The organism is Myxococcus sp. CA040A, assembly GCF_013336725.1.
Classification (GTDB): domain Bacteria; phylum Myxococcota; class Myxococcia; order Myxococcales; family Myxococcaceae; genus Myxococcus; species Myxococcus llanfairpwllgwyngyllgogerychwyrndrobwllllantysiliogogogochensis.
On record NZ_JABUMR010000010.1, the window covers coordinates 115,104 to 345,789 of the forward strand.

The 230,686-nt window shown below is 68.7% G+C and carries 186 protein-coding genes and 1 pseudogene (2 of these 187 only partly in view); 90 read left to right on the forward strand and 97 right to left on the reverse strand.

Translation table 11 applies throughout. The features are described from left to right. From HUA75_RS47250 to HUA75_RS37565, 3 genes are all read left to right on the forward strand, one after another. Positions 1-1,103, forward strand: partial view of a DUF4150 domain-containing protein gene (locus HUA75_RS47250; RefSeq protein ID WP_254627983.1) — the 3' portion only. Its footprint begins 235 nt before the window's first position; only the last 1,103 of its 1,338 coding nucleotides appear in the window; its start codon lies off the left edge, out of view; its stop codon occupies positions 1,101-1,103. Positions 1,104-1,106: 3 nt separating this feature from the next. After that, positions 1,107-1,835 carry an SMI1/KNR4 family protein gene (locus HUA75_RS37560; protein WP_174489167.1) on the forward strand — a complete coding sequence of 243 codons (729 nt, stop codon included), beginning with the start codon at positions 1,107-1,109 and terminating at the stop codon, positions 1,833-1,835. Positions 1,836-2,254: 419 nt separating this feature from the next. Further along, a complete protein-coding gene (locus HUA75_RS37565; protein ID WP_141646395.1) occupies positions 2,255-2,449 on the forward strand; it encodes a hypothetical protein in 195 nt (64 codons plus the stop codon). An 18-nt stretch (positions 2,450-2,467) separates the two neighbouring features. Here HUA75_RS37565 and HUA75_RS37570 read toward each other — a convergent pair whose 3' ends face one another. Further along, complete coding sequence (locus HUA75_RS37570; RefSeq protein WP_174453726.1) at positions 2,468-3,187, reverse strand: trimeric intracellular cation channel family protein; 720 nt, start codon at positions 3,185-3,187, stop codon at positions 2,468-2,470. 218 nt (positions 3,188-3,405) lie between these two features. Between HUA75_RS37570 and HUA75_RS37575 the strand changes: the two genes are divergently transcribed. The 3 genes from HUA75_RS37575 to HUA75_RS37585 all read left to right on the forward strand — a co-directional run bounded on the left by HUA75_RS37575 (position 3,406) and on the right by HUA75_RS37585 (position 5,715). Further along, positions 3,406-3,870, forward strand: coding sequence for a hypothetical protein (locus HUA75_RS37575; protein ID WP_174453725.1), 465 nt, complete (start codon positions 3,406-3,408; stop codon positions 3,868-3,870). A gap of 223 nt (positions 3,871-4,093) precedes the next feature. Continuing rightward, positions 4,094-5,185: a hypothetical protein gene (locus tag HUA75_RS37580; protein ID WP_174489168.1), complete on the forward strand. Its 1,092-nt coding sequence runs from the start codon at positions 4,094-4,096 to the stop codon at positions 5,183-5,185. 104 nt (positions 5,186-5,289) lie between these two features. Next, complete coding sequence (locus HUA75_RS37585) at positions 5,290-5,715, forward strand: low affinity iron permease family protein (RefSeq protein ID WP_141646391.1); 426 nt, start codon at positions 5,290-5,292, stop codon at positions 5,713-5,715. A 10-nt stretch (positions 5,716-5,725) separates the two neighbouring features. On the opposite strand, the gene HUA75_RS37590 is transcribed toward HUA75_RS37585, so the two are convergent. From HUA75_RS37590 to HUA75_RS37600, 3 genes are all read right to left on the reverse strand, one after another. Further along, complete coding sequence (locus tag HUA75_RS37590; RefSeq protein ID WP_174489169.1) at positions 5,726-6,619, reverse strand: YIP1 family protein; 894 nt, start codon at positions 6,617-6,619, stop codon at positions 5,726-5,728. A 219-nt stretch (positions 6,620-6,838) separates the two neighbouring features. Further along, positions 6,839-9,064, reverse strand: coding sequence for a serine hydrolase (locus HUA75_RS37595; RefSeq protein ID WP_174489170.1), 2,226 nt, complete (start codon positions 9,062-9,064; stop codon positions 6,839-6,841). Then, complete coding sequence (locus HUA75_RS37600; protein ID WP_371746279.1) at positions 9,061-10,356, reverse strand: GDSL-type esterase/lipase family protein; 1,296 nt, start codon at positions 10,354-10,356, stop codon at positions 9,061-9,063. The genes HUA75_RS37595 and HUA75_RS37600 overlap by 4 nt, the downstream gene beginning before the upstream one ends. Positions 10,357-10,784: 428 nt before the next feature. Between HUA75_RS37600 and HUA75_RS37605 the strand changes: the two genes are divergently transcribed. The 3 genes from HUA75_RS37605 to HUA75_RS37615 all read left to right on the forward strand — a co-directional run bounded on the left by HUA75_RS37605 (position 10,785) and on the right by HUA75_RS37615 (position 12,157). Further along, on the forward strand, positions 10,785-11,138 hold the full coding sequence (locus tag HUA75_RS37605; RefSeq protein ID WP_141646387.1) for a helix-turn-helix domain-containing protein: 354 nt from the start codon (positions 10,785-10,787) through the stop codon (positions 11,136-11,138). Positions 11,139-11,215: 77 nt separating this feature from the next. Further along, a complete protein-coding gene (locus tag HUA75_RS37610; protein WP_217446468.1) occupies positions 11,216-11,599 on the forward strand; it encodes a response regulator in 384 nt (127 codons plus the stop codon). Positions 11,600-11,656: 57 nt separating this feature from the next. Next, on the forward strand, positions 11,657-12,157 hold the full coding sequence (locus HUA75_RS37615; protein WP_217439503.1) for a MarR family winged helix-turn-helix transcriptional regulator: 501 nt from the start codon (positions 11,657-11,659) through the stop codon (positions 12,155-12,157). On the opposite strand, the gene HUA75_RS37620 is transcribed toward HUA75_RS37615, so the two are convergent. From HUA75_RS37620 to HUA75_RS37630, 3 genes are all read right to left on the reverse strand, one after another. Beyond that, the gene (locus tag HUA75_RS37620; RefSeq protein ID WP_174489173.1) at positions 12,158-12,583 is read right to left on the reverse strand and encodes an ATP-dependent helicase HrpB; all 426 of its coding nucleotides are present in this window, start codon (positions 12,581-12,583) and stop codon (positions 12,158-12,160) included. Positions 12,584-12,719: 136 nt separating this feature from the next. After that, on the reverse strand, positions 12,720-13,733 hold the full coding sequence (locus tag HUA75_RS37625; RefSeq protein ID WP_174489174.1) for an NAD(P)-dependent oxidoreductase: 1,014 nt from the start codon (positions 13,731-13,733) through the stop codon (positions 12,720-12,722). A gap of 34 nt (positions 13,734-13,767) precedes the next feature. Then, complete coding sequence (locus tag HUA75_RS37630) at positions 13,768-14,778, reverse strand: NAD(P)-dependent oxidoreductase (RefSeq protein WP_174489175.1); 1,011 nt, start codon at positions 14,776-14,778, stop codon at positions 13,768-13,770. A 188-nt stretch (positions 14,779-14,966) separates the two neighbouring features. On the opposite strand from HUA75_RS37630, the gene HUA75_RS37635 reads away from it, so the two are divergent. From HUA75_RS37635 to HUA75_RS37645, 3 genes are read left to right on the forward strand one after another with little or no spacing between them, the layout of a single operon-like run. Further along, positions 14,967-15,557, forward strand: coding sequence for a TetR/AcrR family transcriptional regulator (locus tag HUA75_RS37635; protein WP_174489176.1), 591 nt, complete (start codon positions 14,967-14,969; stop codon positions 15,555-15,557). Between the two features lie 52 nt (positions 15,558-15,609). Beyond that, entirely contained in the window at positions 15,610-16,539 is a 930-nt protein-coding gene (locus HUA75_RS37640; RefSeq protein WP_174489177.1) for a LysR family transcriptional regulator, read from the forward strand. Positions 16,540-16,599: 60 nt separating this feature from the next. Beyond that, entirely contained in the window at positions 16,600-17,538 is a 939-nt protein-coding gene (locus HUA75_RS37645) for a pirin family protein (RefSeq protein WP_141646380.1), read from the forward strand. Between the two features lie 53 nt (positions 17,539-17,591). Here the strand turns inward: HUA75_RS37645 and HUA75_RS37650 are convergent, their stop codons facing one another. The 3 genes from HUA75_RS37650 to HUA75_RS37660 form a co-directional block, all read right to left on the reverse strand. Next, positions 17,592-18,578 carry a LysR family transcriptional regulator gene (locus tag HUA75_RS37650; protein ID WP_141646379.1) on the reverse strand — a complete coding sequence of 329 codons (987 nt, stop codon included), beginning with the start codon at positions 18,576-18,578 and terminating at the stop codon, positions 17,592-17,594. A 56-nt stretch (positions 18,579-18,634) separates the two neighbouring features. Further along, positions 18,635-19,240 (reverse strand): hypothetical protein, encoded by a 606-nt coding sequence (locus tag HUA75_RS37655; protein WP_141646378.1) that lies wholly within the window; start codon positions 19,238-19,240, stop codon positions 18,635-18,637. Positions 19,241-19,340: 100 nt separating this feature from the next. Next, entirely contained in the window at positions 19,341-20,831 is a 1,491-nt protein-coding gene (locus HUA75_RS37660; RefSeq protein ID WP_174489178.1) for a HAMP domain-containing sensor histidine kinase, read from the reverse strand. 284 nt (positions 20,832-21,115) lie between these two features. Here HUA75_RS37660 and HUA75_RS37665 point away from each other — a divergent pair, with 284 nt between their 5' ends. Then, a complete protein-coding gene (locus tag HUA75_RS37665) occupies positions 21,116-21,499 on the forward strand; it encodes a serine/threonine protein kinase (RefSeq protein ID WP_141646376.1) in 384 nt (127 codons plus the stop codon). Here HUA75_RS37665 and HUA75_RS37670 read toward each other — a convergent pair. Genes HUA75_RS37670 through HUA75_RS37685 form a run of 4 tightly spaced genes read right to left on the reverse strand, consistent with a single transcriptional unit; the run spans position 21,489 to position 24,482 of the window. Beyond that, positions 21,489-22,529, reverse strand: coding sequence for a hypothetical protein (locus HUA75_RS37670; protein WP_174489179.1), 1,041 nt, complete (start codon positions 22,527-22,529; stop codon positions 21,489-21,491). The two genes, HUA75_RS37665 and HUA75_RS37670, sit on opposite strands and share 11 nt — an antisense overlap. Continuing rightward, positions 22,529-22,903, reverse strand: a complete 375-nt coding sequence (locus HUA75_RS37675) for a hypothetical protein (protein ID WP_141646374.1) — start codon at positions 22,901-22,903, stop codon at positions 22,529-22,531. Before HUA75_RS37675 ends, HUA75_RS37670 begins: the two co-directional genes overlap by 1 nt. Beyond that, on the reverse strand, positions 22,900-23,553 hold the full coding sequence (locus HUA75_RS37680) for a hypothetical protein (protein WP_141646373.1): 654 nt from the start codon (positions 23,551-23,553) through the stop codon (positions 22,900-22,902). The genes HUA75_RS37675 and HUA75_RS37680 overlap by 4 nt, the downstream gene beginning before the upstream one ends. Beyond that, positions 23,550-24,482, reverse strand: coding sequence for a hypothetical protein (locus tag HUA75_RS37685; RefSeq protein WP_174489180.1), 933 nt, complete (start codon positions 24,480-24,482; stop codon positions 23,550-23,552). The genes HUA75_RS37680 and HUA75_RS37685 overlap by 4 nt, the downstream gene beginning before the upstream one ends. Before the next feature lie 89 nt (positions 24,483-24,571). Here HUA75_RS37685 and HUA75_RS37690 point away from each other — a divergent pair, with 89 nt between their 5' ends. Further along, positions 24,572-25,825: a glycosyltransferase family 4 protein gene (locus tag HUA75_RS37690; protein ID WP_371746280.1), complete on the forward strand. Its 1,254-nt coding sequence runs from the start codon at positions 24,572-24,574 to the stop codon at positions 25,823-25,825. A gap of 278 nt (positions 25,826-26,103) precedes the next feature. On the opposite strand, the gene HUA75_RS37695 is transcribed toward HUA75_RS37690, so the two are convergent. After that, a complete protein-coding gene (locus HUA75_RS37695; protein WP_174489182.1) occupies positions 26,104-27,294 on the reverse strand; it encodes a glycosyltransferase in 1,191 nt (396 codons plus the stop codon). A gap of 524 nt (positions 27,295-27,818) precedes the next feature. Between HUA75_RS37695 and HUA75_RS37700 the strand changes: the two genes are divergently transcribed. Next, positions 27,819-30,563, forward strand: coding sequence for a CARDB domain-containing protein (locus HUA75_RS37700; RefSeq protein ID WP_174489183.1), 2,745 nt, complete (start codon positions 27,819-27,821; stop codon positions 30,561-30,563). A 68-nt stretch (positions 30,564-30,631) separates the two neighbouring features. After that, entirely contained in the window at positions 30,632-31,033 is a 402-nt protein-coding gene (locus HUA75_RS37705) for a hypothetical protein (protein ID WP_141648619.1), read from the forward strand. Positions 31,034-31,037: 4 nt separating this feature from the next. On the opposite strand, the gene HUA75_RS37710 is transcribed toward HUA75_RS37705, so the two are convergent. The 7 genes from HUA75_RS37710 to HUA75_RS37740 all read right to left on the reverse strand — a co-directional run bounded on the left by HUA75_RS37710 (position 31,038) and on the right by HUA75_RS37740 (position 38,841). Then, on the reverse strand, positions 31,038-31,850 hold the full coding sequence (locus HUA75_RS37710; protein ID WP_141648620.1) for a hypothetical protein: 813 nt from the start codon (positions 31,848-31,850) through the stop codon (positions 31,038-31,040). A gap of 98 nt (positions 31,851-31,948) precedes the next feature. Further along, the gene (locus tag HUA75_RS37715) at positions 31,949-33,013 is read right to left on the reverse strand and encodes a nicotinamidase (RefSeq protein WP_174489184.1); all 1,065 of its coding nucleotides are present in this window, start codon (positions 33,011-33,013) and stop codon (positions 31,949-31,951) included. A 36-nt stretch (positions 33,014-33,049) separates the two neighbouring features. Next, entirely contained in the window at positions 33,050-34,924 is a 1,875-nt protein-coding gene (locus tag HUA75_RS37720) for a hypothetical protein (protein ID WP_174489185.1), read from the reverse strand. 4 nt (positions 34,925-34,928) lie between these two features. Beyond that, entirely contained in the window at positions 34,929-35,732 is an 804-nt protein-coding gene (locus HUA75_RS37725; RefSeq protein WP_141648623.1) for a protein phosphatase 2C domain-containing protein, read from the reverse strand. A gap of 275 nt (positions 35,733-36,007) precedes the next feature. After that, a complete protein-coding gene (locus HUA75_RS37730; RefSeq protein ID WP_141648624.1) occupies positions 36,008-36,697 on the reverse strand; it encodes an NUDIX domain-containing protein in 690 nt (229 codons plus the stop codon). A 53-nt stretch (positions 36,698-36,750) separates the two neighbouring features. After that, positions 36,751-37,755, reverse strand: coding sequence for a diacylglycerol kinase family protein (locus tag HUA75_RS37735; protein ID WP_174489186.1), 1,005 nt, complete (start codon positions 37,753-37,755; stop codon positions 36,751-36,753). A gap of 81 nt (positions 37,756-37,836) precedes the next feature. Then, positions 37,837-38,841, reverse strand: coding sequence for an SDR family oxidoreductase (locus HUA75_RS37740; RefSeq protein ID WP_174460556.1), 1,005 nt, complete (start codon positions 38,839-38,841; stop codon positions 37,837-37,839). Positions 38,842-39,307: 466 nt separating this feature from the next. On the opposite strand from HUA75_RS37740, the gene HUA75_RS37745 reads away from it, so the two are divergent. The 5 genes from HUA75_RS37745 to HUA75_RS37765 all read left to right on the forward strand — a co-directional run bounded on the left by HUA75_RS37745 (position 39,308) and on the right by HUA75_RS37765 (position 50,393). Further along, on the forward strand, positions 39,308-40,942 hold the full coding sequence (locus HUA75_RS37745; protein ID WP_174489187.1) for an Ig-like domain-containing protein: 1,635 nt from the start codon (positions 39,308-39,310) through the stop codon (positions 40,940-40,942). Positions 40,943-41,160: 218 nt separating this feature from the next. Beyond that, a complete protein-coding gene (locus HUA75_RS37750; protein ID WP_371746281.1) occupies positions 41,161-42,519 on the forward strand; it encodes a PEGA domain-containing protein in 1,359 nt (452 codons plus the stop codon). A 115-nt stretch (positions 42,520-42,634) separates the two neighbouring features. Next, the gene (locus HUA75_RS37755; RefSeq protein WP_174489189.1) at positions 42,635-44,053 is read left to right on the forward strand and encodes an IgA Peptidase M64; all 1,419 of its coding nucleotides are present in this window, start codon (positions 42,635-42,637) and stop codon (positions 44,051-44,053) included. Positions 44,054-44,176: 123 nt separating this feature from the next. Continuing rightward, positions 44,177-46,906: a lamin tail domain-containing protein gene (locus HUA75_RS37760; RefSeq protein ID WP_174489190.1), complete on the forward strand. Its 2,730-nt coding sequence runs from the start codon at positions 44,177-44,179 to the stop codon at positions 46,904-46,906. A gap of 175 nt (positions 46,907-47,081) precedes the next feature. Next, positions 47,082-50,393 carry a putative Ig domain-containing protein gene (locus HUA75_RS37765; protein WP_174489191.1) on the forward strand — a complete coding sequence of 1,104 codons (3,312 nt, stop codon included), beginning with the start codon at positions 47,082-47,084 and terminating at the stop codon, positions 50,391-50,393. Between the two features lie 100 nt (positions 50,394-50,493). On the opposite strand, the gene HUA75_RS37770 is transcribed toward HUA75_RS37765, so the two are convergent. Then, the gene (locus tag HUA75_RS37770; protein WP_174489192.1) at positions 50,494-51,006 is read right to left on the reverse strand and encodes a hypothetical protein; all 513 of its coding nucleotides are present in this window, start codon (positions 51,004-51,006) and stop codon (positions 50,494-50,496) included. A 449-nt stretch (positions 51,007-51,455) separates the two neighbouring features. On the opposite strand from HUA75_RS37770, the gene HUA75_RS37775 reads away from it, so the two are divergent. Then, positions 51,456-52,262, forward strand: a complete 807-nt coding sequence (locus HUA75_RS37775) for a hypothetical protein (RefSeq protein ID WP_174489193.1) — start codon at positions 51,456-51,458, stop codon at positions 52,260-52,262. A 34-nt stretch (positions 52,263-52,296) separates the two neighbouring features. Here the strand turns inward: HUA75_RS37775 and HUA75_RS37780 are convergent, their stop codons facing one another. From HUA75_RS37780 to HUA75_RS37795, 4 genes are all read right to left on the reverse strand, one after another. Beyond that, positions 52,297-53,076, reverse strand: coding sequence for an SDR family NAD(P)-dependent oxidoreductase (locus HUA75_RS37780; protein ID WP_174458254.1), 780 nt, complete (start codon positions 53,074-53,076; stop codon positions 52,297-52,299). Then, positions 53,076-53,747 (reverse strand): SDR family oxidoreductase, encoded by a 672-nt coding sequence (locus HUA75_RS37785; RefSeq protein ID WP_174489194.1) that lies wholly within the window; start codon positions 53,745-53,747, stop codon positions 53,076-53,078. Before HUA75_RS37785 ends, HUA75_RS37780 begins: the two co-directional genes overlap by 1 nt. Before the next feature lie 197 nt (positions 53,748-53,944). Then, the gene (locus tag HUA75_RS37790; protein WP_174460542.1) at positions 53,945-55,735 is read right to left on the reverse strand and encodes a hypothetical protein; all 1,791 of its coding nucleotides are present in this window, start codon (positions 55,733-55,735) and stop codon (positions 53,945-53,947) included. A gap of 1,255 nt (positions 55,736-56,990) precedes the next feature. Further along, positions 56,991-57,593, reverse strand: a complete 603-nt coding sequence (locus HUA75_RS37795; RefSeq protein ID WP_174489195.1) for a TetR/AcrR family transcriptional regulator — start codon at positions 57,591-57,593, stop codon at positions 56,991-56,993. An 85-nt stretch (positions 57,594-57,678) separates the two neighbouring features. Between HUA75_RS37795 and HUA75_RS37800 the strand changes: the two genes are divergently transcribed. Next, a complete protein-coding gene (locus tag HUA75_RS37800) occupies positions 57,679-58,143 on the forward strand; it encodes a nuclear transport factor 2 family protein (protein ID WP_174458250.1) in 465 nt (154 codons plus the stop codon). Positions 58,144-58,349: 206 nt separating this feature from the next. Here HUA75_RS37800 and HUA75_RS37805 read toward each other — a convergent pair whose 3' ends face one another. The 3 genes from HUA75_RS37805 to HUA75_RS37815 all read right to left on the reverse strand — a co-directional run bounded on the left by HUA75_RS37805 (position 58,350) and on the right by HUA75_RS37815 (position 62,945). Continuing rightward, the gene (locus HUA75_RS37805; RefSeq protein ID WP_174489196.1) at positions 58,350-60,827 is read right to left on the reverse strand and encodes a hypothetical protein; all 2,478 of its coding nucleotides are present in this window, start codon (positions 60,825-60,827) and stop codon (positions 58,350-58,352) included. A gap of 561 nt (positions 60,828-61,388) precedes the next feature. Continuing rightward, positions 61,389-62,144: an SIMPL domain-containing protein gene (locus tag HUA75_RS37810; RefSeq protein ID WP_174460540.1), complete on the reverse strand. Its 756-nt coding sequence runs from the start codon at positions 62,142-62,144 to the stop codon at positions 61,389-61,391. A 156-nt stretch (positions 62,145-62,300) separates the two neighbouring features. Next, positions 62,301-62,945, reverse strand: a complete 645-nt coding sequence (locus tag HUA75_RS37815) for a hemerythrin domain-containing protein (RefSeq protein WP_141645650.1) — start codon at positions 62,943-62,945, stop codon at positions 62,301-62,303. Positions 62,946-63,395: 450 nt separating this feature from the next. Between HUA75_RS37815 and HUA75_RS37820 the strand changes: the two genes are divergently transcribed. Beyond that, positions 63,396-64,367 (forward strand): PDR/VanB family oxidoreductase, encoded by a 972-nt coding sequence (locus HUA75_RS37820; RefSeq protein ID WP_141645653.1) that lies wholly within the window; start codon positions 63,396-63,398, stop codon positions 64,365-64,367. Here the strand turns inward: HUA75_RS37820 and HUA75_RS37825 are convergent. After that, the gene (locus HUA75_RS37825; protein WP_254627984.1) at positions 64,318-69,168 is read right to left on the reverse strand and encodes a two-component regulator propeller domain-containing protein; all 4,851 of its coding nucleotides are present in this window, start codon (positions 69,166-69,168) and stop codon (positions 64,318-64,320) included. The genes HUA75_RS37820 and HUA75_RS37825 overlap by 50 nt on opposite strands. Positions 69,169-69,679: 511 nt before the next feature. Between HUA75_RS37825 and HUA75_RS37830 the strand changes: the two genes are divergently transcribed. Further along, positions 69,680-70,354 carry a hypothetical protein gene (locus HUA75_RS37830; RefSeq protein ID WP_174489197.1) on the forward strand — a complete coding sequence of 225 codons (675 nt, stop codon included), beginning with the start codon at positions 69,680-69,682 and terminating at the stop codon, positions 70,352-70,354. Between the two features lie 16 nt (positions 70,355-70,370). Here the strand turns inward: HUA75_RS37830 and HUA75_RS37835 are convergent, their stop codons facing one another. After that, positions 70,371-72,755, reverse strand: a complete 2,385-nt coding sequence (locus HUA75_RS37835; protein ID WP_174489198.1) for a serine/threonine-protein kinase — start codon at positions 72,753-72,755, stop codon at positions 70,371-70,373. Between the two features lie 472 nt (positions 72,756-73,227). On the opposite strand from HUA75_RS37835, the gene HUA75_RS37840 reads away from it, so the two are divergent. Then, positions 73,228-74,958, forward strand: coding sequence for a S8 family serine peptidase (locus HUA75_RS37840; protein WP_174489199.1), 1,731 nt, complete (start codon positions 73,228-73,230; stop codon positions 74,956-74,958). A 165-nt stretch (positions 74,959-75,123) separates the two neighbouring features. Next, positions 75,124-75,810, forward strand: coding sequence for a hypothetical protein (locus HUA75_RS37845; RefSeq protein WP_254614104.1), 687 nt, complete (start codon positions 75,124-75,126; stop codon positions 75,808-75,810). An 81-nt stretch (positions 75,811-75,891) separates the two neighbouring features. Here the strand turns inward: HUA75_RS37845 and HUA75_RS37850 are convergent, their stop codons facing one another. Next, positions 75,892-76,350, reverse strand: coding sequence for a DUF2267 domain-containing protein (locus HUA75_RS37850; protein WP_141648923.1), 459 nt, complete (start codon positions 76,348-76,350; stop codon positions 75,892-75,894). A gap of 410 nt (positions 76,351-76,760) precedes the next feature. On the opposite strand from HUA75_RS37850, the gene HUA75_RS37855 reads away from it, so the two are divergent. Continuing rightward, positions 76,761-77,174, forward strand: coding sequence for a hypothetical protein (locus tag HUA75_RS37855; protein ID WP_141648924.1), 414 nt, complete (start codon positions 76,761-76,763; stop codon positions 77,172-77,174). A 164-nt stretch (positions 77,175-77,338) separates the two neighbouring features. Continuing rightward, on the forward strand, positions 77,339-78,526 hold the full coding sequence (locus HUA75_RS37860) for a cytochrome-c peroxidase (protein ID WP_174489284.1): 1,188 nt from the start codon (positions 77,339-77,341) through the stop codon (positions 78,524-78,526). 60 nt (positions 78,527-78,586) lie between these two features. On the opposite strand, the gene HUA75_RS37865 is transcribed toward HUA75_RS37860, so the two are convergent. The 4 genes from HUA75_RS37865 to HUA75_RS37880 all read right to left on the reverse strand — a co-directional run bounded on the left by HUA75_RS37865 (position 78,587) and on the right by HUA75_RS37880 (position 82,331). Beyond that, positions 78,587-79,993 (reverse strand): M24 family metallopeptidase, encoded by a 1,407-nt coding sequence (locus HUA75_RS37865; RefSeq protein ID WP_174460535.1) that lies wholly within the window; start codon positions 79,991-79,993, stop codon positions 78,587-78,589. Positions 79,994-80,163: 170 nt separating this feature from the next. Next, positions 80,164-80,529: a hypothetical protein gene (locus tag HUA75_RS37870; RefSeq protein WP_174489200.1), complete on the reverse strand. Its 366-nt coding sequence runs from the start codon at positions 80,527-80,529 to the stop codon at positions 80,164-80,166. A 53-nt stretch (positions 80,530-80,582) separates the two neighbouring features. Next, the gene (locus tag HUA75_RS37875; protein WP_174489201.1) at positions 80,583-81,833 is read right to left on the reverse strand and encodes a kelch repeat-containing protein; all 1,251 of its coding nucleotides are present in this window, start codon (positions 81,831-81,833) and stop codon (positions 80,583-80,585) included. 171 nt (positions 81,834-82,004) lie between these two features. After that, positions 82,005-82,331, reverse strand: coding sequence for a DUF2171 domain-containing protein (locus tag HUA75_RS37880; RefSeq protein ID WP_141649317.1), 327 nt, complete (start codon positions 82,329-82,331; stop codon positions 82,005-82,007). A 183-nt stretch (positions 82,332-82,514) separates the two neighbouring features. On the opposite strand from HUA75_RS37880, the gene HUA75_RS37885 reads away from it, so the two are divergent. Both HUA75_RS37885 and HUA75_RS37890 read left to right on the forward strand, forming a co-directional pair. After that, on the forward strand, positions 82,515-82,712 hold the full coding sequence (locus HUA75_RS37885) for a hypothetical protein (RefSeq protein WP_141646753.1): 198 nt from the start codon (positions 82,515-82,517) through the stop codon (positions 82,710-82,712). Positions 82,713-82,861: 149 nt separating this feature from the next. Further along, positions 82,862-83,377 carry an aminoacyl-tRNA deacylase gene (locus HUA75_RS37890; RefSeq protein WP_141646754.1) on the forward strand — a complete coding sequence of 172 codons (516 nt, stop codon included), beginning with the start codon at positions 82,862-82,864 and terminating at the stop codon, positions 83,375-83,377. Here HUA75_RS37890 and HUA75_RS37895 read toward each other — a convergent pair. Then, on the reverse strand, positions 83,374-84,393 hold the full coding sequence (locus HUA75_RS37895; RefSeq protein ID WP_174489202.1) for an ABC transporter ATP-binding protein: 1,020 nt from the start codon (positions 84,391-84,393) through the stop codon (positions 83,374-83,376). The two genes, HUA75_RS37890 and HUA75_RS37895, sit on opposite strands and share 4 nt — an antisense overlap. A 159-nt stretch (positions 84,394-84,552) precedes the next feature. After that, the gene (locus HUA75_RS37900) at positions 84,553-85,473 is read right to left on the reverse strand and encodes an SDR family NAD(P)-dependent oxidoreductase (protein WP_174489203.1); all 921 of its coding nucleotides are present in this window, start codon (positions 85,471-85,473) and stop codon (positions 84,553-84,555) included. 105 nt (positions 85,474-85,578) lie between these two features. Between HUA75_RS37900 and HUA75_RS37905 the strand changes: the two genes are divergently transcribed. From HUA75_RS37905 to HUA75_RS37920, 4 genes are all read left to right on the forward strand, one after another. After that, positions 85,579-86,484 carry a LysR family transcriptional regulator gene (locus HUA75_RS37905; protein ID WP_217439574.1) on the forward strand — a complete coding sequence of 302 codons (906 nt, stop codon included), beginning with the start codon at positions 85,579-85,581 and terminating at the stop codon, positions 86,482-86,484. Between the two features lie 175 nt (positions 86,485-86,659). Beyond that, complete coding sequence (locus tag HUA75_RS37910; protein WP_141646760.1) at positions 86,660-86,959, forward strand: hypothetical protein; 300 nt, start codon at positions 86,660-86,662, stop codon at positions 86,957-86,959. A 127-nt stretch (positions 86,960-87,086) separates the two neighbouring features. Next, positions 87,087-88,073: a C2 family cysteine protease gene (locus tag HUA75_RS37915; protein ID WP_174460528.1), complete on the forward strand. Its 987-nt coding sequence runs from the start codon at positions 87,087-87,089 to the stop codon at positions 88,071-88,073. Next, on the forward strand, positions 88,070-88,474 hold the full coding sequence (locus HUA75_RS37920; protein WP_174489204.1) for a hypothetical protein: 405 nt from the start codon (positions 88,070-88,072) through the stop codon (positions 88,472-88,474). The genes HUA75_RS37915 and HUA75_RS37920 overlap by 4 nt, the downstream gene beginning before the upstream one ends. On the opposite strand, the gene HUA75_RS37925 is transcribed toward HUA75_RS37920, so the two are convergent. Next, positions 88,471-89,334 (reverse strand): SDR family oxidoreductase, encoded by an 864-nt coding sequence (locus tag HUA75_RS37925; RefSeq protein WP_174489205.1) that lies wholly within the window; start codon positions 89,332-89,334, stop codon positions 88,471-88,473. The two genes, HUA75_RS37920 and HUA75_RS37925, sit on opposite strands and share 4 nt — an antisense overlap. Positions 89,335-89,404: 70 nt before the next feature. Between HUA75_RS37925 and HUA75_RS37930 the strand changes: the two genes are divergently transcribed. The 3 genes from HUA75_RS37930 to HUA75_RS37940 all read left to right on the forward strand — a co-directional run bounded on the left by HUA75_RS37930 (position 89,405) and on the right by HUA75_RS37940 (position 91,307). After that, positions 89,405-90,112 (forward strand): TetR/AcrR family transcriptional regulator, encoded by a 708-nt coding sequence (locus tag HUA75_RS37930; RefSeq protein ID WP_174489206.1) that lies wholly within the window; start codon positions 89,405-89,407, stop codon positions 90,110-90,112. 56 nt (positions 90,113-90,168) lie between these two features. After that, a complete protein-coding gene (locus HUA75_RS37935; protein ID WP_174489207.1) occupies positions 90,169-90,510 on the forward strand; it encodes a DUF2845 domain-containing protein in 342 nt (113 codons plus the stop codon). 170 nt (positions 90,511-90,680) lie between these two features. Beyond that, a complete protein-coding gene (locus HUA75_RS37940; RefSeq protein ID WP_174489208.1) occupies positions 90,681-91,307 on the forward strand; it encodes a biotin transporter BioY in 627 nt (208 codons plus the stop codon). A 260-nt stretch (positions 91,308-91,567) separates the two neighbouring features. On the opposite strand, the gene HUA75_RS48105 is transcribed toward HUA75_RS37940, so the two are convergent. Continuing rightward, positions 91,568-91,714: a hypothetical protein gene (locus HUA75_RS48105; RefSeq protein WP_371746283.1), complete on the reverse strand. Its 147-nt coding sequence runs from the start codon at positions 91,712-91,714 to the stop codon at positions 91,568-91,570. 117 nt (positions 91,715-91,831) lie between these two features. Between HUA75_RS48105 and HUA75_RS37945 the strand changes: the two genes are divergently transcribed. Further along, on the forward strand, positions 91,832-92,836 hold the full coding sequence (locus tag HUA75_RS37945; RefSeq protein WP_371746284.1) for a DUF2380 domain-containing protein: 1,005 nt from the start codon (positions 91,832-91,834) through the stop codon (positions 92,834-92,836). Then, on the forward strand, positions 92,833-93,303 hold the full coding sequence (locus HUA75_RS37950; RefSeq protein ID WP_174489210.1) for an NUDIX hydrolase: 471 nt from the start codon (positions 92,833-92,835) through the stop codon (positions 93,301-93,303). Before HUA75_RS37945 ends, HUA75_RS37950 begins: the two co-directional genes overlap by 4 nt. Positions 93,304-93,343: 40 nt before the next feature. On the opposite strand, the gene HUA75_RS37955 is transcribed toward HUA75_RS37950, so the two are convergent. After that, positions 93,344-94,999 (reverse strand): FAD-binding dehydrogenase, encoded by a 1,656-nt coding sequence (locus HUA75_RS37955; protein ID WP_174460520.1) that lies wholly within the window; start codon positions 94,997-94,999, stop codon positions 93,344-93,346. Positions 95,000-95,044: 45 nt separating this feature from the next. Beyond that, on the reverse strand, positions 95,045-95,572 hold the full coding sequence (locus HUA75_RS37960; RefSeq protein ID WP_174489211.1) for an ureidoglycolate lyase: 528 nt from the start codon (positions 95,570-95,572) through the stop codon (positions 95,045-95,047). A 199-nt stretch (positions 95,573-95,771) separates the two neighbouring features. On the opposite strand from HUA75_RS37960, the gene HUA75_RS37965 reads away from it, so the two are divergent. Beyond that, positions 95,772-97,976: a DPP IV N-terminal domain-containing protein gene (locus HUA75_RS37965; protein WP_174489212.1), complete on the forward strand. Its 2,205-nt coding sequence runs from the start codon at positions 95,772-95,774 to the stop codon at positions 97,974-97,976. A 45-nt stretch (positions 97,977-98,021) separates the two neighbouring features. On the opposite strand, the gene HUA75_RS37970 is transcribed toward HUA75_RS37965, so the two are convergent. The 4 genes from HUA75_RS37970 to HUA75_RS37985 all read right to left on the reverse strand — a co-directional run bounded on the left by HUA75_RS37970 (position 98,022) and on the right by HUA75_RS37985 (position 102,284). Next, positions 98,022-99,431, reverse strand: coding sequence for a pitrilysin family protein (locus tag HUA75_RS37970; protein ID WP_174489213.1), 1,410 nt, complete (start codon positions 99,429-99,431; stop codon positions 98,022-98,024). A 13-nt stretch (positions 99,432-99,444) separates the two neighbouring features. Beyond that, entirely contained in the window at positions 99,445-100,887 is a 1,443-nt protein-coding gene (locus HUA75_RS37975) for a pitrilysin family protein (RefSeq protein WP_174458219.1), read from the reverse strand. Positions 100,888-100,978: 91 nt separating this feature from the next. Continuing rightward, on the reverse strand, positions 100,979-101,593 hold the full coding sequence (locus HUA75_RS37980) for a hypothetical protein (protein WP_254623847.1): 615 nt from the start codon (positions 101,591-101,593) through the stop codon (positions 100,979-100,981). A gap of 136 nt (positions 101,594-101,729) precedes the next feature. Further along, positions 101,730-102,284: a tenascin-X gene (locus HUA75_RS37985; protein WP_141643066.1), complete on the reverse strand. Its 555-nt coding sequence runs from the start codon at positions 102,282-102,284 to the stop codon at positions 101,730-101,732. A gap of 343 nt (positions 102,285-102,627) precedes the next feature. Between HUA75_RS37985 and HUA75_RS37990 the strand changes: the two genes are divergently transcribed. After that, the gene (locus HUA75_RS37990; RefSeq protein WP_174458217.1) at positions 102,628-103,965 is read left to right on the forward strand and encodes a KamA family radical SAM protein; all 1,338 of its coding nucleotides are present in this window, start codon (positions 102,628-102,630) and stop codon (positions 103,963-103,965) included. On the opposite strand, the gene HUA75_RS37995 is transcribed toward HUA75_RS37990, so the two are convergent. From HUA75_RS37995 to HUA75_RS38010, 4 genes are all read right to left on the reverse strand, one after another. Continuing rightward, on the reverse strand, positions 103,949-104,833 hold the full coding sequence (locus tag HUA75_RS37995) for a DMT family transporter (RefSeq protein ID WP_174489214.1): 885 nt from the start codon (positions 104,831-104,833) through the stop codon (positions 103,949-103,951). The genes HUA75_RS37990 and HUA75_RS37995 overlap by 17 nt on opposite strands. A 114-nt stretch (positions 104,834-104,947) precedes the next feature. Beyond that, entirely contained in the window at positions 104,948-105,718 is a 771-nt protein-coding gene (locus HUA75_RS38000) for an aldo/keto reductase (RefSeq protein ID WP_174489215.1), read from the reverse strand. Beyond that, on the reverse strand, positions 105,715-106,341 hold the full coding sequence (locus HUA75_RS38005; RefSeq protein WP_141643063.1) for an AraC family transcriptional regulator: 627 nt from the start codon (positions 106,339-106,341) through the stop codon (positions 105,715-105,717). The genes HUA75_RS38000 and HUA75_RS38005 overlap by 4 nt, the downstream gene beginning before the upstream one ends. Continuing rightward, positions 106,331-107,500: an FAD-binding oxidoreductase gene (locus tag HUA75_RS38010; protein WP_217439487.1), complete on the reverse strand. Its 1,170-nt coding sequence runs from the start codon at positions 107,498-107,500 to the stop codon at positions 106,331-106,333. Before HUA75_RS38010 ends, HUA75_RS38005 begins: the two co-directional genes overlap by 11 nt. A gap of 259 nt (positions 107,501-107,759) precedes the next feature. On the opposite strand from HUA75_RS38010, the gene HUA75_RS38015 reads away from it, so the two are divergent. Continuing rightward, a complete protein-coding gene (locus HUA75_RS38015) occupies positions 107,760-109,346 on the forward strand; it encodes a hypothetical protein (RefSeq protein WP_174489216.1) in 1,587 nt (528 codons plus the stop codon). Between the two features lie 233 nt (positions 109,347-109,579). Further along, positions 109,580-110,953, forward strand: coding sequence for a hypothetical protein (locus HUA75_RS38020; protein ID WP_174489217.1), 1,374 nt, complete (start codon positions 109,580-109,582; stop codon positions 110,951-110,953). 120 nt (positions 110,954-111,073) lie between these two features. Here HUA75_RS38020 and HUA75_RS38025 read toward each other — a convergent pair whose 3' ends face one another. Beyond that, positions 111,074-113,251 (reverse strand): M4 family metallopeptidase, encoded by a 2,178-nt coding sequence (locus tag HUA75_RS38025; protein WP_174489218.1) that lies wholly within the window; start codon positions 113,249-113,251, stop codon positions 111,074-111,076. A 107-nt stretch (positions 113,252-113,358) separates the two neighbouring features. After that, the gene (locus HUA75_RS38030) at positions 113,359-114,870 is read right to left on the reverse strand and encodes a hypothetical protein (protein WP_174489219.1); all 1,512 of its coding nucleotides are present in this window, start codon (positions 114,868-114,870) and stop codon (positions 113,359-113,361) included. A 97-nt stretch (positions 114,871-114,967) separates the two neighbouring features. Between HUA75_RS38030 and HUA75_RS38035 the strand changes: the two genes are divergently transcribed. Continuing rightward, on the forward strand, positions 114,968-115,621 hold the full coding sequence (locus HUA75_RS38035; protein WP_254627985.1) for a GAF domain-containing protein: 654 nt from the start codon (positions 114,968-114,970) through the stop codon (positions 115,619-115,621). 129 nt (positions 115,622-115,750) lie between these two features. Here the strand turns inward: HUA75_RS38035 and HUA75_RS38040 are convergent, their stop codons facing one another. Beyond that, positions 115,751-116,518, reverse strand: coding sequence for a polysaccharide lyase (locus HUA75_RS38040; protein ID WP_174489220.1), 768 nt, complete (start codon positions 116,516-116,518; stop codon positions 115,751-115,753). A gap of 310 nt (positions 116,519-116,828) precedes the next feature. Between HUA75_RS38040 and HUA75_RS38045 the strand changes: the two genes are divergently transcribed. Next, complete coding sequence (locus HUA75_RS38045) at positions 116,829-117,626, forward strand: ABC transporter ATP-binding protein (RefSeq protein ID WP_141643052.1); 798 nt, start codon at positions 116,829-116,831, stop codon at positions 117,624-117,626. 28 nt (positions 117,627-117,654) lie between these two features. Here the strand turns inward: HUA75_RS38045 and HUA75_RS38050 are convergent, their stop codons facing one another. From HUA75_RS38050 to HUA75_RS38060, 3 genes are all read right to left on the reverse strand, one after another. Continuing rightward, positions 117,655-119,178 carry a putative metal-binding motif-containing protein gene (locus HUA75_RS38050; protein WP_174489221.1) on the reverse strand — a complete coding sequence of 508 codons (1,524 nt, stop codon included), beginning with the start codon at positions 119,176-119,178 and terminating at the stop codon, positions 117,655-117,657. 142 nt (positions 119,179-119,320) lie between these two features. Further along, positions 119,321-120,922, reverse strand: coding sequence for a putative metal-binding motif-containing protein (locus HUA75_RS38055; RefSeq protein ID WP_174489222.1), 1,602 nt, complete (start codon positions 120,920-120,922; stop codon positions 119,321-119,323). A gap of 209 nt (positions 120,923-121,131) precedes the next feature. Next, the gene (locus HUA75_RS38060; protein WP_174489223.1) at positions 121,132-123,933 is read right to left on the reverse strand and encodes a hypothetical protein; all 2,802 of its coding nucleotides are present in this window, start codon (positions 123,931-123,933) and stop codon (positions 121,132-121,134) included. 308 nt (positions 123,934-124,241) lie between these two features. Here HUA75_RS38060 and HUA75_RS38065 point away from each other — a divergent pair, with 308 nt between their 5' ends. Next, positions 124,242-125,264 (forward strand): AraC family transcriptional regulator, encoded by a 1,023-nt coding sequence (locus tag HUA75_RS38065; protein WP_174458202.1) that lies wholly within the window; start codon positions 124,242-124,244, stop codon positions 125,262-125,264. A 7-nt stretch (positions 125,265-125,271) separates the two neighbouring features. Here HUA75_RS38065 and HUA75_RS38070 read toward each other — a convergent pair whose 3' ends face one another. Further along, positions 125,272-126,102: a LysR family transcriptional regulator gene (locus HUA75_RS38070; RefSeq protein ID WP_174489224.1), complete on the reverse strand. Its 831-nt coding sequence runs from the start codon at positions 126,100-126,102 to the stop codon at positions 125,272-125,274. A 95-nt stretch (positions 126,103-126,197) separates the two neighbouring features. On the opposite strand from HUA75_RS38070, the gene HUA75_RS38075 reads away from it, so the two are divergent. After that, positions 126,198-127,076: a pirin family protein gene (locus HUA75_RS38075; protein ID WP_254627986.1), complete on the forward strand. Its 879-nt coding sequence runs from the start codon at positions 126,198-126,200 to the stop codon at positions 127,074-127,076. Positions 127,077-127,166: 90 nt separating this feature from the next. On the opposite strand, the gene HUA75_RS38080 is transcribed toward HUA75_RS38075, so the two are convergent. From HUA75_RS38080 to HUA75_RS38095, 4 genes and pseudogenes are all read right to left on the reverse strand, one after another. Then, positions 127,167-127,889, reverse strand: a complete 723-nt coding sequence (locus HUA75_RS38080) for a double-CXXCG motif protein (RefSeq protein ID WP_174489225.1) — start codon at positions 127,887-127,889, stop codon at positions 127,167-127,169. 6 nt (positions 127,890-127,895) lie between these two features. Next, positions 127,896-128,567, reverse strand: coding sequence for a TIGR02269 family lipoprotein (locus HUA75_RS38085; RefSeq protein ID WP_174489226.1), 672 nt, complete (start codon positions 128,565-128,567; stop codon positions 127,896-127,898). Positions 128,568-128,604: 37 nt separating this feature from the next. Then, positions 128,605-129,061 (reverse strand): annotated as a pseudogene (locus tag HUA75_RS38090) (ISKra4 family transposase); the annotation flags it as partial. Between the two features lie 299 nt (positions 129,062-129,360). Continuing rightward, the gene (locus HUA75_RS38095; protein ID WP_174489227.1) at positions 129,361-129,531 is read right to left on the reverse strand and encodes a hypothetical protein; all 171 of its coding nucleotides are present in this window, start codon (positions 129,529-129,531) and stop codon (positions 129,361-129,363) included. 649 nt (positions 129,532-130,180) lie between these two features. On the opposite strand from HUA75_RS38095, the gene HUA75_RS38100 reads away from it, so the two are divergent. The 8 genes from HUA75_RS38100 (at position 130,181) to HUA75_RS38135 (ending at position 141,497) form a co-directional block, all read left to right on the forward strand. Then, the gene (locus HUA75_RS38100; RefSeq protein ID WP_174489228.1) at positions 130,181-130,867 is read left to right on the forward strand and encodes an RNA polymerase sigma factor; all 687 of its coding nucleotides are present in this window, start codon (positions 130,181-130,183) and stop codon (positions 130,865-130,867) included. Then, positions 130,867-133,845 carry a CHAT domain-containing protein gene (locus HUA75_RS38105; protein ID WP_174489229.1) on the forward strand — a complete coding sequence of 993 codons (2,979 nt, stop codon included), beginning with the start codon at positions 130,867-130,869 and terminating at the stop codon, positions 133,843-133,845. Before HUA75_RS38100 ends, HUA75_RS38105 begins: the two co-directional genes overlap by 1 nt. Before the next feature lie 96 nt (positions 133,846-133,941). Beyond that, positions 133,942-134,616: a hypothetical protein gene (locus HUA75_RS38110; protein ID WP_174489230.1), complete on the forward strand. Its 675-nt coding sequence runs from the start codon at positions 133,942-133,944 to the stop codon at positions 134,614-134,616. 37 nt (positions 134,617-134,653) lie between these two features. After that, the gene (locus tag HUA75_RS38115) at positions 134,654-136,114 is read left to right on the forward strand and encodes a hypothetical protein (protein WP_174489231.1); all 1,461 of its coding nucleotides are present in this window, start codon (positions 134,654-134,656) and stop codon (positions 136,112-136,114) included. 59 nt (positions 136,115-136,173) lie between these two features. Further along, positions 136,174-138,123, forward strand: a complete 1,950-nt coding sequence (locus HUA75_RS38120) for an SAVED domain-containing protein (RefSeq protein ID WP_174489232.1) — start codon at positions 136,174-136,176, stop codon at positions 138,121-138,123. Positions 138,124-138,161: 38 nt separating this feature from the next. Further along, positions 138,162-139,235 (forward strand): nucleotidyltransferase, encoded by a 1,074-nt coding sequence (locus HUA75_RS38125; protein ID WP_174489233.1) that lies wholly within the window; start codon positions 138,162-138,164, stop codon positions 139,233-139,235. 235 nt (positions 139,236-139,470) lie between these two features. Then, on the forward strand, positions 139,471-140,991 hold the full coding sequence (locus HUA75_RS38130) for a ThiF family adenylyltransferase (RefSeq protein WP_174489234.1): 1,521 nt from the start codon (positions 139,471-139,473) through the stop codon (positions 140,989-140,991). A gap of 41 nt (positions 140,992-141,032) precedes the next feature. Further along, on the forward strand, positions 141,033-141,497 hold the full coding sequence (locus tag HUA75_RS38135) for a Mov34/MPN/PAD-1 family protein (RefSeq protein WP_174489235.1): 465 nt from the start codon (positions 141,033-141,035) through the stop codon (positions 141,495-141,497). A 34-nt stretch (positions 141,498-141,531) separates the two neighbouring features. On the opposite strand, the gene HUA75_RS47615 is transcribed toward HUA75_RS38135, so the two are convergent. Further along, positions 141,532-141,660, reverse strand: a complete 129-nt coding sequence (locus HUA75_RS47615) for a hypothetical protein (protein WP_256433568.1) — start codon at positions 141,658-141,660, stop codon at positions 141,532-141,534. A 220-nt stretch (positions 141,661-141,880) separates the two neighbouring features. Next, positions 141,881-142,750, reverse strand: a complete 870-nt coding sequence (locus HUA75_RS38145; RefSeq protein WP_174489236.1) for a GNAT family N-acetyltransferase — start codon at positions 142,748-142,750, stop codon at positions 141,881-141,883. Positions 142,751-142,992: 242 nt separating this feature from the next. Here HUA75_RS38145 and HUA75_RS38150 point away from each other — a divergent pair, with 242 nt between their 5' ends. The 3 genes from HUA75_RS38150 (at position 142,993) to HUA75_RS38160 (ending at position 145,988) form a co-directional block, all read left to right on the forward strand. Then, positions 142,993-144,015 carry a linear amide C-N hydrolase gene (locus HUA75_RS38150; RefSeq protein ID WP_174489237.1) on the forward strand — a complete coding sequence of 341 codons (1,023 nt, stop codon included), beginning with the start codon at positions 142,993-142,995 and terminating at the stop codon, positions 144,013-144,015. A 180-nt stretch (positions 144,016-144,195) separates the two neighbouring features. Then, entirely contained in the window at positions 144,196-144,939 is a 744-nt protein-coding gene (locus tag HUA75_RS38155) for a hypothetical protein (RefSeq protein ID WP_254627987.1), read from the forward strand. A 137-nt stretch (positions 144,940-145,076) separates the two neighbouring features. After that, a complete protein-coding gene (locus HUA75_RS38160; protein ID WP_174489238.1) occupies positions 145,077-145,988 on the forward strand; it encodes a hypothetical protein in 912 nt (303 codons plus the stop codon). A 10-nt stretch (positions 145,989-145,998) separates the two neighbouring features. Here HUA75_RS38160 and HUA75_RS38165 read toward each other — a convergent pair whose 3' ends face one another. Further along, the gene (locus HUA75_RS38165) at positions 145,999-146,979 is read right to left on the reverse strand and encodes an NADP-dependent oxidoreductase (RefSeq protein ID WP_174489239.1); all 981 of its coding nucleotides are present in this window, start codon (positions 146,977-146,979) and stop codon (positions 145,999-146,001) included. Positions 146,980-147,178: 199 nt separating this feature from the next. Between HUA75_RS38165 and HUA75_RS38170 the strand changes: the two genes are divergently transcribed. The 5 genes from HUA75_RS38170 to HUA75_RS38190 all read left to right on the forward strand — a co-directional run bounded on the left by HUA75_RS38170 (position 147,179) and on the right by HUA75_RS38190 (position 155,257). Next, positions 147,179-147,649, forward strand: coding sequence for a hypothetical protein (locus HUA75_RS38170; RefSeq protein ID WP_141643041.1), 471 nt, complete (start codon positions 147,179-147,181; stop codon positions 147,647-147,649). 118 nt (positions 147,650-147,767) lie between these two features. Further along, positions 147,768-148,853, forward strand: coding sequence for an AAA family ATPase (locus HUA75_RS38175; RefSeq protein WP_141643040.1), 1,086 nt, complete (start codon positions 147,768-147,770; stop codon positions 148,851-148,853). Beyond that, positions 148,853-151,165 carry a DUF5682 family protein gene (locus HUA75_RS38180; protein WP_174489240.1) on the forward strand — a complete coding sequence of 771 codons (2,313 nt, stop codon included), beginning with the start codon at positions 148,853-148,855 and terminating at the stop codon, positions 151,163-151,165. Before HUA75_RS38175 ends, HUA75_RS38180 begins: the two co-directional genes overlap by 1 nt. Continuing rightward, positions 151,162-152,373 (forward strand): VWA domain-containing protein, encoded by a 1,212-nt coding sequence (locus HUA75_RS38185; RefSeq protein WP_174489241.1) that lies wholly within the window; start codon positions 151,162-151,164, stop codon positions 152,371-152,373. Before HUA75_RS38180 ends, HUA75_RS38185 begins: the two co-directional genes overlap by 4 nt. After that, entirely contained in the window at positions 152,366-155,257 is a 2,892-nt protein-coding gene (locus HUA75_RS38190) for a HEAT repeat domain-containing protein (RefSeq protein WP_174489242.1), read from the forward strand. The genes HUA75_RS38185 and HUA75_RS38190 overlap by 8 nt, the downstream gene beginning before the upstream one ends. 75 nt (positions 155,258-155,332) lie before the next feature. Here the strand turns inward: HUA75_RS38190 and HUA75_RS38195 are convergent, their stop codons facing one another. Together HUA75_RS38195 and HUA75_RS38200 are read right to left on the reverse strand one after the other, a co-directional pair. After that, entirely contained in the window at positions 155,333-156,163 is an 831-nt protein-coding gene (locus HUA75_RS38195) for an alpha/beta fold hydrolase (protein WP_174489243.1), read from the reverse strand. Between the two features lie 121 nt (positions 156,164-156,284). Beyond that, positions 156,285-157,535 (reverse strand): AAA family ATPase, encoded by a 1,251-nt coding sequence (locus HUA75_RS38200; protein WP_174460505.1) that lies wholly within the window; start codon positions 157,533-157,535, stop codon positions 156,285-156,287. 146 nt (positions 157,536-157,681) lie between these two features. Here HUA75_RS38200 and HUA75_RS38205 point away from each other — a divergent pair, with 146 nt between their 5' ends. The 9 genes from HUA75_RS38205 to HUA75_RS38245 all read left to right on the forward strand — a co-directional run bounded on the left by HUA75_RS38205 (position 157,682) and on the right by HUA75_RS38245 (position 171,608). Then, entirely contained in the window at positions 157,682-158,722 is a 1,041-nt protein-coding gene (locus tag HUA75_RS38205; protein ID WP_174489244.1) for a hypothetical protein, read from the forward strand. Between the two features lie 147 nt (positions 158,723-158,869). Then, complete coding sequence (locus HUA75_RS38210) at positions 158,870-160,921, forward strand: HEAT repeat domain-containing protein (RefSeq protein ID WP_174489245.1); 2,052 nt, start codon at positions 158,870-158,872, stop codon at positions 160,919-160,921. Positions 160,922-161,053: 132 nt separating this feature from the next. Then, positions 161,054-162,712 (forward strand): TolC family protein, encoded by a 1,659-nt coding sequence (locus HUA75_RS38215; RefSeq protein WP_174489246.1) that lies wholly within the window; start codon positions 161,054-161,056, stop codon positions 162,710-162,712. Beyond that, positions 162,700-163,845, forward strand: coding sequence for an efflux RND transporter periplasmic adaptor subunit (locus HUA75_RS38220; RefSeq protein WP_174489247.1), 1,146 nt, complete (start codon positions 162,700-162,702; stop codon positions 163,843-163,845). Before HUA75_RS38215 ends, HUA75_RS38220 begins: the two co-directional genes overlap by 13 nt. Positions 163,846-163,854: 9 nt before the next feature. Beyond that, a complete protein-coding gene (locus tag HUA75_RS38225; protein WP_174489248.1) occupies positions 163,855-167,028 on the forward strand; it encodes an efflux RND transporter permease subunit in 3,174 nt (1,057 codons plus the stop codon). 78 nt (positions 167,029-167,106) lie between these two features. Beyond that, positions 167,107-169,026 (forward strand): patatin-like phospholipase family protein, encoded by a 1,920-nt coding sequence (locus HUA75_RS38230; RefSeq protein ID WP_174489286.1) that lies wholly within the window; start codon positions 167,107-167,109, stop codon positions 169,024-169,026. Continuing rightward, positions 169,023-169,991 carry a 3-oxoacyl-ACP synthase III family protein gene (locus tag HUA75_RS38235; protein WP_141645846.1) on the forward strand — a complete coding sequence of 323 codons (969 nt, stop codon included), beginning with the start codon at positions 169,023-169,025 and terminating at the stop codon, positions 169,989-169,991. Before HUA75_RS38230 ends, HUA75_RS38235 begins: the two co-directional genes overlap by 4 nt. Beyond that, a complete protein-coding gene (locus tag HUA75_RS38240; protein ID WP_174489249.1) occupies positions 169,988-170,746 on the forward strand; it encodes a lysophospholipid acyltransferase family protein in 759 nt (252 codons plus the stop codon). The genes HUA75_RS38235 and HUA75_RS38240 overlap by 4 nt, the downstream gene beginning before the upstream one ends. A 25-nt stretch (positions 170,747-170,771) precedes the next feature. Then, complete coding sequence (locus HUA75_RS38245; protein ID WP_174489250.1) at positions 170,772-171,608, forward strand: SDR family oxidoreductase; 837 nt, start codon at positions 170,772-170,774, stop codon at positions 171,606-171,608. On the opposite strand, the gene HUA75_RS38250 is transcribed toward HUA75_RS38245, so the two are convergent. The 4 genes from HUA75_RS38250 to HUA75_RS38265 form a co-directional block, all read right to left on the reverse strand. Next, complete coding sequence (locus HUA75_RS38250; RefSeq protein ID WP_371746285.1) at positions 171,598-172,482, reverse strand: methyltransferase domain-containing protein; 885 nt, start codon at positions 172,480-172,482, stop codon at positions 171,598-171,600. The two genes, HUA75_RS38245 and HUA75_RS38250, sit on opposite strands and share 11 nt — an antisense overlap. After that, positions 172,475-176,017, reverse strand: a complete 3,543-nt coding sequence (locus tag HUA75_RS38255) for a serine/threonine-protein kinase (protein ID WP_174489251.1) — start codon at positions 176,015-176,017, stop codon at positions 172,475-172,477. Before HUA75_RS38255 ends, HUA75_RS38250 begins: the two co-directional genes overlap by 8 nt. 150 nt (positions 176,018-176,167) lie before the next feature. Beyond that, positions 176,168-176,827 carry an exopolysaccharide biosynthesis protein gene (locus HUA75_RS38260; protein ID WP_141645850.1) on the reverse strand — a complete coding sequence of 220 codons (660 nt, stop codon included), beginning with the start codon at positions 176,825-176,827 and terminating at the stop codon, positions 176,168-176,170. Positions 176,828-176,864: 37 nt separating this feature from the next. Continuing rightward, entirely contained in the window at positions 176,865-177,407 is a 543-nt protein-coding gene (locus HUA75_RS38265; RefSeq protein WP_141645851.1) for a DUF2378 family protein, read from the reverse strand. A gap of 142 nt (positions 177,408-177,549) precedes the next feature. On the opposite strand from HUA75_RS38265, the gene HUA75_RS38270 reads away from it, so the two are divergent. After that, complete coding sequence (locus HUA75_RS38270) at positions 177,550-178,761, forward strand: phosphatidylserine/phosphatidylglycerophosphate/cardiolipin synthase family protein (RefSeq protein WP_217446471.1); 1,212 nt, start codon at positions 177,550-177,552, stop codon at positions 178,759-178,761. 108 nt (positions 178,762-178,869) lie between these two features. After that, complete coding sequence (locus HUA75_RS38275; protein WP_174458184.1) at positions 178,870-179,523, forward strand: SDR family oxidoreductase; 654 nt, start codon at positions 178,870-178,872, stop codon at positions 179,521-179,523. A 37-nt stretch (positions 179,524-179,560) separates the two neighbouring features. Here the strand turns inward: HUA75_RS38275 and HUA75_RS38280 are convergent, their stop codons facing one another. Together HUA75_RS38280 and HUA75_RS38285 are read right to left on the reverse strand one after the other, a co-directional pair. Next, the gene (locus tag HUA75_RS38280) at positions 179,561-184,336 is read right to left on the reverse strand and encodes a hypothetical protein (protein ID WP_174489252.1); all 4,776 of its coding nucleotides are present in this window, start codon (positions 184,334-184,336) and stop codon (positions 179,561-179,563) included. Positions 184,337-184,756: 420 nt separating this feature from the next. Further along, positions 184,757-185,530 carry an N-acetylmuramoyl-L-alanine amidase gene (locus HUA75_RS38285; protein WP_174489253.1) on the reverse strand — a complete coding sequence of 258 codons (774 nt, stop codon included), beginning with the start codon at positions 185,528-185,530 and terminating at the stop codon, positions 184,757-184,759. A 468-nt stretch (positions 185,531-185,998) separates the two neighbouring features. Between HUA75_RS38285 and HUA75_RS38290 the strand changes: the two genes are divergently transcribed. Beyond that, entirely contained in the window at positions 185,999-186,955 is a 957-nt protein-coding gene (locus tag HUA75_RS38290) for a hypothetical protein (RefSeq protein ID WP_141645855.1), read from the forward strand. Between the two features lie 76 nt (positions 186,956-187,031). On the opposite strand, the gene HUA75_RS38295 is transcribed toward HUA75_RS38290, so the two are convergent. Continuing rightward, a complete protein-coding gene (locus HUA75_RS38295) occupies positions 187,032-187,874 on the reverse strand; it encodes a hypothetical protein (protein ID WP_246137490.1) in 843 nt (280 codons plus the stop codon). Between the two features lie 471 nt (positions 187,875-188,345). Here HUA75_RS38295 and HUA75_RS38300 point away from each other — a divergent pair, with 471 nt between their 5' ends. Continuing rightward, positions 188,346-188,564 carry a DHCW motif cupin fold protein gene (locus tag HUA75_RS38300; RefSeq protein ID WP_371746292.1) on the forward strand — a complete coding sequence of 73 codons (219 nt, stop codon included), beginning with the start codon at positions 188,346-188,348 and terminating at the stop codon, positions 188,562-188,564. Between the two features lie 25 nt (positions 188,565-188,589). Here the strand turns inward: HUA75_RS38300 and HUA75_RS38305 are convergent, their stop codons facing one another. The 4 genes from HUA75_RS38305 to HUA75_RS38320 all read right to left on the reverse strand — a co-directional run bounded on the left by HUA75_RS38305 (position 188,590) and on the right by HUA75_RS38320 (position 192,119). Next, positions 188,590-189,003: a hypothetical protein gene (locus HUA75_RS38305; protein WP_141645857.1), complete on the reverse strand. Its 414-nt coding sequence runs from the start codon at positions 189,001-189,003 to the stop codon at positions 188,590-188,592. A 71-nt stretch (positions 189,004-189,074) separates the two neighbouring features. Next, positions 189,075-189,887 (reverse strand): carbohydrate ABC transporter permease, encoded by an 813-nt coding sequence (locus tag HUA75_RS38310; RefSeq protein WP_174478891.1) that lies wholly within the window; start codon positions 189,885-189,887, stop codon positions 189,075-189,077. Next, positions 189,884-190,783, reverse strand: a complete 900-nt coding sequence (locus HUA75_RS38315; RefSeq protein ID WP_174489254.1) for a carbohydrate ABC transporter permease — start codon at positions 190,781-190,783, stop codon at positions 189,884-189,886. Before HUA75_RS38315 ends, HUA75_RS38310 begins: the two co-directional genes overlap by 4 nt. Positions 190,784-190,832: 49 nt before the next feature. Further along, a complete protein-coding gene (locus tag HUA75_RS38320; RefSeq protein WP_174489255.1) occupies positions 190,833-192,119 on the reverse strand; it encodes an ABC transporter substrate-binding protein in 1,287 nt (428 codons plus the stop codon). A gap of 237 nt (positions 192,120-192,356) precedes the next feature. On the opposite strand from HUA75_RS38320, the gene HUA75_RS38325 reads away from it, so the two are divergent. The 4 genes from HUA75_RS38325 (at position 192,357) to HUA75_RS38340 (ending at position 196,493) form a co-directional block, all read left to right on the forward strand. Beyond that, positions 192,357-192,776: an STAS/SEC14 domain-containing protein gene (locus HUA75_RS38325; RefSeq protein WP_141642807.1), complete on the forward strand. Its 420-nt coding sequence runs from the start codon at positions 192,357-192,359 to the stop codon at positions 192,774-192,776. A gap of 155 nt (positions 192,777-192,931) precedes the next feature. Then, positions 192,932-193,342 carry an STAS/SEC14 domain-containing protein gene (locus HUA75_RS38330; RefSeq protein WP_141642806.1) on the forward strand — a complete coding sequence of 137 codons (411 nt, stop codon included), beginning with the start codon at positions 192,932-192,934 and terminating at the stop codon, positions 193,340-193,342. Between the two features lie 452 nt (positions 193,343-193,794). Beyond that, positions 193,795-195,096 (forward strand): cytochrome P450, encoded by a 1,302-nt coding sequence (locus HUA75_RS38335; protein WP_141642805.1) that lies wholly within the window; start codon positions 193,795-193,797, stop codon positions 195,094-195,096. Between the two features lie 329 nt (positions 195,097-195,425). Beyond that, positions 195,426-196,493 carry a fatty acid desaturase family protein gene (locus HUA75_RS38340; RefSeq protein ID WP_174489256.1) on the forward strand — a complete coding sequence of 356 codons (1,068 nt, stop codon included), beginning with the start codon at positions 195,426-195,428 and terminating at the stop codon, positions 196,491-196,493. A 103-nt stretch (positions 196,494-196,596) separates the two neighbouring features. On the opposite strand, the gene HUA75_RS38345 is transcribed toward HUA75_RS38340, so the two are convergent. Further along, positions 196,597-197,592, reverse strand: coding sequence for a DUF4846 domain-containing protein (locus HUA75_RS38345; protein WP_174489257.1), 996 nt, complete (start codon positions 197,590-197,592; stop codon positions 196,597-196,599). A 206-nt stretch (positions 197,593-197,798) separates the two neighbouring features. Here HUA75_RS38345 and HUA75_RS38350 point away from each other — a divergent pair, with 206 nt between their 5' ends. Beyond that, on the forward strand, positions 197,799-198,398 hold the full coding sequence (locus tag HUA75_RS38350) for a CDP-alcohol phosphatidyltransferase family protein (protein WP_174489258.1): 600 nt from the start codon (positions 197,799-197,801) through the stop codon (positions 198,396-198,398). 7 nt (positions 198,399-198,405) lie between these two features. Here HUA75_RS38350 and HUA75_RS38355 read toward each other — a convergent pair whose 3' ends face one another. Beyond that, the gene (locus HUA75_RS38355) at positions 198,406-198,627 is read right to left on the reverse strand and encodes a hypothetical protein (RefSeq protein WP_141642801.1); all 222 of its coding nucleotides are present in this window, start codon (positions 198,625-198,627) and stop codon (positions 198,406-198,408) included. Positions 198,628-198,693: 66 nt separating this feature from the next. After that, positions 198,694-199,344 (reverse strand): hypothetical protein, encoded by a 651-nt coding sequence (locus tag HUA75_RS38360; RefSeq protein ID WP_254627988.1) that lies wholly within the window; start codon positions 199,342-199,344, stop codon positions 198,694-198,696. 262 nt (positions 199,345-199,606) lie between these two features. Between HUA75_RS38360 and HUA75_RS38365 the strand changes: the two genes are divergently transcribed. Then, on the forward strand, positions 199,607-200,923 hold the full coding sequence (locus HUA75_RS38365) for a thioredoxin domain-containing protein (RefSeq protein WP_141642799.1): 1,317 nt from the start codon (positions 199,607-199,609) through the stop codon (positions 200,921-200,923). 19 nt (positions 200,924-200,942) lie between these two features. Here HUA75_RS38365 and HUA75_RS38370 read toward each other — a convergent pair whose 3' ends face one another. Together HUA75_RS38370 and HUA75_RS38375 are read right to left on the reverse strand one after the other, a co-directional pair. Continuing rightward, on the reverse strand, positions 200,943-202,154 hold the full coding sequence (locus tag HUA75_RS38370; RefSeq protein ID WP_174489260.1) for a murein transglycosylase A: 1,212 nt from the start codon (positions 202,152-202,154) through the stop codon (positions 200,943-200,945). A gap of 140 nt (positions 202,155-202,294) precedes the next feature. Next, positions 202,295-202,684 carry an amidohydrolase family protein gene (locus HUA75_RS38375; protein ID WP_174489261.1) on the reverse strand — a complete coding sequence of 130 codons (390 nt, stop codon included), beginning with the start codon at positions 202,682-202,684 and terminating at the stop codon, positions 202,295-202,297. Positions 202,685-202,906: 222 nt separating this feature from the next. Here HUA75_RS38375 and HUA75_RS38380 point away from each other — a divergent pair, with 222 nt between their 5' ends. Beyond that, complete coding sequence (locus HUA75_RS38380) at positions 202,907-205,537, forward strand: TonB-dependent receptor domain-containing protein (RefSeq protein ID WP_174489262.1); 2,631 nt, start codon at positions 202,907-202,909, stop codon at positions 205,535-205,537. 1 nt (position 205,538) lies between these two features. Continuing rightward, complete coding sequence (locus tag HUA75_RS38385) at positions 205,539-206,726, forward strand: hypothetical protein (protein ID WP_174489263.1); 1,188 nt, start codon at positions 205,539-205,541, stop codon at positions 206,724-206,726. Between the two features lie 25 nt (positions 206,727-206,751). Here HUA75_RS38385 and HUA75_RS38390 read toward each other — a convergent pair whose 3' ends face one another. After that, positions 206,752-207,843, reverse strand: a complete 1,092-nt coding sequence (locus HUA75_RS38390) for a 2-oxoglutarate and iron-dependent oxygenase domain-containing protein (RefSeq protein ID WP_141642794.1) — start codon at positions 207,841-207,843, stop codon at positions 206,752-206,754. A 183-nt stretch (positions 207,844-208,026) separates the two neighbouring features. Between HUA75_RS38390 and HUA75_RS38395 the strand changes: the two genes are divergently transcribed. Next, a complete protein-coding gene (locus HUA75_RS38395) occupies positions 208,027-208,989 on the forward strand; it encodes a hypothetical protein (RefSeq protein ID WP_174489264.1) in 963 nt (320 codons plus the stop codon). A 1-nt stretch (position 208,990) separates the two neighbouring features. On the opposite strand, the gene HUA75_RS38400 is transcribed toward HUA75_RS38395, so the two are convergent. The 3 genes from HUA75_RS38400 to HUA75_RS38410 all read right to left on the reverse strand — a co-directional run bounded on the left by HUA75_RS38400 (position 208,991) and on the right by HUA75_RS38410 (position 214,990). Further along, complete coding sequence (locus tag HUA75_RS38400) at positions 208,991-212,722, reverse strand: ATP-binding protein (RefSeq protein ID WP_254627990.1); 3,732 nt, start codon at positions 212,720-212,722, stop codon at positions 208,991-208,993. Positions 212,723-212,949: 227 nt separating this feature from the next. Further along, positions 212,950-214,020 (reverse strand): virulence RhuM family protein, encoded by a 1,071-nt coding sequence (locus tag HUA75_RS38405; RefSeq protein WP_141642791.1) that lies wholly within the window; start codon positions 214,018-214,020, stop codon positions 212,950-212,952. A gap of 148 nt (positions 214,021-214,168) precedes the next feature. After that, positions 214,169-214,990 carry an NAD(P)-dependent oxidoreductase gene (locus tag HUA75_RS38410; RefSeq protein WP_141642790.1) on the reverse strand — a complete coding sequence of 274 codons (822 nt, stop codon included), beginning with the start codon at positions 214,988-214,990 and terminating at the stop codon, positions 214,169-214,171. Positions 214,991-215,121: 131 nt separating this feature from the next. Between HUA75_RS38410 and HUA75_RS38415 the strand changes: the two genes are divergently transcribed. After that, a complete protein-coding gene (locus tag HUA75_RS38415) occupies positions 215,122-216,102 on the forward strand; it encodes a protocatechuate 3,4-dioxygenase (RefSeq protein ID WP_254627991.1) in 981 nt (326 codons plus the stop codon). A gap of 24 nt (positions 216,103-216,126) precedes the next feature. On the opposite strand, the gene HUA75_RS38420 is transcribed toward HUA75_RS38415, so the two are convergent. Next, positions 216,127-217,017 (reverse strand): LysR family transcriptional regulator, encoded by an 891-nt coding sequence (locus HUA75_RS38420; protein ID WP_174458163.1) that lies wholly within the window; start codon positions 217,015-217,017, stop codon positions 216,127-216,129. A 65-nt stretch (positions 217,018-217,082) separates the two neighbouring features. Between HUA75_RS38420 and HUA75_RS38425 the strand changes: the two genes are divergently transcribed. Continuing rightward, complete coding sequence (locus HUA75_RS38425) at positions 217,083-218,039, forward strand: MBL fold metallo-hydrolase (RefSeq protein ID WP_174489266.1); 957 nt, start codon at positions 217,083-217,085, stop codon at positions 218,037-218,039. Positions 218,040-218,099: 60 nt separating this feature from the next. Here the strand turns inward: HUA75_RS38425 and HUA75_RS38430 are convergent, their stop codons facing one another. Then, positions 218,100-219,110, reverse strand: a complete 1,011-nt coding sequence (locus tag HUA75_RS38430) for a PHB depolymerase family esterase (protein WP_254627992.1) — start codon at positions 219,108-219,110, stop codon at positions 218,100-218,102. 43 nt (positions 219,111-219,153) lie between these two features. Next, complete coding sequence (locus HUA75_RS38435; RefSeq protein WP_141642787.1) at positions 219,154-219,969, reverse strand: alpha/beta fold hydrolase; 816 nt, start codon at positions 219,967-219,969, stop codon at positions 219,154-219,156. Positions 219,970-220,041: 72 nt separating this feature from the next. Here HUA75_RS38435 and HUA75_RS38440 point away from each other — a divergent pair, with 72 nt between their 5' ends. After that, positions 220,042-220,686 (forward strand): TetR/AcrR family transcriptional regulator, encoded by a 645-nt coding sequence (locus tag HUA75_RS38440; RefSeq protein WP_141642786.1) that lies wholly within the window; start codon positions 220,042-220,044, stop codon positions 220,684-220,686. A gap of 6 nt (positions 220,687-220,692) precedes the next feature. Here the strand turns inward: HUA75_RS38440 and HUA75_RS38445 are convergent, their stop codons facing one another. From HUA75_RS38445 to HUA75_RS38470, 6 genes are all read right to left on the reverse strand, one after another. After that, entirely contained in the window at positions 220,693-222,267 is a 1,575-nt protein-coding gene (locus tag HUA75_RS38445) for a hypothetical protein (protein WP_174489267.1), read from the reverse strand. A 188-nt stretch (positions 222,268-222,455) separates the two neighbouring features. Continuing rightward, the gene (locus HUA75_RS38450) at positions 222,456-224,060 is read right to left on the reverse strand and encodes a M56 and MltD domain-containing protein (RefSeq protein WP_174489268.1); all 1,605 of its coding nucleotides are present in this window, start codon (positions 224,058-224,060) and stop codon (positions 222,456-222,458) included. Then, on the reverse strand, positions 224,057-224,455 hold the full coding sequence (locus HUA75_RS38455) for a BlaI/MecI/CopY family transcriptional regulator (RefSeq protein WP_141642783.1): 399 nt from the start codon (positions 224,453-224,455) through the stop codon (positions 224,057-224,059). Before HUA75_RS38455 ends, HUA75_RS38450 begins: the two co-directional genes overlap by 4 nt. Before the next feature lie 64 nt (positions 224,456-224,519). Beyond that, positions 224,520-224,855: a protealysin inhibitor emfourin gene (locus HUA75_RS38460; protein WP_174489269.1), complete on the reverse strand. Its 336-nt coding sequence runs from the start codon at positions 224,853-224,855 to the stop codon at positions 224,520-224,522. A gap of 3 nt (positions 224,856-224,858) precedes the next feature. Further along, positions 224,859-226,001 carry a M4 family metallopeptidase gene (locus tag HUA75_RS38465; protein WP_174489270.1) on the reverse strand — a complete coding sequence of 381 codons (1,143 nt, stop codon included), beginning with the start codon at positions 225,999-226,001 and terminating at the stop codon, positions 224,859-224,861. A 192-nt stretch (positions 226,002-226,193) separates the two neighbouring features. Then, positions 226,194-227,780, reverse strand: coding sequence for a bifunctional 3-(3-hydroxy-phenyl)propionate/3-hydroxycinnamic acid hydroxylase (locus HUA75_RS38470; RefSeq protein WP_174458154.1), 1,587 nt, complete (start codon positions 227,778-227,780; stop codon positions 226,194-226,196). A gap of 249 nt (positions 227,781-228,029) precedes the next feature. Between HUA75_RS38470 and HUA75_RS38475 the strand changes: the two genes are divergently transcribed. Further along, the gene (locus HUA75_RS38475) at positions 228,030-230,102 is read left to right on the forward strand and encodes a BTAD domain-containing putative transcriptional regulator (RefSeq protein ID WP_141642779.1); all 2,073 of its coding nucleotides are present in this window, start codon (positions 228,030-228,032) and stop codon (positions 230,100-230,102) included. 14 nt (positions 230,103-230,116) lie between these two features. Here the strand turns inward: HUA75_RS38475 and HUA75_RS38480 are convergent, their stop codons facing one another. Next, positions 230,117-230,686, reverse strand: the 3' portion of a protein-coding gene (locus HUA75_RS38480) for a LysR substrate-binding domain-containing protein (RefSeq protein WP_141642778.1). 366 nt of this gene lie beyond the right edge of the window; only the last 570 of its 936 coding nucleotides appear in the window; its start codon lies beyond the right edge, outside the window; the stop codon is at positions 230,117-230,119.

The following is a 230,686-nucleotide window of genomic DNA, read 5'->3' on the forward strand; positions in this document are numbered from 1 at the left end:
CGGGGACAGCGGGAGGCCTCATCTCCTCCAAGTTCAAGGGGAAGATGGCCTGGGGCAGCGGCAGCGTGGACGTGAAGGTGGAGGGAAAGGGCGTGGTCCGCTACCTCGACGTCACCCTGCACAACGGGAACACGTACAACACCACCTTCATCTCCGCTGGAGGTACTGGGCTTGCGTATGGGAATGACAAGAAGTGCCCTGAATGCGGACAGTCTGGAAAAAAGCATCTTGTTCTAGAGACACCCCAAATCAGCAGCAGTGCTGAGAACATCATCCTTGAACTCAACAAGCGCTACCAACCTCAAAGAGACCTGATCAACGAGCACCGCAGGCTCAAGAAAGAGCGAAACAACTTAAGAAGCCGCGCGGACCAGGAAGCCCGGCAGGCGTCCTTGCCCCTGAAGCACCAGGAGAACTCCAGAAAAGAACTACTCCTTCGTCAGGGCGCAGCCCGACAAAGAAAATCCCTGGAGGAACTCAAAACCATTGGCGCAGCGCTCAAAGAACTCGAAGCCGACCTCAAGGTCGAATACAAGAAGATAAGCACAATAAGACATCAAAGTGATGCGACAATTGAAGCCATCAGCAAAGAGATGGACCGCATCAACACAGAGATCGGCGCCATGAACCCAGTGCTGGATCTCGACCACAAGGAGAACACGTTCACCAAGGGCTACATGGTAGGAGCGTGCACCTGCAAGTGCGTCAAGGCACCGAAGCTGCTTGCAGCTCGCTCCGGCACCCTCTCCAAGGGATTTCAGGCGGCGGTCATCTCCGCCGGATTCACTCCAGTGACCGGGTTCCAACCGAGTCCCCGTCAACAAGCCCATCTCCAGAGGGAAGGGAGAAGGGCATGGGAGTGCGCGGCCCCTCAGTTGCTAAAAAATGGAAGAGCTCAAGGTCACAGCATCAAGACCCTGTCCGAGCGACTCTATGCTCCGGAAGCCAATCCGCAGGTAACAGTGACCTACGAACATGTGGACACCCAGGGGAAACGAAAGGTGACGGAGACTTTCAGTCATGGTGACTCCGTGCCCTCGTGCAAGGATTGCCAGAAGCTCCTGCCCGAGATGCTCTGCTACAACCATCTGAAGTGCCCTTGACCCATGGACGAACTACTGACACTTCTCGAGCGTTACTCCCCCGACTTCCGCAATGACATCTCGGGAGTTGATGGCTGGGCCCTTGAAGAACTGGAAGCAGCCTTTGGCCACCCCCTTCCGGATTTCTATCGAGAGTTCTGCCTCTTCATGGGCGAACGAGGGGGGCCCCTTCTCGCACGGGTGGACGGATACAACCCTCTCGACATCATCGATTTCTATCGACTGACTCCGCCAACCTATCTGCCGCCCCGCCGGTTTCTCTATGTTCTGGGAGACCCATCCGTGGATGCGCAGCACTACTGGCTGGATCTCGAAACGCTTTCTCCGGACGGAGATTGCCAGGTTGTCCGCATTCCGTTGAGTGAGCATGCGTGGGAAACGCGTGCGAGCCGCGTCTACGTGGGCCTCCGTGAGTTGCTGTTCAGCTGGGCCATGAGCCAGGTAGCACTCCCGACCTTTGCGCACACAACGGAGTATGTAACGCCGTATTCAACTCAAGGGCAGCGACCACCAGACGCCGAAAACTTCGCATTGACCCTGGAAAAGCTTGGCTTCGTCCGGCGTCCCTTTCCCAATCGCTGCCTGGTTTTTGAACGACACGATGCCGCGATTGACCTCTACCGCCCCCCGGATGCTCCCGGATTTTCGCTCAAGATGGGTGTGAGCGACCTCACCGAGCATCGGAGACTCCAATCCATCCTGGAGGATGTTGACGGCATTGAAGAAGCGTAGAGTCGCCCGCCCCCGCCAACTTGACTCTCCCCACCCCATGGCGATGTTGAGCCGGAATGCACGGGCACCCCTCCCACCTCCTGCGCTGGCTCAGGCTCTTCCTCGCCTGCCTGACGCTCGTTGGTAGCGGTGCCTCGGCGCAGGCCCTGCCCCGTCCGGCCCCTGTCTCCGCCTCCCAGTCCGGCGGCTCCGCCTCCACCCCGCGCGCCCCCGAGCTGGTCCGCTACGCCTGGCGCACCACCCCCGGCCCAGCCCGGCCCACCGCCTCCGCCTCCTCGACCTCCCCGGTCCACGGTCGCGTCCAGAGGCATCCCCCAGGCCCCACCCGGCGCCTCTTCCTGCTCCACAGGTCGCTCCTCCACTGAGCCCTCCCGGAACGCCTCCGCCTTCCGGCAGTCCCCTCAGTCCCAGGAGCACCCATGTCCCGGTTCCTCTCCCGGGCGCTCGCCTTCCTGCGCGCGCTCGCGCGACACATCCGTCGCGCCTTCCGTCTCCTCTTCATCCTCATCCTCGTCGCCCTGCCCATCCCCGTCGCGCCCGTCGTCGCGGCCCTCCTGCGCCCCTTCCGGCGCAACCTCCCCGCCGAGGTCCTCCGCAAGAAGAAACAGCCCTGAGACACAGGGCCCCGAGCCTCACGGCTTCGTCCAGCCCTCGTCCTCGCCAGGCCCGCCGAAGTCGTCCCCCTTCCGGGGCGCGTCGCGCGTGCGCTTGACGGGCAGCCTCCATCCCCGCCGCACGGAGATGAGCCGCACCGCCGCGCCCACCGCCATTCCCGCCACCAGGGCCAACCGTCGGTGCCCCGTCAGCGAGAATGCCAGACACACCAGGCTCGCCGCGAAGGCGGCGAGCGCGTAATACCCAGGCTCCGGCCTCATCACCGTGGGCGTGCGCCGGATGAGCACGTCGCGGATGATGCCGCCCCCCGCCGCGGTGATGATGCCAATGAGCACCGCCGTCCCAGGGCTCAGCCCCACCTCCAGCGTCCGCTGCGTCCCCGCCACCGCGAAGGAGCCGAGCGTCAGCGCATCCAGCGCGGACAACAGCTTCACCGTCGGCCCGTGCCGCAGCTCGAAGATGAACGCGGCGAACGCCCCCGTGAAGGCCGCGACCAGATAGGCGGGCTTCACCAGCACCAGCGGCGGCCCCACCTGGAGCAGCGTGTCGCGCAGGATTCCGCCCCCCACGCCGGACACGAGCCCCAGCACCAGGAAGCCCATCAGGTCCATCTTCCGCCGCTCGGCCAGCAGCGCCCCCAACACCGAGCCAGAGAACACCCCCAACAGGTCCGCGACGAGCGTCCCCAAGGAGATGACCTGCTCCTGCACATTCGGTTCAGTCAGGTCGAGTGACATGGCGCGCGGCGGCCCGTCAGCACACCGCCATCCACCAGCGTGGGGACGCCGCTGGCCACCAGCAACCCGCGCCGGGAGGGTCAGGGGCCGCATGCCTGGCATTCCCTCCCCAGCGGGCTGGCACTCGGGCGACAGGACAACATCTCCCTGCCCCCATGGCCGCGTCCTCCGCGCGAACGCAACTTACCTGTCTACCCGCGTCTCCCGGAGCGAAGGCCATGAATCCCTCCCGACCCGCTGACCGCATCTTCGAGGGTGGAACCCTGCTCACCATGAACGAGCATCAGCCCACCGCCGAGGCCCTGGCCCTCCAGGACGGCCACATCCTCGCCGTGGGCACGCGCGCCGAGGTCCTCGCGCTGCGCGGCCCCGACACCGAGGTCATCCCGCTCCAGGGTGGGACGGTGATTCCCGCCGTCGTCGACAAGCTGTCGAGCGGCAACTCGGACGAGGAACCCGAACCCCAGGGCACCCTCGCGCCAGGCCAGCGCGCCAACTTCGTCGTGCTCTCCGGCAACCCGCTCATCGTCACGCCCCGCGCCCGCGAGGACCTGCGCGTCCTGCACGTCGTCAAGGACGGCCGCAGCCTCTACTTCGCGGACACCCCACCCGCGCGCGAGAAGAAGGACGAAGACCCCTTCAGCGAAGCCCTCTTCCTCGACGAGAGCGGCTGGCTCGTCTGAGTCCCGCGGTCAGCGGCGCGGACAAGGCCCGGCGCGTCGAGTAGCTCGGCGCGCACCCTCCGAGAAATTGTCCTGCAACGAGCACCTCGACACGGCAGGCGGGGTGAATGACACCCATCCACGCGTGGGCTATTGAAAGTTCTGCGCTGTGTACTCCAGGGGTGACTTCCTCCCACTCCCGGCGTTCTGCGATGGTGAGAGGGAACCCGCACCGGAGAGCCTCATGCTCCGCCGCCTTGGCCCCGCGTTCTTCCTCGGAACCCTGCTGCTCGGGGGTGCCTGCAAGAAGTCACAGGACCCCGCGCCCGCGACTCCGGCGCCCCCTCCGTCCGCGGAGCCCGCCCCCACCTTCGCGCTCTCGCTCCTCCAGGACGCGTCGCCTTCGGGCTGTACCTGGATGCGCCAGGACGCCACGGGCCTACGCAAGGCCCTGGCCACCGTGGAGGCCCCCTGCGAGCGCCTGGGCCTGGCCTGGAGCCCGGACGGCAAGCAGGGCGCGCTGGTGGACCGGGGCGGAGGCACGGTGCCGCCGCGCGCCTGGAAGGTGGACTTCGACTCACCCCAGGGCCTTGTGTCACTCGCACTCCCAGACGAGGGCCACACGGACTCGCTCGGCTTTGACGCACAGGGCCGTGTCGTCGCCCTGGTGTCGCAGTTGGAGGGTCTGACGCGGAAGGAAGAGCGAGGCGAGGAGGTCTTCGTCGTGGATGGCCGGCGGCTGCCCGTGCCGGAAACGGAGGGCAGCCCGGGCCTCGCGCATGCGTACCGCCGCGAGGGTGAGGCGTGGAAGCGCATCGAGTCCGTCGCGACGGTGTACGAGCGAGAGGACGCGGCGGGCACGACGGCGCTGGCCACCGCCAGCCAGTTGGTGTCCTCGACGTTCGGCACGGACCCGGATGCGCCCACGGCGACGGAGCTCTCCGAGGGCAGCGAGGACGCGGTGCGTCTGGACGCGGTGGTGAAGGACAAGGGCCACACGGAGTACGGCGCCTGGGTCTCGCTGGAGACGCATGGAGGACCGCTGTACGCGTGGCGCGCGGCGCGCGAGTTGCCGGTGCTGATGCCGCCGCTGCGCTGGGAGGCGAATGATCGCCTGTCCGAGCCGGAGGCCCTGTCGCTGGAGCCCACGTCGGTGGTGGAGCTGCGCGTGCGAGGCGCGCTGTTGCTCGTGGCCTCCGACCACAGCGCGCGCATCTACGACGCGCGAAGCAAGAAGCGCATCGCCCAGCTGGACGGCGTGCATGGCGCGCGCTTCTGGCCCAAGCAGCGCACCGTCACCGCGGCCCTCCCCTCGGGAACCTCCGCCGGGCAGTAGCGACCGCCTGGAGGGTGAGCAGGCTTTCGGGCCCCTCGCCAGCCCGGCGTGCGAGCGTCCGCACAAGCAAGCCAACCCTCCCGCTCATGCCCATCCCTTGAGGGATGCACGAGCGTTTCCACAAGTTCGCCCAGGGCGTGTCCGAGCGCGTGGGCTCCGTCCAGGCCCTGCTGCTCGCGGTGTCCGTGGTGGTCATCTGGGCGGTGACGGGGCCGCTGTTCCACTTCAGCGACACGTGGCAGCTCGTCATCAACACGTCGACGACCATCATCACCTTCCTGATGGTGTTCGTCATCCAGGCCACGCAGAACCGCGACGCGAAGGCCATCCACCTCAAGCTCGACGAACTCATCCGCGCGCAGAAGCACGCGCGCAACGAGTTCACGGACCTGGAGGACGCCACCGAGGAGGAGCTCGCGGAGCTCTCCCTCCAGTTCAAGCGCGTGCATGAGCGCGCCCGGGGACGCCACGTCGCCCAGGGGCACGATGACCGGCACGAGCCCGCATCGGATTCGGGCTCGAAGCACTGAGCCTGTGCGACTAGGGCGACTTCACCAGCGACATCATCATCGCGGCATAGCCGCCCACGCCCAGGCAGCAGGAGAGGACGGGCACCAGCAGCGCGCCGAAGGCGGCCTGTCCCCAGCCCACGCGGTACAGCTTCTGGTACGCGGCCACTCGCACGCCAGCGCTCCAGAAGGGCATCACATACATGCCGCAGAAGGGCACCAGGCCCAGCAGGTAGACGCCCTGGGACAGGGCATGTCCGCGCAGCGTCGCGGCGAACGTGCTCGGCGCTCCCGCCAGCCGCAGCACCACGTGGTCCAACGCGGAGGCCACCACCGTGATGACCATGCTCAGCACGGGCATCACCACCACCCAGCCGAAGAAGAAGAAGACGACGAGGCCCCGGAAGAAGGAAGGGCCCGGCTCGCCCATCCCTCGGGACGCGAGGTTCTCGTAGGGGACCACCAGCAGGACGGCGAAGTAGAACAGGCTGGTGACGAAGTAGCCGACGAACGCCGTGAGCAGGGCGAAGAGGAGCGAGCTGCCCACGCTCCCCTCCGGTGACATCCGTCCGAAGGTGACGCCCGGACGAAGCATCACCTCCACGCACGTCTTCCAGAACGCCTTCACCCAGCCCAGCTCCTCGCGCTGGTCCCACGGGAGTGGCGCGTACGGCGAGCGCTCATGACACCGCGCGCAGACCAGCTCGCCGCGAGGACCCTCGCGCAGACACTGTGAGCAAGCAAAGGCGCCGCAGCGCGTGCACGCATGAAAGCTCATCCACTCCGGATGGATGGCGCAGACGGCCACGTCCGAGTCGGCGGGAGGAGCAACCAGCAGGGAGGCGCCACACGCCGGACAGCGCTGAGCGCCGGGGGCGAAGGAGGCCTGACAGAAGGGACACGGGATGCCGGACACGAGAGGCATCCTCGCACAGTCCTCCCGGACGACCTCGCCCAAGCGAGACTCGTGCGAGCGCATGAGGCCGTGGTCATCCAGCACGAGGCTCGCGCCACACCCATCCCAGCTGGCAGGCGAAGTCCTCGCCTCAAAGCGACTGGCACGGGCGCACGGCACGAATCCATGGGACACCCGGCACGCGGCTCGCGCAACACGCCAGCTCGATAGGCCGGCGCCATCCTCGACTCAAAGAGACTGACGAGGGCGCACGAGGCCGTGGTCATCCGGCACGGGGCCCGTTCCACGGTCCACGCCTGCCCGGTTGGCCGGCTCGGCGGTCGACTCCGGAGGACGGGCCTCGCGCGCGCGACGGGCCTGACGCAAGGCCGCCTTCGCTTCGGCCGGGTGGCCCTGGGCCTTCTCCCGCTTCGCCAGGGCCTCCCACAGCTCGGGTGACTCCGGGTGCAGCGCCACAGCCGCGCGCACCAGGCCCAGCCCCACGCGCGGCGTCTCCGAGTCCATCACCACGCGCTTGAGGAACGACATCGGCGCCAGCGCCAGCGCGCCCTGCGGCGTCGCCAGGGCCTCTTGTAGATGCGCCAGCACCTCCCCGTCCCGCTTCACCGTGAGCAGCGCCTGCGACAGGGCCCACCGGGCATCCACGCTCCTCGGCTGCAACTCCACCGCCCGCTCCAGCCAACGCACGCGGTTCGCGGACTGCTTGCGCCACGCGAACCCCTCGGCGACGCGCAGCAGCTCGTCCGAATAGTCCGGCCGCACATCCGGCGACAAGACCGCCGTCTTCTTCAGCGCGGGCCAGTGCGCCTCCGGGTTCTTCGTCTCATCCAGCCGCAGACGAAGCAACTCCGGCACCTCCGCCCGCTTCCACCCGGCGACGAAGCGCAGCAGGTCCCCGCGCAGCGGCTCGCCGAAGCGCTCCGTGTCCGGCACACCCTGAGCTTCACACGCGGCCAGATAGTCCGCGAAGAACGACAGCGGACCTTCCGCCGGGTACGCCAGCAGTCGCTCGGGGCCATGCGCCTTCTCCAACGTGCGCGCCATCTGCGCGCCCACGCGGATGAAGACGGAGCCCAGCTTCGGGTCATGCCCGCTGCGGATGCGCTCCAGCGCCGCCTTCGCGTCCTTGCCGATGAGCTTGCGGTCCAGCAGCTCCGACACACGAGCGAAGGCACCCGGCAGGTCCTCGTCCGGCGGCAGCGTGCCCGGCCCTCGCGTGGCCCACAGGTGATACGCCAGACCATAGCTGGCGATGCGCCCCAGTCCCTCGTACACCACCGAGTCCACCGGGTCCGTGAAGTGCGCGTCCCTGCGCGTGACACCACTCTCCAGCACGCCCTCCATCAACCGGATGGACAGGCGCCTCAGCCGCTTCGCCTCGCCCTCGATGTTGGTGGCCAGCGCAATCACCGTGTCCTCGGCGGGGAACATCACCAGCAGCGTCGTCGTCTCCGGCTGCCCGCCCGCGTGCGCCACCAGGTAGTGGCCGCGCAGGGGATAGGTCGCGAAGCCCATGCCGTAGTCCGTGAGGCGCCCGTCGCGCGTGGCCATGGACGCCTGCATCTTCCCCATGGTGTCCCGCTTCACCAACCGGTGGGCCAGCACCGCGCGACCAAAGCCGAGCATGTCCCCCACCGTGGCCCGCGTCCCACCTCCACCGAAACGACTGGACACATCCAGGAAGCGCGAGGGCTTCAGCACGCCGTCCTTCACGCGGTAGCCCACCGCCTGGTGCTCGTCGCGCGTCGCGGTGACGTCCAGGTCCGCGTGCTCCATGCCCGCGGGCTGGAAGACGTTCTCACGCAGGTAGTCGCGATAGGACTTCCCCGACGCCGCCTCCACCGCCGCGCCCAGCAGGTTGTAGCCCCAGGTGCTGTACAGGTAGCGGGTGCGCGGCTCGAAGGCGAGCGGCTTCTCGGAGAAGGCGGAGATGGCCTCGCCCGTGCTCACCGGCTTCACGTTGTTGCTGGAGGCCAGCCCGTCATACGTGGGCACCCCGCTCAGGTGTCCCAGCAAATCCTTCACCGTGACGGTCCACTGCTTCGCCGGGTAGCCCGGCACCAGCGTGTGGATGTCCGCGTCCAAATCCAGCTTCCCCTGCTCCACCAACTGCAAGACGGCGACGGCGGTGAAGGACTTGGTGACGGACGCCATGCGGAACGTGGTGCGCGGCGTCGCGGGCAGACGTTTGGCCACGTCCCGCAGGCCATAGCCACACACCCAACGCTGCGCCCCGCGCGTGACACCCACCGTCAGCCCCGCGACGGGCCCCTGGGACAGCTCCGAGCGGACGATGGCATCCAGCGCCTGCGTCACCTCGGGAGAAAACCCGCGCGGGCCCTCGGCGGCCTCCGCCGCGCTCACGGGCTCGCACACCGGCGTGAGGCGCGGCGCCGACAGCGCCGGAGTCGCGAACAACCACAGCGCGGCGAAGAGCCCCCTCGGCGTCATCATGGCGCGGCCTCCACGGTCGAACCAGGCGGGCTTCCGGCCGCGGGCGACAGCGCGGCCACGCGACGGGAGGCCGGCGGCGTCTCCACCCAGGCGCGCAGCAGCGCGTCCGTCACCAGGTGGCCCAGCACATCCAGCCCCCGTCCGCGCGGATGCACCAGGTCCTCGTGCATGAACCCGGACTGGTGGAAGCGCGAGAGCGCGCCCTTGCCCCCCATGGCCGCGTAGAGGTTGAAGAAGGCGCACCCTTCCGCCTGCGTCACCTCCCGCTCCGCGTCGACGACAGCCTCCAGGAAGGGGCGCTGCGTGAAGGCCTTGCCCCGGTCCTTCGTGTCCCGCACCGCGTCCATGGGCCCCACCACCAGACAGGCACTGCCCGGCGCGGCGGCTCGAGCCCTACGCAGCAGCGCTCCCAAGTCCTTGCGCAGCGTCTCCAAATCCGTGCGCTTCCACTCCAGGCGCTTGGACTCGTTGCCCCCCAGGAAGAAGACGAGCAGCCGAGGGTCGCGCTCCGCCAGCTGCGAGCGCAGCGCCGCGTCATCCAGCCGCGCATAGAGGCTCGCATCCGCGGACGGCACCCCGAGCATGTCCAGGACGATGCCAGGACGCGCGTGCTGCAACACCACGCCCTGCACCACCGCGCCCTTCGCCTCCGCCACCACGTCCACCGACGTCGTGCCCGCGGGCAGCTCGAAGCGCGTGGCCTTCGATTCACCACTTCCCGTGGGCTCCGTCCGGGCCAGCACCGTGTCTCCACTCAGGACGGTGAGCGCGCCGCCGTGCGGGACATCCAGCCACCACAGGGTGCCTCGCGGCTCGCCCTCCAGCTTGAAGCGGCTGCGCGCCTTCGCGACGGTGGCCACGTGGTACACGCCCGTGACTCCAAACGGGTGCGGGGGCTTGCGCAGCTCGCCCAGCGTGCGGGGCTCCCACCCGCCCTTGCTGTAGCCGGTGCGTCCACGCCCACCATAGGGCGCCATCCGGTCCACCAGCAGCACGCCCCGGCCCGCGGCGCCGAAGCCCGCGCCCAGGTCGTCCCGGAGGATGTCCACGATGCGGTCCCCCGCGATGAGCGAGTTGCCGAAGGCCTCGATGACCGTGGGCCCGGATGCCGTGCCGGCGGACAGGGAATCCAGCGATTCGAAGAAGGACGCCAGCGCGGTGCGAGCGCAGCCCGTACCCGCGGGCGCCACGCACGGGTCATCCACCTTCGCCCCGAGCGCCCCGAGCTTCACCGCCAGCGCCTGCGTCGACCGCGTCCGCTCCGTGGGCTCCGGCGCCACGCGCCGTGGCACGGGGTCGGGCTCGGGTGGCCTCGGAGCTTCAGACGGAGGGCGCGCCACCGCCGCCGCCGGAGGGGCCGTGACAGGCTCCGGGGCGGTGAGGGGGCGAACCTCGGAACCGATTTCACAGGCGGCCAAGAGGCCACAGCAGGCCAGGACGTGGAACACGGCCCGCCGTCCACCCCACCCGACTTCCGAATGCGTCATGCGGCGTGCAGCGTAGACGAACTCTTCCGCTCGCGCATTTTCCCGGCCCGCCAGCCTCCCTGCTCCTCAGGGAAGCATGGGCAAGGGATGCGCTCGCACCTTGCCTCCTGGTTTCCCGCAACCCTGCGACACACAGGGCCTCCGAGTTGGCGGACGGGCGACATCCGAGGTCCAACCGACAACACCTTCACTTCACTTGGGACGCGGAGTCCCCAGATTACCCGTCACCCACTATGGAGAAAGCGAAGAACAAGGTAGCGAACTGGACGAGGTTCCATCGCAAGTTCGGTGGCCATGTGCGCCAGCTGCGCAACAACCGGGAGCTCACCCAGGAGGCCCTCGCGGAGCGGTGCGAGCTCTCGGTGGATGCCATCCGTCGCATCGAGCGCGGAGCGTTCTCTCCGTCGCTGGATACGCTCGGCAAGCTGACGACAGGCCTGGACGTGTCGCTCAAGACGCTCTTCAACGGCTTCGAGCAGGAGCGCACCGAAGAGGTGGCGGAAATCTGCGACTTCCTGTCCAGCCTCTCCGGCCCGGAGGTGAAGCTCGCCTGGAGGGTGCTCCAGGCCATGTTCGAGGAAACCTGAGGACCTCTTCTGCCGGTGCGAACCGGCAGATGTTCCCTGTACCCCGCGCCCACCATGACCTAGGGAGACGACCTCTCATGCCAGGAGCCTCCGAAGGAACGCTGCTCGTCGTGGAGGATGACGCGGACCTCCGCGCCTCCGTGGTCGACGTCCTCACGAGCGCGGGCTATCGCAGCGCCGTGGCGAAGGACGGCCTGGAGGCCCTCACCTGGCTGGAGGTGCATGGGCGCCCCTCCCTGGTGCTGCTGGACATGGAGATGCCGCGCATGGACGGGTACGCCTTCCTGGAGCGCATCGCCCGACACCCCGCCTGGACCGGGCTGACCGTGGTGGCCCTGACGCCCCGGCGGGTGCTCCACCCGGCCGTGCTCGACACCCTCCTCAAGCCCTTCGACGGGCACGACCTCCTGGAGCGCGTGCCCCACTGGCTGCGCGGCTCGCGCCTTCCCGGAACGTCCTGAAGCGCGATTCCATTGCGCGCAATGGACCTGGGCCGCATGTTGCGGGGAGGAACCGCCATGCCCCTGCCCAAGAAGCGCGTCGACGCGCTCCACCTGAACGAGCAGCTCTGCTTCACCCTGTACTCGACGGTGCACCTGCTCAACCGCACGTACCGGCCGCTGCTGGAGAAGCTGGGCCTCACCTATCCCCAGTACCTGGCGATGCTGGTGCTGTGGGAAGAGGACGACGTCACGGTGAAGGCGCTGGGGGAGCGGCTGCTCTTGGACTCGGGGACGCTCACGCCGCTGCTCAAGCGGCTGGAGTCCGCGGGGCTCGTCAAGCGCGAGCGGGACGTGCTGGATGAGCGGCAGGTGCGCATCCGGCTGACGACCTCGGGGCGCGGCTTGCGCGCGAAGGCGGAGTGCGTGCCTCCGTCCATCCTGGAGGCGTCGGGCTCATCGCTGGAGGAGTTGCAGGACCTCAAGGCCCGCGTGCTCGCCATCCGCGAGGCCCTCAGCTCTCGACTGGAGCAGGAGCCTCCGCCCGCGCCCGCGAGCAAGCGCCGCAAGACGGGGTAGCTACACCTGCGTCTTGAGGACGTCCTTCAGCCCGCTGGTGCCCTTCTCGACGACGCGACTCACCAGGTCCAGGGACTGCGTGTAGCGGTACATGGATGCCTGGAGCGCCAGCAGCTCCGCGTTGGAGTAGTGCGCGCCGGAGGACGCGGACTGGATGATGTCGTCCAGCACGCGCTGGCCCTGCTCCAGCTCCTGGACGAAGCGGGAGATGCCGTGGAGCACCGTCCGTTCGGTGCTGGCGACCGGGGGCACCGCGCTCGAGGGAGCGACCTCACGTGGAGCGCTCGGGCTCGAAGGGGCGTTCGCCTTGTCCGCGAGGACGCCATCGAACCGGGACGCTTCGTGCTTCTCGGCCGCGACACTCACCGGTGGCGGCGTCACCTGCGGCGGAAGTGGAAGTGGTGCCGCGGTCAGCGGGCTCGTCATGGGGACCGTCTCCTTCGGGCGTGGAGCAAGGCGTCACCCGCGAGTATCTCCGCCAGGGCTGACAGCCTCCGGGCGCGACGCGAGGGCCCTTCCCGAAAGGTCGGGCCCTCGTCCACGCGGGAGACACTTCACCGAGTCACGCGCGCTGAATCCGCGTGCCCCACGCCTTCAGGCGCTCGACGACGTGGGCCGGGTCCAACACCCCCTCGGGCGAGTACAGCCCCGGGGCCACGGGAGCCCCTCCCACGAGCCCCAGCAATCGCTCCACCGCGAGCGCCACGCCCCGCCCGCTCAGCCCCGAATGCACATCCCCATCCACCAGCGTGTGGCGCACGCGCGTCGTCGTCCCGTCCGGCAACTCTCCGATGAGTTCGATGATGACCTCATGGCCGGGACCCTGACCGGCCGGGCGGCTCGACGCGGCCCGCACCGCGAAGTCGAGTCGCACCGTGCTCGCGTCCGTCACCGCCGCGAGGGTGGCCACGTCCAGCAACGGATACGCCCGGCCCTTCCACTGCGTGCCGTCCGCGCCCTGGAAGGTCCGCGTCGTGTCCTCCTCCGTGGTGGCCCAGAGGAACTTCCCGTCCTTGCGAATCAGCGGGCTGGGCACGCCCTTCGTCAGCCGCTCCATGTCTCCGCTGGCGGCGGGCCCGCCCACGTCCTCCTCGTCGAAGACGGCGCCAATCAGGATGGAGTGGACCTTCTTCAGCCCGCGAGCGAACTGGAGGGTGGACATGGCCACGGTGCCGCCCAGGAAGTGCCCCAGGAAGAGCACGGGAGCGGCCGTGGGTTTCTGGATGTGGAGCGCGACCTCCGGGCCGATGTCGAAGACGAAGTCGGAGAAGGAGACGTACGGCAGCCCGTGCGCCTGCGCGTACTTCATCGAGCGCAGGGTGTCGTCCTTGAGCAGCACCACCACGGCGCTGAAGGCGGCGTCTGGAGCCAGGCCCAAATCATCGCGCTCCAGGTCGATGCGCACGGCCTCCGCCCGGCCGAGCTCCCTGGCGAGCACGGCGGCCTTGCTCACATCACGTCCTCCAATCCGGAGGGCCAGCTCCGGGTGCAGCTCGCGCAGTGCTTTCACGGCCCGGCGTCCAACAATGCCGGAGCCTCCGATGACGAGGACGGGCTTCAGGTTCGATGCGTTCATGATGGGATTCCTGTGCGTGGAAGAGAGGGGAAGGTCATGCGCGACGAAGCCGGGCGCCGAACTCCTGGAGTCGGCGCAGCAGGTACTCCGGCTCGATGAGGACATGGGGGAGGTAGAGCCCCGGCGCGACGGGTGCGCCTCCCGCGAGGCCGAGCAACCGCTCGACGCCCACGGCCACGCCCACCGCCGTCATCGGAGCCTGTCCCTCCGGGTGCATCAACTCGTGACGCACGCGCGTCCGGGTGCCGTCGTGCAGCGTGCCTTCGAGTTCGAAGATGATTTCGGTGGAGAAGGGCTCGCCACGGCGGCGCGGCGCGGAGGTGCCGATGGCGACATCGAAGCGGATGGACTTCGCCTGCGTCGCGGCGGCGAGGCTCGCGGGGTCCAGCATCGTGTACGCCTGCCCCTGGACGTCCTGCCCTTCTCCGTCGCGGAAGGTGCGCAGCGCCGCGTCGCCTCCCACCCAGCGCCACTGTCCGTTCTCCAGGATGAGGGTGTTGGGCGTGGCCTTCGACTGCCGGTCCAGGTCCGCGTACGCGGCGGCCCCGCCCACGTCCTGCTCGTCGAGCACGGCGCCGATGGCGATGGACTCCAGCGCGCGGAACTCCCGGGCGAACTGGAGCGCGGGCAGCGTGGCGGCGCCCACCAGCCAGGCGCTGCCCAGGAGGATGGGCGAGCGCGTGGGCTGGTGCATGTGGAGGGCGACCTCGGGAGCGACCTCGAACAGGCTCGTGGAGATGCCCAGGTACGGCAGCCCGTGCGCCTGCGCGTACCGCAGCGAGTTGAGCGTGTCGTCCTTCACGAACAGGACGACGGCGCTGTAGGCGCGGCTCGAGGGCTGGCCCAAATCGGGCCGCGACAGGTCTACCGTCGCAGCGTCGGCGAGGCCGACCTCGCGGGCCACTGCCTGGGCGCGGGACACATCCCGGCCGCCAATCGTGAGCGGCAGGTCCGGTTGCAGCCGACGCAGGGCCTTGGCGGCCAGGGAGCCGACAACGCCCGAGCCACCAATGATGAGGACGGGTTTCCGAGGGTTCGAAGACATGACGGGTGCGCTCCCCTGCCCGAGAGGCAGTGGTTGAGGGGGCCGGAGGGCCGGCGGGAAATGGTGCCGCGCTGACCCTACTTAAAGTAAGTTACTAAAAGTAGGTTCGCCACGATTTCGACGACGAGGGTCCGGTTGCGCGTCCGCGTCGAGGCAGCTAAGCCCCAAGGGTGCCGCCGCGACGTCCCATGAGTGAACCCGCCCCCAAGAAGCTCCCCAAGGCCCAGCGACGCGAGCAGTTGCTCGACGTGGCGATGGCGGTGGTGAGGAAGGAAGGCACGGACGCGCTGACGCTCGCCCACCTGGCCGAGCGCGCGGGCGTCAGCAAGCCCATCCCCTACGAGCACTTCCAGTCACGCGCCGGGCTGCTGATGGCGCTGTATGAGCGCATCGACGCCGCGCAGCTCGCTGAGTTCGAGGAGGCGCTCCAGCGCACGCGACGCAAGCTGGAGGACGTCGCCAAGGTGATGAGCGGCTCGTACATGCACTGCTACCTGACCATCGGTCCCGAGCAGCACGCCATCTCCGCCGCGCTCAAGGGCGACGGGCAGATGGAGACCTTCTATCAAACGATTCTGGACCGCTATGTGGACCTCTACCGGGACGCGCTCGCGCCCTACTGCGAGCTGCCGAAGGAGACCCTGCGCCTGCGCTGCGTGGGCATCATCGGCGCGGCGGAGGCGATTTCACGCGACATGCTCCGGGGCGCCATCTCGGAGAGCACCGCCGCGACGACACTGGGCTCGCTCATCGTCTCCTGGCTGTCGGCGCGCAAGTAGGGCAAGGCCCGCCACGCGTGCAACGCCCGCGTCGATGTGATGCAGTCACGCGGTGCTCGACAGCGTCACCATCGACCAGCTCCGGACGCTCCGCGCGGTGGCCGAAGAGGGCAGCTTCTCCGCGGCGGCCCGGCGCCTGGGCCAGGGACAACCCGCCGTCAGTCAGGCCATGCAGCGGCTGGAGAAGCAGCTCGGCATGCGCCTCTTCGACCGCAGCAGCCGCGTCCCCCGCCTGACGATGAAGGGCGAGGCCGTGGTCGCCGCCGCCCAGCGACTGCATGACGACCTCGCGACGTTCCAGACAGTCGTCGGCCGCCTCAAGAACGGCGAGGAGACGAAGCTCGCGCTCGTCGTCGACGCCATGTTCCCGACCTCCGCGCTGCTGTCCTTCGTCAAGGAGCTGGCGCAGACGCACCCCGGCGTGGAGCTGACGCTGGAGGTGGAGCTGCTCGCCGCCGTGACGGAGCGCCTGCGCGAGCGCAAGGCCACGCTCGCCATCGCCGGCGCGGACCTGGACCTCTCCGGCCTGGAGCAGCGCCCCATCGCGCTCTTGCGCATGCTCCCCGTCGCCGCGCCAACACATCCCCTCGCGGCGGTGAAGGGCGTCATCACCGACGAGCACCTCGCCACCACCACCCAGCTCGTCCTCAGTGAGCGCCTGCCCTCCGGGAAGACAGGCACGGCGGACCGGGGCGTCTTCTCCGCGAAAAGTTGGCGCGTCGCGGATTTGATGACGAAGCATGCCCTCATCCTCGGCGGGCTCGGCTGGGGCCACGAGCCCGAGCACCTGGTGAGCGAGGACCTGGCGGCGGGGAGACTGGTGCGTCTGCGGCTCGCCGCCTATGAGGGCGGGCCTCCGCCACAGCGGCCCCTCGCCCTGGTGCGCCGCAAGGGCACGCCGCTGGGGCCCGTGGCGACGTGGGCCTCCAACCGGCTCACCTCCCTCTGCCAGCTCGCGCTCGGGGACCATCACACGACGTGATGATAAGCATCATGCGCGGGAGCGATTTACACCTCCGCTTCCACCCTTACGTTCTGTGTCATGAGCACCACGACACAGACACTGACTCCCCCTACCGTTCCCCACGCGCTTCCCCGTGCGCGGACGCTCGAGAGCGTCCACGGCGGCGGGCCCTTCCACTGGGTCGGTGACGGCTTCCGCGTGAAGACGCTCGTCCCCAGCGGGGGCGTGTCCCAGGAACGTGTCAGCCCCTTCCTGCTGCTGGACCACCATCCGCCGCATCACTACCCGCCCCTCGCGAAGGGTCAGCGGGGCGTCGGCTGGCATCCGCATCGCGGCTTCGAAACCGTCACGCTCGCGTTCGAAGGAAACGTCGCGCATCGAGACAACGCGGGCCACTCGGGCGTTATCGGCCCGGGCGACGTGCAATGGATGACGGCCGCGTCCGGCATCCTCCACGAGGAGTACCATGAGCATGCCTTCTCCCGACGCGGTGGCGTCTTCGAGATGCTTCAAGTCTGGGTGAACCTTCCCCGCGCTCACAAGCGGGCCGCGCCGGGCTACCAGCCCATCACCGCGGCGCAGATTCCCACCGTCCCCGTCGAGGGCGGAACGGTGCGAGTCATCGCGGGCAACTTCAACGACACCCAGGGCCCCGCGCGGACCTTCACGCCCATCTCCATGCTCGACGTGCGGCTGCGCGCGGGGACGGACCTCCAGGTCCCCCTGCCGAAGCACCACAACGCCATCGTGCTCGTCGCCTCCGGTCGCGTGACTTCCGGCGGTGAGACGGCCACCGAGGGCGAGCTCGCCCTCTTCGCCAACGACGGCGAGTTCCTGTCCCTGCGTGCCGAGACTGACACGCACCTCATCGTCCTCGCGGGTGAGCCCCTGCGCGAGCCCATCGTCCATCTGGGCCCGTTCGTCATGAACAGCCAGCGCGAAGTGCTCCAGGCCATTCACGACTTCGAGTCCGGCAAGTTCGGCGAGCTCCCCGAGGACACGGCGGGCGCTTCATGACAGCGCGGGACTGAAGCATGCGGGCGCCCCCGGACCACCGAGTCCGGCGGGCGTCAGCGGCTCCGGGCGCGGCGCGCGGGGCTCGTGGGCGGCTTCGCTCGCGGCTCCGCGCGAGTCACCGGCCTGTCCTTCAACACATCGGCGACCAACTGCCGGAAGCAGCGCGAGCCGGGGTCCGCGTCCGTGCGGGTGTGCCACATGAGTGACATCGCCATGGGCGGGGGCGCGGGCATGAACCGCAGGCGCTTCAGCGGAAGCATGGCGCACAAGACCTCCGCCGTGCGTCCCGGCATTCCCGCGATGTAGTCCGTGCGCGTCGCGGCCATGCCCGCGGCGATGAAGTGGGAGACGGCGAGCGCCGAGCTGTACTCCAGGCCGTTCTCCTTGCGGAACCGCTCGAACATCGAGCGCCCCACGCCCGGACGACCCTGGCTGATGACGATGTCGATGTGCTTCGAGGCGTTGAACGCCTCCCGCGTCAGCACCGTCCCCTGGATGAGCGGGTGGTCCTTGCGGACGACGAAGGCCACCTCTTCCAGGTAGAGGTCCTCCACGCAGAAGCCTTCCCGCGTGGCCACCGCCCAGGGCCCCAGCGCGGCGTCCACCTCCCCCGTCGCCATTCCATCCGACGCGACGAGGAAGTCGATGCTCACCACGCGCAGCTGCGCCTGCGGCATGCGGTGCGCGAAGGCCTCGACGATGCGGGGCACGTCGCAGATATCCTGATTGTCACCGCAGGCCAGCGTGAAGCGGCGCGTGCTCTCCTCTGGCAGAAAGCGCTTGCCATCCACGGCCACCTGGAGCTGCGCCACCGCGTTGTTGAGCAGCGGCCGCAGCTCTTCACAGCGAGGCGTGGGCACCAGCCCCTTTCCCTGACGCACCAGCAGCGGGTCCCCCAAGAGTTCCCGCAGCCGGGCCAGCGCGTTGCTCACCGCCGACTGCGTGACGTGGAGCTGCCGCGCCGCGCCCGTGGCGCTCCCCGTCTCCAGCACCGCGTGCAGCACGAGGAACAGGTTCAGGTCGATGGCCGAGAGATTCATCGCGGGGCTGGCATACCGCACCCGCCCGCATCACCGGAACACCCGGTTCCGCGTGCTCAGGAGCGCTGCGCGCCCGACAGCATGGCCGCCACCTGGGGGTCCAGGCGGAAGGACTCGAAGAAGCCCTCCGCGTCCTGGGGCGGCTTGCCCTCGGGATGCAGCAGCAGTTGCTGATAGAGCCGGGGGCCCACCAGGTAGAAGCGGCCTCGCAGCCGACGCGGCCCGGAGACCCCTTCCACCTCCCAGCCCGGGAAGCCCTCCAGCGTCAGGGGCTTCGAGGAGACGCCCGTGGCGCCCAGGGCCTCCAGCGCACCCAGGCTGGCGCGGGACACCACGTCGCTCGGCTTCGCCTGCGACACCGCCGCCGCGGGGAAGTCCGTGTACGAGACGTAGTACGCCGTGTCCGACTCCGGACGGACGGCGATGAACGTGTGGAGTGTCACCTCGCCCACATCGGTGACTTGAGAGCGGCGCTCCTCGCTCACCGGCCCCGGCAGGGCGACGGAGAAGCCCCCTTCCGTGGACTGGATGACAGAGGCGGGCGTGGCGGAGGCAGGCCGCGCGGCCTGGGCCTCGGGCGCCGGCTGGCGGGAGGCACACGCCCCCAGTCCTCCCACGGAGAGCAGGATGGCGAGCGGCGCGACTCGGCGCGAAATCTTCATGTTCCAGGCGACTCCTGTCATGGAGCCCGGAAGGTACGTCCGACGCCTCCCTGGCGCACCCAGCCTCTCCGACGGAAGCGCGGCACGCAACGCTTTGCGTCTAGTGCAGGGCGTCCGGAGGCACCGGAGCCGTGGCCGCCGGGAGCTCCACGGCGCCCCCCGCCTCCTGGGTGGCGAGGGCCAGCCGGACACAGAACGTCGAACCCACTCCGGGCGTGCTCTCCACCTCGATGCGCCCGCCATGGGCCTCGACGATGCGCCGCGCGACGGACAGCCCCAGCCCCACCCCCGGCGCGCGCTTGCTCCGGGCATCACCCAGCCGCTGGAAGGGGGCGAACAGCATGCCCTTCTCCTCCTCGGTGACGCCGATGCCCTGGTCCTTCACGAGCAGGAGCACGTCCTCCTGCTCGCGGCGCACCGCCACATCCACGCGACTGCCGGACGGCGAGTACTTCAGCGCGTTGCTGACCAGGTTGGCCATGACCTGCTCCAGCCGGTCCGGGTCCACGCGCACCAGCAGGGGCGTCTCCGGCACGTCGAGCTGGAGCACGTGCCCGCCGTCACTGGAGCGGTACAGCTCCACCACGCCCCGCGCCAGCTCGCGCGCGTCGCGCACCTCGGGCCGCAGCTCCAGCTTGCCCGCCTCGATGCGGGTGGAGTCGAGCAGGTCCCCCACCATCCGGTCCAGGCGCTCCACCTGCCGTCCCACCAGCGCGAGCGTGCGCTGCATGCGCTCCGGCGTGAGCTGCGCGCGACTGCGCTCGGTGAGGGCGGTGGACAGCTTCAGCGCGGACAGCGGATTGCGCAGCTCATGCGCCACGCCCGCGAGGAAGGCGAGCTGCTGCTCCTGCTGGTGCGTGAGGCTGTTGGCCATCTCGTTGAAGGTGCGCGCCATGTCGCGCAGCTCGGTGGGGCCCGCCACCGGCGCGCGGGTGCGCTTGCGTCCCGCGCCGAAGCGGCGCATGGACTGGCTGATGTCCCGCAGGGGCTGCCAGGCGATGCGTCGCAGCAGGTAGGTGCCGGTCACCAGGCCCACCAGCAGGAGACCACACAGCACCAGGCCCACGGTGTTGCCCATCCGGTTGAGGTCCGCCGAGGACTCGCGCGCCGTCCGGGCCTCCTCCACGTTGAGCTGGACCAGCCGCTCCAGCGAATCCAGCGAGGCATCCAGCGCGGGAATCACCCGCTGGGCGCGCTGTCGCAGGGGCAGCCGGGCGGCCTCTCGCTGGGTGGCGAGGTACTGCCTGAAGTGCTCATCCACCTCCCGGATGAGCGCCTGCTCCGGGGCGCCGAAGGCGCTGCGATTGAGGCCGTCCAGCAAGCGGGGGAACGAGGACTCGATGCTCTGGAGCGTCCTGCCCCGGATGCGCTCGGACGTCACCTCCACCGGGCCCGTCACGCCGCTGAGCCGGAAGTGGATGAGCAGGTCGATTTCCAGCTCCTCCGCCAGGTGGAGTCCCTCCACGGAGTTGCCGAGCGTGTTCGCCGAGTGGTTCTGCGCGTTCGTCAGGACGATGAGCGCGGTGGCGGCCACGAGCGTCAGCAGGGCGAGGCCACCCATGATGGCGGCGAGCCAGGCGCGCAGACTCATGTCGCCTCCTGGCACGGCGGACGGACTCCACGAACGACCTGGCTCTGGGCGGGGAAGCTCACGATTGGGACCTCGCTGAAGCCGGGGACGGATGTGGATGGGACGCCCCCTTCATGACTGGAGGAACAAGCCCAGGACGTGGGGGATTCACGGAGTGGACAGCAGCCGGGCATGGTGGGGGGTTCCCCGCACGGCGTCAGCACCGGGCGAGGGCAATCGTGCTAGGGAAGGCCGGACGTGGCGGGCGAGCGTGAGCCCCCCTGCCCCCCGCGCGCGAGGTCACCATGGACATGCTCCCCCAACCGGTACGTACCCTGAAATTCGATGGTTTCTGGCGCTGGCTCCAGGAACACACCCAATGCATCCTCCGGTGCGGCTCCGTCGACGCGATGCTGTATGACCACGACGACTTCCACTGGCTGCTGCTGGAGGAGGAGCGTCAGCACATCATCCAGGTGCTCAAGGGGAAGGTGCTCGTGGGGGAGCTGGTGCTCGCGGGCCGCGAGGTCACCGAGGTGAACGTGGCCCCGGACCCGGACTCAGGCACGCAGGGCCACTTCCTGGTGGAGCTGATGAGCGGGCCGAAGGAAGACCCGCAGGTCGTCTACCACTTCATCATGGCGCACGGCATCGACCCGGCGCCGGGCCACAAGGACCTCAAGCATTGAGCACGGTGCGCTCGATGAGCGCCACCGCGTCCCTGGCGCCCCCGGAGTAGGTCTCCGGCGCGCGCGCGGAGCGGGGCCCCACCAGCGCGGCGACTCGCTCCATCAACTCCGCTTCGGTGCGGGCCAGCTCCTCCGGACGCAGCCGCACCGCCTGCCTGTCGTAGCGGCGAGCGCGAGCCAGGGCCACCAGCGGCGTGCCCGTCACGCGCGCCTCCTGCACGGTGTTGTACCCGCCCGCGCCCACCAGGATGTCCACCCCGGGCATCACCGCCAGCGCGGGCCACACGCGCACGGGCTGGAGCACGTTGCGCTCGGGCGCGCCGCTGCTCGGAGCGCGGACGGGGAACCAGGGCCCCGGAGGCGCCAGCCACCGCACCGGCGCCGAAGCCCCGAGTCGCTCCTGGAGCCGCGTGGCGATGGCGCCCGCCTCCGCCACCTCCTCCGCGTTGCCACTGCCCATCACCGCGACCAGCGGTCGGAGGTCATCCGCGGCCACGCCCAGCCGCTCACGGGCCTGCGCGCGGCTCAGCCATTCATCGCGCTCCAGCAGGAGCCAGGGCGCGGTGCGCACGGCGCGAGGGTGCTGGGAGAAGGGCGCGTCCTCACCGGGGACGAGCAGCAGGTCGAAGTCCTCCACCGCCGCCGCGACGTTGAAGCGCGCCACATACGTGGGATTCAAGTCTCGGTGCACCAGCACCTTGCCCATGCGCAGTCCGGGCAGCATGGGCGCCAGCTCCCCCGCGAGGCCGCGCGGGAAGGTGTCCACCACGAGGACCTCCGGGCGCACGCCGTCGAGCAGACACTCCACCGCCTCGCGCACGGCGGATTTGGCCAGGTCCGGGTTCAGCCGGTGCACATGGGCTCCGGCGCCCAGCACGTCCTCCAGCGGCACGTCCGGAGCGAAGACGCTGTTGGTCACCACGGTGACGCGGTGTCCCCGTCGGGCCGCCACGCGCGCGAGTCCACAGGCCCGGGTGAAGTGACCCATGCCTCCGCCCAACGCGTAGATGAGCCAGCGCGCGCCCGCCATCAGCTTCCGCCCAGGTCCTCCTCGAAGGAGGAGTCGTCCTCGTGCCGCAGGCTCTCGCCGTCGGCCTCGGTGAAGTCGTGCGGGTCCTTCGAGGAGCCCCGCGCCCACGAGGAGCCCGACCCGTAGTAGCCGTAGTCGTCGTAGTAGGCGCTCGCGTCGTCCGAGTCGGTGGTCGTCGAGCCGTCGTCCTCCGGGTCCTCGTCGCCCAACATCGCGCAGCCCGTGCAGACGAGCGCCTCTTGCTGGGTCGTCAGGTGCGCGTCACAGACGCTCTTGCCGCAGCGTGGGCACAGGGCGCCCGCGGGCAGTCCACACGGATGGGAGAACAGGAAGCCCGTGCTCACCTCACAGCCCTCGTTGGAGAAGGGGCTCATGGCGCGGACTCGGACGGCGGCGTCTGGAGTTGGTGGAGCAGCGCCACGCGGAAGGGCAGGTCCAGCTTCTCGAAGGCGAGACAAGCCGCCGCGTCCGCGCGCACCAGCGACTTGGTGGCCAGCAGCGTCTTGCCACCGGGCTCCCGGAGCGACACCTTGCCCTCGCGCACCTTCACGCGGGCGACCTCGGTGCCGGAGGCATCCTGGATGCGCGCGCCCTCGTCGTCCGAGGACACGGTGTAGAGCAGCGCGCCCTTCGCGTCGGTGAGCCGCCAGCCGGAGCCCTGTCGCGCGAGGGTGTAGAGCACCTGCCGCTGCGCTCCGTCGCGCACGGTGAGCGCGCCACCCGCCGAGCCGAGGACGTAGCCCAGCGCCGTGTCATCCGGGCCGGACACCTTGAGGGCGGTGCCCTTCCACTTGAAGCGGGCCAGCTCGCGGTCGTCGCCGTCCACCAGCTTGGCGCCGTCGTCCTTGGGCTTGAGCGAGAAGCGCTCGCGGTCGTCCGCGTCCTTGAACTTGAGCTTGCCCGGGAGGGGCACCTCGTCGCCCGCGGAGGCGGCCTGCGTCTGGGTCGACGGGGCCTCGGAGTTCGAGGGACGCGAGCAGGCGGCGGTGAGGAGGAGGCTCAGCAGGAGCGCGCGGAACGTCATCGGGAAGCCCTCGCGGGGTGGTGCTTGCGCTGGGAGGTGGAGAAGTTGAGCACCTGGTAGAGGCTCAACAACATCATGAGGCACGCGCGCGTCGCGTCCCGCGACTGCGTGGACACGGTCTCCGTCGCTTCCCAATCGGAGTCCATCCGGGCGCGGAGGCTGAGCCGGTCCTCGGACACCTGCAACTTCGTGAGCGCCACCGTCGGCGGGAGCTTCACCGCCTCGCGGGCCGCGCCTTGCAACCGGGTGAGCTCGGGGTGGCGCTCCGGCTTCACGCGAAGCTGGACCTGGAGGTACGTGCCGCTCTTCTGCTTGCTCTTCATCTTGTACTTGCCCCGCGCATTGCGCCTGGTGCGGGAGCGCTTCTGGAGCCACTCGGTCATGCCGAGGCGCAGGTGTGTGCCATCGCGCAGGCGGGCCTGGAGCGACAGCCACGGGTCCTCGAACTCATTCGTCTTCCACGTGCCCGCCATGCCCTTGCGCTTCCACTTGGCCTTGTGGTCGATGGGATGGAAGTCCAGCTCCAGCGACACGGGCTCCTCGGGAGCGATGTCGCGGCCCAGCCGTCGCAGCAACAGCGTGGGCAGCCCGTAGCGACGGTCCTCCAGGTCGTTCCGGCCGAACCGGGAGGCCTTGACCAGGAGGGCGACCGCGACGACCAGCAGGCCGATGCCTCCTGGCAGCAAGCCGTTCATCCACGAGGGGGCGGGCTGCTCGGAGTCGAGGAGGTTGTTGGCGAGGGACGAAAGGAAGAACAGGCCCACGCCCACGCCGCCCACGATGAAGGCCCGTCGCTGCCACTGGCGCTTGAGGACAGCCATCTCCCCGTCGAAGCGCGCGAGGAAGCCCAGGTCTTCCATCAGCTCGGAGACGGGCGCGGTGTTGCGGTAGCGCTTCTCCACACGGAAGCGGTCGATGTCGAAGGCCAAGGCGGAAAGCTCCCCTTCGGAGCCAGGAACGAGCGCGGAGTGTATGGGTCGGCGGGGAGAGGGGCAAACCTCCCGGTTTGCCGAGCCGGGTGAGCCGCGATACCACGCGGGCCGTGGCTTCCGCGTCCGGCATCGTCTACGCCTCCTTCGACCGATTCCCCGCGCCCAAGGGAGCGGCCGTGCACATCCGGGCCTTCGTGGAGGCCCTGGGCGCGGCCTTCGGGGGCGTGGACCTGCTGGCGCTCCGAGACGGACCCACCGCGAGCGCGACCCCGCATCCACTCGTGGAGGGAGTGACGTATCACCCGATGGACGCGCGGGGGCGAGACCTGGTGGCGCAGGCGCTGTCGTTCCGCACGCACCTGGCGGCGTGGTGGAGGGACAGGCCCCGGGCCTCGGTGGTCCACGTGCGCTCCATCTTCGAGGGCTACCCGGTAGCGCGCAGGAAGGAAGCGCTGACGGACGCGCTGGTGTTCGAGGTGAACGGGCTGCCGTCCATCGAGCTGAAATATCACCACCCGGACGTAGCGGAAGACGCGGAGCTGATGCTCAAGCTGGTGGCGCAGGAGGACGTGTGCATCGCGCGCGCGGACCTGCTGGTGACTCCCAGCGAGGTGACGGCGGAGTACCTGGTGAAGCGGGGCGCGGAGGCTTCGCGCGTGCGGGTGATTCCGAACGGCGTGGAGCTGGAGGTGTTTCGTCATGCGACACCGCGCGGGCTGGAGCCGGGGCGGCCGGTGCGACTGCTCTACAGCGGGACGATGACGTCGTGGCAGGGAGTGCACCACGTCATCGAGGCGTTGAGGCTGCTGCGCGCGGAGGTGCCCGCGGTGCTGACGCTGGTGGGGCCGCTGCGCAAGCACCAGCGACGGGTGCTGATGGAGCGGTGTGGAGATCTGCTACTGGAGGGCGCGGTGGAGCTGCGCGAGCCGATGCCGCAGGACGCGCTGGCGGCGTTGCATCATGAATGCGACGCGGTGCTGGTGCCGTTGCCGGTGAATGACCGCAACTGCGTGCAGGGGTGCTGTCCGTTGAAGTTGCTGGAAGCGATGGCCTCGGGCACGCCGGTCATCGCGTCGAACCTGCCGGTGGTGCGGACGCTCGCGGAGCCTGATGAGGTGTTGTTGGTGAGGCCGGGCTCACCGAAGGCCATCGCGGAGGCAGTGAAGGACCTGCGAGCGAATCCAGCGCTGGGGCCCGCGCTCAGCGCGAGAGCCCGGGCCCGCGTGGAGCGCGACTTCACCTGGGCGCGCGCGCGGGAGGCGCTGGTGGTGGCGTATGAAGAGCAGCTCGGGATGAAGAGGAGGCACGAGGGCCTGAGTCCCGAAGCAGAGCAAGGGTGAACCGTTGCTCGGCGCGTCCGAGCACACGGCTCAGCAGCCGCACGGCCTCGCAAGGCAGCGGCAAGACGCGGAAACACTCGGTCCGCGTCTTCACGTGACAGCCGAGCATCGCAAGGCGGCGGCAAGACGCGGAAACACGCGGTCCGCGTCTTCACGTGACAGCCGCACATCGCAAGGCAGCGGCAAGGCGCGGGCACGCACCGCCTGAGCCTCCAAGTAACACCGGCGCATCGCGCGCCTCACGCGTCGGGAACCTACGGCGAGCGTCGCGCGAGCCTTCAGCCCACCCTGGGCACCGCGCGAGCCAGCACGCGGCGCAGCACCTCCGCCTCGGCGTCGGATTGAAACCGCTCCAGGATGCGCCTGCGCGCGGCGGCGCCCATCGTGGCGCGGTGCTCCGGGGACAGCGACAGCACGTCGAGACAGGCCTGCCCCAGGTGATTCAACAGGGCCTTGGACACGATGAAACCGTTGCGCTGGTGGTCGACGGCCTCGGGGATGCCACCGGCGTCACTGGCGATGACGGGGCAGCCGCACGCCATCGCCTCCAGCAGCGCGTTCGGCATCCCCTCCCAGAGTGACGGCTGGAGATACACATCACAAAGGCGCAGGTGCGCGGCGATGGCCTCCGGTGTCTCGAGCGCACCGGAGACGAGGATGCGAGCACCGTCCTCGGGATGCTCGGCACGGTAGGCAACGAGGTGCTCCGCGTCGCGAGGACGCACCTCCCCGATGACGAGCAGACACGCGGGCCGGGCACGCCTCACCTCCGTGAGCGCGGAGAGCAGGAACGGCAGTCCCTTCTTGTGACGCAGCTCCCCCGAGAACCCGAGCACCACCTCACCCGGGGCGATACCGAGCCGCTCGCGCAGCACCGGGTCCGCCGGGCCCGGTGAGAACACCTCGGTATCGACGGCGTTGGGGATGACCTCCACCTGCGCGTCCTTCCCGAGCAACAACCCCATCTTCCTTCCCAGGTCGGCGGAAGCGGCGGTGAGCACATCCGCGCGTTGGAGCGTCCATAGGAGCCGGGCGAAATCCCCGGGAGGAAACATGTGTTGGTCCACGTCATTGCCCCGAGCACTCACCGTGGACGCAATCCCCACCGAGGCGGCGAAGACGACGGCGAGAAAGCCCGGCGGCGACAGGTAGTGACCCCACACCAGGTCATAGCGCCGCTTCGTGTGTAGGAAGTCGAGCACGTCGAGCGTGTGTTGCATCGACAAGTCACTGCTCCCGAACAGGCCCAGCCGATGCAACGTGACTCCGCGAGCAAACGGCGTCACCTCGCCCGCGTCCTCCAGCGTGCTCAGCGCCCCGGGAGCCGCCGTGCGCGTCCACGCGAGCACGTCCACCCGAGCGCCCAGTCGCGCCAGCGCGCCAGCGGTGCGAGCGCCACTGCGAGCAAGCCCCCCGATATCGGGAGGGAAGCGTTCAGCGAGGAGGAGGACGCGGGGAGAGCCAGCCATGGGCCCGAATCTACCCGGCCAGGGGCGGTCCACCCGACGGGAATCTCACCGCACCCTCCGTCCCCATTGGACAAACAAAACATGACAGTACTCAAAGCCAGACGACCTCATTGAACATCCACAAAACACACCATTCAACGACCCTCCCCCATTGGGTGTCGACCCAACCCCACGCCCCCGCGGGAGGTCCGTCCCCCGTGCTCGGCGTCCAAGAGGCCGGGCCCTGGAGCACGGCAGGAGCACCCCTTGAGAAGACAACGGACCGGCGCCCAACGCGGGGGACTGCGACGACGCGTGGGCCACGTTCAATCCGAGGGCTCCAGAGATGTGCGACAGCTGCGGCACGGCGAGCCAGTCCCCCAGAAGAGACGTTCGTTCTGGGATGGGCCCGTCCGCCGCCACCCCCTCGTGAGGGTTCCTGGCGCTGTCCGTGAATAAACCCCGCCGCCCCCCGTCCAGGGGCACGGTGGAGCCATCCCCGCAGCAAGGCCGGACCCCTAGGCTCCCCCGGAGGCACGTCACACATGCACGCGCGTCGTTGGTGGGCAATCGCGCTCGCGGGAACACTCGCGGGCTGCATCGTGGAGCCCGAGGCGCCCGACTGGGACTGGGACGAGGACCCCACCCAACCCTGGCCCGACCCCACCCAGCCCGACCCCACCGAGTCCGGCGGTCCCGACTTCCAGGTGGAGTCCGTCTCCGGCCCTTCGGCCCTCGGCGCGGGCGAGCTGCGAGCCCGGGCGCGCCTCTGCAACGAGGGCGGCGGCGCCGGCTCGACGGAGGCCTCCTTCTTCCTCACCGCCACCGCCGCTCCCGGCACGAGCGAAATCCTCCTGGCCACCAGCACCCGCCTCTCCCTCCGCTCCGGCGAATGTCGGGAAGTCTCCGTCTCGGTGAGCGCGCGGGCCGCGCCCGAGGGCAGCTACTTCCTGAGCGCGAGGGTGGATCCAGACGGCGCCGCCACGGAGACTCGCGAGGACAACAACGTCCGCCTCGGCAACACCGTCCGCGTGGACCGCACGCCTCCGGAGACGCCCGCGCCCGCCTGGACGCAGGCCGGAATCGGGAGGCCACGAAACCTCAGCCTCCACACCGAGGCAGGCGCCACGGTGCGCGTGTACGAGGGCCCGGGCTGCTACGGCCAGGAAGTCGCGAGCACTGTCACGGGCAGCAACGCCTACTGCGAGGTCCCCATCGACGTCCCGACGACGCCCGGAGCCACCTGGTCCGCGCGCGCCTATGACGATGTCGGCAATGGCTCGCCCTGCAGCCCCACCGTGGACTACCCCTACGGCGACGGCACGCCACGGATTGCCCCGGTGTTGATCAGCACCAGCCCGGGGTCACCCGGCGGCAGCCTCCAGCCCGTCTTCAACGGCCGCGCGGAGCCGCGCGTCACCGTCGAGATTTTCAGGAACGCCACCTGCCAGGGCACCGCGGAGCAGACGCTGACCGCGGATGGCGCCGGCTTCTTCTTCGCCCAGATGAACGTGGCCAGGGACGAGAAGGTGACGGTGTCCGCGCGAGCCAAGGACTCGGGCGGCTACTCCACGCCGTCTCCCTGCTCCAATCCCCTGGAGTACCAGAACGACGGCACGCCGCCGGCCCCGCCCCGCGTCACGGACGTGAAGTGGCAATACCTGAACGACGGCCGCCAGCTCGTCGTCACGGGCACCGCCGAGCCCCACTCCACCGTGGGCATCTTCATCGACGTCGCGTGCACGGGAACGCCCGCGCGCACGGTGCAGGCGGACGCGGAGGGACGCTTCACCGCGACCGCGCCCTTCGGAGCCGGAGGCAGCCACCGCGTGTTCCTCGCGGCGAAGGACGCCTCGGGCAACGTGTCCACATGCGCGGAAGGGCCCGCGTACGAGCTCCGCTGCCCGCCGGGCACCGCGGACTGTGACGGCCGCTCCTCCAACGGGTGCGAGGTGGACCTGACGGCGAACCCGAACCACTGCGGCACCTGTGGCAACACCTGCCAGGACGGCCCCTATGCGGACGGCGTCTGCGTGGCGGCGACGTGTGGCCACACCTGCGCGCCGGGCTACTACGACTGCGACGGCAAGCCGTCCAACGGCTGCGAGTCGCGCACGGTGTGCCAGCCCACCAGCCAGTGCACCATCGACAAGCCGAGCGAGCTGATGATTACGGCGCTGTCCGTCGTCGAAGACCCGGTGCGCACGGCGCCCGGTGGGCCGTGGCACTTCGGCACGGTGATGCGCGAGCTGGCCGGTGGGCAGGACCCGTCGCCAATGGTGCGCGCGTGGCTGAAGACGTGGCTTGCGAAGCAGAACGTGAACGGGCTGGAGATTCCGCCGCGTCCGGAGATGCAGACGCGCGTGCTGGGGCCGTGGGAGGCGCGCAGTGGTGGGCCGTCGGCGCCGCTGGACTTCAACTCGGCGCCGTTCCGGCTGCTGGCCATCGTCAACCGCATCGACCTGCGCGAGCAGGGTCTCCAGGCGGGAGAGGGGCGCTTCATCTTCGGCGTGGTGGACCCGAGCGGTGTGCCGCTCGAGTTCACCATCATCCTCGAGTACGCCCTGCCCGGAACCACGCCGGAGTCCATCCAGCGCTGGGCCACGGACTGGCATGAGCTGGGAACGCTGAAGGTTGGAAACGCGGGCTACAACGCGAAGCTCCAGGCGCTCACGGACCGCTTCTCGAAGCGAGGGGTGATGACGGGTCGGCACGAGGGCAGCGCGCTGAACCAGATTCGCACCAATGAAATCGAGCTCGCGGAGCCGTGGGAGATGCGCGAGTTCATCCTCTCGCCGCTGGGCCTGATGCCGACGACGATGAAGCTGACGCCGGCGCTGCACTTCGAGAACACGCAACTGCTGGCCACCTTCCTGACGGAGAACAGCGCGGACGTGCTCGCGGAGCGGCATGTGGTGCCCGACAGCATGGGAGGCTTCCCGTTCCTGGCGGCCCACTCGCTGGTGCCGCTGGACTTCTTCTGGCGCGCGCCGAACGTGGCGAACGAGGTGCGCCACAAGTTCTCCCTCAACACGTGCAGCGGCTGCCACGCGGGCGAGACGCAGACGGAGTTCGTCCATGTGGCCCCTCGAACGCGAGGGACGACGGCGGCGCTGTCACCCTACCTGCGAGGCACCACGGTGACGGACCCGGTGACGAAGTCGGTGCGCACGTTCGATGACCTGACACGGCGCGCCGATGACCTGAAGGCGCTGGTATGCGCGCCGACGGCGGGCCTCAAGTCCGTGGGCCTGGTGCCGTCCAACCTGCCGCCCGCCCGCGTTCACTGAGTCACGCAAGGAGTCAGCAGGCCCGGGGAGCAAACCCTCTCCGGGCCTTGTCAGGGTAGGCTTTGGGCATGGCCCTCTCTCCTGACGACTATGCCCGTCGCGATGTCAGCAGCGCCCTGCATGCGAAGCTGCACGTCCAGCTCGAGGTAGACCGCGTCAAGCTCCCGCCCGTCACCCCGGGCGAGGCCGTGGTGGAAGGACGCATCGCCCGGATATTCCGAGGCGACCCGGCACGGCTCTCCACCCCCGTCTCCTTCGAGGTCGCCTGCTACCGCAAGGGCGACATGCTTCCCCCAAGCGGCATCCGCTGGAGGCTCGTCAAGGACCTGGAGCACGCCCGGTACATTGAAATCTACCTCGACACGAACGCCGTAGGAGTCATGGATGCTGGGCCGGGCATCGCCGTGCTCGAAGCCCTGTCCGACACTCCCCAGTTCGTCTTCAGCGACATCGAAGAAGAGGACGAATAGCGCCTCACCGGCCGAAGCCACCCAGGGCCGTGCGGCTGAAGCTCGCGGCCCCCTGGCTCACGCGCACCGCGGACTGGCTGAACACCTGGAAGGCCGCGCGAATCTCCTGCGCCGTCTCGCCCGGGGTCAGAATCCATTGGTCCTCGATGCCCATCTCCTGGAACACGCGCCGGAAGTCCGTGCTCCCGTCATCGATGCCCATCGCCGCGACGATGTGGTTCTCCGCGCGACGCAGGTCGTTCACCACCGCCGCCACGTCCCTCGCCGTGGCGCGGCTCGAGTGCATGTCCGCGCCGTCGGTAATCAGCAACGTCACCGTGCGCACTGGCACGCCGTTGCCGCTGAACTCCTGGGACTTCGCCAGCACCGTGCCCAGCAGCACCACCGCCTGGTCGTACAGCGGCGTGCCCTGGTCCGCGCTGTAGTTCTTCGAGTGCATCCGCACCACGTCCTCCAGCGGCCGGTACGGATTGAGCACGTGGCCATTCAGGTACCGCGTGTGGAAGAGGACGCCGTCCTTCTGCTTGCTCGCCAGCAGTGAGTCGAGCACCAGGTTGTGCCCATCGCACACCGTCTTCGTGTGTCCGCTCGTGGAGATGCTCCCCGAGTCGTCTGGCATCACCGTCACCAGCACCACCTCGCTGGCCTGCACGTCTTCCACCCGCACGCCGAGCCCCGCCTGGATTTGCGCGCCCAGGTCCACCACCGACAGCGCCTGCAATCCCGCGGGGCTCAACACCCCTTCCGCGTGCGCATCCTCGAAGAGCTTCGTCACCGCCGTCTGGCCACCCCACGTCGATTTGCTCGTGCTGCTCATGTCCAGCTCACTTTCTCCCCCGGTCCGAGGGCAGGGCTCCGCCCGCCCGCTCTCTTCGGAGCAAGGTCGGGTCTTGATATGCGTGATGAAAAGACAGCTCAGCTGATGCGCAGGTCCGGCCAGCTCGCCAGCGGGTCCGTGGACTTCACCAGGTGCATGCCCGCGTCCGCGAAGCGCTTCAGGGCCGCGTCCGCCTGCGGGGTGAAGTCCGCCGCGAAGCCACCCTTGCCGTCGGGCACCGTCACCGCGGACATGCAGTCAGTCAACAGATACACCTTGCGAGCCAGCGCCGCGTCCTGCGCGACGATTTCTCCGAGCAGGTCGTCGATGGAGCTCTTCACGCAGTGGCTCGCGGCCTGGCCGCCAATCACCACCGCGTCCGCCGTCAGCAGCGTCTTGAGGAACTGGGTGTTGCGCTGTGCCAGCGGCTGGCCGTCATGTCGGCCCATCACCTCCGGCCGCAGCACGGAGTAGTTCTCCGTCAACGGGTTGCCGCCCTTCACCTCCGCCCAGGACTGCATGCCGCGCGCGTACGAGTGGAACAGCCGCGCCTCCTGCACCACGCCCGCCAGCGCGTGTCCGTCGCCGCCCAGGAGGCAGTGCGGCGGCCACAGGTACAGGGTGTATTTCCCCGCGCGCTCCAACTCCTCGCAGTAGTACTTCACCTGCTTGAGCAGCCAGGGGTAGTTGCCGCCGCACAGCCACTTCGCCATCGCGGGGTTGGGCCGAGCCTGCCCGCGCTCGATGTGCTCGCGCGTCACCTCGCGGTACGGCGTGAGTGGCTTGTCATCCTGGTCCACCCAGAAGGACGGGAAGAAAATCTGGTACGCGAAGTGGGTGTCCAGCGTCGCCGTGACGTTCGTCAGCGTGCCCAGGTTCTTGTAGATGAACTCCGCGATTCGGCGGCTGTCGTCCACCGCGCCGCGTCCGCTGCGCCCCGCGACGTAGAGCGAGCCCTCCGGGAAGCAGAAGTCCTTCTGCACGTCGATGAGCAACAGGTGCAGGTTGAACCCATCCGCCGCCGCCGAAGTGACTCCATGCGCGCCCCGCCACGCGCCCGCCTCCAGTTGAAGCCTTCCCGCGTCCGGGCCGTAGCTGTACTGGCCCGCGTGGTCCGCCCGGTAGAAGCCAGGCATCGGAAGTTCCTTCAGGTGCTTCTTCATCGCGCTACCCCCATGTGAAGAACTCAATGTGTCCGCTCACGCCATCCGCAGCGTGGTGAGGTCCTGCCTGCCCACCACCAACAACCCCTGCCGAGTCAGCAGGAGCTGACAACCCGAGTCCACGAAGGGCTCGGCATCCGGAAACTCGCGCACGGCCTCCAGCCGGCCTTCCCGTGGCTCCACGCGGGTGAGGCCCGCGTCCGTCGCGCAGAACAGCGCCTCCCCCACCGCGCACCGTCCGCTCCGGAACGCGCCGCCCAGCCACGAGCCATCCCCCGCCTCCGCCACGCCGCTCGCGCGCACCACGCCGTCCGAGCCCACCGCCACGCAATGGTGCCGTGTGCGCCCCGCCGCCTCCTCCGCGAGGAACAGCCACGCGAGCGCCCCGTCGAAGACACAGTCCGCGTCCACGAGCTGTCCCGAGGGCCACGGCAACACGAGTCCGTCTCGCAATCCCAGACGCTCCGCATCGAAGACGAACGCGCCCCTCAGTCCCCCCGCGCGGTGGAACCCCAGACCGAAGCGGGTCCCCACGAACAAACGCGTCTGTCCCTCCAGCACGTCGCCGATGCGCTCCTGACCATGCGCGCCGTCTCGCCACAGTCCGCCGCCCACCGCCCAGTAACGATGTCTCGCATTGGCGGCGAAGGCCGGGCGCCCCTCGGGGGCGTCCACGCTCAGTCGCTCGGGCGCGCGCTCCGGGACGAGCACCGCCACCACGCCGTCACGCCCCACCAGCGTCGCGTCCCCTTGCAGCGACCAGCGCAGGGAGGGGTCCAGCGGTCCGCGCAACGCCACACGTCCGTCCTCGCGCCGATAGGCTCCGTCCGCGTGGTACAGCCAGCGTGGGACTCCCTCCTCCACGCTCGCGTGCACCAGGACGCCGCGCGTGGAGAACAGGTGCGTCGCCGTCACTTGACCGCGCGTCGAGGTGACGGGTGTGCTCGCGGCCACCGCGTGGGGCTGACACGTGGGGCAGGCGCTCCGCGCATGTTCGACGCCGCACGACGCGCACGCGGTGAAACGCAGGCCCTCCAGCAACGGCAGCGGGAAGACGCAGCGCAGGTCCTCCACGAAGACGCGGTGCAGGTGGTGGAGCACGTCATCCGGCAGCGTGCGCAGCGGGAGCGCGGGCTTCGGGTACTGCACTTCCGGATGGAAGACGGTGATGCGCTGGAGCAGCCGCCCCGCCGCAGTCGCCCGCGCCGCCGGGGACTTCGCCCGGTACACGCCGCCGTGAGGCCCCACGCACAGGAGCGACTGCATCGCGGCCACGGTGAAGCCATACCAATCACTCGCCTCCGACGCGGGCCTCGTGGGGATGAGGCTCGTCGCGCCGCCCAGGCGCACCGGGTCGAGGAAGCGCTCGGTGAACACCGAGCACAGGAAGCCTCCGAACTGGAAGCTGTCCGCGTCGATGAGGTGCGCGTCCGCGTGCCCCGTCACCAGCACGTTCAAATCGTTGAAGTCGCCCACCACCACGCCCGAGGCATGCACCCCGGCGAGCGTCCGATGCAGCCCACACAGCACTTCGACCGCGCGAGCGGACGTGGCGCCGACGCGGCGGAACGAGGGTTCGCCGAAGCGACGCAGGGACTCCACGCCGTCCAGCTTGCGCATGGCGTAGCCCAGCACCCTCTGTCCCGTGGAATCCGTGGCGAGCGCCTGCGGCGTCACCACCCTCCCCGGCAGGCCCGTGGGAAAGGCGCGCAGCTTGCGTTGATGCTCGTCCAGGCGAGCGCGAGCGGCGGCCTGTTCGACGGCGAGCCCCGTGTAGTCTGGATGCTCGGGCTGCTTGAACACCTTGAGCGCACGCCCCTTGCCCAGGTCGAACACATCCGCCTCGCCGCCCTTGCCCAGCGCCTTCGCGGGATTGAGCCGCACCTTCTTGCCTTCGAGCCAGAGGTCCATGGCTTCACGCCCTCCCCATGCGGCGACGGAGCACCACCATCGTCGTGTCGTCCGCGAGCAGGCCTGGTGCACGCTCCAGGCGCCGTGCCTCGAAGTCGGCGCGCACGTGCTCGCGGTTGAGCATCGCCAGCCGGCGCCGCAGTGCATCCGGGTTCGTGAAATAGCGGTCCTCCGTCCAGAACCGCGACAGCTCCCCCACCTGCTCGTCGCTCGCGGGAAGGCGCGTCTGCGCCAGCTTCGCCAGGTCCGAGACTCCATCCGTCCCGAGCATCAACACCCGCACATCTTGCGTCGGCACCAGGGCCTGCGCGACGAGCGGCGTCTGCGCTCCACTCGACAAGGCATAGGCGAGATAGGGCGGTGCATTGTTCGCGAAGGGCCCCAGCACCCGCACCTCGCCGTTGAGGCACCACACCCCATCTCCCGCGGAGAAGACGAGCGTGTGAGAGGGCGTCAGCACCGCGCCCACCACCGTGAAGAGGAAGTCCCCCAGGGTGTCGCGACCGAGCTCCCGCCGGAGCTCACTCAACAGACACAGCACGTCCTCTCGCAGCCCGGGAAGGAACCCGGCTTCATCCACACGCCCGTCTTCCGCCAGTCGCACCAGCGCCGCCTGCGCCACCCGCCGCACGCCGAGCTGCGCGCCCAGCTCACTGCACGGCTGGCTGCCACAACCGTCCGCCACCACCGCCACCAGCCCGTGCTCACTCGCGCGCACGCACCAGGCATCCTGGTTGTTGCGCCCCGCCCTCGCGTGCTCCCGGCCCTGCACGGAGGCGGCGGCGACATCGAAGGGAAGCGAGGACATGGCTCTCCCGTGGCCCGCGAACGGGCTCGGCACGGCGAAGGTGCGACAAGGTGACGCGCCCTGTCCCCCGGGCTCCCCGGGAGCGGCGGCCTCCCACGCTCCCCGAAGAGGGACTCCACGGGCCGCGCCTCTCCTCTGGTGGCGCTGTCCCGCGGAGCCTCGCTCCGGGTTCGTGTATCTACGACACCAACATAGTTTCCGAACGACACTGTGTCAATGCAATGGGAGGCCGGACGGGAGGACAGGGCCTCCGTGCGCGGGTGGACAGCGGGGCGTCAGAGTTCGAAGTTGAAGCCGGCCTTTTCGAGCTGGCGGTACTTCTTGTGGTCGAATCGGTAGAGGCGCGCGGCGCGGTGGGAGACGTCCTGCTCCACCTCGTCCAGTTCCTCCAGCAGGTCCATGGCCAGGATTTTCTTGCGGAAGTTGCGCTTGTCGAGCTCGCGCTCCAGCACGACCTCGTACAGGCGCTGGAGCTGGGTGAGGGTGAACTTGGGCGGCAGCAGCTCGAAGCCGATGGGCTGGTAGCGCACCTTGCCCTTGAGGCGCTGCAGCGCGGTGTTGAGGATGTCCGCGTGGTCGAACGCCAGCTTGGGCGTATCCCAGACGGAGAACCACGCGGCCTCGCGGGCGTCGGTGGCGGCGCGCAGCGCGTGGGCGCTGAGCTTCACCAGCGCGAAGTACGCCACGGTGATGACCCGGCCCCGAGGGTCCCTGTCCGGCTCTCCAAAGGTGAAGAGCTGCTCCAGGTGCCCGGGGCGCAGGCCGGACTCCTCCTCCAGCTCGCGCCGCGCGGCGGCCTCGAGCGACTCGTCCAGCTTCACGAAGCCGCCCGGCAGCGCCCAGCGGCCCTCGAAGGGCTCCACCCCGCGCTGGATGAGCAGCACCTTCAGGTCATCGTCGTCCAGGCCGAAGACGACGCAGTCCACCGTCAACGAAGGTCTCGGGTACTCGTAGGTGTAGCTCACGGCGCACCGGCATAGTGTCCGGAGCACACCCGAGTCAACGAGAGCGCGCTGGGCTACACCTGGACCATGCGGGACAGCTTGCGCCAGTCGACGAGCTGGACGCTCTCCTCGGCCAGGTCGAACTCCACCGAGCGCCGCATGCCGATGACGTCGCCGCCCATCTGGAAGGGCACGTCGCGGTCGAAGTCCATGCGCAGGCGCTGGACGAACCAGTCATGCATGTGCGGCAGCGGGTGCTCGCCGCGCCACAGCTTGAACATGTTGCGCGTCGCCTCCAGCACGCCGGCACTGTAGACGCGCACGGAGAGCCGGTGCGGCACCGTCTGGGCGAAGGGGAAGGCCTTGAAGCCGAAGCCCCACTCGGGCGTCGTGGCGGCGCCGGCCACGCCCGCGGGCCCTTCGTACAGGAGCGCGCCCTTCTCACTGTTGGGCACCGGAATCACGTTGCCGCGAGCGTCCACGGTGAGGGCGGGCTCGCCCACGTTGTAGACGGACACCCGAGGGGTGCCGGAGCCGAACATGTGCCGAGGCACCGTCCGGGTGAACATCGCGGTGAGGTAGCCGCGCAGGCCGGCCTGCTGGCTGCGCAGCGGACCCGCGGCGGAGAGCTGATCCTTGAAGTCCTGAATCATCTCCGCGTCCCAGCCCGTGCCGGCGAAGGGCGCCACCTTGCCCTCCACGCGCACCAGGGAGAAGGGACGCAGGGGCGGCAGGACTTCGTGCATGGCGGCGATCTGCTTGAGCGCCACGGCGGGACGGGGGGCGCCCGTCACGCGCGCCCAGGCGTTGCCAGTGCCCATGGGGAGCACGCCGATGGCCGGCAGGGCCACACCCGCCGCGCGCAGCTCGTTGAGCAGACCGGTGATGGTGCCGTCACCGCCTCCGGCCAGCAGGAGCGAGGGCGGGTTGGGACGCAGCTCGGAAATCCAGTGCCGGGCCTCTTCGAGCGAGCGGGTGAGCGCCAGTCGGGCCTTGGGGAGGAAACGCTGCACCAGGCCGCCGACTCCCTCGGAGCCCCGGCGTGCACGCAGATTGACGAGGACAGCGATGTCGGTCATGGCGGCGGGACTTTCCCCGGGCCGTGTCATGGCCCGGTCACGGGCCCGCGATGGACCAGGCCCGTGACGACAATGTGAGTCTCACACCCCTAGTGCGTGGGCGACGCGCGCGCCAAGCCGCCCCCGAGCCTCCCTCCTCCCCAAGAGAGCGGCCGTGGCGACCAGTCCCCCAGCGAAGAGCAGGCGGCGCAGGGCTTGCTTGCTCCGGGAGTGATAGCCGCCGGACGTGGCGGTGCCCTCGGACATGGGGTGGAACAGGCTGCCGGGGGTGGCGCCCTGACGTTCGTCCTCGAAGTGTAGGGCCTCGGTGGCGCCGTGCATGGTGCGCTCGAAGGTCCGCGGCATCAGGCCGTGCATGGCGGCGAAGGCGCGGGCGGCGGGGCCGACGAGGACTTCGGCGCGGGGTTGGCGCAGGACGCGGAGGATGGCTCGGGCGACGCGTTCGGGGGTGTAGACGGGCTCCACGGGGCGCACGCGCCAGCCGGTGTAGTTGGCCGTGTGGTGCCACAGGGGCGTGTCGATGGCGGCGGGCATCACGGTGCAGACGTGGATGCCGGTATCGAGGAGTTCCTGGCGGACGGAGGCGGTGAAGCCTCGCACGGCGTGTTTGGAGGCGACGTAGGCGCTGACATAGGGGGCGGTGACGGAGCCGAAGGATGAGGAGACATTGACGAGGGTGCCGTGGCCCTGGCGGCGGAACTGCGTCACGGCGGCGCGGGTGCCGCTGACGGTGCCGAAGAAGTTGGTCTCCATGAGCTGGCGGAAGGCGTCGTCGGGGGTCTCCTCCAGGCTGCCCATGAGGTAGACGCCGGCGTTGTTGATCCACGCGTCGAAGCGGCCGAAGGCTCGCACGGCTTCCTGGGCGAGCGCCTGCACGGAGGCGGAATCCGAGACATCGGTAGGGACGGCGACGGCGCGGACGCCGAGGGAGACGCACTCACGGGAGAGGTCCTCGAGCGGCTCCTCGCGGCGGGCGGCGAGCACGAGGTGGGCGCCCTTCTTCGCGAGGGCGAGCGCGGTGGCGCGGCCGATGCCGCTGGACGCTCCGGTGATGACGACGACGCGGTTCTTCCATGCCCGTTTCATGTTCCCTGGCCTCCGTTGGGCGAGCCGGCGCGCTGGCGGCTCCTGGCCCTGAGCGAAGATGGGGATGAAGGTGGCGAGTGCCTCGTGCCCCAGGGGGCTCCCCCGGAGAGCGGGCGGCAGAGCGGTTCCGGAGCACGGACGGGAGTCCAGCGCCGGGACGGCGCCATGGGGATTGCACCCGAAGTGGAACGACTCCGCGCCGGTGGGTCCGGGCCTGAAAGCAAGGGGTTGGGGTGGTTTGGAGGAAGAGGGAGAGGGCTGTTATGGGCATGCGACTGTCTGGTGGGCAACGGAACGCGGCCTGCACTGACACCACACGATGAGCACTCCAAGACCTGTCCTGCCGCCCTGGGTGGTTGCCGTTCTCCTGTCCGCGCCGGCCTGTATCGACGTGCCGGGCATCACTTCCGTCCAGGGCGAGGTGAGCATCCGCACGCCTGAGGCGACGGCCTATACGAGGGGGGTCTTGGACATTGGCCTGGAGGTGACGGGGCACCGTCCGGACCGTGTGGAGTTGCTTCGGGACGGAGAGGTGCTCGCGGTGCTGGAGGCTCCGTACGCGTATGCGTGGGACACGGCGGGGGAGACGGAGGGTGAGCACCGGTTGGGGGGGCGGGTGGTGTTCGGGGAGACGGTGTTCACGGGAGAGGAGCGCGTGGTGGTGGTGGACCGCACGGCGCCGCGGGTGGTGTCGCGGGCCCCGGAGCCGGGGGCGCAGGATGTGTGGGTGAAGAGCCCCATCCAGGCCGTGTTCTCCGAGCCGATGAAGCCGAGCACCGTGACGAGCGCCTCCGTGCGACTCACCGTGGGCGGGGTGGAAGTGGCCCGGACGGTGTCACTGTCGGGGGATGGGAAGACGATGACGGTGGTGCCGGGAGCGCCCATCTTGGCCCCCAGTGCGGTGGCGATTGCGCTCACTTCGGCCGTAACGGATCTGGCGGGGAATGCCTTGGATGTTCCCGCAGGCCCGTGGGACTGGGAGCACCCCGCGGTGCTGTTCGAGCCTGCTGGACCCGTCTTCGCCAAGAATTCGGGGAGCATTGCTTCCTCTCGTTCTGGGTTCGGCTCGGACAAGCAAGGGAACTCCATCATCGTCCAAACAGAGAATTTCCTGACACACACTCAGCTACGAGTCTACGGCAACACTGGCAGCAAATGGACGGAATTGGGGAGGGGTCTGGAAGCCAGAGCAGGTGGCTTCGAGCCATACAAACCAATCCTCAGGTTCGACCCTCTTGATGATTCACCAATCATCGCCTGGCATGAAGGACAAGGCAGCAACGAGTCCGAGCGCATCTACGTCGCGCGTTGGATGGGAAACCAATGGAACTACCTGGGGGGTTCGACAGGCATCCTCCCATCCCACCCCGACAGCACTTACCCGGTCATGAATTTGGATGCGACAGGAAAACCGTTCGTTGCATTCTTCTCCGACGCTGAACAGACCACCTACGTCTACCGCTGGACGGGCACAACGTGGGAAGGAGTTGGAGGAAGCATCAACTTGGAGCTCGGCATGCTTTCGAGCTACCCGCTCGATATCAGGCCCGGCCCCTCTCAATCTCTGTTCTTGTGGGTGACGGGAGCGACAGACGGAACACCCGCACCATCTGTCGTTCAATGGGACGGCTCCACGTGGAAGCCTCTTCGTGGAACTCAACCTTCCGTCAACCCCTCTTTCGGTTGGAGCCAACGCCTCTTCATTTCCCCAAAAGGCAACCTGATTCTGACCGGGCTCGCTCAAGCGACTAGCGGCTCCACGCAGGCGCGTTCATACATCTGGGAGAGCAATGAGTGGAAGGTCTATTGCCCGCCGCTCGAGCCAACCATAGCTCGTCATTCCGATTTGACGCGCCTCGAAGTCGACGACAATGGGACGTTGTGGATGGTCTGGGCGAAGCAGCCAGAAACAGTCTTCCACATCGAGCAATGCATATCTGGGTCGTGGTCTCACTTCGCCAGCAGCTCGACCGCACCCCACCCCATCCCGACCGCGACATTCTCGACCTTTACCCCTACGCAACACTCCAACGGCATCCAAGTAGTGACCACTCTCCCCGACGGTGGAACGCTGGTCGTTCACTCACACCCCAATCGCTAGAATCGGCCATGCCCTCACCTTGTCGCCCTGCCCCCAGCTCCTCCAGGAGGAATGCCATGCGGTCCGCATTGTTCATCCTGAGTTGTATTCTTCCCTTCACCTCATTCTCAGCCCCGCGGCGACTGGTCGTTGCGAGTGGCGACTGCAAAGACGCGGAGCTGGGCAGCCAGGCCAATGCGTTCCTCAGCGCTCTCGTGTCACGTCCGGAGCAGGACGTTTTGAGCGCGGCCGGTTTCAGTGAGCGGCTGTTCCCTCAGCCCACCAAAAGCTACGAGGACATCCAGCGGCAGCTCGACTCCGCTCAGGACCACTTCTACGAGAGTCGCAACGGCAAGGCCGCGATAGCTATCGACGAAGCCCTCCAGCAAATCAACCGCCTGCCCGTGGGCGATGCGCGCTGGAAGCTCTACGTGAACGCCCAGCTCCTGCACGGCCTGAACTATCGGACCATGGGCAAACAAAAGGAAAGCGACACTGCGTTCCGAAGCGTGTTGCGACTCCAGCCCACCTACGCGCTCGACCCGGACTATTTCGCGCCCTCGGTGCGCCAGGGATTCGACAAGCTGCGCAGGGAACTGAACCTCACCCGCAAGGTGAAGCTCTCGGTGAAGTCCACATTGCCGACCTCGGACGTGTACCTCGACGGCATCAAGATGGGGCAGACGCCGCTGACTCTCGACGTGCTGGCTGGCGCCTATGACCTCACCCTTGTGAAGGGTGAGGCCATCAGCTTCCCTCGACAGATTCAGGCGCAAGGCGCTGACACACCACTGCTCGTGGACCTCGCCTATGAGGGCTCCGTCTCCGCCACGCCGTTCCCCTGTCTCTCCATCCCCGAAGCCAGCGCGGAGCGGACCCTCAGTCACGCCGTCCGTCTGGGCGGAACACTCGGTGTCGAAGAGGTCATCGTTGTGCGCCTGGAGCGCCCCAGCAGTGGCCCCAAGTGGTTCGCCGCCACGGTGCTCAATGTCGAGGGCGGTCAGAAGCTTCGCGAAGGCGGCTTCAAGACGCAGGGCCTGGATGCCCCGGCGGAAGCACTCTCCGCCCTGGTGGACTTCGTGACCACGGGTCGGTCTCCTTCCAACCTCGTGGTGATGAACGCCAATGGGCGAGCTCCCTGGGAGCAGGCTGTGACCGCGGACAAGTCTGGCGCCCAGCACGGAGGCGGCATGGACATCAGCGCTCCGAACCCTCTCTCGGACGGCATCGCGGACTCGGCGGACCGACCCACACCGGCACTGCGCGTGGCCTCCTATGTCCTGATTGGCACCGGCGTGGCCGCGCTAGGCGGGGCGGGCGTAGTGCGGTTCCTGGCGCAGAAGAACGTGGACGACCTGGAGAAGCGGCTCGAGAACGGTCGAATCCTCTCCTCGGACCAGGAGGCGCTGCGGCTTCGGAGCTCCTTGGTCCAGAAGAGCAATCTCCTCACGGGACTACTCGTCGGAGGAGGCGCGGCGGTCGCCACGGGGGCCGTGCTCTTCCTTCTGTCGCCCTCGCCCCAAGCGCCGCCGCCTGTCTCGGTGGGCGTCGCCACGAATGGTGAGGACTTCTCAGCCAGCTTCTCCGGCACCTTCTGAATCCACGTCTCGCGGACTACGAGGGAGGAAGCCTGACACACCGCGTTCGTCACGAAGCCAGCGAGCGAGTTCGCCAGCCGCGCCGATAACGTCGCCGCCGCATAGAGTGCCGCGCATGACGCGTGCCCTTCTTGCCCTGCTCCTGGCCACGAGCGCTTCCGCCGCGGCCCCTCGCACCCTCCGGGTGGATTACTTCCACACCGGCAACGCCACCGAGGAACGCTTCAGCCTCGACCGGGTGGTCACCGAACCGCTCCCCTGGCCGGGACACACCGCACGCGCGGTCGACGACACCAACCTCGGCAAGTATCTCTTCGAGGTAAGGGACCGGGACACGAACCAGGTCCTCTTCTCCCGGGGTTTCGCTTCCATCTACGGAGAGTGGGAGCTCACCACCGAGGCGAAGAGCCAGCACCGCACCTTCCACGAGTCGCTTCGCTTTCCCACGCCGGAGCGCCCCGTCCAGGTGCTCCTCAAGAAGCGGGACGCACAGAACGCCTTCCGCGAGGTGTGGTCACTCATCGTGGACCCGAAGGACATGTTCGTGGACCCGTCCTCACCGCCCGCGCCAGGCCCGCTGCTGAAGCTGCTGGAGAACGGGCCGCCGGAGCAGAAGGTGGACCTGCTCATCCTGGGCGACGGTTACACCGAAGCGGAGCGCGCCAGGTTCGAGAAGGACGCCCGGCGCATGGTGGACATCCTCTTCACCTTCTCGCCCTTCAAGGAGCGCAAGGCAGACTTCAACGTCTGGGGCCTGATGCCGCCCGCCGTGCAGTCCGGAATCTCCCGGCCGTCCACCGGCGTCCACCGGCGCTCACCCGTGGGCACCACCTATGATGCCTTCGGCAGCGAGCGCTACATCCTGACCTTCGACAACAAGGCCTTCCGCGAACTGTCTGCCTTCGCGCCCTACGAGTTCGTCGAAATCCTGTCCAACGGCAACACCTATGGAGGCGGAGGCATCCTCGGCCTCTACGGCACCGTGGCGGCTGACAGCCTGTGGGCGCCCTACGTCTTCGTCCATGAGTTCGGCCATCACTTCGCGGGCCTCGCCGACGAGTACTACACCTCCGAGTCCGTCTACGTGCCCAGCGCCGACCGGCTGGAGCCCTGGGAGAAGAACGTCACCGCGCTCAAGGACCCGGAGCAGCTCAAGTGGAAGCACCTGGTGACGCCCGGCACGCCCCTGCCCACACCCTGGAGCAAGGAGGCCTACGAGACGCACTCCAATGACGTGCAGAAGCGCCGCCGCCAGGTCCGGGCCCAGCGCAAGCCGGAGTCGGAGATGGACTCACTGTTCGTGGCGCAGCGTGACTGGGAGGAGAAGTTCCTTTCCTCACAGAAGTACTCGAACAAGGTGGGCGCCTTCGAAGGGGCCAACTACGAGGCCCGGGGGTATTACAGACCCCAGCTCGACTGTGTGATGTTCACCCGGGACCGGGTGCCCTTCTGCGCGGTGTGTCAGAGCGCGATTTCACAGGTCATCGACTTGTACGCGGGTCCCCGACCTCCAGCCTCCCGCAAGACACCCTGATAACCAGTCATTTCGAGGGATTCCTGCGTGACATGGCGGTGTCACGGGGGCCCCGCAATGGACCCTCTCCAGGTTCAGGTGTAAGGGGGGCGAGTTACTACCTGCATCCCTGGAGGGGACCGCATGCAGAAGCGAAATTGGCTTGCAGCGCTCATGACCGCCGTGCTCGTCACGATGGGCACGGGCTGTGGAGATGAGTGCGTCGACCAGTTCGACTGTCGCGCCGATAATGGCCAGCCAGATCCGGGCAAGGAGTGGACCTGTAACGATGGGACCTGTGATCAGGTCGCCATCAACGTACCGACCCCGGACTCGGGGACGCCGGATTCGGGGACGCCGGACTCGGGCACTCCCGACTCGGGGACTCCGGACGCGGGCGTGACCTGCAACCCGGGCTGCGGCACGGGCGAGCTGTGTGACATCAGCTCCGGCACGGGCGTGTGCAAGATTTGCCGCGACTCCGCCACGGGCACGGGCACGGATGAAGGCTGCTCCGCCGCTGCTCCTGTCTGCGACATCACTGGCACAGGCGGCAAGGGCGTATGCACCGCGTGCCGCGACACGGCCACGGGCAACGGCCAGGACCTGGGCTGTGCCGCTGAAGTGCCGGTCTGCGACACCACCGCCAACAACGGCGTGGGCGTCTGCAAGGCGTGCACGGACTCCGCCACGGGCAATAGCCAGGACCTGGGCTGCTCGGCCACGGCCCCCATCTGCGACACGGCCGCCAACAGCGGCGCGGGCGCGTGCAAGGTCTGCTTCGACTCGCAGACGAGCCCCGACCAGGGCTGCTCTTCGCCCACCAACATCTGCGACACGGCGGCCAACAACGGCGCTGGCGAGTGCAAGGTCTGCAACGCCACCGAGGGTTGCCTGGGTGAGCAGACGTGCAACGCCGCGGGCACCGCCTGCGAGGGCTGCGCGGACAACGCGTCGTGCGCTCCGGAGACCCCGGTCTGCCGCACGGACACCACGCCGACGGTGTGCGTCGAGTGCTCCCCGGGCAACACCGCCCACTGCGATGCGACCAAGCCGGCCTGCAATGCCAACTTCCTGTGCGGCTGCACGGAAAATACCGACTGCGCCGCGGTGCCGGACAGCGCGCGTGACTTCTGCGACCCCACGGGCAACAACAACCGTGGTCAGTGCGAGGTCTGCGTCACCGACACCCAGTGCGCGGGTCTGGATCCGCTGAAGCCGGTCTGCAACAACCGCACGGAGTGCGTGCAGTGCCTGACGAACGCGAGCTGCACGGCGGGCCAAGTCTGCAACACGACCACCCACGCTTGCGAGACGGCCCCTGGCCCCACCGCGGCTGAGACCAGCGCGCAGATTGCCGCCTTCCTCGCCGCCGAGGCGGGCTCCCCCAACCTGCCCGTCAATGGAGCCTACGTCACGTTCCTCAAGCCCGCCGTGCCGGGCCAGGACAACGAGACCGAGCCTGTCGGCTTCTTCCTCCAGGCGGAGGCCAACGGCCCCGCGATGTTCGTCTCCGACCCCGCCGTCGTGAACCAGGTGTCCGTGGGAGACCGGATCAGCCTGACGGTCGCCACGAAGCAGCTCGCGAACCAGCAGGACCTGGCCAGCACCGTCGCGGATTTCACGCGGCTCAGCCAGGGTCACTCGGTGCGCTCGCTGGCCGTGGACCGCTCCGGCGCGAACGACCTCGTTACCGCACTGGCCGGCTACGAGTATCAGCTCATCACGCTCTCCGGTACCCTGGGCGCTGTGGGCGGCGCGGGGGCGGGCTTCACGGGCTTCCCCATCACGACGACCGGGATGTCCACCACCAACACGATTCGCCTGCGCATGCCCACGGCCCTGCCCCAGGCGCTCGAAGCCGCCCCGGGCTGCCAGTTCACCCTCGTGGGTCCCATGTGGCGGTTCGGCACCACCCCGCAGCCGTCGGCCTTCTCGGCTTCGGACATCACGCTCGACTGCCCCGCGCCCAAGCTGGTCACGGCGACCAGCCTGTCCGCCACGCAGGTCCGGCTCACGTTCGACCGTAAGATTGCTGAGGCTTCGGTGCAGGCCTCGGACTTCACCATCGAAAACCTGACCGTCTCGGGCGTCGCGGTCGACGGAACGCTGGTGACCCTCACCACGAGCGAGCAGACCGCGGGCACGGCCTATACGGCCACCGTCTCCGGCGAGGTCACCGACCTGAGCGGCAAGCCGGTCGCCAGCGCGAACAACAGCGCGAACTTCACCGGCTTCACGCCTCCGCCCCAGGGCGCTTCGCTCGTCATCAACGAGGTGGACTACGACAACCCCAGCAATGACACTGCGGAGTTCATCGAGATCTACAACCGAGGCAACGCGGCCGCCGACCTGAGCGACCTCGAACTCGTCCTCGTCAACGGTGGCTCGCCTGCGGCCACGCCGCGTCGCCAGTACCTCCGCTTCCCGCTGAGCGCCGTGACCGATGCTGGTGGTACCGCGGTGACGTCACTGCCGGCTGGTGGCTATTTGGTCGCTGCCTCGACGACCTACTTCGCCAGCAATCCGCTGCCCGGCGTTCTGCGTCTGATCATCGCCGTGCCGCCGCCGAACGCTACTCCGAACGAGAACATCGTCCAGAACGGCCCTGACGGCATCGGCCTCCTCCAGAACACCACGGGAACGATGATCGACACCGTCTTCTACGAGACCGGCCCCGAGAACACCCAGTTCAACATCGTGACCGGCGCGGGTGACTTGCTCCTCGATTTCCTCGAGGGGACCAAGACCTCCGCTGCGGACTCGGGCTCGGCGGCGGGCTCTATCCAGCGCGTTCCCAACGGCGGCGACACCAACAACAACAACGCCGACTTCGTGTTCTTGCCCCTCACTCCCGGCGCGCCGACGCCGTAATCGGCTGACACGGGGCTGAGCCCCCAAGCTCATCCTTCCTGGCCGCGGTCCCTTCGGGGGCCGCGGCCTTTTTCTTGGCCGAATCACTCGACGCGCGATTGAGCTGCTGTCACCGCCACGGACTACAGTGCCCGCTCTCACCTGCGGCCACGGCCCCTGCCGGTTCGGAGTCTCCATGCGGTTCCAACGTGCACTGACGTTGCTGCTCGCCCTCAGCCTGTCCGCATGCCCCGGCTCCAAGCCCACCACACCCCTGCTCCCTGAACGGGACGCCGGTCCGAATCCCACCGACGGCGGCCACACCTCGCTCACCGTCGAGACCACTTCCCTCTCCGACGCCTACCTCGGTGACGCGTACTCCGCGCCCCTCGCGGTCTCCGGTGGCTCGCCCCCCTACGCCTGGAGCCTCTCCAGTGGAGACCTGCCCTCCGGCCTGCGGCTCGGCGCTCAGGGACTCCTCTCCGGCAGCCCCGTCGCCTCCGGCTCCTTCACCTTCACCGTTCACGTCCAGGACGCTTCCGGCGCCGCGTCCTCCCAGCAACTCACCCTCTCCGTTCTCGCGCCGCCCACCTTCTCCACCGCGTCCCTCTCGCTCGGTGTCGTTGGCCTCCCCTACTCCGCCGCCCTCTCGGCCTCCGGTGGACTCGCCCCGCTGAGCCTCCACGTCACCTCCGGTGCCCTGCCCCCCGGCCTCCAACTGGAAGCCTTCTCCCTCGCCGGCACCCCCACCACCTCGGGCTCCTTCTCCTTCACCCTCGAGGCCCGCGACGCCAATGGCCACACCGCGTCCGCGGACTTCCAGCTCACCATCCGCGACGGACTCACCATCACCTCCACCACCCTCCCGGATGCCTATACGGACAGCGCCTATGGCCAGGCCCCCTCCGTCCTCGGCGGGAAGGCGCCCTACGCGTGGACCCTCGTCAGCGGCGCCCTGCCTCCCGGACTCGCGCTGCTCGGCTCCGGCGTCCTCGATGGCACCCCCTCCGCCGCCGGCACCTCCACGTTCAGCCTCCGCGTCACCGACGCCAACGGCGCCACCGATATGCGGGAGCTCTCCCTCGCGACCTACCTGCCCCCTTTGCTCGCCGCCGTGGCCCCGCAGAGCGTCTACGTCCAGGACAACGTCGCTCGCGCCCTCCAGGCCTCGCAGGGCAAGGCCCCCTTCGTCTTCTCCACTCCGGGCCCCCTTCCCACCGGACTCTCACTCGCTCCCGAGGGACTCCTCCACGGACAGCCCACCCAGGGCGGCGCCTTCACCTTCGACGTCATCGCTCGTGACGCCAATGGCCGCACCGCCACTCGCTCCGTCGCCTTCACCGTCCTCGCCCTTCCCACCATCACCACCCAGGCCCTCCCCGATGCGACGCTGAGCACCGCCTACCAGCACGCGCTCACCGCCACCGGTGGCCGAGGCACCCTTACCTGGACGCTCGTCTCCGGCACGCTGCCTCCCGGCCTCTCGCTCTCGCCCCAGGGCACGCTCAGCGGCACGCCCTCCTCCGCCGGCACCTCGTCCTTCACCGTCCGCGTCTCCGACGAGAACGGTCGCACGGCCCCTCGGACCCTGGCGCTCGTCGTCTACGCCCCCCCCACCATCACCACGAGCGCGCTCCCCGAGGCCGACACTGGCGCGCCCTACTCCGCCACCCTGGCCGTCTCCGGTGGCAAGGCCCCCTTCTCCTGGAGCGTCGTCTCAGGCTCACTCCCCACCGGCCTGTCCCTCTCCAGCTCCGGCACGATCAGCGGCACCACCACCTCCAGCACCCGCACCTTCACCATCCGCGTCTCCGATGCCCAAGGCCGCTTCGCCGAGCGCAGCGTGTCTCTCTCCGTCTACGTGCCCCCCACCGTGACGACGGACACCCTGCCCCAGGCCATCTCGGGCCAGCCCTACTCCACCACCCTTACGGCGAGCGAGGGGCGCGCGCCCCTGACCTGGAGCCACGTGGGCGCGCTGCCCACCGGCCTGACCCTCTCCGCGAGCGGCCTCATCTCCGGCACTCCCACCGTCCAGGGCATCACGTCTTTCAGCGCCTCCGTGCAGGACGCCAAGGGCTCCTCCGCCTCGCGCGCGCTGTCACTCACCGTCAGCGGCTCGGGACAGCCTTTCATTGTGGGCCACTGGAACATCGAGTGGTTCGGCGCGGAGACCCAGGGCCCGCCCAACTCCACGTCACCCGGGGGGAATCTCGATGACCTGCAGCTCGCTCACGCGCGAGACATCCTCGCGGACACGGGCGCCAACGTATGGGGCCTGGTCGAGATCGTGGACAACGCGGACTTCGACGTCCTCAAGGCGCAGCTCCCCCAATACGACGGCTTCCTCGCCAACGACTCGACCTACGTCCCCAACACCAGCTTCTGGTACTCGGCCGGAGAGCAGAAGCCCGGCATCCTCTACGACAGCAGCCTCGTCTTCCAGAGCGCGGAGCTCATCCTCACCGAGAACTCCAATGTCTTCGGAGGTCGCCCTCCCCTGCGCGTCAACTTCACCACCTTCATCAACGGCGCTTCGGCCCCCCTCATCGTCATCGTCATGCACATGAAGGCCTTCGCCGACGTGGAGTCCCATGGGCGAAGACAGGAGGCCAGCATCGCGCTGAAGGCTTATCTCGACGGGATGCCTACCGCGCGCGTGATTGTCATTGGCGACTGGAATGACGATGTCGACCGCTCCATCACGTACAGCGGAGGCGTGTATCTGAACACGCCCTTCGAGAACTTCATCTCCAACCCCACCCACTACACCTTCATCACCCGGGCCCTGTCGGAGCGCGCCGAGCGCACCACCACCGAATACCCCGACACCATCGACCACACGCTCGTCAGCGACGAAGTCGCCGCCGTCTACGTCCCCGACTCCGTCCGCGTCGTTCGCCCCGACTCGTGGATTCCCAACTACAACAACATCGTCAGCGACCATTACCCCGTCGTCAGCCACTATGCCTTCGGCGGAGGAGGCGGCGTCCCCGACGGTGGGACGAGCACACCTCCCGCGATGCTCATCAACGAGGTGCTCGCCAACGAACCCTCGGTCCCGAGTGGCGACGGCGGCACCGTGCCCGACAGTCAGTACGAGTTCGTCGAGGTCATCAACACCGGCGGCTCCACCGCGGACCTGTCTGGCTGGTCTCTGTCGGATGCCAACGTGGTCCGGCACACCTTCGCCACGGGGACACTCGTCCCGCCGGGAAAGGCGTATGCCGTCTTCGGCGGCCCCAACGGCTTCCCACCTGGCACGCCTGACACCGTGCACGCCTCCACCGGGCAGCTGGGCCTCAACAACGGCGGCGACACCGTGACCCTGCGAAACCTCCAGAACACCGCGGTGGATGTGATGACCTATACGAGCACCGTGGACAACGTGTCGCTCAATCGCTCACCCGACGCGTTCCCTGGCGGCACCGACTTCGTCCTCCACACCACGCTCAATCCCAGCCTTGGCTCGTCACCGGGCCGTCGCGCGAACGGCAACGCGTTCTGACGCAAGGCCCCGTTGTCAGCGGACGGCACGTTCGACCTACCGACGACTCGGCGTGAGCACCCGCGCCGCTTCGTCGCGGGATGAACCGGGCGATGTCCGCTCACGGACGCGACGAGGCCTTGTCGCGCTCGCGGAGCTCACGCTCCGTCGGGATGAGCGGCTCCTGGGCAATCACCACCTCGACATCTCGCGCCACCCAGCCGCCGGGGCCGTCGTCGTATGTCACCTCGACGGAGTCCCCCTCGCGCATCGAGGCCAGACCCACCGGCTTCCCGTTCAACCGCAGCAGCGTGTCCGACGTCACCTCGACATCCCGCTCCTGTCCGCCCGAATCGCGGATGAGCAACTCGTTGTCCCCCACCCACTCCACGCGCCCCGACACACTCCCCGTGGGCGCGGGTCGCCCCGAGCCACCCTGTCCCGTGCGGCCCTGCGCATCCAGACCTTTCAAGGCCTCGGGGTCTGGCGCGCGCTCACGCGAGGCGACCAGGTCTCGAAACAGGGCCGAGCGCACCTCCCGGTCGTCCGCCGAGGGAGTGCGCGTCGACACCTTGTCCTCTTGCCGCTCGCAGCCACCGCCCCCCAGCACGCCCCCCACGAGCGCCAGCGCCAACCACCCTCCTTGGCGTGTGCGGTCCATCGTCCCCCCGTGCTCCGCATGCGCGTCAACGCTCGTGGGCCTGGGGCACGCCCCGCCCCACCCACTCACCTCCTCGTCAACATGCGAACGCTCCAGGCGGCCGAGAACCCGGGGAACCCAAGCCCCAGCCCCGAAGCACGAGGGACAGGCAGCCTGGCGCCTCGACGCTCGGGTGTCAGCGCGAGGCTTCTCCGTGGATTCGTCAGGTCCGGTTCTTGGCGAATGAGCGACTCAAGCCCCCAGACAGTCACCAGGGGACTCGGTTGCGAGCCGCTGACACCAAGAGCGGATGGAATTCCAGCGCGCTGTCAGGCTACGAGGCGGCTTCGACCTTCGCCTTGTGAGCCCACGTGACTCCGCTTCCCCTTCCCAAAGAGCGCCATCTGCGGCCCTTCTCCTTCTTCTCGGCGCAACGGGGCGGAATGTGGCTGTTTCTCGTCGTCGCCTTCGTCATCTCCTACAACGCCACCTCCCGCACCAGTTCGCTGCGCGAGTACCTGACGCCTCCGGTGCTCGCCGGCGGCTGTGGCGCGCTGTTCCTCGCGCTGTTCGCCTTCTTCTTCTGGCGCATCCGCAGGTGGGGCACGACCTATCACCAGGGAGTCTCGTTCTCGAGCGCGGGTGACGAACGAGAAGCAGCCCGCTGCTACGAGGAGGCCGCACGCCAAAGCACCCAGGGCACCCAGCGGGCCGTCTCCGTCACCATGGCCGGACAGTCTCTGTTGACTCTGGGGGAGGCAGCACGCGCACTCGAACTCTTCGGCTCCGCGGAGCACTCCGGTGCGTTGCGAAGGTTCGTTCCAGCCGCGCACCAATGGCTGCCCAATCTGATTGCCCACGCCTACTTCCTCCAGGGCGAGCTGTCCCCGGCACGTGAATGGCTGGAGGAAGGGCGCAAGCGGGCTGGGAAGCTGCCCCCCTCCTACGCGTTGCTGCCCGAGGTCTCCCTGCTCTGCCGCGACGGACAGCACAACGCCGCGTTGGCGCTCCTCGCGGCCCGAGCGAACGAGGCGGACGCCCTGGCGGGACGTGATACCCGCCGACTCAAGCTCCTCAAGGCCTTCGCCCTGGACGCCGTGGACCCGATAACTCATGCGATGGATATCGACGCCACACTGGCCGCTGCACGGCTCGGGCGCCCCGATGACTTCGAATCCCTGTCCTCGCGGTGGCCGGAGCTGCGCGCCTTCATGGAGCGCAGGGGCCTGACGACTCCCGTCGCCGCGTAGACGGCGAACCGAAGTCCCCGGGGACATCCACCCGTCAGAACGCGGGCAGGTCCGACGCCAGGTGCGCCGACAGGCCGCCGTCCATCACCACGGCACTGCCATTCACGTAGCCACTGAAGGGCCCGACGAGGAAGGACACCATCCCCGCCACCTCCTCCGGCGTCCCGAACCGCTTCACGGGGATTCGCTCCAGCAGTCGCGCGCGCACGGCCGGGTCCGCCTTCGCCAGCATCTCCGTGTCGATGTAGCCCGGGCAGAGCGCGTTGCAGGTGATGCCATACGCCCCCCACTCGGCGGCGATGGCCTTCGAGTAGCCCACCACCGCGTGCTTGGTCGCCGCATAGGTGGACGACTGCGCCCCACCAAAGAGCCCCATGATGGACGCGATGTTCACGATGCGCCCGTACCCCTGGGCCTTCATGCGCGGCAGGGCCCACTGACACAGGTTGCGCACGCCCTTCACATTCACGTCGAACAACTGCTCCCACTCGGCGGTGCTCACCTCGTCCACGCGGTGGAACGGCCCACCCACCCCCGCGTTGTTCACGAGCACTCGCGGCACCCCCAGCTTCGCCTCGAGCCGTGAGAGCGCCACACCCACCGCGCCCTCGTCCGCCAAATCACAGGCCAACGGCCACACACGCCCCCCAGCCGCGGTCAGCCGCTCCTGGAGTCGCGTCAGCGCCGCCTCGTCCCGCGCCAGCAGGACCACCTCGAACCCCTGCCGCGCCAGCTCGGTGGCGATGGCCGCGCCAATCCCGCGACTGGCTCCAGTGACGACCGCGACAGGGGCCTGCTTCGACTGCGTCTCCATCAGAGGACACCTCGGGGAGGGACGAGGCGAACCTCGTCGACCCGTACGTTCAACGGCTTGGTGGAAATCTCCCAGACACACTGCGCCACGTCGTCCACCGAGAGCATGTCCGAGGGACTGAACTCCGGCCGGGACTTCCAGAAGGACGTGTAGACCGCCCCCAGGGACAGGAGCGTCGCCCGGATGCCGAGCGCCTTGCCCTCCTCGTTCAAGACCCCGGTCAGCCCTCGCACCCCGTGCTTGGACGCCGCATAGGCCCCATTCATCGGCAAGGTGAGGTGGTCGCTCACGGACCCGAGGTGGATGAGCCGCCCCCCACCTCGGGGCTTCATCCTCCGGAACGCCTCCCGCGCACACAGGAACGTCCCCGTCAGGTTCACCTCCAGACTCTTGCGCCAGTCCTCGAGCGTCAGCTCGTGGAGCGGAGCGAAGACGCCAAACCCCGAGCAGTTGACCAGCACCGAGATGGGACCGAGCCCCGCCTCCGCCTTGTCGAACATCGACACCACGGAGTCCTCACGCGTGACGTCCACGTGCACCGCGTCCTCGGTCTCCGTCGCCACGTCGTTCGCGGCGCAGAGGACCTTCAGGCCCTCCGCACGCAGCTTGTGCGTGACGGCCCGGCCGATGTCGCCCGTGCCTCCGACGACGATGACATTCCGACCACTCACGTGCCGTGCCCTCCCCTGGGCTCACCCTCGCGGGGCTCGCGAGGCGGGGAGTATGTCGGACCGGCACAAGAAAGGGGCCCCGTGTCACTGCCCCCACGCGTGTTCACCCGCGGCGGGGAGTCAGGCCACGAGGGCCCGGACCCGGGAGCCGCCCCTGAAGCGGGCCACTCCCGGGGACAGCCATCCCTCCAGCCCACTCAAGCCGCGTTGCCGCGCTGGCTCAGCCGGGTGCCTTCCGGCGAGTTGTCGATGTCGACCCCCAGCTCGTCCCGGAACACGTCCAGCAAGTAGGGCAGCACGCCGATGGTGCCCGCTCGCATCCGATGGTGCAGCGCGAGGTCCTTGTTGGTGAGCCGCCGCTCCGGATGAGGACGCTTCAGCAGCGCGTTGGTCTCACGCTGGACATTCTCCAGCGCGAGGAGCGCCGAGCGCTCCAGCGTCAGATACTCCGCGGTGGCATCCGCGATGGCATCCGCGAGCTCCATGCGCGGCCCCGAGGTGGCTCCCGAGCGCTCACGGACCAGGCCCCTGAGGTGCTCGCGGGTGGTCTCGTACACCGCGTCATGCACGGGCGTGAAGACATCCTGCAAGCGAACCAACGACTCTTCCCGGAAGGTGCTCACACCGCGCTGGGCACGGTCGAACATCTCGATGTAGCGAGCCTCCGCCCAGTTGCGCTGCGTCGCCGTGTGCAGGCGCGTGGGCCTCATCATCTCCCAGTCATGCGCCATCCGCTCGCGCATCCGGCCCCAGAACCCGTCGGACTCCCCTTCCACCTTGAACACCGCCGCGCGGATGTGCTCATAGGCGCGACACATGTAGCTCCACAGGTTGAACTGGAGCGAGTAGAGCTGGAGCCCCAACTGCCCGTAGTCCACTCCCGGGACGATGTCGTTCGCCCACTCGAAGGGAGTCGGAGGCTCACCGGCCACGGGCCTGCCATCCATCAGCGTCTGGAAGTACTCCTCCATCAGGTTCGGAGGCCCGGCGCACACCCCTCGGGTCGACAGGTAGTGGTTGTCGCGGTCCGACACGTAGAGCAGCTCGGCCGAGGAGATGGGCGTGTCGTACGTCATCGGCTCCTCCGGGAGGAAGAGCATGAAGGCCGCCACCATCCGCACGCCGTCCGTCACCCGGTAGATGTTCGACAGGACCGGGTCCAGCGTGCCGTTGGGCACCGGGTCGTTCGCGCGCATCAACATGAAGGAGGGCACCGCGAGCACGGCACACGCCACCGCGTGCAGGTCGCCCATCCGCCAGCGTCCGTCCGGAAGCACGGTGTCATCGCGCAGGAACGCCCGACGCACCGCGAGCACCGCGTGCATCATCGGCTTCCAGTGCTTCATCATCGACTTGAGCGCCGTCACGTTCATCGGCGCGCTGTTCCGGTAGCGACTGCCCGCGAAGTGACAGGCCTTGAACTCCGTCTCCACCTTCATGCGCATGGCTTCGGGGAAGACGTTGCTCTCCCCGATGTGCCGCCCCTCCGCGTCGATGGCGGGGTGCGCGATGCGATACACCGGGAGCATCGCCTCCAGGAAGCCCAGCTCCAGGGGGATTCCCGTGAGCTTCCGCATGACGTCGGACGCATCCGGGTTCCACCACATCGGCTCCGTGGGAGCCTCCCGCCGCGCCTCGAACGCCAGGTACTTCCGATGCGTCTCGCTGTCGAAGGCGAGCGTCGGGGGCTCGCGCGACACGATGCCCTCGGCCAGCAGCGCCTCGAGCAGCTCCTTCACGCGCTCCCAGGGGTACGGCTCTCCCGGCGTCCACCGCGTGGCGGCCCCCGCCATGAAGGAGTCCTCGAGGCAGAGCTGCTCTCCAAAGGAGTGCAGGTCCAGCTCCTCGATGTAGATCTCCTTGGTGCCGTAATAGATGTGCAGCTCTCGCTGGCCCTCGGATGAGTTCAGGTACTCCTTGATGAAGCGACGCCGCATGGGCACGTACAGCGTCTCATGGGGGTCCAGCGACACCGCGTCCAGACTCACGTGGCAACTCCTCGAAGGCCCTGAATGAAACAGTCGCCAGCAGCCGGTATCCGGTCCGCTGGCGACTGAAGTCAGCTCATCGCTCAGAAGTCGAGAGGGGCAGCGACGATGATGCCGCCGCCACAGCCACGACCACCGATGACGGTGCCATCGTCAGCCTGCATCGGACCTGCACGAACGCGAGTCTTGATCTTCATGGACTGCTCCTTGTGCGTGTGTGAGGACTGGCTTTCCGATTCACGCGAGGAACAGACCTCGCGGACCCGGGATGTGAATTGAAGCCGGATTGTTACTTGCCGTCAAGTTGCACAAGCTTCGTGGATTTCAAATGCAATACGAGCAATGGGCAGGCCTCCCGCATCGTCGCGAGCTGTCGAAAGCGAGGATGGCGCGATGCGCCACCTTCCACGTCCCTCATGCAAACAGTCGCCGGCAGGCGAGACACCACCCGCCGGCGACTGAAGTCAGCTCACAGCGGTCAGATGTCGAGCGGCGCGGCGATGATGATGCCGCCGCCACAGCCACGGCCACCGGAGGTGGCGATAGGTCCAGCGCGAACGCGGGTCTTGATCTTCATGGACGGCTCCTTGATGTGAGTGAGGACTGGCTTTCCGATTCACGCGAGGGACAGTCCTCACGGACCCGGAGTATCAATTGAAACCGGTCGACAACTTGACGTCAAGTTGCAGCAGCCATTCGGGGGCTCCATGCAATGGCCATGACGAGATGCAGCGCAATCACTGCCTCATTACTGGAATTCCTGCATCATGGACCCAACTCTTGAGACCTGAAAAACAAGTTTATCCAGGCGGCGTCAAGATTGACGATGCCGCAATGCGGCACCTGCGAAACAAAAACAGTCGCCAACAGCCGACACGCGGCCTGCTGGCGACTGAAGTCAGCTCACCGCGGACGGACGACTCGATGGGGCGGCGATGACGATGCCGCCACCACAGCCAAGGACAGGGTCGGCACGGACGCGGGTCTTGAGCTTCATGGACTGCATCTGGGTCAGAGAGGACTGACTTTCCGGCTCACGCGAGGAGCAGGCCTCACGGACTCGAAGCATCAATTGAAGCGGGATGATTCCGGGAGGTCGAGTCGCGGCGGTGCTTTGCAGCCCCCCGTCATGGCCTCGACTCCGAGGATGCCACCCATCGGGTGATATCGCGGCGGCGACGAAACCCTTCGCAATGCCTCCCAAACAAGCGCCCGCCAGAACAGGCCCTCGCGAGGCTGCTTGTTCGCTGCGCGGTCAACGTCTCGCGGTGGGTCGAATGCCATCGAAGAGGATCGTGAGCATGCGCTGGCGGAAGGGTTCGCTCCACGCATCCGTGAGCGCTTCCTGGCAGAGCGCGGCGAGCAGGGCGACCAGCTCGGTGGGGAGCAGGTCTCCGCGGACGGTGCCCGCCTTCTGGGCGCGCTCGAGCAGTACGTCGATGGCGGGCCGGAGGCGCGTCAGGGCGTCGCCGACGCGGACCTGGACCCCGGTTTCGGCGAGCCGGGCGAACACGGCCCTGTTCCGGGCGCTGACGGCCATGACGCGGGCGCAGAACTCGAACAGGGCGGTGACCGCGCCCTGATTTTCGACCATCGCGTCGACTTCCGTGATGAGGCGGTCCAGCAGGTTCATCACCACGGCTTGGAGCAGGTCGGGTTTGGTCGGGAAGTGCCGGAACACGGTGCCAATCGCGACGCCGGCGTGAGCGGCCACGGCCTCGGTCGAGGCGGACGCCCCCTGCTCGGCGAACACGGCCTCGGCCGCCTCCAGGATGCTCGCGCGATTGCGGCGGGCGTCCGCACGAACGGCCTTGTCCCCACCACCACCACCGGAAGGCGGCACACCGCTCCGAGCCATCAGTCCTCCATCCTTCCTTGCGAAAATGAGTATGACTCATTATTTATCCTGAGTCACACTCATCTTTTAATCGGGAGGTTCGACCATGTCACCCTCGGCGGCCGGCACAGCAGGTCCACTCACCGTCTACCAGCGCATGCAGGAAGCACTCGTCGGAGACGGCGCCACGCTCCTCCCCGCCGAGCTGCTGGCCGAGGATGTCGTGGTCGAGACGCCCTTCTCCCCTCCGGGCATGCGACGCCATGAGGGCCGCGAGGCGTGGCTGGCGTTCTACCGGGCCCGGAGCGCGGTCCTGCCGGTGCGGTTCGAGCAGTTCCGCGAGCTGGCCACTCACCAGACCCACGACCCCGAGGTCATCGTCGTCGAGTACGAGCTGGCGGGGACGGTCACCACCACCGGCCTGCGCGCCTCGGCGACCCTCATCGGAGTGCTGCGGGTCCGCGACGGACTGATTCAGCACTGGCGCGAGTACCAGGACATCCTGGCGATCAGCGAGGCGCTGAAACTCACGCCCCAGGACCTCGGCGGAGCTGGCACGCCTGCCCCGTAGCCCTCGGCGCGCGACGCTTCGCCCGCGTCAGGCACCTCGCGCGGCATGAAGCCCACCGCGACACGTGACGGGAACCGCCCCCGGTCGAGCGCACGCGTGAAGACACCGTCGACTGGCAACGGCGGAGCGCGGACCTGAAAACAGAACGGCGGACGGGCTCGCGGCCCGTCCGCCCATTCACGTCACCGTTCAATCAGACGAGGCGCTCACCAACACACGTACTCTTTCTCGCCATCGAAGTCGCTCAGCTCGATGCCGCACCCACCGGTGCGCCACACGTTGGCGGGCTTCGGGGTCACCGGCACCTCGGTGACCGTCGTGGCCGTCGGCCAGAACTTGCGGCAGTAGTTGAGGTCATACACGTTCGCGCCCGTCGAGCAATCCGAGTCGGCGAGCCAACCGCCTCCCGGGCTCTTGTGCAGATTGACCTTGCCCCACCAGGTGGAGATGCGGCCGAGCTCGGGGCCCGCCTGTCTGCACTGGCAAGCGGGACGGGACTCGGTGCGTGTGATGGCGAGGTCCACGTCGAGGATGTCTCGCACCGAGCCGCGACGGTTCTTGAAATGGAGGCGCACGGTCTTCAGCTCGTCGGCCTGCGCGCCGTTGGCGCACGAGAGCGTGAGCGGAAATTCAGTGTAGGAGAACTCGGGCCCGGAGAAGGCGTCGGCCTCCCTGCCACTGATTGACAGCGTCGTCTCCACGCGCCGCGCACAGGGAACGGTGACGTTCGCAAGCGTGCTGTACTGTGGCGGCGTCTCCCAGGTCGGTGCGCTGTGTTTGACGAGGAAGTTGCGCGACGCCTCCTTTCCGCCGATGCGGAATTTGAGGTCAAAGTTGCCGACGGCCCCCGAGACTTGACGCGCACGAAGCATCTTCACCGAGACCTGGCACGGCGTGACCGCGCCCTCCGTCGCTTCCACGTGCCCGAAGTTCAGGTTTGTCAGCGTGGTGCGCGTACCCAGGTCGACGACGTGCTTCGGATTGCTCGTGTTGCCACCGAACAGCTTCACCTCGGTCGTGGTGAAGAACGTGTCTTGCGTCGGCGGGCACGTGAGGTTGAGGCTGAACTGGCTGTTGCCTTTGTCATTGCGACCGATTCCGAAGAGGAAGTCGATCTCCTCGAGCCTGACGGGGATGGTCTGGCTCATCGTGCCGCCGTACGGCACGTTGTAGGTCGCGATGGGGCTGGTGTACCACTGGCGAAGGTCTTTCGAGGTTCCCTCGCGGATACCGAACGCATTGCTGAGAGTCGGCATGGGGATGTCCACCACCGGGAACCCGGGGGGCGACACTTCGCCGAAGAATTGGCCTTTGCGATCAAACGCAGGCGAGTCGCGGTGGGTGAGGCTTTCGAGGAAGAGGTCGAACTTGCACGGGACGGTCGGCGTTCCGGCGGGCGGCGCGCAGGCCGGCGCGGTCCCGAGGTCGGTGGACGTCGCGCAGCGGTTGCCCACGCGGGCCTCGACGGTGAAGTCGGCCTCGTGCTTCACGCGCCCACGCCTGTTCTTGAACTGCATCTTCTGCGTCATCTTCACGGGCGCCCCGCCCGGACAATTGAGGGGCAGCGTAAAGGTGACCGAGCCCTTCTCATCAGGCCCCCAGCGGTCCTCCTCGGTCGCCGCCACGGTCACGTTCACGAACTTCGTCGAGCCGCACGGGACGGGCACGGTGGCGACCGTCTTGTTGATGCCCACCTCGTAGCCGACGGGGAGCTTCTCCGGTGCGATGTACTTGTCCACGAGTTCCACCTTCCCGGCGCCCGCGTCGACGGTGATGTTTCGGACCTCCATGCGGCGGTCAAAGGCAGATGCCGAGGTCGGCTTGAAGCTGATCAGGCGCACTTCGTAGGCACAGTCGGTCGTCCTCCCGTTGCCCGATGCGCATGCGCACGACGAGTTCGTTTCCACCGACGGGATGTCCGACGGCGCGAGGGAGATCACCTCCGGGGGAGTGAGCGGCGTCATGGTATTGGTGCTGTCGTCCGCATCGCCCGGGTCGTCGGTCGCCGAGGCACAGGTCGTGCCGTTATCAAGGCAGGTGTAGACGTCGGACTCGGGCGTATTGCAGTCGTCCTGTTGGTCCCAAATACCCGTGGCGCTGGTGCAGAGGGTCGGCCCCTCGTAGCAATACGCATATTCGGTAGGGCACGGCATCGTCGTGCCGTTCGCCGAGGCGCACCTGGCGATGTCACACTCGGTTGCGCAGTTCACCTCGACGCCGCTCGCGGTGTAACAGCGGGCCGGCGGGCAGTTCTGCGACGCATTCGCGCTGCTGGCGCAGTGGACCGCGACGTTGTTGATGTCGCGGCAGGTGACCGCCCCGCAGCCGGAGATGCAGTCGACCGCGGCGCCGGACGGGTTGTAGCAAGACACCGCCGGAAGCGTGGACGGAGTCACTGGGGGCGCGGGAGGAATGGTGCCGGTCGAGTTCCAGGCATTGGCGGGCTGATTGTTGATGGCCGCCCAGAAGCGGGTGTCCATCGGGACCACGCCGTTTGCCCACCAGTGCCAGCCACCCTGTCCGTCATGGAACTCGGCCATCCGGAAGCCGGCACCGAACTGCGACGCGCAGAGTGCATCGGCGGTGGCCCGCGAGCCGAGCACCGACCCGGCGAGCGGCGCCGTCAGCTTCACCTCACCCGCGGCCCAGCCATTGTAGAAGTCCACGACGAGGCCCGCGGGCACGGGGCGACCGTCCTGGCGGAGGCAAAGCATGGGAAGGAGGGTGTCGATGGTGGTGTCACCTGAGTACACGTTGGTGATGTCATCTCCACCCACGAGCGTGAGGTTCGGCCGCTGCTCCAGGAGCCGCCACGTCATCGCGCGCCGATAGTTCGAGGAGAGGCCCTGGAGCTGGCTCCCGGACGTCTCCCCCTCGCGCGGCTTGATGGATGACTCCGCCAGCGTGTCTCCACCACAGCCGGAGAGCCCCACGCCCAACAACGCCAGGATGAGTCCCATCCGCCTCGTGGACGAGACGGTTTGCTTCTGACCATTCATGAAGGTGTGTCCTCTGTGCCCGGGAGTCACACGCGCTTCGCGGTGTTCTCGGATACTCTTGAAAATGCCCGAGCCCCGGGAGGTCGCGCGCTTTCTTCGCCGACCCTTGCTTTCAAGAGGCGTCCACGTCGCCGTGGCAGGCATCAGGCCGTCCGGCGGGCTATCATCACGCACCCACGTAAAAGCCCCGTGGCACCTTGCTGGCGCCACGGGGCTCGCGCTTCCTTGATGTTGCCGGGCGACTGGCTAGCGCAGGGGCTCGATGACGTAGATGAGCGTCACCTTCGCCTGCACCGTCTGCTCTTCCGGCTGGATGGGCGTGGTCCCTCGGGCATCCGCGGACTCCGCCATCGCGAAGCGCGCCGGGTACATCTGCGGCGGCTCCGTCACCGTGCTCGCGTCCACCACCGCGCCCAGCTTCACGTTCAGCGCCGCCGCCAGCACCTCGGCGGACTTGCGCGCGCGCGCCACCGCCTGCCGCAGCGCCTCACCCTGGACCGCGTCCTGCTTCGCCAGCCCAAAGCGCACCTGGTCCACCCGGTTCGCCCCCGCCGCCAGCGCCTGGTCCAGCAAGCTCCCCACCCGCGAGAGCTCCGTGAGGTGCACGCTCACCAGGTTGCTCACCCGGTACCCCTTGAGCTTCGGCTCCGTCTCGTTCGGCGCCGGGGGCCCGTAGTCCGGGTACACCGAGTAGTTGCGCGTCTGGATTTCCTTCCGCGCGATGCCCGCCGACGTCAGCGCCGCAATCACCTTCTCCATCTTCTTCGCGTTCTGCTCCCCCGCAGCCTTCGCGGTGGCCGCCAGCGTCTCCACCGCCAGGTCGATGAAGGCCTCGTCCGGCTGCGCCTTCACCTCGCCCGTGCCCTCCACGCGCAGGGTGCGCACGGCCGGGTCCAACGGCGGGCGCGGCGCGGACAGCGGCTGAGGCTGAGCGGAGGCCCCCAGCGCGGTGAGCAGCATGGCGGTGAGCAACATGGAACGGATGGGTCGAGCGTGAAGCATGGCGCCTCCTGGGGCGGGATTCCGGTACGGCGGGTGTCGTGATGACGCTGCCTTACTCCTCAGGACGGGGCCTGCCACCCAACATTCACGCCCCTTCACGGCACCCGCCCTTCACGGGAGGACGGAGCACCCCCCGCCCTCCCGCGAGCGCGGACCTCACGGACTCGCGGCGTCCCCTGCCTCGTACCCGGGGGCCGGGGGCTTCGGCGTCTTCTCGCCGCGCCCGGTGACTTCCCGCACCTTCGTCGTCGCCTTGCGGCGCGCGGCCCTCAGCGCATCACGGCCGATGTCCATCACCGCCGACACCGCGCCCGCCACCAGGTTGGCCGGCGGCGTGTCCGGCGCCATCGGGTGCGGCCGGGTGGGGGCCGCCTGCTTGGCGCTCTCCAGCAACCCGCCGAGCTCCCGCAGCTCCTGTGGCCGGAAGGCCTTCTTCACCTCGGGGAAGAGCGTGCCCTCCTCCTCGAGCACGTGCGCGCGCACGTTCTCCATCAACACGTACACCTTCGCATCGAAGCGCTCCGCCTCCGCGGGCAGCTCGTCCAGCTCCGACAGCACCCACTTCACCACGTGGTGCTCCTCCAGCGAGCGCAGCACCTCCTCCTTCATCGACTCCGAGCGCGTGCGCACCGCCGGGTAGAACACCTGCTCCTCGATGGCGGCGTGCACCGACAGTTCGAGCACCATCTGCTCCACCAGCTTGCGCTTGAGCTTGTGGGCATTGGCGCCCGCCTTCTCGAACCTGCGGAAGAGCTGCTCCACCGTCTTGTGGTCCGTCTTCAGCAACGCGATGGCATCCATGCTTGATTGCCTCCCTGGGGTTCTGGGGGCCGCGCATCCCCTCCATGGAGCGCAAGGCTCCAGGCGCGACATGTCCTGGATGGTGGGGATGACCTCGCCCTGATGCCGAAGCGACGGGAGAATGGCCCGCTCCCCCGCGACCCCGACAGGCGACCCTGGAGACCGCTCCCCCTGAGAACCGGAGGGATACATCCGGGTTCGCGCGAGCCCACCCTGGAGGCCTCGCCCCCCTGACAGGGAAGCACCGTGCTCAACGAGGGAACCGGATGCTCCTGGTTGACCCTTGGCCAGGCTCCGCTGTCCTGGCCGCCGTCGGGGAGGCGACGTGCCGACCGCCCCCCAGTCCAATCCCACGCGGAACCACCTCTGCTCAATCTCCGTCTCGGCGCCAAGGGTGGTGGGCCCGCTGCAGTTGCGGGACGGGGAGAGGGGAACGCAGTGAACACCGTGATGAATGATGCTCAGCGCGTGCGCGTAGCCCGGATTGCGACCGAGGCCGAGGACATCTTGTCGTACGAGCTGGTCCCGGAAGAAGGTGGCGAGCTGCCGGCTTTCGAGCCCGGCGCCCACCTGGACGTGCGCGTTCCCGGCAAGGACTCCGCGCTGCGCTCGTACTCACTCTGCAACGACGCGGAAGAGACGCACCGGTACGTCATCGCCGTGCAGAAGGATGCGCGGGGCCGCGGCGGCTCGCGCGCCATGCACGAGCGCGTGCGGGAAGGCGACGTCCTGGTGGTCAGCACGCCGCGCAATGACTTTCCCTTGATGTTCGCGCGCAGCTACCTGCTGGTGGCGGGCGGCATCGGAATCACCCCGCTGCTGTCCATGGCGCGGCAGCTCCAGCGCACCGGGGCGAACTACGTCTTGTACTACTGCGTCCGCGCCCCCGAGCGCGCCGCGTTCCGCGAGCTCCTGTCCTCCGCGCCGTTCGCGGACCGGGTGCGCTTCCACTTCGACGGGGGAGACCCGAACAAGGGGCTCGACGTGTCGGGGCTGCTGTCCACGCGCGGGCCGGGCACGCGGCTGTACTGCTGCGGCCCGACGGGGTTGATGAAGGCCGTGCGCGAGGCCTCCACGCGCCACCGCTGGCCCTGGGAGAAGGTCCACTTCGAGTCCTTCGGCGCCGAAGGCAACAGCGTCGCCCTGGGCAAGGAGGACACCGACTTCGAGGTGACCATCCGCAGCACGGGTCAGGTGCTCAGCGTGCCCAAGGGCCAGTCGGTGCTCAACGTGCTGCGCCGCAATGGCCTGCGCGTGCCCAGCGACTGCGAGGCCGGCTCCTGTGGCACCTGCGTCACCCGCGTCTGCGAGGGACAGCCCGAGCACCGCGACACCTTCTTCCAGCAGGAGCCCGCCGGCGATGAGCGCATGCTCATCTGCGTGTCGCGCGCTCGCTCCAAGCGGCTGGTGCTGGATTTGTGACCAGGCGGGCTCGGGCCACCTCGGCCCGAACCAGCGCCCGCAGGGCCTCCGGGTCGAAGGGCTTCTCCACGCGCGGGTTCTCCACCCGCTCCAGGAAGGTGCGTGCCGTCGGAGTGAAGGCCCCTCCGGTGATGAACACCACCCGCTCCGCCACGGCCGGCGCCGTGCGCACGAGCGCCTCGTAGAGGTCCATCCCCGTCATCTCCGGCATCATCAGGTCGCACAGCACCACGTCGTAGCGCTGGGGTTCGGGCGCCACCAGTCGCTCCAGCGCCTGCCGTGCGCTCACCACCACGTCCACGTCGTTCTCTCGCGCCAGCGTGCGGCGGATGGCCCCGCTCACCAGCGCGTCGTCGTCCACCACCAGCACCCGTCCCCGGACCGGCGGCGAGGTCTCGGCTCGGACGGGCTCCGTCGTCACCGATGGCGTCCCGATGCGAGCGCCGGCGTCGAGAGGAGGGCTCGTCGGCGTCCGGACCAGGGGCTCCGGGGCCGCGATGGGAGCACGTGCCTCGGGGCTCACGCCACTCTCGGCGGAGAAGGGAGACACGGAGCCCGGGAGTCGTTCGGAGCCCGCGTCCATCACGAGGCCCGCTGCCGTGCGACGCGAAGCTGGGAAGCCAACGGGCTCGGACACCGGCGGGTAGCCCGTGGGTGAAGTATCGCGCTCCGTCGCCTGCCTGGCTCCGTGCGGTGACTCCCAGATGGTCGGGGAGCTCGTCGGTGAGGACGGGCGCTCCATCGCGGACCGCATGCCCTGCGATGACTCCGGCACCGTCGGGTAGCCCGTGGGTGAGGACGCGCGCTCCATCGCCGACCGCATGCCCTGCGACGACTCGGGCACCACCGGGTAGCCCGTGGGCGAGGCCGTGCGCTCCATCGAGGACCGCATGCCTTGTGATGACTCGGGCACCACCGGATAGGCCGTGCGCTCCAGCGCGGACCGCATGCCCTGTGACGACTCGGGCACCACCGGGTAGCCCGTGGGCGAGGCCGTGCGCTCCGTCGCGGACCGCATGCCCTGTGACGACTCGGGCACCACCGGGTAGCCCGTGGGCGAGGCCATGCGCTCCGTCGCGGACCGCATGCCCTGTGATGACTCGGGCACCACCGGGTAGCCCGTGGGCGAGGCCGTGCGCTCCAGCGCGGACAGCGTGTTCTGTGACGACTCGGGCACCACTGGATAGCCCGTGGGTGAGGACGTGCGCTCCCTCGTGGACCACGTGCCCTGTGCCGACTCGGACACCGTCGGATGGCCCTTGGGTGAGGTCTCGCGCTCTGTCACCGGCCTCGGCTCGGACACCGTGGCGTAGCCCGTCGGTGACGAGGGACGCTCCGTCACGGGACGCGCGAGCGGAGCGGACTCGGGGACTGTCGGGTGGCCCAGGGGAGACGACGGACGCTCCGTCACGGACCGCGCCCCGGGCACCGTCGGGTAACCCGTGGGCGATGACGGACGCTCCCGCGCGGACCTCGACTCCGACTCCGCCGCGCGCTCACCCGAGCCTCGGACCGCGGCCCACCCGCTCCCCGACACCTGCCCTCGCGCATCCGACAACGAGTCCCGCGACCGCCCCCGCGCCTCCGAGCTCAAGGCCGCGCCCACTTCCCTCGCGCGACGCAACGTCACCCGGAACACCGAGCCGCGGCCGAGCTCACTCTCCACGGAGATGGTGCCGCCCATCGCCGTCACGTACGCATGGCACAACGACAACCCCAGCCCCGTGCCCACGCCCACCGGCTTCGTCGTGTAGAACGGGTCGAAGATGCGCCCGAGCGACTCCGGTGAAATCCCGCTCCCCGTGTCGCGCACCTCCGCCACCACCCACCCGTCCGGCCCACCGCGCGTCACCAGGCGCACCTCGTTCTCCTCCGCCCGGCCCTCCGGCAACGCCTGCGCCGAGTTGATGAGCAGGTTCAGGAACACCTGCGCCAACCGCGCCTCGTTCCCCTCCACCCACGTCACGTCCCCGTAGTCGCGCACCACCTTCGCGCGCGGACGCAGCTCGCCCATCGCTATCTTCACCGCCGAGTCGAGCACCGCCCCCAGCTCCACCGGCCCCTGCTTCTCGTCGTCCGGCCGGGAGAAGGTCTTCAAGTCCCGGACGATGCGGCGCACCCGGTCCGCGCCATGCAACGCCTCGCGCAGCGCCTGCCCCACCTCGCGCAGTCGTGTCCCCGCGTCCCTCGCTTCTCCCAGCTCGCGCGCGAGCGCGTCCGACTCCTCGCTCGCGTGCTCCAGGTTCGACACGATGTACGCCAGCGGGTTGTTGATTTCGTGCCCCACGCCCGCCGCGAGCTGCCCCACCGCCGCCATCCTCCCCGCCTGGACGAGCTGCGCCTGCGTCTGCCGCAGCGTGCGCACGTTCGCCTCCAGCTCCTCATTCGCCCGCGCCAGCTCCCGCGTGCGCTCCTGCACACGCGCCTCCAACCACCGCTCACGCGCCTTCAGCTGCCCCACTCGCAGCAGGTACACGCTGACGCCCAACATCCCCAGCCCCAGCACGAACAACACCCAGAAGTCCGTGCGCTGCCACAGGCTCGGCTCCAGCAGCACGTCCAGCGACACGGGCTCCGTCCAGCCACCGTCCCGGCCCTCCGCCTGCACCTCGAAGCGATAGCGCCCGGGCCGCAGCCCCGTGTACGTCGCCCGGCGAATCTCCGCGCGCACCCAGCCGTCGTCGTGCCCCACCAGTCGGTAGCGGAACGGCAACCGCACCGCGTCCCCAGGTGTGAAGGCCGTGAAGCGGATGTCCAGCCGCGAACCATCCGGCCGCAGCTCCACCGGGCCCGTCACCGGCACCAGCTCGCCCTGCACGCGCACTTCCTCGATGCGCACCTCGGGAGGCTGCCGGCTCGCGCGCACCCGCACCGGGTCCACGACGATGGCGCCCTGGATGGTGGTGAACCACAGCCGCCCGTCCCTGCCCCGCCACCCCGACGGCTGCGTGTTCCCGTTGCACTCCGCGGTGCGCATCCCGTCCGTCTGGTCGAACCCCATCACCGCCAGCCGCGAGCGGCGCCCCTCCGCCACCTCCTCCAGCTCACGCAGCGACACCCGGGACACGCCCTTGTTGCTGCTCATCCACAGGTGGCCATCGCCGTCCGGGACGATGCTGAACACCGCGTCGTCGTAGAGCCCGTGCTGCGACACCGAGTAGCGCGTCCACGCGCCCCCCTTCCACCGCCCCAGCCCCGTCTCCGTGCCCACCCACACCGTGCCGTCCGCGTCCGCCAGCAGCGCCAGCACCACCTCGCCGGGCAGCCCGTCCTTCAGCGTGAAGCGGTGCAGGCCCTTGCCCTCCTCGAAGCGCCAAAGCCCTCCTTCGGAGCCCAGCCACACCGCGCCGGAGGCGTCCTCGGCCATGACGATGATGGGTTCCGTCGACAGCCCCTGCCGCTCGCCGAATACCGTGACGTCGCCGCCCCGCACCCGCGCCAGCCCCTCGCGCGTGCCGAACCACTGCGTCCCACGCGAGTCCACCAGGATGGATGTCACCACGTGGTCCGGCAGCCCCTGCACGCGCGACGACTTCGCGAAGCGCTGCCCGTCGTAGCGGAACGCACCCGCCTTGGAGCCCACCCACAGCGTGCCGTCCGGCGCCTCGTGCAACGCGGTGATGACCGGGTCCGTGCCTCCCTCGAAGTCCTCCATGCGGTGGATGCGCCCGTCGCGCAGGTAGAACAACCCGCCGCCCACCGTGCCCAGCCACACCGTGCCCCGCTTGTCCTGCAACACCGTGCTGACCGTCTCGTTGCTCAGGCCCTCCGGAGCGCCGTACGTGGCGAACGGGCCGTCGCGCAGGCGGAACAACCCCGAATAGGTGCCCACCCACAGCGCCCCATCCCGGTCCTCGAGCAGCGACAGCACCTCCGCGTCCGCGAGCCCCGCGCCGTGCAGCGGTGAGCTGAAGCCGTCGACTTCCCGCCGCACCAGCCCGCCCCGCCGCGTGCCCACCCAGAGGTTGCCCTGGCTGTCCGCCAGGAGCGCGGTGACGGTGGCCGGCAGCCCCTCCGTCGCCGTGAAGCGCGTGGCCACCACGCCATTCCACGAGACGAGCCCCGTCTCCGTCCCCATCCACAGCGTGCCGGCGACGTCCTGGAAGAGCGCCGTGACTTCCGGGCGCTCGTCGGGGCCCGGGACGGGAAAGGGCGTCTGCCGCACCTGCCCGCCCTCCAGCAACGCCAGGCCCGCCTTGGTGCCCACCCACAGCCGGTTGTCACCGCCCGCTCGCGCCAACGCGGTGACGAAGGAGCCCGGCAGACCGTCGGCTTCCGTGTACTGGCGCGCCACGCCTTCGCCCAGCGGCACCTGCCAGAGCCCACCGGAGGTGCCCACCCACAGGGCCCCCTCGCCCACCAGCAGTTCCTCCACCCGCACGCCCTCCAGCGGCGCGGAGGCACCGGGGGCGCGCTCGAAGCGGCCATCCACGTAGGCCACCAGCCCCTGGTCCGTGCCCACCCACAACACGCCGGAGGCATCTTCCGCGAGCGCCTTGATGGTGTGGTTGCGCAGCTCCGGCGTGTTGCGCTTGTCGAAGACGACGAAGCGCGCGCCGTCGAAGCGCACCAGGCCTTCCCACGTGCCCAGCCACACGTAGCCGTCCCGCGTCTGCGCCAGCGCCAGCAGGCTGTTCTGCGGAAGCCCGTCGTCGCTGCGCCACGAGTCCTGGCTGTACTGGGAGACCCATCGCTGGGGATCCAAGGCGAGGCCCGGCCGCGCCAGGACGAACCCGGCCAGCAGGACGAACCCCACGAACCCGCGCCAGATTGCGCGGAGCCGATGCCTCGAAATGCCCATGACGGCCCCAGTGTCCGGCAGAATCGACCGGGAGGCCAAACCTCGGGCGTTCACCCACAGTGGAACGTTGGCCGTTAACGGCCTCGGCGACAGCGGCGGGGGACCACCTGCCCCCCCACGACATCCAAACTTCCCCCCGCCGCTGTCGCCTCGTACGCCACCACCGCCGGCACCCGAGAGCCGTGCTCCCGGATGACCGGGGTCATGGCCCAAGCGCTCCTCGCTTCGAGACCCCGGTGGTGGGTGGGGTCTCGCCGCATCGCGCTGAACCCAAGATGGGAGCCACCCCTGTCTCGCGCCACTGCGGGAAGAAGACAGCAGTCACGTCCCACGGTCGCCCCAGGGCACCCCCTGGGCGGTTGTCCTCCCGCCCGGCGCCGAGCCGTGAAACACCCCGAGCCCGCCTGCTCTCGCGGTGGCTTTCCGGACGAAGTCCAGGTGGCGGACGAAGGTGCATGACCCCCCGAGGTCGCCGAACGTCTATGCTCCGCGCGCCGAAGAGCGAGGGTGGATGAGCGACGGGGCGTTGTTCTCGACGGACACGGTGAGCACCGAGGCGCGGTACCAGTGGCACTTGTGGACCGCGGACCTGCTGGATGTGGCGACGTCGGCCCTGGTCGGCTGGGCCGCCCTGCGCGCGATGGAGCACGAGCGGACGCCGGTGGCGATGGTGCTGGCCATGGTCCTCTCCTGGCTCGCGTGGTCCGCGGTGGGCGGTATCTGGGGGCGGACGCTGTGGCGGCAGCTCCTGGGCGTGCGGCTGGTGCGCAACGCGGGGGCGCCGGGCGCTCAACGCGGCCTGGTCCGGGCCTTCACCACGCCCGTCGACCTGTTGGTGGCGCCCGTGCTGCAACGCCGGCCCTTCGACACGATGCTCGGCCTCTACGCGGAGCCGGTGACGGCGGGCGCGGGGGCCCGGCTGAAGGGAATGGCCCCGCAGCTTCCCTGGCTGGCGCTGCTGGCGGGCGCGGTGTGGCTGCTCGTCACCCCCACGCGCGCGGAGATGCTCAAGTACCTGGGGAGCACGTTGACGGGCTGGCACTGCTGCCACGGCACGCGGGACGTGACGTGGGAGTGCCGCACGTCACTGAACCGCGCGGTGCGCGAGGCGAACTCCGGCCGTGAGGACGTGCGCGCCGTCGTGGCGGACTGTCCCGTGGCCTCGGAGCGACTCGCGAGGCCGTGAGCCGGAGCGACAGGGGTCAGCGCAGCGTGGTGATGAACTGTCCCTCGTCGCAGAACACGCCCACCTTGCCGGGCTCGACGAAGTGCTCGGCGTGGGTGGCGAAGTTCTTCACGGCCCGCTCCTTGTTGGGGGGCAGGATGCCCAGCATGCCGCGCTGACGACGGTCCTTCACCACGGAGCAGTTGGTCCAGACGAAGTCGTCGAGGTTGCGGACCGCCACGCCGCTTCCACCAAACGGGCCAATGCCGCCCGCCTTCCTCACCGCGCCCGTGAGGAGCTTGGGCGCGGCAATCATCGGGGGAGCGGGCTTCGACGGCTCGGCGGCGGCCTCGGGCTCGGAGGGGGTTTCGTCGGGGAAGGACTCCAGCTCGGCGCCGACCTCTGGCAGCGCGATGAAGCGCGGGCCCGTGGCCGCCCTGGCGGAGTCGTCGAGGCTCAGCCGGACCATCCGCGCCTTGATGCGGTCCCTGGGGGTAGCGCCCGCCCATGACACCGTGGCGCGCCCGAGCAACACGCGCTGCATGTTCTTCGCGGGGCCCACGACATTGAACTTCTGGCGCATCCGCAGGGGCACGGCCTGGGGGCCCCTGACGGCATAGCCGCCGTTCTCCTCCACCACCGCGAGCGCCACCTCGGGCGAGACATAGGTGACGCCCTTCTCGGGCTTGGGAGCCACGGCGACGGGCTCGGGAGCCGGCTTGGGAGCGGGCGGCTTCGGCGTGGGCGTGCGCTTGGGTGGCAGGGGCTCCCGGGTCGCCACCACCTCCGGCTCCGGCCTGGGTGCCGGCTTGTCGACAGGAGGCGGGGTCGGACGCGTCTCGGCGGTGGTCGGCGGAGCGGGCTTCTTGTCCGAAGTGGGAGGCGGCGGTTTCGCGGCGACGGGCGCAGGTGGCGTGGGGGCCTCCGGGCCGCCCTGACCCTTGACGAAGTGGGCCGTCGTCACCGCGGTGCCGACCATCAACAGCAGCACCGTGAGCGCGATGACGAGCATCGTCCCGGTCTTCCGGGAGGACGCGGGCTTCGCGGCCACAACGTTAACGTTATTGGCGGACTGGGAAACGGACGCCGTCGACACCGGCACCACGGGGCCCGACGAGGCCGCCTGGACCACCGGGCCCGACGACGGGGCGGCGCTCGCGGCCATCGCCGCCCCACCCGCGACGCCTCCGGAGCCGGGACGCAGCGTGGTGGCATCGGTGCCCATCGCGTCCTCGGCGGAGGGAACATCCTGCCGGGCCATGCCGGCCACGCGCCGCTCATTCGAGGGAGCGGGCGGCTCCGTCGGCGCGCGCATCATCGTCGGCTCGAAGCCCGACTGCGCGGTGTTCTCCGGAGTGCCCTGGGGCCCGGTGCCGAACGCTCCCGTGCCGGTGCCACCGGCCAGGACGGGCATCGGCGCGGGCGTGCGGTGGTGGCTCCCGGACGACGTCACCTTGGAGATGAGCTGTCGCTGCGCGGCGAAGGCCTCCGGGCACAGCGCGCGGACGAAGTGGCCCACTTCCTCGGCGCCCACCGCGGCGCCCGAGCGCACCAGCTCCCCATTGAGCGCCCGCGCCAGTTCGTCCGAGCGCGAGTAGCGTTCATCCGGACGGGCGGCCAGCGCGCGACGCACGACGGCTTCCAGCGCCTCGTCCACGTCCCCGCGCAGCCCCTTCATCGACGGCACGGTGGGCTGCGACATGGCCGCCATCATCTCGCCCACCGTCCCGTGGGGGATGAGCGAGCGGCCGGCCAGCATCTCCCACAGCACCACGCCGCACGAGTAGATGTCGCTGCGGTGGTCCAGCGCCTCCGCGCGCACCTGCTCCGGCGACATGTAGCCCAGCTTCCCCATCACCGTGGCGGGCAGGGTGTACTTGCTGCGCGCCGCGGACTTGGCCAGGCCGAAGTCGATGACCTTGACCTCACCCTCGTACGACACCATGACGTTGTGGGGTGACACGTCGCGGTGGACGATGCCCAGGGGCGAGCCATCCGGCCCCACCTTGCGGTGCGCGTAGCCCAGGCCCTCCGCCATGCGCTGGCCCAGGAACAGCGCCACCGGCACCGGCACCTGCGCGCCCTGCAACCGCGCCTGCTCCAGCAGGTACGCCAGGTCCACGCCGGCCACGTACTCCAGCGCCATGTAGTACGTCCCGTCCGCCTCCCCCATGTCGTACACCTGGGCGATGGACGAGTGGACCAGGTGCACCAGCACCTTGGCCTCGTGGTGGAAGCGGTCCAGGAACTGCCGGTCCTTCAGCAGCGTCGGGAGGATGGTCTTGACGATGCACGGCTTCTCGAAGCCGGCCGCGCCGCTGATCTTCGCCAGGAACACCTCGCCCATGCCGCCCTGGCCCAGGGGATGGACGAGCTCGTAGCGCCCGAGGAAACGGGAGGACTCTGTAGGTGCGGTGCTCATGGCTTCTCCTGGCAGCGAAGCACCCGGACACACACGGAATCAAGCTGTCGAGGGCCCTTCTCGCATCTGTCAGACACCGTACGCGCTCGGAACATCAACCCGCCTGCCCTGGCCGGGGTGTCAGACCGGTGAGGCACAACTGTCAGTGAACCTCCTGTCTTCCAGTACGTCCAGCGCCCGGCCGCGTTGAACCCGTGGACGAAGGACTCCCGCGTCCTCCTCCTCCGAGGTGGGCGGTGAGCGCGGGTTTCAGGACAACCGGCGCCTGGGGTGGCCCGGGCCGAAAGCCAGTTTGAGACAGGCGGGCCACACAGGATGTGAACCCGCGCACCTCCCGTCGCCGCGCCCCCGGTCGGGCCGTTGCCGCGACGCGAAGCGATGCGCTCCCTGGGAACAGGTGGGGCCGTCCGGCCGGAAGCCCTCCGGCCGGGCCTCGCAGTGTCGCCCGGGTGGTGACGAAAGGAAGTGCCTCATGACGCGCTGGGGATTCATCGGGTTCTTGGCGGTCGCGGGCTGTCTGCCGGACGAGTCATCTCACCGGGATGCCCAGCTGACCGCCTGTCCCGGCATCACCGCGGGCATGTTGCCGGGCGAACCTCACGGGAAGGCGACAGCGGGGCTCGACTCTGGCGACGAGGACGGCCGTGAGCGCGTCATCATCCGCTACCGGCGCGAGGACGGGGTGACGGCGGCCCAGGTGCACCAGCTCGTCGGGCAGGTGACGGCGACCTTCCGGAACGTGCCGGCCGTGGCCGCGCGCGTGACGCCCGAGGAGCGGCTGGCCCTGGCGTTGGACCCCCGCGTGGAGAGCATCGAACCGGACCAGAAGCTGTACGCCTTGGGGACCTCCGCGCCGACGGCCCTGGCGCTGGCGACCACCCTGGCCGGCACGCGGGAGTACGTCGGAGAGCTGCGCCGGGTGCAGGCGCTGGAGGTGTGGGACCAGGATGGGGACGGGCTGCCGGACCCCGGGGCGGTGACGGGCGCGGGCGTGAAGGTGTGCGTCATCGACAGCGGCCTGGATTTGGACCACCCGGAGCTGCGCGACGCGGTGGTGGCGGCGCGGGACTTCCTGGATGGGGACGACGCGCCCAGCGACCGGGACGAGGAGCGGTGGGGCTCCGGCCACGGCACGCACGTGGCGGGCATCATCGCGGCGCGACCGGGGCTGGGGGGACGCGGCGGGCCGGTGCTGGACGAGCGCGGACTGATGGGCGTGGCGCCCGGTGCGCAGCTCATCATCGCCCGGGTGCTGAACCTCGAGGGAAGCACCCACATGAGCCTGGTGATGAAGGCGCTGGAGTACTGCCAGGCCGAAGGCGCGAAGGTGGCCTCGCTGTCGCTGGGCGGCAGTCTGGGCAGCCTCAACACGGAGGAAGGCTTCAAGGCGGCGCTGGACGGCGGGATGCTGGTGGTGGCGGCGGCGGGCAACGAGGGGCAGGGCTTGATGTCCTATCCCGCCTCGGACCCGTCCGTGCTGGGGGTGGGCGCCCTGGACAACACGGACCGGCGCGCGGTGTTCTCCTCCTATGGCGAGGGCCTGGCGCTGATGGCTCCCGGCGTGGACGTGCTGTCCACCTTCCCTCAAGGCCGGGGCTCGTTCGCCGCGCTGGAGGTGGGCGACTCCCGGCCCATGTCGCGCTCGCTGCTGTACGCGCCGACGGGTGACACCTGGGGCTCGTTGGTGGACTGCGGCATGGGTGAATCGGTGGCCTCATGCGGGGAGGACGGCAGTTGCCGAGGCTTCGTCGCGTACGTGCACCCGAGCGCCTACGTGCGGCCCGACCGGGCCATCGTCAACGTGATGCGGCAGGGCGCGCGCGCGGTCATCTTCGCCAGCGAGCTGATGGAGGGGGGCGCGGAAATCCTCTCCGTGCCGCAGCGCGGAACCTGGGTGCCGTCCGTCACCATCACCCAGGCGGCGAGCACGGTGATGGAGCGACAGCTCGGCGCCACCGCGAAGCTCAGCCTGCGCCCGGCGGACTACGCGTACATGTCCGGCACCTCCATGGCCACGCCGTATGTCAGCGGCATCGCCGCGCTGCTGTTCAGCGCGCGCCCCTCCGCCACACCCGCCGAGGTGAAGGCGGCGCTCCTGAGCAGCGCGAAGGACCTGGGCGACAGCGGTTACGACGAGCAGTACGGCCACGGCCTGGTGCAGGCCCGGCGGGCGCTGGAGGCCCTCGTCGGCCCGGTGCCCTGAAGCCCCGCGTGCCCGCCCCTCCCTCCGGGGAGGGAAGGCCAGCGGGCCGACGTGTCCACCGCCCCGTCGATGAGAGGACGGGCGAGGGACATGGGACCCGGGAACATTGCCGGGATGGGGCGTGAACTCCACGTTGCCTTTCGGACGCTCGGAAAGGAGTCCGACATGAAGGCATTCGTGCGTATCGCGGGATGTGTGGCGGCGCTGTGGGGATGCGCCGTGTGGGCCCAGGAGGACTACCGCCCCAGCGCGGAGCGGGCCCCTGGAAACCTGGAGCCGGTGCAGGTCGATGAGCCCAAGAAGTCGTCGAAGCGCGCCGACACCGGCCTGTACGCGCAGCTCGGCGGCGGCGCGGAGGGCTACACCGGGCAGCTGGCGCCCCGGCTCGACGCGGGCTTCACGTACGGCGGCGCCATCGGCTACCGGCCCCTGGGCTTCCTCGGCGTGGAGCTGGGCTACAACGGCAGCGTCAACAACGTGGACATCGACGGGAACGGCCGGGCGGGAAGTCTGGGCGAGGGCGCGGACGTGGTGCGCAACGGAGGCCAGGCGCTCGTCATCGGCAACTTCACCGACACCCAGCTGCAGCCCTACGCGGTGACGGGCATCGGCATCGACGACTACAACATCCGGCACGACGCGGTGGGCCGCGAGTTCGGCTTCAATGACGACACCAGCGGCTATGTGCCCGCGGGCCTGGGCCTGCGCTACCAGTTTGGCAAGCTCATCACCGCCGACGCGCGCGTGAGCTACAACTTCCTCTTCGACCAGGACTTCGCGCCCACGTCCGCGACGCCCAACGCCCTGGACGGCCGCTACATGGGGATGCTCCAGATTGGCGGCACCTACTAATCGAAGCCCGGCACGAAGAAGGCGCCCGGACCTGGGTGGGTCCGGGCGCCTCGTGCTTCGTGCCGCCACCGGGCCCTCGCTTCAGGAGGGCCGGTCAATCCCGATGCGCGCGGCGGACCACGTGCCCTGGAGCCACCGGGGCAGCTGGCTCTCGATTTTGTCCGCCTCCTGCTCCGTCACCTGCTCGCGCAGCGCCGCGAAGACGCCGTGCAACACGAGCCGCACGTTCTCCGGCTCGGCGTTCAGGTGGTTGGCCACCTGGAGGTAGAAGTCGTCGCGGTCCACCTTCCCGCGCACGCCGTCCGGGTGGCGGGGGCACGCATCCACGAGCCCCCGCAGGTCCTCGGGGAGCTGCTCGCGCAGCTGCCGCATCAGCCCGTCGGACAAAAGCTCCGACAGCCCGCGGAACACCGCCTCCGCCGCCTGCTCCGCCTCGAAGTCCGGGAGCTGCGCGGATACCGCGTCCATGAAGGACTTCCGGTCCGTGCCCACCCCCAGCCCCGACCACGACTGCGTCGTTTCCTGCTTCTGAATCGACATGCGCGTCTCCTCTCGCGCCTTCACCGTGGGGGCGCGACGAGTGTCCGGCAGCAGGCAACAGGCCTGCTTCCCGGCCGCTCGGTCCGCGTCAGGCCTTTCACCGTGCATTCCCAAGCATGGGATTCCCGTTCGCTCCTGGGACGTCCAACCGACCCTGCGCAATGCGGTATGTCTGCCTTTGATTCGACCGATGAACTGGACTCATGGCACCTCACCGCGAGTCCCTGCAGCCGGCGACAAGGCGTCCGGAACCACACGGAACTCCGGGGGATTTGCAAAAAACCCGGCACATCGCGTGCGTGGGGAATGGGTGGAATGAAATCCCGTCGCAATTGTACTGGGGCCGCGACGTAGGTCGTCTGTGCGGCGACCAGGCCGCCTTCTCTTTCCCCCACGAATTGAGGATTTTCATGTATCGCATCGCCGTTGCCGCCCTGTTCCTTGCTGCCACTGGTTGCGCCACCACGGGAGGCGCCGGGAGCCGCGAGGGCAACGCCACCGTCGCCGGTGTCATCCGTCTGCCGGAGAGCGGGCTCGCGCAGGCGGGCAACCCGTGTGACCAGCTCCGCGTCGTCGTCGCTCACGCGGCCACGCCCACGGATGCCCTGGGCAGGGCCATGGTGAAGTCCAGCCGCGGCAACCGCTGCTCCTTCACCATCTCCGGCATCCCCAGCAACACCGACCTGCAGGTCAGCACGGTGCCGGACGCCAGCCTGAAGTGCGACAACGGGTCGGTGCCCACCATCACCCCGGAGCCGTCCACCATCAAGATGGTGAACTACGGCACGGGCACGAAGGACTTCACGCTGAGCTGCGGCGCCTGAGTTCGGTTTGACGTCCGGAACCCTCCGCTCCCAACTCGAGCGGAGGGGCCGGGCAGCCCTCGGGACGTCCAGGAATTCCGGATTGCTTCGCGCTCTGAGGGGCGCGAGACTTCTGGGAGACCGCCCGCAGAGCGGCACGAGGTACCGGAGTGGACCGGGCCGCGATGGATGCGAAGAAGGACGACCCGGTGAAGATTCCAAGCAGTTGGCGCGCCGCCACGCTTGCCCTGAGCCTGGGCGGGCTGGGGTGGGCGTGTGAGTCGGAAGAACCGTTCCCCACGCTCGACGAGCTGGACCAGCTTCGCAGCCTGCACTCGCTGTCGAGCCACCCGCGCCAGGACGCCACCAACAAGGTGGACGGCCTGCCGGTGGCCCAGGAGCTGGGACATGACTTGTTCAAGGACCCGGGCCTGTCCCGCTGCGGCACGGTGTCCTGCGACAGCTGCCACTCCGGCGATGGTCGCACGGTGGACACGGCGACGGCGGAGGGCTGCGGCGGACAGCGCACGGAGCGCAACCCGCCCACGGTGTTGAACGTGCGGCACAACCGCTGGTTCATGTGGGACGGGCGGGCGGACTCACTCTGGTCGCAAGCGATTCTTCCGCTGACGAATCCGGTGGAGATGGACTCGGACGCGGAGGTGGTGCGGGCGAGGCTCCAGGCGGAGGAGTCCTACCGGACGCGCTACCAGACGCTGTTCGGCGTGGAGCCCTCGGGCGTGGCCGCGCCGGTGCTGATGGCCAACGTGGGCAAGCTGATGGCGGCGTACGAGCGGGTGCTGATGCAGGTGGACGCGCCCTTCGATACGGACGTGAAGCGCTTCATCGCCGCGGCGGAGGCTGGCTCGGCGGAGGGCGACCCGGCGTACCTGGGGCTGAAGACCTTCGTGCGCAAGGGGCAGTGCATCGTCTGCCACAAGGGGCCTTCGCTGACGGACGAGCTGTTCCACAACGTGGGCCTGGAGGACCGGGGCCCCGGCGCGGGCGGACAGTGGGCGGTGCTCAACGCGCTGCTGGACTGGGAGTTCAACGCCTCAAGCAGGCACAGCGACGACCCGAACGGCGCGGACGCGCTGCGGCTGCGCACGCTGCGCTCCCAGGCGAAGCAGGAGGAGCTGGAGGGCGCGTTCCGCACGCCGTCGCTGCGCAACGTGGCGCTGACGGCGCCGTACATGCACACGGGCGCGCAGGCCTCGCTGGAGGAGGTCGTCGACTTCTACAACGACGGCGGCAACCCGGAGGGCTCCTTCACCGGCAAGCGCACCGTCACCATCGTCCCGCTGGAGCTGACGGACGCGGAGAAGCGCGCGCTGGTGGAGCTGCTCAAGTCGCTGACGGGCACCCCGCGCTGACCGGCGCGCCGACGGGCTCCCGCGCCCTGTGAGGACGGGAGCCCGCGAGCGAGCGGAACTTCAGCGCACCAGGTGGAAGTCGGTCTGCCGCTTCCAGGCCCAGTGCACGCGGCCTTCCGCGTCGATGGTGATGTCCTCTTCCTGGGCGGAGCGCACTCGCTGGTTGTTCCACTCGGGCACGGGGCTCGTCGCCTGGAGTTCAATCGAGTACCACATGTTCGCCATGACCTTGTGGTCGCCGTTGCCGGGCACGCCCTCCTGCCGGTCCCACAGGCCCACCATGGCTCCCGCGCCGTGGCCGTGCAGGCCAATGGGGTGCGAGTAGATGGTGCCGTCGATGCCCTCGGACGTCATGCGCTGACGGGAGCTCTTGAGGACCTCGTTGCCGGTGCGGCCGGGGCGCAGCTCCTCGAAGACGATGTCCTGGAGGCGGTTGGACGTCTTGAGCGCGGCCTTCAGGCCCGCGGGCACGTCCGTCTCACCCTCGCGCAGCACGTAGCCCATGTGCTGGGTGTCGGTGTTGAGCCGCAGCGCGGTGACGCCGTAGTCGCAGTGGAGCACGTCGCCGCGCTGGATGACGGGGTCCTCGCCGAGTTGCTCCTCGGTGACGCCCTGGCGCTGCACGTCCACGGACGGCTGGAACCAGGTGTCCAGGCCCAGGTCCGCCAGGCGCTGGCGCATCCACCACTCCACGTCGGAGATGCGGGTGACGCCGGGGGTGACGACCTGGTTGGAGAAGGCCGTCTCGATGATGTTCCAGGCGAGCTTCGTCTCGTCCTCGTAGAAGCGGACTTCATCGGGGATGCGCCACGCGATGAGGTCCACGGGCAGGCCCTCGGCGGGCTTGAAGCGCTTCACCCAGTCGGGGCCGAGAGCCTGGGCCATGCCCTCGTACTCGCCATGGGAGAGGCCGTCGGCGAAGGCGAACGTGCGGGAGATGTCGAGCGCGATGCTCTGGGGCTTTCGCTCCTCCAGCACCTGCTTGAGCACCAGCCACTGGTCCGGGCCCCACAGCTCCGCCTGACGCAGGCCCTCGCCGCCGTGGCTCACCTGCTGCTGGGCGCGACGCGGGACATAGACGCCGCCCTGCGGGCCACCGCCGAGCGCCAGTCGCTCCACGCCCTTCTCCGGGCCCAGGTCATGGAACACGTAGATGGTGCGGCGGCGCGCGGCGAACGTGGTGGGCGACACGAGCGCCTTGAAGACGGGGTCCTCGTTGTACTCGCGCATGGGGACGACCCACATCTCGATGCCGTACTTGCGCATGAGCTGGGGAAGCGCCGTGTCCATGCGCTCGCGCAGCCAGGCCTGCTGACGGTCGGCCTGCTCACGCAGGGTGCCGAAGGGGCGCTCCGGCACGGAGGCCTTCGCCGTCGCGACGGCGGTGGCGTCCGGAGACTGCGAGGAGACGGAGGCACATGCGGTGCTCAGCATGAGCGGTGCGAGGAGACGGAGGCGGGTTCGCATGGCCGCGCAGTCTGGCATGCACGGACGGGGGCGTCTCGGCCGTGTGGCGCGCCGAGGGCCGGGGGCTTCGTGTCTTGCGAGGCTTTCCGCGCGGCGGTGCTCAGCCAGTCACAGGAGGTTTCGCGCGGGGGGTGGGCTGGCGCGATGCGCCAGGGCGCGCGCGGGCCGGGTCAGGGAGCGCCGGCACACGCCTGCTGGTCGGCGCCACAGGCCGCGTTGATGCGCGAGGTGTCCACGGGCTGCTGGCACTCGCTGTCGAGCGACGCGGTCAGCACCTCCGTCCGGATGCGCATGCACCGCACGCAGCCAGTCCTCGCGCCCGTGGCGTCCTCCAGCTCCGGCTCCACCTGCCGGTAGCGCTCGAGGACCTGGGCCATGCAGGCCGCTTCGTCCAGCGAGGACCCCTCGCACCGCGCCTCGTGGGAGCACTGCACCGTGGCGGCGCGTTCGGCCCACTCGTCATAGGTGATTTGCGAGGGGTCCTCGCCGCCACATCCCAGCCACGCCACGGACATCGCGAACAGGAGCCACCGCATGGCCGCATCTCACCGGGAATCGGCGAGCCTGTCACCCACGGGGCGGGGCATGCTCAGCGCCGCGTGAGTCCCTCGGCGCGGCACTGCTGGGTGTCACAGCCCTCGACGACGCACGGCGCACACTCGAGCATTCCTCCACAGCCATCCGGCACCGCGCCGCATGTGGCCTCCCGCGTCTCGCACGTCACCGGGACGCAGCCGGTCGGCAGGTACTGCTCGCTCGTGTCGAGCATGCCCGCCACCTCGTTGGCGCCGCCCACGAGCAGCACCGAGCCGTCCCGCAGCGTCAGCGCGCCCGGCAGGCCGCGAGGCTCCGTCAGCGCGGGAGCGGAGGCCCACTGCCCCGTCATCGGGTCGAAGCGCTCCACCGACGCGAGCGCACCCGCCATGGGATGCTCGCCTCCCAACACGAGCACCTGGCCCTCTGGCGTCACCACCGCGGCATGGTGCTCGCGAGCCACCGACGGCGCCGCCACCAGCGTCCACAGGCCCGTCAGCGCGTCGTAGACCTCGGCCGTGCTCGACGCGCGCGCGGTGCCACCGCCCACCACCAGCACGCGTCCGTCCGGCAGCAGCGTCACCGAGTGCCCCTGTCGATGCGTCCCCGCCGCGCCCCCCGCGAAGCCCGCCTTCTCCCAGCGGCCGGTGGCCACGTCGTACAGCTCCGCCTGAAGGCCGCTCACGAAGAGCGCCTTGCCCTGGGCCAGCATCACCGCCGTGCCCGCGCCGCCCCGCACGAAGCCCGGCGGCGTCGCGGGAGCCCACGTGCCCGTCATCGGGTCGAACAGCTCCGCGGAGCGCAACGGCCGGCGGTCCGCGTCGGTGCCACCCGCCACGAGCACGCGGCCATCGGGGAGCAGCAGCGCGGAGGGATCATTCCGGGCCTCGAACATGGGCGCCACCTGCGTCCAGAGACCCGACGCCGGCGCGTACACCTCCGCGTCCGCGAGCGCGCCCGGCGCCACCACCTGCGTGCCGCCCGTCACCAGCACGCGGCCATCCAGGAGCCGCACCACCGCGTGGTTGCGACGCGCCTTGTGCATGGAGCCCGTCAGGCTCCACATCCCCGTCTCCGGCTCGAACACCTCGCAGCTCGACAGAGTGCGCTGTCCGTCATGGCCTCCGGCGGCCAGCACGCGCCCGTCCTCCAGCGGGACGAAGGGCAGCAGCTTGCGCGGCGTCGCCAGCCTCAGGGGCTCGACGCCCGTGTCCAACGTGCCCCCGTCCGCGCGCGGACCGGAGTTGCACGAGAACACGAGCGCGAAGAACGCCACGCCGAGAAAGGATGTCTGGACACGTCGCATGGGACCCACTCGCCTCGCTGGTCGAAGAGAGCCCGTGTACCCTGACGGTCTGACATTCCTGGGATGTCCGACCTGAATGATTCCGGACGCTTGCCCCGCGTGCCGGGTCGGAAATCCCCCACTCGCGAGGAGCCCGCACTCGCGACGTGGGAGCGCGAGTCACAAGGGTGCTCAGTGGCGCACGGAGTCCTCGTCCGACGGGGCGGAGACGTTCACCGGCTCCGCGTCCATGCCGTTGGAGTGGCGGGGAGGCAGCGCGCCGCCGTCGTCATCCACCTCCAGCGTCAGCAGCGGGTGGTCGGCGCGGGACAGGTACACGTCCTCGTCGTTGACGTGGTCCACGTCGCGGTACTCCACCAGGTAGTCGTGGCGGGGGATGGGCACCAGTCCCTGCTCCAGCTCGAAGTGGATATCGCCGACGGCGGCGACGCGCCCCAGCTTGCGTCCGTCCGCGGTCCTCACCGTCATTCCCTCGCGCACCTCGCCGGACTGAATCATCACGACCTCCTCGCGGCTGCACCTCTGTCAGCAAGAACCTGCGGGCCCGGCGCGCGTGACGACAGTCCGACGGAGCAGGCAGGGCAGCGTCCGTCTTCCTGGTGGGGGCGAAGGGGGGCGATGGGGCGGGTGGGGAGGCTCGCGCGGAGTGGAGTGCCTAACATTCGCGACAGGAGGTGCCGCATGTTGCTGGAACTGTCCGCGGTGGAAGCCCGCGAGCTGAAGCAGGCGCTGGACACGGCGTTGCTCGAGCTGCTCACCGAGATTTCCCACACGGACCAGCGCGCGTACCGCGACCTGCTGCGTGAGCGGTATGACCGGCTGGAGCAGCTCAACCGGCGCCTGGAGTTGTCGCTGGAAGGCAGTCAGGTCTACGCCTGAGGTGGGGCCGCGCGCATCGGCCGGGCGGACGAGGCGAGGGAGCAAGGCGCCGGAGCGGCGGCTCGTGAGGCGGGCGCGCGCGGAAGTGGGCGTGGTGCGCGGACGCGAGCGGGCGCACCTTCTTCCGCGAGCACGAGGGAGGCCGCGCCATGATTCCGGAGAACATCATCCAGTACCTGGAAGGTCACAACGTTCCCTTCGACCGCAGGCCGCACCTGCGAGCCATCACCGCGCAGGCGCTCGCGGCGTCACTGCATGTCAGCGGCTTCCAGGTGGCCAAGTCGGTCATCCTCCGCTCGGATGACTCGCTGTGGATTTGCGTGGTGAGCGCGCCGGACACGGTGAACCTGGACCGCGTCGCGGCGGTGACGGGCGCGAAGAACCTGCGGCTCGCCGAGGAGTCCGAGTTCGCCCCGCTCTTTCCCGAGTGCGAGGTCGGCGCGGAGCCACCGTTTGGAAGGCTCTATGGAATCCCGGTGGTGGTGGACGAACACCTGCGCCACGCGGAGCACCTGTTGTTCCGCGCGGGCTCCCACGCCGAGGCCCTGGAGCTGCGCTTCGCGGACTTCGAGAACGTAGAGGCCCCGCTCACTGGAATCATCGTCCATGACCGCCAGCGCGAGCAGTTGAGCATCGAGAACGACAGCTTCTCGCTGCAGCCCTAGCCCTGGGCCCGGCCCGTCAGCGCGTCGAACCGCCGCAGCTTCGAGGCATCGAAGCGCAGGGACACGGGGGTGCCCGAGGCGGCGCGGAAGTCACCAGGTGCACGGGCCACGAGCTGCTCACCCGCCACGTCCACCGTCACCCAGCTCTCCGCGCCCATGGGCTCCACCAGATACACGAGCCCCGTCAGCGCCCCCGGTGACTCGTCGCCCTGAGCCGTCACCACCAGGTGCTCGGGGCGAAGTCCCAGCACCACGTCCTCGGCCGCGAGGCCCAGTGTCCCGGGCTTCACCTGGTTGATGCGCGGCGAGCCGAAGAAGCCCGCCACGAACAGGTTCGCGGGCGCGTCATACAGCTCGCGCGGCGGAGCCACCTGCTGCACCTCGCCCTGGCTCATCACCACCACCCGGTCCGACAGCGTCATCGCCTCCGACTGGTCATGCGTGACGTAGATGAACGTGGCCTGGAGTCTCTCGTGCAGCTTCTTGATTTCACCGCGCATCTGCGTGCGCAGCGCGGCGTCCAGATTGGACAGCGGCTCATCGAACAGGAACACCTTCGGCCGTCGCACGAGCGCGCGTCCCAGGGCCACGCGTTGCCGCTGCCCACCGGACAGCTCCTTCGGCCGACGCGACAGCAGCGCCTCCAACCCGAGCACCGAGGCCACCTCACTCACCCGCGCCTCGATGTCCGCGCGCGACAGCCCGGCGACCTCCAGCGGGAAGGCCAGGTTGCGAGCCACGTCCAGGTGCGGATAGAGCGCGTAGCTCTGGAACACCATGGCGATGTCGCGCTCCTTCGGCGACATGCCGTTGACCACCTCGCCGTCGATGCGCAGCGTGCCGCCGGACAGCTCCTCCAGTCCGGCAATCAGGTTGAGCGTGGTGGACTTGCCACAGCCGGACGGGCCGACGAGGGACACGAACTCACCGTCCGCGATGTGCAGCGTCACGCCCTTCACCGCGGCCACGCCCCCTCGATACACCTTGCGCACGTCCTCCAGGGACACCGTCGCCACGCGACTAGCCCTCCCCGGTGCCCGAGCCTCGGGCCCATCGCGCGCTGGGTCTCTTCATCGAAGCTGTCTCTCGGATGCGCATGGAGGCAGCCAACCCCCTCGTCACCGGGCACGGCAAGCGCGATGTCGCGCCGCCGTGCACCCGCTGACAGCCCGCGCCTACAGCGCCAGCGTCATGCCACCGTCGATGACGAAGGCGGAGCCCGTCAGATAGGGATGGTCGTCGCAGGCGAGCATCAGCGCCGCGTCCGCGACCTCCGCCGCCGTGGCGAGCCGCTGCTGTCCATGCACGTTGACGCGAGCCCAGGCGGCCGCCGCTTCCTGGAACTGCTCCTCCGGCATGTTCTCCGCGCCCATCTGCCGCCGGACCAGCGGTGTGTCCACCGTGCCCGGGCAGAGCGCGTTCACCCGGATGCCCAGCGTGCCGTACTCCAGCGCCGCCGCCTGGACGATTCCCACCAGCGCGCGCTTGCTCGCGGTGTACGCCGAGCTTCCCTTGCGCGTGGCGAACGCCTGCACCGAGGACGTCACCACGATGCTCCCGCCTCCCGCGCTCAGCATGTGAGGGATTTGCGCTCGCATCGCCGCGAAGACGCCACGCACGTTGGTGTCCGAGAGGTCATTCCACTCCTCCAGGGAGATTTCGTGCAGCCCCTTGGCCATGCTGATGCCCGCGTTGTTGAACGCGACATGCAACCCGCCGTAGTGCTGGACCACCGTGTCCACGAACGTCCGCACCGCGTCCGCATCTCTCACGTCGACCTTGTAGTAGGTGGCCTCACCGCCCGCCTGACGGATGAGCTGCTCCACCTCCTGGCCCAGGTTCTCCCGGCGACCGCAGAAGGCCACCTTGCCGCCCTCGGCCGCGAAGGCGATGGCCGCTGCCCGGCCGATTCCGGACGTCGCGCCGGTGACGAGCACCACCTTGTTCTCGAAGCGCCTCCTGCCAGTCACGGGCGCCACGCCCACCGGCGAGCCACACGCCACATCCGCCGCGAGCACCGCCGTACTCCCCAGCGCCGCCGTCAGAAACGTCCTCCGCTCCAACCGCACGGAGTCCTTCGAATCCCGCGTCGTCATCGTCACCTCTCAAGGAAAATCCTGGTGAGGCCCTCACGAGTAGCAACGCTGGACTGTTTTGATAATCCACATTAACCAGCACAGGTCATGCACCCGGGCTTCACAATGAAGAAGGACCAGCTCGACGGCGTGATGACGCTGTTGAGCGTCGCGCGTCTGCGCAGCTTCCGCGCGGCGGCGACGGAGCTGGGAATCTCTCCCTCCGCGGTGAGCCAGATTGTGCGCGCGCTGGAGGCTCGCGCGGGCGTGGCGTTGCTGACGCGCACGACTCGCAGTGTCGGGCTCACCGAGGCGGGCAGGAGCTTCCTCGAACGGGCCACACCCGCCGTCGACGAACTGCTCGCCGCCTTCGACTCCGCGCGCTCGCTGGGCGGCAAGGCCAGCGGCCTGCTCCGACTCAACATCCCTCGCGCCGTCATTCCTCACGTCATCGAGCCCATCCTCGCGGGCTTCTGTGCCGCCCATCCGGACGTGCGGATTGAAATCCACGCGGCGGACCACCTGAGCCGCATCGTCGACGAGGGCTTCGACGCGGGCGTCCGGCTGGGCGAGCTCGTCGAAGCGGACATGGTGACGGTGCGCCTGACGCCGCCCTTCGGCTTCGCGGTGTTCGGCGCCCCCGCCTACTTCGAGCGCCACGGGCGCCCTCGCAAGCCCGAGGACCTGCGCGCACACACGTGCATCAACTACCGCTCTGGCGACGGCTCGCTGTACCGCTGGCAGTTCCAGCGCAAGGGACAGCCTCTGGAAATCGCGGTGCAGGGCACCGTCATCGTCAATGACTCCGCGCTCAACTTGAACGCGGCGGTGAAGGGACTCGGGCTCGCCTATGCGGCCCAGCCGCTCGCGGCCGAGCACCTCCGGGCAGGTCGCCTCGAACGCGTCCTCGCGTCGTTCTGCCCCGACACGCCGGGCCTCTTCCTCTACTTCCCCAGTCGCCTCCAGGCGATGCCGAAGCTGCGCGCCTTCATCGACTACTCACGCAAGCACCTGAAGGTCTCCGCCCCTTGAGGCGGGCGGTGCCTCGCGCATGACGCATCGCGCCCTGGGGCCACCCCAAACCACACATACTCACAGTCAAGGCCATACGGCCCGCGCAGGGGCCCGTGGTAGCGTCCACGGACATCATCCAGCGCGAGGACCGCTGCCTGCGGGCCGCGCGCCCTGACGAACGGGGGAAACAGTCATGGCATCCGACACCATCACACTCATCAAGGGCCAGGGGCCCCTTCCGCTGCCGGAGAAGCCGCACCTGCGCCTCGCCAGCGGCAACTTCTGGGCCGAGGAGGTGGAGGCCAAGGGGGGCCGCGAGAAGCAGCTCACCGCGGGCCTCTTCATCATCGACACCCGCACGTCCCCCTCGAAGCAGGACCATGTGCGTGTCCATGCGTCCCAGGTGGTGGAAGTGGACGGGGCTTCGCTGGAGATCCTCGAGGTCAGCGGCGCCGAGGGCAAGGAGCCCGCCATCCACCTCAAGGTTCGCTGAGTGCCACACGCATAGTGCGGGCGCGACGCAACTCTGGCGCCGCCGCCGCGACAATCCAGACATCCACTGACGCCCTTGGGGGGCGACAGTCCATCTTCAGATTCCGCTGTTCCGAGGGGGAGCATCCATGAGCTTCAAGATTGGGAATGAAGGGTCCCGCGTCACCCAGCCCGTCCCGCAGGCCACCGAGACGGTCCGGCCGCAGGCGAAGACGCAGGAAGTCCGTGAGCAGCAGCCCGCGTGGGCGAGCGCCCGGACCCAGGACGGCATGCTGCCGCCCAGCCGCCGTGAGCAGTTCGCCACCGCGCTCGGCCAGACGAGCCAGGCGAGCGGCGCGGAGAGCCCCAAGACGAAGGACCCGAAGGCGCTCGACACCAACGTCACCTACGGCCCGGTGAAGAACGGCAGCGTCTTCGAGGCGGGCACCGACGGCACCAAGGCGCACTGGAACGACGTGCAGCAGGGGCAGATTGGTGACTGCTACCTGATGACCTCCATGGGCGCGATTGCGCGCGCCAACCCGGCGCTCATCGAGAACATGGTCAAGGGCCCGGACGCGTCCGGCAACTACAACGTCACCTTCCAGGACAAGGGCAAGCCGGTGACCATCACCGTCACCCCGGACCTGCCGCTCAACTCCGGTGGCAACCCGGCCTACGCCGCGACGCCGCAGGAGAACGGCAAGGCGGAGCTGTGGCCGGCCCTCGTGGAGAAGGCCTATGCCCAGTGGAAGGGCGGCTACCCCAACATCGTCCACGGCAACAGCGCCAACGCGATGGAGGCGATGACGGGCAAGAAGAGCAGCAGCCTCGACGTCGGCGGCGCCACGCTGGCGGACCTGGAGAAGCGGCTGAACGCGGGCGAGGCCATCACCGCGGGCACGCACGACGACATCAAGTTCCTCGGCATCGACCTGCCGGACGGCACCGACAAGCCGCTCTACAAGAACGGCACGCTGGTGGCGGACCACGAGTACTTCGTCTCGGGTGTGGACACCAAGGCGGGCACGGTGACGCTGCGCAACCCGTGGGGCGCCGGCACGCCGGACATCGTCCTCACGGAGGCGCAGTTCCGTGAGTCCTTCCAGTACGCCAACAGCAACCCGACGAAGTGATTCGACGGGCGCCGGGCACACGCGGGTGGACCGGACTGGCACTGGCCTTGGGGCTGGTGCTGTCCGGGTGCGCGCGTGAGACGCCCGCGGTGGCGCCCTCCTCGGCGGAGCAGCCCGGCACCATCACCCTGACGAAGAATCACGGCCCGCTCCAGGTGACGCCGCACCTGAGTCTGGCCACGGGCAACTTCTGGCCCGAGGACACCGATGCGGGCGCGCGTGAGCCCACCGCCGCCCTCTTCATCTACGACTCGCGAATCGTTCCGCCAGAGCAGCAGCACGTGCGCGTGCGCGCGGGCCAGAGGGTGGAAGTGGCGGGCGAGGTGTTCGAGGTCTCCGAGGTCATCGACCGCGGGGACGAGCAGCTGCTGCGCCTGCGGCTGCGTCCGCGTCAGCCCTAGACGGAGCGAGCGGGAAGCGCTGGGACGTCACGGGGCTTCAGCATCCCCGCGGCCACGCGCACGGTGAAGGCTCGCGGCGCGAAGCGAGGCATGTTGGCCTGGAACCAGTTGCGCCAGCCGGCGATGAGCGAGGGCCTGCCCTGCTCCAGGCCTCGGAGTCCCGCGAGGGCCACCTGCTCGGCGGTGGCGGTCGGCCCCACTGCGACCTGGCGCGTGCCCACCACGTCGAAGAAGGACGTCTCCACGGGCCCTGGGCACAGCGCGAGCACGCGCACGCCCCGCTCGCGGTTCTCCGCCCAGAGCGCCTCGGTGAAGGACAGGACGAACGCCTTCGTCGCGCCGTAGATGGCCATGTACGGCAGGGGCTGGTAGCCGGCGATGGAGGCCACGTTGAGCACGCCTCCGAGTCCTCGGGCGACCATGTCCGGCAGGAACAGATGGGTGGCATCCACGAGCGCGGTGACGTTGAGCATCACCTGCTCATGCTGTCGGGCCAGGGGGACGGCCTCGAAGGCGCCGTGGGTGGCGAAGCCGGCGTTGTTGATGAGCAGGTCCACGTGCAGGCCGCGCTCGCGACACTGGCCATGGAGCTGGCGCGCGGAGCCCTCGTGACTGAGGTCCATGCTCAGCACCTCCACCTGGACGGCGTGCTGCTTCATCAACTCGGCGGCCAGGACGCGCAGCTTGTCCTCCGAGCGGGCCACGAGGACCAGGTTCATGTTCCGCGCCGCGAGCAGGCGGGCGAAGGCCTCGCCGATACCAGAGGACGCGCCGGTGATGAGCGCTCGGCGGCCCTGGTAGGGGAAGGGACCCGAGGTGGGCGCGGGGGAGACAGCGGGGGATGTCGAAGCGATGTGCATGGGTCCAGAATGTGAGCTAGGACTCACGTTCGCAACTCGCGTCGGTGCTCACATTCGTGGAGGAGGAGTCATGCCGCGCCGTCCCCCTGTTTCCCGTCGGAGGAAGCCCCATCAGGACCGGGCTCAGGCCACGTGTGAGGCCATCCTCACGGCGGCGGCTCGCGTTCTCGTCAAGAATGGCTATGAGGCCGCGAGCACCAACCGCATCGCCCGCGAGGCGGGGGTGAGCATCGGTTCGCTCTACCAATACTTCCCGAGCAAGGAGGGATTGGTGATGGCGGTGATGGAGCGGCATCGCACGCGCTCGCTCGCCGGCTTCGAGGCGGAACTGGTGCGCCTCGCGAGCCAGCCATTGCCCCAGGCGATTCGGGCGCTGGTCCGCCAGTTGCTGACCACGAAGTTGGAGAACCCCCGGCTGCACCAGGTGCTGCACGAACTAGCGCCGAGGATGCGGCAGTTGGGGCAGGTGGACCCGCATGAGCAGCGGCTGTTCCGCCTGGTGCGAGCCTTCCTCGCACCGAGGGCCGAAGAGCTGCGTCCCAAGGACCTGGACATGGCGGTCTTCGTCCTGGTGCACTCGGTGGAGACGCTCTGCATCAAGGCGGTGGCGGACCGTCCCGACTATCTGACCAATGAGGCGTTCCTCGACGAGCTGTGCGCGTTGATGCAGGGCTATCTCCAGCCGGCGGGAGCGACCTCTCGGGCCACGCCGAAGAAGAAGATGATGACGGGACGGGGGCGAAGCCCGGCCTCGCGCGAATTCTCCGCGCGGCCGTGAATATCCTCCGGGCGCATGCGTCGGTCGCGCACCCCCGATTGTTGGAGCCGCCTCGCATGCGAACCCTCCTCGCTGGCCTCGTCCTCGCCTGCCTCATCGTGCCCTTCTCTGGTGAAGCGGCGACCCTGCGCTGTGGCAACAAGCTCATCTCGGATGGCGCCTCCCAGTCCGATGCGCTCATGAAGTGCGGGGAGCCCATGAGCAAGCACGCGCGGGAGGAGTCGACGTCCACGCGGAACAGGGTGCGCGAAGGCAAGGAGGAGTCCTCCACCACGCAGACCGTGACGGTCCAGGTGGAGGAATGGACATACAACTTCGGGCCCAACCGGCTGATGAAGGTGGCCGTCTTCACCGACGGCAAGCTGACCGACGTGCGCAGCGCGGGCTACGGCAAGTAGGCCCGCCGCAGGCCCATAAGAAACGCGTCGCCCCGAATCGAGAGGGTCACGGTGCCCCTCGCCTCGGGTTGCACGCCCTGAAACATCGGGCGCGGAACGCTTCGCCTCCTTGCATCGCCGTCCGTCCTCACCGAGCATCGGTTCGTGTCTCCACTCCCCTCCGCGTCGTCATGCGGCTCGCACTCCTCGCTGGTGGGTCGGCGGTGAGCGCGGACGCCAGTCCTCCACCGAACCGCGTCCTGGCAGACCTCTTCGTGCGCACGCGCGCCCAGGAGGCCGCGCTCGTCCTCGGCGCGGCGCTCTGCACCGCCTTGTTCGCGCAGGTCGCCATCTCGGTGCCGGGCTCACCGGTGCCCATCACGGGGCAGACGCTCGCCGTCGTCCTCACAGCCGCCGCGCTCGGGCCTGGACGTGGCGTGGCCGCGCAGCTCGCCTATCTCTTGTTGGGGGCGGTGGGGTTGCCCTTCTACGCGAAGGCGGCCAGCGGCTGGGGGGCGCTCGTCGGTCCGACGGGCGGCTATCTGGTGGGCTTCCTCCCCGCGGCCTTCCTCGTGGGGCTCGCGGCGCGTCGAGCCTACGACCGGCGCCCGAGGACAGCGGTGCCCCTCTTCCTCGGGGGACAGCTCGTCATCCTGGTCATCGGCGTGTGCTGGCTCCATGTGGTGGCCTCGCTCGACTTCGCCACGGCCTTCCACAAGGGCTTCGTGCCGTTCATCCCTGGAGGGCTGCTCAAGGCCGCCCTCGCCGGTCTGGTCTCGTCTCTCGCCTGGCGACTCGTCCGCGCTCGCGAGGCCTGAGCCGGAACACGGGGGCCCGTCGATGGGTGAACCCAGACACCGCCGCGGGCGTGTCGTTCCGACTTGATAGGGTTTCGGCGCCTATGCGTCCTCTTGCCCTGCTGTTGAGCGCGGCCCTGCTGACCACGGGCTGCGCTTCCCATTCGTCCGACATTCGCCAATCACGGCGCACAGCGCTGAACGGGCCTCCACCCGCCTCGATGGGCCTGGGCTCGGACGCCGTGCGGCGTCGCGAGAGTGGAACAGATTCGAACACCGTGTCAGGAGCCGTGGGTGGTGGGCAGCAGAACGCCGCACGGACACGACCAGCGGTCCTGGCCGCCGTCGACGAAGTGCGGAGCTCCACGGAAGACACGGCCCGAGCCATCTCCAGGCTCGCCACGAGCACGCGAGAGCTGGGTGGACATGGCAGGCTCTTCATCCGCTACTTCGACCACGGGGCAAGACAGTTGCCCTGGCTCCGTGGGGCACTCGGGAGCATCACTTCTCTCACGACTGAATCCAGCCTGGTGGAAGACGCGGACATGGAGCTTGGCATCCTCCGGATGACGGGCCCTCGGCTCCAGGCCGCGTTGTCCGGCACGATGCTGCTTGCCACCTGGCTCGACTTCCTGAACCTCGTGAGCGTCGTGCTCCAGCAATGCCCTTACTACAGCGTGGAGCAGTTGCTCGTGGACATGGACCGCGTGTGGAACCTGCTGGAGCCGGCCTTGGGCGCTCTCGCCTCGCGGGAGCAGGCGCGCGTGGAGGCCACGGCGACAGCCATGCCCGTGCTGATGGGGCAACTGACCCATGAGTTCCACTCCATTCGCGAGGGTGCGCGGATGGCGATGGAGCGCACAGGACAAGTGGTGGCGACGGCACAGTTCATCGAGATGCTCGCGCTCGTCTCCGCGCTGAAGATGTCACTGCCCAGGCTACCGCCCGCTGCGTCCGTCGCGCTGGGAGCGCGACTGGTGATGGGCCCTGGCGGAATCATGGCCGGCCAACAACTCGTCGTCTCCGCCGAGTGGGTGGAGATGATGCGAAGGCTCGTCCAGGCGGGAGTCATCTCCGTGCCCGTCGTGAGCGCGGCGGTCCGCACCAGCGCGGGACACGTGTGGATGGCGCAGGCGAACCAGGAACTGCCCAAGGGCGTGCGTGAGGCACTGGGAGACTCACCCGAGGTGCGCGGCATGCACGTGACGAACAAGACCGGGGCCGGCATGTCCGAGGCGCCGAAACATCACGTCCTGCCGCAGGAGCACCGGGAGTGGTTCGAGAAGCGCGGCTTCACGGGAGACATGAGCATCGACCAGTTCTGCGTGAGACTGGAGCGCTCTCATCACGAGGCCATTCACGGCGGTGGTAATTGGAAACTGGGTCGCATCTGGCCGGGTGAATGGAACAGGCTGGTCATGAAAACCCTGTTCGATGCGGAAACAAGAACTCGTCGACTGTTGACTCGAAACGAAATCCTGAAGCTCGTCGCGAAGGACATGCGGGACTATAGAATCTCGATGAACTTCACTCCAGGGAGGGGCAGATGAGCGGCGGAGCAGCATGGCGGGGCGACGTGAAGGCGCGCCTCTATGAGCGAGTCCGTGCGAAGGGCTACGACACCCTGACCGCCTTCGCCGAGGCACGCCCAGCCATTCCCCTTCACGAACTGGCCGATGAACTGGGACAGGAGGACGTTGCCGCCGTGCAGATTCTCAGCGGGCTGCTCGGCGAAGCAGAGCAGCGCAAGCAGGTCACTCGTTTCGTGCGCGATGTCCTCGCGCGAGAACTCGCCGAAGCCTTCCCAGACGGTTGGCCCGGGGTGCTGGACGACGCGAATCGATTCGAGGCGGCCATGGCACTGGGCCGATGGTCCGCCTACAGCCCTCTGACTCATGAAGAGCGTGTCCGGCAGGCCAGTGATGCGCTCCTCGCCAATCCCCCACCCGCCGGTTGGCGCCCGCTCAGCCACGACGACGGACTCCTCCGCACCCTCCTCCCAGACGACACCGCCTGACAGGCCCACGGCGGAGACACCGCCGCGGGCCCCACACGGTCTACACAGTCTTCACCAGCGCCCTGCCCGCCGCCCGCCCCGAGAAGATGCACCCGCCGAGGAACGTGCCCTCCAGCGCCCGGTACCCGTGCACCCCTCCTCCACCGAACCCGGCCACCTCGCCGGCCGCGTAGAGGCCGGGAATCACCTGTCCCTGCGTCCCGAACACCCGGCCGGACAGGTCCGTCTCGAACCCTCCCAGCGTCTTGCGCGTCAGCACATTCAATTTCACGCCGATGAGCGGCCCCGCCTTCGGGTCCAGGATGCGGTGCAGCTTCGCCGTGCGCACCAACTGGTCCCCGCGATACCCCCGTGCCTGTCGAATCGCGGCAATCTGCAAGTCCTTCCCGAACGGGTTGTCCAACTGCCTGTCCCGCGCGAGCACCTCACGCTCCACCGTCGCGAAGTCGAGCACCGGCGTCTCCGTCTTCGCGTTCATCCCCTCCACCAACGTCCGCAAGTCGTTCGCCACGACGAAGTCCGCGCCGTGCTCCTTGAACGCCTCCACCGGCCCCATCGCCTTCTTGCCCACGGCCCGGTTGAGCACACCCTTCCAATCCTTCCCCGTGAGGTCCGGGTTCTGCTCGGAGCCCGAGAGCGCGAACTCCTTCTTCAAAATCCACTGGTTCAACACGAACCACGAATACTCATGCCCCGTCTTCAGGATGTGCTCGAGCGTTCCCAACGTGTCGAAGCCCGGGAACAACGGCGGCGGCAGCCGCTTGCCCGTCGCGTCCAGCCACAGCGAGCTGGGCCCTGGAAGAATCCGGATGCCGTGCCGAGGCCAGATGGGGTTCCAGTTCCTCAACCCCTCCGTGTAATGCCACATGCGGTCGCGGTTGATGAGCCGTCCACCCGCCGCCTCCGTAATCGCAATCATCCGACCATCCACATGCGCCGGCACACCCTGCACCATGAACTTCGGCACGGGCCCCATGCGCTCCGGCCAGCTCTTGCGCACCAGCTCGTGGTTGCCGCCAATGCCTCCCGACGTGACAACCACCGCCGAGCCCCGCAGCTCGAAGTCCCCCGCCGTCTCCCGTGAGCTGCTCACCCCACGCTCCACGTCCGAGGGCACCAGCTTCATCCCCCGCACCCCCACCACCGCCCCCGCCTCGACGAGCAGCTCGTCCACACGGTGCCGGAACAGGAACGTCAGCGTCCCCTTCTCCCGCGCCGCCTGCGCGCGCCGGACAAAAGGCGCGAGCACTCCCGGCCCCGTGCCCCACGTCACATGGAAGCGAGGCACGGAGTTGCCGTGCCCCACCGCGCCGTAGCCACCGCGCTCCGCCCAGCCCACCACGGGGAACCAGCGCATGCCCTGCGCATGCAGCCACGGGCGCATCTCCGTCGCCGCGAAGTCGACGAAGGCCTCCGCCCACTTCCGGGGCCAGTGGTCCTCCTCGCGGTCGAACCCCGCGGTGCCCATCCAGTCCTCGAGCGCGAGCGCATGCGAGTCCTTGATGCCCATCCGCCGCTGCTCCGGCGAGTCCACCAGGAACAACCCACCGAAGGACCAGAACGCCTGTCCCCCCAGGTTCTGCTCACCCTCCTGGTCCACCACCGTGACGCGCTTGCCCGCGTCCGCGAGCTCCGTCGCCGCGACGAGCCCCGCGAGCCCACCGCCCACGACGATGACATCCGTCTGCTGTCCCATCCGGAGCCTCCAGTCCCAAAACCCAAGGGAGGCCGGATGATAGCCTCAGTCGTCGACCTGGACCCGCACCCTCGCCAGCTCCGCGAACTGCCGCACCACGCAGTCCCCCTCGCTCCCGTCCTCCCAGGCGAGCATGGCGAACTCCGCCGGCGCATCCAACGCGATGATGGGGTGGTGCCACACGCCCCGGTGGTAGTTCACGCCCTCCCCCGGTCCACAGACGAAGGCCTCCAACTTCTCCACGTCCGGCCCACCCTCGGGCGCGCTCGGGGCGACACACACCAGGTACCGCTCGCACCGCATGGGAAGGAACGCCTGGCTCGAATACGGATGATGCTCCAGCAGCTTCACCGTGAAGGGCAGCCCCTGGGGCACCGAGCGGAACACCGCGAGGTTCGGCTTCGCCGAGTCCCGCGCGTTCTCCAGCCTCGCGGACCAGTCGAATCGCACCGCCGTCCCCTGATTCGCCAGCGCCCCCGGCGCGAGCCCCGCGGAGACCACATCGCCAAACGGTGCGAAGCCTTCTGGCGACAACCGCCGCGCGACGATGACTCGGGGCACATGCTCACTCATGGCTGAAGCATAACGTCGGGGGATGACGCGCCCAAGGCGGCCCGGCCCGGCGCGAGTGCCATGGGACTGTCATGGTCAACAGCGCATCCCCAACGTCACGGGTCCTCCCCATGGCGACAAGCGCTTCATCTCCCGGTTACATCGCCATGGCATCTTCCACGGACTCAGAGCCGTCATGCCGAGGGCTCCCCACACCCCCATGCGAATCCTCCTCACCGCACTCGTCCTCTTGAGCGCACCCGTCCTCGCTCAACCCCCGTCCCCACCCAAGCCCGAGTCCGTCCCCAAACCCACCAGCTTCTTCCGCCAGCTCCAGGAGACACGCTCCTTCAACAGCGGCCGTCCCGTGGGCGCCACTGTCACTCCGGATGAGCAGACGCTGTTCTTCCTGCGCAACTCCGCCACCTCCAACGCGCTCTCCCTCCATGCGTTCGACGTGGCCACCGGCCAGTCGCGAGAGCTGCTCACGCCCGAGAGCCTCCTGCAAGGCGCCGAGGAGACCCTCACGCCCGAGGAGAAGGCGCGCCGGGAGCGCATGCGGATGAACTCGCGCGGGTTCTCCAACTACACCCTGTCCGATGACGGCAAGAAGCTCCTCATGGGGCTGTCCGGCAAGCTGTTCGTCGTGGAGCGGGCGTCCGGAAAGGTGACCGAGCTCAAGACGGGACCGGGCGTCATCGACCCGCGACTGTCCTCGGATGGCACCCAGGTGGCCTACGTCCGCGAGCACGACGTGTACCGCCTGGACCTGGCCACCAACACCGAGCGCCGCGTCACCAAGGGCGGCACCGAGGAGAAGACACACGGGCTGGCGGAGTTCATCGCCCAGGAGGAGATGTATCGCTTCTCTGGCTACTGGTGGAGCCCGGACGCCAAGGCCCTGGCCTACACGGAGTCGGACACGAGCGGCGTGGAGAAGCTCTCCATCGCGGACACCGGCAACCCCGCGCAGGGCGCGCAGCAGCTCTCCTACCCTCGCGCCGGCAAGGCCAACGCCAGGGTGCGGTTGGGCGTCATCCCCGTCACCGGCGGAAAGACGACGTGGGTGAACTGGGACGCGGAGAAGTACCCCTACCTCGCCACCGTGCGCTGGCCCGCGAAGGGCCCGCTGACCCTGCTGGTGCAGAACCGCCACCAGACGGAGGAGGTGCTGCTCGCCGTGGACGTGAAGACCGGGCGCACCACGCCCCTGCTCGTGGAGAAGGACGACGCCTGGCTGGAGCTGGACCAGACCTTCCCCCACTGGCTGGAAGACGGCAGCGGCTTTCTCTGGGGCACCGAGCGCAACGGCGCACCCGAGCTGGAGCTGCGCGACGCCACCGGCAAGCTCGTGCGCTCGCTCGTCCCGCCTGACGCGGGCTTCGGCGGACTGGTGGGCTACGTGGAGAAGGAGGAGACCGTCTACTTCGTCGGAGGGACGAACTCCGCGGAGCGCTACGTGTGGCGCGCGCGAAAGGGAGACAAGCCGACCCGCGTCACCACGGGAGGCCCGGCGCTGGAGTCGGCCCGCCTCTCCCCCCGGGGAGGGCTGCTCGTCGTGACGTCGGAGGGCCCCAAGAGCATGCGGAGCACCGTGGTGCTCAAGGCGGACGGCACGCGCGTGGGCGAGCTGCCCTCCATCGCGAAGGAGCCTCCCTTCCAGCCCCGGCTGGAAGTGCGTCAGGTGGGCAAGGAGCGCTTCCCGACGTCCCTGGTGCGTCCGCGCGACGCGAAGCCCGGGGTGAAGCTGCCCGTCATCGTGGAAATCTACGCGGGCCCCGGCACCGCCATGGTCCGCCAGAGCATGGCGTCGCACCTCACCGCGCAGTGGATGGCGGACCAGGGCTTCCTCGTGGTGCGGCTCGACGGACGCGGCGCCTCGCCGACGGCCGACGCGAAGCTGCGCAAGCCGAAGTACGACTTCCCCAAGGTGCTGATGGATGAACAGGTGGCGGCGCTGCGCGCGCTCGCGGCGGAGGTCCCCGAGCTGGACTTGAACCGCGTGGGAATCACAGGAGGCAGCCACGGCGGCTACATGTCCGCGCTCGCCGTGCTCACCCGGCCGGACGTCTTCAAGGCCGCGGTGGCGGTGTCGGCGGTGACGGACTGGCGGGACTACGACACGCACCTGACGGAGCGATTCCTCGGCCTGCCCGACGAGCACCCTGACGCGTATGCCCAGAGCTCACTGCTCACCCACGTGAAGGCGGGCCAGCCCATGGGCAAGCTCCTCGTCATTCACGGCACCGCGGACGACAACGTCTTATTCTTCCACGCCCTCAAGCTGTCGGACGCGTTGTTCCGGGCGGGCCAGTCCCACGAGTTCCTGCCGCTCTCCGGCATGACGCACATGGTGTACTCCGACCCGCAGGTGACGGAGCGCTTGTGGGAGCACACCATGCGCTACTTCAAACAGCACCTCTGACGGACAGGACGGAGGCCCTGGACTCGGCCTCCGTCCCCAACACCGTCAGCGCACCGGCGGCGGAAGCACCTTGAGCTGCGGCTTCACGACCTTCAGGTCACCCACCACCACGATGGTCATCGACTCACGCGTGAGCGTCTTCGTGGCCATCTGCTTCACCTGCTCCGGGGTGACGGACATCACCGTCTGCACGTAGTCGCGCAGGTACGAGTCCGGCAGTCCGTGCAGGTCCACGAAGCGCAGCTTGTTGATGATGCCGTTGCGCGACGAGTTCTGGAGCAGGAAGACACCCGCCAGGTAGTTCTGCACCTCGCGCAGCTCGTCGGCGGAGGGCGGCGTCCTGCGCAGCGTGTCCACCTCCTTGAGCACCTCCTTCAGCGACTCCCCGGTGACGGCCGTCGTCACGTCCGCGTTCTGCACCCAGGACGCATCCCCCACGTGCACGGAGATTTCGCTGTAGGGCGAGTACGAATAGCCCTTCTTCTCGCGGATGTTCGCGGTGATGCGCGAGCTGAAGTAGCCACCGAGCAGCGTGTTCATCACCTCCTGCTGGACGTAGTCGGGACTTGCGGGCGGCAGCGCCTTCACCGCGACGCGCACCGTGGACTGCACCGAGCCGGGCCGGTCCAGGTACTGCACCGACTTCGCCACCTGCTGCGTCGGCGGGTTCTGGACGCGCGCGGGGCCCGGCTTCCAGCCGGTGAACACCTCGCGCACCGCCTTCTCCACCGAGGCCGCGTCGAACCGGCCGACGATGTACAGCCGCGAGCGGGCCGCGCCGATGTTCGCGTCGTAGTGCGCGCGCACACCCTCCCGCGTGTAGCCCTTCAACATCTCCTCGGTCGGGAAGATGCGGCCATAGGGATGGTCGCCATAGACGGCCTTCGCCAGCAGCTCGTCGGCGAGCACCTGCGGCTGGCTCCGGTAGATGGCCACGTCCCGCAGCAGGTTCGCCTTCACCCGCTCCACCTCCGCCGGAGGGAAGGCCGGGCTCTGGATGACGTCCGCGATGAGCGCCACCGCCTGGGGCGCCGACTCGGAGAGCACCTCGATGCCGACGAACGTCTGGTCCTGCGTGGTGCCGACGTTGAGCTGTCCCCCCAGCCCGGCGGCCGTCTGGGCCACCTGCTCGGCGGTGCGGGAGGTGGTGCCCTCCACCAGCAGCTTGCCCGTCAGGTCCGCGAGCCAGACCTCATTGGACTTCTCGTGGATGTTGCCGGTGTCGATGGCGAGCTGGATGGCGACCTTCGGCATGTCGCCATAGGGAAGCAGCGAGACCTCCAGCCCGTTGTCGAGCTTGAACTCGGTGCGGACGGGGACCTTGAAGGGCTTGGGCGCCGCGGGAGCCGGAGGGGCCTCCTTGGCGGGAGCGGCGGCGATGGCGGGCGCGTGCAGAAGCCCGAACACCATCAGCGCGGGAGCGACGAGACGGCTGCGAAGTGAGCGCGTGTTCATGGGTCGCATGTCCTCAGCGGGCCTGGGCCTTGGTGGGGGCGGGAGTCACCGTGAGCACCGTGCGGTTCTCACGGCGCAGGTACTCACGCGCGGTCTTCTGGATGAGCTCCGGTGACACCTTCATCAGCTCGTCCTCCAGCCGGTTGATGCGCTCCGGGTCGTCGAAGAAGAGCGCGAAGGAGGCCAGCAGGTCCGCGCGGCCGAAGCCGAGGAACGACTCCACGTGCTCATACAGCCGCGAGCGCGCCTTCACCCGCGCACGCGCCAGCGTCGCCGCGTCGATGGGCTTTTCCTGAAGCTGCGCCACCACGCCGTCAATCTCCTTCAGAATCGCTTCCGGCGACGTACTCGCGTCGTGGAACAGATACGCGGTCCACTGCATGGGCCCGTTGTAGTTCCACTGGTTGCCCAGCTCGTTCACCCCACCCTGCAGCTCACCCGCCAGGCCCTTCTTCTGCACGAGCTGCTGGTAGAGCGCGCTGTCATTGCCCTTCAGGAGCACCTCGTCGACCAGCGCCATGGCGTAGTACTCGGGCGTGCCCACCGCGGGCATGTGGTAGCCCACCGCGAGCGCCGGGCGCTCGGCCAGCTTGTCCGGCTTGTCGTGGCGCTTCTCCTTCTCCTGGCGCGGCTCGGAGATGTCCGGCTTCTGGGGCTGCGCCACCGTGGGCAGCGGTCCGAAGTACTTCTTCACCCAGCCCTTCACCTGCTCCGGCTCGAAGTCGCCCACCACCACCAGCACGGCGTTGCTCGGGGCGTAGTACGTCTTGAAGAACGACTTCACGTCGTCCAGCGTGGCGGCCTCCAAATCCTTCAGGTCGCCGTAGAAGTTGTGCGCGTTGTACCAGTTGGTGTTCGCCACCTGCGGCATGTCCAGCCACGGAAAGCCGCCATAGGGCTGGTTGAGGACGTTGACCTTCACCTCGTTCGACACCACGCCCTGCTGGTTCTTGAGGTTCTCCTGCGTCACCTCCAGGCCGCGCATCCGGTCGGCCTCCGCCCAGAGCATCGTCTCCAGCGCGTTGGAGGGGACAATCTCGAAGTAGTTGGTGAAGTCGAAGCGCGTGGAGCCGTTGAGCACTCCGCCGTTCTTCTGGATGAGCCGGATGAACTCCATCTTCCCGAGGTTGGTCGAGCCCTGGAACATCATGTGCTCGAACAGGTGCGCGAAGCCGGTGCGGTTCTTCGGCTCGATGCGAAAGCCGATGTTGTAATAGACGCCAATCGCCGTCTTGGGCGCCGTGGTGTCTCGCGAGAGGACCACCTTCAAGCCGTTATCGAGCTTGAAGTAGTCCACCGGCACCTGGAGCTTGGGCGTCTCGGCGGGAGCCGGGGCCGGGGCAGCCACCGCGGGAGCCTCGGCGGGCGCAGGTGGGGCTTCGGGCTTCTGGGCTTCGTGTGATGCCGCGCACCCGAGGAACGCGGCGGCTGTTACCGCTCCGAACACTCTTCTCATCGACCCCTCCCAGGGACCTGGCCATGCGTCGAAGGACGCCGACCCTTACGGCGAGCTGTGACCATCGATTGCGAGGACGTGCTGGCGACTTCTAGGCCACCATGAAGGGGGCCGCGCAGTAGGAGCAGACGACCTTGTCTCCTGGAAGAACATTGTCCGCGCCCACCGGGGCATCACACGAGGGACACCTGCTGCCGACACTCTGCGCCCGCTCCAGCGCGTCCCGGTGGACGTACTCGCGCGACTCCGCCAGGTAGACGAGGTCCACCTCGTGACGGGCGATGAGCGCGGTGAGCAGCGCATCCGCCTCGTCCTCGGACACCTTGAGGTGAAGGGCCGCGTCGCTCGCGCGGAGCCGGATTTGTGCTCGGATGAAGCCACGCAGTTGCTCCCGGCGCCGAGCCGTCCGGGACGGCGCCATGCCTTTCTTCCACAGGAAGACCCCCACACCCACGAACACGACCGCCAGCGCCAGAACCAACCACCCGTCCGAGGCTTTCTTCCCTTCATCCGGCGAAACGATTCCCACCACGCCCACCGCCAGCCCCATCACCCCGAACACCGCGCCAGCGACCCCCACCCACGCGACCACCAGGCCCACGGCCCTCGCGAGCCAGTCGAGGACGCCCGGAGCACCAGGGCTCACGGCGGCGGGCGGCGGGGACACGGCTGTCAGCGGGGAGTCGTGACGGCGAGGAGTATTCATGGAGTCTCACGGGCTGCGGGCGGGAGCCCCGCATCCTAGAGGCCGCCCCCGCGGCGGTGTCCCGGGAAAATCCGCCCCGCCGCGCCCGGCCACACTCCGGGCACGGCGAGGTTGTCACTCAGGGAAGGTCAGCCCTTCAGCCCTGAGGCTCCTGCGGGCACGTCGAGCACATGGGCGGGCAGTCCTGGGGGCACCACGTCGGCTCACCCGTGGAGCAGATGAAGTCACCGCACGGAGGCGTGTTGGGGCAGTCGATGGGGCAGGACCACCCATGCTCACCGTTGTTGCAGAGGCCGTCACCGCACGAGTTGCTGGGGCAGTCGCCGGGACACGTCGACGTCGTCTCACCCCCGTTACAGATCCCATCCCCGCACGAGGTGCCAGGGCAGTCCGACGGGCACGACCAGGTCGTCTCCCCGTTGTTGCAGAGGCCGTCACCGCAAGTGGGCACCGAAGCGCAGTCCTCGGGACAGGTGGAGCTGCTCTCCCCGTGTGCGGTGTCACAGAAGTTGTCGCCGCAGATGTAGGCGCAGGGCTCGCACCACGGCCAACTGCCCCCGCATGGGCACTGCTCGAGCCCGGCCTCTACCTGTCCCGGCTCCATCACTCGGGAGTCGGGAGAAGACTCGCCACACGCGGAGAAGAGCCCCAGCGTCAGGCTTGCCACGACGACCAACAGACGAGACTTCATGGGCGACTCCTTGGAAAAAGGGGTGTCCAGGGTAACCCAGAATATCATCTCAATAACAAACACAGACGATGCGTGATTGCGCGGGACGTCATGGACGCGACTTCCCCCAGGGAGTCCGCGCCTGGCACCCGGACACATCGACAGGGTCTCCCCTCACCCGGCAGCGTCATTCGACGTTTCTTCTCTCGGACGGAGTGACAGGTCCACGTGCCGTGTGTTACCCCGAAAGACCACCTCGTTGGTGTTCAAACAGTACGTCTGGTTACTGACACCAACCCATCCAGGGCCGTTTCCGTGGAGCCATCGCGGAGGGTCCTGCCATGCCCAAAAAGCGAGGAACCGCGTGAGCGCTACATCCAACGCGGTGCGGCCCCTGTCCCTGGGACAGCGATACCGTGCCTATACCCACAGGAACCTGGACGAGCTGACGGCGAGGGCACGCCTGTCGTCGGACGAGCGGCTCGCCGTGCAGGCGGTGGCCCAGGTGCTCCCCTTTCGCGTCAACACGTACGTGGTGGACGAGCTCATCGACTGGTCCGCCGCGCCGGACGACCCCATCTACCGGCTCGTGTTTCCGCGGGCGGACATGCTGCCCGCATCCGACGTCTCGCGCATCGTCGACCTGATGCGCTCGGGGGCGCCCGCGCTGGAGCTGGCGGGGGTGGTGCGAGACATCCGCGCGAGCCTCAATCCGCATCCCGCCGGGCAGATGCAGCTCAACGTGCCCAAGCTCGCCAACGAGGAGCCGCTGCCGGGGCTCCAGCACAAGTATCAGGAGACGGTGCTCTTCTTCCCGAAGCAGGGGCAGACGTGTCACGCCTACTGCACGTATTGCTTCCGCTGGGCGCAGTTCGTGGGGGACGCGGATTTGAAGTTCGCCTCGCGAGACATCGCCCCCATGGTCGACTACGTGCGCGAGCACCCGGAGGTCACCAACGTGTTGTTCACCGGGGGCGACCCCATGGTGATGAGCGAGGCGGTGCTGGCGCGCTACATCGAGCCGCTGCTGGACATCGAGCACCTGGAGGCCATCCGCATCGGCACCAAGGCGCTGGCGTACTGGCCGCAGCGCTTCGTCACGGACCCGGACGCGGACGACACGCTGCGCCTGTTCGAGAAGGTGGTCGCCTCCGGCAAGAGCCTGGCGTTCATGGCGCACTTCTCCCATCCCAACGAGATGGTGCCGGACATCGTGCAGGAGGCCGTGCGCCGCATCCGCTCCACGGGCGCGGTCATCCGCACCCAGGCGCCGCTGATTCGCACCATCAACGATGACGCGGCGACGTGGGAGCGCATGTGGCGCACGCACCTGCGCCACGGCATGGTGCCGTATTACATGTTCATCGAGCGGGACACGGGACCGCAGGACTACTTCGCCGTCCCGCTCGCCTCCGCCTACGACATCTTCCGGAGCGCCTACCGGCAGGTGTCTGGCCTGGCGCGCACGGTACGCGGCCCGTCGATGTCCGCCACGCCCGGCAAGGTGTGCGTGGATGGCGTGACGGAAATCGGGGGCGAGAAGGTCTTCATGCTGCACTTCATCCAGGCCCGGGAGGCGGAGTGGGTCGGCAAGCCCTTCTTCGCGAAGTACGACGAGAAGGCGACGTGGCTGTTTGATTTGAAGCCCGCCCTGGGTGCCACGCACTTCCCCTGGGAGCAACCCGCTATCCCCCCAGGATGAGGATGGCCATGCCGAGGATGAGCACGGCAATCATCCCGGACTTCAAGAGGACGTTGGCCTCGCGGAAGAAGAGGGCCGACAGGATGAAGCCCACGATGAGGCTCGTCCTGCGCAGCACGGACAGGTGCGTCACCATCGCCTCCGGCTCGGTGATGGCGACGAAGTAGATGAGCTCGGCCGCCACCCAGGAACACCCCACCAGCGGAATGCCCCAGCTCCAGGTGAGGCCCAGGCCCAGTCCGCCGTTGCGCAGCATGTACGGCACGAAGACGAGCGCGGACAGAAGGCAGCGCTGGAACGCGGAGCTGGCTTGCAGCTCCAGCACGGGCAGGCCCAGCCGCGAGACGAGGAACTTGTCATACACGGTGGTCGCCGCCGACAGCGCGGTGGCGGACAACATCCACCACACGGAGCGGTTCTTCGCCAACACCAACCCCTCCTTCCGGCCGACGATGGAGAGCACGTAGTACGAGCAGACGGTGAGCATCAGCCCGAGGAACTGCACGGGCGTCAGCAGCTCGCGGAACATCAGGAAGCCGCCCGCCAGCGTCCACAGCGGGCCGGAGGCGCGCACCGCTCCGGCGATGGAGATGGGCAGCTCGCGGACCGCGTAGTACGCGAGAATCCACGACGCCGTCATCGCCACTCCCTTGGGCAACAGCCACGCCTGCTCCCGCCACGTCAATCCAAACGGCTCGACGTGAATGGGCAGCACGCCCGGAATCAACACCGGCACCCAGCACAGCGCGCCAAAGAGAGAGGACCACATGACGACGGGGATGACGCTGTTGCCCGTCATCGCCTTCTTCGTCCAGACATCATAGAGGCCGAGCATCACGCCCGCGCCCAGGCCATACGCAATCCACATGGTTGAGGGTCTTCGAGGCAAAGAGGTGCCCGCTCGAGCCCACGGCTTGGCGAGGCCCGAGTCGGGAGCACGGCGGAGCAACGACGAAGCCCCGCCGGCGAGAAAGTCTTCCCGTCAGCCTTCGAGCGAGCGGAAGGCGTCCACGGTCTGACGCAGGTGCTCCGGAGACTTCGTGCCCGTCAGCACGTAGCCGGAGAAGCGCTGCCCGAGGATGTGAGTCAATGACTCGCGCATGGACAGCCGCGCATCCCTTCCCTCCTCCTGGAGCAACTGGCCCATGGCGAAGGGCCGGTTGACCAGGACCTGGAGCCCGTGTCGGGCCGCCAGCTCGAACGCCGGCTCCAGCGTCCGGTGGAGCAGGTTGTAGGGGAACTGAAGGAAGGAATAGACGCCCGCGGCACAGGCGGCCTCGGCGCCGGCCCAATCACTCACACTGGCGCCCACGCGGGAGACCCCGAGCGTCCCCGCGTACTCGAGCACGCGCAACACCTCGGGCGAGCCCACGTTGGCGGCCGTCGCTTTGTGGACCTGGAGCAGGTCGATGTGCCCGAGCAGCCGCACGCTCTCGTCCAGGCTCCGGCGAAGCGCGTCCGGCGAGTGGTCGGTGAAGGACGTGTTCCGCACCGCGTCCCAATGCTCACCCAGCTTGGTGGCCACGAAGACGGAGCTCCGCGCGGAGCCGAGCCCCGACAGGAACGCACCAAAGCGCTTCTCGCTCGAGCCATACGCGGGCGCGGTGTCGAAGCAGCGGACCCCCAGTTCGAGGGCGGTGTCGAGCAGCCGTCTACCGTCGGCTTCCGACGGAGGCGGTTCGGCGCGGTAGCCCCACCTGCGTCCGAGCGAGAGCAGTCCGAGCCCCAGCTCCACGGGCCGTGTCCCGCTCATGACTTCACCTTGGGGTGATAGAACGCCTGCGGCTTCACGTCCTCGGCGCGGAAGCCACCGTTGCCCAGGATGACCTGTCCCACGCCCAGCACCAGGCCCCGCGCCGTGCCCGAGCCCTTCAACACGGCCGCGCGCACGTCCGGGTCCGGGTCGCTGAAGGCCGCGCCCGCCGCGAGCTGACAACTGTCCACGGTGATGGCCCCGAGCACCTGCGTCCCGGAGCCGAGCACGCTCTCTCCGAACACGGACACGCCACCCAGATACCGTCCCCCGTCGCCCACGGTGATACGCGCACCGGAGCGATTGGCCTTCGCGGTGAAGCCGCCCTCGCCAAACTGGTTGCCGTCACCGACGAGGATGCTGCCCGTCTCGGCGGCCAGCAGCGTGCCCGTGTGGAGGATGTTCCGGCTGCCCAGTTGGAACTCCGCCGAGGCCGCGCAGGTCAGCGTAACACACGGATGGATGACATTGCCCTCGCCGATGCGCAGGTGCCGCGAGATGAGCACGGAGAACGGGTCATAGATGACGTTCCCCGTGTCCGCGAGCGCGAGGACCTCCTCCACGGTGAGCAGTCCCGCCGAGCGCCGGGGCGCATCCAGGGCCGCGAGCAGGTCAAGCCGCATGGGTGGCCTCCCGCACGACGGACGCGAGGCTCGCGTGCAGCACGTCACACGGGCGCTTCGCGATGAGCCCATCCTCCAGTCGCTCGTAGAGCCGCGCCGTCAGCACGTCCGTGAGGAACGGCGCCTCCGTCATCTTCCCCGGCAGGATGCAGATGTGGCCGGGCACCGGCTCGTGGATGGCGATGTTGAGCGAGCGCGCGGAGCCCGCGTCGGGCGCGAAGTCCACCTTGGTGCAGGCCACGTCGCTGTGCGGCCCCGCGTTGCGCCAGCCCGGCACCAGCCGCTCCAGCGCGCGGTGGAGGTTGTCCGCCCGCTCGGGCACCACGTGGTAGTCGGGATTGGCGCACAGGAGCGCGTCTTCGTTGAGTCCCACGACGCTGTAGTCACCGTGGTGCATCATCGCCGCCTCGTGCGGGTCCACGTAGAACAGCCCGTGCCCGCCCAGACGCGGCACCACCACCAGGTGGCTCTTCCAGTAGCGGATGGGCAGCTCCAGCCCGAAGAACTGGCGGAACAAATCTCGCGCCCCGAAGCCCGTCGAGTAGACGAACAGTCGCGACTCGATGTGCAGCGTCTCCCCCTCGGCGGTGATGACGGTGGCCTCCGAGCCGCTCACGCGCTCCAGCCGCGAGCCGGTGAGGACCTCCGCGCCGCCCTGCTGCGCGGAGGTGTACAGCTTGCGATACAGCATCCGCGTGTTGATGCTGACGTCAGCGACCTCGAACACCGCGGACGCGCGAGACAGGTCCGCCGACGAGAAGCGCGCCTGGGCCTGCGCATGCGTCAGCGGACGATGGCTGACGCCCGCCTCCTCCCAGCGCGAGACGAGCTCCTGGAGCCGGTCCGCGTCCCGCACCAGCACGAGCGGCGGCCGGTCCGCATCCTCCACGGCCTCCGGCGCGAAGGCTCGAATCTGCTCGTGCCCGTAGATGCACCGCCGCGCCACCTGGATGGCCGCCTGCCGGTCCTTCACCGAGCCGGCGTGATAGCTGCCCCGGTGCAACCAGCCCTCGTTCCGGGTGGAAGGCCCACTGGCCAGCGTCGGCTGCTTCTCCAACAACAACAACCTCAGGCCGAGCCGCGCCAGCTTGTGGCTCGCCATCAACCCCGTCACGCCTCCGCCCACCAGCACCACGTCATACCGACGGATGTTTCGCATCACGTAGCTCTCCCCATGTCCTGTCACACCGTCACGCGCCCTCCGTGACGAAGAATTTTCACAATCGTGACTTTCACGATTAGCTTGATTTGCTACTATTGACGCTTTGCGTCTGACTTAGGAAGGACGCGGCGGGTGTGGCGCCTGGGAGGCGTGAAGCACCATCCCGGGTGGGCTCGCGCGGAAGTCCCCGAGCGAAGGGCACCGAAGCAAACTCACGAGGGGCGTTCTCCTGGAAAATCATCAGGAGGCTGCAACCGTGCGACGGATGTTCAGGCTGCTGTGCTGTGTGGGCGTGCTGGCGGCGTGTGGTGGCTCGGAGACGGACGAGGACTTCGAGCAGGAGAGCGACCCGGGCACGCGGCTGGCGAGCGTGAAGCTGGCGGACGGTCAGGCGGTGACGTTCTACGAGGTGCCCGACTACGGCATCGTCACGGTGGTGAAGGGCCCGCGAGGCACGCCGATGCCGGACGCGGCGGCCTTCGACGGCATGCCCATCCCGGACATCTACCGCAAACTGTCGGGGGGCCAGGAGCCGCCCGCCGCGCTGGTGGAGGCCGCCCGCCGCGTGCCGTCCGCCCTGGCGCAGACGCCCGTGCGCGAGGCGATGGCGCCCGAGGGCAAGGCGCAGACCTCCCTGGGGCCTTCAGGGGACGGCGTGAGTCAGCTGGCCGTGCCGGACACCGCCTGGTGGTCCGCCAATTTCTGCCAGGGCCTCAACACCGAGTACGACGAACTCTGGTGCCCGCTGGGTGTCTACAGCTGGGCGCACACCGGTTGGGGGCCCGTGCAGAAGTACTACCAGGCCTGCGCCACGACGGGTGAGGCCACGGGCTCGCTGTGGATGGACAAGTGGGCGAGCGGCGCGTGGCAGCGCCTGCAGACCGCCACGCTGCCCAAGTGGTGGTGGACGTGCGTGTGGGGCGTGGGCGCGGCGCAGTACCGCTCCGGCCTGGACGCGACGGCCAACGCGCTCTTCGTGGCGCGCTACCGCTACGCCATCCCCAACATCATCGGCAGCGCAGGGGACCTCCCGGCCGACCGCAGCTACCCGAACTTCGCCGACAACATCCAGGGCATCACCCACAACTCCACGCACTGGTTCCTGACGCGAAACACCACCAACTTCTGGAAGGACGAGGCCACGAACGGAATCATCGCGAAGCAGGCGATGACGGCCATCAACGACGACCCGCCGGAGCGCTTCCACATGCCGACGCCCTGGTACAACGCGGGCTTCCGGCACTACGGCGACCTGGTGCACGTCAATGGCTATCTCTACATCGCCATGGATGGACCGAGCCAGGGCGGCGCCGTGGGCGTCTTCAACACGAGCATGCAGTACATCGGCTACGCGTCGCTGCCGAACTGGTCCGGCGGCGTGGCGTTCCTCGCGTACAACCCGCGTGACGGGCTGTTCTACGCGGCGACGAACGCCTTCGGGGCGACCTCGCTGCGCGGCTATTCCATTGGCCTGTCTGGCAACACCGTCATCGTCACCCACAAGCGCACGCTGACGCTGTCGAGCAGCATCCCCGTGGGCGCCTGGATTCAGGGCGGCAAGATTTCCGCGCGCGGCAACCTGTACATCAGCGTGGGCGGCGGCGGGCAGACGTCCGGCATCTACATGGTCGACGTGGTGAACGGCTTCGTGCAGACGTATTACTACGTGCCCTACGGCTCCTCGGACGAGTTCGAGGGCCTGGACCTGTGGGATTTGGACGCGGACCAGCGCATCGGGGCACGCGGACAGATTCACATGCAGAAGATCAACATCGACCTGCCGGGCTTCGCCGACGACTACTGGCTGTCTCACTACCGCGTCGACGACCCGAGCAAGCTGTAGCAAGGGGAATGGACGACCTCGAGCACGAAGGAGCCCGAGGTTTCAATCCACCCCGCACGGCGAGGGCCCGCGGCTCGACCCCTGAGCCAACGGCCCGCCCATAATGAAACACGGGCCCCGCGCGCCGTCGCCCCCCGGACACCCTTGTTTCGGGGGGCTGGTGATACAGCGACAGGGACGACAAGGCTGCCGGCGCCGCATGGAGCGGGTTTGTCGCATCGGAGTGGCTGTCCATGAAGTGCGCCGGATTCAGAGTGTTCGTGAAGGGGCTGGCCCTGGGGTCTCTGCTGTGGATGACGGCATGCAACGTGCCCATCGAAGCGGAAGAAGAGACAGGGGAGTTCGTGTCTCAAGAAGAGTCATCCCTGGAGTCACCGCTGGTTCCCGGCGTTCCGTGTGCCGACGGAACCATGGAGCAGATTTTCTCGGGAGGCATGGCCGGGTGCGCCGGCAAGGTCACCTGGGGCAGCCGCGCCTCGCTCTGCGCGCCTGGCTTCCGCCCCGCGAGCGCGCGGGAATGGGACACGCTGTTCCTTGGACTCGCGCCCGCGCACAACTACTGGACCAATGATGACCTGCGCTACAGCGGCGTGTCGGGGACCTGTAGCGTCTCGTACGTGACGGGCACCGCCTGTCCCGCCGGTCAGCCCATGCGCGTGTGTACGGCCGCCGGCACCGACGCAGAAGGAAATACCTGCAACTGGACCGGGTGCGGCTTGCTGGCGAACACCCCCAACAGGTTCTTCGGAGGCTGCGCGGGCAACACCACGGCGGGCACGCTCTGCGTTCCTCGGGGATGCGCGGATGGTTCCGTCGAGCAGACGTTCTCCAACGGCATGGTGGGGTGTGCCGGGAGTACGAACTGGGCGGGTCGCGCCGCGCTGTGCGCTCCCGGGTACCGGGTGGCCACCGCCGCCGAGTGGGTCGGCCTCCATGGCACAAGCGTGCCCACGCACCACTACTGGACCAACGACGACCTCAAGTACACCGGCTCGGCGGCGGCGTGCTACGTGAGCGCGACGGTGGGGAGCGCGTGCCCCGCCGGACAGCCGATGCGCGTGTGCCGGTCCACGGGCACCGACGCCGAAGGCAACACGTGCAACTGGGTCAACTGCGGGTACGGCGCGCTCCCTCCGCCCAACCAATACTTTGGCGGCTGCGCGGGCAACCCCACGGCGGGTGCGCTCTGCGTGCCGACGCGGGGCTGCGCGGATGGCTCCGTCGAGCAGGTCCTCACGAGCAACCTCGTGGGCTGTTCGGGCGTGGTGACGTGGCCCAATCGCAATCAACTGTGCGCCCCGGGCTGGACGGCGAGCACCGCGAGCACCTGGACCAGTCAGCATGGCCTCGCGGCCCCTCGGTACAACTACTGGACCAGCGACAACCTGCGCTATCTGGGCACGGGCTCGTCCGCTTGCGCGGTGTCGACCACGTCCGGCACGGCCTGCAACGCGAACCAGCCCATGCGCTTGTGTACGCCGGCTGGGACAGATGCCCTGGGCAACCAGTGCAACTGGACCCACTGCGGCTACCAGACCAACACCCCCGACCACTACTTCGGCGGCTGCAACGGCAACACGACGGCCGGAACGCTGTGCAGGCTGTGACCCACGACCCCGTGTAGCGGATTGAAACGGACCGGCGCGGCGGCGCCCCTCCCGTCGCCGCCGCTGCGTCAGTCCCCCGGGCGCGAAGTCAACCTCGCGCCCGGGTCCTGAACGTCAGGGCTACTTCACACCGACGGCGGTCCAGCTCTCCTTCACCTTCGCCACCTCGGTGGAGTCCGCGCCGTAGAGGTCCGTGGCCGCCTGGATGGTGGCGGTGCGGGCCTGGGCGAACGTGGTGCTCGGCGTCATGTAGTGGGCCAGGGCGCGGTAGTAAATCTTCAGGCCCTTGTCCATGCCGACCCCGTCCTTCACCTCGAGCTTGGACGTGCGGTTCGTTCCGCCGTTGGCCAGCAGGTAGAAGGCGTTGTTGGCGATACCGCTGGAGCCGTGGACCTCCGTCTGCTTCGGGTAGTCCTTGTAGTTGTCGATGGAGTACCCGTCCTTCGTGGGGTCGTTCATGTAGCGCAGGCCGTCCGTCGCATCGCCGTTCGTCGGCGTCCAGGCCGTCTCGCCAATCGTCCAGTTGAACTTCACGTCGGAGTTCTTCGTGGACGCGTACCACTCCACGCCGGCGCCCATGATGTCGCTCATGGCCTCGTTCAGACCACCGGACTCGCCGCGGTAGACCAGACCGGCGGTGCGCTCGGTGAGGCCGTGGGCGATTTCATGGCCCGCGATGTCCAGCGCGGTGAGCGGACCGGAGTCCACGCCGTCGCCGTCGCCGTAGGACATCTTCTCGCCATCCCAGTACGCGTTGACGTAGTTCTCGCTCACGTGCACGTAGTTGACGAGCTTCTCGCCCTTGCCGTCGATGGAGTCGCGGCCGAGCACGTCCTTGAGGAAGTCGTACGTCATCGCCGCGCCGTAGTGCGCGTCCACGGCGGCCTGGTTGCGCTTCGGGTCCGTCGCCTCGCCCCAGACGTTGTTGTCGTCCTTGAAGGGCGTGGTGCCGCTCGCCTCTTCCTGGTTCTTCGCGTCGTACGTGGAGATGCCCTTGCCGCGGGTGTTGTCCTCCAGGGTGAACGTGCCGTCCGCGCCCTGCTTCGTCTTCAGGTCCACCTTGCCGCTGTAGAGCGAGGTGTCATCCGCGGTGCCACCGGGGACGGGCGGCTTCGGGGGCTCGGTGGGAGGCTGGGTGGCCTTGGGCGAAATCGCCAGGCCCCAGCTGTTGAGCTTGCCGCTGTCGCCCTTGGCGTTGTCCTTCACCGTCAGCGTCCACTCGCCCTTGGCCTTCTCGCCTGCGAAGGCGCTCAGGTCGAAGTCGCCCTTCACGTTGTCCGTGCTGCCGCCGGTGCGGTTGTGCACCACCGCGCTCTTGCCCGAGGGGCTCGTCAGCGTGACGGACAGGTCGCCCTTGTAGGTGTGGCTGATGTTCAGCGACAGCTTGAGCTTGTCGACAGTGACGTCGTCGGCCACCTTCACCTTGGAGGTGACGGTCGCGTTGTCCTTGATGGCCGCGTTCGGCGTGGTGGAGACCTTCACGTCCGCGGGCGGCGTGGCGGCGGCGCCCTTGGTGCCCTTGGTGGCCGCGGCGTCACCCGTGCCGTGCGTGGCGCAGGGGCAGTTCTTGAAGCCGTCGATGGTGTTGAACTTCTCGTAAATCTTGCCGGTGTTCGCGTCGACCAGGTAGTTCATCCGGCGCGGGTTGTCGGTGCCGTTCACATTGGCGACCTCGACGCGGTACGCGGAGCGGTACTCACCGGACGGGTCCTTGTAGATGACGCGCTCGGAGTTCGGCTGGCGGTCCGGCTTGCCCGCGAAGTCCTTCAGCGCGATGTCCAGCACCTGCGCGTGGGACAGCTGGGGCTTCTGCGTGCCCAGGCCGGCGGGAATCGTGGACTGGTCACCGGTGACGCTGCTCACCTTGCCGTCCTTGCCGAGGTGAGACACCACCTGCTCGGCGTAGACCTTCACGCCCTCGTGCTGCCGGTCCAGGCGCACGTGCGTCATCCCCAGCTCGTCGCGCTCCACGTTCTTCGGGACGAAGGCCGGGTACTGGATGCCGCCCCGGAGCCCCTGCGTCGCGGGCTTGCTGGTGGCCGGGGTGAGGTGCTCCAGCGAGGTCTGGATGGCGGACTGCGCCTCCTTGCTCTCCAGCGACAGGCGGCCCACGGGCGCCGGCAGCGGCTTCAGCGTCTGCTCGGCGCGCGCCAGGTCGGTGGTCTTCGCAGCGGGACCGAAGCCGTCCTTGATGACGTTCGGAGCCGTCCGGGTCTTCGCGGTGTTCTTCGGCTGAGCCTCAGCGGAAATGGTGGGGAGGACCGTCGGCTTCGAACCATCAGTGCGGCGAATGCTCATGGGTCTCAGAACTCCGTACGAGGTGGCTAAAGAGTTATCGCTAGAATGTATCAGGAAGTTACCTGCTGATTTCCACCCCACCCCCTGAAGCCATGTGTCGGAATGTTTCAGTCCGCGAGCCAGCGCGCCGAGGAGACCTTGTCTCCAAATCCCCAAGAATTGAGATTCACTTCTCGCAGTGAACCGTCTCCGACGAGGTCCTGAGTCTTGCCGCTGTAGTTGGCGTCGGCGTGGAGCCGCACGCGGTGTCCGGGCGGAAGGCACCAGCGCACGGCGGAGACCTTGTCGTTGAGCCCGTCGATGTCGTGGAAGCGGGCCCAGTTCTTCGAGCCCCGGTCCGCGAAGTCGAAGATGAACCCCCGGTCGGTGAAGTCGGAGTCGTCGTAGAAATCGACGAAGGCGCGCGAGACGTCGGCGCCGCAGCCGTCGTTCGCCCAGATGCTCCGGAACTCCACCATCTTGACGGAACCCGCGGGGCCGTCGTCGGCGTGTTCGGTGGCGTAGACGATGAGCTTGCGGTCCGCGCCCACGAAGACGCCGCCGGCCGCGTCGAGGTTGCACTGCCGCGCGCCGTCGTTGCTGCAGTACAGGTGTTTCGCCGCGACGTGCTCCAGGCGCAGGTGGCCGTCCAGACTCACACGGTAGAGGTGGGCGTAGTCGTCGCTGACGGGGCCCCAGCGCAGGCCGCCGAGCAGCGTGCCCACCAGGTAGAGCTGACCGTTCTGACAGTCGGTGACGAAGTTGAGGTTCTGGAAGGGGCCCCAGGAGTCGGAGGCCAGCTCCTCGCGGGCCCACTGGTCCACGCGCGTCCACGCGTTCGTCGGCGAGCGGAGGTCCGTGGAGGTGGAGAGGAAGACCTCGAGCACCTTCGCGTCGTACTGGCCGAGCAGCAGCAGGTAGCGCCGGTCGGACAGGCGCGTCAGCGAGGCCGTCCCCGCGTTCGCGGAGGCGCCGGGGATGAAGGCGAAGGGCTCGGGAGACAGGCCCTGGTTGAAGTCATACAGCGCGACGCGGCCGGAGTCGGGGCCCTGCTCCATGGGGAGCGCGAGGATGTTGCCCACCGCCTGCATGCCTCCGCCGTGGGCGTAGCCATTGAGTACGGGGAGCGCCGTCACCGCGCGGTCATCGAGCGGTGGCGCGGTGTCCTCGGGCTGGGAGATGGAGGGGGACAGGCGGTTGGAGCGAAGGCGCAGTCCTTCACCGTTGCGCGAGGGCAGGTGGACGACGTGGCCCACGTTGCCGTTGGTGTTGCCGTCTCGCTTGGACACCACGAGGTAGCGCCCGGAGCCGAGTGACAGGCGTTGAATCCCCTGCCAGTGATTGTCACCGGGATAGGCCACGTTGAAGTTGAACGAACCGGGGCGGAAGCCAAGCACCTCGCCATGGTCTCGGAGTTCATTGAAGCGCGAGGGGACGTCGGGGACACAGAGATTGCAGTCCGGGCTTCCCCAGACACAGGAGGTGTCTCCCTGGAGGGGAACGAGCGAAGCGGACGTGGTGGCGACAGTGGGCGCGGGGGTGGCGTGCTCCGGGCCGCAGCCGGTGAGGCTCGCGAGTGACAGGGTCGTGGCCAGTGCGCGGGCCCACGTCTGGGAAAAGGTGCGGGGATGAAGGGGCATGGTCTCCTCGGGGAAAATGACGCGGGCGGCTCGGAAGCAACGGAGCGTATGGACCTGGTACGTCCAGGAGCATGGCTTGACCCGAGGGTGTCGTGCCATGCGACGCTTCTTCTTCGCGCTCCCCCGGCGCGACAGGCCCGTCCCCCACCTGGAGCTCCCCCTCATGGCCTCGAAGGCGTACGCCGCCATCATGAATGTGTCGCAGTTGCTGTTGGACAAGGGCTTCGAGCCCCAGAACGTCTCGGAGGCGCTTGGACAAGTAGGTGCCGCGCTCGACGTCGACCGTGTCTATATCTTCGAGAACAGCAAGGCCGCCGATGGGAAGCTCTTGTGCAGTCAGCGATACGAGTGGACCGCGGCCTCGACCTCCGCGCAGCTCGACAACCCCGAGCTCCAGAACGTGCCGTATGACGAGGTGCTGCCGTCCTGGGTGCCGCCGCTGTCCTCGGGCCAGGTGGTGAAGGGCCATCCCCGCGACTTCGCGTCCCCCGCGCGCGAGTTGCTGGAGAGCCAGGACATCCGCTCGCTGCTGGTGTGTCCCATCACGCTGGGCGGCGAGTGGTGGGGCTTCGTGGGCTTCGACGACTGTCGGACGGAGCGCGCGTGGCCCACGGCCGAGAGCGCGGTGCTTCAGGCCCTGTCCAATGCGCTGGCCGGCTCGCTGAGACATGCGCGGTTGCGCAGCGCGCTCAGCGGCGTGCAGACACAGCTTCGCGCCATCATCGAGCGCTGCGCGAGCACGACGTCCTGAGGTGGAGACGCCCGGGAAGACGCGCCAGGCGCTGAGCCCCCTTCAGGTATTCCTTCGACAGGGACATGTCTGGAGGGCCCACCTCGCAGCGGGCCTGCTCGAGTCAGGCCCGCTGAGCGCACTGCCTCTCTACCACTGCGCGGGGTCGGCGTCGGCGAAGGTGGTCCCCACGCCAATCTCGTCGAACCAGATGCTCCGCGTGCCCTGACTGCCCTGCATGTACCCGTTGTCGTACCAGCCATTGGCATACAGCCCGACCCGGAACTGGAAGTAGCGGTCGTCCGCTATCGTCGTGTTCAGGTTGTACTGCTCCAGGACCTTCGTCCCGTCGAACCACAGCTTGTAGAAGCCCGTCCCATCCGTGGCCCACTTCGCCTGAATCACAATCTTGTGCCACTCCCCCGCCGTCACCGTGACCAGATTGCCGAACGTCACCGTCTTCTGATTGCAGATGGTGCCCTGCTTCACCCGCGTGAAGAGCTGGTTGCCCGAAATCCACACCATGCTCGACGGCATGTAGTCGTCGCAGCCCGTGTCGGAGAAGTCCGCGATGAACTGCGCGATGTTGTACGACTGCGGCTGGAACTGCCAGTCCGCCTGCAGCCGGAACGCGAAGCCGTAGAAGCCCGTGTCCCCTCGGCGGTACACGTTGCTTCGCATCACCTCCGAGTGGTACCGGCCGCCGTAGGCCGCATCGTAGATCTGCGTCATCTTGAGGCCCGTCGGCCCCTCGTAGGTGACGTTCGTCACCTCGTTCACCGAACCTCGGTGCTCCCGGCTGATGGAGTTCCAGCCAGACAACGTGCCCGTGTTGCGGAAGAGGGACGCCGCCTCGGCGACCAGCCCAAACGCCAACAACGTGGCACCGGCAACAACACCCAGTCTCTTGGTTTTCATTGTGCTCGGGGGTGAGGGGTTCGGGGCCCACCCACGGCCTGGCCCCGAAGTCCTCTTAACCAGGAAAACAAGACAGTGCATGCCGAGGTGAAGGGGACGTTTCCTTTCGAGCGCTCGGGCGCAGGAGCGCGGCGCGGGCCCCACCGGGTGGCGGCATTTATCCAGGCCGACTGGTGGTTTCGTCGAGGGACGCGGGGGCCAGATGGCGATGTGCCGAGCGAGGGGGCGAGTTGCCGCTCGGTGGTGGGCTGCCGCGGGTTCGCGTCTTGGGAGGGGCGGAGCGGCGGGGCCCGCACTATGGTGAGGAGCGATGAGCGAATCGGGCAGTCAGGTGGCGGCGAAGCTGGCCATCGAGGTGAAGGACCTCCACAAGTCCTTCGGTGACAACGCGGCGTTGCGCGGGGCGAATCTCGTCGTGCCCGAGGGCACCACCTGCGTGCTGATGGGCGTGTCCGGCTCCGGCAAGTCCGTGCTGATGAAGCACCTGATGGGGCTGATGAAGCCGGACCGGGGGTCGGTAAAGGTCAACGGCGAGGAAGTGGCCGAGTTGGACGAGAAGGCGCTGAACCAACTGCGCCGCCAGCAGGGCGTCCTCTTCCAGGCCAATGCCCTGTTCGACTCGTTCAACGTCTACGACAACGTGGCCTTTCCGCTGCGTGAGCGCACGGAGATGTCCGAGGACGAGATTCGCCAGACGGTGGACAAGACGCTCGCCATGGTGGGGCTGTCCCACGCCACGACGCGCTTTCCGGGCGAGCTCTCCGGCGGCATGCAGAAGCGCGTGGGCTTCGCGCGCGCCGCCATCCTCCAGCCGAAAATCCTCCTCTACGACGACCCCACGGCCGGTCTGGACCCGCTCACCACGGCCTCCGTCAACGAAATCATCTTCACCGGCAAGCAGCAGCTCGGCGCCACCTCATTGGTGATTACGCCCGACGTGGCCTCTGCCTTCGGCATGGCGGACCATCTGGCGCTGATGCACGAGGGCCGCGTCGTCGAGTACGGCCCGCCCGACTCCTTCCGCGAATCCCAACACCCCGCCGTGAAGGCGTTCCTCAACAACTACCTCCGACGCCGCTCCCAGCGCGTCCGCGCCGCCGAGGGCTGAAGTCCCCTCGGACGGCGCGCGTCGCGAATCACGGCGTGCAGTAGCGCACGGCATCCAGCGAGATACCGTCCGTGGTGGCCGTCATGTACAGGGCCCCCATGCGCCGGGGCTCGAGCTTCTCCATCAGGACCCACTGCGAAGAGCCGTGCAGCGGCAGGGGTTCGGACTCCGCGAACCGCTCCACCTGAGCGTGCCCCTCGTCCAGCGTCCCCAGGCGCCCACTCCACCCGATGTTGATGTTCCCCCCCGGCGACGGCGCACTGAAGTCCTTGAAATACGAGAGCCACGCCAGTCGCAGCACCCCTTCATCCGCGAACGCACCGAACCAGGCGACATGGGGCTTAGGAGTTGTAACCCAGTCCTCCGGGACTCCTCCGTGGAAGAGGTTCTGGACCACCTGAATCCTGCGAATCCAATCGGGTGCGCCAGCCATGCGCATCACCAGGACGGGCGACTCCAGGGGTCCTCCCCGCGCGGCCCCCAGGTCCACCAGCAAGGGAGTCGCCGGGAAATATGCAGACGTTTCAAATGACCGCTCCTCACCTATCGGGTCCAGGTTCGCGTCGAAGCGGCGCAGTCGCACGGCCTCCCCCAGATTCCCATGCCGTACATCCACCATGGCGGCGAGCACCTCTCCATTGCGCAGCCAGATGACACTCCCGAGTCGTGGGCTGATGTTCGCCACCTTCTTGAAGAGCACCTTGGGCGCGGTGAGCACGTGACCCTCGACATCTGTCACCGTCCCCATCACCTCCATCGACGAGGTCTGCGCGGAACCCGCGAGCCAGAGAATCACCAGCCGGTCACCCGCGGGAGAAATCGCCACACGCGTGGACTCCTGGTCGAGCGGCCTGTCGAGGAGCGGGTACTCCACCAGTCCACCCTCGGGCAGCGGTATCGGCGCGCCCAGGTCATCGAGCGGAACGAGATAGGCACGGAGCGGTGCCCCCGCATCGCGCGCCACGGTGGAGTAGTACAGCGCGAGTCCATTCGCGGTGCGCACGAGTTGGGTGCGCTGGAGCGCCTCAGGGGTTCCTCCCGTCCGCACCCACGGCATCGGCACGCGGGTCGTGGCCTGGAGGACCAGCTTCGAATCCAGCCGCAAGATGCGGACATCATCGGGGCTGCCCACGGCCATGAAAACGCCATGCTCTGTCTGGATGCTCGACGCGTACCCCGCGAACAACCCCGCCTCCAGGCTCGTGACGCGAGACCGGACCTCGGGGTCCGTCACGCCATCACAGTCATTGTCGAGCCCATCGCAGCGCGTCTCGGCGGCTTCGAAGTCGGTGCCGTACGAGCGCCCGGTACACTCCTGCTCATAGGCGCCGTCCACCCACGCGCGCCTGGTTCCCGCGCAGACGCCCTGTTGCTTCTCACAGGCCAGCGGGTCCACGCCTGCGTCCGAGCCAGCATCCTCACCACCCGGCCCCCCGTCCTCCACCGTCCCCGAGTCCGGCACCGGCTCATGCTTCGGGCCCGAGGACTCACACCCCGACGACGCCACCACCAGCAGGAGTCCCACTCCCGCCGAAAGCCACTTTGCTGTCATGTCTCATACCGTGGCACGGAATCGCCGTCCGCAGCCCCTAACAAATGTTTCTCACCAGAGTCCCCGCGAGGAGCGAGCGAACCTGCCTCGCGGGGAATGAACTCACGGCCCCTTCAACAAACCCAGATAGAGCCCGTGAGGTTCACGGCGTGCAGTAGCGCACCGAGTCCAGGTAGCTGCCGTCCAGCGTGGTCGTCATGTACATGGCTCCCACGCGGCGGGGCGCGAGCTTCTCCATCAGGACCCACTGCGCATACCGATGCAGTGGCAGGTATTCGGAGCCCGGAGACCGGTCCACCGCGGCCTGCCCCTCGTCCAAGGTCCATAGCCGCCCATTCCACCCAAGATAGTCAACACCCTCCGGCGGCGGCGCCTGATGGTCCTTGAACGCAGCAATCCATCCCAGGCGGAGCACTCCTTCGTCCGCGAGGGCGCCGTACCAGAGCACCTCTGCCGGGGAATGGGCTTCCGCCCACGTCTCCGGCAGCCCTCCACCGAAGAGGTTCTCGACCACCTGAATCACGCGCCCCGGCCCCACTCGCAGGACAAGCACGGGCGACGCCAGGGGCCCACCGCGCGTCGAGCCCAGGTCCACCAGCAAGGGCATCGCCTCATAGGAGGTTTCAAAGGAGCGCTCGTCGCCCACCGGGTCCAGGTTGGCATCGAAGCGACGCAGGCGCACCGTGTCGCCCGCGAGCCCTGACTTCTCATCACTCATGGCGACCAGAATCTCCCCATTGCGCAGCCACAGGACGTTCGCCAGCTTCTGCGTGACAGTCTCCACGCTCGTGAAGAGCGCCTTGGGCGCCGTGAGCACCTGCCCCTGCGCATCCGTCACCGTCCCCATCACCTGTATCGGCGGGGACTGCGCGGAACCCGCGCGCCAGATGACCACCACCCGGCCATCCGCGACGGACGTCGCCGCACGAGTGCTCCCACTGTCGAACTCCCTGTCGAGCAGTGGGTACTCCACCAACCCGCCCTCGGGCAGCGGTGTCGGCGCGCCCCGGGCGTCGAGTGGAACAAGATAAGCCCGGAGCGGTGCCGACCCATTGCGCGCCACGGTGGCGTAGTGCAGCGCCAAGCCCGTCTGCGTGCGCACGAGCTGCGCGTTCTGGAGACTCCCTTCAGGGGCTTCCGTCCGAATCCACGGCATCGACACGCTCGCCGTACCCTGGATGGCCAGCTCCGAGTTCAACCTCAGGATGAGGACCCTGTTGCTGTCACCAATGCTCACGAACACGCCGCTGTCCGTCTTCAGACTGGAGACGCGCCCGAACGCCGTCTCCAGACTCGTGACGCGCGACCAACTGGGAGGGTCCGTCACGCCATCGCAATCGTTGTCGAGTCCATCGCAGCGCGTCTCGGACACGTCTTCATAGTCCGCGCCATACGAGCGCCCGGTGCACACCGCCTCATAGGCACCGTCCACCCACGCCCGCCTGGCCCCCGCGCAGACGCCGCGCGTCTTCTCACATGCCAGCGGCTCCACACCGCCATCCGACTCGGGGGTGCCAGCGTCTGGCTCGGGAGTGCCACCATCCCCTCCCCCGCCACCATCCAGTCCACCGTCGGTGAAGGTCTCTCCTCCATCCTCGCGGTGGCCACCATCTCCCCCTCCGTCCTCCACCACGCCCGGCCCAGAGTCCCGCTTCCCTTCATCCTTCGAGCTCGAGGAGCCACACGCCGCCGCCATCACCAGCAGCAGGAGCCCCATCCCCGCATGAACATGCTTTGCTTGCATGCCGCACAGGATGGCACAGCCAACTCCTGGCGTCCCAAGACCCAGACACGCGCCCCAAGGAATCCTTTACTCACGCAACTATTCCACGAGGCACCGTCAGCCTTCCGTCCCCTCCACGTCCTGTGCGCGGCCTCCCGCACAGTGCGTCGCCCCTTGAGGCCCCGCGAGGAGCCCGACAGCCTCCTCGCGGGGGGGTGCCCCTCGGACTGCTAGCGATTGAGGCCGATGCGCGGACCCGAGCCCGGCGGCACGCAGGTGTAGGTCACCTCCTGGCCCGCCGTCTTCGCGTAGTTGCGCAGAGTCGCGTCCGTCACGTTCGCCGCCGTCCCGTCATCCGGCGTGAAGGCATTCGCGGCCGGACTGAAGAGGAAGCCCTTCACGCGCCCTCCCAGCGCCACCTTGGCCACCAGGTCGCACTCCGTCACCGCTCCCCCCAGGACCTTCGAGGTGAACGGCGTGCGCGCGCGCTGCAACAGCAGGTCGATGCGCGGACCCACGCTCGCGGAGTTCGTGCTCGTCAACGTCACCTGCTGACCGACAATCGGAGCCAGGTCCGTGTCGAACGCGAACAACAGCTGCTCCACATCCCGCCGCGTCGCATCCGGGTTGTTCAACGGGAAGCCCACGCCGATGCTCGGGATGAACACGATGGCCGACAGGAACCGCGCCGCGGTGTCCACCGCGCCGTCATGCACGAAGCCAAAGCCTCGCACCTGGTCCCCCGTCCAACCACTGTCCCGCGCCAGGAAGAAGGGCGTCGTCGGATTCCCGAACATGCCGACCTTCTGATACATGTTCCGCAGGTGCGGAATCTTCACAATCTGCGGGATGTTCTCGAAGCTCACCCGACCATCCGTCCCAAAGAACCCCTGGGACGCGTCGATGCGGTGACATCCCTCACACGTGAAGCCCAACCCCTCTCCAAACGGAATGCCGTCCGCGCGACGCGAGCCCGAATAGAAGTTCAGGCCCCGCTGCTGCGCCGCCGTCAATGAGTTGTCCAGGTTGCGCACCGGGTTCGGCGGCAACTGCACTTGCAGTTGGAAGTCGGTGAAGCGCTGCATCTCCGCCACCGTGGGCATGCTCGCCCGGCCCAGCAGCCCCTCGAACGCGACGATGAAGTTCATGAACGAGAGGTTCGGGTCCAGCTGCCCCACGCCGAAGAAGCCGTTGGAGCGGTCCCCTCGCCAGTGCATGGCTCCGGAGTTGACCATGCCGCGCAGGGTCTGCGTCGTCATGGGGCCCTTCATCGGGTGGAAGTCCTCCACGTTGCCCGAGCCGTTGATGTGCGGCTTCAAGAGCTCCGCCGCCCCCAGCAGGCGCCCCGGAATCGTGTTCTCCACCACGTCCTCATCCGGGTTGCCCAAATCCCAGGCGAGGTCGTCCATGTCGCCGAAGATGTGGCAGCTCGCGCACGAGGCCTCGCCGTTGGCGGAGAGCGTCGTGGCGTCGTAGAGCACCGGCCGCCCCTGCACCACCGCCGCGGGCTCCGGGTTGGCCAGCACCTGCTTGCCCAGCTCCGCGCGCGTGGCCAGGTCGACGACCTTCACCGCGTTGTCGAAGCGGGTCATCACATAGAGCCGGTTGCGCTCCTCATCCAGAATCAGGCCGCTGGGCCCACCACCGCTGACCGGGATGTACGCCGCGCTGTTCAACGTCGGGTTGAAGCTGTCCGCCTCCAGGGCCTGCGTGTCGAACACGCCCACCTTGCTGGAGCTGTACGCGGCCACGTAGAGCTTCCGGCCGTCGCGGCTCACCACCATGTCCAACGGCATGGAGAGGCTGTGCGCCTTCGCCGCCGGGTCGAACCCGGGCTCGTTCGCCAGCTTCGAATAGTCCAGGTGCTTGTTCAGGCGCCGGGGCAACACGCTGCCCCCGAGGATGGCGGTGATGCGCGTCTCCGCCAGGTGGCCCTGCACCGTGGTGCCGCCGTAGTTGCCGGGGCCCTCGAAACGGACGTGGTTGAAGGCCTCCGTGTTGGACACGTACACCGTGCCCGTCACCGGGTTGGTCACCATGTTGAACAGCGTGGTACCCACGTGCGGATAGGCCGCCTTCTGGCCCAGCGTGTTCGCGTCGAGCGCGAAGACGTCCTGGTCCGGCAACCGGAAGCGCACCGCGTTGTTCCAGTTGCGCCCCAGCTCGTCCTGCCACTGGCTGGACTGGTTGTTGTACTTCACGATGAGCGCCACCTCGGGCGCGGGCACGCCCTGGTGGTTGGTGGCCGGGCCCGGGCTGCCGCCAGGGTAGATGGAGCCATTCACCAGACAGGGCAGATAGGGATTGAAGCCCTCACACACCGCCTCCTCCATGATGGAGGTCGTCTGGTTGCCAGACTTGAACACGGCCGCGTACACCGTCTGCCCATCCGGGCTCACCGTCAGCGCGCGAGGCGTGTCACCAAACAGGTTGAGGATGCGCACCGGCGTGCCACCCAACGTCGCGCCCAGGTTCGCCGGGTCGAAGACCCAGACGTCCGCGCGCCCCACGCCCGGCGTGGTGAGCTGTGGATCTCCCGCACCCGGCACACCCGCAATCGAGGCGTGCGTGCGGTGCTGTCCACGGTGCGCCGTGGTGATGAACGCCCGGCCCCCCGTGCCCGCGAAGACGATATCCCGCGGCTCGTCACCCACCAGCAGCGTGCGCACCACGCGCGGTGTTCCCGAGAGAGACACGACGCTGACACTGTCCGACAGGTGGTTGACCACCCAGACCTCGCTGTTGCCTCGCGGCGCCACCGCCACGGGCTCCAGTCCCACGGGAACCTTCGCCTGCAGCGCGAGCCCGGAGGCCCCCACCGTGAAGATGGACAGGCTGTTGTCCGGCGTGTTCACCGCGAACAGCCGCGTGCCATCCGGTGACAGCGCGAGCGGACGCACATGGCCACTCTCGAAGGCGATGAAGGACGGAGCCGCCGCGTGCGCCGGGATGAAGGCCGGCGACATGACGGCGAGCAGCGACAGCGCCGCCAGCAAGGACTTCTGGATGCTTCTGAGTCTCGGGGGAGTCATGGGGAGGCCAGACCTCTGGGTATGACGAGGGGGACGACGCACACGCCGACCAAGGCGCGGCGGGGCATCTGCCGACGGCGGGTGAAGCCAGAATGTGAGCGGGGTGGAAAAGCGTGGAGCCTTTGAACCGCTACGCTTGAGGCGGTCTACAGACAGACATAATGCGACGCGTCACGAGGAGGGCACACGATGCGAGGGCAAGCATCCTCACCTCCGACATGGCAGGATTCCCAGGAAGACAAGGTACTGGGGGAGGCGCCTTGGGTGCTTGCTCCGTTCCGCCAATTCCTTTGACCAAAGGCGACAACATGAGCTCTCCGGCGACCATGTTGACGAGCTGGGCGCTGGCGCTCCACCGCACGCTGGAGCTGCGTGGCGTGGACTCGCATGCGCTGTTCGTGCAGGCGGGACTGAACCCGGGGCTGCTGGGAGACGCCAACGCGCGCTATCCGCAGGAAGGGATGACTCGGCTGTGGCGGCTGGCGGTGGAGCGCTCGGGAGAGCCGGCCATTGGACTGGCGATGGCGCGGCAGGTGAGTCCCACCACGTTCCATGCGGTGGGCTACCGGCTCAATGCCTCCAGCACGCTGCGCGAGGCCTTCGAGCGACTGGTGCACGCGGTGGCGCTGGTCTCCGACGCGCTCCGGCCAGCCTTCACCCGGGACGGGGACTGCTATCAGGTGATCCTCTACGACGGGGGCGAGGGGCCGCATCTGTGCGAGGAGGAGACCGACGCGGTGGCGTACCTGCTCGTGCGCTTCTGCCGGGTGGTGTACGGCAAGGAGCTGTCACCGCGCGAGGTGCTGCTGCGCCGTCCGGAGCCCTCGGACCTGACGCCCTACGCGAAGCTGTTCCGCTGCAAGGTGACGTTTGGAGCGAACGCGGACGTGCTGGTGTACGAGCGGCCGCCATTCGAGGTGACGCTGCCGGGAGCGAACCCGGAGCTGGCGCGCATCAATGATGAGCTCATCACCCGGCACCTGGCCCGGCAGGCGGGGCAGGACGTGGTGGCTCGGGTGCGCGCGGTGCTGCTGGAGTTGTTGCCCCAGGGAGAGCCGTCGCAAGAGAAGGTGGCAGAGCGGCTGCATATGAGCGCGCGCAGTCTTCAGCGGCGACTGGTGGACTCGGGCTCGGGGTTTCGCGAGCTGCTCGCGGAGACTCGCCGGACGCTGGCCCTGTCGTATCTCTCCGAGCCGGGGCGTTCGGTGAGTGAGATTGCGTATCTGTTGGGCTTCTCGGATGTGAGTACGTTCACCCGCGCGTTCCGGCGGTGGACGGGACAACCTCCGAGCCGGTTCGGGATGCCTGCCCGGGCGCGCTCGGGTTCGTGAGAAGAACTCACTCGACGAAGGCGCCCTCCGTCGCGCGCAGCGCGGCGAAGAGGTCCCGCTGCACCTCGCGAAGCTCCTTCGGGATGCCACGGGCCATCGGCGCGAGGAGCCAGAGGGGTGGCCCCGCGTCGAGCTCCCTCTCGAACTGGAGCCGGGCGTCTCCGTGCGTGAGGAAGGCCGGGAGCGCGGCCCGTCCCAGGCCAGCGGAGCACGCATCGCGCATGGCCAGCAGTGAGCTGCACGTCACGGCACCCGGTACGTCCTTGGGGACCTCGCGCCACCAGCTCATCGAGGCCCTGGCGCGCAGGTCAACGCTCGGCTGCAGCCAATCCAGCGCTCCGCCTCGAGCGCGATAGACTCCGACCTTCAACCGTCCAAGCCGTCGACCGCGCAGCGCCCCGCTCGGGTTTTGACCGGGACGCAGCGCGAGGTCCACCTGACCTGGCAGCAGCTCCAGTTCGTCGTCACTCACGAGCACCTCTACAGCCTGCGCGGGCCTGGCCTTCGCGAGCGCGAGGAACAAGAGCGGGGCCAGCACGTCGCTCGTCGTGATGACCACGGTTCGTTCCCGGCCCCGTCTCTCCGCCCCTACGAAGTCCTCGATGTCCCTCGCGGCCACGCGCATCGTCGCGGCCCGCTCCGCGATTCGCAGCGTCAGCGCGCTCGGCACCAGGCGCGCGCCCCTCGCGAACAGAGCCGTGCCGAGGCGTGCCTCCAGCGCCGCGACCCGCCTCGACACCGAAGAATGTCGGAGCGACAACTCGCGTCCGGCGGCCTCGACGCTGCCAGTGCGAACCAGCGCCTCGATGGTCTGAAGCTCGTCCCAGGAGATGTGCATTCTCGCACATCTTCTGTGCGTCCATCCGGAGGTGTCAAACGAGCCGGGCCGGGCTAACTCCTTCACCGCGCATCCCAGCGCGGGAGGAGACGAACATGGGCAGACACCGGGACCGCCCCTTTCAAGGCGAGGACGTCGATGCGCTCCTCCCGCTCAACGCCGACGCCTCGCTTCTCGCCGACGCTGACGAGGCCGCCGTCGTGAAGCTCTCACGTCGCACGTTCGTCGCCGGAAGTGCCGTGGCCCTCTCCGGTTGTCACACCGATAGGAACCTGCCCATGCCGCGCCTCGAACACCGCACGCTCGCATCGCTGCCTCGCACCACGCTTTCGTGGCTCTCGCTCCGGGACCACTTCGTCGCGACGGTGGGACCCCACTCCGGCCAGGGTCGACCGCTGGGGCCGCTGCTCGTCCTCGCGGATGCGACATTCGCGCCGAAATCGCGGTTCCCGCTTCACCCTCACGAGGAGATGGAGATCCTCAGCATCGTCGTGGACGGGACGCTCTCGCATCACGGAGACCAGGCGCACGGCGCGACGATGGGACCGAGAACCGCGCAGTTGATCTCCGCGCGGAGCGGGATGATGCACGCCGAAGGAAACGACACGGACCGGCCGACGCGGATGCTCCAGTTGTGGTTCCGGCCACACACCTACGGCGGCCCCCCTGCCTACTACTCGCGCCAGCTCTCGGATGACGGGCGTCAGCTCATCGCGGGCGACGAAGGGATGCCTCTGCGCGCCGACGTGCGGGTCTGGTGGCTCCCGCTCGTCGCGGGCAGGCCCGAGCGGCTGACGCTCGACCGCGCCCGTAACGGATACCTGCTCGCGACGACGGGACCGCTCCGGGTGGAGGCGCTCCAAGGAGGCTCGGGTGTGGACCTGGCGCTCGGCGAAGGCGCAGTGCTCGGCGAGGGCGCCGTCACTGTGACAGCGGACACCGCGAGTTCGGCGCTCTGGATTGACCTTCCTTGATGCGATGGCACCGAGGTCTCGTGGTGGCCCTCCTTCAACGAGGCCTGAGCATGAGCGCGCGGCATGCAGCGGAAGTGGGTGGACTCGGGCTCAGCGGGTTGGCAGCTCGCGGAACGTGAGGCCGTCGAGTTCCAGGCGGAGCACGGCGTCTTTGAAGCGCTCCGTGCCGATGACCATGGTGGCGAAGTTGCCCAGTCGGAACAGGTCCAGGTCCGTGGGCAGGGTGGCCGCGTCCAGGATGGGCTCGTCGGGCCATCGGAGACTGAACCGGTCACAGGTCGGGCACGGCGGTGGATGTCCTGGCGGCATGCAGTCGGGATGAAGCCGTCCTCGAGGAGCCACCTGGAGTTCCAGCAGCTCGGGCGGGGCCTTCTGGCGAAACCGCAGCTCCGTGCGGCAACCGAGCAAGCCTCGCAGTCCTTCCGCATGAAGGCGCTCCAGTGCTTCACGGCGCATCAGCAGGCAAATTCTCCCCAACCAATCGATGGCTCCGAAGCTCCCTGAGGCACGCCCCACCAGAGGTCCGAAGGTCGTTCCAGGAGGCAGCGACACGTCTGGCGGAACCAAGGGACGCACCAGTTCGCGCAGGCGCGCGAACTCAGCGAACGGCTCGGGCCTCGGCCTTTTGAATTCGTCGTGCTCGGGGAGCCCGGAGAGGTCGACGGACGGGTAGTCGTGCCCCACGGTGCCCCAGGTCGCGCCACAGGAGTGGCATCGCACGCCAGGCAGGCGCCACTTGTGGCTCCCATCCAGCTCGTTGCCATGCTTCGCCATTGCGGCCTTGTCCTCGTCCAACAAGAAGAAACGGCTCATGCGCGCCTACGCTCCTGGGCGGGAGTAGTACGGCTGGATAGGACCACCAATCAGCTCGAAGCGGTGGATAAGCTCGCCGGCGTGCTTGAAAATCTCCTCGGGTAAGGCATTGGGACTGCTCCTCTTGAAAGCCCGCCACGCATCGTTCCAGGCACCTCCACGTCCCGTACCATCATGGATACGCCGGTGGACGGAGAGCGGAATGGGCATCGTGTAGTGGTGGATCTTCACTCCCTGCTGGTCGAACCACTCGGCCAGATCTTGCGACTGAGGGAAGATGTGGTGCTTCTCCCACCGCCCTGACGTGAGCTGGCGCGAAGGCGGGATGATGCGATCCGGAGCACCGTTCCAGTTGGGGAACGTCATGACGGAACCTGGGGGCAGTTTCTGCGCTCCTCCCCAGTTCCTCCGAGGTCCACTTCCCGGTGCCGCCGCGGCTGCGGGTGGTCGCGACGGCGGGAAGCGCGCCAGTTCCACGTCTACCAGCGAGTCCTCGCAGCGATAGAAGCCGCAGGTGTCCCCCAGGCATAGGAGCGTTACGCACTGGTCCTCCTCTGGCGTGTGACACTCCAGCTCTGCCTCTCCCCACGCCTGCTGCACGGGGGGCTTTTCAGCCGTGGAGCAGCCGAGCCACGACACCGCGAACAGCACAAGCCATTGGACGTGACGGATTCGCATGGGACGACAGACATATCACCCAGGTCGGGTCTGGCTCTCATTCTGAGCACGCAGCCTGGTGGACGTGCGCACGCAGTGGGGCGAGTGTGAGGTCCATGGCTGCATCCCAGCGCGCGGAGAGCACCAGGGAACAGAGGTCGAGCACCTCCAGACCGGACTGCTCTTTCCATCGGCTGCCGGGACGCTTCATGCGCAGAGCAACGAGCGACTTTCAGGTAGCCTCCACGTTGCCGCTGCCGATAGGCAGACCGACGGCACGGGCGTCGGCGTAGTGCATACGTTCGCCGTGGTTCTCCAGGGAGGTGAGGGCCTCGTGGATGGGGCGGCCGTCCGCGAGCACGCCGTCGCGATTGCCCGACGCGTCCAGCACCTGCACCACCTTCCAGTCGGCGCCAGGCTGGTGGAGAAGCATCAGCTTCCACTTCTCCACGCAGGACCGCAGCCTTCTCCTGTGTAGGCGCCAGCAGCAGAGCCGTCGCGCCGAGTTTCTCCATGCAGCGGCGGAGGAATGGGGCCCGCTACCTCAGGGGCCCGAGCCACGAGCGCTGCCGCCGCCAGCGCGGCGACGCGACGGGCCGGCCAGTCCTTCGGGGCATGGCGGCAGCGCGGCGAACACGCCTCCGGCTCACACCGCCCGCACCCACGCGAAAAGCGCGCACCAGCAGCCCACCGTGCCAGGGACTCACCTGCGCGCGTACCTGGGCCACCGGACGCAATAGCAATCCGAAGAGCGCCAGGGCCAGGGCCACGGCGGGCGCCGAGTACAGCCGCCGCGTCAGCACCTCCCGGGGGACTAAGGTGCAAGGTGGGTGGCCCGGCACGAGGTGCACTGGAAGCGGCGCACCCCCACCGTCGGCGCCAGCGGCACCTCGCCCCACTCCACCGGCCCGAGCACCTGCCGCTCGCGCACCCCGTGCCCGTGCAGCACCAGGGCCGCCCACTTGCCGCACCGCAAGCCGGGCACCTCGCGGGCCGTACCTCCTCCACGGGCGGCACCTCAGCGGCCCAGGACTTGACGGCCACCTCACTTCGGATGACTCCTCGGATGTCCTGCGGTCCTCTCCTCATGGACTTCCACGGGGCATTGGTGGGTAGGGGGTGGCAGCCTCCCTCCCACCGCCTACTCGCGCCGGCTCTTTCGCCAGCTCCCGGCAGCAGCTCCACGCCGCGCCCTGTCCTCTCCTGGCCCCAAGCCGACAGCATCAACGGCGACACGCAAGAAACCGGCTCGCTGATGGGCGACGCGTCCTGCTTCGGCCTCTCCCCCTCATCCAGTCGGTCCGAGAATGGGGCGTTCTCCCTCAACCACCGTGCTCGGCAACAACTACCGTGTACCGACTGTCTCACTCACGTTGGCAGAGAGGGCTGCTGGCGTTGTTGCCCTCCGCGAAGAGACTCCCACCCGCGCCTCCGCGCGACGCGTCCGGCCCCAGACGCACGCTGGAGGGCTCGGGGTTTAAGAAGCAGTGAGGAGAAAGAGTTTCAACAATTATGTCGGGATGAGTGGGGTTGGATGGACCCCTCGACGGTTGATGATGGCGTGGCAGGGCCGCGTTTAGGCGTCGAGGTAATAAATCCGAGGGAGCCCGTCTGGGGTGCAGACAGAAGGTTCCATGCACCCCTCCGATGCATCGCCGACCTGCGCGTCCGTCGCGCTGGAAGAGCCGTCTTCCGAAGGCAGGGCCCCCATTCTGGAGGCTCGCGTCCCCGCAGCGCCTGTTCCTATGCTGGAGCGGAATGCGCAGCGGCACAGGGGACGCCCACAAGCGATGACCACCGCGAGGAGTGGGCCGACAGCAGGTGAGCTGGCCGCACATCATCAAGAATGGCTCCTGGTTCAGGCCAGGAAGCTGTGCGGCAATGTGAGCGACGCAGAGGACCTCGTTCAAGAGACCTTCGTTCGCTTCATGCAGCGGTACCGGGACGAGACCGTGCTGCCCGACGTCGAGGTCAGTGGGCTGCTGCTCACCCGAACGCTCGCCAACGCATTCAAAGACCAGTGCCGCCGCCGCAAGGTGCGGGAGCGCAATGCCATGGACCCCCGCTTGCGCGAGTCGCTTGAGGTTGGGACAGAGCCCGAGGCGAACCTTCAGATGTCCGAGACCATCACTTCCGAGCAGGTCGCAGATGCCCTCCATTCCTTCAGTCCGAAGATGCAGGAGACCTACAAGCTCCTCGCGGAAGGGAAGGCGTACCAGGAAATCGCCAGCCGCTTCGGCATCTCGGTCAGTGCTGTCGGCAAGCGGCTGCACGACATCCGCGCGAAGCTGCGCGCGAAGTTCTTGGCTGGGAGAAACTGATGTCCAGCGCGTGTGACAATGTCGAGCTGTTTGTCGACGGAGAGCTTCCTTCCGACGAAGCCGAGTCCTTCCGCCAGCACCTCCCGGATTGTGCACGGTGCCAGCACGAACTCTCCGTGCTGATGGAGCTCAAGTACCTGGGCAAGGAGGTCCTCAAGCAGCTCCCGTCCCCTGTCGACCCATCGTCCGTCTCCGCCGCTCCCCCGGTCTGGCGGCGGTCCGGACTTCTCGTGACGGCGTCCTTCGCGGCGGGGTTGCTGGTCGCGGTGGCGGTGGTGCGCCTGCTTCCGTCAGGGGCGACGGTTGATGCACAGCCCCTGTTCGCCCAGGGCCCCGAGCGCAGGTTGGAGGCAAGGCTGCCGCTGGCCGACGCCGACCGCTACCGCCCCCGTGCTCGCGTGAACACGGCGATGTCGGGCGGGGGGAGCGACGTTCGAGAAGAAGTCCCCCATGGCCAGCTCAGTAAGCTGAGGGCCCGCAAGGAAATCCAGGAGTTGGTTGCCGCGCTGTTGTCGCAGAACCAGCAGGGACTGGCGGCCGAGGCGCTCCAGAGCCTGAGTCAACTGGCACCTTCCCCGGAACGGGAGGCCACGCGGTCCGCGGCGCTGTTCGTCATCAAGGAGTACGACCAGGCCCTCGCGGCGGCTGATTCCGCCCTGACGATGAGGCCCGGGTTGCCACAGGCGCTGTGGAACAAGGCGCTGGCGTTGCGTGAAATCCACCTCGCTCGGATGGCGGCGCGTACCTTCAAGGAGGTCGCTGCCCTGGAAGAGCCCGGATGGGCTGAAGAGGCGGTGCGCCATGCAGCGGAGTTGGAAGCCTCCATTGCGAACTCCTACGAGCGCTGGCGCACGATGGATGAGGCGGGAAGGGCCCTGCTGGAGGGACCTCCCATTCGCCTGCCAGAGCGCTTCGAGAAGGCCCCCAGCGCGCGGCTCTACTTCTACGATGCCGTGCGTGCCGCGCCGGACCGGGGGCGGGCCCTGGCGTTGCTGGGTCTGGCCGCGAAGCTGGATTCCGAGGCCGGAGGGCGGCAGGTGCTCCAGGACTCCGTGCGTCGGGTCTCGGCCGCGGACTTCACAAAGCGCGCTCCGCTGGCTCGTGACTACGCGGAGTTGGTCGGTGCCTACAGGAGGCGGGATTCGCAGCTACCGCTGACGGACTCGCAGCAGGTCTTGTTGACGGAGCCCTGGCAGAATGAGTTCCTGAAAAGGCTCCGTGCATCCCGTGAGTCCGACCTCCTGCTGGGGACGCTGGTCGTTCTGAACAGAGTTCAGGAGGACCTCACGCTTCTTGAGCGCGCCGGGACAGACGACCCCTGGTTCGGGTTGCTGTGGGCGCAGAAGAAGGCGTCGAAGCAGGATGACGTCGAAGCCATCCAGACCTTACTCGACGCCTACCGGCGGGAATGCCAGACGCGGGGACTGGAGTACCGCTGCATCCAGCTCGACATCGACTTGTCGGGCCTCTACCTCCAACGTCACCAACTCAGTGAGGCACGAAAGCACGCCGAGCGTGGCATGGAGGCCGCTCGTGCGGGCAGCGAGTGGTATCTGGAGCGCGACCTGCTGTGGCAGCTCGCGCAGACCTCGAAGTTCGCGAACGATGCGACGCATCTGGCGAGTGCCTTCTATCAGGAGTTTCTCGCCAGGAGCCCGGATGCCCCTGACATCCGCCGAAGCGTGTACCAGCATCTGGCGGACATCGCGTGGAACGAGCTGCGAGTCGACGACGCCCGCCGGAATATCGACACCGCGCTGGCCACCGGTCTTCCCCTCACGGTCAGTGGTGCATTCACCTTGTCGGACCTGGCGCGCCTGCGCGGCGAGAGCGAGGATGGGGCGCGGCTGACGAATGTGCGGCTGTCCGCGACGACTCCCGATGAGCGTCTGTTGGCGACCCATGCGCTCGGTCGCTTCATCATCGAGCGCGACGCCGCGCAGGGGCGGGCACTGCTGGAGGGGCTCATCCTGCAGTTGAAGTCCTCTGCGGACAGCCCAGCGGCGCGACGGGTGCGCACCTACAGCTTCACCTCCTTGCTGTTCGAGGCTGGGAAGCGACGTGCCTTTGAAGAGGTCCTGGAGTGGGTCGCGCAGGAGCGGGGCTCGGAGCTGCCCTCGCGGTGTCTGCTGGTCGCCTCCGTGGACTCGGAGCGGACGCTGCTGCTGGTGCGAGGAGCCGAGGGTGAGCTGGTGGGGGACTATGAGGACTCGCGGCGCGAGCGTCTGCGGCCCCAGCTCGATGGGCTGGTCACGAAGGAGTCCTTGTTGGCCCCCCTGCGTGCGTGTGCCCAGGTGGACGTGCTCGCGAGACCTCCGCTCCATGGCCGAGCGGGAGTGCTCCCCCTGGAGTTCGCCTGGAGCTATCTGACGCGCCGCTCCGCGGCGCCCGTGCCGCCGAAGCCGAGCGTGAAGCGCCATCTGGTCGTGTCGGACGTGGAGCTGTCGGACCCCAGGCTCCAGCGGCTCAATCCCTGGCTCGCGGAGTTCGGCCCGGACGAGGAGCGTGTCCTGCTCCAGGGCAGGAAGGCGACGCCAGCCAATGTCCTCGCTGAGATGCAGGATGCCTCCGAAATCGACCTGGTGACCCATGGCATCATCAACAGCTCCGTCAGCAGTTCCTATCTCCTGCTGGCGCGAGAGGCGGGGGGGGCGGAGCTCACGATGTCGAAGGTGCGTGACACCCCACTTCGAGGCGCGCCCTTCGTGGTCCTGGCCGCGTGCAAGGCTGCCCACACGACGTATTCCGTCCACGAGCCGCTCAGCCTTCCGGCCGCCTTTTTCGCGCAGGGTGCCCGAGGGGTGCTCGCCGCGACAGAAGACATCTACGACGTAGAGGCCAATGCGTTCTTCAATCGCATCCGTGAACGCATGCGCGAGGGGACACCTCCCGCCATCGCGCTACGGGACGAGCGACAGGCGTGGCTTGCGAAGAAACAGGATACGCACTGGTTGAAGAGCGTCCTGTTGTTCGAGTGAGCAGGGGGGTTCACGAGGCGAGGTAATAAAGCCAACCAAGCGCGTCCTCTCGCGTGAGTGCTGGGCGAATCCTCGCCCAGCCGAGAGGAGCCCGACTTGAGTACGCCCCCGCCGCTGCCCGTACATGACCTCGAGAACCCGCCCGAAGCCCCCTTCTGGACCCGAGGTGATGCGTCGTCGCGACGCGTCTTCATCGTCCCCGTTTCTCCGCCCTCGTCCTTCGTAGCATTTGGAGCGCTCTGGCCGGCGGACCTGGTGGAAGTCCTCTTCATTGCACAGGGCAAGGTCGAAGAGCATCTGGGCGCGTTCGTCGAGCGGATGGCGCGGGAGGATGCGCGCGTGGAGCTGTGCGTGTGGCCGCCCCTGCCGAAAGAGTTCGTGGCGCAGTACGCCACGGTTCCTCCCTACGAGGGGCACGAGTACGAGCCACCCCCGGGGACTCCTGTTCGTGGCGCGGCGGCGGATGCCCGGGTGGACCCCTACTCGCGACTGAGGGGTGAGCCGCTGTGGGCTGGCGGGGATGCGTCCTCTCGGTACACCTATCTCGCGCCGCTGAGCGACTCCTCGCAGTTCCTGGCCCTGGGCGTCACCCGACCCTCTGATGAGGTGGTCTTCGCGGCGAAGGGTTCGTTGGTGGAGGACCTGGGAGCGCTCATCGCGCACGCGTTGAGCGAGCAGTCTTTCGTGGAACTGCACGCGAGGCCTCCGCTGCCTTCGGAGGTCCTGGGTAGATACCTCGGCCCTCCGCCCCAAGTGAACACGACCCGCTGAGTGCGCTGTCATTCCAGGACTTCCGGAGGCCGAGCCCGTGCCCATCGAACTGCTGTTGTCCCACGCTGATACCCATCAACCCGTGTTGTGCTCTGGGCTCGACGGGGAGGCGCTTCGCGATGTCCCTGCCCCCACGGGCATCGACCCATCGAAGTATCTGCGCTCCGACGTGGAGCGCCTGGATGACCTGCCCGCGCAGCGCTGGGGGCTGGTGGTGCCGGAGGAGCCCGAGGGACAGCGATTGCTGGAACTCATCAAGCCGCTTCGAGCGCTGCGCCAGCGGGAGCAGGGCGACCATCCGGTCAGGACCTACAGTGTCTCGCGCGGAATGGACCGCGAGGCCGCGCACCAATGGAAGCACAAGACGTTCGGGTCCGAGCAGGTCGCGGAGGAGGACCGCCCCCGCTATCTGCTCATCCTGGGGGACCTGGACCTGGTGTCGCTGGAGTTGCAGCAAGTGCTGTCCACCGACTCGCTGGTGGGGCGGCTCGCGTTCCCTTCTGATGAGGGCTACCGGGCCTATGTGGAGAAAGTGCTGCGCTGGGAGGAGCGGCCCTCGCCGGCGAAACGGGGGCATCTGCTCTACTACACGGCGCGGGATGGCAGCTCGGCGACCCTGCAAGGGCATGGCTTGTTGATGGAGCCGTGCTTCCAGGCTTCGAGGAGACGTCAGCAGGAGGGGAGGCAGAGAGCGCATCCACCCGTGTCGCTGGTGGAGACCGGCGAGGGGTCGGGCACAGCGGTGGAGCGCTTCCTTCGCTTTGCCTCTGGTGCGGAGCCCTCCGTGTTGTTGTCGCTGAGCCACGGGTTGGGCAGGCCCCAGGGGCGGGAGTGGACCTCCGCGGACGAGCAGCGAGCGTTACAAGGGGCGCTCCTGCTTGCTCGTGGCCAACGGCTCACGGAGGCGGAGGTCGCTTCGAGGCCGTTCCTGCCTGGCGGTATCTGGTTTGGCCTCGCCTGTTTCAGCGCGGGCACTCCCGCGCAGAGCGCGTACACTCCGTGGCTGCGGGCGCTTCCCGCGTCGATGTATCCGGCGGGCGCGGACCACGCGGCCTCGCTTCTGCCGGCTCCGGGTGAGCGCCCATTCGTCGCCGCACTGCCTCAGGCCGCGCTGGCGAATCCAGAGGGGCCGCTGGCGGTCGTGGGGCATATGGACCTGGCCTGGACCTTGGGGTTCAGCGACCAGGGACAGTCCAGGCATGACCGCTTTCATCATGTCGTCGAAATGCTGGGCCATCGGTTTCGCGCGGGGGCTGCGCTGTCTCCGTTGCTCAGGGCGGCCAACGAAGTGGGGCTGTGGCTGAGTTCGCGCTTCCATGATGCACGTGTGGCTCAAGACGCGAAGCGTCGCTCCCAGACGAGCCCTACCGATTGGGCCTTCCAGTGGCTTCAGTATCACGACCTCTCCAGCTACGTGCTGCTCGGAGACCCCGCGGTGCGGCTGCCATTGGCCGAGGACCCGTCGTCGCTCCTCGGCTCGGCGCGGATGCGGAAGTAATAAATCGATCCGACCACGTTTTTCTTGTGAATCACTACCCCTGAGAACGGCCCGAGTCTATGAGCGCTGTGGATACGCCGCTGGAAATCGTGTTGGAGTTCACCAGCGTCAGTAGTGACTTTTCATGGAGGCCGAAGGAGTACTTCGTCAAGCCTACTCATGGAGCGGGCGACTCGATTCGGATTCCGTGGCCCGCGCTACAAAAAGAGTTGGACGCGCTCATGGAGTCCGAGCAGGAGTCAGTGATCTTCGAGCGTTTTGGACAACGCCTTCGCAAGCTCCTGATGCCGTCGGACTGGGCTCTTGCCGAAGAGAAGATCATCCATGCGATTGCAATGGGAGAGCCTGTGCATCTCACCATTCGTTCCAAGAATGCGGATGAGATTTTCTATTTACCATGGGAAGTGCTGTGGCTGAAGGATGGGCGCCGGCTGGGAGGGATGAAGAACTGTCTTATCCAGTATGAAGTGGGCTCTGATACCTCCCGGGAGCCAAAGTCCCAGCCAATGGGAAGGCTTCTGTTTGCTTATTCAGCGGCGGGGGGATGGGTACCGTCCGAGGCGCATCTCGATGCCCTTTCGGACGCGTGCCAGGACGCGGGGCTCTACTTCGACCCAGGGCAAGACGTCCTTAAAAATGTCACGCGGAGGCGACTTGTCGAGAAGATGGAGGAGCCAGGGCGTCCCATCACCGCGCTCCATCTGCTGTGCCATGGCGCAAGAAGAGATGAGCGAGGGGGGAGTTTCCATGGACTCGTTTTCGATCCTATGCGCACCGAAGACGGCGAACCGGACTTCGTGGACGCCTCTGTGCTGCGGGCACTTCTTTTCTCGGCCAATCATTCCAACTCTCTGCGTCTCGTCACCCTCTGTGCATGTCAGGGTGGAGATTCGGGGACTCCAGGCTATCTGGTGCAGAGCAATGCCCGAATGTTTCATGGCCAGGGCGTTCCAGCGGTACTGGCTTCCCGACTGCAGTTGAGTTGCTCTGGGTCAGTCACTTTCACCAAGACGCTCTACCGGCAGTTGCTTGTCGGGCGCCAGAATATGCGTACGGCGCTCTCCGCCGCGCGGACGGAGCTCCTGCATAAGGAGAGGTCCAGTGATTGGATTGCACTCCAATTCTACGCAAGGGCGGGAGATGCCCACGCACTCCTGCCCTTCAGCGAGCCGCCTCCTCAGGTTCCCACGAGTACAAAACCACGTGAATTGGTCCTCATCCGACATGAAGCCTATAGCACCGCGCATGGGGAGCCGACGCAGCAGGACGCGCCCACGCTCTTCGCCGGCCTGCTGGTCCGGCCCGTGGTGAGCATCGACCAAGCGTCGAGGGTGTCGGAGCGGCGGTGGGAGAACCTGGAGCCGGAGGTGGCGAAGCTCGCTGCCCGGGATGGGGTGCTCCGTCGCCTGTTCGACGAGCGTGACACCGACATCGTGTACTTTGGCTTTCCGTACGTCTCGTTCGCGGTGCTCGCGGGCTATCTGGCCAAGACGCGTCCTGTGCACGTCCTGGAGCATGACCGGAACACGGGACGGTTCACCTGGCAGCAGGAGGTGAACGGTCCCGCGCCTCAATTGCGGATGGAGGCGGCCCCAGGTGAGACAGGCTCCGTGGCTCGGGTGCGGCTCTCCATCTCCGCCGATGTTCGCGTGGAGGAATGCGAGAAGGTGCTCCCCGCCTCGGACGTGAGGATGGACCTCCACTTCTCGCTGGAGAAGACCCAGAGGGGAATCGTGCGCCGTGAGGCGCAACTCCTGGAGTATGCGCAGCTCATTCGCGAGGCCATCGACTCGTACATCGCGGGCAACGGTGAGTTCGAGAGCGTGCATGTCTTCGCCGCAGTGCCAGTGAGCATCGCCTTCCATCTCGGGCGCGCGCTGGCCTTCACGGGCCTCCCGGAGTGCTTCGTCTACAACTTCGATGGCCGCGACGCGCCTTCCTACAAGTGGCGCATGAACATCCAGGCCGCCGCCGAGGGGCGTCCCGCCATCACTGTTTTTCCCTCATGAGTCCCTGTTCATCTCCCCCAACCAGGAGCGAAAGCACCATGGCCGTCATCCAGACCCAAATGATTCAGTTCGACGACAAGATTCGTCTCAAGCGATTCGAGGAGAACAAGGAACTCCGCGAGAAGCGCGACATCATTCTCGACAAGCTCCGAGGCAAATTCAAGGCGATGCGGGAGGACGAGAAGAAGGACGTCCCGACCTTCGACCACCTCAATCAGGGCAGCTACGAAATGGGGACGGGCATCTACCCGGAAGAGGGCGACTACGACATCGACGTGGGGCTGAAGTTCAACTGCGCGACGACGAAGTACTCGAATCCGGTCGACCTGAAGATCCTGGTGGCGGATGCGCTCGAAGCGCATACGAAGCTGGGCACGGAGGTTCGCCGCTCGTGCGTCACCGTGAAGTACCAGAAGGATGGCGAGCAGGCCTTTCACGTTGACCTCGCGGTCTACGCCTACGACAACCCCGACAGCGCTACGAAGCGCCTGTTCATCGCCAAGGGCAAGCGCGGCGCGGGCGCGGAGGACCGCACGTGGGAGTCGTCGGAGCCCAAGGAACTCACGAACTGGGTGGCCGCACGCTTCAGCGAGTCCGAGAAGCAGTCCCAGTTCCTGCGTGTCATTCGTGCCTTGAAGCGGTGGAAGACGAAGAAGTTCAAGATGGATGGACAGAATGCCCCGTCGGGCATTGGGCTCACGGTGGCGGCTGGCCTGTGGTTCACTCCGCAAGTCCGTACGGATGCTCTCACGGAGAAGACCACCGTCGACGACGTCAAGGCGATGCGTGACTTCGTCGACTCGGCGGTGAGTCGCTTCACGTGGGTGGGCGTGAAGTCGGATGGTTCGGCGTTGTATCGGCTCGTGGTGCCGCTTCCGGTTCGTCCTGGGACGGACATCTTCGTGAAGATGTCCGAGGGCCAGATGACCGTCTTCCGGGACCGGCTCATCCAGCTCCGTGACTGTCTGGACAAGGTGCGGGACGAGGTGGATGTCGTCGAGGCGTGCAAGCGGATGCAGGGACAGTTCGGAGAGGACTTCCCCGTTCCCGACAAGGGCAGCACGGGTCGCCTGGGTGGCCCCGCCATCGTCTCCAGCGCTGTCTCTGCCTGAGCACGCCATGCCCTTTCCCACCGACATCCCGCTGAGCGCGCGAATCTCCCTGCTGGAGCGACTGGCCGGCAGTGGTCTGCTCGAAGAGTGCAGCCAGGTGGTCTGTCTGCCTTCAACTCAGGGTACGCGTCCGTCCCAGATTCTAGATCCGGTGGCCTCTGGGCGCATGACGGTGGGTGGGCATGTCTTCACGCTTCAGGTGCGCCTGCCCACGGCCTTCCCGCGTTGCCTTCCCGTGGTCCGGTTGCTGGAAGTCGAGCCCCCGCTCGATCTTCCCCATCGGGTGGGCGACAAGGAGCTCTGCTTCACCTCCGACGCCAACCTGCTCGACCGGCGGAACCCGGAGGCGGTCCTTCACGGCTCACTCCTGATGGTTCGAGAGCATCTCGAGCAGATGTTCAGGGTGGACCTGACGCAGGAATACCTGCGCGAGGCATTCGCCTACTGGGGGGCGCTCGCGAAGGGGCGCTTTCTTGCCTGCGCTGTCTCCGAACGGCAGCTCCCCCAGGTGGTCCAGATCTTCTCCCTGGGAACCTTGCCGTGTGCTGTCACGGATGAAGTCGCCGGCCTTGCGGAGTTGTTGCCCGAGCGGAGCACGGGAGGGCTGCGACAGCGCAGCGCCATCTACCTTCCAGTGGACCCGGTCAGCGTCAATCCATCTTTCAGGGTGTACGAACTGGCGACGCTAGAAGGGCTCCGAAAGTATGCAGAGGCGCTGCCGGCAGACCAGAAGCAGGTGCTGACGAAGTGTGTCGAAGCCCTCGATTCGGCTCCGGAGCACTTCATCGTGCTCGCGTTGAAGCGGTCCGAGGGTGAGAGGACGCTCCTGGGGGTGCTCCTGCGGGGTATCGCCGGAGGACATCCGCTGACGAATCCGCAGGCCAGGGCGGAAGTGTTACCCTTCACGCTCCTCCGGATGGACCGCGCCTACCTCGGACTTCGAGGTGGCGCTGGCGGCGACCTCCAGAAGCGTCGTGTACTCCTCGCTGGATGTGGTGCAGTGGGTGGCTACATCGCGCTCGCCCTAGCTCGGGCGGGTGTGGCGCATCTCTCGCTGGTGGACCCTGACTTCTTCAGTCCCGACAATGTGTACCGACACGTCTGCGGGATGGGTTCGCTCGGTGCACCGAAGGTTCAGGGACTCAAGGTCGAGATAACGCGCACCGTTCCTTATGTCTCTGTATCGGGCTACCCGGAGGAGATCGGCGGCCTCCTCCGGACGAAAGAGTCCTGGGTCCGCGAGCACGACCTGATCATCTCCGCGACCGGGCATCCCACCGCCGACCTCGACCTCAACGAGTGGAGCTGGTCGAACCCAGAGCACCCTCCCGTGCTCTTCACGTGGCTGGAGCCCCTGGGACTGGGGGGACATGCGCTCCTCACCCATGTCCCACGAGGCGAAGGCCCAGCACCTGGCTGCATGGAGTGCCTCCACGCACGGCCGTATGAGGGGGGCCCTCTGGAGAATCGCGCGGCGTTCGCAATGCCCGGTGTCACCTACACGCGAGACACGCTGGGGTGTGGCAGTCGCTACATGCCCTTCGCCGACCTCGACGCCCAGCGCACCGCGGAGCTGGCTTCCCGCCTTGCGCTTCGAGCGCTCCGCCATGAACGCCCCACGGCTACACTCGTCGCATGGAGAGGCGATCCTCGCGCGTTCGAGGCGGCGGGATACTCCGTGACGCCCCGCTTCGAACGGGACGCGGATGCCGCCGACTTTCGTCGGGAGGACTGCCCGTGCTGTGGGGCGGCATGAGCACGGAAGGGCTCGTGTTTCGCCGTCTGGGTGGTGCGAGAGTGAAAATCGATGCGGCGGCGCTCGTCCGGATGCTCGGCTTCCAGCAGGTGGCCGATCACGATGCGGAGGCAGGAGGTGTCCTGCTCGGTCGCATCCTTGTGAACTGTGACGATGTCGTCATCGACGAGGTGACGTTACCGATGACGGAGGACACGCGCGGGCGCTTCACCTTCCACCGGGCCCGAAGCCGGCATCAACAGGTCGTCGATGACCGCTGGAAGGACTCCCGAGGCACTTGCCTCTATCTCGGTGAGTGGCACACGCATCCAGAGCCGTATCCCACGCCTTCACACGTGGATGTTGGAGACTGGCGCCGCCGCCTGCGTGAGGACCAGTTCGAGGGAGAGTCGCTTCTCTTCCTCATCGTCGGCACCCACTCCGTGGGGGCCTGGGAGGGACGCAGGCGCTCTCGGAGAATCCTGCCGCTTCAGCCCATGGGCGATCCCCTGGGCTGGCGTCGATGAAGGCATGAGGTCAGCGCTGCCAGGCTCCTCGCGTCTACGCCGTGGCCGCCGTCCCGAAGGACAGCCCCATGCCGTTCTCCTTCACGCGCATGCGGGACTTGGACAGCATGTGGCACTGGGAAAAGTAGCTGTGCGCCCCAGAGGGACTGGCGCGCACGTTCACGGACCCTCCGCAGAGCACAGCCGTCAGGAAGGACGAGTGAGCCTACCCCGGTTCCGTGTAGACAGGTTGGTTGAGCCGCCAGCCGCCGCGGCTGCGGGCGGGCGCGACGGCGGGAAGCGCGCCAGTTCCACATTCCCTGGCATGTCCTCGCGCAGCCGAGCCACGACACAGTGACGAGTGAAATCCATTGGACGTAAGGGATTCGCATGGGCCAAGCCCATCACGTCCGCGCCATCACCGGGAAGCGATTGGCTCCCGCGGGCAGCGAGAGGTTGCGCACGAAGAGGTCCGCCTCCATGTCCTCGCCAATCACTTCCGCCCCAGGCCACCACCGCTCGGGCGTGAAGCCGAACTGGACCGCCTTCACGGGCTCGTCCACCAATCGTGACAAATGTGGACGCAAATCGAAGCCCTCTCGCGCGAACACATCCTCGATGTAGAGCGTGCCGTCCTCGACGCCCGCGAAGACCCACGCATCCTCGCTCAGCTTGCGCAAGGGACGCGCGAAGTTCGCCGCCGCGTACCAGGTCGCGATGTGTCCGTGCCGGCGCGCACCGAAACGCTCCGTCACCGGGACGCCCTCCTCCGCCAACGCGACGAGCCTCGCCCGCACCGACGCCTCGGACACATCCAACACTGGCGCGGGCTCTCCCCTCGGCGGCACCTCCAACGTGACTCCGAACAACGTCTGCTCCCGGGGCTCAAAGCCAAAGCGCGGATAGAAGTCGAGCACCTTCTTGTTCGCGAACAACACCACCGGCGCATCCCCACACGCCTCCATCGCCGCCTCCATCGCCATCCACGCCAGGCCCTGCCCTCGACGCTCGGGCACGCACCCCACCGCGCCCAATTGATAGCCGACCACCTCGCGCCCCTCCACGCGCAGGCACATCCGCATCACGGAGGCATTCGCCACCACCCGGCCCTCGTCCACCACGCTGAACGCGCGGTAGTCGTCCGTCCACTCGCCCCAGGCGCACCAGCGGCGGAAGTCCACCGTTCGGAAGACCTGGGGCACGTACTCACAGAAGGCGGCTTGCAGCGCGGAATCACGGTGGTCGATGGCCACCACCCGAGGAACTTTCGACATGGGCGACATGAACATCACAAACGCCCGCCTGGTGGGAAATTCCCCGGAGGCGCCGCGTTTATCGGGGACGCACGTGCCTTCCGCGAGAACGCACGCCGTGGCCGCTCGCGTGCGATAGGCAACACGCCCGGGGGCACGAGACCCGCGTGCGATTTCAACCGCTGGGAATCGCTGACAGGACGGCGGATGGCGCGGCGGCTGCACAGGGCCGCCCTCGCCAACCCCACACAAGGAGCCGTCACATGTGCACCGACTTCCTCGTCGTCGCCTCGGACAAGAGCGTCGTCAATGGCCGCAGCATGGAGTTCGGCGTCGACCTCGACTCGAAGCTCCTGGTCCGAGCTCCCGGTGAGAAGTTCGTCTCCCCTTCCCCCAAGGGACTCAACGGCCTGACGTGGACGACCACCTACGGCTACGTCGGCCTCACCGCCAAGGGCAGCCTCCCCATCATGGTCGACGGGCTCAACACCGCCGGCCTGTCCACCGGCAGCCTGTGGCTGCCCGAGTCCCGCTACCCCAAGGTCACCGACAACGCCAAGGCCCTCACCCTGGCGCAGTTCCCCGGCTGGGTGCTCGGCAACTTCGCCACCGTGGCGGAGGTGAAGTCCGCCCTCCAGGAAGGCGAGGCCCAGGTCTGGGAGAGCGACTGGCTGGCCCAATACCTGCCCCTGCACTTCCCCATCCACGACGCGCAGGGCAACAGCCTGGTCGTCGAGTTCCTCGACGGCGAGATGCACCTGCACGACAACCCCGTCGCCGTGCTCACCAACGCGCCGCCCTTCCCTGTCCAAATCCAGAACCTGCGCGACTACGTGGGCCTGTCCCCCTGGGACGCGAAGCGGGTGGAACTGGGCTCGGAGACCTTCGCCCAGCCCGGCCACGGCAGCGGCCTGCGCGGCCTGCCCGGGGACCCGATGCCACCTTCCCGCTTCGTGCGGGCCGCGTACCTCAAGCAGTTCGCCCGGCCCGTCGCCAACGCCACCGAGGCCACCAGCCTCGCCTTCCACCTGCTCAACACCGTCGACATCCCGCGCGGCACGGTCCGCTCGCTCGATGAGAAATCCCTCAAGGAAGAGGACGACTACACCCAGTGGACCGTGGTCAAGGACCTCACCCACACCGTCCTCAACGTGCGCTTCTACGAGGACCTGCTCATCTACTCGGTGAACCTCAAGACGCTCGACTTCAAGGGCGCCAACGGCAAGACGTTCGCCGTGCCGACGAGCCCCGCGTCCATCGACATCACCTCCAAGCTGACGACCTGAGCCGCGGACGCCGTATCAGTCCCAAGCGCTGAGAAACGCCGTGCGACAGGCCCGTCCCCGTGATTTCCGGGGGCGGGCTGTTTCGTGTCAGGATTGAATGTGCAACCGGTGCACGCGTCGATGCGCCACTCCGCCGGGCTTCCCCAGCGCGGACCCATTCCCATCCTAGGAGCAAACCTCATGAAGCGGCTCATCCAGGGACTGTCCCTGACGTCTCTGTGTCTCTCGCTGGTGGCCTGTGGCGCGAGCAAGTTCTACACGCTGCCCGTCGCGGCGAACGATGCCTCGGCGACCAAGACGTCCATCGGAGTCTGCGCCCTGGAGAGTGGCCTCGAGTCGCATTCCGTGGACACCACGGCCATCGCCGTCACCTACGATGCGACCTCCACGATGTACTACCGTTACAATGGTAACGACGCGTACACCTTCCAGGTCTCCGTGGACGACAAGCAGGTTCCTCCGGCGGAGCTGGAGACGAAGCTCACCACGGTGCGCAAGAAGGGCGAGGAGCTGTACCTCTGCGCGCAGGACCGCATCAACCCGCGCTTCGTCGCCGCCCCCGCCCATGAGCCCTCCCAGACGAACGTCACCATCAACCTGAACGCCCCTGGCGCGAACTCGGCGGACACCGTGTCGGCCGGCGCGTCGGTGTCGACGAACACGAACACGGCCTCGGCCACGACGACGTCCTCCTCCGCGTCGGTGAACCTGAGCGAGGGCACCTGCGCCCGCGCCGTGGACTGCTATGCGCGGCTGGCCAAGACGGTCTGCGAGGGCGCGCAGGACTGCAGCTTCAAGGTGGAGATCTCCGGCAACGACGAGACGGGCTGCCGTGACGCGCTGCTCCGCGTCCCGGACCTGCTCCAGCCGTTCAAGATGATTCGCCCCAACCTCTCCGCTCCGGCCGTCTGCCGCGCCGAGTAGTCCCCAAAGACAACCCGCCTCCGGCGCCGTGCCGGAGCGCGGGCGACAGCGGCCTCCGGTTTCCCAGCCCGTGAGGAACGCGGAGTGGACTACCCTGGGCCCCTTCGCCGTGAGCCGAGGCGGGACGGGGTGGTGCCATGAGAGCGACACGCGGACATGTGCTGCTGGGGCTTCTGGTGCTGGTGGGGCTGGCCGCCGCGGGCATCGCCGGAGTGACGCTGCGCTATCGGGCCCCTCCGGCTCCCGCCCTGGCGTGGCTCGTGGGAGGGCTGCTGCTCGCGACGTGGAGCGCTCGGGCTTTCTGGAAGCGCGACGCCGACGGCGCGGCCAGGCTGCTCTTGTTCTGTTTCGGGATGCCCGCGGTCGTGCTGGGCATCTGGATGGTGGCCTCCTCGAATTTCAGCGGGCTTCCTCCGTGGCTCGCGTTGGGCTGCGCGGCGGTGACCACGTTCATCGGGGTCCGGATGTGGAAGGACTGGCGGCGGGCGGAGGTATTGCCCAACGTGCTGCTCGAATGGGCGCCGGCCGAGGACATCCTCGAAGTCGACGGCGTGCACTTCGCCGTGAGACTGGCCGTGACGGAAGAGGGGCCCGCGCCGCTGGAGCTGCACTTGATGGCGCAGGGGTGCGTGGACGCGGAGCGGGCGCTGACGCTGAAGCTGTCCGGGCCTCCCGAGTCGCGGCTGCGCTATCCGCGAGAGACGACGGTCCACCTGGAGGCGGGAGAGGTGGGCCTGCTCATCGTGCCGCTCTTCCCGGTCCCCGGGGTCCCGGCGCCCGGCAAGCTCTCCCTGCAGCCCAGTGCCCGAGGTCCCTCGGCGCCACGCCTGCGTCACTGGCGCGCGCGGCGCTACGAGGGGCCCCTCCATCCCGCGATGAGAGTCCTGGGCCTGTTCGCGGGCATCCTCACCTGGGGTGGCGGGATGCACGTCGAGGTGGCGGGGGTGTCGGAAGGGAAGCCTCCTCCACCCCAGCTCCCCGAGGCGCGGTGGAAGGTGCTGTGGCGGCCGGGCGCGGAGGAGATTCAGCAGGCCCGCGCCGCGGCCTGAGCGTCAGGCTTTAGTGGATGCGCAGGGCCAGCTTGCCCAGGTGGTGCTTGCCCACGGCCTCGTGCGCGCGAGTGACTTCATCCAGGCGGTAGACCTTCGAGACCTCGACGTGGAAGGGGCCGGACTCGATGAGGCTGTTGAGGCGGCCGAGCACCTTGGGGTTCGCCTCGCCGTTGTAGGCGGTCGCCTTGACGCCCTCGGGGCCCTTGGGCGCGGGCTCGACGCCGTTGGGGTACGCGATGTGGCCGCCCTTCTTCACGACGGCCTTGAGCAGCTCGTTCACCTTGTCTCCGCCCGCGAGCACCAGCGCCGCGTCGAGGCCGTCCGGAGCGAAGTCCCGCACCGCCTTCGCGACGTCGTCGGAGCGGCCATCCACGGCCTTGTCCGCGCCCAGCTTCTCCATCAACTCCACGCCGTCCGCGCCGGAGGCCACCGCGAGCACCTTGGCCCCGAGCCGCTTCGCCAGTTGCACCGCGAGGTGCCCCACGCCGCCGCTCGCGCCGTACACCAGCAGCGTGGTGCCCTGGCCGACCTTGAGGGTGTCCTCCACGCCTTGGAGGGCCGTGATTCCGTCCGCCGCGAGCACGCCCGCCTGCTCCGCGCTCAGTCCCTTGGGTACGGGCGCGGTGTCCGCGGCCCTCACCGCGGTGTATTCCGCGTAGAAGCCTCCCTTCTCGTTCAGGAAGCCGAAGGCGTAGACCTTGTCGCCGACCTTGAGGTTCTTGACGCCTTCGCCCAGGGCCACGACGGTGCCCGCGCCATCCGTGCCAAGCACGTATGGGAAGGAGGCCTTGCTGCCCGGCTTGTAGCCTTCCATCTCGCCCGCGCGCTCGGCGGGGTCCCACTGGCCGATGCCGGCGGTCTCCACCTGGATGAGCACCTCGCCGGGGCCTACCTGGGGAACGGGGACGGTCTTGGTGCCGAGAACTTCCGGTCCGCCGAAGCGGTCGATGGCGGCGGCCTTCATCTGAGAGGGAACGGAGGTCTTCATGGAAATGACTCCTCGCGGGCGGAGGTCCCGCGCCGGACAGGGTTCCTCCGCAGGCTGGTCATGGGTGAGAGGAATTGCAGAGGAAGCGACGAAGCCCCAAGCCAGGGCCCGCCCTCACGCCCGCCACCCTGGCGCGGGAGGACACCAGGCTGGCGTACAGTCGCGCGGCGGATTTTCCCCGAAGATTCCGGAGGTGGAGATGTCGTCGCGAACGAAGCTGCGCTCGCTGCTCGTCGGTGGTGTCCTGCTGCTGTCCTCCACCGCTGGCAGCGCGAGCGCTCCGAGCGTGTCGCTGGGAGGTGTCGAGCTGCGCGTCTTCGACCGGCAGAAGGGTTCCATCGTCACGGTGGAGGAGGCCTCGGACCCGTATGGGATGAACGTGGACGCGCTGCTGCTGGTGAAGGTGCAGGGCAAGTACGAGGGGGACAAGCCGCTGAAGCTGAAGCTCGTGGTGAGCGCGCCGAAGGAGGAGTCGGAGGCGGGTGAGCGGCGCGCGTGGAAGGTGACGCAGACGCGCGAACTGCACGTGCTCGCGGAGGGCGGCGTCACCGTGGTGCCATTCCTGATGCCCTACGAGTGCTCCTCCACCGTGAAGGTGGTCGCCACGCTGTCGGGCCCGGGCGTCAACGGGAGCAAGAAGCTGGACACCGCGTTTCCGTGCGCGGAGTGAGTTGCCTCCACGCGCCGCCCACCCGGAGGCATGCGCCCTTCAGGGTCGGTTTTGCGAGGGGTATCCAAGACAACCCCTCGGATTGCGGCGTGTCAGACCGAACCGGTAGCTTGCATGCATGCCGGACATCCGACTGCCCGCCGAAGCGAAGTTCAAGACTGAGCTGGAAGCCCTCGCCGCCCATGACGACAAGCCCCGTCCTCCTGGATGGGCACTGTCGCCTCGTGCCGTGGAGACGTACATCCTCGGCGGATCCAAGCCCGTCGGCGGCGTGACGATTACGCCCAAGTACGTCGGCGACAAGGGACTCATCCAGGTCTGCATCGCCACCCTCGCCTCGGACCGCGCGCTGATGCTCGTGGGCGAGCCCGGCACCGCGAAGAGCTGGCTGTCCGAGCACCTGTCCGCCGCCGTCAGCGGCACCTCCGCCCTCATCGTCCAGGGCACCGCCGGCACCAGCGAGGACCACCTCAAGTACTCGTGGAACTACGCGCTGCTGCTCGCGCAGGGCCCCACGCCCGAGGCCCTGGTCCCCTCCCCCGTCCTGCGCGCCATGCGCTCCGGCAAGTTCGCCCGCTTCGAGGAAGTCACCCGCACGTCCCCGGAGATTCAGGACGCCCTCATCTCCATCCTCTCGGAGAAGCAGGTCTCCATCCCGGAGCTGGGCGAGGTGGTCAGCGCCCAGCGCGGCTTCAACCTCATCGCCACCGCGAACACGCGGGACAGGGGCGTCAACGAGATGAGCGCCGCCCTCAAGCGCCGCTTCAACTTCGTCACCGTCCCCGTGGTCGAGGACCTGGAACAGGAAATACAGATTGTGACGAAGCGCGAGGCGGAGCTGCGCAATGACTACCAGGTCGGAGTGCCGCCTCCGGAGGAGCTGTCGCGAATCCTGCTGACGCTCTTCCAGGAGCTGCGCAAGGGCGTGACGAAGGACGGCAAGACGAAGGTCCGCACCCCGGGCGCCGTGCTGTCCACCGCGGAGGCCATCAGCGTGCTGTTCAACAGCTCCATCCTCGCGGAGCAGTTCGGCGGCGGGAAGGTCACCCCCCACGAGCTGGCCGCCTCGCTGGTGGGCGCCGTGGTGAAGGAGCAGGAGGACGACGTGAAGGCCCTGCGCGAATACATGGAGACCGTCGCCAAGGGCCGCACCGGCGCGTGGAAGGACCTGTACTCCGCCAGCAAGAAGCTCCTGAGGGGCTGATGGACCTGGACCTGCTCTCCCGGGTGCATCTGTTCCCGGTGCGCCACCACTCGCCGCGCACCACGGCGGTGCTCGGACGCTGGCTGGAGCGCGTGAAGCCGGAGGTCGTCCTCATCGAGGGGCCTTGCGATGCCTCCGACCTGATTGACGTGCTGTGTGACGCGGAGACAAAGCCGCCCATCGCACTGCTCGGCTACCGCACGGATGACACGCCGGGCTCCGCGCTGTGGCCCTTCGCGGACTACTCCCCCGAATACGCCGCCCTGCGTTGGGCGAAGGTGAATCGCGCCCGCGCGCTGTTCATCGACATCCCCGTCGGTGTCAGCCTCGGCATGGACCGCCATGACGAGACGGCCGGTGTCGAGAGCGAGGAGGTCCCCGAGGGCGAGCGTCACGAGCACCTCCATGACGAAGAGCCGCTCACGGAGCGGTTCGCCCGCGAGCAGGGCTACCGCTCCTTCGAGGAACTGTGGGAGGCGCTGTTCGAGGCGCCCGACTGGACGCCCGAGGGTTTCCGCCCCGTGCTGCTCGCCTGGGCGGACGTGCTCAACGCGGGGCCTCGCCAGGACTACCACCGCTGGCGCGATGCGTTCATGGCGCGCAAGGTGCTGGAGGTGGTGGCGAGCGGCGTCGCGCCGGAGAAGGTCGCCGTGGTGGCGGGCGCCGCGCACATCGCGGCCTTCCTGGCCCGGGACGTGGAGCCCACGCTGGAGGCGAAGCTGCCCAAGGCGGTGCCCTGCGCGGTGACGGTGATTCCGTACAGCTTCCCCCGGCTGTCCGAGCAGCTCGGCTACGGCGCGGGCAATCGGGCGCCGCACTTCTACCAGAAGGCCCACGAGGCCCAGTGTGACTTCCGGCGCGCGACGCTGGAGGTGCTCATCGACTTCGCCGCGCACCTGCGCATGCGCGGCTTCACCGCGTCGCTGTCGGACGTGCTGGAGGCCTACCGGCTGGCGATGACGCTGGCGGACCTGCGCGAGAAGAGCGCTCCGGGACTGGATGAGCTGCGCGAGGCCACCGTGGCCACGCTGTGCCGGGGTGACGCGACGCATGTCGACGCGTTCCTGTGGAAGAGCGTCGTCGGTCATCAAGTGGGACGGGTGGCCAGTCGCATCGGCAAGAACTCGCTCCAAGCGGAGTTCTGGCGGGAGCTGGACACGCGCCGGCTGCCGAGCACCGACAGCGCGGAGACCTTCACGCTGCGCCTCAACAACACGGTGGAGGTCGGCTCCTCGGTGTTCCTCCACCGCCTGCGCGTGGCGGGGATTCCCTATGCGACGCTCGCGGCCACGGGACAGCAGCGCGCCTCGCCGCAAGAGGCTGGCGGACAGGCGGCGCTGACGCGGGTGCGCGAGTCGTGGCAGGCGCAGTGGACGCCGTCCACGGACGTGGCGCTGGTGGAGAAAATCGTCCTCGGCGACTCGCTGGAAGCCGTGACGACCCGCGTCCTCCAGGAGCAACTGGACGCGGCGAAGACCACGGGCGCCGCCGCGGACGTCCTGTTGGAGTCGGTGATTACCGGCTGCCCGCAGACGATGGCCGCGGCCCTGCGCGCCTGTGACACGCACGCGGCCACGGACGTGGACCTGCCCTCGCTCGCCTCGGCGGCGCGCGCGCTGTCCGGACTGGTGGCCTATGGCACCTCGCGCGCGCACACGGACGTGGGCGACGAGGCGGTGGCGGTGCTCTGCCAGAAGACGTACTCCCGCGCGCTGCTGCGCGTGCGCGAGGCCTGTGCCTGCGCACCGGACGCCCTGCCTTCCGTGGTGGAGGCGCTGCGCACCCTGCACGAGGTGGCGCTGGCCCAGCCGCTCGCGGACAAGGCCGGGTGGCTCGCGGAGGCCCGCGAGCTGATGGACAGCACCACCGTGCACCCGGCGACGTCGGGCCTGGCCACGGGCCTGCTGTATCTGGCGCATGAGCTGAGCGAGGCGGAGGTGGCGCTCATCGTCGGACTGCGGCTGTCGCTGGCGGTGGCTCCCGAGGAAGGCGCGTCCTGGCTGGAGGGCTTCCTGGGCGTCAACGCGCTGGTGCTGGTGAAGAACCGCGAAGTGGTGAAGGCCCTGGACGACTTCCTGACCAGCATCGACCCCGAGCGCTTCCGTCAGACCCTGCCGGTATTGAGAAGGGCACTGGGCGTGCTGGGTACCACCGAGCGCCGCTACCTCATGGAGAACGTGGTGGCGGTGCGGCAGCTCGGAGAAAAGGGCCGGGCCGTGAAGACGGTGCTCGAAGAGAAGGACACAGCGAAGCTCAAGGACATGAGCGCCGAGCTGGGCAAGGTGCTCGACGACCTGGACGACCTGCTATGAGCGTGGACCCCAAGGAACTGGCGGAGAAGGACCGGGATGCCCTGCTGCGCTGGCGGCTCGCGCTCGGCCCGACGGCGGAGAAGACGGGAGCCTGTCCCTCGCTGCGGGCCCTGAGCACCCAGGCGGGCTCGGTGGGCGTGGGCGGCGGAGACCTGGAGGCGTTGGATGACGCGCTCTCCTTCGTCTACGGGGAAAAGCGCGCGAGTTCGTCCGGCTCGCGCCCCTACATCCCCGAGTGGCTGGGTGCGCTGCGGACTTTCTTCCGCGACGACGTGATTGCGCTCGTCCAGAAGGACGCCATCGAGAAGAAGGGGCTCACCCAGCTCCTCTTCGAGCCGGAGACGCTGCCCTTCCTCGACAAGAACGTGGAGCTGGTGACGACGCTGGTCAGCGCGCGCGGGCTCATCCCCGACGAGGCGAAGGCAATTGCCCGGCAGATTGTCCGCGAGGTGGTGGAGGAGCTGCGCAAGAAGCTGGAGTCCTCCATCCGCACGGCCGTGTTCGGCGCCCTGCGCAGGGACAGGACGAGCCCGCTGCCGATTGCTCGCAACATCGACTGGAAGCGGACCATCCGGCAGAACCTGAAGGGCTGGGACGCGGAGCACAAGCGACTGGTGCCCGAGCGTTTCTACTTCTGGCCCAACCAGCGCAAGCATCACGAGTGGGATGTGACGCTGGTGGTGGACCAGTCCGGTTCCATGGCGCAGAGCGTGGTGTACAGCTCCGTCATGGCGGCCATCTTCGCGTCACTGGATGTGCTGCGCACGCGCCTCATCCTGTTCGACACGGAGGTGGTGGACATGACGCCCCTGCTTACGGACCCCGTGGAGGTGCTGTTCACCGCGCAGCTCGGCGGCGGAACGGACATCAACCGCGCGGTGGCCTATGCGCAGGCGAACCATGTGCAGCGGCCGGAGAAGACCCTCTTCCTGCTGATTACCGACCTCTATGAAGGCGGTGACGCGGAGGAGCTGGTGGCGCGGCTGCGCCAGCTGGTGGACTCGCGGGCGAAGGTGCTGTGCCTGTTGTCGCTGTCGGACGGAGGCAAGCCCACGTACGACCACGCCATGGCGGAGAGGCTCACCGCGCTGGGCATTCCCTGCTTCGGGTGTACGCCCAAACGACTGGTGGACGTGGTGGAGCGGGTGATGCGCAACCAGGACCTGACGCCGCTGCTGGCCGCCCACAAGGAGATGCACCATGGCTGAGCCTCGCAAGGTGGCTGCCAGCAGCGGAGGGTTGACGGAAATCATCGGGGACCCCTCGGAGGTGGCGAAGGGCACTCGCATCTTCGACGACAAGCAAATCACCCACCTGTCCCGCTTCGAGAACCGGCTGTTCGCGGATGCGCTGGGCTCCGGGGCGTCGCCCTACAAAGTGTCGCTGGTGTTCGGTGACGGGCGTGAGGTGAAGGGGAAGTGCTCCTGCGTGGCCGCGCGCTCGCGGCCCTTCTGCAAACACGCGGCGGCGCTGCTGGTGGCGTGGGCTCGCGCGCCGGAAGCCTTCGTCACCACCGATACGGCCCCGGCGGGCGCGGGAGGCCCGGCGAAGAAGAGCGTGAAGAAGGGCAAGACGGAGACGGGCGAGCTGATGAAGGCGGGCGTGGCGCAGGTGTCCACGCTGGTGCGGGAGCTGGGCCTGTCGGGCGTGACGTCCCTGTCCGAGGACCGCGCCGAGCAGGTGCGCGCCCTGGGTGAGTCGCTGCGCGCCAATGGCCTGCGCCGGCTGGCGGCGCGCACGGTGGAGGTGGCGGCCCTGCTGGAGCAGGCGGCGGCGCGCACGGGCACGTTCGAGCCCCCCGTCTTCACCGACCTGGTGGCGGACATGCTGCTCACCGCGCGCAAGGTGGAGAAGCACCTGGGCGGTGAGCCCCTGGAGGACCGCTACGTCGAGGAGCTGATTGGCAAGACGTGGACGAAGAAGGACCGGGCTCCCATCGAGGGGCTGACGCTGGTGGAGTACTCCTTCACCACGCGCACCACGCCCGACAACTTCCTCGTCCGGGAGAGTCGCTTCCTGGAGCTGGGCTCCGGAGCCCACTACACGGAGAAGCAGATCCTCCCCGCCTTCCTCAAGACGGTGGAGCCCAAGAAGAGCCACGCGGGCGTGGTGCTGGAGGAGGCCAAGGGTGGGCAGTACCCGGGCTTCCCGCCTCGGCGGCTGGACCTGGAGGACGCGAAGTCGACGCATCCGCAGGACGACTCGGCGCTGCGGCTGTTGGTGAAGATGGCGCTACCGGATGTCGGGGCAGCCCTGGCGGCCTTCCAGGAGCACCGCAAGGACGTCTTCGCGCCGGAGCTGCTCCCCGTGGCGCTGCGGGTGCAGACGCTCCTGGCGAGCGGGCAGCGCTCACAGTTGGTGGACTCGGGAGACCGGGGGCTGTTCCTCCCGGCGGACTCGCGGCTGGAGGAGCCCTTCGCCGCGGCGCTGGAAGGGGCCACGTTGAAGGTGGTGTTGGGGGACGTGGGGCTGGAGGCGGCGCTCCCCACGCTGTTCCCGCTCGCGGTGGTGGTGGAGACACCGGAGGGGCTGGAGCTGCGCGGACTGGGGCTGCGGGAGGCAACGGAGGAGCCCACGCGGCGTCGGCGGCGTCGGGCGAAGCCGGAGGCGCCGGTGGCGGTGCCTCGCAGCGGATGGGCGGACGCGGCGCGCGAAGCGGGGGCGTCTCGCGCGGCCATCGCCCTGGCCGAGGTGCGGGATGAGCTGGCGGAGAAGTTCTCCAACGGGCTGTCCTCGCTGTCTCCGCGCGCGGTGGAGCCGCTGGTGGCCCGACTGAGGGAGCTGGGGCTGGAGAAGCCCGGAGCGCTGCTGGAGGCGCTGGCGCAGCGGCCCGACGCGGCGGAGCGGCTGGATGACTTCGTCAAGGTGTACCAGGTGCTCGGCATCGCCCTGGTGCGGCTGGCGGGGGCGGCGCAGGTCCAGGGGGACACGTTGGAGCCGGTGCCCACGCACCCGAGCATCCACATCCGGAAGCCCGAGGCGCCGCTGCCTCCGGGTGAGGCGTTGTTGAAGCGGGCTCGAGGAGAGCTGTCTCGCTACGAGGCCGCGGCCCATGCGGCGCACTACTACGCGAGCCTGGACGCGGACTCGCTGTTGGAGTCCCTGTATCCCGCGTGGAGCGACGGCGCGGCGAGCACCTTCGTGGCCCGGGCGGTGGCGGCACGTCCGAAGGAGCGCGTGCTGGAGGTGGTGAAGCAGGCCCTGTCCGAGCACCACAGCCGGATGGTGCGCCGCACCGCCATCCAGGTGCTGGGGCAGTTGGAGGTCCATGCGGCGCGAGTGCTGTTGGACGGCATGACACGCAAGGGCCACGACGCGGGCCTGCGGCTCCATGCACGCGAGGTGTTGAACGACGTGCAGGCCCGGGAGACGGGGCCCGCGTCCATCGCGGCGCTCGCGAAGGTGCGACAGGGGAGGATTCGGCCGCTCGCGCAGCGGGCGCTGTCGGAGCCGACTCGGGAAGCGCGGCTGGCGGCGGTGGACCAGCTCGAGGGGTTGGGGCTCACACAGGCGTGGCCGGTGCTGCGGCAGGTGTTCTACGGAGACCCGTCGAACGAGGTGCGGAGACGCGCGGCCATGGCCCTGGCGTGGCTGGGGGACTCGGAGGTGCTGGACAAGTACGTGCACAGCGTGGAGGCGCGCGACACGGACGACGAGGAGGCCAAGACGGCGGTGTACGCGCTGGGGGTGCTGGGTGACGTGCGCGGCGCGGAGACACTCCTGGCGGCGTTCGTCGACGGGTGGAAGCCGGGCGTCGTGTCCGACTCGCTGAAGACCTTCGGGCTGGCGATGCTGGAGCCGGCCGTCCGATTGGCGGAGACGCGGCCGGAGGCGATGGAGCGACAAGCGCTGCGCAACCTGTTCGAGCGCTTCCCGGCGGAGGCGCTCTCGAAGGTGCTGCTGGCCCACGTGGAGGCGGCGCGCGCGCACCCCGAGCGGCTCACACGCTTCGGGACGTACCTGAAACTCGCGAACGAGAACATCCACGGCGCGGGCAAGGTGGTGGCGGCGGCACTGCTCGACATCCCCGATGCGGCTGGGGACAAGACGCTCTCACGCGCGGCGAAGAAGACGCTCGGGGTGAAGACCTAGCCGCGACGCCGTGCAGGCCAACACCGCGCCGGGGCGCGCACACAGTCCCCGGCGCGAACACCGCACTGCCCCAACTCACCCCACGCGTGACGACACGTGCGGTCTCACCAGCGACTCCAGGAAGGAGCCAAGCGCGGCGTTGACGAGCGCGGGCTCCTCCACCGTGGAGGAGTGCCCCCCGCGCGGAAGCCGCGTCAGCCGCGAGCCCGGAATCAACTGGTGGAGCCGTTCGGCCTTCGCCGGAACGGTGGCCACGTCCTCTTCTCCCACGACGATGAGCGTGGGTACGCGGATGTTCGGCACCTCGTGTGACACCGCGTTGCGACGGATGACACCGTTCACCGCGCGCCAGATATCCCGACGGTTCTCCAACAAGCGCGCCCGCCACAGCGCCCGCTCCTCCGCGCGGTTCGGGTCCGTCAGGAACGTCCGGCCAAACATGATGCGCATCACCGGGTCCACCACCGGCCGCAACCCCGCCATCCGAGCGATGAGGTTGAGCAGCGTGTAGCGCGGCACGTTGGCCAGCGGCTCGGGGTCCGCCGACGTATCCAGCAGGCTGAGCGAGCGCAACAACTCCGGCCGGCGCGCCGCGATGCGCATCCCGATGAAGCCTCCCATGGACAGGCCGACGAAGTGACACGGCCCCAGGTCCAGCTTCTCCATCAGCCCCACGGCGTCCAGGTACAGCGTCTCCATGTCGATGGTGCTCGCCTCGGGCACCGCGCTGCGCCCCTGCCCCCGGTGGTCATACGCGATGCAGCGATAGCGACTCCGCAGCGCATCCACCTGCGGGTCGAACAGCCGCGAACTCCACAACAACCCATGGCTGAACAGGATGGGCTCACCCGAGCCACCCGTATCCTCGTAGTGCAACTCGGTCCCATTCACGGTCAACATCGGCATGGCGGTTCCCTCCCCACGTCCCGCAGGATAGGACAGCTCGTGACGCGACACGGCACCCGTCTTGCCGCGGTGCGCCGGCTGTCGACTCGCGGACGCCCGTGGGAGAACGGACGTGCCCGGGTTACCAGAGCCCCTGGGCCTGGAGCAGGGCCCCCATCTGTCCGGGCGCGGCGGCGCTGGCGGTGAAGAGCCGCTCGGCGGCCTCCGGCGACGGGTCTTCCCAGGTCAGCAGGCCCGTGTCCTCCTCACGACGACACACCACCAGGCTCGCGCGCACGTGCTCCGCGGACTCGAAGGCGAGCAGGTCCATCAGCACGGGACTCTGGCTGGTGAAGAAGCTCTGCCGCCCCTTGAGCGGCTCGACGCTGGCCCGCACGAGCTGGGGGTGGAGGGAGTGGGCCACCTCATCCACGACGACCACCGCGCGCGCCCGGGCCAGGTAGTGCTGGAGGGCGAGCAGGCGCTTCTGGCCATGGCCCAGCTGACGCGCGGAGACCCGCGTGTCGCCAGGGCCCAGGAAGTCCAGCTCCAGGCCTCCGAGCGTGAGGGATTCGTACTTGCCCTCGGGCGACGCCTCCAGGGGAACGAGGCTGGCCTCCGCGGAGGTGAAGCCGAGCAGCCGCGACGCGTCGCGCAGGAAGGGGACGGCGTCCGACGGGACGACATACCGCGCGGAGCCCCACTGCGCCGCCGCCAGCCGCCGCAGCCCGTCCAACAGCGCCTCCGACGCGAGCCCCGTGCCCGTGGCGAGCACCCCCTCCGCCCGCCGGGAGAGGCGCAGCTCCACCTGGTAGAGCTGCTCGAAGTAGGCGAGCCCCTCGTCGAAGCGGCTCAGCCCCGCCAGGGCGGACACCTCGCGGGCCATGGCCAGCAGCGGCTCCACCGTGGCCGTGCCCTCGCCCGTCTTCTCCACCCAGGCGATGCCTCCGGACATGAGGACCAGCCACAGCCGGCCTGCGACTTCGGGAGCCAGTCGCTCCTGGACGACGAGCGAGGTGTCACCCTCGCGCGAGACGGTGACCTGGAGCCCCTCGCGACGGATGACCAGCGGCCACGCCATGTCGCGCGGCGACACGACGATGTCCATGGACAGCCCGGAGCCCGCGGGCCCGTCCTGGGGCATCACGGGCACGTTGCGGACCCGCACCGTGATTCGGCCGGTGTCCGCGCTCAGCGCGTACTCCAGCTCGAAGGGCTCCAGGGCCATGGCCGTGAAGTCCGAGCTGGCGACGGCCGCGAGGAGGTCCAGGAGCAAGGTCTTCCCCGTGCCGTTGCGGCCCAGCAGCACGTTGAAGGACGGGCTGAACGACAACCTCGTGCCGGGGTTCACGGAGCGGAACTGGTGGACCTGGAGCCACTGGAGCTTGAGCATCGTCCGCCAGCCTCTCCCCCGGACACGCCAGGGTCAACCCCGCCTGTGACACAATACGCTACTCCCGGAGAAGTCAATCAACACCCATTGTGAACAATTCTTGAGACAGTCAGGCTGCTGGTGCAACGCATTGACGGAGGTCACTCATGTCCCCGCAGCCGCGCCTGATTCGTTTCACTTCGAGGATTTCATTGCTCGCGCTCCTGGCCGCCCTGGGTGCCGTCACCTGGAGCACGCAAGCCCAGGCGCGGACGCCAGGGGGCGTCATCGGCGTCGGGTATTACGACCATCAAGGCCCGCCGCCCTGGGTCGATACGGCTTGCAAGTACACGGCGGTCTACAAACCTTGTCATTGCCCGCCCCCTACCGTCGCAAACTTCGACTCCGCCATGGGCTGTTCCAACGAGAGCCAGGCGTGGGCTGACAGGGACGCGCTGAACTCCTGTACCAACCTCTGTGCGAGGGCGGCCAAGGACTCGCCGGGGTCCGGCAACGGCAACAACAACGGCGGTGTCGCGGGACGTCCAGGGGGCTCGACGAATGGCGGCATCTCGCTCGGCGGCGCCGGCACCCTGGCGGCCCGGGAATCGGGGGGCTATGTGGCGTTCGTCCCCTTCAGCCTGGAGCCCATCGGACACGCCGAGCAGAAGGAGCAGCTGGCCGAGGCGCTCGTGGAGGCCACCGCCGTCCCCTGGGTCTTCCTCGAAGGGATGGGCGAGTCCATCCAGTGGGAGGACCCGAAGGGCTCGGCGGCCTTCGTCCAGGCCTACTGGAGCGACCGCGGCGCGCCCAACCCCATTGGCCACTGCAAGCACTCCCTTCAGGTCTCCTGTCCTCTCCAGGACGTGAAGCTCGGTGACAGCCTTCAGGTCTGCTCGGGGGAGAGCGACGAGGACGCCCAGAAAATCGCCGAGACGAGCTGCGCGCCGCTGCGCTACGACGCGCTGAGCCGCTCCTGGAAGACCTGGGGCCTCTTCGGCTACCACCACGAGGGCCCGTACCGCGCGCCGACCGCGACGGTCCTCGCCGTGGGTCCCCAGCAGTTCCTCGGCTTCGTGCCCTCCAGCATGGAGGCCATGGGCCCCTACGAGGACTGGAACAAGCTGGCGGACGAGCTGCTGGAGCGCACGGAGGGCACCAGCGTGTGGCTCGCCGGACCGCCGAAGTTCTACTCCGCCAAGGAGTAGCGACCCACCGGCCGCGCCCGCCCCGCGGCTCGCACGCGGGGCGGGGTGACGGCCCGCCCAACCCGGGAGGACGGCCCAGTCCCGCCATCCCCGGGAGCCCGGCTTGTCACGACAGGGCGCGACAGGCAGGCTCAGGGCACTTCCGACATGCGCCCTGCTCGTCCCGCCCTGCTCGCCCTCGTCCTCCTCGCATTGCTTGGCACGGCCGCGGGAGTCACCTACGCGCTGCGCCCGCCGGCCTCCACACCGGCCACCGCGAGCGCCTCCCCTCCCACCGCGCCCAAGCCCGTGGCCCAGGCCACGCCACCGCCCGCCGAGGTGAAGGACGGGCACCCGCCGCGCGGCGTCTACGCCGGCGCCGAGGCGTGCGGCGAGTGCCACGAGGACGAGCACGCCGAATGGAGCAAGGGCTGGCACTCGCGCGCGCTGTCCCCGGCGACGTCGAAGTTCGTGGTGGGCGACTACCGCAAGAACACGCACTTCAAGGGAGACTCCAGCGAGGCGTGGATGCGTCGCGACGGTGAGCACCACTTCATGCGCACGAAGGGCGCGGACGGGCAGCTCGCGGAGTTCCCGGTGCAGTGGGTGGTGGGCGGCAAGCGCATGCAGGACCCCGTCACGGTGCTCGCAGACGGTCGCTGGCAGGTGCTGCCCGTCTACTACCACGTCACCGGCAAGGGCGAGTGGGTGGACTACTCGGAGACGAAGCAGGGCGCGCTCACGCCGGACCACCCGTTCTTCTGGGCCAACTTCCGTCGCAGCGCGCAGCACGCGTGTCTGGACTGTCACGTCACCGGACTCGACGCGCGCCATGACCGCGCCACCCACACGTGGACCACGCGCTTCACCGACGCGGGCGTCGCGTGCGAGAGCTGCCACGGGCCCGGCGCCAGGCACGCCGACACGCAGGACCCCAAGGACATCGTCCAGCCGTCGAAGCTGTCCCCGGAGCTGGGCTTCGCGGTGTGCGCGCAGTGCCATGGCCCGCGCCGTCCCCTCTTCCCCATCCTCGACCTGGCGCACCGCTTCCAGCCGGGCCAGAAGTACGAGGACTTCTACCAACCCATCGTCCTCTTCGTGGGCAACGAGCGCTCCGGCGACTACTTCACCGACGGCCGCCCCAGCACCTCCAGCTTCGAGTACCAGGCCCTCATCCAGTCGCAGTGCCACCTGCAGGGCAATGCGACCTGCCTCACCTGCCACACCGCGCCGCACGAGCCACACGCGCCCAACGAGCTGAACCTGCCGGAGAAGACGGCCGCGAAAATCTCCGTGGGCTCGGCCACCTGTCAGCAATGCCACGCGGACCTGTTCGCCGCGGGCGCGAAACACTCCAAGCACACCGGGCGCGCCGCGCAGGACTGCGTGGCCTGTCACATGCCGCCCGTCGTCTCCGGCGTGCTCGACAAGTTCGCGGACCATGCGCTCGACGTGCCCGCGCCAAAGAACACCACGCGCCACGGCATCCCCAACGCCTGCAACACGTGTCACACGAAGGAGACGCCGGAGGCCATGGACCAGGCCCTGGCGAAAATGTGGCCGGACTCCGCGAAGCGGCAGGAGCGGCGCGTGCGCCTGGCGGACGCCTTCGACGACAAGACGGCGGACACCAGCCGGCCCGCGCTGGAGGCCGTGCTCGCGGACACGAAGGAAGCCGCGTCGCTGCGTGGCGTGGCGGCGAAGGTGCTCGGGCGTCGATACAAGCGCGAGGCCGTGCCCGCCCTGCGCGCCGCGCTGAAGGGGACGCAGGACAGCCTGCTGCGCGCGGATGTCATCGAGGCGCTGGGCGCCGTGGGTGGCAAGGAGGCCACCGAGGACCTGGCGGCGCTGCTCCAGGATGGCTCCACGTGGGTGCGCCAGTCCGCGGCGCTGACGCTGGCGAGCTTCGGCGACGCGCGCGGCACCGCGGCCGTGGAGGCGCTGGCGTCGCGGCCGGAGACCTCCGGACTTGTCCAACCGCACATCATGCTCGGGCAGCTCGCCGTGCGGCGGAAGGACCTGACCACCGCCATCCGCGAGTTCGAGCGGGCGTTGGATTTGCAGCCCTACAACGCCGACGCGCTCGTCCGTCTGGCCGACCTCTATGTCGTCCAGGGACAGGTGGAGAAGGGCAAGGAGCGGCTCGAGGACGCGCTGCGCTTCGACCCGCAGAGCCGCGCGGCGAAGCAGCGTCTGTCCATGCTCAAACAGGGCCGCTGAGCGGAGGACGCAAGCCCCCGGGCGCTCCATCCACTGCTGAGCAGGCTCTCGTCCCTTTTGTCAGACAGGCGGGGACCGGCCCCGGGGTACGTGGCCGGTATCGGGTGCCTCCCCTACCTCAGGGCACCCGATATGAACGCCCTGCTGCTCGCCCTCCTCCTCTCGCACCCTGGCTCCGAGCCAGGGGTGCCGCTCGCCCAGGCCCGGCCGCCGTCCGCCGTGCGACAGCGGCCTCAGGGACACGGCGCGCCCAAGGTGCTGCCCATCCAGAATCCCAGGCCGCAGTCGGCCCAGGGACAGGGCATTCCCGTGACGCCCCCGGGAGCGCCGTCACAAGCGCCCGGCGCGCCACGGCGGGGCACCCCTCCCCAGGGGCAATGGGACACGTCCGCCCCAGGGCCCGGTGAGGACACTGGGACGAGCGACGACCCGCCGGAGCCACCGCAGCCCGAAGTGTCGGACCCGCTGCTGACGCCCATGCCGCCCGCGCCCATCCAGGTGAAGTCCTGGGAGGAGGCGCTGGAGATGGTGCGACAGAGCTCCACCGACTTGAGGACCGCGCTGGCCCAGGTGGAGTCCGCGGCGGGACAGGCGCGCATCGCGCTGGCGGGCCTGCTGCCCGTCATCACTGGCACGGTGGGCGTGCAGTACAACGTGCTGGACCCCGACTCGACGACCTTCATCGGCGGCGGCACGGGGGGCGGTGTGGGCGGTGGCGTGGGGGGAGGCATTGGCGGCGGTGTCGGCGGGGGCACGGGGACGGACAGCGCCCTGAGACCCACGCAGCCGCCGTTCGCGGGAATCCTCTCGGCCTCCGTGCCGCTGTTCGACCTGCAGGCCATTGACGCACGGCGCACGGCGAGGGAGGCCCAGCGCGCCGCGGCGTGGTCGCTCGCGGAGACGCGGCGTCAGCTCAGCGGCGCGCTCGCCCGGGCGCTGGTGCAGGTGGCCGCGCAGGAGCGACTGGCCGAGGTCAACCGCGTCAACCTGCGCACCGCGCTGGAGCGGCTCGCCCTCGCACAGCGGCGGTTGGATTTGGGCGCGGGCACCCGGTTGGACGTGGTGCGCGTGAAGCAGGACGCCGAGTCCGCGCGCGCCCTCGTCGTGTTGGGTGACGAGAATCTGCGACAGGCGCGCGAGGCGCTCGGGCTCGCACTCGGGTTGCCGCAGGCGGTGGGCCTGGCGAAGGGCGTGCGCGTGGACGAACTGCTCCAGAGCGCGCGGAAGGACTGCCGCCAGCTTCCAGAATTGGAGGGGCGCTCGGACCTGGCGGCGGCGCGCTCGCGCTTCAGGGTGGCGCAGCGGCAGGTCAGCTCGGTGAAGGCGCAGTACGCGCCCTCGATATCGCTGACGAGCACGACCATTGCCCTCACGGTGGAGGACGACTTCGTCAACGTGCCCATCTGGAACATCGGAGCCAGCCTGCTCCTGCCCTTCTGGGACGGCGGGGCACGCGCGGGACTGCTGCGACAGTCCCGCGCGGAGGCGGAGGTCGCGCGCCAGCAGGTGATTCAACTGGAGCGCTCCGTCACGGTGGAGGTCACCCAGGCGCGGCGTGGCGTGAAGGTCTCCCAGGCCTCGCGGGACATCTCGTCGCAGGAGCGGGTACTGGCCGAGGAGAACGACAGGCTCACCCGACGCAGTTTCGAGGTGGGTACGGGCACCAGCCTGGAGCTCATCCAGACAGCGGCGGCGCTGCGACAGGCGGAGCTGGCGCTGGTGGTGCGCGAGTTCCAGCTGGAGCAGGCGCGCGTCGAGGCATTCCTTGCGGAGGCGGCATGCGACTGGTGAGGACATGGGGCGCGGGGTGCGCGGTGGCGCTGGCGCTGGCGGGGTGCAAGGGCTCGAAGGAAGGGGACGGCCCCCAGGGCGGGCAGGCCGGCGCGGGGACGGCCCTGTCCGTGCAGACGCTGGCGCTGTCGCCCGGCGAGGTGCAGGAGGCGGGCGAGTACGTGGGCACGCTCATCTCCCGCAGCAGCATCTCCCTGTATCCCCAGGTCGCCGGCTACGTGCAGGCGATTCCGGTGCGGCCCGGCTCTCGCGCGCAGCGCAACGAGGTGCTGCTGGTGGTGGACCCGCGCAGGGAGCAGGCGGGGCTGCGCGCCAGCCAGGCCCAGCGCGCGTCGGCGCTGGCGCAGCGCGAGTTCGCCCGGCGCACCCGGGAGCGCAGCGCGCAGTTGCTCAAGGAAGGGCTCCAGAGCCGCCAGGACTATGACCAGGCGGTGGCGCAGGCGCAGCAGGCGGAGGCGAGCGCGCGGGCGATTGAAGCGCAAATCCAGTCGCAGCGCGTGCAGCTCGGCTTCTACGAGGTGAGCGCGCCCTTCGCGGGCGTGGTGGGAGACATCCCGGTGAAGGTGGGCGACTACGTCACGCCGCAGACGCGGCTCACCTCGCTGGACCAGAGCAAGGTGCTGGAGCTGTCCGTGCAGGTGCCGGTGGACCGCGCCCAGCGCGTGCAGGTGGGGAAGACGCCGCTGGAGGTGCTGGACACGGAAGGCAAGGTGCTGGTGTCCGCGCCCGCCTTCTTCGTGGCGCCCACGCCCGCCGCGACGACGCAGTTGGTGGAGGTGAAGGCCGCCTTCGAGAACACGGGCAGGCTGCGCGCGGGGCAACTGGTGCGCGCGCGCGTGGTGTACGCATCGCGCGAGGCGCTCACCGTGCCCACCGTCGCGGTGACGCAAATCAGCAGCCAGTCCTTCGTGTACCTGGTGGGCTCGGCCGACGGAGGCACCGTCGCGCAGCGCACGCCACTGGATGTGGGAGAAGTCACGGGCAACGACTACGAGGTGACGGGAGGGCTGGACGCCGGGGCCCAGGTGGTGGTGACGGGGTTGCAGTTGCTGCGCGATGGCCAGCCCATCAAACCCACGCCCGCGAAGCCCGAGGGCCAGGGTGTGGGCGGCGCCTCCGACGCGGGCCAGTGAGAGGACGGCATGTTCACTGACTTCTTCATCCGCAGGCCCATCTTCGCCAGCGTGCTGTCCATCCTCATCACGCTGACGGGGGCCATCAGCATCCCCTCGCTGCCCATCGAGCAGTACCCGGACCTGTCGCTGCCGGAAGTGCAGGTGACGGCGACGTACATCGGCGCGTCGGCGGAGACGGTGGAGAGCGCCGTGACGACGGTGCTGGAGCGCCAGCTCAACGGCGTCCAGGGAATGCGCTACATCTCCTCCACCAGCAGCAACACGGGGCAGAGCAGCATCACCGTGACGTTCGACCAGGACCGGGATTTGGACATCGCGGCGGTAGACGTGCAGAACCGCGTGGCCACCGCGTCGCCGCAGCTCCCCGCCGCCGTCAACGCGCTGGGCATCACCGTCAACAAGGCGCAGACGCAGCTGCTCATGGCCTTTGGCCTGTTCGACGCGGAGAACCGCTACGACACGGGCTTCCTGAGCAACTACGCGGACGTCTACATCCGCGACGCGCTCCTGCGCGTGAAGGGCGTGGGCGATGTGCGCATCTTCGGCGAGCGGCGCTTCGCGATGCGGCTGTGGCTGGACCCGACGGAGCTGGCGCGGCGCAGGCTGCAGGCCTCCGACGTGGTGGCGGCGCTGAGCACGCAGAACGTGCAGGTGGGCGCCGGACAGGTGGGCCAGGAGCCGGCGCCTCCGGGGCAGAACTTCCAGTTCACGTTGCAGGTGCAGGGGCAGCTCGCCACGGCGGAGCAGTTCGGGGCCATCGTGGTGCAGCGTGGCCAGGATGGCTCGCTGGTGCGGGTGCGGGACGTGGGCCGGGTGGAGCTGGGCGCGGAGAACTACGCGCAGTTGCTGCGCTTCAACGGCCGGGACGCCGTGGGTCTGGGCATCTTCCAGCTCCCGGGCTCCAACGCGCTGGAGGTGCGCGACGGCGTCGTCGCGGAGCTCAACCGCCTGCAGAAGAGCTTCCCCCCGGGCATGAAGTACGAGGCCGCCTTCGACACCACCGTCGCGGTGCAGGCGTCGATTGAAGAGGTGCTCGTCACGCTGGGCGAGGCGGTGCTCCTCGTCGTGCTGGTCATCTTCATCTTCCTGCACGGCTGGCGCAGCGTGCTGGTGGTCGCCACCACGCTGCCGGTGTCACTGATTGGCACCTTCCTCTTCGTCAGCGCGTTCGGCTTCTCGCTCAACACCCTCACCCTCTTCGGCCTCACGCTGGCCACGGGTCTGGTGGTCGACGACGCCATCGTCGTCATCGAGAACGTGGAGCGCACCATGGAGGAGGGCTACTCGCCGCGCGAGGCCACGCAGCGGGGCATGCGCCAGGTGGCCGGCGCCGTGGTGGCCATCGCCCTGGTGCTGTCCGCGGTGTTCGTCCCGGTGTCCTTCTTCCCGGGCACCACCGGCTCCATCTACCGCCAGTTCGCGCTCACCCTCGCCTTCTCCATCAGCCTCTCCGCGCTGGTGGCACTGACGCTCTCCCCCGCCCTGTGCGCCCGGCTGCTGCGGCCTCAAGAGGGCCAGAAGTGGCTGGCGTTCCGCAAGTTCGACAAGGGCATGGACCGCTTCCGCGACGGCTATGGCCGGCTCCTGGAGAAGCTCATCGGCCCGCTGAAGTGGCCGGTGGTCATCGTGTTCGCGTTGTGCCTCGTCGGCACCGTGCTGGTGTACCGGGCCACGCCCTCCGGCTTCATCCCGGACGAGGACCAGGGCTACATCATCGTCGCCGTGCAGGGCCCGGAGGGCACGTCGCTCGACTACACTCGGCGGGTGCTGCTCCAGACGGAGGACGTGCTGAAGAAGCAGCCCGAAGTCGTGGACATCTTCACCGTGGGCGGCTTCTCGCTCCTGGGCACCGGCGCCAACTACGGCACCCTCTTCGTCAACCTGAAGCCCTGGGACGAACGCAAGACGCGCGAGGAGAGCGTGGCGGGCCTGGTGGAGCGACTGCGCGGTCCGCTCATCGGCATTGGCGGGGCGCGCGTGCTGCCCTTCCAGCCGCCGGCCATCCGAGGCGTGGGCAGCGTGGGCGGCTTCGAGTTCGTCCTGGAGGACCAACTGGGCGGACGCTCCCTGTCGGACCTGGCGAAGACGACGGAGGCGCTGGTGGGCAAGGCCAACCAGGCCCCGGTGCTGCGCGGGGTGTTCTCCTCCTTCACCGCCAACACGCCGCTGCTCGATATCCAGGTGGACCGGGAGAAGGCGCTGTCGCTCGGCGTGCCGTTGGATTCGCTCTTCTCCACGCTCCAGGTGTACCTGGGCAGCCAGTACGTCAACGACTTCACCTTCTCCAGCCGCGTGTATCGCGTGTACGTGCAGGCGGCGATGCCCTTCCGCAGCGAGCCCAGGGACATTGGCGCGCTCTATGTGCGCTCGGCGGGCGGGGACATGGTGCCGCTGGAGGCCCTGGTGCGAATCAAGCCCATCACCAGCGCGCAGAACATCCAGCACTACAACCTGTATCGCTCCGCGGAATTGAACGGGCAGGCGGCCCCGGGCTCCAGCAGCGGCGCGGCGCTGGAGGCCATGGAGGGCGCGGCGCGCGAGGTGCTGCCGGAGGGGTACACCTACGAGTGGACGGGCCTGTCGCTGGAGCAGAAGGAAGCGGGTGGGCGCGTGCTCATCATCTTCGGACTCGGTATCGTCTTCGTGTTCCTGGTCCTCTCCGCGCAGTATGAGAGCTTCGCGCTGCCCTTCGTCATCCTCCTCGGGGTGCCGGTGGCCATGCTGGGTGCGCTCGGGTTCCAGAACCTGCGCGGCCTGCAGAACGACGTCTTCTGCCAGGTGGGGCTCGTGATGCTCGTCGGACTCTCCAGCAAGAACGCCATCCTCATCGTCGAGTTCGCCGAGCAACTGCGCCACGAGGGAAGGAGCGTGATGGACTCCGCGATTGAGTCCGCGCGCACGCGCCTGCGTCCCATCCTGATGACGTCGTTCGCCTTCCTCATGGGCGTGGTGCCGCTGGTGCTCGCCTCGGGCGCGGGCGCGGCGGCGCGCAAGTCCCTGGGGACCACCGTGTTCGGCGGCATGTTGCTGTCGACCTTCGTCAACCTCATCTTCATCCCCGTGCTGTACGCGGTGGTGGAGTCCACGCGCTCCCGACTCCTCAAGCGGCACGAACACGCACGGCCCGATGGCGGAGGAACACCACCGCCCAACGAGCCGCCGCGTCCGCAGCCGGCCTGAGCCACGTGGCGGGGCCGATACGACCCAATATCCCAAGCCGGAGGGTTCGCTATCCTCCGGCGATTCATGGCCCGCTCCATGCCCCTCGACGTCCAGCGTCGTCGGCTGTACGCGCTCAAGCGCGCTCCCGCATTGCGGCACACCAGCAACACCGTCCTCCTCCAGATGTTGGATGTGGCCTGGGATGTCACATGGGCCAAGGACACGGTGCTGTGCGAGGAAGGCCAGGAGGCCCACGGCTTCTTCCTGCTGCTCGAGGGAGAGCTGGAGGCACACCGTGACGGCGAATTGCTGCTGACACTGCGTCCTGGCACACCGCTCGGGTTCGAGGCGCTGATGGGCGGCCACTACTCCGTCACCGCGCGCGCGGCGACCGCCTGCAAGGGCCTCTTCTTTCCACGCGATGGCGTGTGGACGCTCGTCCAGGCACGCGCGGGGCTGAGGCAGGACCTGAAGCGGCTGCTGGCTCACGCGGAGCCACCGAAGCAGGAGGACCCGCTGCCGCAGGTGGAGGTGGTGACGTTCGCGAGCGAGGTGCGGGACACGCCGCTGTCCGAGCTCATCGAGCTGGTGGCCAAGGTCATCACCCACGACTTCAAGGACCGGGTGTTGCTGGTGCGCACGGCGGGGTCGGGCTCGGACGAGCTGCCGGTGAAGGGCGCGGACGGCGTGCTGCGCGCCACGGTGCCGGCGTCCGAGCCAGGGGCGCCGGGACGCCTGAGCGTGGCGCGCCTGCGGGAGCTGGCCCGGGAGCACGACCCTCACTACGTCTTCCTGGACGGCTGCCAGGTGACGGGCAGCGCGCCGCTCGTGGACAAGCACGTGCTCCTGGTGACACACCATGAGAACACCCGGGTGCCGCGCCCTGGAAAGGACCGCGTGCTGCCCACGGTGGTCATCGACCCGAGACATCCGACGCGGGAAGCCGAGCTGCGAGGCCGGCCTCACGAAGGCCCCCGCGCGGACGCGCATGTCCTGCCGCCCTGTCGCCTGAGGATGGACCTGCGGCGGCTGGCGACGCTGAAGGTGGACGCAAGGCCGTTGACGGAGGTGGGCCTGAGCCCCGCGGAGCGGGACGCGCTGTCACGCTGGGCCCGGGCCATCACCCACCGTCGCGTGGGACTGGCGCTCAGCGGCGGCGGCGTGTGGGGCTTCTACCACGTCCACATCCTGCGCTGGCTGGTGGAGCACCGCGTGCCGGTGGACTTCATCAGCAGCTCCAGCATGGGCTCGCTGGTGGGGGCCTATTTCTGTGGCACCGCGCTGGATGGCCACAGCGGCCTGGAGGGCCTGCACCGCCTGGAGGAGCGGGCCATGAGCCACCGGCTGTCGCTGGCGGCGATGGCGGCGGTCTTCACCACGTACTCGCTGGAGCACCTGGTGACGCAAGATTTGGGAGCCGTGGGGCTGGAGGAGCTGCCCATCCGCTTCCTGCCGGTGGCGACGGACCTGACGAGCGGCGAGTGCGTGGCGCTGGAGCGCGGCCCCGTGGCACGGGGAGTGCGCGCGAGTGGCTCGGCGCCCGGACTCTGGGCGCCCACGCTGGTGCCTCCCGCACGCTACGTGGACGGGGCCTTCACCAGCATGGTGCCCGCGAGCGTGTTGGTGAGCGCGGGCGCGGACCTCGTGTTCTCCAGCAACATCTTTCCCTTCGGCCTGCGTGAAACAGCCTGGATGCCGGAGAGCCGGGTGGGCCGATTCCTCGCGGGTCTCAATCCTGTATCGAGGGCGCTGGACCTTGTTGCCAGCGGTGTGTTGCTGTTGCATCGCAGCGGTGACGCGGAGAGCTTGATGGCGGACGTGAGTTACGACATCCAGTCAGCGGACACTCCGCTGAGAACGGCGATGGAGTTCACCAAGGCGCGAGACATCCTGAAGCGCGCCGCGTCGGATGAAGCGCTGGCCTGGAAGCTCACGGAGCTGCGCGCCCACTGGGAGCAGATGCGCCTGCACTGCGGTCCCCACGGGCGGCGCTGTGGAGGACAGCAGGCGGCATGATTCCCGTGCGAATCCTGGGAACGGCGAGCCTGCAACCCGGCCCGGCCGTGACGACCGAGGAGCTGTGCGCGCGCGTGGGCCGTGACGCGACGGAGGTGCTGCGCAAGACGGGCATCCGCTCGCGGCACTTCGCGCCACCGGGGACGAAGGCGGCGGACGTCGCGGCCGAGGCGCTCCACGGCGCGCTCGTCGCGGCGGGACTGGAGGCGAAGGCGCTGCGGCGCATCTTCTGCGTCTCGTCCATGGGCGGGGATGTCACCACGCCCGCCACGGCGAACCGGGTGGCCGCGGCGCTGGGCCTGTCGGGGAGCTGTGACGCGATGGACCTGAGCAACGCGTGCATGGGCTTCCTGAGCGCGTTCGACCTCGCGGCGCGCTCGGTGGCGACGGGGCTGGGGCCGGTGGGCGTCGTCTCGGTGGAGCTGCTGTCGCGCACGACGACGCCGGACGACCCCAGGCCCTACCTGGTGCTGGGAGACGCCGCCGCCGCCGCGGTGCTCGGGGCCGGGCGGCCCGGGGAAGGCGTGCTGGGCGTGGCGCTGGGCAACGACGGCTCGCTGCCGACGGACGTGGTGCTGGAGAACCCGCACGCGACGGGCAAGCCGGAGCGGATGCGCTTCCTGACGCCCAGCAAGGAGATGACGCGCGTGGCGCTGGACGCGCTGCTGCGCGCCGCGCGCACGGTGTTGGAGGAAGCCCAGGTGGCCCTGCGCGACGTGGAGTGGGTGCTGACACACCAGCCCAACGGGCGGATGCTGGAGGTCGTCCTGGATGCGATGGGCGTGGAGGCGGCGCGCGGGGTGCGCGTCGTGGACACGGTGGGCAGCGTGGGCTCCGCGTCGCTGCCCACGAGCCTGGACCGCTTGTGGCGCACGCGGCCGGTGAAGGCCGGGGACCGCGTCCTGATGGTGGGCGTGGGCGCGGGCGTGGCGCACGGCGCGGTGCTGTACCGGGTGGGAGGATGACGCGCGCCGGTGGGCTGCCTCTCGCCGCGTGGCTGGGCGCCTTCGGGTGGCTGCGGCGCTACCACCGCTACGAGGTGGTGAACCTGGAGCCGCTCTTGCGTCCGGGCGCCAAGCTCATCGTCGGCTATCACGGGCGCCCCCTCGCGGTGGACCTCTGCATGTTGACGGTGACGTTGCATGAGCACCTGGGCTACCTGCCACACGGCGTGGCGCACGGCGCCTTCGAGCGCATCCCCGGGATGCGCGCGGTGGTGGACGGGCTGGGCTTCGTCACCGGAGACGACCCCCGGCTGGCGGAGGCGGTGGCGCGAGGCGAGCACGTGCTGTTGCAACCTGGAGGCACACGCGAGGGATGTCGCAGCTATCGGCATCGCTACCAGGTGAGCTGGGGCGAGCGGCTGGGCTACCTGCGGCTGGCGGTGCGTTACCGGCTGCCCATCGTCCCCGTCGGAGGCAGCGGCATGGATGACGCATACCTGGGCCTCAATGACGGGTACGCGCTGGGCAGACGCATGAGGATGCCGGCGCGACTGCCGCTGTGGCTGGGCCTGGGCGCGACGGGAGTGTGGCCGCTGTCGCTGCCCTTCCCCGTGAAGATGACGCAGTGGGTGGGGGAGCCGCTGACGCGTCATCTGGAGCCGGGCTTCGACGCGGGCAAGCGAGAGTCGATGTTGGAAGCACACCAGGAAGTGGCGGGCGCCGTGCAGGCGCTCTTGGACCGGGCGCGCGGCCGGCGGCCCGAGGCGATGGACTGAGCGAGGCAGGGAAGGCAGAGGGGCGATGAGCGACTCGGAGGAGGAGAGAGGCAAGGGAGAGCGACCATGGGCGCTCATCCTGGGGGCCTCTTCGGGCACCGGCGCGGCGATTGCCAACGCGGTGGCGCGCAAGCCGGGGCTGGATGTGTTTGGGGTCCACCGGGGCCGCTACGTGGACAACGCGACGCTGGTGGAGCGTCAGGTGAAGGAGGCCGGCCGACGCGCGCTGCTGTGGCAGGCGGACGCGTCCACGCCCGAGGCGGCGGAGGCGGGTGTGCAGGCCTTGCGCGAGGTGGCGGGGCCACGCTCGGTGAAGCTCTTCGTCCACTCGATTGCAGGCGCATCGGTGGGGCGGTTCCTGTCGGAGGGCGAGGACCGGCTCCACGCGCGGCGCATGCGCAGGACGTTCGACACGATGGCGCACTCGTTCGTCTACTGGGCGCAGGCGCTGGTGGCCGAGGACATGCTGGCGCCGGACGCGCGGCTTCTGGGGTTGCAGAACTCGCTGGACGAGACGCACCTGTCGAACACGGCGCTCATCAGCGCGTCGAAGGCGGCGCTGGAGATGTACGTGCGTTATCTGGCGATGGAGTTGGGCGGCAAGGGGCACCGGGTGAACCTGCTCAAGTTCGGCACGGTGCTCACGCCCGCGCTGAAACACGTGTACTCACCCGAGGCCCTGGTGCGACTGGAGGCGGCCCACGCGCGCATGAATCCCGCGGGACGCATGTGCACGGTGGAGGAGGTGGCGAACTTCGTCGGCGTGCTCACCGGTGACGAGGCGGGCTGGTTCAACGGCGCCACCATCGACTTCACCGGGGGCATGACGCTGCGCCTGCTGGACCTGGTGCTCAACCCGTGACGGGGACCACCGCGAGCTTCGGCATCCGGAAGCGCAGGCAGTAGAAGAACGGCGACACCTGTTCCTCCAACACGTCCGTCGCGCGGGAGGGCAAGAGCTCCCGGGGACAGTGCGCGTCGCGCGTGTAGAACGTTATCGCGCGGAACGCGGCGCGCTGGAGGAGCGAGGGCCGGTGGGCCGCGTCCAGTTGCTCGTCCACCACCACCACCGGCGTGCCCGGCTTCGCCACGCGCGCCAGCTCCCGGAGGCCCGCGGCCGGGTCTCGATAGCCGCCAATCCCTCCCACGCTCAGCACCCGGTCGAACATTCCCGAGGGAAACGGCAGCGAGTGCCCGTCCGCCATCATCAACCGCACGCCCGGGTAGCTCCCCTTGCGCAGCCGATGCTGGCAGCGGCCCAACATGCCCTCGCTCAGGTCCACGCCCCAGACCTGGACCTCCTGTCCCGCGCCCAGCTCGCGACGGATGAGCGGCAGGTTCGCTCCGGCGCCCACGCCCACCTCCAGGATGCGCAGGGGCGCTCCATCGTCCGAGGGGCGCAAGGCGCCCAGCTCCAGGCGCCGGATGTAGCCCGCGCGCATCTTCGATTCGGTGACGGACTGGAGCAGCGGCGTCAGCACCTTCGTCAGCGGGTCATGCAGCGCTGGCAGCCCGTCGTAGATGACGCGCATCAGCCGGTCCGTGCCGCGCACCGACTCCTCGCGATACAGCCGCGCGAGTCCGCGCTTCACCGGCCACGCCTCGCCGCACCCTCCGCAGCGCAGCCAGCCCCACGACAGGCGGCCTTCCTCCTGCTGGCCGTGGAACACCAGTGTCCCGGCGCAGGCCGGGCAGGCCAGCAACGCGACGTCCCCTGCTTCCAATCCGCTACGCACCCTGACTTTGTAGCACCCTCGCCCGGGCCAGGTCGTCCTGCGCGCCCATGTGTTCGAAGCGCTCCAGTGCGCGTGTCAGGTGCGGACGTCTCGCCGGGTCCTCGGGCGGCAGGTGCCGCGCCAGCTCGAACCGCGCGCGAGCCTCCTCGTACGCCGTCTCCTTCGCCGTCGACATGGCGACACACTCGCGCCACGCCTCGTACGCGCGAGGCGCGTCACCCGACAGCCACGCCTCCAACCCGCGCCACAGCTTCGCCGCGGGCTGCGCGAAGAGGAACACCTTCGCGAAGCTCTCCACCGCGCGGCACGCCGCCCGCGCGTTCTCCAGCAGCGACACGTCGCGGCCCCCCTCGAGTTCCCAGAGCGTGAGCAGCACCTCCGCCACCGCCGTGACGGGGAAGTAGATGAAGTGCGCCACCGACTTTCCGGCCACCAGCTTCGCCAGGGCCTTCTCCGCCGCCACCCGCGCGCCGGCCAGGTCTCCCTCGCGCAGCCGCAGGAGCGCCAGCGAGCCATCCAGGATGATGCGGTCCGTGAGGCCGCCCTGCGCCTCCGTCCAGACCACTGTCTGCTCCAGGGCCGCGCGAGAGCGCGCGTGCGCCCCCAGGCGCAGATGGATGTACCCCTGGTAGTGCAGCGCCCAGTGCTGCGTCTGGAGCGCCCCGCGCCGCCGCGCCGAGTGCTCCAGCCAGTCCATCAGCGGCAGGCCCTTGTGGAACTTCCCCTGGTAGCAGGACACCACCGTGAGGAGCGCGCGGCACTCCTCCGCGAGCCGCAAGTCACCCACCGAGTCCACGATGCCGATGGCCCGCTCCAGCCACGCCTCCGCCTCCGCCCACCGCGCCATGTACGTCGAGTACACGGCGTTGCGACACAGCACGTAGGCCAGGTCCGCGGGGTTGCCCATGCGCTCGGCCACCTCGCGCGCCCGCCCCACCCACGCCTCCGCCACCGGACGCACCGGCACCGTGCCCGCCACCACCGCCATGTTGGTGTAGCCGCGCGCCAGCTCCGACGACGCGCCCGCGGGCTCACACAGGTTGAGCATGCGCAGGCCCGCCCAGAGCACCGGCAGCGCCTCCTGCCCGTAGATGAACGCGTCGGTCAGCCGCATCAACAAGCGGCCAGCGACGCGACGCACCCGCCGCCGCTCCTCCGTCTCCACGTCGTACGCGTCCGGCCGCGCGCTCTGCGCCAGCCGCAGGCCCACCTGCACCAGCGTGCCCAGGGCCCAGCCCAGGCGCGTGGTGGGCACCGGCCAGCCGAAGTGCCGCAGCGCCCGCTCCGCGTGTCCCCGGAACGCGGCCAGCTCGCCCAACTGGAAGCGCGCCTCGGCCAGCAGCGCCTCCAGGTGGCCCAGGTGCAGCGCGTCGCGCGCGGGCACCCGCTCCAGCGCTCGCGCGAGGAAGGGCAGCGCCTCGCGACAGGCGCCCACCCGCAGGGCCTCTTCACCGGCGCGCTGCGCGTACTCGGCCTCGCGCGTCGAGTCGCCCGCCTCACCCCAGTGGTAGCAGAGCGCCGCCGTCCGCTCCGAGCCATCGCGGTGCGCCGCCTCCATCGCCTCCGCCACCCGGCGGTGCAACAGCGGGCGCTCCGCCGCGGCCAATTCCTCCAGCACGCCCTCGCGCAGCTTGTCATGCGCGAAGCGCCAGTGTCCGTCCGCCACGTCCAGCACCGCCGCCGCCGCGCAGTACGACAGCCAGCGCTCCACATCCACGCCGGGCGCCGCGTGCCTCAAGAGCGCCACGTCCACCTGTCGCCCGACGATGGCGGCCACGCGCAGCAGGTCCCGCGAGCTGGCGGACACCTTCTCCAGGCGCCGCCGCACCAGCCGTCGCACGCCACCCGCGAAGACGCGCTCCGGCAGCGGCATGTCGCCCAGCCGGTCCAACCCGCCCGCCTCCTCCGCCAGCGCTCTCGCCACCTCCACCAGGAAGAACGGGTTGCCCTCCGTCTCGCGGCGCAACAACTCCACCAGGTGCGGCCGTCCCCCGGCCGGGCCAATCATCGACTCGCTGAGGACGGCGATCTCCCCCGCGTCCAGCCGGGGCAGCCGCAACACGTCCAGGCCCGGAAGCTGCGTGGGCAGCGTGGGCGCCTCGTCGTCGCGGAAGCTGCCCAGGAGCAGCAACGGCAACCCCGTGGCGCGAGCGGCGAGCCGCGACAGCAACAGCAGCGACTCCCCATGGGCCCAGTGCAAATCCTCCAGGAGCACCACCGTGGGCTGCGTCAGCCGGGAGAAGATGTCCTCCACCACTTGCAGCAGGCGCGCCTGCGCCATCTCCGCGCCCAGCTCCGCGGGGTCCGGCACGGCGCGCCCCAGGATGAGCTCCAGGTCCGGCACCAGCGGCTTGAGGATGCTGGCCTCGCGGTCATCCAGCGGTGTGAGGATGGACAGCCAGCGCAGCACCGGGCGCCACTCCTGATACGGACTGCCGCCCGCCGCCACCGCCTGGCCGCGCAGCACCACCGCGCCGCGCACCAGCGCCAGGGGCCGCAGCTCGTCGAGCAGGCGCGACTTGCCCACCCCACTCTCTCCACCCACCAGCAGCCCGCCGCCATGCCCCAGCAGCGCCGCGTCCAGCACGGAGGACAACAGCGACAGCTCGCGCGCGCGGCCCACGTAGCGCGCGGCCTGCAGGAAGCTCTCGCGCGTGGTGACGGACTCCGCGGGCACCGGGCGATGGGTGGCCGCGCACAGCGCCGCGATGACCTCGTCCGCGCTGCGAGGCCGCCGCCGCGAGTCCTTGGAGACCAGGCGCTCCAACACCTCGTGCAGCGCCTCCGGGAAGTCCGGGGGCGCCGGCGGGGCCTTCCCGTCGAAGGGCAGCCGTCCGAAAATCATCTGGCACGCCATGGCGCCCACGCTGAAGAGGTCCGTCACCTCCGAGGGAGGCTGGTCCTCGAACAGCTCCGGCGCCAGGTAGCCCGGCGTGCCGCCCGGCTGCGCGCGGTGCACCTGCTCGCGTCCCACGGCGAGCCCGAAGTCGAGCACCTTCACCTGCCCGCGCGCCACCAGCACGTTGGCGGGCTTGAGGTCGCGGTGGATGATGCCTCGGCGGTGCAGGTACGCGAGCGCCTGGAGCGTCTGCACCAGCAGGTCCACCTGCACGTCGAGCGGCTGATTCACACCCGCCTGCACCAGGTGCCGCGCATCCTCCAGCAGGTCCATGGCCAGGTACGGCCGGTGCTCGGCGTCGAAGCCGTAGTCGAGCACGCTGATGACGTGGGGATGTCTCACCGACGCCAGCGTCTGGAACTCGTGGGCCAGCGACAGCGCCAGCTCATGGCGCGCGGCGGAGGACGGGGTGTTCTCGCCCACGGGCGGCTTCACCAGGTCTTCCACCGTCTTGTGCAGCCGCTTGATGGCGACCGGGCCGTTCAGCAAGTCCTGCGCGCGCCACACCGTGCCCGCGCCGCCCCGCCCCAGGAAGTCGGCAATCCGGTAGCGCCCCCCGACGACCTCGCCGTCGAAGAGACGGCGCGCCGGGTCCTCGAGCCGAGGCTGTGTCGCATCCAGTGGGATTGAACGCATGTGCGGGGGGCCGCCCGCCGGCATGATAACGAAGATTCAGGTTATCCGGGGGGTTGCTTTCACCCGGGTGATACACGGGTTGTTACACACCCGGCACCGGGCGCCTTTCCCACTGCCCTCCGGGGTAGGAGGGCCCGCCTGCCGGAATGTTCAGCGGCCGATGAGGCTCGCCAGGCCCCGGCCGCCCTGGATGGCGCCGAAGATGAGGGCCCCGAAGTAGCCGATGGTCCCCAACGTCATGCCGTGGCCCGCCAGGATGGCGTAACCGTCACGCTGAAGAATGCCGATGGCGAAGAACAGCGCGGCCAGCGCGGGCAGGGTGTTGCTGAACGGCACGAGGCCGAACGGCGCCATCAGCAGCACGCCGGCGACGAACAGCATGAAGCCGTTGAAGCGGTTGGTGCTGGCGCCGTGGGTGAGCGCGAGCAGCCGCGGCTTGCTCAAGCGGTCCACCTTGGTGAACACGTCGGCGCCCTTCTCCAGCGCGGGTTGGAGCGACGCGCGCGCGAGCTTCCTGTCCATCAGCTTGCGCGGCAGCCAGGGCACGCGGTTGAACGTCACACCCACGCCGATGAGGACGATGAGCGCGCCGAACACGGTGGACACGCCCGGGACGGACACGGGCAGGAGGAAGGGGAAGGTGAGGATGCAGCAGAAGAGCAGCAGGCCCTGCTCGCCACACGACTGCATCAGCTCGCGCACGGTGAGCGACTCGGGCAGCCGCGCGGCCAGGGACCGCAACGTGGCGGACAACTGGGTCTGGGTGTCGGAGAACTGAGCGGAGGGCGAGGACGACGAGGGCGTGGACATGGACGCCCGCTGACTACCACGACCGGCCAGCCCGTGGTCAGCTCCAGGCGATGTCGTACACCGCCTCCTCGCCCTCCCGACGAACGACCTGCACGGAGGGGTGACGAGCGCCGCTGGCCTCGAGTCCCGCGAGGAAGAGGCCCACATAGAAGCCCGCCACCACCACGGGCCGGCAGGTGAGCGCGTAGCGCCCGGGCCCCCGAGGCTCCAGCGACGCCTCCAGGTAGTTGGTGCCCGTGCGCAGGTTGCGCGTCATCCGCGCCAGCATCCGTTCAGGCCCCAACAGGCGCACGGTGGTGAGCAGCGCGCTGCCGATGAGCGTGGAGCCGAAGCCCTCGACGAAGCGGCGGCCCACGACGACGGCGCCCTCTTCCAGCGGCATCTGCGGCGCCAGCGTGTCCGCGGCCACCTTCAGCGCGCCCAGCCACACCTCCAGCGGATAGGCGGGGGCGAGCCGTCCGTTCGTGTCGATGCCCACCTGCTTGAGCCGGCCGACGCAGCGCTCATCGAGCTGGTCTCCCAGCGCGCGGATGAGGCCTTCAAAGCTCTGGGGGAAGACGAGAGGCTCGCGGGTGTCCAAGGCGGGCGGATGCTAGACACAGGACACCGCGCTCCGCATCCGGCAGGTTGCCGAATTCGCGGGAACTGAAACATCCACTGGTGAACATCTGTCTCGTCCTCGGGGATGACCCAGGGGGTGCGCGTGCCTATCTCGAAGGCGCATGCGCGGGTGGGTGGCCTGGGTGGTGGCGGCGTGGGTGCTGACGGGGTGCCCCGTCGCGTGCACGGAGGAGCGACCGAAGCCGTTCCAGCTCACGGGTGAGGTGGGCTCGCACGGGCCGGACTTCGCGGTGGCGCTGTATCAGACGGTGGGTGTGCGCATGGCGCCGGGCAACCGGCTGACGTGGGCCAACAACGGCGCCGTGTTCGACGTGATGGAGGAGGAGATTCGCAAGGCGCGCTCCTCCGTGCACCTGGTGATGTTCATCTGGCGACCGGGGCGTGCATCGGACCGGATGGTGGCGGCCATGGCCGAGCGGGCGCGCGCGGGGGTGGCGTGTCGGGTGATGGTGGACCCCTTGGGCAGCGCGGGCTTCGAGACGGACGTGAAGCCACGCCTGGAGGCGGCGGGCTGCCGGGCGCACCTGTTCCGACCGCTGCCCGCGGACGAGAACCTGGCGCGCAACCACCGCAAGCTCTTGGTGGTGGATGGCCGCGTCGGCGTCACGGGCGGGCTTGCGATTCAGGACGAGTGGCTGGGCGCGGGCCTGCGTGAGGAGGAGTGGCGCGACACGAACGCGCGCGTGGTGGGCCCGGTGGTGGAGCAGATGCAGCAGGCGTTCGCGGAGAACTGGCAGGAGACGACGGGAGAGCTGTTGCCCGTGAGCGACTTCCCCACGCTGGCGCAACCGGTGCCCGGGCTCGACGACGCGGGCGCGGGCTGGGCGGCCTTCGTGGGCAGCACCGCGAACCCCGAGGTGACGCGCGCGGAGCGGCTGACGCAGTTGATGGTGCGCGCGGCGACGAAGCGGCTATGGATTGCCCAGTCGTACTTCACGCCGAACGGGCCGCTGTCGGAGCTCTTGCAGGAGCGGGCGCGCGCGGGTGTGGACGTGCGCGTGCTGGCGCCGGGGGACCTCAACGACCAGGAAATCATCACCGTGGCGCAGCGCGCGACGTATTCGTCGTTGCTGGAGGCGGGCGTGCGCGTCTGGGAATACCAGCCGTCGATGATGCACGCGAAGACGATGCTCGTGGATGACCGGCTCGTCCTGGTGGGCTCCATCAACTACGACCCGCTGTCCTTCAACGTGCTGGAGGAGGGCTCGCTGGTGCTGGAGGACCTGGACGCCGCGAAGCAGATGGAGGCCTTCTTCCTGGAGGACCTGACCCACGCGCGCGAGGTGGGTGACTCCGGGCAGGCGCGGCGCTGAGCAAGCGCGACACGTCCGATAGGCGGCGTCGCTTCGTGGGCGGACTGGGCAGCCTCGCGACAGTGTGCTGAAGAGGGGCCACCCTTTCCCGCCGCTGGAGCCGCCGCCATGACGCAGCCATCCCGCCTTCTCTTCGTCGCCGGAGCCACGGGCGCCACGGGGCGCAACGTGGTGAAGCAGGCCCTGGCGCGCGATGTGCCGTTGATTGCGCACGTGCGCCCCAAGAGCGCGGACACCGAGCCGGCGCGGAGCTGGCCGCGCAAGGCCGTCGTCGAACTGGCGAGCGGCGAGCCGCTGGCGGAGGCGATGAAGGGGAGCACCACGGTGCTGCAGCTCATCGGCACGATGCGCAAGCGCTTCGCGTCGGGGGACACGTACGAGTCGAGCGACATCGGCACCACGCGGCAGCTCGTGGAGGCGGCGAAGCGCACGGGGGTGGACCACCTCGTCCTGCTCAGCTCGGTGGGCGCGGGCCGGCCGGTGGGGGCCTACTTGAAGGCGAAGGCGGAAGCGGAGCGGCTGGTGCGCGAGAGCGGCATCCCCTGGACGGTGGTGCGCCCGCCCGCGTTCGAGGGCGAGTACCACCGCCCGCCCGCGCTGCTGCGCACGCTCTCGAAGCTGCCGCTGCTGGGCGGGCTGCGGCCCATCCACCTGGACCAGCTGGCCGCCGTGCTGCTGCATGTCGCCCAGAAGCGAGCACCGCTGAACACGGTGCTCGAAGGGGACAGTCTGTGGCAGGAGGTGGCGGCGGCCGGCGCGTGAGTTCTCCACGTGCCGGCCTGGAGCCAGGGCCTCGCGCTCAGCGCGTCTCGCCCGTCACCTTGGGGAAGTACTGGTCGAGGAGCCGGAACCGCTCCGGCATCAGGGCCCGAATCTCCTCCTCGTGTGGCGTGCCGCGGACCTGCTCGTAGAGCTTGACCGTCTCGGAGAAGTCCTCCTCGGCGGAGTCCGTGGCGTAGTTGGACGGAATCACCACGTCGCGCTCGGCGGCGGCGGCCCAGTCCTGCCACTGCTGACTGCTCGGCCCCCCCCACTCTTTCTTGGAGATGGTGTGAGCCAGCTCGTGGACGAGGGTTCCATTCACCTGGTCCTGCGTGCGCTTGTCGGGCACGGGATGGATGGACACCTGCCCATTCTGGTCAGCGGTCATGTACGCGCGGAAGTTGGGATTGCCGGTGGCCCGGGCGTTCTTCGCGTCATCCTTGTGCGGCTGGTTGCTCACCGTCACATTCTTGAGGTTTTCCCGAGCCCAGGGCGGCAGCGCTTCGATTCCCCGGGCGACCTCCTCCAGGGTGGGCAGGTGCATTCCCGCGGGCACCTGATTGGGGGGCGGCATGGTCACGATGTAGTCGCGCCCACCCACGGTGACGCGGTGGTCAGTGGTGCCCGACGGCCGCGTACCGAGGAGCTTCGTCGGGTTCTCCAGAGGCCGAGGTTCACCCTGCTCCGGGACGGTGGGCACCTGTCGGGGAACACCGGCGCGGTCACCGCCCGTGGGGCTCGACAGGAACCTCCGCAGATAGTCGGTCTGCTCCGTGGCGTTCTGCTCGTTGGGGTCCAGGTAGCCACGATTGATGTTGTTGAAGAGCGACTGCCGCATGGGCTGCGACAGCTGCGGATTGTTTCCTCCCGCCAGGCGCACCAGCGCCTCCTGCTCGTTGCCCTGGAGGCCGGCGAACCCCTGGCTGTCGAGCACGGTCTGCAACGTCCTGCGGTCCTCGGGGCCCAGGTTGTTCCAGGCCGTGTTCACCGCCTGCTGCACGCCCTCCGGCAGTGGGCGCCCGTTCGCGGACGTGGGCGCATCCTCGCGCGCCACGTATCCACGGCCGGTCGTCAGGGAGTCCACCTGCGCCGCATGCGCGTTGAGCTGGCTCTCCACGCTGGCAATCTGCCGCTCCATGTCCGCGAGCTGCGCGGCCGTGGCCGGCGTCTGATTGCCCGTGGCACCCGCGATGCCTTGATTGAGCGTCGCCTGCGCGGCCTCCAGACTCCGGAGGATGTTGGAGAGCTTCTGCACCTCGAGCCGGGACTCGAAGCCCTGGCTGCCGTAGCCCGGCATGCCGGTGATGGCCTGCGTCACCTTGTCGATGAGCTGGCGCGCCTTGCCCACGGCGCCCTCGTAGCGCTGGAGCACCCGCGCCGTCTCCATGTGCGCCTGGATGTCCTCGGCCGTCGCTTCCGGGCCCGCCTCGATGCGCACCCTGCCGTCGTCGTAGCGCACGTGCGTCGTGCGGCCCTGGAGCTCGGGGTTGCGCACCACGGGCACGGGGGGGCGTCCCGTGTTGTCCGTTCCCACCTCGGGCGTCTGCGCGGGCGTCGTGGCACCCGGCCGGTCCGTGCGCGACGGGCCTGCCGTCGGGGGCACGGGGATGAGCTGTCCCGTCGCGGGGTTCACCCGGTACTCGGTGGGCGCGGGACGATTCTCCACCGTGTTCTGGGGAGGCCGCCCGGTCTGCTCGGGTCCACCCGTCGTGCCGGGCCGGGTGTCGGTGCCCGGCGTCGTCGTGCCGGGTCGATTGTTCGTGCCCGTCGTCGTCGTGCCCGGTCGGTCCGTTCCGCCCGTGGTGCCGGTATTGCCCGTCGAGCCGTTGGTGCCATCCGAGCCATTCGTACCGTTCGACCCGTTGGAGCCGTTGCTCCCCGACGTCCCGTCGCGCCTGCGTCCGCCGACGCTGACGGTGGTGCCCGCGCCGCCGTTGGCGCCCTCGGCCGTGACGTCGCGGTGGCGGGCGTTGACCTCGAAGTCCACCACGCCCAGCTTCGCGCCCACGCCCAGCTCGCGGTCCTTGAACGAGCCCGAGGTGAACTTCGCCTCCAAGTCCAGGCCGTCGAAGGCGTTGTCGAACTTGCCGTCCATCAGGTTCTTCGTCACCTGCTGGAGCTGCTCACCCTTCAGCCCGCTGATCTCCGCGGTGAAGAACTTCCCCTCGGGCCCCGCGTCCACCGAGCCCGACACGGAGATGCTCGTCTCCGCGGGCCCCGCGAACGCCGCGGTGGCGGGGCTCGCGATGAACGCCAGCACGTCCTTGGCGTCCAGCTTGCTGGCATCCAGCGGAATCTTCGTCTCCAGGCTCACGGAGCCGGTGACTTCTCCGCCGATGTTGAGCCCCGCGTCACCCTTGAGTCCTCCGGCGATGCTCGCCGCGCCGGAGCCCTCGATTTCGAGCGACCGCACCAGATGCGTGGGCTTGCCGTTCTCGAACTCCACCCGGAAGCTCGCCGTCGCGCCGATGCTGGCCGACAGCTCCGCGCTGGCCGGACCCAGCTTCCCGCCGAGGCCCGCCTCCGCCTCCGCGCCCATGTTCACTTCCATCGCCGACAGGTGGTCGAGGAGGAACTTGTGGTCCTCTCCACCGGAGGCCAGCGCCGCGGGCCCCTTGCCCAGGATGACGGCCGCCTTGGCCGCCTCCTCCGGCGTGTCGAACGTCATCTCCATGCGGCCACCGGCCGACACCGACGCCGAGCCCACCAGGCCCACGCCGACATCACCCGTCACCTCCGCCGACAGTTGGTACTTCCCGTCGGCCGTCTTTTCGACCTCCACCTCGCCTTCGATGCCGGCCTTCAGGCCCACCTTGACGTCGAGGTTGCCGCTCAACGTCAGCGTGTCGCCCGGGCTGTTGAGCTTCTTGATTTCGTCCGCCACCGCGCCTTCGATGGGCGCGGTCACCTGGTCGATGACGTAATCAATCGGCTTGAGCACCGCGTCCTTGGCGAAGCCCAGCGCGTCCTTGGCGAAGTCTCCCGCCGCGCCCGCCAGGTCCCCGAGCCCCTCGGTGACGAAGTCCTTCGCGTCCTGGTACCAGGGGAGCTGGCGCTCCTTGTCGAGCTCCTTGGGCTTCGCGCCCGACGCCACCTTGCCGTCGGCGCCCGTCTCGAACTCGACGTGGTCGTACTTCCACCGGTTGTCGTCCGCCTCCTGGAGGCTCTTCACCTGCGTGGGCTCGTGCTTCATCTGGAGCTGGCCGTCGGGGCCCACGGTGCCGGAGGAGTTCAACACCGTCTGCGTCCGGTTCGCGTAGCCGTCGTCGAAGCGGCTGCCGTCCGGGTCATACCCCGTCACGGTGGTGTTGCTGGTGATGTTGCCCTGCGTCTGCTTGGTGAGGCCGGGCAGCGAGTCGGTGGACGCGGCGTCCTTGGGCCCGTAGGTGACCTCCTGCTGGCTGCGCGCCACCTGCACGCCGTTGCCGTTCTTGTCCGACGCGAGCGGCTGCGTGGACACCGACTCCGTCTTCTGCGTGGAGGTTGCGGGCTCGCCCTGCGCGTTGAAGCGCGTCTCCTCCGTCAGCGTGAGGCTGGACTCGCCGGGCTTGAGGGAGGTGGGGTCCCGGTTCGTGTCGTGGTGGTCCTCGCCCTTGGAGGCGTCGTTCAGGGCCTTGCCCTGCTTCGCCTCGAAGTCGCTGACGGCGTTCGCGTCGAAGCCCGGAGTGTGGATCTCCGTCTTCTTCACCTGCCTGGCGGGCAGGCCCTGCGCGTTGAACTCCGTGTCCGTCGTGACCGTCGTCGGGCCCTGGGGCGTGTTGGGCCGTCCCACCAGCGCCGCCGAGGGCTTCTCCATGCGCACCTCTTCGGAGCGCGACTGGGGCAGTGACGTAGCGGGGTTGTACTTCGTGGTGGACGTGGTGGTGGTGGCGCCCGTCTCCGGGCTCTGCGTCGTCTGGCTCTTGCGCGACTCCAGGATGGTGGTCTTGCCCTGCGCATCCGACGACCGCGTCCACGTCGTCTCGCTCGTGCCACCTTCCTTCGGTGACTCCTTCGCCGTCACCGTGGACGTGTAGCTGCCATCGGGCTTGATGGTGACGGTGTTGCCGCTCTTCGCGTCGGACAGCACCGTCTCGCCAGTGGACGCGTTCTTCTTCACGTCGTAGTTCGCGCCCGAGGACGGGTCGGTGAACTTCTGTCCGTCCGCCAGCCTGGAGGCGTCCTGGACGTCCTTCGCATCCACCGCGTCGAGCGAGGCGGGCGACCCGTCCACGGGCTTCGGCGCGGGGACCTCGGCCTTCGGGGGGGCGGTGGTGCCGAGCAGCTTCTCCAGCTCGGCCGTGCGACTGGAGCCCTCGAACGCGGAGACCAGCTCGTTCTTCTTCGGCTTGACGCTGTCGATGTCCTTCTGGGTGAAAGGAGGAGTCTTCTTCTCCTGGGTGGCGGCGGTGTTCGCCTTGCCCATGGCCTCCTCGGCCTTCTTCGCGGTGAGGGCGACCTTCTCCTCGGCGGCCTGGAGCTGCTTCTCCGCGGCGGCGGCCTTCTGCGCGGCGGCCTGCTTCGCCTTCTCGGCGTTGGCGGCGGCCGTCTTCGTCTTCTGGGCCTCCTCCGGTTTCTGCCCGGGCTTCTGCGCATTCTTCTGCGCGTCGGCGGCGGCCTTCTGCGCGGCGGCTTGCTGTCTGCGCGCGGCCTCCGCGGCCTTGCGTGCTTCCTCCGCGGCCTTGCGCGCGGCTTCGGCGGCCTTGCGCGCGGCCTCCGCGGCCTTGCGCGCTTCCTCTGCTCGTTGCCGAGCTTCCTCGGCGCGACGCGCGGCCTCGGCCGCTGCAGCGCTCGAAGTTCCAGAACCACCACCCGTAGGTGACAGACCGCCCATGGAACATCCCCTTTTCGTCAGAACCGACACCTCATTATCGGAGGAATGAGAAAACGATTTCCTCCGACACTCCTGAGGGGTCTGGATAGTTGCTGAATGAGTCCTATCCGGAAACAGGCGTTACATACCAACAGGCCTGCCCGCATGCCGGGCAAACACTGGCAAGGACGCGCGGCAACGCCTCGCAACGACACGCGGTGAAAACCAAGCGCCCCGCAATGTCTGACATGTGGGCTTCGCCTGCCCACGGAATGGTCTCACCAGAATTCTGGGAGCCACATCAAACCAACCAGGCGAACGGATTCGCAGTGCGAAACGTGGGGGCCCTGACAGAGTCCCCGCCGCGCGCGCCTCCAGAAACACCAAGGGCCCGAGCGGAGACTCCGCCCGGACCCGAGGTGACTTCGTCGAAGTCGCGCGTCAGTTCTTCGCTTCGGTGGCGCGGCGGATGCGGTCGAAGTCGAAGTTGGGCGAGGGGTCCTGCTTCTTGTCGGTGATGTCCTTGTGACCGACCAGGTTGTCCCCAGGCACGTCGTAGCGCTTCGCCAGGTAGGGCACGAGCTGCTCGAGCGCCTTGTACTGGGCCTCGGTGTAGCCGTCCTTGCCGTCGCCCTCGTTGACGATTTCGATGCCAATCGAGCGATCATTCACATCGCCCGGCTTGCCCGGCAGCGAGCCCTCTCCAGCGTGCCACGCGCGCTTCTCGTCGCCGACGAGCTGGTAGATGGTGCCTTCCTTGCCAATCACGTAGTGCGAGCTGACGTCGCCCCGGCCCGTCAGGTCCTTGTACTTGGATTCGAGCCAGCCCATGACCGACGTGGGCTTGCCCGTCAGCGTCTCCAGGCTGCTCTCATCGGAGGGGTCCGCGGTGTGGTGCAGGACGATGGAGTCGATGTCCTGTCCCGCGGGCCTGTCATTGAAGTTCTTGGAGGGGCGGACGACCATTTCCGGCGTCGGGTTGGTGGGGTCCGTGGAGAGGGGCGTCAGCGGCTGCGGCGCCGCGGGCGGCGTGGGGGACGGGCCCGGGCTCGGAGAGGGCGTGGGGCGTGCCGCCTTCGGCTGCTCGAAGCTGTCCACCGGCTTCGGCGTGGGGCCCGCCGTCGGCTGGGGCGGAGGAGGAGGCGGACGCGGCTCTTCGGACCTGAAGGGACGCAGCAGGGTGTTCTGAACAAAACGCTGAAGCGGAGCAACCATGGGGTGTGGTCTCCAGGGAAAGCGACGACGTAACTGGGTTATCGCGCACCCGGTGTTCCCAGTTGCGGTTTCTTCGAGAGAACGAACCCCGCACCCACCCGGAGTTCCTCCCGCTACCACCTCACGGTTCGAGGCCGGCGACGCTGTAATGCGAGGGCAGCCCGTCGAGGTCCTCGGCGGCGCCTTCGCGCCATGGCCTTACGGCGGAACCGCACATCCATGGATCAGCGACAGGCACCATCGCGAGCGCCGTGGACCTGTAGCTGGCCGCACAGTGGCCGCGCGCGTCGCTCCCTGCTCGCGACGCCCACCGTCTCGCTGGCCGAGCAGGCCCAGGCGAGCACGACCTCACGGGCGCGCTGAGTGTTGTCCGAACATGGCATGGGTAACACAGTGGCGGGGCTGGGCGCCGTTTTGACGTGGACGCGGTAGCGTGGGCCCCTGCTCATTCTTCGATCGAGACACCCCATGCATCGTCTCCTCATCGCCGCCCTGCTCTCGCTGTCCCTCGCTGCATGCTCGGATGACCCCGACCCTTCTCCGCCGACGGATGCCGGCGCGGACGCGGGCGTTCCGGATGACACGGATGCGGGCTCGGATGCCGGGACGGATGCGGGCTCGGATGCGGGGCCTGGGCCTTGGACGGATGCGGGCAGCTCGCACGGCACGGGGAAGCTGCCGTGTGACAGCACGGGCACGGTGCTGTCCACCAACAACCAGACCTATACGTTCTGTGTCGCGCAGGTGGCGGGTATCGAGCTGAAGATTGTCGAGCCTCGCGCGGGCATCGTCCCCGTGCCGCTGAACCTGGCCATCTACCTGCATGGCGACCAGGCACGGGCGCACACAGGGAACACCGCGCCGCGCCTGCAGGCGCCGTGGGCGTTCGACCACGACACGCTCTATGTGTCAGCGCTCGCGCCGAACAAGTGCGCGTGGTGGACGAAGCCCTCGTTGACGACGTGTACGGACACCGCGACAGCCGCGGACCGGGATGTCGCGGGAGACAACGCGCGGGCGCTGACGGAGGTCATCGACACCTTGCGCAAGCGCTGGGACCTCAACAACGAGCCCATCCTGTTCGGCGGGTCCTCGGGGGGCTCGGTGTTCCTCACGGCGAGCTTCCTGCCGAAGTACGGCGGTCGCTATCGCGGCATCTACGCGCTGGGGTGTGGCGGCGAGGCGCCGTGGAGTGGCGCACTGGACTGGGACAGCACCCGGCCCGAGCTGCGCGGACCGACGAAGCTGTTCTACTTGTACGGCGACCAGGATGAGTACCTCCCGGACATCCGGGCCAGCATGACGGAGTACCGCAGGTTCGCGGTGCCGCTGGAGGAGACCGTCATCGCGGGAGTGGGGCACTGCGACTTCGACCACATCGGTGGGGTGAAGGACATCTGGGCGGCGGCGCTGGACGCGAAGTAGTCGCGGGCAGGACGCCCGGCATCGGCGGTGAGCTCCGGATGCCGGGCGTTGCGTGGGTTGGAGTCGTGGGCAGGGGTTACTTGACGCAGTTGCCCCAGCCGCGCTTGCCATTGACGACGGTCATCTCCCAGAAGCGGGTACCGGCGTTGTAGTCGATGCTCACGCCGTCCGTGTAGCTGCTGGTATTGAAGTGGCCGCCGATGCCGGAGAGGAGGCAGGCGACGCTGTCGGGGTTGTAGGCGAGGTTCTCGGTGAAGCCGCCCGGATCTCCAGCGACCCAGAGCCAGCCACCGTGGTTCTCGGGCACGTCGACACACACGGCGCTGCCGCCACCATCGCCCGCGAGGTTTCCACCGAGGTACCAGTTGAGGCCGTCACTCCAGACGCGGACATAGTCCGAGTTGGAGTTGAAGCCGCCAGAGGCCTCGATGGAGGTGAGGAAGCAGCGACGCTGCGCGGTGGCGGCGCCGAGGAGCTTCGCGGCGGAGCCCTGGTACCAGGACACCTCGGCCGTCCGGTTGGCGGCGGTGGCGAGGCACTGGATGCCAGTGGAGAGCGCCTTGCTGTTGTTCTGGCTGACGTACACGGTCCAGTTGCCGCCGCTGATGAACGTGCCGGTGCCGCTCCAGCTTCCGGTGACGCGCGGCACGAGGTTGCCCTGGACGCCAGAGAGGAAGCAGGTGCGGTTGGTGGCGGTGCCGATGGCGGTGGAGGTGAAGCCGTTGGTGGAGGTGCCCCACCAGTACGTGCCGCCGAGGGCGACGCCCTGCTCGACCTGCGCCGGGGATTCGTCACCGGCCACGGGTGCGGTGTCCGTGGGCTGCTCCAGAGGCTCTCCGCCGCAGCCGACAGTGAGGGCGGTGAGTGGCAGTGCGAACAGCAGGTTGCGCACGGCCTGTCGTGAACACATCGAGTGCATGAGTGGGCCCATTCCTTGTGAGTGAGTCGCCGAGGCGTGCTGGAGCGCGGTGATATGCGCAGGGCACGCCGACGGTGTCCCCGTGACGCGGGCCGCGGGGTGCGGACCTGTTTCATCACGGAGCGGGGACACGCAGAGCAACTCGGGTGCCAGGGGATTCGGGGCACCGTGACGTGGGGATGATGCAGGTCTTGCACTGTTTCGTGAGGAGGTCCGTGCAAGTGCTGCTCGGTGTTGCAGGGGTTGCACGGTGGGACGGTGCTCAACGCCTTTCGGCAGCAGCCGTCCGTCCAACACCTTGTAGAGTGAAGGCCCAGCCGCCCCCCTGCCGCACGAGCCCTGTTTCTGAAAGGAGCCGATCCTGAAGATCTCGAACATTCCCTTCTGCACGACGGACTGGAGCGCGCTCCAGCCAACGGAGCACCCAGGGGTCTCTGGGAAGGGCTCTGGCGGACTCTCCAGGCGGGAGACATCCGGGTCCGGCTCGTTGAGCACACCCCCAGGTACATGGCGGACCACTGGTGCAGCCGCGGCCACATCCTGCTCGTGCTCGAGGGAACGCTGCTCACCGAGCTGAAGGACGGACGGCGTTTCGAGCTCGGGCCGATGATGAGCTACCAGGTCGCGGACGACGACGGGGCCCACCGCTCATCGACAGAGACAGGAGCCAGGCTCTTCATCGTGGACTGACGTCGCGAGTGTTCCCCTGGCGGCGTCACATGCGAGGCTTGCATGCTGACAAGCTCAAGCCCACCCGTGGGAGCAGGCGCCGTCGCATCAGTCCCCCCAGCGTCACGATGAAGGGAAGCAGTGTCTCGACGAGCAAGAGAACAGGGTACGCCCGCGCTTCGGGCGAAGAGAGTTCGGCCCGGAGCATCGGGCCGACGTCAGCGCTGAAGAAGTCGTTCTGTAGCCAGACGAAGGCCCAGAGGACCGACAGTGCACAGGCCACGCGCCACAGTCCGTCTCGGCGCCACAGCACCAGCAGCGCACAGAGCGCGGACATCATGACGGTCGCAATGACCGGAACGGGCTCCCAGGGGGCCTGCTGCTTGTCCAGCACCTCTGCCCAGCACAAGCCAGGGAACAAGATGACGCCCAGGGCGACCCGGTATGTGTGTCTTTCCATGGGTGTGGCTCTCCAGCCTCGGTCCTCACCGGACTGCAAGGAGTCCGCCAACCAGTCACGAGAGCCTCCACCTACTCTTTCACCGCGCCCGCCGTGAGTCCCGACACAATCCTTCGCTGGAACAGCACGGTGAGCACCACCAGGGGCAGCGTGGCCACCACGGACGCCGCGGCAATCTCTCCCCATGGCTCACGGTACTCGCTGGCGAACAGGCTGATGGCCACGGGCACCGTTCTCTTCTCCGGCGTCGTCAAGAACGTCAGCGCGAACAGGAACTCGTTCCACGCGAAGATGAAGACGAGAATCGCGGTCGTCGCCAGCCCCGGCGCCGCCAGTGGCAACAGCACGCGGCGGAACGCCTGGAACGGCGTGCAGCCATCCACCCGCGCCGCTCGATACAGCTCGTCCGGGAGCTGCCGGAAGAACGACGTCAGCACCCACAGCGTCAGCGGCATCGCGAACGTCGCATAGGGCAACGCCAGTCCCACCAGGCTGTCCCTCAGGCCCACGGCGCGCAAGATGAGATACAGCGGGCTCACCGTGGCAATCGGCGGAAACATGCTCACCGCCAGCGCCGCGCTCAACAGCAACCCCTTGCCTCGGAACTCCAGCTTCGCCAGGGCGAACGCCGCCGCCGAGCCAATCACCAGACAGAACACCGTCGTCAGCGCAGCCACCACCAGCGAGTTCAACACCACTCGCAAGAAGGGCCTCCCCCACAGCACGCTCACGTAGCTCTCCAGCGTCAGGTGCGAGGGCCACGGCCTTGTCAGCTCGCCATCCGGCCACAAGCTCGTCAGCACCTGCCAGAAGAACGGCCCCAGGAAGAACGTGAGGAACGCCACCACCGCCAGCGCCGTCCCCAGGCCCGCGCGCTGTCTCATCGCGCCTCCTCCTGCCGCCCCAGCAATCGCAGCCACACCGCCGCCAGCACGACGACGCACAGGAACGTCGCCACCGACAGCGTGCTCCCGTACCCGAAGTCCCCCGAGCGCATCAGCGTCTTGTACGCGTAGATGCTCAGCGTCTCCGTCGTGTTCGCCGGCCCTCCTTCCGTCAGCACGTAGATGGCGTCGAACACCCGGAACGCATCCAACGAACGGAACAGCAACGCCAGCAGCAACGCCGGCTTCAACAGCGGCAAGGTGATGGAGCGGAACGTCCGCCACGACGACGCACCGTCCACCCTCGCCGCCTTGTAGAGGTCCTCCGGAATGCCTTGCAGCCCCGCCAGCACCAGCAGCGCCACGAAGGGCGTGGTCTTCCACACGTCCACGAGGATGGCCGCGTGCAGCGCATACCCGGGCGCGCCCAGCCAGTTGATGTCACTCCCCAGGAGCATGCGGTTGATGAGCCCGTAGTCCGGATTGAACATCCACGCCCACAGCCTCGCGCTCACCACCGTGGGAATCGCCCACGGCACCAGCACCGCCGCGCGCAGCAACCCTCGCCCCGGAAACGCGCGCTGGAGCAGCAGCGCCAGCGGCACCGCGAGCAACAGCTCCACCCCCACGGCCACCACCGTGAAGTACGCCGTGTTCCCCAGCGCCGACCAGAACCTCGCATCCCCGAGCAGGTACGCGTAGTTCCCCAACCCCACGAAACGCCGCTCACCGAAGACGAGGATGAAGCGGTGCAGGCTCAGCCACACCGCCGCGAGAATCGGATACAGCGCCACCGCCGCGAGCACCAGCACCGCCGGCGCCACCAACCAGTACGCCTGCCTCCGCTCCCGCTCCAGCGAGCCCCTCGCACGCGCCCCTCGCCCCTCGGAGGTCATCGCGCCGCCTCCTCGAAGCCCCGTACCCGTCCGCCCGATGCCCCCGCGCTCATCGCCCCTCCCCCATCAAATGGTCCACCTGCTTCTGCGCGCGCTTCAGCGACGCCTCGGGCGAGCGCAGTCCCGCCACCGCCGCGGAGAACTCGCTCTGCAACACATCTGAAATCAGGTTGTAGTACGGCGTCACCGGCCTGGGCCTCGCGCGCTCCGCCATCTCCCGCAGGCCCGCGATGAATGGCGAGCTCTCCTTCAACCTCGCATCGTCATACACAGACGCCCGGGGCGGATTGCGCGCGTAATGCACCGCCAGCACCAGGTTCGCCTCCGGCGACGTCAGGTGTGAGATGAGCTTCGCCGCCAGCTTCCGCCGCTCCGGCGACACATGCGCGTTCACCGCGAGCTGATACCCACCCAGCGTCCCGAATCCCGGCTCGCCACTCACCGTCGGCAACGGCGCCATCCCCACCTTGCCGCGAATGGGCGAGCCCTCCTTCTGCGCCTCGCTCCACGCATACGGCCAGTTGCGCATGAACACCGCGCGCCCCTCCTGAAAGATGCGCCGAGCCTCCTCCTCCCCAAACCCCATCACCGTCTCCGGAGACACCCCGCTCACCAGCAAGCCGCGCAGATACGCGAGCGCCTCGCGCGCCGCCTCCGTCTCCAACAACACGCGCCCGTGCTCCCCCATCGCGTCCCCGCCGTGCCCCCACAGCGCCTCAAAGACATTACAACTCAACCCCTCGTACTGCCGGCCCTGCCACACGAAGCCCTGGATGCCCGGCACCTTCGCCTTCGCGTCCAGCGCGAAGCGCTCCAGCTCCGCGTACGTGCGCGGCGCCCGAGGCACCAGGTCCGTCCGGTAGTACAGAACGCCCACGTCCAGGTACCAGGGCACCGCGTACGTCCGCCCCTCCACCACCACCGCCTCCACCGGCCCCGGCAGGAACTCCGCGCGCAGCCGCTCCGGCGGGAACTCCACGGACAGGTCCGCTATCCACCCCGCGCGCGCGAACTCCGGCACCCACACCACGTCCGCCACCAGCACGTCGAAGTCCTTCGCCCCACCCTCCAACGACGTGAGGAAGAACTGGTGCGCTAAATCCGAGGAGTTCGGCAGCGCCTCCGTGACGAGCGTCACCCCGGGGTTGTCCCGCTCGAAGCCCGCCAGCAACGCCCGGAAGGGCTCCGGCGGCCCCCACAGCGGCTGGTACTTCAGCACCAGCCGCGTGGCCCCCGCCCCATCACGCCCTTCGTCCGAGCCCGAGCCGCCCCGCCGGCACCCCGCCGACAGCACCGCGACACCCAACACGAACACGACGAAGAACGAGCGGACCATGGGTGCCCGGCATGTCTCCAACCCTCCACGCCACCGTCAACCCACTCCGACGACCCACGGTTCTCACCCCAACACCCCCACGAGCACCTCGGAGGCCCCACGTCGGGTAATTCGTGCCCATTTGGAGAAAAACGCCCCTCTGGAACTCCAGGGACCAAACCCAGGGCGTCCGTTTGCCTTCACCCCGGGAACGGGCGTTATCCTTCCGACAGACTGGACCTCTGGGTGGGGGATGACATGGTGGAGAAGGCTCGGGAGTGGAAGTACGGCGCGCATCGGGTTCGCATCGAGCCGCCTGACATCGCGGTGGCGACCTTCGAGGGCCCCATCACGATGGACGACGTGAAGCGCACCTCCGAAATCTACAAGGAGGTCTTCACCGTCCTCGGCCCCTACTACATCCTCGCGGAAATCGGCCGCTCCCAGATTGAGGCCGCCGGCCGCCGCTACCTGTCCGAGAACAACCGCTCCGAGTGGTTCAAGGGCTGCGTCTACGTCGGCGCCGACATCGTCCAGCAGACCTTCGGCAAGGCCATCTCCCTCGCCATGCTCTTCACCGGCAAGTCCAGCTTCGAGACCACCTTCGTCAAGACGCTCGACGACGCCCGCGCCTGGGTCCAGCAGAACCGCGCTCGCTCCCAGCGAAAGGCCGGCTGAGTCTCGCTTCACGGGCTGTGTGAAGTCTGACACCCCCGCTGTCTCCTTCCAGACCCAGGCCCCCTCCGAAAGTCCTGGTTTGGGAGGGAAGACTGGATTCTCGCTCCCTGTTGCCACGGGCGGTATGCTTGTGTCGTCAGCCCAAGGGAGCGCCCATGCAGCAACAGGAATGGAAGTTCGGTGCCCACCAGATTCGCCACGAGGCCCCGGACCTGGTGGTGGCCGTGTTCAGCGGCATGCTGAATCTGGAGGACATGAAGCGGGCCGTTGAAATCTACGGCCAGGTCGCCAAGAGCGGCGGCTATTACATGATTGCCGATATCGGCAACTCGCAGCTCCAGGCGGAAGCCCGCCGGTACCTGTCCGACAACAGCAAGGCGGAGTGGTTCAAGGGCTGCGTCTACGTCGGCGCGGACATGGTCCAGCAGACCTTTGGCAAGGTCATCTCGCTGGGCATGTTCCTGACGGGCAAGTCGGAGTTCAAGACGGAGTTCGTCAAGACGATGGCCGAGGCCCACGCCTGGGTGGAACAGCAGCGCCGCGCCAACCTCCGCAAGAGCGGCTGAGCGCACCCGGTCCGCCTTTTCCGTCGTCTGCTTCAACCTTCGCGGTGGCCCCTGTCCGGGGCCCCGCCGCCCCCCCGGGCCCAGCTCGCGCCTGTAACCGGGTTGAGCGCTGTTTCCTCTCCGAGGACGCGCTCCCCGTACCCCTGGTGCCTGCTGGATTTCTCACAATCCAAGCCGATGCGACGTCCGGCCGTCCGGGCAAACCCCCGGAATCAGGCGTGTTCTACAAATACTGAACCTTCGTGGTGTCACAAGAGACCAGTTTCACTAAAAAAATCGCACCATACTGGCATGAACCCGGGAAATTGAGGTATAGGCGGTCATTCTGGAGCCCCCATCGCGCCCGGTATTCCAAGTCAGGGCTCCGGAAGCCGGCTGTGCCCCATGCCTCAACCATCCTTTGTCCGAGCGGTGAGCTGGGGGGGCCCGCGCTCGAACTGACGAGTGACGCCATGCCCGTAACGGTTCAGAAGCAGGAAGAGACCGGTGTTCCGGCCCACGCCCCCGCCTCGCGATGCCCTCACCTGGGGGCGCAGTACAACCCCTTCGCGGGGCCGCACGTCGACAACCCCCACCCCTTCTTCGAGAAGCTGCGCAAGGAAGAGCCGGTCAGCTTCAGCCCGATGCTGGGCATGTGGCTGGTGAGTCGGAACGACGACATCCTCCAGGTACTCAAGGACACGTCGCGCTTCTCCAACCGGGACATGCTGGTGAGCGGCACCCACCTCACGGAGGAGGCGAAGGGCATCCTCGCGCAGGGCTTTCCCATCGCCCACGTGCTGCTGGGCATGGACCCCCCGGAGCACACCCGCCTGCGACGGCTGATGAACCGGGGCTTCACCGCGCAGCGCATCTCCGGCATGGCGCCCTTCATCGAGAAGATGGCGCGCCAGCTGGTGGGCCGCTTCGCGCAGGAAGGTCACGCGGACCTGGTGGAGCAGCTGGCCTATCCGCTGCCCGCCCACGTCATCCTCGGCGTCATGGGCGTGCCGCAGGAGGATGTCTGGAAGATAAAACGCTGGAGCGCGGACTGGCAGCAGCTCACCTTCGAGCACGTCCCGCCGGAGAAGCAGCCGGAGATGGCTCGCGGCGTGATTGAGTTCCAGCGCTACTGCATCCAGCTCATCGAGGAGCGGCGCAAGGCGCCCCAGGAAGACCTCATCAGCTACCTGGTGGAAATCGAGGCCGACGGCGAGGCGCTCACGCTGCACGAGCTGGTGATGGCCATTGGCGCGTCCATGCTGTCCGCCGGCCACGAGTCCACCACGGCGATGATGTCCAACACCTGGAAGCTCGCCCTGGAGCACGGCCTCTGGAAGCGCCTGCGGGACAACCGCGAGCTCGTCCCGAAGTTCATCGAGGAGGGCTGCCGCTACGACTCCGTCCAGCACGCGATGATTCGCACCGCCCTGGAGGACGTGGAGGTCGGCGGCGTCCAACTGCCCAAGGGCTCACGGCTCCTCATGCTGTACGCCGCCGCCAGCCGGGACGAATCGCTCTGCCCCCACTCGAACAAGCTCGACGTGGACCGCGAGAAGCCGCCCCAGCACCTCACCTACGGCCGTGGCACGCACTTCTGCCTGGGCGCGCCCCTGGCCCGGCTCCAGGCGCAAATCACCACCAACGTCCTCCTGGACGCACTGGAAGACCCGCGCATGGTCCCCAACCAGGACCACGGCACCTGGCAGAGCATCGTCCTGCGCCAGATGCGGCACCTGAAGGTGGAGTGGACGCCGTCCGCGGCTGTCCCGTAGCCACCGCCCCCGGGAAATCGGCGCTTCCCGCGCCTCCCCATCCATGTCATGAGCCGGGCCCTGCGGACCTTCATCGGTCTCCAGGGCCCGGCGCATGTCTGGGCTCTGACTTCAGTGGACCCGTGCCTCCCACAAGCGGTCCACTCGCACCCGGCTTCCGGCCAGAGTCGGAGTCACTGTCGACCCTCATGGGGTTTCGGCGGACTTCACTTGGCTGTTTGAAACGGGCGTGCGTACGTTACAGAGAGAAATTTCTTGCCATACTGGCCGTTCTTGCGAGAAAGAGTCCTGGAATACCCTGCTTGCTCGTAAAGACGAAGGAGCCCCCCATGTACGCCGAGGTCATAGACGAAGCGGATGTGCAGTTCGCGCGGCGCGTCGATCGGCAGGCGCTGGCGAAAATGACCCGGGAGATGTCCCGTGTGAGCAACGTGAGGGCGCTGTGGGCGCTCAGCACGCAATGGCTCGTCATTGTCGCGGCGTTTGCCGCGGTTGTGTGGGTGGACCGGTGGTGGGCCTGGCCCATCGCGGCCCTGGTCATCGCCACGCGTCAGCACGCGATGCTCGCGCTGATGCACGAGGCGGCGCACTACCACTTCCTGTCGAACCGGAAGGTGGGTGACGTGGTGGCGGACTTCCTGTGCGCCTTCCCGCTGAACATGACGACGGCGGGCTACCGGCACCAGCACATGGAGCACCACCGCCACGTCAACACGGCGAAGGACCCGTACTGGGCCTCCATGCAGCAGGACCCGTCCTGGCACTTCCCGCGCACGCCGATGCGCGCCGCGGCGGTGTTCATGGGCGACGCGCTGGGCCTGTACGCGCCCAACCACCTCAAGGTGGTGTTGCCGTGGACGTACTGGGGCCGGCTCCTGGGCGGCGCGAAGCCCAAGGTCTCCGCCGCCGAGCACGTGCGCTACGTCATCTACGTCGCCGCGCTGCTCACCACGCTGGTGATGACGGGCGCGTGGCTGCACTGGCTGCTGTTGTGGGTGCTCCCGACGACGACGGTGATGATGGCCTTCTTCCGGATGCGTGCGCTGGGCGAGCACCCGCTGGACGCCGAAATCAAGGGCGACGAGACGCGCGAGACGCGCGACGTGAAGGGCACACTGCTGGAGAACTTCTTCGTGGCGCCGCTCAACTGCAACTACCACCTCACGCACCACGCCTTCCCGTCCGTGCCCTTCTACAACCTGCCCGTCATGCACGAGGAGTTGGACAAGGCGGGCATGCTCGAGGACGGGGTGAACCGCTTCGACACGTACCTGGGCAAGCACAACAGCCTGGTGAAGTACCTGACGCGCAAGCCCGCCACCGTCGCGGAGGCCCTGCCCGCCGCCACGCCGACGCCGACTCCGGCTTCGGGCGTGAGGATGCCGCTGCACTCGTAGCCTCGTGACGACGCACGCATCGCCCTGGCGAGCGAGGCGTTGGCCGCTGTCAGTCACCGTCGGGGTGGGGGCCCCGCGGAGAACGACAGGTCGACGACACGCCTCACGGGAAGCGACGCAGCGACGTCCACGGGAAGGGCTTCCAGAAGGGCGTGCTCACCGCGTCGGCATCGAGCGGGAACCAGGGCCCCACGGAGTCACTCCCCGAGGAGAGGACATGGAAGTCCTGGGCGGGCATGAACCCTTGCCCCAGGAGCGCCACGCGGCGGCCCCCCGCGTCGGCCGCCACGTCCAGCACCAGCACCGTGTGCCCCGGGCTGCCGCCCAGCACGAAGAAGTCCCCGCCACGCAGCTCGTCTCGCGCGGGACGCCCCTTGGCGCTCTCCAGTGACAGCGTGCCCGCGTAGGTGAAGACCAGGTCCAGGTAGGAACGGAACGCCGCGCGAGAGCTGTCCGCCGCCGCGCTCCTCGCCCACGTCACCTTGGAGCCCGCGATGCGCGCCCGCTCTCCCGCCGCGTACTTCGGCCACGAGGCCAGGTGTCCGCTGGTGAAGCGATAGGCGATGCGCTCCCGTTGCTGACTGGACCACTGCCACTCCGCATGCAGCCGGATGATGGAGTCCGCGCACTGCTGGAGATTGGCCGAGCCGATGTCCAGCTCCGCCACCGCCGCCAGTCGAGCATCGTCGCCGGGCAACACCTCTCCGCCCCGGAAGTGCAGCACGGGCGTGCCCCGCGCGCGCAGGGGCAGGCCGCGCAGCCACGCGCCGAATGAGCCCGTCTCCAACGTCACGCGCGTGTAGCCCTCCGGCGCGGGGATGGCGAGCTCCAGTGGACGGACCTGGGCGTCCTTCGCCAGCCAGCCGTAGCGCGCCAGCTCCTCGCGCGTGGGGACGCGGGGCTCGGCGGAGGCGGTGGACTGCTCGGGGGCCCGTGAAGCCGCCGTCGCGAGCACCGTGCCCCGCAGGCGCGGCGCCAGCGGGCTGGCCCCCGAGGCTGCTGGCCACAACAGCGCCACCAGACAGGCCCGGGCGAGCCACGCCGCCCCGGTGCGAAGTGGAGAGGACGGGGAGAGGGGCGGACACTCGGATGCGGTCACGACGGGAGACTCCAGGCAGGTGGGGAGCGGCGCTCCGGATGGGAGGATTCTCGCCGCTCGAAGGTTCCCTCGCAGCCTCGCGTTTCGTGGAATGCGCACGCGCGTGAGGTCGCCTGCTCTCCGCCGGGCGATGACCGACGACTCGACGACACCTCCTCCTCCCCGGCAGGTGCGTGATGACGCTCGTGCACTACCTTTGAACGAAGATGCGCCGCCAGGCGAGCCTCGTGCTGCTCAACATCCTGTCCCTGTCCCGCCTCCCCATGGCGGTGGCCTTCATCGTCGAGTCCGACGCGAAGGTGCGCGCGGCGCTCGTCGTGCTGGCGGCCTTCTCCGACTTCCTCGACGGCTGGATTGCGCGACACAAGGGCCTGGCCACGCGACTGGGCGCGCTCATCGACCCGGTGGCCGACCGCGCCTTCATGGTGACGGCCATCCTCGTCTGCTACCTCGACGGCCTCATCGCCCTGCCGGAGGTCCTGTTGTTGCTGGTGCGGGACATCGGCACCGCGGTGGGCTTCATCGTCACCCGACTGGTGCCGAAGCTGCGACGGGTGGAGCTCAAGGCGCGGATGCTCGGCAAGGTGGTCACCTCGCTGCAACTGGTGACGCTCTTGTGCGTGCTGCTGTTTCCCCCCGCCGTGCGCCCGCTCGTCGCGCTCATCGCCGTGCTGTCGCTCGCCTCGGTGGTGGACTACACGCGCGCGGTGCTGCGCTCCCGGCGGAGGGCTCGGAGGGCTTCACCTGTCCCGCGCTCCGACGAACACGGGCCGCGGGGAACGCCTCTCCCCACGGCCCGTAAATAGAAGCGCCTCAGCCCGGAGGTGGAGACGCGGAGTCTTGCGAATCCGAGAGCCCCAGGGCCCGGTCGCGCTCGGGGGATGCGGCGGCGCGCTCGCCTTCACTCATCTCCGACCAGACATCGTCCAGGTCGTCCAACAAGGCATCCTCCTCGGGCGAACCACCCTGTGGATTTCGCGCACGCACACTCTCGAACTTGCGCAGCAGTGCGCGGTATCGGTCAAAGGCCGTCATGACGGGAACCTCCCTGCGAGCGACGACGAACCTGAACGCGAGCGACTGACGGGTCGCTCCCGCGTCTCAATTGTCCGGGTCCTCCTTCCGGAGCACCGAGATTTCCACCGTCTCGTGTTCACCCACCATGTCCACCACCGCGCTGACGCGATCTCCCGGGTCCAGGTCTCGCAAGCCCACGCTCTTTCCGTTGCGCAGCACCCGCGTCCGCGGAGTCACCTCCAGCGTCAGCGGCTCTCCACTGTCCTGCGCGATGACGACATCGGGAGGAGCCACCGAGCGCACCGCCCCCGTGAAGGTGGCCATCACCACCGCCGTCCCCGTCGGCGCCGGCACGTTGGAGCCAGCGGGCGGCACGTCGTTCTCCACCTGTCGTGGCGCGGTGCCAGCGCCCCCCGTGCCGCTCGCCTGGGTATCCGGCTCGGAACCCGCCCGCGCCTGGGTGCCCGAGCCGCCCGTGCCCTGCGCCTGGGCGCCGACCTGCGTGCGCAGCTTCGAGACTTCCTGGCGGAGCTGGCGGACCTCCGCGCGCAGCCCCGACATGCTGTTCCACAGCTCGGACACCTCGGCGGGTGTCGGCGTCTGTCCTGACGGAGGCACCGGCTTCACTTCCGAGGGGGCGGCCGGCGGCCGTGCCTCCTCGGACGCTGACTGCGCCTCCGCCGTACAGCCCCCCGCGCACAGCATGAGCGACAGGCTCGCGACCACGACCGCCATCCAGGCAACCTTCCCTCGCATGAGTCACGGCCTCCCTTCCTCCACAAAGGTGGGGCCTGCCCGCTCATGGACAACCGCCGAAATGGCGGGCAAGCGCCCCGAGAGCAGGCCACCAGGGCAGCGCTGGATGGCCCTCTCCCCTGAAGCCAGGTGCTCCGGCCGACAGGTCGGCCTGACTCGCACCCAGGTCCTCGAAAAAGAGCGCTGAAACTTTCGGCGCGCTCGGCGCACTCCGTGGCGTCACTTTTCCAGGAGTCGTGTCGTGAGCAAGCCATCCGTATGGGTGAGCCTCGTGGTGGGGCTCGTGTTGGGATTCGTGGGAGGCCGCACGTCGGCGCCCGCCGCTGCCCCCAAGGGCACCACTCCCACGCCAGCCGCCGTGGCCCAACCCTCCGACCGCCAGCGCCCTCCCATCTCTCCCGTCGTCTACAAGGTGCCGGTGGATGGCTCGCTCATCCACGGCGAGGAGAGCGCGCTCGTCACGCTCGTGGAGTTCTCCGACTACGAGTGCCCCTTCTGTGCTCGCGGCCACGCCACGGTGAAGCAGTTGCAGCAGCGTTATGGCGACAAGCTGCGCGTGGTGATGAAGCACCACCCGCTGGACATGCACCCGCGCGCCCGGCCCGCGGCGGTCGCGGCGCTGGCCGCCGGAGAGCAGGGGAAGTTCTGGCAGTACCATGACGTCCTCTTCGCCAACCCGAGGGCCCAGTCCGACGCGGACCTGGAGCGCTACGCGAAGGAGCTGGGGCTGGACGTCGCCCGCTGGAAGCAGGACCTGGCGGAGCCGAAGCTCGCCGAGCGCATCCGCCGGGATGAGGCGATGGCGATTCAGCTCGGCGCCACCGGGACGCCGGGCTTCTTCGTCAACGGCCGCTTCATCAACGGCGCCCAGCCGCTGACGGTCTTCACCGGCGTGGTGGACGAGGAGCTGAACAAGGCGGAAGCGCTGGTGAAGGGTGGCGTGCCCAAGGCGGACGTCTACGCTCGCATCATCGAGCGCGGCGTGGAGCGCCCGCCCGCGCCACCCGCTCCGGCGGAGCTGCCCCGGCAGCAGGTGGAGGTGGGTGAGGCGCCCTCGCGCGGCCCCGCCAACGCGCCCGTCACGCTGGTGGCGTGGTCCGACTTCGAGTGCCCCTTCTGCTCTCGCGCGGTGCCCACGCTGAAGGCGCTGGAGAAGGAGTACGAGGGCAAGCTGCGCGTGGCCTTCAAGCACCAGCCGCTGCCCAACCATCCCAACGCGAAGCTCGCCGCGTCCGCGTCCATGGCGGCGCACGAGCAGGGGAAGTTCTGGGAGTTCCACGACCTCCTCTTCGCCAACCAGCGGCAGCTCGACCGGGCGGCGATGGAGGGCTACGCGAAGCAGGTCGGATTGGATGTGACGCGCTTCAAGAATGCGCTCGACGCCAGGAAGTTCGACGCGCGCATCGACCTGGACTCGGCCGAGGGCACGCGGGTGGGCGCCGGGGGGACGCCCACGTTCTTCGTCAACGGCCGCCCCATCGTCGGCGCGATGCCCATCGACCACTTCCGTCGCATCATCGACGAGGAGCTGAAGAAGGCCGGCGTGGCCCAGCGCTGAGCCACCTCCGGGCCTCGCGTCACCGGGCTTCCACCACCGGGACGCGGGGCCTGGGCACCAGGAAGAGCAGCCGCCCCTTCTGCTTCATCATGCCCGCGGCCAGCTCCGCCTCGGGGCCTCGGCCCCAGAAGACATCCACGCGGCCCGCGCCCCGGATGGCTCCGCCCGTGTCCTGGTTGAACACGAAGCGCGCCAGCGGCCTCCACTGCACCGAACCATCCGCCATCTTCACCGGGTGGTCCGTGAGGATGAAGGCCAGGCCGCCCTTGGGGAACAGCCGCGCGTCCGTGGCGATGGAGCGGCCCGGTGTCACCTCCCTGCCCAGCGAGCCCACCGCCGCGCCGGGCAGGAAGCGGAAGAAGACATAGGACTCGTTGTAGTCGAGCACGCGGTCGCGCTCGGTGGGGTTCGCCGCCAGCCACGCTCGCAGCGCCTGCATGGACATCTGCTCTCGGGGAATCACTCCCTCCTGGATGAGCAGGGCGCCGATGCTCCGGTACGGACGGCCATTCGACGCGGCGTAGCCCACGCGACGCTCGCCGCCGTCATTCAGCCGCAGGGTGCCGCTGCCCTGCACCTCCATGAAGAAGAGCGACACCGGGTCCTTCACCCAGGCCAGCTCCAGCTTGCGCGGGCTCAGCCTGCCGCCGCGAATCTCGGCGCGGTTCCAGTAGGGCACCAGTCGCTTGCCCTCCAGTCGCCCGAAGACTCGCTCTGACGCGAAGCGCTCCGCGAAGGGCTCCAGCGGCACCTCGATGAGGTCATCGGGCGCGGACAGCACGGGGACGCGGTACTCGTCGGTTCGCGACAGGCTCGCTTCGAGCACGGGCTCGTAATAACCCGTGAAGAGCACGGTGCCGTCCTCGCCTCCAGCGGACTCGAGCAGGTCGAAGTCCTCCATCACCGCCTTCGACACCTCCAGCGAGGACATGCCGTCGGTGAGGCGCGCGCGCAGCCGCTCCAGGGCGGATACCAATTCTCCGGCCGTGACCTCGCGCGGGCCGTAGACAAAGCGCTGGTCCACCGGCCGCGTGCGCAGCCAGATGAGGCTCTGGTCCAGCGCGATGCGCAGGGACGCCGACTCGCCGTCGTCCACGAGCTTCACCGTGTCGGAGAACTCCACCAGTGCTTCCTGGGGACGGGTGACCGCTGGACGCGGCACGCGCGCACAGGAGGCGCAGACGAGGAGGAGCACCGTGAGCGAGACGCGTCGAGCGGACCGGGAGAGCATGGCCCCTGGTAACTACTCCAGCCGGAGCCCTCGCGACACTTCCGAGGAGCGTGCCGGAGGACGGAGGCTTCGCGAAACGCATGAGCGCGGCGCCATCGACGCGCCACCCCGCCTGGCTCCGAGGAGCGCTCCGCCAGCTCTCAGCGCGCGGGCGTCGCCACCGGGGACAGCGCTCCCTGGGCGTCCACCACCACCTTGCCGTCCTTCATCACGAAGCGCACCTGACGCAGCGCCTTGAGGTCCTTCAACGGGTCGCCCTTCACGGCAGTCAGGTCCGCGAGCCTTCCCGCTTCGAGCGTGCCCACCCGGTCCTGCATGCGCAGCAACTCCGCAGCATTCGCGGTCATCGCACGCAGCACGTCCACGGGAGGGACTCCTGCCTCGCCGTAGGCACTGAGCGCGCGCACCGTGGACTCGCCACGCGTCAGCCCCGGCACCGCGAGGTACATGTCCGAGCCCTTCGCGAGCCTGGGGCCCGCGCTCCAACAGCGCCCTCGCAAGGGGAACATCGCCGCGGCCGCCGCCTTCATCCTGGGTGCCGTGGCCGTGGATAGGTATTGCGCCAGGAGTCTCGGGCAAACCGTCCACCTGAGATGAATCTCATTGCCAGATGAACCTCATTTCCACACGGGCCGAGACAACCTGACTTTCATTGTGGTCACGTATAGGAGGTTTTTCAGCGCCCACACCCCCGCCCCCACACGATGACGCGACTCGGACCGTCTCTTCTCGCCCTTGCCCTGAGCGCCGTCGTGCCCCTTCGAGCCCAGGCCACTCCGCGGCCCGGCACCGAGTCCTCGCCGCCCTCCGCGCTCTCGGCCTCCGCGCTCCTTCCACCCACCCTGGCCGAGGACGCTCCCGCGCGGTTGCCTCAAGGCCTCCACCTGGACGCGCCCGTCACCGTCGAACTGGAGCTGACCGTCGACGAGGCCGGTGACGTCGTCGAGGCCCGCGTCGTGGGCGAGCCTCCCTCCGCGCTCGCCCAGGCCGCGCTGCACGCCGCACCCCGCTTGCGCTTCCACCCAGCCACCTCACAAGGGCAACCCGTCGCGGTGCGACTGCCCTTCACCTATCGCTTCGAGCCACCCCCCGTGGCCGCCCTCCGCGCGGTGCTCACCGGCCGGGTGCGCGCCAAGGGCACACGCAAGCCCATCGCCGGAGCCGCCGTGCGCGCCGACGCGGCGACAACGGAGACAGACGCGCAGGGACTCTTCCGACTGGAGCTGCCCCCCGGCGCGCATGCGCTGAAAATCACCGCGCCCGGGCATCGGCTGCTGATGCTCACCGAGACGCTCGACGCGAGCCAACAACTGGAGGTGCTGTACTCGCTGGAGCCGCTCGCGGTGAACCCTTACGAGACAGTGGTGCGCGCGGACCGGCCGCGCACCGAGGTCTCCCGCGTCACGCTGCACGAGCAGGAGCTGCGCGAGGTCCCCGGCACCATGGGCGACCCGTTCCGCGTGGTGATGCTCATGCCGGGGGTGACGACGCTCGCCTCGGGGCTCTCCTATCCCGTGGTGCGCGGAGTGCAGCCCGCCGCCAGCGCCTTCTACGTGGACGGCGTGCGGGTGCCCTTCCTGTACCACCTGCTCGTCGGCAACGCGGTGGTGTACCCGGACCTCGTCGAGTCACTCGACTTCCAGGTCGGTGTGCCCTCCGCGCGCTACGGCAGCCTGCTGGGCGGCGCGGTGGACGCGCACGTGAGCCGGCCGCGCGAGGAGGGCTTGCACGGCAGCGCCTACCTGGACCTCATCCACGCGGGCGCGTTCCTCGAGGTCCCCTTCCCCGAGACGGGCACCACCGTCACCGCCGCCGCGCGCATCAGCTACATGGGCCTCCTCATCACCCGCATCGCCAACAGCCTCACCGGGCCGTCGTCGACCACGATAGGCGGCAACGTGTACTCGGAGCCCGGCGAGCCCAGGTTGTACGCGGACTATTGGGACTACCAGACGCGCGTGGAGCAGCGCGTGGGCCAGGGCAGCCTCCGAGTCCTCGCGCTCGGCACGTCGGACGCGGTGGGACTCACGGCGCGCATCCCCACGCAGAACTCGGGCGGCCTGGGCCTGCTGTTCCACCGGCTCGACTTGCGCGGGCGCCACCCCTTCGCGAGCGGCGAGGCGGAGGTGGGCCTGACGCTCGGGTATGACCGGATGAGCCTCGCCTACAACAAGGGCAACATCGCGTCCGGTCGCTACGAGCTGACCCAGGGCAGCGTCGCCCTGCGCACGGGCTACACACGCGAGCTGTCCTCCGAGCTGAACCTGGAGGTCTTCGGGCACCTGGAGCGACGCGACGCGAGCATGGTGGCCATCGGCCTGTTCCGCCCCGTGGGCCCCGTCGACGGGAAGGACGCGTACTCGCGCCCTGGCATCCTGGGCACCTTCGCGGGCGTGGGCACGCAGCTCACCTGGCGGCCTTCCCCTCGGTGGACGCTGGTGCCGGGCCTTCGGCTGGACAGCTACCACGGCTTTGGGGACACGACACGGCTGGCGGTGGAGCCTCGGCTCGCGGTGCGGCATGCCCTCACGGACACGCTCACACTGAAGGCGGGCGCGGGCCTGTACCACCAGCCCGCGACGGTGCTGCTCCCCGTGCCCGCCGGAGAGATGCTCGCACTGGAGCGCGGACTCCAGCGCGCGGCGCAATTCTCGCTCGGCTCGGAGTGGCGACCCGGCGCGGAGTGGGAACTCTCCGCGGAGGCGTACTTCAACCCGCTCCTTCGCACGCTGGAGTTCAACTTCGAGGATGTGCTGAGCAACCTGCGGCGTCGGGGACTCGAGGCCGAGGACGTGGAGAGCCGGGGCCACAGCTACGGCGTGGAGCTGATGATGCGCAGGCCGCTGGGGCGACGCTGGTTCGGCTGGCTCACGTATGGCTTCAACCAGAGCCGGCGCTTCACGCGCTACGCGAAGGTGGGCCCGAACGGAGAGGAACTCGGCATGGCGGAGGACTACCTGCCCTATGCCTTCGAGCAGGCGCACTCCGTCAACGCCGCGCTCAGCTACCGCTTCGACTTCGTCACCGTGGGCGCGGTGGCGCACTTCAACACCGGCCGCCCCGAGACGGGCCAGTTCGGCTACCGCACCATGCGCGAGGGCCTGGGCGAGGACGGCGAGCCCGAGTGGAAACCCGTGAGCCGCGACGCGGTGGACCGCTTGCCCTCGTTCTTCCGCGTCGACTTCCGCGCCTCACGCAGCCTCGTCTTCAACAACTTCATGCTCGACGTGTACCTGGATGTCTTCAACGTCACCGCGCGCAGCGAGGTGCTGACCCGCGACTATGGCTACAACGACGAAGTGGGCCAGCCCGTGAGCCTGAAGCGCAAGAGCCTCGGCATCCCGGTGATTCTGCCCACGCTCGGCGTCAAGGGGACCTTCTGACATGCGCCACCTGCTCATGGGGCTCGCCTGCGCCATCACCTCGGCGGGCTGCGCGCTGGAGCCCGAGTCTCCCGTCTTCCTCTCCGGCACCGTGCTGGAGTCCGACGGCTCACCCTGGCGCGGCGCTCCGCTCACGCTGATGCGTCCGCGCCGGCTGGATGGACCCCAGCCGATCCCGGGACAAGCTCCGAATGGACGCCTCACGCTCGCGTACGAGCCCTGGGCCCAGGTGACTCCAGACGCGCAAGGACTGTTCCTCCACGAGCTGACCGCGCGCGACACCGGCGCGGACCAACTGGAGCGCCCATCCCCCTGGTCGAGCCTCAGCACCTTCCAGCTCCACCTGCCGCCCCTGGACGGCGCGAGGGACTTCCTGGCCATCCACTTCATGCTGGACGTGGACCTGCCGCCGCTGCGCCGCTGGGACAGCCAGCTGCGTGCGAGCGAGGACGCGGGCGGCGTACGCCTGACGTGGGTGGATGTGCCGCCGCTCGCGGACATCCCCGAGCACGGCTACTTCGTGCAGGCGCGTGGCGAGTCCGGCGTGGTGTGGAGCCAGGAGACGCGCTCCGGCGAGGCGTGGCTGGGGCCGGAGATGCTGGAGGACTTCGCGCCACCGCTCGCCTTCGTGCAGGCCCGAGCCGTGGGCGGGCGCAGTTGGTTCCTGAGCGTCCTGGAATACGTGGACGTGCATGAGGCGCCCCCGGTGCCGCTGCCCTTCACGGGACGCATCCCCTTCAGCCGAGGACAGCCGTGCGAGACGGACGACGGCGTCGTGGACCCGTGTCCCTTCACCGACGGCAAGCTCGAGTCGGTCAAGGTGCCGACGCCGATGTACGGCTCGCTGGAGCAGGTGCTCATCATCCGGCTGCGGGAGCCCGTCCATCCCCGCCGCGTGCTGATGCGAGGCCACAACAGCACGTTCATGGAAGAGGTCCTTCACGTGGAGGGCTCGCTGGAGGGCGGCGCATGGCAGCCGCTGGGCCAGGACACACTCATACTGGCGCTCGACACCCCGCCCCACACGGACGACAGGAACACGCAGGTGGCCTTCGAGCGCGACGTCGACGCGCCCCTCCGGGAAGACACGCCGCTCGTGGACCGCGTGCGCATCTACACCGCGAAACCGTCCAGCAACCCACCGATGCGCGGCTACTTCCACCAACTGCGCGAGGTGTCTGTCTTTTGAGGAGACACCCCGCGCGCGCCGCGCGTCACGCGTAGGGGTTGTAGAACTTCGCGAACGTGGCGCGGGCGAAGTCGCCGAACGTCATGCCCGGCTGGAAGGCGCCCACGCGCAGCTCCGCCGGGTCCGTGCCCTCGGGCGGACGCAGGCGCTCCTCGTTGTCGGGCTGCATGAAGACGGCGAACGTCGAGCGGGAGATGTTGCGGCTCGCCGGGTGCGCCAGCGCCTGCACCGCGTGCGGTGTCGCGCGCAGCAGTCCGCCCGTGACGATTTGCGCGCTCTCGCCAATCTGGAACGCGAGGCAGTCCTTGGGGATGACGACCTTGCGCTCCTCGCCACCGCGCGTGCGCACGTAGAGCCCCGCCTCCGGGTCCGGCACCGCGATGTCCTGCCGCGTCGGCTCCGAGGCCCCGGGCTCCGCGTCGAAGTACATGGCCGGACACAGCCCCGTCAGCGAACCGTGGTCACTGTGCCAGCCGCACCAGGAGTCGCGCGTGCGCGGCGTCGAGTCCTCGTTGATGGCGAAGTAGTAGAGCAGCCGCGCCTTGCACGCGCGGGACTCGCGGATGGTCCGCGCCAGTTGCGCATCCGGCGAGAGCCTCTCGCCCAGCCGCGCCGTCACGTACCGGTCGCACTGCGCCGCCACGAGCAACCCCACGTCCACCATCTTCCGCCCCAGGGCCTGGAATGCCGGGCGCAGCGCGGGAAAGTCCGGGTCCGGCCACACGTTGGGGTGGTAGTTCTCCGGGTACTTCTCCACCAGCGACGCATCCACCTGCGGCGAGTCGTACTGGGGATTGTTGTAATAGGAGCCCTTGAACTCGTCGAACTGGCCGGGCTTGAGCACTTCCTTGCCGTGGCTCCAGCCGAAGGAATAGCTGCTGCGCTCGTGGACGTAGCGGTCCTTCACGTCATTGGGCAGCGCGGCGAACCGGAAGCCCAGCGGCAACAACCCCTGCCGCAGCTCCACCAGCCCGGGGATGCCCCGGACGATGAGCAGGCCAATGCCGTCATACCCATACGCGCGCTCGATGTCGGCGGACAGGTCCGCGCCGTCCACCAGCTTCGCGTAATCGAGAACCACCACTCCGTCCTTCGCTCCCGCCACATCGCTGCTCATCCCGAACGCCTCGTCTCTTCTCCCCGGACCGCGTGGAAGGGGGGCGACGCGCGCCGTGCCCTTCCAGGGCCATGCGGAGGGCCCCAGCATAGCCGAGTCCCCGCGCGCGAGGACGGCGACGAAGCCCCGGCCGGTGCACAATGGGGGCAAGCGTCTCCGGCTCCCTGTCCTGAAGGAAGAACCATGGCCTCCGCGAACAATCCCTCCCAGCTCGGCATCACCCTCTGCGCCGTCTCCTACCTGGGCCAGTTCGACTCGAACTCCAAGCGCTACACCCTGATGAACGAGGCCCTGTCCGCCACCCTCACGGAGGGCTGGCAGGTGACGTGGGGCCCGGCGACGCACGGCGAGGACCTGGTCTACGTCGCCGCCAACACGAGCGGCGACTGCGCGGTGGTGGTGCGCGGCACCCTGTTCGACCGCATCGAGGACCTGCTCCAGGACAAGAACATCAACCCCCAGGAGCCCCTGCCCTTCACCGCGCCGTCGTTTCCCGCCGATGCGGCCATCTCCAAGGGCGCCGTGGAGGTGTGGAAGAACGTCGTGGCCATGTCCTCGTCCGTGGGCTCCGGCGGCGGCGCGCTGCTGACGTTCCTCCAGGGGCTGCCCCAGGGAACGTCGCTGCTCGTCACCGGGCACAGCCTGGGGGGACAGGTGGCCACCGTGCTGGCCGCGTGGCTCCAGGGCGCGCTGACGAACGTGTCCGTGCTCCCCGTCACCTTCGCCGCGCCCACCGCGGGCAATCCCGCCTTCGCCGAGGCCTTCGACGCCGCCTTCCCGGAGGCCCAGCGCTACTACAACGCGCTCGACGTGGTGCCGCGCGCGTGGACCGAGGAAGGGCTGACGTCCATCCTGTCCCTGTACCCCGGCGGCCCCGCGTGCGGCCTGCTGTGCAAGGCGGCCGTCGACGCCGCGCTGAGGACCCTCCGGGACAACGCGCTGACGTACCAGCAGCCCACGACCGGCACGGAGCTGCTCGGAACCGTCTACTCGGTGAGCGGCTTCGGCGCCTTCGAGGACGAGGTCAACGACCAGCACCGCGCCCTCTATTACATGTTCCTGCTCGACATCCCGGTGAGCACCATCCACTCGCTCAACGCCACCTGGGCACCGCCGCCGAGCCAGGCCGCGCGCTCGGCGGGGTGAGTCAATTGGAGCGGGCCGAGTTCAGGCGCTTGAGCAACGAGCCCAGGGTGGCGAAGTCGATGGGCTTCACCAGGTGCGCGTCGAAGCCCGCCTCCTTCGAGCGCTGCCGGTCCGACTCCTGGCCATACCCCGTCACCGCGATGAGCTGGAGGCCCCCGTCCGGACGCTGGGTGCGCAGGTTGCGCGCCAGCTCGTAGCCGTCCATGACGGGCAGGCCGATATCCAGCAGCGCCAGCTCCGGGCGGAAGGACGGCGCCACCTGGAGCGCGCTCGGGCCGTCGTAGGTGACGCGCGTCTCGCAGCCCAGCATGTCCAGGGCCTCGGCGAGTACGTCCGCCGCGTCGCGGTTGTCGTCGACAATCAGCACGCGGTGCGGCATCGGCGCGACCTCCTGCGCCACGACCGCGGAGACCACGCTCGCCTCGGCGGGCAGCGCCTCCAGCGCGGGCAGTCTCACGGTGAAGGTACTGCCCTGTCCCCGGCCATCACTGCTCGCCTGAATGGTGCCGTCGTGCTGGGCCGCCAGGCTCCGGGCAATCGCGAGCCCCAGTCCCAGTCCGCCCTGCGAGCGGTCCAGCTCCTGCCGCTCCTGGAAGAAGAGGTCGAAGATGCGCGGCAGCATCTCCGGGGTGATGCCGCTGCCGTTGTCCTGGACGGAGGCCACCACCTCCGAACCCTCTCGCGTCCCGGTGATGGTGATGCGCCCACCGGGCTCCGTGTACTTCGCCGCGTTCGTCAGGAGGTTGGAGAACACCTGCCCCAGTCGCGTCGCGTCGGCGTCCAGCAACAGGCCATGGCGAGGCAGCTCCACCACCAGGTGGTGGCCGCGCTCCTCCAGGAGTGGACTGGACTGCTCGATGGCCTTCGCCACCACCTCCGCCAGCTCCACGCGCTCACGGCGAAGGACCAGCTTGCCCCGCGTCACGCGGGACACGTCGAGCAGGTCGTCCACCAGTCGCACCAGGTGATGCACCTGTCGCTCGATGACGGTGCGCTCGCGCTCCGCGCCGTCACCGCCGCGCAGCCGCATCAGCTGGAGCGCGGTGAGGATGGGCGCCAGCGGATTGCGCAGCTCATGGCCGAGCATCGCCAGGAACTCGTCCTTGGCGCGGCTGCCCGCCTCCGCCTCGCGGCGCGCGTTGGACAGGTCCGTCACGTCGAAGGCCACGACGACGATGGAGTCCACCCGGCCCTCGTCGTCCAGCATCGGCTGGTAGACGAAGTCGAAGAACACCTCGCGCGGAGGGCCCCCTTCACCGGAGACCATCATCAGTCGCAGCGAACGGCCGATGTATGGCTCGCCCGTGGCGATGACCCTGTCCAGCAGCTCGAAGATGCCCTGGCCCGCCAGCTCCGGCAGCGCCTTCGCGATGGGCTGGCCGACGACGGGGCGGTTGGCGACGAGCCGCAGGTAACCCGCGTTGGCGAACTCGAAGATGTGCTCGGGCCCCTTCAGGATGCAGATGCCCACCGGCGCGTACGTGAAGACGCGCGTCAGGAGCCGGGCATGGGCCTCCTGGATGGACCGCAACCGCGCCTTGGTGAGCTGCGTCTCCACCCGCGCCATCAACTCGCGCGCGGAGAAGGGCTTCACCAGGTAGTCGTCGGCGCCGGCGCGCAGGCCCTCGATGCGAGCCTCCTCACCCGCTCGCGCGGAGAGGACGGTGACGGGCACTCCGCGCGTCCGCTCGTCGGCGCGCAGCTCGCGCAGCAGGCCGAAGCCATCCAGCCCCGGCATCATCACGTCCGTCAGCACCAGGTCCGGAGGTCGGGCGCGCGCGGACTCCAGCGCCGCGAGGCCATCCGCCACCGCCTCCACCTCCCAGGTCCGCGAGAGCAGCGACGTCAGGTACTCGCGCATGTCGGCGTTGTCGTCCGCCAGCAGGATGCGCGCGCCCTTGGCGACGTTCTGCTCCGAGGGGACCTCGGCCCCCAGCTCCAGCGACTCCACCTCCAGCCCGCCTGGCAGCCAGCGCAAGGCCTCGTTCACATAGGGCGCGGCGCCCAGCGCGGTGATGGCCCGTGAGTCGCGAGCACCGACGTGCTCCTTCGGCAGATGGTCCGCGCCGGAGGGGATGCGCAGGGTGAACGTGGTGCCCTTGCCTTCCGTGCTCGTTACGCCGAGCGTGCCGCCATGGAGGCGGACCAGCTCGTGTACGAGCGCCAGGCCGATGCCGGAGCCCTCATGCGTGCGCGCGCGTGCGCCCTGGACGCGGTGGAAGCGCTCGAAGACGCGGGGCAGCTCCTGCTCCGAAATGCCGATGCCCGTGTCGGAGACCTGGAGCTCGACCTGACCGTTCGTCCACCGCTGGGAGATGCGGATGGTCCCCTCGAAGGTGAACTTCAGCGCGTTGGAGAGGAGGTTGAGGACAATCTTCTCCCACATGTCCTGGTCGACGTAGACGTCCTCGGGCAGCGGCGCGCAGTCGACGTCGAAGCGCAGGCCCGCGCGCTCAATCGCGGAGCGGAACGCGCTCGCGAGTCCCGCGGTGAGGGCGGGCAGGTCCACTGGCTCGTAGCGGGCCTGGATGCGCCCCGCCTCCAGACGGGAGAAGTCGAGCAGGGAGTTGACCAGCTTCAAGAGCCGCAGCGAGTTGCGGTGAACCGTCTCCAGCGGCTCGCCGGAGAGGGCGCGTGACGGCGAGGCCAGCGCGTCCTCGGTGGGGCCGAGCATCAGGGTCAACGGCGTGCGGAACTCGTGGCTGACGTTGTTGAAGAAGGCCGTCTTGGAGCGGTCGATGGCCGCGAGGGCCTCGGCGCGCTGACGCTCCTCGTCGTAGGCGCGGGCATTGGCGATGGCCGTCACCACCGGGTCCGCGGTGAGGCGGAAGAGGCCCAGGTAGCGGTCATCCAGGACGCGGCGCGGGCTGACGCCGGCCACCAGGAAGCCATACGGATGCGGCTGCCCGGAGCGCGCCAGCGGCAGCACCACCGCGCGCGACGGCGCCGTTCCCCAGCGGCCCGTGGGGAGGTCCCCGAAGCGCGAGGCCAGGTCGTCGACGAGGACCTCCCGTCCGGTGCGCGCCGCTTCCACGAAGGGCCAGCAGCCGTCGGGGTCCGTCACGCCGTTGAAGGCGCAGTGCGCGGGCTTCGCGGAGCCCGAGTAGCCCTCCATGCCGCTGGAGCCCACGCACCGGACCTCGGTGCCGGCGTCGTCGAGCAGGTAGAGCAGCGTGAAGGGCAGGTCCTGGTCGTAGCCGGAGAAGATGGACGCGGCGGTCTGACAGGCCTCCTCGGCCGTCTTCGCGGCGGCGGAGCTGGTGGCCAGCTCGCCCAGCATCTTGAGCTGGCGGTTGTCCTGCACCTGCTCGGTGGTTTCCTGCACCGTGACGAGGACGCCGCCGACCTGGCCGGCTTCGTCATACACGGGGCTGTACGAGAAGGTGTGGAACGTCTCCTCGATGAAGCCTCGGCTGTTGATGAAGAGCTGGAGGTGTTCGCTCCACGTGGCGGGGCCACCGTTCAGCACGCCTTGGGCCATGGGGCCGACGACGTCCCAGATTTCAGCCCAGACAACGGAGGCGGGAGCGCCGAGCGAGCCAGGGTGCTTCAGGCCGAGCACGGGCCGGTAGCCGTCGTTGTAGATTTGAAGCATCTGCGGTCCCCACCACAGGAGCATGGGGAAGCGGTTGCCCAGGACGACGCCCACCATCGTCCTCAGGCTCGTGGGCCAGCCGGAGAGGGGGCCCAGCGGTGTCGCGGACCAGTCCTTGGAGCGGACCAACTCCGCCATCTCGCCGGCTCCGCCGAGGTGCCCTTCCTGGAATGCCGTGGCTCGCTGTTTGGGGAAGTCCGGCGCGGACATCAGTGCTCGTTCGGAAGAATGGAAGTGACCTGGGCTTCTAGTGTCGCGTCCACAAGCACGCAATCACTGCCGCATGGAGCCTCTTCTCCCGAACATTTTACCGGTGGTCCGCCCACCCCCGGGGCAGGCGGGCTCGCCGCCCGGGAGCAGCCGACTCATGGCTTCTTGCCTCGGCCCCCTGTCCTGGATTCGAGCTGCTTCGTCTTCTCCACGGCCCGGTCGAAGTCGGAAGTCGGCAGGTTCGACTCCAGCTTCCGCTGGTTCTCGCGATACCGGTCGAACTCGGATTCCGCGTGGGCCGTCGCCAGCTCGTGACTGACTTGCCCCGCGTGGGACAGGACGTCCCGCTCGTTGAACTGGAGGAAGCCATCCAGCTTCGCCACCCAGCTCTCCATCGTCATGGGGCGCCGGCGGCGGGCCTGGTCCTCCGCGTAGTCCAGATACATCGTGACGACACGGCTGAGCTCTCGCAGCTCGGGCTCCGTGAGGTAGTTCTTCGCCACCGTGACATCCGCTTTCCGGATGGGTCCTTCGGGAGCGTGCTTCCAGGTCGCGAGTCCCATGTGGGGCTGACTCGCGTCGGCGCGCTCGCGAATCAGCTCCGCGGCGGTGTGCCCATGAATGGCCCAGTGCAGCTTGTTCTGCACCGTCGCATAGAACGTCTGGGTGATATCCGATTGGGCGTCATAGTCGACGCTGCACTGGGCGTAGATGTCGGTCAGCTTCTGATAGAACCGACGCTCCGACGCTCGAATCTCCCGGATTCGCTCCAGGAGTTCGTCGAAGTAGTCCTCTCCCAACGAGGCGGCGGACTGGAGGCGGGCATCGTCGAGCACGAAGCCCTTCACCAGGTACTCGTCCAGCAGGGACGTGGCCCACTGCCGGAACCGCGTCCCCTGGGTGGAGCGGACCCGGTAGCCGACCGCGAGAATCGCGGGCAGGCAGTAGTGCTCCACCAGCCTCGCGACTTCCCGGGTACCCTCCATTTGAACTATCCGGAATTTCCGGAGGGTTGCCGCCGGGTCGAGCTCTCCCTCCTCGTAGATGTTCTGGAGGTGCTCGTTGACGGTTCGCACGTCCTTGCCGAAAAGCTCGGCCAGTTGCTTCTGGGTCAGCCAGACGGTGCCCTCGACGAGCCGCACGTGGACCTTCGAGACACCATCCTCACCCACGTAGACCAGGAACTCTCCCGGACCGGGCCCTCCCTGTTTGGCGTCACCGCTCATCCTGGGGGCTCCTCGCGACACTCGACGTCACACCCTGCTCGGACTCCCACGCCATCTCGCCACCCTCCTCGCCTTGGGCCCTTGCCGGAATACTCAACGCACGGCCCACGCTCCCGAACCGGAAGCATGGGCCGTACCAATCCACCCCTCAGAGGAAGTAGTCGGGGAACAACTCCGCGCCGGGCACGGATTGATACTTGTCGAAGTTCGTCACGCCGTCGGCGCGCAGGACGTCCTCGTCGATGCAGAAGTTGCCGGTGAAGCTCTTGCTCGGCTTGGTGAGGATGGCGTACGCGGCGTCAGCCATGATGTCCGGCGAACGGCTGCCGCGAATCGTCTCCTCACCGCCCAGCAGGTTCTGCACCGCCGCCGTCGCGATGACCGTGCGCGGCCACAGCGCATTCACCGCGATTCCATCCGGGCGCAGCTCGTCCGCCATGCCCAGCACACACATGCTCATCCCGTACTTCGCCATCGTGTACGCGACGTGCGGCGAGAACCAGCGCGCCTCCATGTTCAGCGGCGGCGAGTTGTTGAGGATGTGCGGATTGCTGGAGCGCTTGAGGTGCGGAATACACGCCTGCGAGCAGGCGAACGTTCCGCGCGTGTTGATGCCATGCATCAGGTCATAGCGCTTCATCGGCGTGTCCTCCGTGCCGGTGAGGCTGATGGCGCTCGCGTTGTTGATGAGGATGTCGATGCCGCCGAACGTCTCCACCGCCTTCGCCACCGCCGCGGCAATCTGCTTCTCGTCGCGGATGTCCACCGCGAAGGGGAGCGCCCGACCGCCCGCCTTCTCGATTTCCTCCGCGGCCGTGTAGATGGTGCCCGGCAGCTTGGGGTGCGGCTCCGTCGTCTTCGCGGCGATGACGATGTTGGCGCCGTCGCGCGCCGCCCGGAGGGCCATCGCCTTGCCGATTCCTCGGCTGGCCCCGGTGATGAAAAGCGTCTTCCCCTTGAGTGTCGTCATGCGGCCGGTCTCCGTGGGTGGCACGTAAGGTCTGCTTAAGAACTCCCTGGGTATAGCGATTCTCGGGCCCGAGAACACGGGCGACATGGACCGGACCACCCCACTCGCACCGGCCCAGGAGAGGACTCGCGATGAGCGACCAGGACAGGAAGGACACCCTCACCTCGGTGATGTCCCGCCGAAGGGTGCTGCGCGGCATGGGCCTGACGCTGGCGGCGATACCGCTGGTGCAGGTGCTCGCCTGTGGCGCGGATGACTCGGGCACCCCGGGAACCGGGGGAGACACCGACTCCGGAACGAACACCGACGCGGGCACCACCGCCACCGACTGGGCCACCGGCGGCACCTCGGTGATGGCGGGCACCTACGCCAACCCCTTCACCGACGACGCGGGCACCCCCTGCGCCCTCACCTGCGCGGCCACCCTGGGCCCCTGCTACGCGCGGACGCTGGTCCGCAAGGACATCAGCGAGGGCCACGACGGCCTGCCCGTGCGGCTGGCCTTCCGCGTGCTGAACGAGGCGTGCGAGCCCATCCAGGGCGCCTCCGTCGACATCTGGCACGCCGCGCCGGAGGGCCTCTACTCGGGCGAGGACGCCAGCACCTTCTGCACCTCGGACGACCCGACGGCCACGTCCGCCCGGTGGTTCCGAGGCGTGCAGGTGACGGACGCCGACGGCCGCGCCGACTTCGATACCTGCTTCCCCGGCTGGTACAGCAGCCGCACCGTCCACATCCACTTCACCATTCGCGTGGGCGAGGCGGAGTACGTGACGTCGCAGCTCTTCTTCGACGACGCGCTCAACGACGACGTCATCAACCACCAGCCGCTCTACAACACGCGCGGACCGCGAGACACGACGAACGCCAACGACAACGTCGTGTCCGCCGAGTCCGTGGGCAACTACCTCTTCCAGACCTCGCGTCAGGCGGACGGCGCCATGCTCGCGTGGAAGACGCTCATCATCCGCTCCTCGCTGGACACCGCGCAGTGCCAGATTCCAGGAGGCGGCGGAGGCGGTGGTGGTCCGGGCGGGCCTCCGCCGGGTGGCGACGGAGGCCCCGGTGGCCCTCCGCCGGGTTGGGACGGCGGCATGCCCCCCATGCCTTGAGCCCGCGTCTCCGAGCGCGCGAAGTCAGCGCGACTTCGCGCGCTCCAGCTCCTCCACCAACAGCTCCGACACCTTGCGCACGCGAGGAATCTCCAGGGCCGACTTCGCGCAGATGAGGTGGAGCTGGCTCTTCTTGTAGGGCCCCAGGTCGATGTCGAGCGGCACCAGGTTGCGCTCCCGCTGCTGGCTGAAGCGGTGCGTGACATGGCCCAGCGCAATCGCGCCCACGCCCGCCTCCGCCGCCGCCAGCAGCACCAGGAAGTTGTCCGCGGTGAAGACGGGGGCGAAGTTCGGGATGAGCGACTCAAGCTGGGGATTGGGTGACATCGCCTCGAACGGCGGAGCCCACGCCACCCAGGGCAATTCCTGGAGCGTCGGCCGCTTCGGCAGCGTCGCCTTGAGCGACTTGGAGACGAGGACGGCGGTCTCCACCTCCAGCGTGTACACACGGGTGAGGTCCGCGTTCCTCGTGGACCGCGTGCGCAGCGCGAGGTCCGCCTCCCCGCGCCCCAGGTCCGCGTAGTTCACCGACGACTGAACCTCCAGCCGCAGCCCCGGGTGCTTGCGCGCCACGTGGCCCGCGAAGGGTGCCAGGAAGTCGAAGCTCACGAAGGGGCTCGCCGTCACGCGCACCAGCCCCTGGGGCGAGGAGTCCGCCGACTCGGCGGCGCGCTGGAGCTCTCCGGCCCACTCCGCCATCTTCCTCGCGGGCTGCAGCAGCCGCTCCCCCGCCGACGTCAGCGCCGCGCCGTCCACGCTCCGCCGGAACAGCTTCGCCCCCACCTCGTACTCGAGCGCCGCCAGCCTGCGACTCACCGTCGGCTGGCCGATGCGCAGCCGCTTCGCCGCCGCGCTGAAGCTGCCCGTCTCCGCGATGGCCAGGAACAGCCGCGCGTCATCCCACGGAATATCCATATTTGGATGGCTTCATACCAAAATGGCCATTTTCCATGCACCTGCGCATCGATACCTTGGCGCTCATGAAGAACGTCAAGCGCATCACCCTCTCGGTCCTCGCCGTCCTCGTCCTCGGTGCGGTCATCCTCGGAGTCGTCGGCGTGGCGGCCACGTCGCACCCCCACCAGCGCTCGTCGCTCGGCGCGGCGCGGCCCGCGAATGACCTGCTGGCGGTGCTGGACGAGCCCGGCCCCGTGGAGCTGGAGTCCGTGGCGTCCTCCGACTGGGCCGTGGCGCGCAGCGGCCTCATCAACCTGAATCACCCCACCGCGAAGGCGGCGAAGCTGGAGGACGGGGATGAGCCCATCCAGGTCTTCTTCCACGCGCTGCGCCACCCGACGAAGGGGCTCTTCATCGTCGACACCGGCATCGAGACGGCCCTGCGAGACGCGCCGGAGAAGGCGGCGATGCAAGGCATCGTCGCCAGTGCCATGAAGCTGGAGAAGCTCAAGGTGCACCAGCCGCTGGGCGAGTGGCTGGCGAAGCAGCCCCAGCCCCTGGCCGGCGTGTTCCTCACGCACCTGCACCTGGACCACCTCACCGGCATGGCCGACGTGCCCGCGGGCACCCCCGTCTACACCGGCCCGGGCGAGGCGGAGACCCGCGCCTTCCTCAACGTGCTGATCAAGCCCAACGCGGACCGCGCGCTCGCGGGCAAGGCCGCGCTGTCCGAGTGGACCTACGCCGCCGAGACGGGCGGCCTCTTCGAGGGCGCGGTGGACATCTTCGGGGACGGCTCCGTGTGGGCGCTCTGGGTGCCGGGCCACACGCCGGGCAGCACCGCGTACCTGGTGCGTTCGACGAAGGGCCCCGTGCTGCTCCTGGGCGACGCCAGCCACACCCGCTGGGGCTGGGAGCACGACGTGGAGCCGGGCACCTTCACCGGCGACGCGACGCGCGGCACCGAGAGCTTCAAGAAGCTGCGCGCCTTCGCCGCCGCGCACCCGAACGTCGCGGTGCGCTTCGGCCACCAGCACTGATGTGAAACAGCCCGCGCTCCTCATCGAACAGCGAGGAGCGCGGGTGGAAGTCCCGCGCGGCTACGGCAGGTCGAGCGCGTGCTGCTTGAAGAAGTCCCACATGAACGTGGTGGCGTCGGGGCCGGCCGGGTCGGCGAAGGGGTAGCTCGCATTGCCTCCCGGCCACGCGTGGTCCATGCCGCGAATCTCGTACTTCTGGGCCACCAGCTCACCGCCGTAGACGTAGTCCTTCACGACGTAGGTGCGGCCACCGGGGACGCTCAGGGTCCGCGTGCTCGTCGGCGTGCCCTTGACGCTGTCATTGGCCACGCCGTCATCGCCGTAGTCGCTCGTCTGGAGGAACTGCTTCACGGCCTGCTCGCCGTTGAGGGGATTGACGACGCTGTCCTCGGTGCCGTGCACGACGAGCACCGGCACCGTGCGACGCGGCCGGCCCGAGCAGACCCACGCGTCCTTCCCCTTGTCATCCGGCGAGTAGATGCTGCCGAAGAGCATGGCGAAGGCAGTGCCGGACACCGTGGTGGCCGCCTTGTACATGGCGCCCGCGCCCACCATGCCCGCGGCGAACACGTCCGAGTAGCAGGACATCAGCGTCGTCGTGAGCACGCCGCCCGCGGACACGCCGCCCACGTAGACGCGGCGCGCATCCACCGAGTAGCGCTGCTTCATCAACTCCACCATGCCGACGATGAGCGACGGCTCGCCCGTGCCGCGCTCCTGGTTGTTGCCGAGCATGAAGTTCCAGCACTGCGTCGCGTTCACGAACGTCGCCTGGTTCGGATAGAGGACGAGGAAGCCCTCCGCATCCGCCTTATCGTTCAGGCGCGTCAGTCCCGCGAACTGGTCCGGGTTCTGGAGACAGCCGTGTAGCGCTACCAGCAGGGGGCGCGGTGTCCCCGGTTGGTAGCCCGTGGGGACCCAGAGTTGGTAGCCCCGGGCTCCCCATGCGCCCACATAGTTGCCATGGACCCACGAGCCGGCGTACGCGGGTGCTCCCGTGGAGAGCACCAGCAACACCGTGAGTACAAACAGCGACCGCGAGAGTGCGACACCACGTCGATGCATCGACATCGTCATGCCTCCTGGGTTGTGGAGCTCGGGTTCGCTGCTCGGCTCAGGCGCCGAGCGAGGTGCCGGGTGCATCGCTGTCGACGGCGCGGAGGAAGTCCTCCACGGCGTCGGTGAGCGGACCGGGCTGGTCCAGCGGAGCGGCATGGCCGGAGTCCGCCAACACGTGGAGCCGCGCCTGGGGCAGCAGGTCCACATAGGCCTGCTTCGCGGACAGCGGCGTGTAGTCGCGCTCGGAGTGGAGCACGAGCACCGGACAGGTGACGTCCTTCAGCCGCGCCATGACGCTCCAGCCCAACAACCCACGCGTCGCGCGCAGATAGGCATCCGGGTCATTGGCGGAGAACGTGGCGATGGCGCGCTGACGGAGCACCTCCTGCTCCGGCTTGGGGAACAGCTTGGGCGCCAGCACCTTGGCCAGGGCCTTGGGACCCAGGAAGCGCAGGAGCGTCAGCCGCAGCGCGAAGTCGAACTTGCGGCGCACCGTGCGGGCGACGAGCTCCGGGCCGCTGTTGACGATGACCAGGCTGCGCACCAGGTCCGGCCGGTCCACCGCGAGCTGGAAGCCCATCATCCCGCCCATCGACAGGCCGATGACGTGCACCTGCTTCAGGCCGAGCGCGTCGCAGAGCGCGGCCACATCCCGGGCGAAGAGCGGCACGCCATAGGCACCGGCCGGGCGACCGCTGCGACCGTGGCCCCGCGCATCCGGGACAACGAGTCGGTAACCGTTTACCAACCGTGGCGTTACCAGCTCCCAGTCGACTCCGGAGGAGCCGAGCCCGTGAAGCAGCAACACAGGAATGCCCTGACCCGACTCTTCGTAGTGGAGAGTGAAGCCCTCGAGCTGCAACGTGGACATCCTCGAACTCCAGGCGCGGAAGTAACGTTGGCCCACCCTATCTGAACGAACGTTCGTTTAACAAGAACTCACATGAGCACACCCACTCGCTCTCGGCTCCGCGCCCAGCCGGCGAGCCTCCCGCCGTCAGCTCCGTCAGACGGCACCCGGCGTCGAATCCTGGAGACGGCGCTCCAGCTCTTCGCGAGCCGCGGCTACCACGACACGTCCATCCGCGATTTGGCCAAGGTGCTGGAGCTGCAGCCGAGCGCGCTGTACGCGCACTTCGCCTCGAAGGAGCACGTGCTCGCGGAGCTGGTGCGCATTGGTCATGAGGCGCACCACGAGGCGCTCCAGACGGCGCTGAAGGAATCAGCACCCGAGCCGAGGCAGCAGGTGCGAGCGCTGGTCCGCGCGCACACGCGAACGCATGCGCTGCATCCCCAGCTCGCGGTGGTGGTGAACGAGGAGCTGTACGCGTTGACGCCGGAGCTGGCCGCGCCGGCGGTGGCGCTGCGGGACAAGTCCGCCGCGCTTTTGGCGGAGGTCATCGAGCGCGGGGTGGCGCAGAAGAGCTTCTCGCCGCCCCATCCCCGCGTCACCGCCGCCGCCATCTCCGCGATGGGCGTGCGCCTGCCCTACTGGTACGAGCAAGGCGGCGCGCTCGACGTGGAGACCCTCGCGGAGCTCCACGCGGAGCTGGCGCTGCGCATGCTGGGAGATGGCGCGGCGCGGTGAGACGACTCACGGAGGGGTCGCGTTCGCGGCCTCCACTTCCGTCTGCAACTTCTTCAGCGGCGGCACGCCCCACTTCGCGCGCTCCTCGTCCGAAACCGAGGGGTCGACCGGGACGAGTCGCCACTTCCCGTTCACCTGCTCGCGCTGGGTTCCGTAGCGTTGCGGCTTGCCCTGCTGGGTCAACAGCCGGTCCTCGGCGGCGGCGGTGAGCCAGCGAGCCAGTCCGTCCTTCGGGTCGAGCTCCACGGCCTTGAGCAAGAGCGTGTGCGCGCGCTGGAAGTCCGCCACATCCTTGCCGTGGTGGAAGAGCAGCGCGGCGTGGAAGTAGTCCTTCGCGCTCTGGACCTTGCCCTCCTCCAGGAGCTGGCGAGCGCGGGCCAGGCGCTTCACGTCCCGGGGACCGACCACCGCCCAGTCTATCTTTGACTCATCCTGTCGGTCGTCCTGGTCATCCAGGTAGAGGCCATACAGCTCCGCGTTGGTACCGGGCGGCGCCGCGGCCATCAGGTTCGCCCTCACCTGGGCCATCAGCGGGGCCCAGCGCGCGTCCGCACGCAGCGGGGCGAGGTCCTCGTCGCGCCGGACATGCTGCCAGTTCGAATACCCATGCTTCGCCGCGCGCTGGAGCGCGGTGATGGCCGCGTCCGAGTCCTTGGCCAGGGAGTGGCAGCAGGCCTCGTTGTAGGCGTCGGACGCGGCCATCGAGGAGTCCACCTGGGCCGCATCGGCGAAGTGCTTCGCGCACTGCGCGAACTGCTTCGCGTCATAGGCCGCGTCGCCCTGGGCTCGCAGCGACACCGCCTGGACGTTGATGCCCGCGCCCTGCTTCGACTCCACCGCGGGCAGGGAGGCGGTGATGGCGCCCACGTGGAAGACGCCGTGATAGCCGTTCTCGACAGAGGCCGCGTGTTCGACGAACGGACGCTCGCCCTTGTCCTTCCCCTTCATCGGGTACGCCGAGCACACGGCGTTCTGGCCCATGCAGACCCAGGCACTGCCACTGGTGTAGCTGTTGTTCAGCGACGTCACCGGGAGCTTCGCCTGGGCGAGGTGCCAGCCCATGGGGGTGTAGTTCGCATCCCACGGCGTGCCCTTCTCGAGCCGCACATGGAGGTTGCCCGCGAGCACCAGCGTGAGGTCCTCCGCGCCCTTCGAGAGGGCGGCAAGGAGGTTCTTCGCCATCTCACCGTCCCGGTCCGCGCTCTTCGCGACGTCGAAGGCGACGACGGTGAGCTTCGCGCCGGAGCGACGCAGCTCGCGCAGCCGGCTCAACAACTGGAGCATCGCCTTGCTGCTGCGCCCATCCTGGACATCTCGCATCCAGAACGGACGCAGCAACAAGTCCGCCTGGCTCTTCTGGGCGTCATCCGCCGCCAGGAAGGCGTCAAGCGGGCCCTGCTCCTCCGAGGGAATCTCGAGCCCCACGCGAACCGCCAGCCCCTGGACGGACGCGTGGCACGCGACGTCACCCACGAAGCGAGGCACCTCCTCGGTGCCGTGCATCTCTCCGAAGAGGACCAGCCCACCGGGCTTGAGCAGCGCCTCGAGCCCCCGTGGCGCCTCGCCACATTCAGGCTTCACGCTGCTGGGAGCCGCGCCTCCAGATGACGTGGAAGCACAGGCGGACAATACACAGAACGACCAGGTGGCGAGACAGACTCCAGACACGATGCGGCTTCGCATGTGGACCCCGGGACCAGCGAGAGGGCGCACCTTATAGCGCGCCATATCGAATCCCATGAGGTCCCGCGACACGCGGGCCCGACGCCTCAATCCAACAGGTGCGGATTGCGGACAATGAGCAGTCCGGCCTGCACGGTGGCCACGTAGTCATTGAGGTGGCCGCCCGCGATGAGCGCCGTCACATCGCGGCTGCCGCCCTCGGTCAGTGCCTGGTCCACCTTCTTCTCACCCTGGTTGTACGCCGCGAGCGCCAATCGCCAGTCGCCATAGCGCGCATGCAGGTCAGACAGCAGGGCCGACGCGGCCTGCGTCTCACGCGCCACGTCCAGTCGCTCGTCACGCGCCGCGCTCACTTCCAACCCATAGCGACGCGCGGTCTCCGGGATGAACATCCACACGCCCGCGCCACGCATTCCGGGAGCGAGTGACGGCCGACCATCCGTCTCCGGCATGTTCGTCACCGCCGACTCCACCACCGCCACCGCCAGCAGCCCCTCGGGCAGCCCCTTCGAGCGCAGCGTCGCCGTCAGCGCGGCGCGGTGCGTCCCCAGGTTCTCCAGGGCCCGCTTCATGAACGCGCGGCCCTTGTCGGTGCCGACCAGGCGGTTGAGGTGCTCCACCACCTTCGCATCCACCACGATGGGCAAATCCCCCCGAGGCTGACTCGTCCGGGCGAGCGCCTCCGCATCGGCCTGCGTCACCGCGCGGCCACGCGCCGCGCCTTGCGCCAGGACGGCCACGGGAAGCAACAGCAGGGACAGCGCGGCGAGCAGCGCGGGGACGGCATGGGTGCGGCGGGGACGCGGCTGGAACAGCATGTGGATTCTCCTCTGCGTGGGATGAGACATGCCGGTGGCACCGGCGGGAACGGGCGGAGCGCCCGGGAGACGCAGCGCCGCCTGGAGCAGACAGCGCGCATAGGCCTGGGCCTGGGCACGGCCGCTCGCGACCAACGCCTCGTCACAGGCGAGCTCCTGGAGCGACGCGAGCCATGCCGACAACCCATGCGCCGCCGGATGCCAGAAGAAGGCCCCCGTGAGCACCAGTCGCCCCAGGGCCAGGTGCGTGTCGCGCTGACGGTGGTGCTGAAGCTCATGCAGCACGGTGAGCCGCAACGACTCCGCGTCCTCCAGCAGCGCGGGAGGCACCACCACCCACGCGCACGGACGCTGTCCCCAACGAGGGAACCACGCGGAGAACGCCGGAGTCCCTTCTTCCCCGAGCACCACCACCACGCGCCCCACCGAGCGGACCCGGGGCAGCGCCTCCAGTCGACTCAACAGTCGCCCATGACGCACGAGCGCCCGCCCGATGAAGAGCCCCGCTCCAGACAACCAACCCAGTGACAACAGCATCCAGATGGACGCGGGCACGGAGGCAGTCCCACGAGCCACGGGCACGGAGACATTCGCGCCTCCCGTCCACACCGTGGAGGGAAGCCGCTCCGCCTGTCGCGCCACCGAGCGCTCGAACGTGAATAGCGGCCCCGCGGGAGACAGTGCCCGCGCGCCCATCGCCAGGAGCGGCAACAGGAGCACCAGGGCCAGCGCCCCGCGCCCCACCCGCAGCGCCTGCCTCGCGGACAGCGGCCATCCCAGCCGCGTCAGGAGCGCCAGCGCCCCCCATGCGAGCAGCAACGCCACCGGCAGCAGCAACGCCACCGCGAGATAGAAGGACACGAGGCCGCTCACGACCTGCCCGCCTTGCCCTTCAGCAGCTTGCGGATCTGCTCCACCTCGTCGGGCGCCAGCGGCACTGCCTCCACCAGTCGCGCCACGAGCGCGGACGGGGTTCCATCGAAGACGGTGTCCACCAGGTGGCGCAGGCTCTGCGCCTCATACGTCTCGCGCGGCAGCGTGGCCGAGTACAGGTGTCCCCGCCCCTGCTTGCGGCTCACCACCACGCCCTTCTGCTCCAGGATGCGCAGCACGGTGGAGACGGACGTGTACGCCAGCGCGCGCTCCGCTGGCAGCGCGGCCAGCACGTCCGCCACGCTCACCTCGCCCTGCTTCCACACGATGTGCATCAGCTCGAGCTCCACCGGCGTCAACGGCCGGGGCGCCTCGGGCTCGGGTTGTCTGGCCATGGGTGTCCTCCGTGGCCAGCATTACTACTAAGACCTTAGTTCTTCGTCAACTAAGCCCTTAGTTCTAGTGTCCACCGCGTCGGCGCGTGGCGCGCTTCACCAGGGACAGCAGCTCGCGCAGGTGGGGGTCCTCCACGGGCTCCACCAGCTTCACGGAGTGTCGCCGCGTCCCCTCCTCCACGGTGAGGGTGTACTGGCGCTGGTCGGCGCCTCTCGGGCGGGAGCCCTCCACCACGGACGGCAGCTCATGGAAGCGCGCGTCGCGCAGCCCGTGTTCAATCGCCTCCGCCTGCTCGGCGGGAAGCTCGCCCAGCGCCACGCTCCTCGGGCGGGCGAGCCCCGGGAAGGCGGCGAGCCCTCCCTCCTGCGAGAGCTGGATGCGAACGCTGTCACGCGACACGGCTCAGGCTCCCGGCTGGACGCCACCACCACCCGGCCCCCACTGAGGGATGGACACCCTGTCGCGCGAGACGCGGATGCCCACCTCTTCCCAGGCCTCCTTCACGGCCGCCTCTTCGTCGCCCGCGCCGTACAGCCGGGTGGCGGCCATGACGGTGATGCGCGCGAAGTCGGAGAAGTTCGTGTCCGGCATGATGCGCGGGTCCCTCATGGACTCGTACCAGATGCGTCCCGCGCGCTCCCACGCGCTGCCTCCCAGACTCATGGCCGTCAGGCAGAACGCCCGGTTGGGGATGCCTGAGTTGATGTGCACCCCGCCGTTGTCCTCCCACGTGTTCACGTAGTCGCGCATGTGTCCGGGCTGCGGGTCCTTGCCCAGCACGTCGTCGTCGAAGGCCGTCCCGGGCTCCTTCATGGACCGCAGGGCCGTGCCCTCCACCTCCTCCGCCAGCAGCCCCGCTCCGATGAGCCAGTCCGCCTGGTCCACCGTCTGGCCGAGCAGCCGCTGCTTCACCAGGGAGCCGAAGACATCCGACATCGACTCGTTCAGCGCGCCCGCCTGCCGGAAGTACCACAGCGGCCCTTCATCCTCCGTGACGCCGTGGGCGAGCTCGTGCGCGATGACATCCAGGGCGATGGTGAAGCGATTGAACAACTCACCATCCCCATCGCCGAACACCATGCGGCGCCCGTCCCAGAAGGCGTTGTCGTAGTCCCGCCCGTAATGGACATACGCCTGCAAGGGCATTCCATCCCCGTCGATGGAGTTGCGCCCGAGGATTTCCCAGAAGAAGTCATACGTGGCGCCCAGGCCCTCGAAGGCTTCATCGGCCGCGGTGTCTCCACACGGCCCCTGCCCCTCCGAGCGCACCAGCGTCCCGGGGAAGGCCTCCTCGCCCTTCAAGTCGTAGATGCTCCGCTGTCGCTGGGACTCCACCATCATCGCCGGCATCCGGCGGACCGATGACGTGGAGGCGGCCACCCGACCTCCCGCGAAGCGCAGCGCCCGGAAGGTGCTGTCCGTGGCCACGGTGTGCAGGGCCTTCACGCGCTGCTGCGGCGTGCCGTTCTCCGCGATGGAGCGCAGGAGATACGGAGGCAGGATGCAATGAATGGAATGAATGTGCCGCGTGCCGCGCGTCGTCATCGAGGTCCCCCCTCATGAGCGTCTCAGCCCTGAAGGTAGGGACCTCGGCGTCGCGTCGAGCACTCGAGCACCGACTGTCTTCCCGTGCTCCCACGCCCTGCCTGCGACGCGCGTCGCGCCACACCGCGCCCTCGTGGGACGGGGGGCCCGCGCACCCCTCGGGTATCCACGAGGCACGCGGGCGAGGGGCCGTCACACCCCCAGCGCGTCGCGCAGCTCCGGCAGGCGCTCCGCCTTCACCGCGCCGAAGACGAAGCGGTCCGGCCGTAGCACCACCACGTCCGAGTCATGGCGCGAGAACCAGTCGCCCAGCTTCCCGGTGATGTCCTCCACCGCGGGGACCTCGCTCCCGTCCGCGCCCGACGACTGGACGGCGAGCAGCCGCGCACCCAGGGCCTCCGCCAGCCCGCGCGCCGCCGCCACCTGCGCGGAGGGAGCGTTGGCCCGGCACAACACCGCGAAGTCGTTGCCGATGGCGTCGTCCAGCAGCACCTCCTTGCCGGACTGCAACCGCACCTTGGGCTGGATGAAGTACGTGCCCTCCGCCGACTCCGGGGCGTGCCCGCCGCCCAGGTAGTAGCCGCGTTCGTGCATCGGCGGCTGCTTGAACTCGAAGCCCTGGATGAAGCGGCGCACCCGGGGGATGCGCTGCAGCGCGCGCATCACCATGTCGCGCGCACCCGCCACCCAGCGGTTGCGAGCGAGGAAGAGATGGCCCACTCGCACGCACAGCTTCTGCACCGCCTCCACGTGCGGGCGACGCTCCTCCTCGTAGGTGTCCAGGAGCGACGCCGGCGCCAGGCCCCGGACGACGCGCTGAATCTTCCACGCGAGGTTGGACGCGTCGCGCATGCCGGACACCAGCCCCTGACCCATGAAGGGCGGCATGGTGTGCGCCGCGTCCCCCAGCAGGAAGACGTTGCCGTCCCGCCAGCGCGCCGCGTTGAGGCAGTGGAACGTGTAGACCTGCGCGCGCTCCACGTGGACACGCTCGGGGTCGATGTAGGGCGCCAGGAGCTTCTTGATGGTCTCCGGCCGCTCCATCTCCTCGCGCGTCTCGCCCGGCATCAGCATGAACTCCCACCGGAACTGGCCCACCGCGCCCGTCGCGACGAAGGCGGGGCGCTTGGGGTCGCACACGAAGCGGCACAGCTCCGGCGCGTCACCCTCCACCGAGCCGGACACCGCCAGCCAGGGCTCCCCGTAGGCCCGCCCCGACATCTTGATGCCCAGCGCCTTGCGCACGCCGCTGCGCGCGCCGTCGCACGCCAGCAAGTAACGCCCGCGCACCGTGCGCGTCTCGCCCGTCTGCAAGAGCTGGTAGCGCACCGTCACGCCCGCCGCGTCCTGCTCCAGGCTCTCCACGCTCGCGCCCACCTGGAGCTTCACGTGGGGGAAGCGCCCCATGCCCTCGCGCAGCACCCCCTCCACCTTCGGCTGGTGGAAGAACCACAGCGGCGAGTAGCCGAAGCCGAAATCCGCCGAGCCGGTGTGCACCTCCGCGAAGCGCTTGCCCGTCTCACCCACGTATTCGGCGAACCGGTTCTCCCGCATGTCCTTCTGCAGTTCGGCGCCCAGGCCCGTGGACTGGTAGATGCGCAACGCCTCGTCATCGCAGGAGAAGGCGCGCGGCTGTCCATGCGGCGCCAGGTCCTGCTCCAGCACCAGCGTCCGCACGCCCAGGGAGCCCAGCAGATTGCATGTCAGGGCTCCCACGGGACCGCAGCCGCTGATGATGACATCAACCTCCATGTCGGCCTGCTGCTTGTCACAAACCATGAGAGCCCCCGGTCCATTCAGTCTGGAGCAATCAATAACGAATGAGGTGTGACCAGGGTGTGACCGCACGAAAGGTTTCGCAACGTCGTCCGTTCGTGACGGCGAGCTGCCGTGTCCTGGAAATTCGAGAGGGAAAGCAGGCGGTACCTCGGACCCTGCCTGGGGTCATCCCTACCCGTGAGGGAGCATCGGGTGCGACGTGTTACGTTACGCGAAACGCGCTCTCTCATTCTTGGAACTCCGGAGGCCATGGCAGGCGACGACGCGGTGAAGACGCAAGTCTTTCATCTGGAGCTGCTCGGCGAAGCGCGCCTGCGGCACGACGGCGCACACCTGCCCCTGGAGCGCCGCACCGCCGCGGTGCTGGCATGGTTGGCATTGGAAGGCCCGCACCCGAAGTACCGTCTCGCGGGCCTGTTGTGGGCCGAGTCCAGCGAAGTCACCGCCCGAAACAACATGCGACAGCTCTTGCGCCGGCTGCGTCTGTCCACGGGCGCGGAGCTGGTGCAGGGCGGGGATGTGCTGTCGCTGGTGGAAGGCATCACCATTGACGCCTCTCAACTCCAGGCCCATGCCCTGGCCGGGCGCCACGCGCGCGTGCTGGAGCAGGAGGGCGTGCTGCTGGCCGCGCTGGAGTTCGACGACTGCCCGGAGTTCCAGGCGTGGCTGGAGAGCGCGCGGGAGCGGCTGGACAAGCTGCGCCGGCGGGCCGCGTCCGCGGAGTCGGAGGCCCGCGAGCGCGCGGGGGACCTGTCCGGCGCGCTCGTGCTGGCGGAGAAGCTGCTGGGCATGGACCCGTATTCGGAGGAGGCGTGGCGCAGGCTGATGCGGCTGCACTACGTGTCCGGAGACCGGATGGCCGCGCTCAACGCCTTCGAGCGCTGTCGTCGCCTGCTGCGCGAGGAGTTGGACACGCAGCCCCTGCCGCAGACGGTGGCGCTGGCGCGGGAAATCGAGCGGGGCCCCACCGCGTCCCACGCCCCGCGCGCGCTGGCGGCGAAGCTGCCCCTGTCCGTGCTGCGTCCGCCCGTGCTGGTGGGGCGCGAGCGGGAGTGGGCGCGGATGGAGGAGGCCTGGGCGGCGGGGCTGACCATCTTCCTCAGCGGCGAACCCGGGGTGGGCAAGACGCGGCTGGCGCATGACTTCGCCGCCTCGCGAGGCAACCACCTCATCCTGGAGTCGCGCCCCGGGGAGATGCACGTGGCCTACTCCACGCACGTGCGGCTGTTGCGACAGATTCTGGCCCGGCGTCCGGACCCCAAGCTGGAGCCGTGGGTGCGCCGCGAGCTGGCGCGGCTGATGCCAGACCTGGCCGGCTCGGAGGGACTGCCTTCGCCCATGGTGGACGAGGCGGACCGCAGCCGCTTCCTGGAAGCCAACTGTCAGGTTGTCTACCAATTGTGCGCCGGGCTGGACGCCATCGTCGCGGATGACTTGCAGTACATGGACGCGGCCACCGCGGAGTTCGCCCTGCTCATGTTGTCGCGTCGCCACGACACGCAGCCCGGTGGCTCCTTCCCCCACTTCGTGGACACCTTCCGCAAGGGCGAGCTGTCGCCAGTGGCCGTCGCCTGCATCCAGCAACTGGTGGAGGCGGGGCTCGCCATCGTCATCGAGCTGGAGCCCCTGGAGACGGACGCGGTGGGCTCGCTGCTGGGGAGCCTGGAGCTGGCGGGCGCGGAGGGCCTGACGGACAACGTGATGCGTTACACGGGCGGCAATCCCCTGTTCATCATGGAGGCGCTGCGCCACCTGCTGGAGTCGGGCGGACTGGAGCGGGGCTGGCCCGAACACATCCACCCCTCCGGCCGGGGCCGGGACTTGATTCAACAGCGATTGGAGCGGCTGTCTCCCCAGGCGCTTCAAGTCGCCCGGCTGGCGGCGCTCGCGAAGACGTCCTTCGAGCTGGAGCTGGCCGTCGAAGTCCTGGAGATGACGCCGCTGACGCTCGCCGCGCACGTCTCCGAGCTGGAGGCGGCGCACATCCTGCGCGGAGAGCGCTTCACCCATGACCTGCTCTTCGAGGTGGTGCGGGAGACGATTCCCCCGTCGCTGATTCCCCTGCTCCATCGCAGGCTGGCCAGCGCGCTGGAGCAGCGCAAGGCCGCCCCCGTCGTCGTCGCGCAGCACTGGCTGGAGGGCAAGGAGCCGGAGCGCGCCGCGCCCTACCTCGTCGCCGCCGCCAACGCGGAGGCCTCCGCCTTCCGACACATGGAGGCCGCGCTGCTGTACTTCCGCGCCGCCACCGCGCTGGAGGAAGCCGGCGCCTTCGAGGAAGCCGCCCGTGTCAGGGCCCGCGCCCGGGGCATCCCCAGCGCCTGAGCTCCCCCGCCGGGCTAGCGGGTGCGCGAGGGACGCGACTCGGAAGCCCGCGGCTCCGAGGTCACCTCGCGCGCCACGTCCACGAAGGCGCGGAACGCGGGGGACACGTGGGAGCGGCTGGGGAAGTAGAGGAAGAAGCCATCCACGTGGGCCGCATAGGGCTCCAGCGCGATGCGCAGCATGCCCCGCTTCACCCGGTCCGCCACCTCCGGCTCGAAGGCATACATCAAGCCCACCCCCGATTCGGCCAACTCCATCAACGCATGGTGGTTCGAGGTGACCAGCGGCCCCCGCACGGGGACCCGCCAGCTTCGCGCGCCGCGCTCCAGCTCCCATTGATAGAGCGCCCCGGTGGTGCCGGAGCGGATGCAAAGACAGTCATGTGTCAGCAAATCGCGCGGCTTCTCCGGGACCCCGCGGCGCTTGAAGTATGCGGGCGAGCCCACCACCACGAAGCGGAAGCCCTCCGACAGGCGCACCTGCACCATGTCCCGCTCCAGGGACTCGGAAAAGCGGATGCCGCCATCCAGGCCCTCGGAGACGATGTCCACCATGGAGTCCTCGACGCGCAGCTCCACCTCCAC

Excerpts from the sequence above, each read along its gene's own strand:
- HUA75_RS38290 (WP_141645855.1), top strand. The coding sequence starts at position 185,999 with ATGCATCGTCTCCTCATCGCCGCCCTGCTCTCGCTGTCCCTCGCTGCA.
- HUA75_RS38280 (WP_174489252.1), bottom strand. The coding sequence starts at position 184,336 with ATGGGCGGTCTGTCACCTACGGGTGGTGGTTCTGGAACTTCGAGCGCT.
- HUA75_RS38190 (WP_174489242.1), top strand. The coding sequence starts at position 152,366 with ATGGCTGAGCCTCGCAAGGTGGCTGCCAGCAGCGGAGGGTTGACGGAA.
- HUA75_RS37885 (WP_141646753.1), top strand. The coding sequence starts at position 82,515 with ATGTTGCTGGAACTGTCCGCGGTGGAAGCCCGCGAGCTGAAGCAGGCG.
- HUA75_RS38425 (WP_174489266.1), top strand. The coding sequence starts at position 217,083 with ATGAAGAACGTCAAGCGCATCACCCTCTCGGTCCTCGCCGTCCTCGTC.
- HUA75_RS37575 (WP_174453725.1), top strand. The coding sequence starts at position 3,406 with ATGAATCCCTCCCGACCCGCTGACCGCATCTTCGAGGGTGGAACCCTG.
- HUA75_RS37830 (WP_174489197.1), top strand. The coding sequence starts at position 69,680 with ATGAGCGACGGGGCGTTGTTCTCGACGGACACGGTGAGCACCGAGGCG.
- HUA75_RS38230 (WP_174489286.1), top strand. The coding sequence starts at position 167,107 with ATGCCCCTCGACGTCCAGCGTCGTCGGCTGTACGCGCTCAAGCGCGCT.
- HUA75_RS37930 (WP_174489206.1), top strand. The coding sequence starts at position 89,405 with ATGCCGCGCCGTCCCCCTGTTTCCCGTCGGAGGAAGCCCCATCAGGAC.
- HUA75_RS38320 (WP_174489255.1), bottom strand. The coding sequence starts at position 192,119 with ATGGTCCGCTCGTTCTTCGTCGTGTTCGTGTTGGGTGTCGCGGTGCTG.
- HUA75_RS38355 (WP_141642801.1), bottom strand. The coding sequence starts at position 198,627 with ATGACGGCCTTTGACCGATACCGCGCACTGCTGCGCAAGTTCGAGAGT.
- HUA75_RS37950 (WP_174489210.1), top strand. The coding sequence starts at position 92,833 with ATGAGCGGCGGAGCAGCATGGCGGGGCGACGTGAAGGCGCGCCTCTAT.
- HUA75_RS37995 (WP_174489214.1), bottom strand. The coding sequence starts at position 104,833 with ATGTGGATTGCGTATGGCCTGGGCGCGGGCGTGATGCTCGGCCTCTAT.
- HUA75_RS38240 (WP_174489249.1), top strand. The coding sequence starts at position 169,988 with ATGACGCGCGCCGGTGGGCTGCCTCTCGCCGCGTGGCTGGGCGCCTTC.
- HUA75_RS37940 (WP_174489208.1), top strand. The coding sequence starts at position 90,681 with ATGCGGCTCGCACTCCTCGCTGGTGGGTCGGCGGTGAGCGCGGACGCC.
- HUA75_RS37650 (WP_141646379.1), bottom strand. The coding sequence starts at position 18,578 with ATGAATCTCTCGGCCATCGACCTGAACCTGTTCCTCGTGCTGCACGCG.
- HUA75_RS38315 (WP_174489254.1), bottom strand. The coding sequence starts at position 190,783 with ATGACCTCCGAGGGGCGAGGGGCGCGTGCGAGGGGCTCGCTGGAGCGG.
- HUA75_RS37620 (WP_174489173.1), bottom strand. The coding sequence starts at position 12,583 with ATGACGAGCCCGCTGACCGCGGCACCACTTCCACTTCCGCCGCAGGTG.
- HUA75_RS38405 (WP_141642791.1), bottom strand. The coding sequence starts at position 214,020 with ATGAGCGGTGACGCCAAACAGGGAGGGCCCGGTCCGGGAGAGTTCCTG.
- HUA75_RS38470 (WP_174458154.1), bottom strand. The coding sequence starts at position 227,780 with ATGGTTTGTGACAAGCAGCAGGCCGACATGGAGGTTGATGTCATCATC.
- HUA75_RS37865 (WP_174460535.1), bottom strand. The coding sequence starts at position 79,993 with ATGCGAACCCGCCTCCGTCTCCTCGCACCGCTCATGCTGAGCACCGCA.
- HUA75_RS37960 (WP_174489211.1), bottom strand. The coding sequence starts at position 95,572 with ATGAGTGAGCATGTGCCCCGAGTCATCGTCGCGCGGCGGTTGTCGCCA.
- HUA75_RS38100 (WP_174489228.1), top strand. The coding sequence starts at position 130,181 with ATGCACCCCTCCGATGCATCGCCGACCTGCGCGTCCGTCGCGCTGGAA.
- HUA75_RS38395 (WP_174489264.1), top strand. The coding sequence starts at position 208,027 with ATGGCCTCCGCGAACAATCCCTCCCAGCTCGGCATCACCCTCTGCGCC.
- HUA75_RS38275 (WP_174458184.1), top strand. The coding sequence starts at position 178,870 with ATGACGCAGCCATCCCGCCTTCTCTTCGTCGCCGGAGCCACGGGCGCC.
- HUA75_RS37795 (WP_174489195.1), bottom strand. The coding sequence starts at position 57,593 with ATGGCTCGGAGCGGTGTGCCGCCTTCCGGTGGTGGTGGTGGGGACAAG.
- HUA75_RS37815 (WP_141645650.1), bottom strand. The coding sequence starts at position 62,945 with ATGGATGCCATCGCGTTGCTGAAGACGGACCACAAGACGGTGGAGCAG.
- HUA75_RS38220 (WP_174489247.1), top strand. The coding sequence starts at position 162,700 with ATGCGACTGGTGAGGACATGGGGCGCGGGGTGCGCGGTGGCGCTGGCG.
- HUA75_RS38420 (WP_174458163.1), bottom strand. The coding sequence starts at position 217,017 with ATGGATATTCCGTGGGATGACGCGCGGCTGTTCCTGGCCATCGCGGAG.
- HUA75_RS38025 (WP_174489218.1), bottom strand. The coding sequence starts at position 113,251 with ATGAGCATTCGCCGCACTGATGGTTCGAAGCCGACGGTCCTCCCCACC.
- HUA75_RS37570 (WP_174453726.1), bottom strand. The coding sequence starts at position 3,187 with ATGTCACTCGACCTGACTGAACCGAATGTGCAGGAGCAGGTCATCTCC.
- HUA75_RS37595 (WP_174489170.1), bottom strand. The coding sequence starts at position 9,064 with ATGATGACGCCGAGGGGGCTCTTCGCCGCGCTGTGGTTGTTCGCGACT.
- HUA75_RS38415 (WP_254627991.1), top strand. The coding sequence starts at position 215,122 with ATGAGCGACCAGGACAGGAAGGACACCCTCACCTCGGTGATGTCCCGC.
- HUA75_RS37590 (WP_174489169.1), bottom strand. The coding sequence starts at position 6,619 with ATGCCTCTCGTGTCCGGCATCCCGTGTCCCTTCTGTCAGGCCTCCTTC.
- HUA75_RS37870 (WP_174489200.1), bottom strand. The coding sequence starts at position 80,529 with ATGCGGTGGCTCCTGTTCGCGATGTCCGTGGCGTGGCTGGGATGTGGC.
- HUA75_RS37835 (WP_174489198.1), bottom strand. The coding sequence starts at position 72,755 with ATGAGCACCGCACCTACAGAGTCCTCCCGTTTCCTCGGGCGCTACGAG.
- HUA75_RS38285 (WP_174489253.1), bottom strand. The coding sequence starts at position 185,530 with ATGGTTGCTCCGCTTCAGCGTTTTGTTCAGAACACCCTGCTGCGTCCC.
- HUA75_RS37820 (WP_141645653.1), top strand. The coding sequence starts at position 63,396 with ATGAATGATGCTCAGCGCGTGCGCGTAGCCCGGATTGCGACCGAGGCC.
- HUA75_RS38255 (WP_174489251.1), bottom strand. The coding sequence starts at position 176,017 with ATGCGTTCAATCCCACTGGATGCGACACAGCCTCGGCTCGAGGACCCG.
- HUA75_RS37715 (WP_174489184.1), bottom strand. The coding sequence starts at position 33,013 with ATGAAGAAGCACCTGAAGGAACTTCCGATGCCTGGCTTCTACCGGGCG.
- HUA75_RS37880 (WP_141649317.1), bottom strand. The coding sequence starts at position 82,331 with ATGATTCAGTCCGGCGAGGTGCGCGAGGGAATGACGGTGAGGACCGCG.
- HUA75_RS38435 (WP_141642787.1), bottom strand. The coding sequence starts at position 219,969 with ATGTCCACGTTGCAGCTCGAGGGCTTCACTCTCCACTACGAAGAGTCG.
- HUA75_RS37635 (WP_174489176.1), top strand. The coding sequence starts at position 14,967 with ATGAGTGAACCCGCCCCCAAGAAGCTCCCCAAGGCCCAGCGACGCGAG.
- HUA75_RS37970 (WP_174489213.1), bottom strand. The coding sequence starts at position 99,431 with ATGAACACGCGCTCACTTCGCAGCCGTCTCGTCGCTCCCGCGCTGATG.
- HUA75_RS38430 (WP_254627992.1), bottom strand. The coding sequence starts at position 219,110 with ATGTCGATGCATCGACGTGGTGTCGCACTCTCGCGGTCGCTGTTTGTA.
- HUA75_RS38325 (WP_141642807.1), top strand. The coding sequence starts at position 192,357 with ATGGTGGAGAAGGCTCGGGAGTGGAAGTACGGCGCGCATCGGGTTCGC.
- HUA75_RS37675 (WP_141646374.1), bottom strand. The coding sequence starts at position 22,903 with ATGAGCCCCTTCTCCAACGAGGGCTGTGAGGTGAGCACGGGCTTCCTG.
- HUA75_RS38035 (WP_254627985.1), top strand. The coding sequence starts at position 114,968 with ATGCGACGCTTCTTCTTCGCGCTCCCCCGGCGCGACAGGCCCGTCCCC.
- HUA75_RS38000 (WP_174489215.1), bottom strand. The coding sequence starts at position 105,718 with ATGAGCGGGACACGGCCCGTGGAGCTGGGGCTCGGACTGCTCTCGCTC.
- HUA75_RS37605 (WP_141646387.1), top strand. The coding sequence starts at position 10,785 with ATGGAGAAAGCGAAGAACAAGGTAGCGAACTGGACGAGGTTCCATCGC.
- HUA75_RS38215 (WP_174489246.1), top strand. The coding sequence starts at position 161,054 with ATGAACGCCCTGCTGCTCGCCCTCCTCCTCTCGCACCCTGGCTCCGAG.
- HUA75_RS37755 (WP_174489189.1), top strand. The coding sequence starts at position 42,635 with ATGACGCGTGCCCTTCTTGCCCTGCTCCTGGCCACGAGCGCTTCCGCC.
- HUA75_RS38150 (WP_174489237.1), top strand. The coding sequence starts at position 142,993 with ATGTGCACCGACTTCCTCGTCGTCGCCTCGGACAAGAGCGTCGTCAAT.
- HUA75_RS38410 (WP_141642790.1), bottom strand. The coding sequence starts at position 214,990 with ATGACGACACTCAAGGGGAAGACGCTTTTCATCACCGGGGCCAGCCGA.
- HUA75_RS37850 (WP_141648923.1), bottom strand. The coding sequence starts at position 76,350 with ATGTCGATTCAGAAGCAGGAAACGACGCAGTCGTGGTCGGGGCTGGGG.
- HUA75_RS37935 (WP_174489207.1), top strand. The coding sequence starts at position 90,169 with ATGCGAACCCTCCTCGCTGGCCTCGTCCTCGCCTGCCTCATCGTGCCC.
- HUA75_RS38125 (WP_174489233.1), top strand. The coding sequence starts at position 138,162 with ATGGCCGTCATCCAGACCCAAATGATTCAGTTCGACGACAAGATTCGT.
- HUA75_RS38050 (WP_174489221.1), bottom strand. The coding sequence starts at position 119,178 with ATGACAGCAAAGTGGCTTTCGGCGGGAGTGGGACTCCTGCTGGTGGTG.
- HUA75_RS38260 (WP_141645850.1), bottom strand. The coding sequence starts at position 176,827 with ATGTCCACGCCCTCGTCGTCCTCGCCCTCCGCTCAGTTCTCCGACACC.
- HUA75_RS37780 (WP_174458254.1), bottom strand. The coding sequence starts at position 53,076 with ATGGAGACGCAGTCGAAGCAGGCCCCTGTCGCGGTCGTCACTGGAGCC.
- HUA75_RS38465 (WP_174489270.1), bottom strand. The coding sequence starts at position 226,001 with ATGACGACGCGCGGCACGCGGCACATTCATTCCATTCATTGCATCCTG.
- HUA75_RS38340 (WP_174489256.1), top strand. The coding sequence starts at position 195,426 with ATGTACGCCGAGGTCATAGACGAAGCGGATGTGCAGTTCGCGCGGCGC.
- HUA75_RS37775 (WP_174489193.1), top strand. The coding sequence starts at position 51,456 with ATGTGGCTGTTTCTCGTCGTCGCCTTCGTCATCTCCTACAACGCCACC.
- HUA75_RS38400 (WP_254627990.1), bottom strand. The coding sequence starts at position 212,722 with ATGGCGGAGTTGGTCCGCTCCAAGGACTGGTCCGCGACACCGCTGGGC.
- HUA75_RS38200 (WP_174460505.1), bottom strand. The coding sequence starts at position 157,535 with ATGCTCAAGCTCCAGTGGCTCCAGGTCCACCAGTTCCGCTCCGTGAAC.
- HUA75_RS37800 (WP_174458250.1), top strand. The coding sequence starts at position 57,679 with ATGTCACCCTCGGCGGCCGGCACAGCAGGTCCACTCACCGTCTACCAG.
- HUA75_RS38175 (WP_141643040.1), top strand. The coding sequence starts at position 147,768 with ATGCCGGACATCCGACTGCCCGCCGAAGCGAAGTTCAAGACTGAGCTG.
- HUA75_RS37660 (WP_174489178.1), bottom strand. The coding sequence starts at position 20,831 with ATGAGTCTGCGCGCCTGGCTCGCCGCCATCATGGGTGGCCTCGCCCTG.
- HUA75_RS38005 (WP_141643063.1), bottom strand. The coding sequence starts at position 106,341 with ATGCGGCTTGACCTGCTCGCGGCCCTGGATGCGCCCCGGCGCTCGGCG.
- HUA75_RS37955 (WP_174460520.1), bottom strand. The coding sequence starts at position 94,999 with ATGGGACAGCAGACGGATGTCATCGTCGTGGGCGGTGGGCTCGCGGGG.
- HUA75_RS37625 (WP_174489174.1), bottom strand. The coding sequence starts at position 13,733 with ATGAACGCATCGAACCTGAAGCCCGTCCTCGTCATCGGAGGCTCCGGC.
- HUA75_RS38070 (WP_174489224.1), bottom strand. The coding sequence starts at position 126,102 with ATGCACATCTCCTGGGACGAGCTTCAGACCATCGAGGCGCTGGTTCGC.
- HUA75_RS38155 (WP_254627987.1), top strand. The coding sequence starts at position 144,196 with ATGAAGCGGCTCATCCAGGGACTGTCCCTGACGTCTCTGTGTCTCTCG.
- HUA75_RS38330 (WP_141642806.1), top strand. The coding sequence starts at position 192,932 with ATGCAGCAACAGGAATGGAAGTTCGGTGCCCACCAGATTCGCCACGAG.
- HUA75_RS38020 (WP_174489217.1), top strand. The coding sequence starts at position 109,580 with ATGAAGTGCGCCGGATTCAGAGTGTTCGTGAAGGGGCTGGCCCTGGGG.
- HUA75_RS38065 (WP_174458202.1), top strand. The coding sequence starts at position 124,242 with ATGAGCTCTCCGGCGACCATGTTGACGAGCTGGGCGCTGGCGCTCCAC.
- HUA75_RS37700 (WP_174489183.1), top strand. The coding sequence starts at position 27,819 with ATGCACGCGCGTCGTTGGTGGGCAATCGCGCTCGCGGGAACACTCGCG.
- HUA75_RS37905 (WP_217439574.1), top strand. The coding sequence starts at position 85,579 with ATGAAGAAGGACCAGCTCGACGGCGTGATGACGCTGTTGAGCGTCGCG.
- HUA75_RS38105 (WP_174489229.1), top strand. The coding sequence starts at position 130,867 with ATGTCCAGCGCGTGTGACAATGTCGAGCTGTTTGTCGACGGAGAGCTT.
- HUA75_RS38170 (WP_141643041.1), top strand. The coding sequence starts at position 147,179 with ATGTCGTCGCGAACGAAGCTGCGCTCGCTGCTCGTCGGTGGTGTCCTG.
- HUA75_RS38440 (WP_141642786.1), top strand. The coding sequence starts at position 220,042 with ATGAGCACACCCACTCGCTCTCGGCTCCGCGCCCAGCCGGCGAGCCTC.
- HUA75_RS38350 (WP_174489258.1), top strand. The coding sequence starts at position 197,799 with ATGCGCCGCCAGGCGAGCCTCGTGCTGCTCAACATCCTGTCCCTGTCC.
- HUA75_RS38390 (WP_141642794.1), bottom strand. The coding sequence starts at position 207,843 with ATGAGCAGCGATGTGGCGGGAGCGAAGGACGGAGTGGTGGTTCTCGAT.
- HUA75_RS38295 (WP_246137490.1), bottom strand. The coding sequence starts at position 187,874 with ATGCACTCGATGTGTTCACGACAGGCCGTGCGCAACCTGCTGTTCGCA.
- HUA75_RS38245 (WP_174489250.1), top strand. The coding sequence starts at position 170,772 with ATGAGCGACTCGGAGGAGGAGAGAGGCAAGGGAGAGCGACCATGGGCG.
- HUA75_RS37725 (WP_141648623.1), bottom strand. The coding sequence starts at position 35,732 with ATGTCCTCGCTTCCCTTCGATGTCGCCGCCGCCTCCGTGCAGGGCCGG.
- HUA75_RS38160 (WP_174489238.1), top strand. The coding sequence starts at position 145,077 with ATGAGAGCGACACGCGGACATGTGCTGCTGGGGCTTCTGGTGCTGGTG.
- HUA75_RS37845 (WP_254614104.1), top strand. The coding sequence starts at position 75,124 with ATGAAGGCATTCGTGCGTATCGCGGGATGTGTGGCGGCGCTGTGGGGA.
- HUA75_RS37705 (WP_141648619.1), top strand. The coding sequence starts at position 30,632 with ATGGCCCTCTCTCCTGACGACTATGCCCGTCGCGATGTCAGCAGCGCC.
- HUA75_RS37765 (WP_174489191.1), top strand. The coding sequence starts at position 47,082 with ATGCGGTTCCAACGTGCACTGACGTTGCTGCTCGCCCTCAGCCTGTCC.
- HUA75_RS38045 (WP_141643052.1), top strand. The coding sequence starts at position 116,829 with ATGAGCGAATCGGGCAGTCAGGTGGCGGCGAAGCTGGCCATCGAGGTG.
- HUA75_RS37680 (WP_141646373.1), bottom strand. The coding sequence starts at position 23,553 with ATGACGTTCCGCGCGCTCCTGCTGAGCCTCCTCCTCACCGCCGCCTGC.
- HUA75_RS38475 (WP_141642779.1), top strand. The coding sequence starts at position 228,030 with ATGGCAGGCGACGACGCGGTGAAGACGCAAGTCTTTCATCTGGAGCTG.
- HUA75_RS37560 (WP_174489167.1), top strand. The coding sequence starts at position 1,107 with ATGGACGAACTACTGACACTTCTCGAGCGTTACTCCCCCGACTTCCGC.
- HUA75_RS37945 (WP_371746284.1), top strand. The coding sequence starts at position 91,832 with ATGGAGCTTGGCATCCTCCGGATGACGGGCCCTCGGCTCCAGGCCGCG.
- HUA75_RS38210 (WP_174489245.1), top strand. The coding sequence starts at position 158,870 with ATGCGCCCTGCTCGTCCCGCCCTGCTCGCCCTCGTCCTCCTCGCATTG.
- HUA75_RS37875 (WP_174489201.1), bottom strand. The coding sequence starts at position 81,833 with ATGCGACGTGTCCAGACATCCTTTCTCGGCGTGGCGTTCTTCGCGCTC.
- HUA75_RS37860 (WP_174489284.1), top strand. The coding sequence starts at position 77,339 with ATGGATGCGAAGAAGGACGACCCGGTGAAGATTCCAAGCAGTTGGCGC.
- HUA75_RS37825 (WP_254627984.1), bottom strand. The coding sequence starts at position 69,168 with ATGGGCATTTCGAGGCATCGGCTCCGCGCAATCTGGCGCGGGTTCGTG.
- HUA75_RS38375 (WP_174489261.1), bottom strand. The coding sequence starts at position 202,684 with ATGAAGGCGGCGGCCGCGGCGATGTTCCCCTTGCGAGGGCGCTGTTGG.
- HUA75_RS37890 (WP_141646754.1), top strand. The coding sequence starts at position 82,862 with ATGATTCCGGAGAACATCATCCAGTACCTGGAAGGTCACAACGTTCCC.
- HUA75_RS38305 (WP_141645857.1), bottom strand. The coding sequence starts at position 189,003 with ATGGAAAGACACACATACCGGGTCGCCCTGGGCGTCATCTTGTTCCCT.
- HUA75_RS37585 (WP_141646391.1), top strand. The coding sequence starts at position 5,290 with ATGCACGAGCGTTTCCACAAGTTCGCCCAGGGCGTGTCCGAGCGCGTG.
- HUA75_RS38455 (WP_141642783.1), bottom strand. The coding sequence starts at position 224,455 with ATGGCCAGACAACCCGAGCCCGAGGCGCCCCGGCCGTTGACGCCGGTG.
- HUA75_RS37645 (WP_141646380.1), top strand. The coding sequence starts at position 16,600 with ATGAGCACCACGACACAGACACTGACTCCCCCTACCGTTCCCCACGCG.
- HUA75_RS37980 (WP_254623847.1), bottom strand. The coding sequence starts at position 101,593 with ATGAATACTCCTCGCCGTCACGACTCCCCGCTGACAGCCGTGTCCCCG.
- HUA75_RS38335 (WP_141642805.1), top strand. The coding sequence starts at position 193,795 with ATGCCCGTAACGGTTCAGAAGCAGGAAGAGACCGGTGTTCCGGCCCAC.
- HUA75_RS38235 (WP_141645846.1), top strand. The coding sequence starts at position 169,023 with ATGATTCCCGTGCGAATCCTGGGAACGGCGAGCCTGCAACCCGGCCCG.
- HUA75_RS37735 (WP_174489186.1), bottom strand. The coding sequence starts at position 37,755 with ATGACCGACATCGCTGTCCTCGTCAATCTGCGTGCACGCCGGGGCTCC.
- HUA75_RS37925 (WP_174489205.1), bottom strand. The coding sequence starts at position 89,334 with ATGCACATCGCTTCGACATCCCCCGCTGTCTCCCCCGCGCCCACCTCG.
- HUA75_RS37695 (WP_174489182.1), bottom strand. The coding sequence starts at position 27,294 with ATGGCTGGCTCTCCCCGCGTCCTCCTCCTCGCTGAACGCTTCCCTCCC.
- HUA75_RS38085 (WP_174489226.1), bottom strand. The coding sequence starts at position 128,567 with ATGCGAATCCGTCACGTCCAATGGCTTGTGCTGTTCGCGGTGTCGTGG.
- HUA75_RS38185 (WP_174489241.1), top strand. The coding sequence starts at position 151,162 with ATGAGCGTGGACCCCAAGGAACTGGCGGAGAAGGACCGGGATGCCCTG.
- HUA75_RS38385 (WP_174489263.1), top strand. The coding sequence starts at position 205,539 with ATGCGCCACCTGCTCATGGGGCTCGCCTGCGCCATCACCTCGGCGGGC.
- HUA75_RS37810 (WP_174460540.1), bottom strand. The coding sequence starts at position 62,144 with ATGCTTCACGCTCGACCCATCCGTTCCATGTTGCTCACCGCCATGCTG.
- HUA75_RS37615 (WP_217439503.1), top strand. The coding sequence starts at position 11,657 with ATGCCCCTGCCCAAGAAGCGCGTCGACGCGCTCCACCTGAACGAGCAG.
- HUA75_RS38370 (WP_174489260.1), bottom strand. The coding sequence starts at position 202,154 with ATGCTCTCCCGGTCCGCTCGACGCGTCTCGCTCACGGTGCTCCTCCTC.
- HUA75_RS38060 (WP_174489223.1), bottom strand. The coding sequence starts at position 123,933 with ATGACTCCCCCGAGACTCAGAAGCATCCAGAAGTCCTTGCTGGCGGCG.
- HUA75_RS38075 (WP_254627986.1), top strand. The coding sequence starts at position 126,198 with ATGGGCAGACACCGGGACCGCCCCTTTCAAGGCGAGGACGTCGATGCG.
- HUA75_RS37710 (WP_141648620.1), bottom strand. The coding sequence starts at position 31,850 with ATGAGCAGCACGAGCAAATCGACGTGGGGTGGCCAGACGGCGGTGACG.
- HUA75_RS37655 (WP_141646378.1), bottom strand. The coding sequence starts at position 19,240 with ATGAAGATTTCGCGCCGAGTCGCGCCGCTCGCCATCCTGCTCTCCGTG.
- HUA75_RS37740 (WP_174460556.1), bottom strand. The coding sequence starts at position 38,841 with ATGAAACGGGCATGGAAGAACCGCGTCGTCGTCATCACCGGAGCGTCC.
- HUA75_RS37760 (WP_174489190.1), top strand. The coding sequence starts at position 44,177 with ATGCAGAAGCGAAATTGGCTTGCAGCGCTCATGACCGCCGTGCTCGTC.
- HUA75_RS38030 (WP_174489219.1), bottom strand. The coding sequence starts at position 114,870 with ATGCCCCTTCATCCCCGCACCTTTTCCCAGACGTGGGCCCGCGCACTG.
- HUA75_RS37630 (WP_174489175.1), bottom strand. The coding sequence starts at position 14,778 with ATGTCTTCGAACCCTCGGAAACCCGTCCTCATCATTGGTGGCTCGGGC.
- HUA75_RS38055 (WP_174489222.1), bottom strand. The coding sequence starts at position 120,922 with ATGCAAGCAAAGCATGTTCATGCGGGGATGGGGCTCCTGCTGCTGGTG.
- HUA75_RS38040 (WP_174489220.1), bottom strand. The coding sequence starts at position 116,518 with ATGAAAACCAAGAGACTGGGTGTTGTTGCCGGTGCCACGTTGTTGGCG.
- HUA75_RS38180 (WP_174489240.1), top strand. The coding sequence starts at position 148,853 with ATGGACCTGGACCTGCTCTCCCGGGTGCATCTGTTCCCGGTGCGCCAC.
- HUA75_RS37855 (WP_141648924.1), top strand. The coding sequence starts at position 76,761 with ATGTATCGCATCGCCGTTGCCGCCCTGTTCCTTGCTGCCACTGGTTGC.
- HUA75_RS37965 (WP_174489212.1), top strand. The coding sequence starts at position 95,772 with ATGCGAATCCTCCTCACCGCACTCGTCCTCTTGAGCGCACCCGTCCTC.
- HUA75_RS38310 (WP_174478891.1), bottom strand. The coding sequence starts at position 189,887 with ATGAGACAGCGCGCGGGCCTGGGGACGGCGCTGGCGGTGGTGGCGTTC.
- HUA75_RS37975 (WP_174458219.1), bottom strand. The coding sequence starts at position 100,887 with ATGAGAAGAGTGTTCGGAGCGGTAACAGCCGCCGCGTTCCTCGGGTGC.
- HUA75_RS38195 (WP_174489243.1), bottom strand. The coding sequence starts at position 156,163 with ATGCCGATGTTGACCGTGAATGGGACCGAGTTGCACTACGAGGATACG.
- HUA75_RS38270 (WP_217446471.1), top strand. The coding sequence starts at position 177,550 with ATGCGCGGGTGGGTGGCCTGGGTGGTGGCGGCGTGGGTGCTGACGGGG.
- HUA75_RS37900 (WP_174489203.1), bottom strand. The coding sequence starts at position 85,473 with ATGACGACGCGGGATTCGAAGGACTCCGTGCGGTTGGAGCGGAGGACG.
- HUA75_RS38225 (WP_174489248.1), top strand. The coding sequence starts at position 163,855 with ATGTTCACTGACTTCTTCATCCGCAGGCCCATCTTCGCCAGCGTGCTG.
- HUA75_RS37580 (WP_174489168.1), top strand. The coding sequence starts at position 4,094 with ATGCTCCGCCGCCTTGGCCCCGCGTTCTTCCTCGGAACCCTGCTGCTC.
- HUA75_RS37720 (WP_174489185.1), bottom strand. The coding sequence starts at position 34,924 with ATGGACCTCTGGCTCGAAGGCAAGAAGGTGCGGCTCAATCCCGCGAAG.
- HUA75_RS37610 (WP_217446468.1), top strand. The coding sequence starts at position 11,216 with ATGCCAGGAGCCTCCGAAGGAACGCTGCTCGTCGTGGAGGATGACGCG.
- HUA75_RS37910 (WP_141646760.1), top strand. The coding sequence starts at position 86,660 with ATGGCATCCGACACCATCACACTCATCAAGGGCCAGGGGCCCCTTCCG.
- HUA75_RS38120 (WP_174489232.1), top strand. The coding sequence starts at position 136,174 with ATGAGCGCTGTGGATACGCCGCTGGAAATCGTGTTGGAGTTCACCAGC.
- HUA75_RS38205 (WP_174489244.1), top strand. The coding sequence starts at position 157,682 with ATGTCCCCGCAGCCGCGCCTGATTCGTTTCACTTCGAGGATTTCATTG.
- HUA75_RS38010 (WP_217439487.1), bottom strand. The coding sequence starts at position 107,500 with ATGCGAAACATCCGTCGGTATGACGTGGTGCTGGTGGGCGGAGGCGTG.
- HUA75_RS38165 (WP_174489239.1), bottom strand. The coding sequence starts at position 146,979 with ATGAAGACCTCCGTTCCCTCTCAGATGAAGGCCGCCGCCATCGACCGC.
- HUA75_RS37840 (WP_174489199.1), top strand. The coding sequence starts at position 73,228 with ATGACGCGCTGGGGATTCATCGGGTTCTTGGCGGTCGCGGGCTGTCTG.
- HUA75_RS37665 (WP_141646376.1), top strand. The coding sequence starts at position 21,116 with ATGGACATGCTCCCCCAACCGGTACGTACCCTGAAATTCGATGGTTTC.
- HUA75_RS38145 (WP_174489236.1), bottom strand. The coding sequence starts at position 142,750 with ATGTCGAAAGTTCCTCGGGTGGTGGCCATCGACCACCGTGATTCCGCG.
- HUA75_RS37985 (WP_141643066.1), bottom strand. The coding sequence starts at position 102,284 with ATGAAGTCTCGTCTGTTGGTCGTCGTGGCAAGCCTGACGCTGGGGCTC.
- HUA75_RS37670 (WP_174489179.1), bottom strand. The coding sequence starts at position 22,529 with ATGGCGGGCGCGCGCTGGCTCATCTACGCGTTGGGCGGAGGCATGGGT.
- HUA75_RS48105 (WP_371746283.1), bottom strand. The coding sequence starts at position 91,714 with ATGTCCACCCAGCTCTCGCGTGCTCGTGGCGAGCCTGGAGATGGCTCG.
- HUA75_RS38360 (WP_254627988.1), bottom strand. The coding sequence starts at position 199,344 with ATGGCGGTCGTGGTCGCGAGCCTGTCGCTCATGCTGTGCGCGGGGGGC.
- HUA75_RS37915 (WP_174460528.1), top strand. The coding sequence starts at position 87,087 with ATGAGCTTCAAGATTGGGAATGAAGGGTCCCGCGTCACCCAGCCCGTC.
- HUA75_RS38080 (WP_174489225.1), bottom strand. The coding sequence starts at position 127,889 with ATGAGCCGTTTCTTCTTGTTGGACGAGGACAAGGCCGCAATGGCGAAG.
- HUA75_RS37565 (WP_141646395.1), top strand. The coding sequence starts at position 2,255 with ATGTCCCGGTTCCTCTCCCGGGCGCTCGCCTTCCTGCGCGCGCTCGCG.